The sequence below is a fragment of the Chryseobacterium metallicongregator genome, assembly GCF_031324065.1.
Taxonomy (GTDB): Bacteria; Bacteroidota; Bacteroidia; order Flavobacteriales; family Weeksellaceae; genus Chryseobacterium; species Chryseobacterium metallicongregator.
This window is the reverse complement of record NZ_JAVIXS010000015.1, coordinates 115,343-315,467: the sequence shown is the minus strand read 5'-3', so window position 1 is coordinate 315,467 and position 200,125 is coordinate 115,343. Positions and strand designations below refer to the sequence as shown.

The window sequence follows — 200,125 nt, the reverse complement described above, 5'->3', positions numbered from 1 at the left end:
CGTAACCCAATGAGAAGCGAAAGAATCGGAGCGTTGGCAAAATATGTAATGTCTTTGACAACAAGTTCTGCAATGGTAGCTTCTACACAATGGTTTGAAAGAACATTAGATGACTCTGCAAACAAGAGATTAACTGGGTTGCAACATCATAATTTTGAATTTGCAAATATGTATATCTAGATGATCCTGCTTCTCCATCATGACCTTGTGTTACAATGTTTTCTGTCATAGCATCTCCTATCTGCGAATCTCCCGTTGGATTTGATTCTGATACATTTGTACGGGCAATCTGGATAGACTTAGACTCATCTTCGTTTGTAATAGTATCATAAGCATTATTATCTTTTGTTCTCTCTATATTACCATTGTTAAATATTTTAATTTTATCCTCAGCCTGTCTACCATCGGGGTCAATAAATCTAATTGGATTATTCAAAGCATAATTGTATGGAGAAAATCTTCTCGAAGTTTCAGCTAAAGGGTCGATTACTCCCCATCTACCAATATCCGCCATGTACATCCTCGCTCCATAATCATACATCCCAGTCTCTTGCAGTTCCTTGCCGTTGTACTTGTATTGATAAGCATTCTGGGTAGTCGCAGTATAATTATGCAGTAATCCAAAAGGATAATAGTTATTCACTTCTACAATTTCTCCCGGTTTCCATTCTCCAAGGCAACCAAATTTAGGCGAACATGTTGATGTATTATATCTCCTTGGCTGGATAATACCATCTCCATTTGTATCGGTATAACTTAATCTTACATTTCCCAGATGATCTGTAAAATTGTAAACATACTTGTTGAGAAGCGCATCATAATATCCTTCAGAAGTAGGAATGATTCTCAATTTCAATTCTGGAATCTCATTAGGATCAGGAATGAAAGTGCCTTCTCCATCCCATGATTCTCTTAAAAATGTAGTTTTATACTGAAAGCCATCCAGATAATGGGTCTCCAGATCTCCAAAAAGCTTCTTTACTTTTACCCCGTCTGCTCTGTAAAGATAGCTTGTCAATTTTGAGTTTTGGGTAATCTTATCTGGTAAATTTAAATAATTATATTGGATGGATAAATGTAATTATTAACCAGTTATACATATAAAATAAAAGCCACTACAAGAGCGGTGGCTTTTATTCTTACCTCACACACAAAGGATTCGTGCGGTAGCAGGGCAGATTTTATTAATCATCTTCTAAGTTTTCATACTTATAATCTGTTAAAACCAGTATCCCAAAATATTTCCATTCAAATTCATCTTGATAATTGATTCTTAAAATCAATGTCTTCTTTGTTTTTTGAAGTATTTCAATAGAATTAATTATTTTATGATGAGAGGGGTATTTTCCATACGGTGAAGAAGCTATAAAACTTTTAGAGTTTTCTTTTACTAAATTAAATTCATCAAATATTCCTAATTTTATTTTTTCCTGAGATTTAAAGTTATCTGATTTCAAACAAATTATTTTTTGAAAACTTTTACTTACCCCATCATACTTATATAAACTCTCTTTATCAGAATCATACTTCAAATATTCTGACTTCATCGTTGAAGTCTCTTGTTTAAGATAATCAAACATTCCTAAATTGATCTTTTCATTGTTTAGGATTTCTGATTTGTATGTTATAATAATAGGTCTATAAAATTCTAATACCTGTCCTTGTACTAAATTAATGAAAGATAAAAGTAGTACAGATAAAAACGTTATTTTTTTAATTTCCTTTATCATTTTTTTCTTTTTTTGCGTCTTCTCTAACTTTAACAAGTTGATTAACAATTATATCAGAAGGAGAACCTGGCTCTCGCGGAGCGCTTAGTTTAAAGGATTTAGTTCCATATTTAACATGATCAGTATCTGCATCTGTTCCATCTTCTATATGTGCTTTACCTTCATGGTAGATAGCTTCTGCTAAATCATAATTACTATATCCAATAGTTTTTGAATTACCTTCACCATCTACATGTTTAACACTATATCTTAAGTCATTATTCTTTTCTTTAAAATAGTTTTCGTTTAAAGATATCAAATGGACATTTTTATCTCCAGACTGAGATATATCTAAGTTGTTAAATTCAGACATATTACTATATCCTTCAGGAATTGATACTTTCCCATCTTTTACAAGCCCCATAGATTTAACATCTCTTACAGTTTCTGCTATAGTAGAGGAACCAGAACCAAAGTTTTTAGAGTCTATATAAATATCATCAGTTTTACTTGTTCCATATTTGTCCCATAATCTTTTTCCTTCAGGGGTTTTATACAATACTTCTTTTGAAGCTTTAAATGAACCATTGGTTGTTAAGATAATAATATCTATTCCTTGTCTTCCGTCTGGATCTATAAACATAATCGGATTATCAAACGCATAAGTATAAGGACTCCATCTTCTCATCTTCTCCGCCAGCGGATCTACTACTCCCCATCTTCCAATATCTGGCATATAAAATCTTGCTCCATAATCATACATTCCAGTCTCTTGCAGTTCCTTGCCGTTGTACTTGTAGTTGGAATAACTTCCAAAGTTGGAATAGGAAGAACCACCAATATGGTTTAATCCAAATGGATAATAATTATTGGTATCTATAGATTCTAGCATTCCGGCATTATTTTTAGCAAAAGTAACTCTTGTATTTCCCAAGTGATCCTTGTAATTGTAAATATAACGGTTTCTCTAGAATAGAGAGTAAAAGCCACTGTTTTTGCAGTGGCTTTTTGTTTTATTTACGGACACAAACGAGACGATCGCGCCAGCGGGGAGCGTGAGGAAGTAAAACCATCTATTGAGATGGCCACGCAGCTAGCAGAAGCACTGGAAGTGTCTTTGGATTATCTCGTAGGTTCTACGGATATTCTATTGGATAAAAATATTGTTTCTAAAATATTAGATATACAAAAACTAAAAGAGAACGATAGACAACACGTCTTCGCTCTCCTTGATGCGTTTCTCAAACAAACTAAATTGCAAAGCATTTTATAAAACAGCAAACCCGCTCATTGAGCGGGTTTGCTGTTTATTTTTAATTTAGTTTTTTAATTGGATATTGCTACACTTATTTTTTTCATACCAATCTATCCATTCTTTTCTATCTTTTTCATATGCTCCGTAAGGGTATGTTCTACTATAATTCAATGCACTCTCATATGATACATGCGAATAGATTGAAATGAATTTAAGAGACTTATGAAAACTTTCATTTTGATTTTTGGTAATTAAGCTATCAACAATAGCTATATTTTTGTAAAACTCATATTTAAATTTTTTATTTTCTACACACTGTGAAGCCCCTTTCGATAAAATTTCTTTTTTTGTCATAGAACATGAGAAAAAGAACATTACAAGAATAATATTTAATATATTTTTCATAGTTTATGGTATAAGTTTTTTATTAACGTTAATTCCCCCTGTCGCTGTAGTTGTTAAAGTTTGCTCTGTTACAGCGTTTTTACTATCAATAAATCTATCCGCCCCGCCTGTTGTATTTTCCACTCTTGTATTACCATTTACTTTGTTTTCTGCTATTTTGGCTACATTATGGGATACTTCATAATCTACAGCTGTACTACCAGAGGTTTTCCCTATATCCCCCGACTTTAGACCTAACTTAGCTTTTTCATGTTGCTCAACAGTTGAATGAGTTAAAGCTCCAGCACTTGTTGCCCCACCACTTCCTGCTTTGTCAAATTCCGCAATGTCAGCAATGTCGATTTTGTTAGTAACCCAACTGTCAACAACAGTATTCACGTCATTTTCAACCACCTCTTGTTTAACTACTTCACTACTATTTACAACAGCTGAATACTCTTGATAAAATGCTTTTTGTTCAGAAGTCATTTCTATACCAAGACTCGCTATACCTGTTGAAACAAGACTAACTTTTCCTGAACCGTCTACATTCACACTATAAAAACCTCCAGTTCCTTTAGATACTTCATTTTTATATTTCTCGATTGCAGCTTTACTTCCTGTAATAATGATATCAGTAACTCCACGACCATCAGGATCGATAAATCTCAAAGGGTTATTAACTGCATAGTTATAGGGACTCCATCTTCTGTATAATTCTGCTTTCGGATCTACAACTCCCCATCTACCAATATCCGCCATGTACATCCTCGCTCCATAATCATACATCCCAGTCTCTTGCAGTTCCTTGCCGTTGTACTTGTAGCTATAGAAGCTTCCAAACGGAGAAAATGTATCCCCAATATGGTTTAATCCAAAAGGATAATAGTTGTTGGTATCTAAAATTTCAGGAACATCTATGTCACCTTTTGCAAAACTTACCCTGGTATTTCCTAAATGGTCTTTATACTGGTAAATATAGCGGTTTTGCGTGAAACTGTAAAACACTTCTGAAGTAGGAACAAAATCCAGATTCCATTGTGGTGTGATCACTTTTTCTGCATCAGAAATGCTTTTGTAGGCCTGTTCTTCATAAGCGCTGCTTGTTCGGCAGGTCACGCAGATACTTCCATCTTCAAGAGTATATTGAAACCCATCCAGATAATCTGTAGTTTGGATGGTAGTTCTTGCCCCCCTTCCTGTTGTTGTAACGGTGTAGATTTTTCTTAATTTTGTTCCATCTGCACGATATAAATAGTTAAGCGTATTATTAATAGGATTACCAAATGTATTCTGTACAATAGTAAAAGTATCAGACAGGTTAAGATAATTGTAACCAATAGACTGAATCCCCTTATCTTTCATGGCAGTCATATTTCCGTTAAGGTCATAACCAATGATATTATTTCCTCCTTCATATCCTGATGAATTGAGTGAATGTTCTATTACCTGATTCAGACGGTTTCCTGTATATTTATATTCAAGATCATCCACCTGCGTTGCGGTAGTTCCTGACACAGGATAAGCATTCCTCTTCAGGGTCATGATATTTCCATTGAAATCATAGGTCAGATTTTCATTGAAATTATTATTGTAAGGATTGGTTGCTCCGGGGATTTACTAGCTTGATAAAAAATAATTTAATGAAATAATAAAATTAATTATTACAGACACAATTATTACCCAAAAAAAGTAGAATATTTTCTTTTTTTTTCAAAGGAAATTCATCAAACTCAGTAAAATATTTTTTCCACTTGTCATCAAATATACAGATATAAACATTGGGAATAATTATAAATATGAGCGTAATTATTATCAATTTAGATTTTTGAAGCAATGTTTCGCTATAATATATGTACGATAAAAAAATTAATGCTTCAAAAAAGCAAATACTAATAACTGCTTTAAAATCCGATAGAATTTTAGGACTAGAAATATATTCCCAAATTTTATAAAATTTATAATATATATAATAATAGAATTTCATTTATTACTTATTTCGGTTCATGTGCTCCCGTTAAATTAACTCTATAAGGTCCAGCACTATTTACTCCTTTGTCTAATTCAGTTTGAGCTGAGCCAACATCATTAACATAACCATTAAATCCACCTGGATAAAATGCGTCTAGACCAAAATATACTAAAGAAGGCATAGTTCCAACTCCGGTTAAACCATATGCAGCCATACCTGTATTTAAAGACGCTTTACCTGGAGATACTGCATTCGGAGAGTTTGGATCTTTTTTTATGGATACGAGCGAGACGCTCGCGCCAGCGGGGCTTTTCTTAAGCAAACTAAATTGCAAAGCATTTTATAAAACAACAAAGCCAACTCAATTTGAGTTGGCTTTGTTGTTAGAAAACTATCCAATAGTTTCCTGAACATAATCATCAGATTTATAAAAATCTCTTAGCTTTTGACCACAAAATGGACAATGATTTATAACCATTTTTTTAATACTAAAATCAGTAATCAATCCACTATAACCATCAGTAACAAAGTAAGCCTTATCAAAAATATCTTCTATTTTTTTATTATATAATTCAGCTTCTTTTTCAAGAAATTTTTCACTATATTTTACTATTCTAAAGTTTAATCCCATTGTTTTTTCACCATTATAGCGAAATTCAAATTTTTCACAACAAAATTTTTTATTATTCATAATTTTAAGTTTTAAGGATTATGTGGTACTGCTTTTACCAGATCTTTTCCTTTAAATAAATATTCAGTAGATATTGTATTAGAGCCTGAGTGTATACCCGTTTTATATTCCAACTCACCAGTCTTTTCCAACATATACAACCCTGAATTACTCAAATCATACTGCATAACCTGTCCGCCATTTTTAATATAAGTCCCTGCTACTGCTGCATCATCGGTAAGAAATAAAGCACTGCTTCCAGCTTCAGAACCAGTTGTTCCTCTAAATAAAGTTTTTGAAGGATCAAATTCACTAGTAGAAGTTAACATTTTTCCATAGTTTACACCTTCAGAAGCTCCTACCACAGCTTTAGCTGCCGTTCCTCCTGCTTTTGATGCTATATTTCTCACAAGGCTTCCTGCTCCTTCCGTTGCTACAGCCATTCCTCCTTCTATCACTGCTGTTCCAAGTGCTTTTCCTGCAATATTACCTGCAACTGTTGCATCTCCTTTTTTTACACTTGCTCCAGCAATTGCTGGGAATGCGGCTACTGATGCCATCAGATTGGTTGACTTTGAAATACCTGATTTTAGAGCTCCACCTGGATTACTCGCTAAAGATTTAGCAGATTCTATAGGATGAGTTACCACTTGCTTAACACCTTGATAAGTTCCTGTTGCAACACTTCTTGCACCTTGATACATTCCAGAATAATAAGTTTTAGCAAGATTCCACAAATTACCACAACATCCCTGAGCTTCTCTTCCATCAGGATCAACAAACATTATAGGATTATCTAATGCATAGGTATAAGGTGAAAATCTTCTCGACTTTTCTGCTAGTTCATCTGCAACACCCCATCTTCCTAAATCAGGCATGTAAAATCTTGCTCCATAATCATACATACCCGTCTCCTGCAGCTCCTTACCGTTGTACTTATAATTCTTATAACTACCAGATCCAAAGAACGCATTTCCAGTCTTCAGATGATTCATCCCAAATGGGTAATAATCATTAGCATCTGTAATTTCAAGAGCGCCTGCGCTGTTTCTTGCATTTCCAAGGTGATCCCTATACTAGTAAATATAATAGTTTTCTAAGAGAATAAGAAAGCCTCTGTATTTGCAGTGGCTTTACTTTATTTATGAATATAAGCCAAAAATTAAGGTGGAAGTTATTTCACGAAGATCAAAGTCGGAAGACTTTGCGTAGTGGAGATTTATCCAAACATAAATTTAGCTTTAAAAAGTAATTACTTTTCTAGAAAATTTATATTTTTTAAATCCTTTCTCGTTTGCAATTATATCATACTCTTTTGTCTCTTTTGGTAATGCCTGGGAGATCTCATCTTTCAATTTACTAAAATATAAATATAAGTACTTTTTATTTATTGTGTTTGAGATTGGGATATTGTTTAATATAACCTTAGTGTTACCTTTGGGTAATATAAAAAGAGTAAATGATTCATTTGTATTTTGCATGGGAAAATCATTAATAGAATCATTAGTAGAGTCTTGACTATAACTAATACTATCTTTAAAGAAAAAGTTATAATCAATAATAGTTTCTTTTTCTTTATCAATCACTTTGGGGTAAGTTTCTTTTTCTTCAAGGTTATGATAATTATACAACATTACATATTTATCAACATTATTATTATCTACGGAAATCGAAATATTATATAATTCTTTTTTCTTTTCAATTGATAAAATTTTCACCGAAAGGTTACTATTTTCATCTTTTTCTTGAATTACTTTATTTTCTTTGCATGAAAATAAAATTACAAATAACATTATCATCATACTTTTACCTAGTTCGACCTTTAAAATTTTCATATGATGCTCTTAATTTAAATCCATGTTCTTTTCTTATATTATTTTCTGAATATCCATCTTTTCCTACAAATCCAGGAAATCCAGATGCTCTAAATTCAGATTTAGGGTATGTTTCTGTCAATCTTATTCCCTTCAAATCCGAATAACTATGTATAGCATCAGTTTTATTAAGCGTACCATTAAAATGATCTTTTGCATGTATTAATTCATGTCCTAATATAATAAAGTTTGGTGCTGTTTCGTACATAGTCTTTCCATCTTCTCCAGAAACTCTTACATCTTGTTTTCCTACAGGGTTAAATGTTATATCTGAATCTGTTCCGACACCATTTGATGCGGCTTCATTATTTTCAGCTTTAGCAAAGCTACTTTTACCAATTCTTACATTAACATTATGCTCATCAGTTATTAAATCTCTGATTAATTGAGTTCCATTTTCATATTTCCCATTTTTTTCAAACTTGTCAATTACAACATGTGTTTTTCCATTAACACCTTTAATAGTTGACAATTTATCTCTAGTTAATTTTTGGAGATTTGCCATTATAGCATCAATACCTTTTTGATCAGTCCCACTTGGAATAGTAATATCTTTTGCTTCTCTTCCATCAGGATCTATAAATCTAATCGGATTACTAAACGCATAATTATAAGGACTATGCCTCGTCATCTTTTCCGCAAGAGGATCCACAACACCCCATCTTCCTAGATCCGGCATATACATCCTCGCGCCATAATCATACATACCCGTCTCCTTCAGCTCCTTACCATTGTACTTGTAGTTGTAATAACTTCCAAATTTGGAGTAGGAAGAACCACCAATATGGTTTAATCCAAATGGATAATAATTATTGGTATCTATAGATTCAAGCATTCCGGCATTATTTTTAGCAAAAGTAACTCTTGTATTTCCCAAGTGATCCTTGTAATTATAAATATAACGGTTTTCTATGAAACTGTAAAATCCTTCCGAGACAGGTATAATTCCAGTTTTCATGAAGGTTGGAGGTGGACACGAGCGAGACGCTCGCGCCAGCGGGGGAAAAACAAAAAGAATCTATCTTTAATATTATCGATATGGCACTTTACAATCTTAAACTTAAGAAAACGCTTTCTAATGCTTTAGCATTATAAAACACAAACCCCACCGCAATGCGGTGGGGTTTATTTTATCTATTTTTCTTAGTTCATCCTTTTTAATAAAACCTTAATTCTATCATAAAGTTTCTCATTAGATTTCACTTGTTCCAATTGTTCTTGAAAAAAAATATAGGATTTCTGTTTTGAGTCAATTATATAGGTTCTCCTTTTTGAATTATCTAAATAAGTAATCTTATATGAACCATATTCAAAAATATTGTCAGATTTGTTAGTGTTTTCATTTTTCTTATTTAAAACACCATCCTTTAATAAAGAAAACGTACTTCTATCCACAACATAAATATCATTGTTTAAGTCTTGATGCTTTTTTGTGGTTATCCTAAAAATAGGTAAAGGCTTATCTGATATTCCTATTGGTTCATATATTAATTCTTGTGAGGCACACGATGTTAATGCGAATAAGAAAAATAAAAATACCATTATAGGCTTAAAATCTTTTTTTTTCATACGAATAAATTTAAACCAATCAAGGTGTTGTCGTTGGGGTTGGTAATAATTTTTTATTATAATCATCAATAGTTGTTTTTTGAAAAGAAGATTCGTTAGGACTAACTTTTAATTCCTGAACAGCAGCAGCTCCTCCCTGAATTTCAAAACCATAAGTAACAGTAACAACAGGTTGGTAACCTTTTCCCGTACCATCATTCACAACTACAGACAGTTCTCCTTCCCAGTTTGTTCCAGTTTTAGTAGCATCTCTAGTAGGTCTATCATAAAAATCTAAATCCTGACCATTTATATTTTGATAGCTCGGTAATTCAGCATTCGTCCAATAGAAAGGCAAGTTATCATCTGCGGGTTGAGGGTCATTATATGGGGACGTTGCACCTCCTAATGGGTCATTCGTTCTAATTGTTTGTACATATTGAGCATCAGCTGTCCCTGCTTTTCCATCACTATAAGAAGCTTGAATTTCAACTCCTGCACCATTTTGACTATGAGAAGCATAGCTTTGAATACTTAATCCTTTATACTCTTTTCCAACATAATCATATCCTTGAGGTGTGTTATTAGCCGAAGTTACATTCGCTCTCCACACTACTTCTCCTGTAGTTTTATTCTTTATCCAATCATCAGGTTTCCTTCCATCAGCATCTATATATCTAATTGGATTATTAAAAGCATAATTGTAAGGACTGTAACGGCGCATTTTTTCCGCGAGCGGATCTACCACACCCCATCTTCCAATATCGGACATGTACATTCTCGCTCCATAATCGTACATCCCCGTCTCTTGCAGCTCCTTACCATTGTACTTGTAGTTGTAATAACTTCCAAATTTGGAGTAGGAAGAACCACCAATATGGTTTAATCCAAATGGATAATAATTATTGGTATCTATAGATTCTAGCATTCCGGCATTATTTTTAGCAAAAGTAACTCTTGTATTTCCCAAGTGATCCTTGTAATTGTAAATATAACGGTTTTCGGTGAAACTGTAAAACCCTTCTGAAGTGGGGACAAAATCCAGATTCCATATAGGCTTAGGAAGTATTGGACCTGCTATTTTTGAATAGGCCTGAGGCTCATAGGCTGATTCTGTCATACAGGTCATGCATATTCCTCCTTCATCTATATAAGAATATTGGAAGCCATCCAGATAGTCCCTCATTCGGGTGATAGGAAGCCCCATATAACCCTGCTGTACAATAGTTTTACGAAGTTTTTCTCCATCAGCACGATATAAATGATTTATATTCGTGGTAATTATCTGTCCCGAATATCCTGTATTCTGTATTGCTATTGATTTTGGCAGGTTCAGATAATTGTAACCAATAGACTGAATCCCCTTATCCTTCATATCGGTCATATTCCCGTTAAGGTCATAACCAATGATATTATTTCCTCCTTCATATCCTGATGAATTGAGTGAATGTTCTATTACCTGATTCAGACGGTTTCCTGTATATTTATATTCAAGATCATCCACCTGTGTTGCGGTAGTTCCTGACACAGGATAAGCATTCCTCTTCAGGGTCATGATATTTCCATTGAAATCATAGGTCAGATTTTCATTGAAATTATTATTGTAAGGATTGGTTGCTCCGGGTTCTGTATAAATAGCATCATTTAATCTATTTAAGGGATCATAAGTATAAGAATATCTTTTCAAGGCTCCCTCCGAAGCATTTATCCAATCTACCTCTGCTATATTTCCATTGTACCTTCCGGATGATAAATTCGTGTAGACGGGATTAGTATATTTAATTTCATATCCAAAGAGTTTTCCATTCAAAGCAGCTGGATCGTTGATTTTAGCCAGCCAGCCTCTGATATTATATTTATAATCTATCGATTGTAATGGACTTACAGGATCTGTTCCCCCTACCTTCTTATTAGTCACCTGAGAAAGTTCATTATAAGTATTCTGGGTAAGAATTTCTACCGGATTACTGTCTACCTGATGTTTGTGTACCAATAACCTGTTCTGGCTGTCATAATCAAACGTTTCGGTAACCACTCTTTCAGTATCCGTGTTAAGTCTTTTATGTTTTGTTACCGTCTGTTTCGTAACTCCTGCAAAATCCAGTTTGGATTCTGTATGGGTATAGCCTCCCAAATGATTGATAGAATGACCTCCAATAGCTCTTCCTTTTGTATCGTAATAGGTATAATTCTTTGTCCAGTTATCATCCTCAATGTTTTTTACAAAACTCATTACAGGCAGCCCTTTCGTACTTCTTCCGTCAGCTGCAGGAATTTCAGTCAATACAGGTTCTCCCTGAATTGTTGAAGGGAATGCCGGATTAAAACTGTAGGCAGGATAAGAATCGTAATAATTAACAGTTAACACCTGGGCAACACTGGTGGGAGTTGAAACCTTAGTATAATTTACAGCTATACCGTTTAAGGTAAATCCAGGAGTGGCAGTTCTGGTTTCATATAAATTAGTATTGGCATTGACACTATTTTGCATTGATACCCTGCTGGCAGTATTATTAGTGATTCCGGTATAAACGGTTCTTCCAAACTGATCATATTTAGTAAAAAGCCATTGTCCTTTTCCTTTAAGATCAGTATCCTGAGTCAGAATAAGCTGATCAGCCTTATTATACACCATATATTCCCAGCCTTTGCCGGGAAGCTTTTTTTCCACCAGCCTTCCCCTGCCATCATAACGGTACTGATAGCATAAGGTATTGAGAAGATCATCCGTAATAGGCTTATGAACAGCCATAGGAGGAATGACAAAAGCCAGCTGGTCATATTCATTGTACACATAATAAGTATCAATATGTTCCGAAGAACTCTTTACTTTCTTTACCAATACAACCTGACCTTTACCATTTTTAAATTCTATGGTTTCATTATCATCCTCATCTTTGACAGAGTTTTTATAAAGCTGGTTAGGGGCGTACACTGTAGCAGGCGATAAGCTCAGTACACTTTTAGTAGCTCCATCTATCCAGCTTGTGATCGTGGTAAACTGATAGACTTCATTCAATCCGTTGGTGTCATAACCAAACTTCACAGATTTTCCGTTCCAATCATTACCTACCTGTTTCTGTTCCATAATCCTGTCCAGAGGTGAGTTTTCCAGCACTTTTTCAGAATAGATCTTTTCATTCCCGTAGGTGTTAGTAGAAACACCCAAAGGTCCTGAATAATAGTTCCCGTTACTTGTGGAAAGCTGGGGAACCGGAAGATAATCTTTCACCTGTCTTCCAAACTGGTCATATTCTATATGGGTAACAACATCTTTTCCCAATGGAGAAGCTTTTATATTGACAATTTGTTTGGATCTTCCCAATCCGTCAAAATACTGTATGGTTTCTGAGGATTTGGTAGCAGCTGTTCCATTATAATCTAAATATGTTTTAGTCTGAATATAATTTTCATTGCTTGAAATCGTGGAAAGCTGGGCGTATGTTAAGTTGGATAAGAGCAGGACTCCTATCGGTAGTATGAGTTTTTTCATCAGTTTAGTTTTTATAATTGTATTTCATCTCCTTCAACACTTTGCCATTCACATCGATCACTTTCTGAAGCCTGTTGGCGGAATCATACCCATAGCTTTCTCTGATTCCTGATGGTGGGGTGATGCTTCTTACCCCAACTAATGGATCATACGTAAAAGTGGTAATCTGATAAGCGGACAATGCTGTATTAGCTCTGAAGGTATTCAATGCTGACAAGAAAGTCGTTTCATCATTGCTGGAACCAGCTAAAGCATCTGTATTGGAAGCTGTAACAATGGAATCAATTAAAGACTGTTGAATATCTGTTAATTTGGCTCCTTCTATTTTGGCAATAGGCTGGGTTTGGTAGTAACCCCAAACGATTACGGTTGAAATACCGTCTTTTGTGGTGTATTGCTTAAGATTTCCTTTGGAATCATATTGATCATAAGTAACTTCGGTAGTAGGATTATTCTGAAGATCATACGACAATGCTGAGCTTGGAAGTAAGGTCAATGGATTATCATATTTGGTTTCCGTTCTTGACAGTACTTTACCCGCAGCATCATTGGCATTTTGTTTTTTTGTGACCTGTGTCTCTATTGGAGTATCAATGATATTAGCATTAATAAGTTTCTGAATGCCTTTTTCATGAGCATACTGATAATCTGTCACAACATTTTCCCCGGATGAAAATGTAGATAATGTACTTTTTAAATTGATAGGTTTATTAATATCCGTATCTGAATAAGTGTATACAGTCTGATTCTCAACCTTTTTCCCTCCCTCAAAATATTCTGTTACCGTTGATTTTTTACGTTCTATCTTTCCTCCGTAAATTTCTACAGCACTCATATTGACCTGATAAGAGGATAATGGAGGTACGTTAAAATTCTCTACATTGTAAGGTACAATATCCAGATCAAGCCCAAACGCAATCTCTTCATTGGTAACGGGATTATATCCTGATAGCTTATTTTTCAATGGATTGATGTCATATTTAAATGTTTCTTCTTTTAGAATATTAGCTCCTTTCTTATACGTCGTTTTTAACGGGAGTCCATATCTCCAATCATCATATGGTCCTGTCTTATCCGAATAAACAGAGCCTACCCCGGCATTTCCATCTGCAAATTCATAAATAGTTTCTCCCAGATCGTTATACTCTTTTACCGTAGAATAGGTGACTATATTGGACATGCTATAAGAATTATAAGCACTTCCTGTATTCTGAACCATATAATCTCTCTGGATATAGTCCGATGCTCCTGCATTTTCTACGCTTGGATGAGCTACTCTGTAAAAAGGTTTAACAAATTGAAACGGACGTTTAAGCTTTCCTGAACCTTTATAAACTCCTGTATTCGGATCAGCCCTTTCATAGCTGTAGTTATAGATATTGGATGTATTACCGGCATCTACATCTTCTACTTTTTTTATTCTGAGCCCACCAACATTTGAAATTAAATTGGTTGCAATTTGTTTGTTATATTTGATGTTAAATGAAAAATCACAGCCACAGTCTCCTATACGCTGCAAACGTAATTGAATGGGGCTTGTTGTAGCACCAAATTCTGCCGTAAAGCTTTTTCCGTTAGAAGTATATACCTGTCCTGACATATTTATGCTGCCCTGGCATCTGTTTTCATGGATCTGGGCAATGTCATCATTATTATTCATACAGCCATTTCCAAAAGTAATTTTAAATCTTGCATTAGGCTTATTCATAAAAACAGATTGCGGAACGGTAACCAATGTATCACGAATAGGCTTCACAAAAGTACCAGGGTCTTGATTATTGCCTATACTCATATAACTTTCATATGCGTCAATGGTAGAATATTGGGTTGTTTCAATGGTATTGCTTTCATAATAAAGATTTTTAGAAGCACCGGTAGGATATTTAATAGCTGTTAAAACTCCAAGTTGTGCAAAATTAGGATTCGTATTTCTATTTCTACCTCCGATTATTGTGCTTTGGCTCGCCCCGATATTACTCGAAAAAATCTGATCCGGGATACTGGTGTTTGACTTGCTGTAAAAGGTATTATTAAAATATCCCCAATAATCATCATTATTAGAATTTCTTGCAGGAAGAGGAGTATTTTCATTATAAGAAAATGCATAACTCTTATTTTGAAGATTATCTTTTAGGCCTATGAGTTTAAGCCTGTAATCTTCATAGGTTTTATCAACAGAGCTTGATTCAAAATAAGAATGATTCAGTAAAAAATCTTTTACTATTTTTCCTGATTTGTCCTTTACTACAATTCTTTTCAAAGCAATACCAGCAGATGATTTGATATCTTTTCTATACAGTTCCTCCCCTACAGTGGTTAAATTTTCATCTCCCGAATATTTAAATTCAATTTGTCCTTCAGGAAATGTAATTTTTGTAATTAATTTTTCAAAGTTCGTATTGATATCAATTCTCGGTGGTGGAGATGTTTGAATTAGAGGAAAAGGAGTATAGCCCACCGGAGCATTTTGAGAAGTCAGAATTCTACTTTCAAATTTACTCTCTTCGGAATAGTTTAGCTTTTTTTGATATTCAATTTGTATTCCCTGATTTCTCGAGGTACGCAAGCTATCCATTAAAAAAGAATTGACAGCCAACTGAGCAACCGTTTGAGATCGTTTAGTCATCACTGAGTTTTTCCCCGACAGCCAGAATTTGTTACCTTTTGAATCTGTTATGGTAAAACTACCATTATCAGGCAGTCTTTGAATTAAAATATCTTCATGAGGAACCGGAAAACCTTTGTTATTATTTATTATAAAACTGCCATTTACGGTAGGTAGGCTATACGAAAACAGATCGGGCTGCACATCATACATCCCATCATAAAGAAACCCTAAGACCTCTTTTTTTGCATTATCATTCCATGGATCAATGGATGAATATTGATAGGCTGTATTGTAATCTTTAAAATAAATCGGGAAAAAATCATCATCTTTTCCCATAATATTCTTTGAAATGGTATTGGGTATGGATAATGACCATCCTAATCCTACTGAGCTTGAAATCTCATTCTGTTTAATTCCTCCTGTATTATAAGAAAGCTTAATGGGAAAAACCATATCTCCTAATTGAATATCATAAATGGGAATTGATATATTAGCTTTCCCGTTAAACAGATCCATAGGAAGCTTTCCTACTTTATCAAAGCTGTAGGCATCAGGGGAGGTTGGAAAAGATAAGACCTCTTTATTCTGCTGCGCATTAATTCCGATTCCGGACTGTGAGTATCCAAATGAAAAAATAGACAACAACGCTATTACAAATATTTTTTTCATCAGTTTATTTCTTAATTAATTTGGCATTCGCCGTTTTGTTGGTATCAGTTTTTATCGTCACCAGGTAAGCTCCCTGTACCAAAGCCTGGGTATTGATCTTTGTGACTCTGTTTTTGGTTTTTATACTTTGAAGCTGCCTTCCGCTCATGTCATACAGCAGAATATCAGCATCTTTAAAGTCAAAGCCAATTTCTACATAAGCATAATCAGAAACAGGGTTGGGATAGATTTTGATATCGTATTTTTCAATCAGCTGATCTACCTGTTTATCGCCCAGTTTCACAATTTTCCAGTTCTCTTTTCCGAGTTCTTCTGCGCTGGTTCCTGCCAGAATAATCGAACCGTCTCTGTTGAGTTTTAAATCTGAAAGCCTTTCTTCTTTTTGTCTGGATTCTCCCTTCACGTGTTTTCTCCACTGCTCATTTCCATTCTGGTCCAGATAGAGCATCCAGAAGGTTTCATCATCGGTTTGTATTCTTCCTTCAGCCTGAGTATAACCTCCCAACAATATTCCTTTTGTAAAGTCTTGATTCTTGGTTCTTGTATCTTGGCTCTGAATCACACTCATTCCCATTAGAATATCTCTGTTTTTGAAATTGTAAGATTTTTGCCACTGCTCGTCTCCTCTTTCATTGAGAGCAATCAGCCAAAGGTCTGTTCCTTCTTCAATGCCTACGGTTTTGTTTCCTGATCTTTCTGATCTTGATTCTCCGCCAATGATGAAACCTGTTGAAGTTAAAGCCAAAGTTCTGACATGATCATCTCCTTTTCCTCCAAAATTCTTTTCCCATTCTACTTTTCCATTTTTGTCGAGCTTTACGATCCAGTAATCACCCTCACCGAAGTTTTCAGTTTGTTTCGAGTTTCGGGATACGAGGTGCGGGTTTTGAACGTTTGATGCAGAACCCGCACCTCGCATCCCGGAACCTTGTTCAGATCCCGAATCACGAACCTCGGAACTCCTGGAATAAATCCCAAGTAGTGCACCTCCATCTCTTGTTGGAATCATCTTTTCCACTTCATCCAAGCCTTTTCCGCCTAAAATTAATTGGGAGAGTTCTTTTCCGTCTTTGTCTAATCGGGTAATTGAAACATCTTTTGAACCGTATCCTTTGGGTGAGTTCTGTATATTTCCGGCCACAAAGAATCCTAAATCGGTAGTTTGAATAACAGATCTTGCTTCTTCATCGGAAGAACTTCCCAGAGTTTTCTGCCACAATTCATCACCAAATTCATTGATTCTGATCAGCCAGATATCTGAACCGCCTTTAGAATCGTCTTTTTTGTCTAATCCTTTTCCTGAATAAGATGTTCCGGCTAGTAAAAAACCTCCATCCTGTGTAGTAACAGTCGCAGACAGGTAATCATGGTTTTGTCCTGAGAAATATTTCTCCCAGACTTCCTGTCCCTGTTGATTGAGTTTTACCAAATGAAAATCATAACCGTTGTTTTGCTTACTGCCTGAAGCCTGTTGCTTATTGCTCTGAATAGAACTTCCTGTGATCAGATACTGCTGATCAATGGTTGTGGTGACCTGGCTCAGAAAATCCTGGGTAGAGGATTGGATGTCTTTTTGCCACATCACTTCCTGGGCAGATACACCCAGAACCGTGCATAAGGTAAATGCACTGAGATAAAATTTTCTCATTCCCGTGTTGTTTTTTGAGTTAGTAATTAGTTTATTAAAACGAAGCGAATTTAGTACTTTTTAAGACACGAAAATCATCATACTTCAACCTGCTATAAATCATACTATTAATAATCAAATTTACTTTATGTTGTATTACAATTTATCTTATTATAATGCAAAAATATCTATCCGCAGCGACAGAACCTGTCGTGTTAAAAATAAAATTCTAATCAGAGAATTCAGTATCAATTAAGAAATTATATCACCCAAAAGGCAATATTCCTATTAGCTTATCAACAATAAAACACTTTCTCTATATCATATTTAACTAATTCATTATCAACTATTGCCATAATTTATTTTTATCAATAAGTTTACTACATGATGAGAAAAAGCTACTACCAAAAATTGGCATTTATGGTCACATTGCTGACTGTTTTATTGGTCTATCAGAAATATACCAGCCGTGAAAAAGAACCGTTTCCTGAAGTTATGTTCGTCAAAGATGCTTTAATACCAGTAAACCTATCAGATTTTGATCCCAATGCGCTGAACAATGAACAGTGGCAGAAACTTGGATTTTCAGAGAAACAAACAGCGACCATTCTGAAGTATAAAGATATTGTAGGAGGAACATTTACTTCAAAAGAGCAACTGAAAAAATGTTATGCTATTTCTGAAGAGAAATTCAGTGAACTGGCCGCTTTTATTTTGCTTCCTGAAATATCAGAAAAAGGAAATTCCAAAAGATTCACTACATATGAAAAGAAAGGAATTATAATTTCTGGAAAATTCAATCCTGATCAGTTTTCTGCCAATGACTGGCTTAAAATGGGCTTTAGTGAAAGACAGGCAGAAGCCATTATAAAGTATAGAAATTATCTTGGGGGAAGTTTTATCAGTAAAGAAAAGTTTAAAGAATGTTTCATCATCTCTCCGGAAAATTACAGTAAACTTGCTCCTTATCTTTTGCTTCCGACAAAAACTCCGGAAAACTTCAGGAATTTCGGAAAGAATAATCCTGTAAAATCCAAGATTCAATATCATCCATTTGATCCTAATCAGCTTGGTCTAGATGAGTGGAAAGCACTGGGATTTTCAGAAAAGCAAGCAATCACTATCATCAATTACCGAGACAGGAATTTACGGGGAAACTTCAAAAGCTTAGAAGATCTGCAGAAATGTTTTGTGATCTCCGCCGAGAAATTTCAGGAGATGAAACCTTATATCAAACTTCAGGAAAAACAACAGGAAAAAACAGATTTTTCAAAAACAGATCTTAATACCATTACTTTCAAGCAGCTTATAGAATTTGGACTGGATGAAAGAAGTGCAGGCTCAATAATTGGCTTCAGAAAGAAACTGGGAGGTTTTATGAATAAGCAGCAAATTTTAACCACCTACAACATAGATCAGAATCTGGTTCAAAAACTGATTTCAATAGCCCCGTTGAATATATCAAATGTTCCCCGATATTCATTAGTAGAAGCCCCTGAAGAATGGCTTAAAAATCATCCTTATTTCAAGTATTCAGCAGACAAAATCATATTCTACCGGATCAGTAATCCTGATGATAAAAAAATATGGAAACTTTTAAAACTGAAACCTGAGTATGAAGAAAGAATGAAATTATATGTAAAATAACATGAACCCTACATTGGCTAAAACTCTTCCAAAATAATATTCTGGAAGAGTTATATATACTGTAAAATAATATTTTACATTTCAGTGATGCATATAGTTGCTTGGCCCATTAGTTCCTTCAATGGATTCCGGCAATATTCCGTATTTATTACGTAAATCTACTGTGCCTAATTTTTTCTCAGTATTAATATCAATTATACTAATCGTACCGGAATTTAAGTTGGGAAGATCCAATAAATTATTTTGTACCGCAACTACCTCTTTTCCGGATTTGGTTTTAAAGAAAGCCATATGATGTGCACCTTTATCCGCATCAAGAGTCTTCAAAAGCTTTAGCTGAGGGAGATTATTAATATCAAAGACAAGTACTTTTCCAGGTTCCGCAAAACTTACATACAATTTGTTGGAGTCATCAATATACATTTCGAGTGCCCAGCCTAAACCTTTTGCACTACCATCAAAAATCTTAGTAAAAGCATCATATTTTTTTGTTGTAACATTATAGGGAGCTATCCAGATATCTCCACCAAGCATTGTTGTAGCAAGTGCATATTGCGGGAACTTTCCGCGCAGTAACAATACTTCTACAGGAGCTGATAAATCAGTCGGAGAGTCTGCAACCTGATAGGTTTCCTTTATTTCGTAAGTATTGAGATCTAATAAAGTACAGGTATTACCCATTCCGGTAGTAAGATCAGGGTGAATAGTGGATGATACCATCATCAATCCTTTTTCCTCATTAATGGAAATGCCGTGTGGATACATGATAAACCTATTGGGATTAGTTTGAATGGGTGCTTTAATCGTTTTGATAAGCTGATTATTGGCCGCATTAAAAACACCTATACTACCATCTTTTGGTCCTCCTGCCCCACCCATAAAGGTCATAAAATATCTTCCGTCATTCGTGAAAAATAAATTTTCCCCTACCGTATTCTCACCCGTATCAACAGGAGTTGCGTTCAATAATATGGGTTGCCCGTTTTGGTCTTCCCCGGTTTTTACCTCATAGAGATAGCTGCCTCCCAAAGCAGTTGTAAACATTTTATTGGCATTCTGATTGTAATAAATATGATGTGGCAGTACACCAATGCCCAATTCAAGTTTGCTGCTGATATTTCCAAAATTGGGTGCTTCAGGATCGAGTTCAATAACGGCAATTCCGTCTGGTAATCCTTTTAAACTTCTGTAATCAATGTAAAACGAAGAATCATGCGAATGATCCGGATTATGATTATCATTTTGACAACTCACTACTATTACCAAAGTAATCAATACTAGAACTGAATTAAGTTTTAATTTCATGATTTTCAGGTTATTATTGTTGGCATTATAAATATAAAACATTTTCAAAGAAAAATAAAATATATTACACCAATACGTGAAAAATAATAAATAGCAATAGCAAATAATGCTTCCCATAGTTAATAGCGGAAAGCATGAAATTGAAACCGTTAAAGTATTTTAGATATTTTTAATCAATTGTTTTACTGGAATCTGCCAGCAAAGAATTGAGTGTATTAAGTTCTTCGTCTGTCATATCTCTCCATTTACCGACCGGCAAATCAAGTTTGATATTCATGATACGGATTCGTTTCAGTTTTTTCACTTCGTATCCAAGATATTCACACATTCTTCGGATCTGTCTGTTGAGTCCCTGAGTAAGAACAATTCTGAAATTCATTTCATCAATCTTCTCTACCTCACATTTTTTAGTCACGGTATCAAGTATTGGAACGCCGTTTCGCATTTTTTCCAAAAATCTTGGTGTGATAGGCTTGTCTACACGAACAAGATATTCTTTCTCGTGGTTATTTCGCGCTCTAAGAATTTTATTGACGATATCACCGTCACTCGTTAAGAAGATAAGTCCTTCGCTTGGTTTATCCAGTCTTCCGATAGGAAAAATTCTTTTGGGATGGTTGATATAATCTACAATATTATTTTTTTCACGTTTTGTATCTGTAGTACAAACAATTCCCACAGGTTTATTAAAAACGATATACACAGGTTTTTCCTGAGGCTCTCTGATTGGTTTTCCGTCTACTTCTACAAGATCTTCATCAGAAACTTTGGTTCCTAATTCAGGAATTTTTCCGTTTATCTTGATTCTTCCTTCTTCCAAAAGTTTATCTGCTGCTCTTCTTGAACAGTATCCTACTTCTGATAAATATTTATTGATACGCGTTTTTTCCATTAGTCTTTTCCGTAGCCGGTATAATTTTTATTGCTGAAAATAGTACTTTCATAATGTAAGTTTATGAAAAAACCATCAGCTTATATTCCCAGTATTTCCTAATACAAAGTTAGGAAGAAAATAATATTCCTATGGCAGTCAAACCATAAACAATACTTTCTGGTGATGCACTATTCTCAATATCCTGAGAATTTTTAATTTAATTTTTACAGACCTTCGAATCTGTACTCGTTATTCAGGAACTGATCTGTAGCATCTTCAATGGCATACTCACCAATCTTGGTACGTCTTAGCTGTGTCAGATAAGCTCCTACTCCCAATTCCTGGCCAATATCATGGGCAAGACTTCTGATGTAAGTTCCTTTTGAACATCCTACCATAAAACTTACCAAAGGAAAATCAATTTTTATATCCTTGATGTAATGAATCGTTGTTTTTCTTGCTTTCATTTCCACTTCTTCACCAGCTCTGGCAAGGTTGTAAGCTCTTTCACCATCAATTTTAATAGCCGAATAAACAGGTGGTTTTTGTTCAATTTCCCCAACAAATTTTTCCAATACTTCTATTACTTGTTCTTCAGTAATATGGGAAATCTCCTGTTGAAGAATTTCAGGCTTTTCAGTATCGTAAGATTCTGTCTGTACACCTATCTTAATCTCTGTCCAATATTCTTTGGGAGCATCCTGAATCTCCGGAATTTTCTTTGTAAATTTTCCACAGCAGACGATAAGAAGCCCAGTTGCTCTGGGATCTAAAGTTCCGGCGTGTCCGATTTTAAATTTTTTAGGAAGATCAAACTCCCTTTTAAGTTTATATTTCATTTTATTGACAGCCTGGAAGGAAGTCCAGTCCAAAGGCTTATCCAATAAAAAAATGTATCCTGATTTCAGTTCTTCAGCAGTCATGAATGGTATAAAAGATTTCTTATTTAAAGAAATAAAAATAAATCAACAAGGCAACTCCAACAAAAATACGGTACCAGCCCCAAGGTTTAAATCCATATTTATTAAGCACTCCAATGAACGCTTTGATCGCAATAAGTGCGACAATAAATGCTACAATATTTCCTACAACAAAGATCATAATGTGATCCTGAGAAGCCATAATCATTTCATATCCTTTCTGTGGATTGGCCGTTTCTTTTCCCCAGGTTTTTACGAAAACAGAATATACAGTTACCGCAAGCATAGTAGGAACTGCAAGGAAAAAAGAGAATTCTGCCGCGGCTTTTCTGGTAAGCCCTTGTGCCATTCCTCCAATGATAGAAGCAGCACTACGGCTTGTTCCCGGCATCATCGCAAGACACTGCCAGAAACCAATGGTAACAGCATTTCTTATAGTAATTCCTTTTTCATCATCAATTTTAGGGTTTTTAAACCATTTATCTGCAAACAGTAAAACAACACCCCCCAAAACCAATACGGAAGAAATAGCAATCTGATTTCCAAGAACGGCTTCAATTTTATCATCAAATAAATATCCTAACACCAATGCCGGAACTACTGCAAATGCAAGTTTGAAATAGAACTGAATATTATTTAAGTCAAAAAACTTTTTCCAATAGGCTACTACCACAGATAAAATAGCTCCAAACTGAATAGACACCTGAAACATTTTTAAAAATTCTGTTTCCTCCAATCCCATAAGATTTGCAGTAAATCCCATATGTGCAGTAGAAGAAATCGGAAGATATTCTGTTAACCCCTCTACAATGGCAATAATAATTGCTTTGATTAAATCCATATTCCTTTAAAAAATTAAAAGATTAAAAGATTTAAGAATTAAAAAATCAGCACATTGGCTTAAATCTTTCAATTCTTAAATTTTTTAATCCTTAAATAAAATTATTTTATTTATTTTCTTTTTAAGATCGCATACACTTCTATGACAAATCCTATAACAACAAACAGAGGTGCTATTCTGATTCTTCTGATAGAAAAGATATCGTCATTCCATGAGTTAGGATCAAATTTCCCATCTACAGTATTGGCATCGGGCCCCATCATCAGTAGAAATCCTACTACAATAAATGCTAATCCGATCAGCATCCATTTGAAATTCTGCTGTCCGAAATAGAAAGCGTTTTCCTGTGGTACTTCAGCTTCATGTCCAAAGTCTGAAGCGGAAAATTTATTTGTTTTTTTGCTCATTATTAAGAGTAATATAAATCGTCAACGTTTGATTTTAAGAATCTCCATGTAGCGAAAATTGTACTTAAGACAGAAATAAAAATTCCAACACCCAGTACCAGGATAACTAACCAGAAGTACTGATTGTTGTCCTGCACGAAAGCTGAACCAATCTGACTTGTGAAATAGTACCAAACTCCACCTAATGCAATAAGACCTATTACAGAGCCGATAGCTCCCAGAATAATAGCTTCTACAATGAAAGGTTTAAGGATAAATCTTCTTTTCGCTCCTACCAGCTGCATTGTTTTAATAATAAATCTCTTCGAGAATATCTTCAGACGGATAGAGTTGTTGATCAATACAACCGCCAATATCAGGAACAGTATTGAAAATCCTAAAATCCATTTCAGAATTCTGCTCAGGTTATTGTAGACATCTACCATTAAAGTACTGTCATTTTTAACATCGATAATTCCTGGAACAGATTTGATCTCTTTGATGGCTTCATCAATTTTTGCTGGATCCACGAATTCAGGTTTTAAAGCTACTTCAATAGAGGAAGGGAAAATATTTTCTTCGAACAGTGCATCACTGTCGATTCCCATAGTTTTTTTGGCTTCTTTAGCCGCCATATCCCTTGAAATATAAGTCGCTTTTTTTACAGGAGCTAATAACTGTACCTTTTTAAAAGTTTCTTCCTCAAGTTTTGCAATTTTTACAGAATCTTTAGCGTCATAGTTTTCATCAAAGTAGGCGTTCACCACCAACTGTTCTTTGATATAGTCAGAATACTTCTGGGCATTAATCAGAATAAGCCCCATTAATCCTAACAAAAATAACACTAAGGCAATACTTATCACTACTGTAATATTGCTGGACCGAAGCCTTTTCTTATTAAATTCATCTACAGATTTAGCCATTAATATTAAAATTTTTGGCTAAAATAGAAAAAATCTTCCGAAATTTGGGACGAAATAAAGAAAATCACTGTTAATAAAATCATAAAAAACTTTGAGTGTAAAAGCAAAAAAACATCTTGGACAGCACTTCCTGACAGATGAAAATATCGCAAGAAAAATCGTAGAAGGTCTTAGTTTTGAGAACTATAACAACATCATGGAAGTAGGTCCCGGAATGGGAGTTCTTACCAAATATCTTCTTGAAAAGGATCAGAACATTTATCTTGCCGAAATAGACACAGAATCTATTGAATACCTGAAAAACAATTATACAAAAGTAACGGAAGAGACTTTTGTAGGAGATTTCCTGAAGCAGGATTTCAGTTTTATCAAAGACGATCAGATTGCTATCATTGGAAATTTCCCTTATAACATTTCGTCACAGATTCTGTTTCAGATTGTAGATCATTACCAATTGATCCCGGAAATGGTGGGAATGTTCCAGAAAGAGGTTGCTGAAAGAACGGCTGCTGTTCCGAGAACTAAAGATTACGGTATTCTTTCTGTTCTGATACAGGCTTATTATGATGTATCTTATATGTTTACGGTACATGAGAACGTCTTCAATCCTCCACCAAAAGTAAAATCGGGAGTCATCAGACTTACAAGAAATCCTAAGGAAGGACTTGCAGGCAATGAGGTTCTGTTTAAGCAGATTGTAAAAACAGGCTTCAACCAAAGAAGAAAAAAGCTGTCTAATGCTCTGAAATCATTAAACATTCCTGAAGCCTTAAAAGGACATGAATTTTTAGATAAGAGAGCGGAAGAACTAAGTGTAGCAGATTTTATACACTTTGCGAATCTCTGGAAAGAAAATCAATAAGACAATTATTATAAAAGCTCCTCTATCAGGAGCTTTTTTGTTGAATAAAATACAATAATCTTATTCGTTAAAAGTAGAAAGCCTTTCAAATAAATTCGAAAGGCTTTCTTTTATAGTACATTATCAATTTTAGTTTCTGTTCTTCAGCATGATCCATCCTGACCAGTTCATCTGAGCTTTTGATTTTGGATACTCAAAGTTGAACTTATACCAGTATGTTGCTGTAGGAAGTCTCTTACCACCTACTGTTCCGTCCCATACAGGATTTTCTTTTGAGAATCTGAACATTTCCACTCCATATCTGTCATATATAGAACCTGTAAAGTTTTTAAAGTCTCCAAGAGCCTTAAGATCCAGTACATCGTTGATTCCATCTTCGTTCGGAGTAATGATATTGTTAATCTGCAATGTAAAGAATTCAAGAGATCCCACACAATGTGTTCCTACTCTTCTTACTAAAACAGTATAGTTTGTATTATCTAAAAGGTTAGTAAATACATTGGAATCCTGCCATGTAATACCGTTGTCAATAGAATATTCCAAAGTGCTTGGCGTATTGTTCATTGGTGGGTTTTCAGCTGTAATTGTCACTGACTTTTTGATACTTTCATAATTTAAAGCGGTAACGAAAGGAGTTGCTGCTCCCATTACTTTAGCTTCAAAAACTTTCTTACAAATACCGTTATCAATTTCCACTGAGTAAATACCCCATTGGTTTACATTAATTTTCTGCGTTGTAGCACCTGTGCTCCAAAGGTATTTGTAACCATCACCAGCTCCTGCGTCCAGCGTTACAATATCACCTACACACATTTCAACATCTTTTAATGTAGAAGTAATTTCTGGTGTTACTTCAATTCTAATTGTTGCTGGATTCAGAGATTTACATCCTTTTGCTCCCAGTGCATATACTGTAAATGTTGTGGTTTGATATAGAGTAACGGTCTGCATATTCCCTGTTCCCATGAAATTGCTCCAAAGATAAGTATCTCCTCCTTCGGCGGTAAGGGTTACAGATTCTCCCGGACAGATTTTTATTCTGGAAGCTTTCACTTTAGCGGTTGGGGTTGCTTCTTTCTGCAACGTCAATTCTACAATTTTGCTACAGAATCCTCCATTGGAAACCAGAACATACAAAATCTGGCCATCGTTACCATTATAGTTTAAAGGAGTCTGAATATAGTTGTTATTCTGTGCAACAGCATCCGCCTGATTTTCGTAGAATTTAAAGATAGCTCCGGGCGTTGGGCTGATGGTAGGCATAATTGTACTTAAATCAAAAGTAGTAATATCCGGTGTGGTACAAAGCAGCAATGTTGCGTCCTGAGCCAAAGGTGTTGTTCCTCCGTGAATCTGTATGGAAGCTTTACCCGGACAAGGATTACCAGGAACACTTACTTCGATAGTATAAGTACCAGGCTGTATTGCAGTAATTGTATTAGTCGTTGCATTAGGTATTGGTGTACCGTTATAGAACCACTGATACACAAGGTTAGGGTCGTTTACAGAAGCTGTAATTACCTGAGGTACATTATCACATACATTGATGTCTGAAGGTAATTTTGTTCCTGCAGGATCTAAAAGGTCTACTCCGATATTGAAAGATCCACCTTCAAGGAATACTGCAGAGTCATAACTGTGGTCACTATAATCGGCAATTACCATTTTGAAGTGGTATTGCTGTCCTGCTACTACTGTTGCCGTAGCAGTCAATGGAATCGTTCTCCCGTTAAAATTTGTTTCAACGTTCCCTGTGTTATATCCTGCAAAATATTGTTCGTTTACGGCACCACAACTACCTGCAATTGCAGGGTGGATATTGGTAATACTTACCGGTCCTGCTCCTCCCGGAAGAACAGCCATATTTACATAAGGTCCACCTGAAGTAGGTCTCAATAAGATGGCAAATGCATCTGCAAAGGTACAAGGGAATGAGCCTGTATATTCTTCTGAGGCGATCAGATAATTAAATTTAATCTGAGAGGTTGTTGGAACGAAATCAAACTCTAAAAGCACAGCATCATTCAATCTACTTTCCACTACTCCAATCACCTGTGCAAGGTCAGCATCTGATCCTCCACCGTTGACATCACTAAGCCCACCTTCAAAGGTATTACCAGCTCTTCTTGCATACCCTGTAGAAAGAATAAGCCCGTCTTTAAAAGGGAAATTGGTTGTAGCTTTATGAAAATATCCCCATGCTCTATCGGCATCACTTGGAGCGTGGTTAGGAGTAATCTTCACATTGGTTACATTGGGAGTAAGACAGGTATTGGTCCCGGATGAGATCAATACATCTTTAACCATTTTTTCAATAGTGTAAGCGGTTTCAGGATACTGCGGAGCGTTTACATCAATAAAAACACCAGCTCTTCTGGATAGATTTGAAGGAATTTCTTTTGCGTGTTTTCGCGGAGGCAGATCCTGTGAAAATAAAAAAGTCGAGATGACTAAAAAAAATAAACAAAGCGGTAGATATCTTCTCATAATATTTTTGTTTCAACAAATTTAATTTTTTTTTAAATATATCATATACATATTTATATTTTTTACCATAAAAAAACAAAATAAGAAGCTCTTATAGTAAATTTTCATTAATCAATCCCTATTCGGACAAATCATAAATGGTATGGTAGCATTGTATTACAAAAAATTTTAACATATTCCTCTCCTATTCCAAATAATTCACAAAACGCAACAATATTTATTCTTAAAAACAACAAAATCTTTCATTGCTGAAAGATTTTGTTGTTGATTTTTATCTTAATAAATATCTAGTTTCTGTTCTTTAAGAGAATCCAACCGGAGCGTTGTTCCATTTTTTTGCTTGCCGGATTTTCCCATTGTACCCTGTACCAATAAGTAGCAGTAGGAAGATTGATTCCTTTTAAAGATCCTGTCCATATAACATTACCTTTGCTTGCTTTGAATACTTCCGCTCCATATCGGTCGAAAATTGAAGCTGCGAAGTCTTTGTATCCGCTTATTCCAGTGAAGTCGATTGTATCATTTACTCCATCCATATTAGGAGTAATGGCATTGCTGATAATAAATGTAAAGTAATCCAGAGAAGTACCACATTTTGCACCTTTCACTCTTACCATTACAGAATACATTGTATTATTCAAAATACCTGTAAATACATTGGATGACTGCCATGTCAATCCTCCATCTATAGAATATTCTAAAGTTCCACCTGTAGGATTACTTGCCGTAAGTGTAAGAATATGGTTATCATAAACAATATTGGTAAACTGTGGCAGATCAGGATTAATAAGCTGTGCAGAGAATGTTTTGGAACAAACCCCATTGCTGATTATCACAGAATACGTTCCTGGAATATTAGTCGTTATCGTTTGAGTCGTTGCTCCTGTACTCCATACATAAGTATAGTTGGGTCCTGCCCCGGCATCCAGAGTTCCTTTATCTCCAGCGCAAACAAATACATCTTTTAATGTAGAAACGATCGCCGGAACTACTTCAATAGTAACTTTAGCCGGATTCACAGAGCTACATCCGTTTCCTCCTAATGCATATACTGAATATTCTGTTGTTACAGTAGGCGTAACTACCTGTGTGTTTCCGTTTCCTGTAAGTCCTACCCAGTTATAAGTGATTCCTCCTGTAGCAGTTAATGTTACAGATTCACCTTCGCAAATTTTTAATTTAGATGCGGTAAGACCTGCTATTGGTGGACCTACCTGAACTGTAACAGTTGCTGGCGTTGCAGAAATACACCCATTAGCTCCAACTGCAAATACCGTATATACAGTAGTTGTAGTAGGTGAAACCACTTGAGTATTTCCATTTCCTGTAAGACCATTGCCCCAGTTATAGGTTACCCCTCCGGAAGCAGTTAGTGTTACAGATTCTCCCACACAAATACGAGGTTGTGAAGAAACCAATGCAGCAACCGGTTGTACTTTATCTTCCTGAACTGTTACTGTAGCAGTAAACGTACAGCTCAAGTTTCCTGGTTGTGATATGTTAGTAACCGTTAAAGTATAAGTTCCCCCAGCGCTTACAACAGGTGTAAGGGTATTGCCTCCTGAAACAATAGTTCCTCCGGTTGTTGTCCATGCAATTGTAGATCCTGCAGGCACAACAGATGTCGAAGCATTGATAGTAATCTGAGGAGTTGTACAGGTAATTGTTTGTGGTGCAGCAATGGTAAGAGTAGTTTGGGCTGTGCTTAATAATTGCAGAGATACGACATAGCTACAACCTCCATTGCTTACTAACACATAAATAGTCTGGCTTCCTCCTGGAGGTGTATATGTTGTAGGTGTTGCAATAAAGTTTCCATTAGCAGCGTTAGCATCAGCCTGATTGATATAGTAGGTAAAAGTAACGCCTGTAGTAGTTGTAATCTGAGGCTGAGCTTCTGTAAGATTATATGTTAATCCTGGCTGATAACACTTATGAAGTGTTGCATTTTGTGCTGTAAAAGGTTCTGAAACTTCTATTGTTATCGTTGCAGGGTTTTGAGAGACACAACCATTTGCGCCTACTGCTGTTACGGTATAAGTAGTGGTAACAGTAGGCGAAACAACTTGTGTACTTCCATTTCCTGTAAGACCATTACCCCAGTTATAGGTAGCTCCGCCTGAAGCGGTAAGTGTTACAGAATCTCCTTTACAGATTTTTATTTTGCTTGCTGTAAGCCCGGTAACTGGTGGAGCACTGTTTCCTGTTACGGTTACAGTTCCTACAGCTGTACAACTGATATTTCCAGGCTGATAAACTTTTGTAATCGTTAAAGTATATGTTCCTGCTGCATTAATAACAGGGTTTAAAGTAGTTCCTCCTGAAACAATATTTCCTCCTGTAGTTGTCCAGTTGAAAGTAGCTCCTGCCGGATAAACAGAGGCTGACGCATCCAGTGTAGTCTGAGAGTTAGCACAGGTAAGTACAGCCGGAGGAGCAATAGTAGGCGTCATTTGTGGCGCTTTTACCAATTGGAGTTGTGCTACTTTTGCACAGAAACCGTTTGCTACTCTTACGTACACTGTTCCACCTGCACTCTGATGAGCTGTTGGATTAGGAATTGTGTTTGCATTTCCTGCATTAGCATCCGCCAATGTGGTATAATAGGTAAACACAGCTCCCGGTGTGGTACTTATTGAAGCTTGTGCTGATGTTAAATTAAAAGTTGCATTTCCCGCAGCATAACAGGCTGTCAATGTAGCATTCTGTACTGTAGGAGACATCCCACCTACCACAGTGATCGTGGCTTCTCCCGGACAGGTATTTCCCTGAATGAAAACCTTAACGGTATATACCCCTGGCTGTGTTGCAGTATAACTTGCATTTGTAGCACCTGGAATCGCATTAGTACCTAAATACCACTGGTAGGTAATATTGGGTCCCTGAACAGAAGCTGTAAAAGTCTGTGGCGTGTTATCACACATATTTACAGATCCAGGAAGCTGTACACCTGCCGGATCAAGAATTTTCACCCCGATATCGAATGATCCGGCTTCAAGAAATACAGCTGAATCAAAATTTGGATCCTGATAATCCGCCAGCACAATTTTAAAATGATAGGTTTGTCCTGGAATTACGGTTGCTTTAGCAGTAAGAGGAATGGTACGTCCATTAAAATTAGTTTCAATCTGAGCGGTATTGGTTCCTCCGTAATAAGCTTCATTTTTAGGCCCACAGTTTTGATATTGTGGGTGAATATTCGTTACACTTACAGGTCCGGCTCCTCCCGGAAGCACTGCAAGATTGGTATAAGTAGGATCAGTGGATTTTTTTAACAGCAAAGCGAAACCATCTGTAATAGTACATGGAAAGTTTTGCTGATATTCTTTAGAAGCAAATAAATACCTGAAAGTAATTTCAGTAGAAGCAGCTACAAAGTCAAACTCTATGGAGGTTGCATTGGTCAGGTTATTGTTAGCAATCCCTAAAGCGTTCGCAAGATCTACATCTCCTCCGGTTCCAAGATCATCACTTAAAGTTCCTTGAAAAGTATTCCCTGCTTTATTGGCATATCCGGTTGAAAGTATAATCCCTTTACTGAAAGGAAAGTTGGTATTTGATTTATTAAAATATCCCCAGCTTCGGTTCTGACTGGTAGCAGACACGTTTGGAGAAACTGTCACATTGCTTACCGTTGAGCTGGTACAAGTGCTACCTCCGGATATAAGTACATCATTTATAAGTTGGGTTATAGGATAGCCGGATTCCGGGTAACTAGGTGCGTTTACATCTATAAAAACACCTGCCCTCAAAGAAGCAGCTTTAGGTTTTGCAGCAATTTCTACCCTTCCTTTATTTTGAGCCCAAATAAAGTTCCCCATGAAAGCTAAAAATAACGCTAAAAATAAATTTCCTCTCCTCCTATTTAACATTTTATATTATTTTGAACAAAAATACTATTTTTTTTGATTGAAATTCAAGTTAACACAATTTACATTATTACTAACGCAAATTTATTTATATTAGAATATCAACTCTGTTTATTTTAAAATAATAAAAAAAGACTGACGAAATAGTCAGTCTTTCAGTTATAGTTTAAATTATTCTATATTTTTAAGTAATATCCATCCTGTTTTTACAGTAAGTTCTTTACTTGCAGGATCTTCGAAGGTTACCTGATACCAATAGGTAGAAGTAGGAAGCTTTTTGCCCTGGAAATATCCGTCCCAATATGGATTAATCTTCGCTGCTTTGAACACTTCTCTTCCATATCGGTCGAAAACCTGTCCGCTGAAATCTTTATAGTTAACCACACCGCTGAAATCAATGACATCATTAATATTATCACCGTTTGGAGTAATTACATTTTTCATCACGAATGTAAAGAATTCAAGAAAACCTACACAGCTGGTAAATTTAACCCTAACTCTGATCGAAATGACTTTATTTTTAGGCACATTATTAAACACATTTGAAGACTGCCATGTAACTCCGTTGTCTACTGAATATTCAAGGATACCGTTACTTGGATTGCTTGCTGTAACAATCATAACTCCATTCTCACTATAATCTACTTTTATTACTTCAGGGATTACGGCTTTAATAACCTGAGTTTTGAACTCTTTTGAACAAACTCCGTTACTGATCGTTACCGAATATTCTCCAGGAGTAGCTACTGTAATGCTCTGACTTGTTTCACCAGAACTCCATTGATAAGTATATCCGGGACCTGAACCTGCATCCAGAACAATTTTATCACCCTGACAGATGTGTCCTCCTTTCAAGTTTGAAACAATGGCCGGTACTACTTCAATGGTAATACGTGCCGGCTGAAGAGATTTACATCCCTGAGCTCCGATAGCATATACAGTATAGGTGGTAGTCTGAGTAGGGCTTACGGTTCTTATTCCTCCGGTGGTACTTGCAGAATCACTCCACTGGTATGTTACTCCACCTGTAGCTGTAAGCAATACAGATTCTCCGGCACAGATTTTCAATCTTGGTGCGGTAAGTAAAGCCGTTGGTGTCTCTTCTTTTCTTAAAGTTAATGTTGCAATCTTACTACAGAAAGCTCCATTTGAAACCAGTACATATAATATTTGTCCATCTGTTCCTGCGTAGCTGGTCAGATTGGTGATGTAGCTGTTATTTTGAGCTTGTGCATCAGCCTGATTTGCATAAAAACGGAATACGGCTCCCTGCGTTGTACTGATCAAAGGTTTTGCTGTTTCCAGATTAAAACTGGTAATTGCAGGTGTTGTACAGAGTTTAAGTTCAGCATTCTGTACGGTAGGGCTCGTTCCTCCGATAATGGTAATAGTAGCTTCACTTGGACACTGATTCCCCGGAACCATTACTTTTACCGTATAAACTCCCGGTTGGGTAGCTACATACACAGCACTGGTTGCCCCTGGAATAGCTACTCCATCTTTATACCACTGATAAGTCATCCCTGGAATTGCTGCTACCTGTGCTTTTAACTGTTTCGGAGTATTATCACACATGTTGATGGTGCCTGGTAAAACTACTCCAGCTTCATCTACAATTTTAATTCCAACGTCAAAAGATCCTCCTTCCAAGAAAACTGCAGAGTCATGGGAAGGGTCTTTTGCATCTGCCAATACCATTTTAAAATGATATGTCTGCCCTGGAATTACATCTGCAACAGCGGTTAAAGGTGTTGTTCTTCCAAAATAATTAATAACCAGATGCGGGTTCGCTAAAGCTCCAAAAAAAGTTGCATTGATAGGCCCACAGCTGAATCCATTTCCTGCAGGAACAATATTGGTTGCACTTACAGGTCCTGCACCTCCGGGCAATACAGCCAGGTTCGTATAGGTAGGATCTCCAACTTTCTTTAATAAAAGAGCAAAGGCATCGGAATAACCCAAGCAAGGATAATTGGAAGTATATTCATCAGAAACGAATATATAGTTAAATTTCACCTGGTTTGAATTCGGGACGAAATCAAATTCAAGAGCTACTGCATCCGTTAAGCTGACATTGGCTCCGGTAGCTGCTACAAGATCCGCATCACTTCCTGTTCCCACTGATTGTCCAACCGCAGATACATAATTATTACCTGCTTCGGAAGCATATCCTGTAGTCAGGACAATCCCGTCCGTAAAAGGAAAATTGGTTGTTCCTTTATGAAAATATCCCCAGAATCTGTTGCTGTTGCCTACTTCATGATTAGGAGATACTGTAACGTTGGTAACATTGGCTGTTGTACAGTTAGTCCCTCCATTAATCAAAATATTCTTTACCAACTGCTCTGGCGTATAGTTTGAAGGCGTATAAGGAGGTACATTCACATCAATGAATGCTCCGGCCCTGAGAGCTGCAGCAGAAGGTTTTATCTTTTCTGATTTTCTGACAGGCCTCGTTTGAGAAAATGCAGAAGCAGAAATCAATAAAAAAGAAAAAAGGAAAAAATAGTTTTTTAGTCTATAGATTAACATTTTGTTTTCATTTGTTCAAATGTAGCAAAAATAATCATACTAATTCACCCTCACCTATTAGTATTTTCTATTTCTACACCTACATTCATAATGAATTTTTCTTATCGTTACATTTTCCATAAATCATTAAACCCAAAAATTCAGACATAAAAAAACAGATCAATGTTATTGATCTGTTTATATTTTAATTGTCATTATTCCGGCAGTTTATCATCTTTTTTCAACTGGTCTATTTCATTCTGCAACTGGGAGATAATATCTTTTAACGCTTTAATTTCGTTCTTATTCGAGCTTACATTGCTCTTGAGTATTACGTTTTTCGCTCTTTCATTATGATCTTCTTCATCTTCGTCTTCATTGATTTCTTCAATATCCTCACTGATTTCCTCAATATCTTCCTGGATATCTTCTATATCCTCGTTGATTTCTTCAATGTCTTCGCTGATTTCTTCTATATCCTCGCTGATTTCCTCAATATCTTCCTGAATGTCTTCGATATCTTCCTGGATATCTTCAATTTTCTCGTGGCTTTTATTCACAGACATCTGAATGAAGATTGCCAGATAAATGGCTTCCAGAGAAAGTACAGTCGTCAGGATAAGAAGCATTTTATCAAAATCAACAATATTCAGCATCGGAAGCAAAAACGAAGTAAGAAACAAGAGGGTATGCACAACCAGAGACTGGATAGATCCTATCCATGAAGTAATACTGTCTGCAATTTTTTCAAGAACTTCTGTTTTCTCGTTATATTTTTTCATCCTTTATATTTTTACAACAGTTCCTTTGTTACTCCTAATCCAAACAATGCAAAGTCATATTTTGCAGGGTCTTTTTCATCAAATTTTCTAATGGCAATATCCAGCTCCTCTACTGTTTTCCAGTCATTTTGTGTTCTGGAAACCAACCCCAGTTTTCTGGAGATATTTCCGGTATGCACATCCAGAGGAATGGAAAGATGTTTCTGATCTATATTCTCCCAGATGCCAAAATCCACTCCTCTTTTATCTTTACGCACCATCCATCTCAAAAACATAATAATCCTTTTGGCAGAGGAATTTTTATATGGTGAACTGATGTGTTTATGGCTTCTGTGTTTTTCTGTTTCCAGGAAACCAGTTCTGAATCTTTCTATTGCGTGCAGAAAATTATTCTCTGTTTTATTGACTTCAAACAGACTTTCCAGGCTTTCATTTTCTTTATAAATTCTGTTGAACTGTCTGATGAAATAGGAAAAGTCCTGTCCGTTGAACGTTCTGTGAATGCTTTTATCCTGAATACTTTCCAGATCTTTTTCTGAGTAATTCATCACAAAATCATAGGGAGAATTCCCCATAATATCGAGCATTTTATCTGCAGAATTAATGATCGACTTTCTGTTTCCCCAGGAGATTGTGGCTGCCAGAAATCCAGCAATTTCAATATCCTGTTTTAAAGAAAAACGATGCGGAATCTGTATCGGATCATTTTCAATAAAATCAGGAGCGTTATACTGATCTGCTTTTTCGTTGAGAAAATCTCTGAGTTCTTCTAATTTCAACATATTCATTCTAAATCTTTACACTCTCCAATGCTTTTGGTAAAAATGTATTGGGAAATATTTCTCTTGCCTCATCAGTAAATACTGTCAGATCTCCATATCTGTTGGAAAAGTGACCTAAAATCAACTTTCCAACCTGAGCTTTCTGAGCAATGGTAGCTGCTTCCAAAGCTGTGGTATGACCTGTATAATCTGCCATTTCCTTCAGATCGTGTAAAAATGTAGATTCATGATACAAAACCGTTACATTTTTAATAATAGGAATCACACTTTCAAGATAGCGGGTATCACTGCAAAACGCATAGGATACTGATGGAGCCGGATCAACAGTCAGAATTTCATTTTTAAGGATATAACCATCGCTTAGTACAATATCTTTTCCTGCTTTGATATTGTGATAATCACAGGTTTCAATTTCGCTGTACTTGGCAATCTCTTTCATATTAAGATGTCTGTCTTTCGGTTTTTCTTTAAAAAGATACCCATTACAGTAAATCCTGTGATCCAATGGAATAGTGTATACTTCTATTCTGTTATCCTCATATATTTTTTCAGAATAATCTTTATCCAGTTCATGATAAATCACTTCAAAGCCACGATGGGTTTCTGTAATCTGAAAAATGGTTTCCATCATCTTCTTAATTCCTTTAGGACCATAAACATGCAAAGGCATATCTCTTCCTAAAAGGCGGAAAGAGGCTATAAGCCCCGGAAGTCCAAAACAATGATCTCCATGAAGATGGGAGATAAAAATATGATTGATTTTTGAAAATCTTGCTTTTGCCTTTCTCAGCTGTACCTGTGTACCTTCTCCACAATCAATCAGGAAGAGCCTTTCTTCCATTTCCAGCAGCTGTGCTGTAGGTGATGTATTGATGGTTGGAATCGCAGAGTTAAAGCCTAATATTGTTAAATAAGTACTCAAATCAATAATTTATGATAACAAATGTACAACAGAAAATATAAATGGAGATTTCTTCCTGATATTTAAACTTAATCAGTTACTTTTAAAAAATCCATAAATAGGTCTAATGCCTGTTTACGGTGGCTGATCTTGTTTTTGTCTTCAGGATCCATTTCTGCAAATGTTCTTTCGTATCCTTCAGGAACAAAAATCGGATCATATCCGAAGCCTTTGAAACCTTTATTTTCTGTCAGTAAATTTCCATGAACTCTTCCTTCAAAATATTGAGCACCATTTTCATCATAATAACACAGAACCGTCACAAAATAAGCTTTTCTGTTTTCAATTCCCTGCATTTCTTCCAATACCTTTTCTATATTTTTGGCGAAATCATGATCTCCGGCATAACGGGCAGAGAAAATTCCCGGTCTTCCGTCTAAAGATTCGACTACCAAACCGCTGTCATCTCCCAGACTTGGAACCCCTGTTCTTTCAAAGCAATATTTGGCCTTGATCAGGGCATTGGCATGAAAAGAATCTCCATCTTCTACAATTTCTTCGTGAATATTATAATCGGTAAGGCTTTTCACCACGCAATCACTTCCCAGTATCTGTTGGATTTCTTCTTTTTTATGTTCGTTGTGTGTCGCTACTAATAATTCCATTTCTATATTCATTTTCAATTTTACTTTTTTAACCGGGTTACTTACATTTCAGCATAATGTACTTTATACTTTTTCATAAAAAGATAGTAGAACAAAGAGAAAAGTATAATTCCAACAGCTAGTACAAGCCATTCTGAAACATGAAGAACCTTTGCAAAACTCTCATCTTTACCATAAAGAACCAATAACGACAGTGTTAAATTATTAAACGCATGCAGCAATATCGGCATCAGTAAAGACTTTGTTTTATGATAGACTAATCCCAGTACACAGCCCAGCATCACAGCACTGATAAACTGCCATGGATTTCCGTGAACCACTCCAAAAATAATGGAGGCATATAAAATTGCTTTCCATGGTTCTACTCCTTTATTGATCAATCCTTTCTGAATAATTCCTCTGAATATAATTTCCTCAAAAATCGGCGCCATGATTACCGTCATGATAATCATGACAACAGGATTATCTGTCAATTGGCTCATCAACTGAGTAAAATATTCATAAAAGTCACCGAAAAACGGCCCGGTAGTCGGAATCTGAGCAGCAATAAATTCAGAAATAAACATCATCCCTGCCATCATTGGAAAGATGAGAAGATAGGTAGAAAAATTAACCGATGATAAGTTGAAATTAAGCTTCTTTTGAGTGGTACGTCTTACAACGAAAAAATCGAAGAAAGCAATAGCTGTAAGGAATCCCACAGAATTCGCCACCATCAGAAACCAGTCTTTCAATTCAATATTTTCCCGGAAAACAACTTTCCAAAAAGTACTGAATAAAGAAACGGCCATTGTTCCCACGAATAATCCAACCACCAAAACAACACCGCCAAACCATGTGAACGTAAACTTCGGATATTTGCTATTTCCCATCCTTTCTCTGTAAAAGTTTATGAGAAACAAAGATAATTTTTTTGACTGCTACAGGCAACTAAAAAAGGAATTTCTTATTTTCGTTCCTTTATCCATGAACAGCACAAAATGAATACAGAATCTCCGTTTCAAAGAATTGAGTCTACCACCAACAAACTGATGACTATTGTTCTGAATGTACTTTTCTTTGTGATCTTTATTCCTTTCACTTTGCTTTTTGTTTTAGGTCCTATCTACGGAATATATAAAAGAGGATTTGAAGCCATGCTGTACCCCGCCCTGATCAGCTGGGGACTTTCATTACTGATTCTGATTCCTGTTATCCGCCATTATATGATCAAAAGGGAAAAACTAGCCCATACAATTGTGGTTGATGAAACCGGTCTCTTATTTTACAATTCAAGAAATGAAATTGCAGATCAGCTCCTCTACACGGATCTCCGACCTTCAACACAGGATTTTGATATTTACACATTCAATCCGGTGGGATCAGGAATCGCTCCTTTACTGGAGGTAACAATTCTATCAGATAAAAAAAGCGAGACTACAAGACGTATTGACATGAATCTTCCTTTGAAAGTGGTAAAAAACAAATCTATTTTGTATGCCCACTTTCTGCATGGCATTGTCACTTTCCGTCCTGATTTAACAATAGATCCTTTTGTTTTTCGTAACTACTCTATTGATACGGAAACCTGGAAAGTGAACAGTAAAGGAATTTCTTTAGGAGGCTGGCTTTTAATGCTGGCCGCACTTATTATTACAGCACTTATATGCGGGCTTGTTTTTTTGTTAACTGAAACCAAGAATTAATATGATCGAAAAATTCCAGACCATAGAATCTAAAATCAACACACCCATTACTTATTTTCTAATGGGAATTCTCTGGATCGCTGTCATTCTGATTATGGTGGTAATCGGGGTTGTTTTTAATCTTATTTATAATAATTTCTGGCAATATTTGGAACATGATCTTGGCATTTTTTTCACGCTTCTTATTGCCCAACCGCTTCTTATATTTTGTTGTATCGCTTTGATAATGGCTTTAACTTACAGAAAAAAACAAAAGGTACGAAAAGCGGTTGTGGATGAAAAAGGAGTAACATTTTACAACAGCCGGAATGCAATCATTGAAACACTGTTATATCATGAACTTCAGCCAGCTCAGAACTCATCCACTGATGTACATGTTTTCAACACCCAGACCGTAAAATATGGCAAAACGACATTGCAGGTCTACCTGAAAAATAAAGCAGGGGAAGTTGGACCGACACGTGTTGATTTCAATTTTGAACTGATAATTGTAAGCAACCAATATGATCTGTACCGCCATTTTCTAAAAGGGATTCAACACTTTCGTCCGGATCTGAGAATAAGTCAGCAGGCGATTGATCAATATAATCTTAGTTCAGAACCACAAAAAACAGAATTTGGGATATTTGAATACATCATGGCAGCCATTATTATCCTGATTGCTGCAGGATTGGTGTATGTTTTTATGTTGCTAATAAAAATAATAGTCTGATAAGCTGCATTGAAGAAAAGCCAGCTATTGACCGCTTCATAGCTATATTCATCATTCTGAAACCTGAATATCCTTCTATTATTTTATCTAATTAACATTGTCTTAATTAAAATTTGAAAACCTCGTAAAAAATCACGATTTTTGCAACTTCAAAATACGATATGTCAGACTTAATCAAAGAAATACAAAAAAGAAAGACCTTCGGGATCATTTCCCACCCGGATGCCGGAAAAACAACTCTTACAGAAAAGTTACTTCTTTTCGGTGGAGCAATTCAGGAAGCGGGTGCGGTAAAATCCAACAAAATAAAAAAAGGAGCTACCTCCGACTTTATGGAAATTGAAAGACAGAGAGGGATCTCTGTAGCAACTTCCGTATTGGCTTTTGAATATAGAGATCACAAAATCAACATTCTAGACACTCCAGGTCACAAAGACTTTGCTGAGGATACTTACAGAACATTAACTGCTGTAGACTCCGTAATCGTTGTAATTGACGTTGCAAAAGGGGTTGAGGAACAAACTGAAAAACTGGTACAGGTGTGTAGAATGAGAAACATTCCAATGCTGGTTTTCATCAATAAACTGGACCGTGAAGGTAAAGACGCCTTCGATCTTTTGGATGAAGTAGAACAAAAATTAGGATTAACGGTTTGCCCTCTTTCTTTACCGATTGGTATGGGGAGCGACTTCCAGGGAATTTACAACATCTGGGAAGACAATATTCAGTTATTTTTAGAAGAGAAAAAGCAGAAAGTTGGAGATTCTATTAAGTTTGATGACATCAATGATACTTCTATTGATGATGTTATTGGTGAAAAAGCAGCAAAAACTTTACGAGAAGAGCTTGATCTGATCCAGTCTGTTTATCCTGAATTTAACCGTGAAGATTATATGAAAGGTGATCTTCAGCCGGTATTCTTCGGATCAGCTTTAAATAACTTTGGAGTACGTGAATTATTGGACGCTTTTATTGATATTGCTCCAATGCCACAACCTAAGGAAAGTGATACCCGTCTGGTAAAACCTGAGGAAAGTACTTTTACAGGATTTGTTTTTAAAATCCACGCGAATATGGATCCTAAGCACAGAGACAGACTTGCCTTCGTAAAGATTGTTTCCGGAACCTTCAAAAGAAACGAGAATTACTTATTGGTAAGAGAAGGTAAAAAAATGAAGTTCTCTTCTCCTAACGCATTCTTTGCAGATAAGAAAGAAGTGGTGGAAGAAAGTTTCCCTGGTGATATCGTTGGTTTACATGATACAGGAAGTTTCAGAATCGGAGATACATTGACTGGCGGAGAAAAATTAAGCTTCAAAGGGATTCCAAGCTTCTCTCCTGAACATTTCCGTTATATCAATAACAACGATCCTTTAAAAGCTAAGCAATTGGCGAAAGGTATTGATCAACTGATGGATGAAGGAGTGGCACAGTTATTTACGCTTGAAATGAACGGAAGAAAGATCATTGGAACGGTTGGAGCCCTTCAGTATGAAGTTATCCAATATCGTCTAGAGCATGAATATGGTGCAAAATGTACTTATGAACCGCTATCTATGCACAAAGCATGTTGGGTAGAAGCTGATGAGAAGTCTGAAGAATTCAAAGAATTTGCAAGATTAAAGCAGAGATTCCTGGCGAGAGACAAATACAATCAATTGGTATTCCTTGCAGACTCTTCTTTCACCATTCACATGACTCAGGAGAAATTCCCGAATGTGAAATTACACTTCATCAGTGAGTTCAGAGAAAATTAAGAAGTAACCAGGCAAAATCGCAAAAGGCGAAATTGTTCAAAATATAGATCCGCAGAAGTTTTCTGCGGATTTTTTTATCATGTATTTTTCAAAACCACCCCGCCAAAAATTCTTTGAATTTTCGCCACCCCTCCAAAGGATGGGAATTTTCAGTTTTCCAAACTAATATTTGGCGAGACGACAAAATGTATGGATAAATTCAGCGTTCTGTTTGTCATTCCGTAGAATCCAAATCCACAAGTAATAAAATGCTGTTATTAAATGCTGCATTACGAAGTATAAATTCTTTTCTCACCCCATCAAAACTAAGAAAAACGCCTTGTAAATCTTTTGTAAAACAAATACAAAAGACTGAAAATACAATAGTTACAATTTTGCCAGCACAATACATTTCATTTACAATCTTTACAAGAACTTCCCTTCTAACTTTACTTCATCAAAAAAATTAATCTTATGAAAAAGTTCATCTTACTCGCTGCTGTAGCAAGCACTTTCATTATGTGTAAAAAAGCGGAAGCTACACAGGATAAAATACATGAAGCAATCCATTCAGCCGACAGTGCGGCCACAGTTGCTACAGAAACCGTTGAAAATGCCAGTAAAACAGTAGACCAGGTTATGGATTCTGCTAATATTAAAATAAAAGACTTTGAGAATACTAAAAATGACATCCAGCAAAAGATAGAGAACACTTCCAAAATGGTAGATTCTTTATCTGATAAAATGGCCAATACAAAACTGGAATCCAAAATAGAGAAAAAAGATTCTATAGCAAAGAAATCTGAAAAAATTGCAGCAAAAACTCCAGCACCAAAGGTTATTAAAGAAACCAAAATCATTTATAAAGAAAAGCCTAAGAATGACAGTTACGAACTGAATATGCCTAAAGATAAAATGATAAAATCAGGATATCTTGTCATAAGAGCAGAAAATGCTGAAACGGTGAAGGAAATCATCCGGGAAGAAGCGAACAGAAATAGCGGGTATATCAAAAGTGAAAATCTTTCTTATGTAGAATCTGCCAGCCCTCATGGAGAAGATCAAAAAATATACAGCCTTGATATCAAAGTTCCTATGCAACATTTTGATGGGCTAATGGAGGCTATCAATAGCAATATTGGAGATATTGATACAAAAGATATTCAGGTTTCAGGACGAAACTACGCTGACAATACCATCTGTACAATCAATGTAAATATCAGCGATAAAGCTAAAACAGAAACAGAGCCTAAAACTTTTGGCGGAAAATCACTGGCTGCCATTGAATCCGGCTGGGATGTTATTACTTCCATATTCCTGTTTATCCTTCCATTATGGCCTTTATTCCTGATTGCCGGTATTGGATATTATTTCTATAAAAAGAAGAACAGAAACATTCCTAATAACGACTCTCACTAGGTTTCAATCTTTCCTAAGGGTAGATTTTTAATATTTTTTTAATGAGGTTTAGAATTGAAGTTCGATTCTTATGTTTAATTTTATCAAACGTTAAAAGAAAGTGCTTGCTTATTAGAAAAATAACTCTTAACTTTAAGTATAAGCAAAATGTAAAGAATCTTCGTTGGGAAACAAGGTTCAAAAATAAATTTGGAAATTTTATTTCATATATTAATATTTTGTGATTTGGTGTAAAATAAGGCCCTCTATTGAGAGCCTTATTTGTTTTATTTCATATTCACTACTTTATCTACAATGAACTTTGTGTTTCCTCTCCAGGGAAGTGCGCCATTATACTCTTTGTAATGCAGGTCAAAAGTTTTACCGCTGTTGGTTTCCAGTTGTTTGAAAACTTCGGGATCATCTACAGAAAATTCAAACTCATAGCTTGTAATTGTTCCTGTTTTTCCTCTTCCAAAACCTTCCTGAATCAGCTTGCCTTCATAAGTTTTGAAAACATAACCTTTTTTCATAGCATAATTCAGGTATCCGGATTTTACTCCTTCTCCGAAAACGAAATAGTATTTATACCAGACAAATACGCCCAGTAACAGCAGTACAACCCCAAGGGTGATCCACAAAGATTTTTTCATAGGTAGTGTGTTTTATAAAATGTTATTTTGCGATGCTTCTGGAGATCACGATTTTCTGAATTTCAGAAGTTCCTTCATAGATCTGAGTGATTTTTGCATCTCTCATTAATCTTTCTACGTGGTATTCTTTCACATATCCGTATCCTCCGTGAATCTGTACTGCTTCAATAGTAGTATCCATTGCCACTTGAGAAGAGTATAATTTTGCCATAGCTCCGCTTTCAGAAATATCTTTTCCAGCATCTTTCTCACAAGCAGCTTTGAAACATAACATTCTTGCAGCAGTGATCTGAGTAGCCATATCAGCTAATTTGAATGCAATCGCCTGGTGGTTGATGATTTCAGTTTTGAAAGCTTTTCTTGTTTTAGCATATTTCAATGCCAGTTCGTAAGCACCTGAAGCAATCCCTAAAGCCTGAGAAGCAATACCAATTCTTCCTCCGTTCAATACTGCCATAGCAAAGTTGAACCCGAATCCGTCAGCACCAATTCTGTTTTCCTTCGGAACTTTTACGTTATTAAAGATCAAAGAGTGAGTATCACTTCCTCTGATTCCTAATTTGTCTTCTTTTAATCCAATTTCGAATCCTTCCCATCCTCTTTCAACGATGAAAGCATTGATTCCTTTGTGCTTTTTCTCAGGATCTGTCTGTGCAATTACGATATAGTAAGTAGCTGTTCCACCATTAGTGATCCAGTTTTTGATACCATTTAAAAGGTAGTAATCTCCTTTGTCTTCAGCAGTAGTTTTCTGAGAAGTTGCATCAGAACCTGCTTCCGGCTCAGATAATGCAAATGCTCCGATAACCTGACCGCTAGCCAGTGGAGTAAGATATTTTACTTTTTGCTCTTCAGAAGCGAATTTTTCAAGACCGGCACAAACCAATGAGTTGTTTACAGACATTACAACAGCTGCAGAAGCATCCACTTTTGCAATTTCCTCCATGGCAAGCACGTAAGAAACGCTGTCCATTCCTGCACCTCCGTATTTTGGATCTACCATCATTCCTAAAAGTCCCATTTCTCCCATTTTCTTCACCTGTTCTGCAGGGAATTTCTGGTCACGGTCTCTTTCAATCACTCCAGGTAAAAGTTCGTTCTGTGCAAAATCTCTTGCTGCCTGCTGAATCATCAGCTGTTCTTCCGATAAATTAAAGTCCATAAAAAAAATAATTAGATAGCCGTAAATTTACACTTTTTAAGCAAATCTGAAAAAATTAAATTGAAAGCAGGAAAAAGGCACAGAAAATGGAAGTTGAAGAGCGTTTAATGCCAGTGAATGCGTGTTTTGGGATTCGAAATGGTGAGAGATAAAAACAATACCGGATACCTTCAGAACCATAAACATTCACAAATGATCAGTTCAAAATATAAAATCCCCTTTTCAGGGCTTCCGGCCTCCTTTTTGATTCCATATATTATGGTAAGCATTTAACTAATTCCTAATTATTACATTCAAATGTTTTCAATTAAAAAAAATGCTTATATTTAAATTTCTTTATAAATTACGTAAAAAATCATGACGATCAAGAGATTATTCGATATTCCACACTATGCTTTAGAAAAATATCCTAAAACGGATATGTTTGTAACAAAATATCATGGTGAGTGGAAAAAAACTTCTACACAGGAGTTTATTAATGAGGGAAATAAGATATCCAGAGGATTATTGAAGCTTGGTATAAAACCAGGTGATAAGATCGCTTTGATTACCACAAATTCCCGCACAGAATGGGCTATTATGGACTTTGGACTTTCTCAGATCGGCGTTGTTTCAGTACCGGTTTATCCAAGTATTTCTCCTGAAGATTATGAATTCATCTTCAATAATGCTGAAATTCAGTATTGTTTTGTTTCTGATAAAGAGCTGTTGAATAAAGTAATGAAAGTAAAGCATAATATCCCAAGTTTACAGGGCATTTTTACTTTTGATAATATTAGTGGTGCTGCCAACTGGAGAGAAATTCTGGATCTGGGTAAAGATGAATCTACACAAATTGAAGTGGATGACCTTTCTAATGCGATCAATACAGAAGATCTTGCAACCATTATTTATACTTCCGGAACTACCGGAAGACCGAAAGGAGTAATGCTTACCCATAATAATATTGTTTCAAACGTATTGGGAGCCATTCCGAGAATTCCCAAGAAAAGAAGTCTGGATTATAAGGAAACAAGAGCATTAAGCTTCCTTCCTATCTGCCATATTTTTGAAAGAATGCTGTTCTATCTGTATCAGTACAACGGTTTTTCTCTTTATTTTGCGGAAAGCATTGAGAAAATGGGTGAAAACGTAAAAGAAGTGAAGCCTCATTATATGACGGTAGTACCAAGGCTGGTAGAAAAAGTATATGACAAAATTTACAATACAGGATCTTCTGCAGGAGGATTAAAATCAAAAATATTCTTCTGGGCGCTGAACTTAATCAGCAAGAAGAAAACCATTTCAAAGCCATCCGGACTTCAGGAAATCATTGCAGATAAATTGGTATTTTCCAAATGGAGAGAAGGTTTAGGAGGTGAAATTGTGACATTGGTTTCAGGATCTGCGGCATTGTCTACAAGGCTTAACTTAATGTTCCAGAATGCGGGAATTCCTATTTTGGAAGGCTATGGTTTAACAGAAACCTCTCCGGTAATTTCTGTCAACAGCTTTGATAAGATGAAAGTGGGAACCGTAGGGATTCCATTGGATAATTTAAAAGTTAAAATTCAGGAAGACGGTGAAATTACGGTAAAAGGACCCTCCGTATTCAAAGGATATTTCCAAAATGAAGAAATGACAAAAGAAGCCTTCACAGAAGATGGTTTCTTCAAAACAGGAGATATCGGACATGTGGATGGTGACGGATTTTTACAGATCACTGACCGTAAGAAAGAAATGTTCAAGACATCAGGTGGGAAATATATTGCCCCTCAGACGATTGAAAATTTAGCAAAAGCCTCTAAATTCATTGAGCAGATCATGGTTGTGGGTGATGGTGAAAAAATGCCGTGTGCTTTGGTACAGCCTGATTTTGAATTTGCCAAAAACTGGGCTTTAAGAAATAATCTGAACATTGGTGCTACACCGGAAGAGATTGCAAAAAGCCCTGAATTAAAGCAAAGAATTGAAAAAGAAATCGACGGCATCAATGAGCACCTTGGAAACTGGGAGAAAATCAAAAAAATTGAGCTTACTCCTGAAGTATGGAGCATTGAAAGCGGATTGCTTACTCCAACGTTGAAACTGAAAAGAAAAGCGGTAAAAGAAAAGTTTATTGCCCTTTATAATAAGATGTATGATCATCAATAAAATAAAAACCGCTTCGTTCTGAAGCGGTTTGTGTTTATATATAAACTATCCCCGGATAGTTTATAATTTTTTCAGGCTGAAATGACGAGATTCAGACACTCCCGAAGGTGCCTCTGACTGTACTGTTCCTATAGCAGAGTCAAAAGTACCCCTATACATCGTTAAATAAATAACATCACCAGCAGCTAAATTTACCAGACAATGGAATGAAATAGGGGTATTTCCTGCTCCAGCAATAAGCTGCCCTATATTTGCACGGGTACCGGCAACAACATTGGCTATAGCCGTTCCATTTTTTGTAATACTAAGATTAACTCCTATGTAGCTACTAGTCCCTACAGTACCTCCTGCTCCAAAATAAGACAGGGCATCAAGTTCATAGATACCTGTTTCATTAATGATAAAACGATTGTTCCCTGCATCCCATGAGGCTGTTGAACCTTGATTGATTTGCACTTCACCTGCAGTAAAAGGTAATACCTGTGGAATACCAGAATTAAAACTGGCTGTAGAAGGTAAATTATAAGTAGAGTTTGTTGACATACTAATAATAGTATTAATAGTATTATTGGGGTTTATAACTACTGCTTCCCAAGTGACCACACCGCCTGTATCACCATTATTGATTAACATGACAAACCAACCCTGTCCTAAACCAATGGATGACACAGGCAATCCCATCTGATTATCGATTAGCTCACTTCCATTAGCCGTTACAGATAAACTAGATGTACCCGTGTTTTTAATATAATACACGCGTCCTTTAATATGCCCCTGTACAGGATAAGCAACTGTAGCAGCCGGCAGTGTTACAGTACCCGCTGAGCTACCGTTATAAGCTACATAATAATCCGTTATACCCATGCTGTAATTCGTAGAAATCAAACGGTATTGCGCTGAAAGACTTCCGTTAATTTCTAATGTGCTTCCAGGAGTAGATGTATTAATACCGACATTCCCTAACTGCCCTAAAAGGCAATAACTCAAAAGAGATAAAAATCCCATCAATAATTTTTTCATTACATATAATTTTTTTGGGTTCTACATACATTAATATCAGAATATCCAAATGATATTATTTATAAAAAAATCATTTTTGATTATATGAATGAAACTATAATTAAAAGTATTTTACTTTTGTAATAATCTATAAAACTGAGTTGCTTATTTATCTCCTACTGAAATTTATTTATTAAAAAAACAAAAAACACTTCAGTAGTTTTCATTACAACAAATATACAAATAAATAAAATACATTATTAATAATTTAACATTTTAACATTTAATTAAAAATATTAACAACAAATAATGAAAATAAATACTATTTTATCTTTTAAATCAAATTTTCAAAACAATATACTATATAACGCAAAAAAGCTGTTTCATTTCTGAAACAGCTTTCGTATAACTCAAAACCAATAATTAGAATTTAATTACAGATTTCATTCTTTCGTTTTCTTCCATTACCAATTCATCATCAACAAGGATTTTTCCAGAGTGCTCATCAATGATGATTTTCTTTCTCTGAGCAATTTCCATTTGCTTTTGAGGAGGGATAGTGAAGAAAGATCCTTTTGGAGCTCCTCTTTCTAATCCTACTACCGCAAGACCGTTGATAGAGTTGGTTCTGATTCTGTTGTAAGAAGCTAATAATCTCTCATCAATTTTACCTGCAAATTCTTTAGACTGCTCTAAAAGATATTCTTCTTCTTTCTGCGTTTCAGAGATCAAACCATCCAATTCTTCTTTCTTGAATTTCAAGTGGCTTTTCAAATCATCGATCTTAGAGTTCAGTTCGCTTAAAGTTTCGTTTTTGTGAGCGATTTTAGCTCCGAATTCTTTAATTCTTTTTTCAGCAAGCTGAATTTCCAGATCCTGGAATTCCATTTCCTTCCCTAATGCTTCAAACTCTTTATTGTTTCTTACATTATCCTGCTGAGATTTGTATTTCTCAATTAAAGTTTTAGCATGGTTAATTACTTCATGCTTTGTTTTGATCTGATCGTCCTGATCTTTGATATCAGCATGAAATTTTTCAGCTCTTTTTTCAAGACCTTCAATCTCAATCTCAAGATCTTCAACTTCAATTGGCAATTCTCCTCTAGTATTTCGGATTTCATCCAATCTTGAATCAATGATCTGTAAATCGTATAAAGCTCTTAATTTTTCTTCAACTGAAATATCGTTGGTTTTTGCCATATTTAAATGAAATAATTTACTGGGTTTGTTTTTTCAATAGATTTTGAAATTGCAAATGTACTAAATTTTTGTGATAAAATTTCAAATAATTGTTGGGTAACAAATTGTTCTGATTCATAATGTCCTATATCACAGATCAGCATTTTAGACTCAGCGAGAAAATAGTCGTGATATTTAAGATCTCCGGTAAGGTAAGCATCACATTTCTTGGCAGCTGCAGATCGTATTCCACTTGCTCCTGAGCCTCCCAGAACCCCTACTCTTTTGATTTTTTTATTGTTAAAAGAGGAATGTTTTATCACTTCCAAACCAAATTTTTCTTTTACAAATCCAAGGAAATCTTTTTCATTCATTTCTTCTTCCAGATCACCGTACATTCCCAAGCCGGCATGATGATTTTTATTATCCAGATTATAAACCTGATAGGCTACTTCTTCATAAGGGTGCGCTGTCTTCATAGCGCCCACAATCTGCCCTTGTTTAAAACCTTCAAAAATCACAGAGATCATATCTTCATCCGCATTTTCGCGAATTCCCTGTTGTCCTGAAAACGGATTTGAACCTTCTACAGGCCTGAATGTTCCGTTACCATTCACTGTAAAACTGCATTCATCATAAAATCCGATATTTCCTGCTCCAGCTGAGAACATGGCTTCTTTCACTTTTTCTGAATAGTCTTTGGGAACAAAAACCGTCAACTGTTTTAAATTATTTTCTTTAGGCTGAAGAATTTTCATATTCTTTAATCCCAACTGACTGCATATCCCATGGTTCACTCCAAAGAAATCATTATCAAATGCGGTGTGGATGGCATAAATAGCTACTTTATTTTCAATAGCTTTTAAAACAGCTCTCTCTACGTAGTTCTTCCCTGTTAAAGATTTTAATCCGGAAAATATAATGGGATGAAAACAAACGATCAGATTGCAGTTTCTCTCAATAGCTTCATCAACCACATTTTCCAACGCATCATGGCAAACCAGAATTCCTGATACATCACGGTCATAAACCCCACACAGTAATCCTACATTATCAAAATCTTCAGCCTGTCTGATACTTATTTCCTCTTCAATCTTTGCAATTACAGTTTTTAGCTTCATTAATTTTATATTTTACAGTTACAGCGAAGATATTAATTTTACGGGAAAAATTTCCACACCCATAAAAAAACCGGCTTTCATAAACCGGTTTTATTTTGATATTAAAAAAGACTGTTAATCTTTGAAAAGAGATACTCTTGTAAAGGATTCTACCACTACATTACAGTTGATATCGGATTCCATAAAAAGTTGATATCCTCTTCCCGGATCAAGACTCGCTGGGTCTGCAATGGTATAGAAATAAAAGGTAAGAATATTCCCTGTTCCACTGGAACCACTCGGTACCAACTGGATAGAGTTAATTTCAAAACCAGAATCGGGATTTTTTAAGGTAGCCTTTATTGATCCTGAAGAGTTAGACCCCGGAGTGATGGTAGCAATTGCTCTCCAAACGTGAACCTGCCCGTTAATTTCATTTTCTCTCCATTTACCGGTGGCTGCAATATAGATATTACTGGTAACTCCCGGAAAGGGAACTGTGGTTTCCGGCCAGCTTGTAGTAGGGCTTGCGGCAAAGACTAACGGGGTAGCATACAGTATCTGTTGTCTTGGTCCGTAGCCGCTTCCTGCTGCACTTAAACTGAATGAGGGTTTTACATTTGCGTTTCCAGAATTGATTTTAACGACACCGTCGTTACCAGCCTGAGAAGATGTGGGAACAAAAAGCTGTCTCCAGAGGGTACCGTCCCAATACTGGAAATTATTCGTTGTCGTATTAAAAATAAGGGTTCCTGCAGTAAGGTTAGGGTTTACCACACCTGCAGGAGGTACTGTGGAAACGTCGTTATCTGCCAGGTTAGTATCCCGGTCAGTATCTGTAAGACGAGGAATAAGAATTCCTTTTTGGTTGGAAACTATATCCAGTACTGAAGCCCCATTCGGCGCTGAAGTATTAATCCCAACCTGAGCGTTAACAAAACTGCTTATTATAAACAGAATAAACAAGGTTAAAATTTTTCTCATGATATAAAGCTTTTGTAGAATAAAATTACAAACTTGGACAAAAAAAATGTTAAAAATTTAATTTTTATATGTCATATTTTATTCGTATTTTACTAAATACAACACATTGAAAATCATAATATTAACATACGATAATTCACTTTTTAATGATAGATTTTTCTTTAACATTTGCAAGATTCTTTTAACAATCATATATTTACCGTATACATTATAGAAATTATTAACTTCGCTGTGAAATAACCTTATATAAATGGAAAGAGAACATAATCTGATTCCTGAAGACAAACTTTGGAAAAGATTCCTTTACCGGATAATTTATCGCTCCGATACGAAGCTTGGAAAACTGTTCGACATCATATTATTGTCTTTAATTCTTGCCAGTACTGCTATCATTATGATGGAAAGTGTACCAAAGCTTGATAAAAAATTCCATTATACCTTTCTGATTCTCGAATGGATCATCTCTATTTTTTTTACAGCAGAATATTCTATGCGGATTGCGGTGGTAAAAAATAAACGGAATTATATATTCAGTTTTTTCGGAATTATAGATTTCCTGGCTCTTGTTCCTTTTTTTCTAAGCTTTATTTTCCCGGTTACTAAATATTTTCTCATTTTCAGAATGCTGAGAATGCTGAGAGTGTTCAGAATTTTCAACTTGCTGGATTTTATGAATGACGGGTATTTTATTGTAAGGGCATTAAAAAACAGTTCAAGGAAAATTTATATCTTTCTCCTCTTTCTGATTATTTTCTCAGTCATTGTAGGATCACTTATGTTTATGGTAGAAGGCGGAAGAGAAGGCTTTGAAACAATACCCCAATCCATCTACTGGGCAGTTGTTACAGTAACTACTGTAGGCTATGGTGATGTATCGCCTATCACGCCTTTAGGAAAGTTCTTTGCTGTTATTCTTATGCTGGCGGGTTATTCCATTATTGCAGTTCCTACCGGAATTGTAACAGCCGAAATGAGAAACAAAAGACAGAACCTGGAAATAGTATGTGACCGCTGTGGTAATGATGATATTGATGATGATGCAAGGTATTGTAAGAAATGTGGCAAGAAATTAGCTTAATATTTGGTATAAGTAAAATTTATTCACCAAATACCACAAAATCATGGAACCAAAAAAGAAAAACAGACCGAATAGCTTAGTGATTATTCTTTTTGCACTGATTGTGCTGATGATCATCATCTACTTTATATTAGCAATGTTCTTCCCTACCGTATTTGACCTTATGAATAAAGGAGAAATACAGCCTGTACCCAATAAATGATGAGTAATGAGCAATGGGTAATGTGCGATGTAAAATATCTGATAATCAATAACAACCACAGAATAAAATAAAAAAGATGAGTAAAATATTTTGCTCATCTTTTTTCATCAATATTTTTCAAATCAAATTCTATTCAATCTTCATAAAAAAAAAGGCGGATCATCAATGACCCGCCTTCCCTTTTTTTATTTAAATGATGAATTATTTTTTAATAGCTTTAATAGTCTGCTTGGATCCGTCTTTCATTTCAAGTGTTATTAAATAAACTCCTTGCATCAAATCTCTTAAATGGATTGTAGATTCAGGGTTGGTAATAGTTTTCACCAATCTTCCTGTAGCATCTGTTACCGTTACATTTTTAACATTTTTCACATCAGAGATATTCAATACATCCGTAAATGGATTAGGATAAAGCTGGATATTATTTTTCGCTTTAGCAACTTCAGCTGTTGCCAGGTTCGCATTATTAATACTGATATCGTCAATATACAGATTATACTGGTCTGGATCTGAATACGCATTAAATCCAAAGAAATACACTCCTGTTGTAGGCACAGTAAACGTTATAGATTCTGTATGAGCCATTTCATCATTAATTGAAGGATAATCTGCAATAGAACCTGTCATAGCTGCTGCAGCTGGTGAAGTTCCGTATGCTACCTTCAATTTTTCAACATAGGTTGATGAGTTATTACCATATTTATAACTGATGGTATACTGCACTCCTGCTGTCAAATTCAATCCTTGTGTAAAGAACCATGCATTACCAGAATTGGAAGAGTTATACTGGTATTTCAACACATTGGTAGTGAATCCCTGGCTATCGGAAGGAGGATCCATTGTTTCCCAATCGTTTCCTGTTCCCGCATTAACATTATTTGTGCAACCAGGTAGATCTGGAACAGTAACGTTTTCAAAATCTATTGTATAAGGAATATTCGTACTTGAACATAATGTTGTAAAGGTAGCAGAATCACTCCATATACTTTTACTTGTTGCGCTACATGCAGATCTTACCCATACGTAATAAGGAGTGGAAGCAGCTAAACCTGGAATATTATAAGTGGTTGCAGTAACTCCTGTAAAGTTAGGGGTACTTGTTGCTGTAGGTGCTGTATTGGTTGTACTGTAATAAATATCATAGCCGCTAGCCGGAACCGGAGTGGCTGCTGCCCAGGAAACTGTAGCTCCTGCAGCGGTAATATTAGAAACAGCTAATGCATTAGGTTCGCTACAAGCCGGTGCTACATCTATATTAATATCATCAACGTATAATTGATTCATATTAGCATCAGAATAGGCCTGGAATCCAAAATAATACACTCCCGTAGTTGTTGGTGTGAAGTTCGCAAAAGCACTTGTTGCGGTACTGATAACAATATCCGAGTGGTCTGCTAATGTATTGGTCATTCCTGCACTTGTAGCCGAAGTTCCATAGGCAACTTTCAGTTTTTCAGCATATACAGTTCCTTCCGCATTGGCATATTTATATTTAATTCTGTAGGTCACTCCTGCAGTAAGATTAATTCCATTGGTAAAAAACCAGGTATTCGCATTCTCTGCATAGTCGTAAGAATACTGAAGAACATTCCCTGTAAATCCCTGAGCATCAAGATCACCTGTTTCCCACATATTTCCTGCCCCATCATTTACTACCGAGGTACAAGTTGGCATATCTGGTGGAGTTATACTTTCAAAATCCAATGCATAAGGTACTCCCACAGCAACACACGAGGTCATAAATGTGGACATTTGAGACCATGCACTCTTATTAGAAGAACTACAGACAGAACGCACCCATACATGGTAAGTAGTAGCTGGTGCAAGTGTAGACAGATTGGCAGTTAATCCACTGCTTGCCCCTGAAACTACTGTTGCAGCAGTTGGATACGTACTGGAAGTTGAATAATAATACTCATAGCCGCTTCCTGGTGCAGAAGACGGAGCTGTCCATCCTACCTGAGCTGAATTTGCCGTAACAGCAGATACTGTTAAAGCAGTCGGAGCAAAACAAGTCGGAACCGCCCCAATTACTACTGTATAATCATGAGCTTCTCCATATCCATCTGTATTACAAGGAATAGGATCTCCGGAGAATCTATCCCCTACTCTCATTCTGTAAGTACCTGGAGTTACAGTTGAAGGAATTGTTATAAGTCCTGCTGTAATATTATCACCTCCTACAAGCGTACTGCTTGCAGAAGCTACAAGCTCCGGAGCTGCATCATCAAAAGTTCCATCGTTATTGAAATCTATCCAGATACGAACATTCTGATCACTGTAATCATGTTTAACGCTAAAATCATAACTTAAACCTGCACTGAGATTAATCGTCATAGAAGTATAATCTCCATATGCATCAGTAGAACAACCTGTATTCGGATGATCAAATCCCGCTCCCGGAATTGCAAAAGAATCTATCACATCCCCGCCACTACAGCCACTAGCGAACGCAGGCGTACAATAGGTTTGCGCAGAGGATAAAAAGCCAGTTATTAAGAAACCAACGAGTAAAAAGTTTTTCATATAAATCAGTATTAGTTAATCAAATCTAGTGAAAATCAACAATAAAAAAAATATTTTTTTCATCATATGACAACAAATACAAATTTTCTTTCAACAAAAGACAATTACCCTTATAAACAAAAGAGACCGCTCCAATTGAACAGTCTCTTTTTTCTATTTTTAAAAGAAATTATTTATTTCTTAATAGCCTTAACGGTTTGTTTAGATCCGTCTTTCATATTCAGCACTACTAAATACATTCCTTCTTTCAGATCTCTCAACTGAAGTTCAGAGGAAGGTTTTTCAATTGTTTTAACCAATCTTCCGGCAGAATCAAGAATGGAAACTGATTTTACTTTATCTGGTTTTGCAATATTCAGGGTATCTCTAAATGGATTCGGATAAACCTCTATACTTTCTCCGTTTTTAGAAACTTCAGAAACTCCCAAAGTCCCTTTGGAAATAGTAATTGTAAAAGGAAATTCTAAAAAATCCACAGTTGAACTTTCATTCCCAACATTCACATAATACACAGTTCCCGGAACAGTATCAATCGATATTGGTGTAGAATGCCAACCTCTGGTAATACAAGTTAAACTTCCACACCCTCCTTTATAAACTCCAACCTTAGGAAATTCACTTCCTATAGGTGATACTATAATTTTATGAGTAGAACCGTCCCCTGTAAACGTAAACCATGTACCATCATTCATTGCCGGGCTACAAGTTGTAACAAATCCATTATTATTAGTTGCAGCTAACGCATCTGTTTGTGTGTAACTATAAGGAAATACAGAAGCAACCAAAGCTCCGGAACAACTGTCATTAACTGGAACCGGTGGCAATGTTCCAATGCATATATTAAATCCGACAACTTCACTTGGGTATCTAGTATTAAATACTCTTATATAATAAGTTTGGCCTATTGTAAGCCCGGAAACCCCGCCCATACGATGGGAACATTTAATACTTGTAAGGTTACCACAATCACCACTAAAAAGCTGAAAGTAGATTTCATTACCGAACTGCACCCCAAGAGAAACCAAATCTTTCAATTGAATCAAATGACCTGTTGCGGTAGCCGTAAACTTAAACCAGACATCTCCCGGTTTTGCAACACCATTGCATGTAGGAGCTGATATATTCGATGCTGTAGCCCCCATTGTACTACCAGCTGTTGCAACGGAACAATTCACATCAGAATTTACAGGCAAAGTAATGGCATTTATACATTCATCATTGGGAGGAGGTGGTGTATTATCTGTCCCTATACATATATCAAAATCCATAGCACTGGATTGTTGCGTCGAACTACTATAAACCCTTATATAATAAGTATCTCCTACTGTAAGATTATCTACAGCCAAAGCATTCAGATAAGAACAAGAAAGACTAGCTAAACTATTACAATCCCCCTTATAAACCTGAAAACGTAAAGTAGGAGCAAAAAATACCGGGACTTTATAGATAATATTACTTAATCTAATAACATGTTTATTACCTGTTGCTGTAAATTTGAACCATACATCATAATTAGGACTATTATAGCAAGTAACAGGTGACAGACTGGAATCTGTCGCGGATATAATAGTTCCTTGAGTAATGCTTGCACAATTCAAATCAGGATTTACAGGTAAGTCTATAGCATTTCCACATTCATCATTGACTGGTGGTGGTGGAAACGTTACCACACATATATCAAAATTTTGAGCAGCACCATAATTAGCACGAGTAAACACTTTTACGTAATAAGTTTCACCCGGGGTAAGATTACTTACAATTGAATAATATTGAGGTTCATCGCTACATGCAATAGTTGTTAAGTTACCACAGCTTCCTTTAAAAACAGAAAAATATATAAACTTATTATTTATTTCTCCTACGGAGGTTATATTACTTAATTTAATCATATGTTTGGAAGCTATAGCAGTAAATTTATACCACACATCATTATGACTATAAGAATTAATACATGAATTTTGCCCCTGATTAGATACAGACGCCATTAAATTTGTACCAGGAGTAAAATTTGTACAATCCATAGTTGGACTAACAACTAAATCCACAGCATTTGTACATTCATCATTAGATGGAGGCAATGCTCCCGTCTTAAATTTGATATTAACACAACCGGAAGACTCACCAGCCAACCCAACAGCATTTACACTCAGATAATAAGTTGTATAAACCGATAGTGGAGATGATGGAGTAAAACTTGTTGTAGCTACCGATTGCTGATCAACCACATCCGTTCCTCCCAGAGTAGTCCCTATAGAAACCTTATACCCTGTAGCTCCTGGTGATGCAGCCCAGGTAATAACCGGAGAAGTGGGTAAAAGGATTGCATTATTAACAGGGTAAGAAACAGCAGGGCAAACAGGTAAAACACTTGGTACCAAACCCTGAAGACTTACTACAGATTTATAAGGCAAAGGCGTTCCATTTAAACTCGTTGAAGGATCACCTGAATAGACTGGAGAATTAGTAAAAATCCCTCCCCCTTCTGTAGTACTATAAACAAAAAACTGATTAGGAGGAATATCATTAAACATCTTTTGATGAACTCCAATTACTAAATTCTGGGCATTATCATACGGGAATGGAGTTGTAAAAATAATATCTATCACACCATTTGTATTAGCAACCGTACCTGAATAAACCTTTATCATCGGCCCTGTTGGAATCCAGTTATCATTAGCCGCAAAAGTAGTTTTCGTTGTATGCCCAAGATAAATATCCCATTGTGCGGCATACCCCATGTTAGCAGAAGGCGCTACATAAAATTTAAGTCCTGTAATATTACCTGCAGCATCAGCATTGATCTCTTGTTTTGTATAAATCTGCTGAGAATAAGATCTAAAAGCATTACCGACTGGCGCATTACCCACGTCTGTACTTCCTGCACCTAATTTAATTTGAGCACTTAGTACAATACTTACCATTAGTAAGCATAAAAATAAGATTTTCTTCATGTATAAGTTTTTGGTTATTAATACATCCACGAATTTACAATAATTTGAAACATCTTTTTTTAAGTTTTAAAAAAAAGAAATAATGATAGATCTGTAGGCATCTACACCACAAATAATAATAAAAAACGACAGCCAAATAGCTGCCGTTTCATAGGATATGATTAATAAATTTTATCTTTTAATTGCCTTAACCGTTTGTTTAGATCCGTCTTTCATATTCAATACTACTAAATACATTCCTTGTTTCAGGTCTCTCAATTGAAGTTCAGAAGAAGGATTATCAATGGTTTTCACCAATCTTCCGGAAACATCAACAATTGAAACAGATTTTACTTTAGAAGCATCTGAGATATTCAGAACATCCACAAATGGATTAGGATAAGCTTTAATCTCATTATTTTTCTTTTCAACCTCAGCTGTTGCAAGACCAGAACAGCCTTGAGTTACTGAAATACTGTAGTTACCAACTCTGGTTGCAGCATATCCTGTAAGCAAGATATAATACGTAGTACCAGCAACTCCTGTAAAGGTTAATGTAGGAGCATTATAAAGAGAAACTGTACATCCGGCATCAGCATACCCTACACCAGAACTATTACTAAAACAAGTAAGTGAACCACAAGTACCCGTGTATACTCTTAGATATGCATCATATTGTGTACCACAAGCATCAATAGTAATAGGCCCATTTTCAGTAGCTTTTACTGTATACCACACTCCTTTATAAGATGCAGTAGAACCTGTACTACCACATGATGAAGCAGGAAGAGTTTCATCACCAGCCAGTGCATTTACACCCTGAACTGTTCCGTTACAAGCTATCGCAGTAGCTGTATCACATGTATCATTAACTACAGGCGAAGGAGTAGTCACTGCAATCTGGAAATTAGATGTTGTAGTTGCCGTACTTGTAGAAGAGTACACTCTCACGTAATATGTCTGACCTACAGCAAGATTTTGTAACAATATGTTGGAATTTCCATAAGCACCATCAAAACAAGTCATAGCTGTTAAAGCCCCACATGTTCCAGAATATATCTGTGTACTTGTTGCATTATCAGTATATAAAACATGTACAAGATGCGTAGCAGCTGTTGCAGTAAACGAATACCAAACATCATCATTGATTCCAGATGCACTACATGTAGGAGCTGTAACTCCTGAACTCTGAGTAGCACTTACAGTAGAACCGTTCACAGCGTTTAGGAAAGCATCAGTACTGCTCACAGAAAGAACTGTAGCGTTTGCACAGTCATCATTTGCAGGAGGTGGCGGAGGCGTACCAATACAAATATTGAAGCTATTAGCATACAGCGTAGTACCATTCGTATTAGAATTATAAACTCTCACATAATAAGTCTGACCTGCAGTAAGACCAGTAAGTGGAGTATTTACAGAAGTACCACATTTAATACTTGTCAAAGTACCGCAAACACCACTGAACACCTGAGTGTATAAACTCGTTGATGTAGAAGTTCCAACCGCAGTAACATTTGAAAGCATTACTACATGATCAGTACCTGTAGCGGTAAATTTATACCAAACATCATCATCAGCCGTTCCTGTACATGGACTTACCGCCAACCCTGAGTTAGTTGCGCTTAAAGTTGTTCCCGATACAGGTGTAGCACATGTCAAAGTAGAGTTTACTGATAAGGAAACAGCAGCTGAACACTCATCATTAGCAGGAGCAGCAGGAAGTGTTCCCATACAGATATCAAAAGAATTTGCATAAAAACTCGCTCCCGAATTAGCATCATACGTATACACTCTTACATAATAAGTCTGACCCGCTGTAAGACCTGTTAAGTTTGTAAAGTTTGTATTTGAGCTGATACATGAAGTACTTACCAAAGCTCCACAAGCACCACTGAATACCTGAGCATACAAAGATGTCGTAGAAGCAGTTCCAACAGAAACTATATTCTTCAACTGAAAAGTATGACCTGTTCCTGTTGCAGTAAATTTATACCAAACATCATCATCAGCCGTTCCTGAACAAGATCCAAGAGCAACTCCTGAACTTGTTCCTCCTAATGTTGTTCCTGTTGTTATACTTGTACAGCTCATATCAGGATTGATTGTAATTGCCACAGCATTAGCACAGTCATCATTTGCTGGTGGCGGTGGCGGCGTACTTACACAAATATTAAAGCTCGCATTAGCTGTAACCGTAGTAGAGTAAGTATAAACTCTTACATAATAAGTCTGTCCCGGAGTAAGACCGGTAACAATATTTGTTTCAGCATCAGAACACAGTAGACTTGTCAAAGTACCACAGTTTCCTGACAATACCTGGAAATACATATCAGTAGTTCCTGTTGTAGTTCCGGTAGAAGTTATATTAGATATCGCTATTACATGACTTGCTGCCGTTGCAGTAAACTTATACCATACATCATCATTCGGGCCTCCGAAACAAGTACCTGCAGCCATAGATTCTGTAGCTCCCAAAGTATTACCAGGAGTTGTAGCAGTACAGGTTAAAGAAGGATTTACTGTTACATCCACTGCACCTGAACAATTATCATTTGCCGGAGGTACTACAGTAGTCGTGAAATTTCTTTCAGTACAACCTGTTGATACTACACCACCGTTATAAGCTGTAATAGTATAATAATACTGAGTTGTCGGATTCAGTTGCTGCGCAGAAGTAAGGGTATAAGCAGTAACATTTCCCATATCAAAATTACTCAAAACATTGGAAGCACCCGCAGATGTCCCAATACTTAATCTATATCCTAATGCTCCGCTTACAGCAGACCAAGAGAAAGTAGGTAATACAGGTATACCAACCTGAGCACTTGTAGGTGCGCTCACAGACGGGCATCCCAATGTAGCCATTGTGGTAAAAGATCTTTCTGTACATCCTGTAGAAGTACCTGCAGAATTTACAGCATATACTGTATAGTAATATTGAGTATTGAAACTCAAAGAACTGGTTAAAGTGTAAGAGTTTGTGATTCCTACATCCTGCATATTCATAACATTTGTTCCTCCAGGTGTTGTTCCTATACTAATCTTATATGATGAAGCATAGTTGGAAGCAGTCCAGGTAATCGTAGGCATTACAGAAACATTGGTTGCTGCAGTAGCAGGTGCAGAAACTGCAGGACAAGCTGGAGCTGTTGCCGGAGTAAGTCCCAACAGACCTGTAACTGATTTTGTTGTTGTTCTTGATCCTGTTGGAGGTGATGCCGGGTCTGGGTTTACAGTGTCACTTCTATTATACAGCGTTGAATTAGAAGGTCCGGTATAGGTGTAGAATTTGTTTGTGGTTGCTGTATAATCAGCAGTATTCTCATCTATAGCAAACACAAGGTTATCTGTATTGTTATAAGCAAAAGGAGTTGTAAAATTGACAATCACTTCTCCTCCTGAAGCACTTACAATACCCGCAAAAACCTGAGTCATACCAGACACAGGAATCCAATCCGATGTACTGGAAAAAGAAGTTTTGGTCGTATGAGCTACATACACTACCCAATCTACAGATTTTGAAATATCAGCATTGTTCGGAAGATAAAACTTCATCCCGGTAATAGCACCTGCAGCACTCGCATTAATTTCACTTTTAGTAAAAATCTGCTGGGTGTAGTTATATCCGTAGTTGACATCAACCGGGACGTATCCGCCCTGGGACGTCCCACTGCCGAGTGTTACCTGGGCATTCATAATAGAAGCTATTAAAAATAGACTTAATAGTAGTAATTTCTTCATAAATAGTAATAATATAAGTTAGGGCGGTAAATGTATAAATATTAATTTAAAATTTAAATTAAATATTTAAAATATCATAAAATATTAAACAAAAACACTTAAAAATACCATTAAAACACAATAAAACTAAACATTTATTTAAATTTAACTATTATTTCGCAATACATTGAAAAATAATAAATTACTGAAAATCAAATATTTAAATACTATACAACTAAAATAGACTTCAGAAAATTTTTCTATTTAACATAAAAAAATATTTAAAATTTTTCACTAATATTGACAATATGTAAACAAAAAAAAGAGTGACCTAAGCCACTCTTTTTTATTATAAGGTATTTTCTAGTTTAAATAAAACTCATATTTATTAAGAAGTTGAATTTCTTTAATCAAATCTCCGTTAAGATCCACCGAATGTTTCATAGACTGCACTTCAATATGAGAGTCATCTTCGATATTTTTAATAAAGAATTTCAATTTTTGATTTCCTTTGTTTCTATCGAGAACCGTTCTGAAAAAATCGAGATCTTCAGGTCTTACATCCATTACATCCATTACTAAAGATATACTCTTCGCAAAACGTTCAAATGCTTCCTGAAGCTCTATGACATCATTTACATTAACGAAGACTCTTCCATCTTTTACCTGAGCGAATTTTATTTTAAAAATAACAAACCTCTGAACTTCCAGTTTCTCCTTCAATCTCATATAATCTCTGTCCCCGAGTCTGAATGAGTACGAACCGGAATAATCTTCCAGCGTAACAAAAGCCACTTTCTCACCACTTCTAAAACCATCCTGAACCCTATATTCCGTAATAAGACCGGCTACTGTATATTCTTTCCCGCCGCCGCCATTTTCTCTCTCTTTCTGAAGCGTTTTCCAGTCTTTCTTTTTCTCTTCAAATAATTCCTCCTGTTTATTGGAAAAAGCCTGCTCTTTGTAAGCATCTACCTCATCCAGATTCAGGAACAAGAAATTTCCTTTGGGCTCTGCTTTTTTAGTTACCTCTTCCACTACTTCCTCTTCACCAGCCACTACATCATCTGAGACAATTTCTGTAAGATCTACAGCATCATCCTGAGCATCCTGTTCCAATACAGGCGCTTCATCCGTAACTACTTTATCTTCCTCATTTTTTTCAAGAACAGATTTTTTAGAAAGCTGCCCCTGCATAAACTGGAACTGGTATTTAAACTCATCCAGCGGATGCGCAGAAAGATAGAAACCAATGATCTCCTTTTCTTTATTAAGCTTATGCATATTTGGCCATTCCGGACAAGGTGCTAATTTAGGCTGCTCAATCTGAACTTCTTCTGCAAAATCAGCAAATAAAGAATGTTCCATCTCGTTTTTGCTTTCCTGGAAGCTCTGTCCGTATCTGATAAGTCTTTCAAGGTTGGTCTTTCCAGCCATATCAATATCAAAATACTGTCCTCTATGGAAAGAATCAAGCTCATCAAAAGCTCCGGCAAGCACTAAACTTTCCGCTACCCTCTTATTCATCTGGGAAGGCATTATTCTTTCAAAGAAATCATAAATATTTTTAAATCTTCCGTTTTCTCTTTCCCTTGTAATTCCTTCACTCGGTCCTTCACCAATTCCTTTGATTGCTCCCAATCCGAAACGTATTTGCCCTTTTTCGTTTACAGAGAACTTGTATTGAGATTCATTTACATCCGGTCCTAATACATCCACTCCCATACTCTTACAATCTTCCATGAACATGGTAATAGAATCCGTATTGTTAATGTTATTACTCATTACACTTGCCATATATTCCGCGGGATAATTTGCTTTTAAATAAGCCGTCTGGTAAGCAATAAAAGCATAACACGTTGAGTGAGACTTATTGAAGGCATATTCCGCAAAGGCTTTCCAGTCATTCCAGATTTTCTCTAACCTTTCCTCATTCAGATTGTTTTTTCTACCACCTTCAATGAATTTCGGGTACATTTTATTAAGAACATCAATCTGCTTTTTACCCATCGCTTTTCTCAAAGTATCAGCTTCACCTTTCGTAAAGTTGGCCAGTTTTTGAGACAAAAGCATTACCTGCTCCTGATAAACGGTAATCCCGTATGTTTCCTTTAAATACTCTTCTGTTTCCGGTAAATCATAAACAATTTCTTCAATTCCATGCTTTCTGTTGATGAAGTTTGGAATATATTTAATCGGACCTGGACGGTACAATGCGTTCATGGCAATAAGATCGGCAAAAACCGTTGGCTTAAGCTCTCTCATGTATTTTTGCATCCCAGGACTTTCATACTGGAAAATCCCGACCGTTCTTCCTTCTTTAAATAACTGATACGTTTTGGTATCATCAAGCGGAATAAGATCCGGATCAATATCTATATCATATCTAGCTTTCACCAGCTTCAATGCATCTTTAATAATAGTCAGAGTTCTCAACCCCAGGAAGTCCATCTTTAAAAGACCTGCACTTTCCGCAACGGAGTTATCAAACTGCGATACTAAGATATCAGCATCTTTCGCAGCAATGGTCACAGGAACCAGATTACTCACATCTTCCGGTGTAATGATTACCCCACAGGCATGAATTCCGGTATTTCTGATACACCCTTCCATCTTTTTGGCACTCGCCAAAACACCATGTCTCGCATCATCAGGACTCTCAAGAACATACCTCATCTCATCAACGAGCATCTGTTCTTCAGGCTTTAATTTATCATATTTTGCTAACGCTTTCGCAATGTTCATCCCCGGACTCGGAGGAATCAACTTAGCAATATTGTTCGTGTCAGGAATTGGGACATCCAAAACTCTTCCGGCATCTTTAATGGCAGATTTTCCACCCAACACTGAATACGTAATAATCTGTGCTACCTGAGTTTTCCCATATTTTTCAACTACCCATTTGATAATTTTATCTCGTCCTTCATCATCAAAGTCAATATCAATATCAGGCATGGAAACCCTTTCCGGGTTTAGGAATCTCTCAAAAAGGAGATCATATTTAATCGGATCTACATTGGTAATTCCAATACAGTAAGCTACAGCAGATCCTGCGGCAGATCCCCTTCCAGGGCCAACCCAAACACCCATATTACGAGCTTCGTTACAGAAATCCTGTACAATAAGGAAGTATCCCGGATAACCGGTATTGGCAATTACTTCAAGCTCGAAGTCAAGACGTTCTTTAATTTCAGCAGAAATTTCACTCATAAGCCCCGAATCGACATACCTTCTTTTCGCCCCTTCATAGGTAAGATAGGTAAGATAAGCCATCTCCCCTCTTTTTCCTCCGTCTACCTCATCTTCTGCATGGATAAATTCTTCAGGAATATCAAACTTCGGAAGGAGAACGTCCCTTTTTAAAGTATATGGTTTAAACTTTGCCGTAAACTCTTCATAAGCATCAAAAGCATCAGGATAAGCTAAAAAGGCTTCTTTTATTTCATCAGAATTTTTAATAAAATATTCACCTGTAGCCAACCCTCTTCTTTTACCGAATCCTTTACCAATAGGTGTTGTCAGCTTTTCACCATCTTTGATACAGCTTACAATATCCTGGATATTAGAATCATCCTTATTGGTATAAAAAGTTTCATTCTGAGCTAGAATTTTAACCTCGTATTTATCCGCCAGATATAACAAAACTTCATTCAAATGCTCTTCTTCAGGCAGTTTATGATTCTGAATCTGAACATAAAAATCATCTTCAAAGGTATCTTTCCACCACTTGAAAAGTTCTTCCCCTTTCTGCTCACCGGTATTTAAAATCGCATCAGGAATATCTCCCATAATTCCAGAAGTCAAAGCTATGACCCCTTCTTTATACTGGGCTATCAACTCTCTGCTCACCCTCGGAACTCCAAAATAGAATCCTTTCAGAAATCCAATACTGGAAAGCTTTGCCAGGTTTTTATATCCATTAAAATCTTTCGCCAAAAGCACCACCTGTGTCCTCCTGTCCGGATCATCTTTCGTAAACTGCTTTTGTTCATAACGTTCCGAAATATAAAATTCGCAGCCTACAACTGGTATAAGCGGTTCGGAAACAGGCTCAGTTTCATTAAACTCTGTTCCGTTTTCTTCTGCTTCCTGTTTTTTTGCAAGGTATTCTTTATGTTTCTTTGCCCTGTCTCCATTAGCCCCCTCTACTGCTGAAACAAATTTGAAAGCTCCCATCATGTTTCCCAGATCCACCATACCGACGGCCGGGAAGTTTTCATCAGAAGCTTTTTTAATCAAATCATTGATGCTTGAAGTAGCGGTAAGTGTAGAGAAAACACTGTGATTATCAAAATTGAAATATTTACCTAAATCAATTTCGTCAATACTTCCAAAATCCTGCTGCTTTTTCTTATTATGAAAATCAGCAACCTGCCTTCTGATAACTATATTGAAAGGCTTAATCGGATCCGGATAAAGACTTCTGAAATAAGCAAGCTGATCTTCTGAAATCTTTAATGTTTCAGCGGGTACTACTCCAATTCTTACCATTTCAAAGAAAGCTCTGGCAGTAGCATTTACGTCGGCAGCAGCATTATGGGCTTCATCAAATTTATTTCCATAAAGTTTTTCATAAAGCTCTTCAAGTTTCGGAGGTTTGAATCTTCCTCCACGTCCTCCGCCAAGCTGACAGAAATCGGTTCCCAAAATCATGGTATCTGCTTTGGGTTTTTCCTGAAGATTATCTTTCAGATTTTTTCTGTAAAATTCTGCTCCTACAATATTATAGTCGAATTCTACATTATGTCCGGACACTACCCTTACCCTTTCAAGGACTTTAGAAAACTCTTCAAGAATCTCCTGGAGATCCCGTCCTTCTTCATTGGCAATCTTGGTTGTAATTCCGTGAATACGCGCTGCGTTGAAGGGAATATCATACCCTTCAGGTTTTATTATATAATCCTGGTTTTCAATCAGGTTCCCATCATCGTCGTGCACCTGCCATGCAATCTGAACCATTCTTGGCCAGTTATCCGAGTCTGAAAGCGGAGCGTTGAAATTTTTTGGTAAACCGGTTGTTTCTGTGTCAAAAATTAAATACATATAATGTTCTAACTTTTTTATAAAAAGAGAATGTAAAGTTACTTCATTTTTTCCAATTATTAGTTTACGATAAAACACAAAAACGTACAATATTCAGAATAGTCAAACTGTTTTATTTTATAAAAAAGACAACCAACTCAAACAATGTTGAAATAAAATATTAAAAAGCTATTAAAAAAATTAGAATTATTTACCAAAAACTATTAATTACTAAATATTTACCATATATTTGACAGATTACAATTTTAATATTTCAACAACTAACATGAAGAAACATCTACTTCTCATCAGCACATTAGCAATAGCTTTAGTAAGTGCACAAAACAACGATGGTTTAAAGAGAGAATTTGAAAGGCAAAACAAAGAGAATAATGAAAAGTTTGACTCTTATGTTTCTAGAAGATTTGGTAGTGATAGAAATCCTGAAACTCAAAAAATAATTCAGGAAATGAGAGAAAATCTGGCAGGTTTTAGTGGAAATGTTCCCAACTTTTATCAGTCAGAAGATCAAACTCAAATTTTAAACAACAATGTGGATGCCTTAACCACCGCGGGAGGTGTCAATGGACTATCCGGATCATTTAAAGGCGAAGGCATTGTATATGCAATTTTTGACGGAGGCAGAATTTATGAAGCGCATACTGCTTTTAATAATGCAGCAGGCAGAATTTCCAATAAAGAAGCCGCAACTAATGCTTACAGTGCGCATTCCACGGGGGTAGCAAGTATTATCGGTGCGAAATCCTCGCCCTTGTCAGCTACCAGTAATGGAGTAACAATCACAGGAAATGCAATGGGAATCGCATTAAATTCTACAATGGATTCTTACAGATTTGCAACGACAACACTGCCGGGCAACTCAGCTACAAGTACTGTATTTGATAAAATTTTGCTGGCTCAACCTAAAATATCCAATCACTCTTATGGGATCAATGCTGCCTGGGATTATAAAACTACAGCTAACGGATATCCTGCCAACGGATGGTATTGGGGAGGAAATTATATTTCCGGAACTAATTATGATTTAATGGGAACCTATTATACCAATGACCGTGCATATGACGCTATCGTGTATAATAACCCAACGTATACTATCGTTAAATCTGCCGGAAATTATTTCGGATTCGGACCTGGATATTCAGGCAGTCCTACAACAGCTTATTATTATAACGGATCAGGATATTCTACGTATGCAACAGGTACAGAACCACCTGCTAACTGTGCGCAAGGATATGACTGTATAGGGTACAGTTCATTAGCTAAAAATATTATTGTAGTGGGTGCAACAGATCCTATTACAACAAATAGCAGTAGATATACTGCAGCTACAGATGTTTTAAAGTCTGATTATAGCAGCGCAGGCCCAAGAGATGATGGTGGTATTAAACCCGATATTTCTGCTCCGGGTACCGATGTCTGGATGGCATCTACAGCAGAAAACACAACAGGAAGTATAACATGGCAAATTAATAGCGGAACCTCAATGGCTGCTCCTCAGGTAGCTGGAATTATTGGGCTTTGGATGCAGATTTATAAATCTTTATTCAACAATGCTCAGCTTATTGCTTCTGCTTCAAAAACTTTAATGGTGCATTCAGCGCTTGAAGCGGGTCAGATAGGTCCAGATCCATGGTACGGTTGGGGATACATCAATGCAAAAAAAGGAGCTGAACTTCTTGTAGGAAAATCCAACAACACCATCATATTTAATGACGAAACATTAAACAATGGTGCCGTTAACACAAAAACAGTTAAAGCATCAGGAACTGAGCCTTTAAAAGTAACCATATCCTGGATTGATCCGGAATATACCAATATTACGAATCAATGGGATAATCTGTATAACAACAGAACCTCAAGATTAATTAACGATCTAGATGTAAAGATTATCAATACAACAAACAATACTACTTACCTTCCCTGGAAACTAGATGCAAACAATCCTATGACTCCTGCAACAAAAGGAGATAACACCGTGGACAATGTAGAACAGGTAGTTATTGACAATCCTACGCCTGGAGCAGTTTATAGAATTGAAATTTCTCATAAAGGAACATTAAAAAATAACGCTTCTCCGAGTGTTACTTCTCCTCAAAACTACTCTGTTATCGTAACAGGATTTACTGAAGTATTAGGAACTAAAGAAACAGGATTCGCAATGGATGCTGTAACCGTAGCTCCAAGTGTTGTAAAAGACTTTACCAATATATTAAAAGCGCCTAAAAAGTCTACTTTTAATGTTTATGATCTTTCAGGTAAAAAATTACAGACAGGTGTCATTAACAATGATAAAGAAGCAGTAGATTTATCCACTTACACAAAAGGAATTTACATCATTGAAGTAAAAACAGACAAAGATGTTATTTCTAAAAAAGTGATTAAGGAATAACCTATATCAACAAAGATTTTACACAAAATACTAACAGTTGTTAGTATTTTGTTTTTTTATGTATATTTGCTTCCTATGGAAAATGCACTTCACGAAAAAGTTTCTCAGGATATATTACTCAAAGCGTATAATCATATGATGCTGGCGAAAGCCATGGCAGACATCTATGAAGAAAACAGAAATGTATGTAAATACGTTCACAGTACTTCCAGAGGTCACGAAGCTATTCAGCTTGCAACAGCTTATCAGCTAAAGAAAGAAGACTGGGTTTCTCCTTATTACAGAGACGAAAGTATTCTTTTAGGGATCGGTTTTGAACCTTATCAATTAATGCTTCAATTACTAGCCAAAGCTGATGATCCTTTTTCGGGAGGAAGATCATATTACTCACACCCTTCAAGTAGGGATGAAAACAAGCCAAAAATTGTTCACCAGAGTTCTGCCACAGGAATGCAGACCATTCCTACGACAGGAGTAGCACAGGGTATCAAATACATTCAGGATTTCAACCTTCAGAATTTTGAAAACAATCCTGTTGTGGTTTGTAGTCTTGGAGATAATTCTGTGACAGAAGGTGAAGTAAGTGAAGCTTTACAATTTGCCGCTTTACACCAGCTTCCTATTATCTTTTTGGTTCAGGATAACGAATGGGGAATTTCCGTAACAAAAGACGAGGCAAGAACCTGTGACGCTTATGATTTTGTAGCTGGATTTACCGGATTAAGCAGAATGAGAGTAGATGGAACTGATTTCGTAGAAAGTTTTGAAGCTATGAAAAAAGCCGTAGACTTTGTAAGAACAGAAAGAAAACCGTTGGTTGTCTGTGCAAAGACTGTATTGATCGGACATCACACTTCAGGAGTAAGAAGAGAATTCTATAGAGACGAAGAAGACTTAACAAAACACAGAGCTAAAGATCCGGGGGAAATCCTTAGAAAACATTTACTGGAAACAGGTGTTGATGAGGATCTTTTAAAGCAAATAACTAAAAAGGCACGTCTTGAAGCTGAAGAAGCTTTCGAAAAAGCTAAAAATGCAGAAGATCCAAAGCCTGAAACTGTAATGCAGCACGTTTTTGCTCCTACTCCAATCACTGAGGAAACTGGAACACGTGAACCTGCCAACGGAGAAAAAATTGTAATGGTAGATGCTGCCATCCATGCAATACAGGAATTGATGTGGAAACATCCGGAAGCTCTTCTTTACGGACAGGATGTAGGGGAAAGAATTGGTGGAGTTTTTCGTGAAACGGTTACTTTAGGAAAAAAATTCGGAAGCAAAAGAGTTTTCAACACAGCAATTCAGGAGGCTTATATCATTGGATCTACAGCCGGAATGAGCGCTGTGGGATTGAAACCCATCGTTGAGGTTCAGTTTGCAGATTATATCTATCCGGGAATCAACCAGTTAATCACAGAGATTTCAAAATCCAGCTATTTAAGTGGCGGAAAATTCCCTGTTAGCAATATCATCCGTGTTCCTATCGGAGCCTATGGCGGCGGCGGTCCTTACCACAGTGGAAGTGTTGAAAGTATACTTGCCAATATCAAAGGAATCAAAATAGCTTACCCAAGTAATGCTGCAGACTTTAAAGGTTTATTAAAAGCAGCTTATTATGACCCGAATCCGGTAGTAATGCTGGAACACAAAGGATTATACTGGAGTAAAGTTCCGGGAACTGAAGATGCTAAAACGATAGAACCTGCTGAAGACTATGTTCTTCCATTCGGAAAAGGTAAAGTGATCATTGAAGCTGATAAAGATGAAACTGAAAAAGGCAGAACTTTATTAGTAGTTACTTACGGTATGGGAGTTTACTGGGCTAAAGAAGCAGCCAAGAATTTCAACGGAAGAGTTGAAGTAATTGATTTAAGAACATTAATTCCTCTGGATGAAGAACTTGTTTTTGAAAGAGTAAAAGCGCATGGAAAATGTATCGTTCTTACAGAAGAGCAACTCAACAACTCTTTTGCAGAAGCATTTGCGCATCGTATTTCTAAAAACTGCTTCAAGTATCTTGATGCACCTGTAGAAACGATGGGATCTCTGGATGTACCTGCTGTCCCGATCAATCTGGTGCTGGAAAAAGAGATGCTTCCAAATGCTGAAAAGCTTAGCAGTAAGATCGAAGAAATGCTGAAATATTAAATATATGAAACCTCTGAAAAATCAGAGGTTTTTTTTATTATTTTTAATAAACAGAACGGATGCCTTATTTTGGTATCTATTTTGTTTGTTTGCACACCAAAAATTCCACGCAACTTTATGATCACAACCAAATACGTCAATTATAAACAGGTCCTCAATCTAGCCGGTGTACATCTTATCCTTATCTCTATCTGGTGTACCTTGATTGCTGTTTTCTTTTATTTCTTTAACTGGCACTGGATGACAATTCCATGGGTTCCTGTAGCATTAATTGGTACAGCAGAAGCATTCCTTGTGGGTTTTAAAAACAACCAGGCCTATGACAGACTTTGGGAAGCCAGAAAAATATGGGGCGGAATTGTGAATTCCAGTCGTTCATTTGCGTCGATGGTGTATGCTTTCGATACCAAAAATGAAGAAATTGGAGTTTTTGATCTTGAAGACCGTAAGAGAAGAATCGTTTATCGTCATATTGCATGGCTATATACTTTCCGTGAACAACTTCTGGTGCCTACAGAATGGGAACATATCAGTACTGAAAATAATAAATTCGGAAATATCAACCTGAGAAGAAACAGATTAATCAAGGCAGGTTTTCCTGATTATGGAAGAGCCCCTATTTTCCTTCACAAATATCTTTCTGAAGAAGAATATGAGCTTAAAAACGATTATAAAAACTTTGCCACCTACCTGGTTGCCCAGCAGGCAAAAGACATCAATGAGCTGAAAAACATGAATGCCATTACAGAATTCAACCAGACCCAGCTTCAAAACAGCCTGAATGAATTCTATAATTTCCAGGGACAGGCAGAAAGAATCAAGAAATTCCCATCTCCAAGACAGTTTGCCAGCACAGCTTTTGTTTTTAATATTCTTTTCATCATGCTTCTCCCATTAGGATTAGTGAATGAGTTTGCAAAGCTTGGCGATTGGGGAATATGGACTTCTATTCCTTTCTGTATCATCATCGGGTGGATTTATATCATTATGGAACTGGTAGGAGATTATTCTGAAAATCCTTTTGCAGGATTAATGTTTGACGTTCCGATGCTTTCAATCTGCAGAACCATTGAAATAGACCTTCTTCAGATGAGCGGAGAAACAGAGCTTCCTGATCCTATTTCATCTAAAAATGGAGTTTTGGTTTAATTTCTTTAAGCATATTGAAAATTTAAACTTTATATCAAAATCATTGTAAAACTTTAAAATATTCTTTAAAACGTATTCAAAAATTTCATTGTTTTTCATAATTTAGAAGCATTGAAAGCACAAGCTATACTGATTCATCCGAATTGATTTAGCTTTTACTTTTTTCATCAACTAATAATTTTATCCTTCCTTTTGTAAACAATGAAATCCAAGCAACTTCTGCAGGCTATCACAATGTTATGTCTTGCCTTATTCTGCCCTAAAGTAAAATCACAGGCAGCTTTCAACAAAGAGTTACCCAAAGAGTTTACAGACGGATTTACCAAAGAAATTAATGATAGTATTCCTTCTCTGGGATCTTTCATTGTTTCACAAAATAATAAGGTAATTTATGAGCAGTATTTCCATGGTGCTAATAAAGAAACCATCTTCAGTATAAAATCTGTCACCAAAAGTATCGTTTCTGTTTTGGCAGGTATTGCACAGGATAAAAACATACTTCCCAACCTCAATACTCCGGTTTTAAAAATTCTTCCGGAATACAATGTTTCAAGGAGCAGCTTCAAAAACATATCCAATATTGAAGGAAAAGTAGCTCATGATTCCATCAGAAATACACTAACTTTAAAAAACCTACTGACTATGCAGGGAGGTTTTGACTGGGTTGAAAATTCAAAAATTTCGACAGCTATGTCTTTTTCCGGTGATCCTGTAAAATTTATACTGGATCTTCCTTTTGAAGAATATCCCGGAACTGTATTTAATTATAACAGCGGTGAAACCCATCTTTTTGGGGCTGCATTGGCAAAAATCGTAAAGACTAATCTGAAACAGTTCGCCACAGAAAATCTTTTCAGACCATTAAAGATGAATACTCCCAGATGGGATACAGACTCCATGAACAGGAATATCGCAGGTTCGGAAATGTTTATGAAACCTGAAGACATGCTGAAATTCGGCACTATGATCCTGAACAACGGAAAATTTAGCGGCAAACAGATCGTCTCTTCAAAATGGATTCAGGAATCTACTTCTGAACAGGTAAAACTGGATGCCTGGGATGTCATGCCGAATGCCAACGGTTACGGCTATTACTGGTGGCGAAGAAAAACCAACGGGCATCAGGTTTTTGTAGCCACCGGTTATGGCGGACAGCTTATCTGCGTTATTCCTGATTTAAAAATGGTGATTGTAACCACCTGTTTTTTGAGTGGTAAAAACAAAGGAAGAACAGAGATTAAAAGACTTCATTATTTCATTGATAAAATAACCAAAACAGACCAATAACTGACTAATAACTCATTGATAATCTATAATATGATGGCCGTCGTATTTTTCACTTCGGAGATCATAAAAGAACTGTGCGTACTTGCAATGTGTTGAAGCGTTGTTAGTTTTGTCAGCATAAAGCTGCGGTAATCTTCAATATCTTTCACTCCTATTTTAAGAATATAATCATAATCTCCGCTTACATGGAAGCATTCTGTTACTTCCTGAAGATCCATCACTTCCTTTTCAAACTGCAGTACAAATTCTTTTTTATGCTGGCTTAGTTTTACATGACACAACACGATAAAATTTTTCTTAACTTTACTTTTGTCCAGCAAGGCTACATATTTTGAGATAACCCCTGCATTTTCAAGCTTTTTTACACGCTCATAAATTGCTGTAACCGACAATCCAAGCTTACCGGACAGCTCTTTGGTGGTTTGCTTACAGTCTTCCTGTAAAAAAAGTAACAGTTTCTTATCTGTTTCGTCAAGTTCCATAGATATTTTTTTGGTAAAAATTTAATAATATCGAAGATACTAAATATTTTTTCTAAATAAATAATATTTTACAGTTTTATATTCTATAAATTCAAATTTATATTGTAATTATTAGGAAATTAATGCAAATTGGAACAATAAAATAAAACAATATTTATGGAAAACTTTAACGCAGCCAATGAGATCCAGGATCTTCAGTATTTTGGTGAATTCGGAGGAGTGAATCCTTCTATCTCTGATAGCTCTACCTATACATTCCTTTCCGCAAAGACCATGTTTGATACTTTCGAAGGAAATGCGGAAGGATGTTATCTGTATTCCAGACATTCATCACCCATGAATCTTTATCTGGCCCAGGCTCTTGCCAAGATGGAAAACACAGAATCTGCCAACGTTACGGCATCCGGAATGGGAGCTATTACTTCCGTTTTGATGCAGGTGTGCAAAAGTGGAGACCATATTATTTCAAGCCGAACCATCTACGGGGGAACTTATGCTTTTCTTAAAAATTTCTTCCCTCAGTTTAATGTAGCAACCACTTTTGTTGATATCAACAATTTTGAATCTATAGAAAAAGCAATCACTCCCAATACTAAAGTTATTTATTGTGAAAGTGTGAGCAATCCGTTACTTGAAGTAGCAGACCTTAGAAAACTTTCCGAAATCTGTAAAAAACACAACCTGAAACTGATTGTAGATAATACCTTCTCTCCTCTTTCTATCTCTCCGACATTATTCGGGGCTGATGTGGTGATTCACAGTTTGACAAAGTTTATCAACGGAAGCAGTGATACCGTAGGAGGAGTATATTGTGCAACTCAGGCATTTATTGATGACACCAAAAATGTAAACTCCGGGGCGTGTATGCTTCTTGGTCCAACGATGGACAGTTTAAGATCTTCAAGTATCTTAAAAAACCTGAGAACATTACATATCAGAATCAAACAGCATAGCCACAATGCCATGTATCTGGCAGAAAGATTCGAAAAAGACGGACTAAAGGTCTCTTATCCAGGTTTACCATCACACAAAAACCATGAATTAATGAAAAGTATGATTCATGAAGAATACGGATACGGAGGATTACTGACTCTGGATGCCGGAACAACAGAAAAAGCAAATGAACTGATGGAACTGATGCAGACAGAAAATCTGGGGTATCTTGCCGTGAGTTTAGGATTCTATAAAACCCTATTCTCATGCTCAGGAAAATCTACCTCATCTGAAATCCCTGAAGAAGAAAGAGCTTCCATAGGGATTTCTGACGGACTGATCAGATTCTCCATTGGCCTAGACCACGATATCAAAAGAACTTACCATAAAATGAAGGAATGTATGTTGAAAGTAGGAGTTCTTAACCACCATGAAAACATTTCTACCATCTAAATTTATTGTAAAAAGGCTGTTTCGTTTGAAACAGCCTTTTTTTATTTTCTTAATTGATAACTCCAGCCGCTTAGATTCCTGCGGAATGACAAAGATTGTGTATAATTACAAGCAAAAAAATCAATAGGAATGGACTTTAGCCCATTTATCAAAAAAGAATTCTTTCGATCGGCTTTAGCCAAAACTTAAATTACTTTTTATAATAATGATGCGGAAAAGCATCCTCAGCTTTCATTCTGAAAACATTCAGCAAAATCCAGGATTTCAGGAAACCATATCCATAAGAAAACATTTGAATATAGGTGGAAATAACTGCCATACCGGCAATACTTATGTTTTTAGTCAACAATAATGCATGGAATAATACTAAAAAGGTATACAATCCGTAGAAAGCAAGAATTATCCCTCTTCCCATAATAAAATATTCCAGAAAGCCCATCACATAGCCCAACATAAATAAAGTAGGAAATGCAAAGGAAATCTTTACATAGTTCGGATGCCTCTGATTAAGAATCGGTCTTGCACAGCCAAATTGGTAAACCTGTTTGGAGAATTTTCCAAAATCAACCCTACGTTTATGATATACAGCTATGTCATCAAAAAAAGCAGTGGTAAAACCATTTTCCCAAAGCGTCATGGAAAGATCCGGATCCTCACCTATTCTCATTTCTGAAAATCCTCCTACTTTTTCAAAAACAGCTTTTTTCACGCCCATATTAAAACTTCTGGGTTGAAATTTCGAAACAGCTTTCTTGCTCCCTCTGATTCCTCCGGTTGTAAAAACAGAAGTCATAGAATACGAAATAGCCTTCTGCATCAGATTAAATCCTTTATGGGCTTTATCTGCCCCTCCAAATGCATCACAAGGAATAGTAAGGATATCATTTTTAATATGTTCTATATAATCTTTTTCAACGATGACATCACTGTCTACAAATACCAGCCATTCGTTAGCCGCTCTTGCTGCGCCATAATTTCTTGTCAGTCCCGGTCCTGAGTTATCCTTTCTGAAATATTTAATATCCAGGATTCCATCAAAATTTTCAATGGTAGGTTTCAGGTCGATTAAAGAACCATCATCCACAATAATGATCTCAAACTCCTTATCTGTCTGCTGAGTAAGAGAGGTCAACAACTCAAAAAGTTCATCTTTTCGGTTGTAAATGGCAACGACAATAGAAATAGTAGGCTTCAAATTGAAAATTTTTCAAAATTACTTATTCGCAGAACAACCTACAAACAGTTTAACAGCTTATTCAGATAAATTAACGATAGAAAATTTTATCTGCCTTCATACATGGAGATTACAAATGAAATTCTGAGCCAAGTCATTTGACATTTTAAACAAAATAAACATGAAAAATCCCTCCTAATTTTGCTATAGAAATTTAAACCAATAAAAAATGGAAACAATAATCAGCACATTCCAGCAACCTATTCACTCAGGTTTTGATGCATCTTCAACAGCTCAGGAAGTTATTAAAGGAATCGATCTTACCGGAAAAACAGCCATCATTACTGGTGGTTATGCAGGCATTGGACTTGAAACCACCAAAGTTCTTGCTTCAGCCGGTGCGCATATTATTATTCCCGCAAGAGATATCGAAAAAGCGAGGAAAAATCTTACGGGAATTGAAAATTTTGAACTTGAAAAAATGGATCTGATGGATCCGGCATCCATAAATGCTTTTGCAGAAAAATTTGTAGCATCAGGCAGAAGCCTTGATCTTCTCATTAATAATGCAGGAATCATGTGGGTACCACTCCGCAGAGACAGCAGAGGTTTTGAATCTCAACTGGCCACTAATTATTTTGGGCAATTTCATCTTACCTCAAGATTATGGCCCGCTCTGAAAAAAGCCAATGGTGCAAGGGTTATCAATGTTTCTTCCTACGGACATCAGATGGCTTCGTTTCATTTTGAAGATCCTAATTTTGAAAAAAGAGATTACGATACCCTTTCCGGATACGGACAATCCAAAACAGCTTGTAATCTGTTTGCCGTAGAACTTGATGAAAGAGGAAAAGAATTCAATATCAGAGCGTATTCACTTCATCCGGGTTCTGTATACGGAACTGATCTGGGTAGAGAAGAACCTATTGAACTTTTTAAACAACTGGGAACACATGATGAAAACGGAAATATCAAACCTGAAGTGGAAGCACGATTAAAAACCGTTCCACAAGGAGCTGCAACAACAATCTGGTGCGCTGTAAGCCCTCAACTTAACGAAATAGGTGGCGTGTATTGTGAAAACTGTGATATTGCCGAAATAGACAAAGGACAAATTGAACATAGATTTGATGAACCGGCAACCATTCGAGGAGTACAATCCTACTCCGTCGACAAAAACAATGCTGAACGATTATGGAAATTAAGCGAAGAAATGCTGGGATTTGAATTTAACACCCAATAACTGTTTTTTAAATACATTTGTAATGAAAAACTTTTGACAATGGATTTCCAGATACAATACCTTACTCCGGATATCAAAATTTCCAGTTATGATGACAAGCTGTTCAAAACGGAAACGGTTTTTGAATACCATATGCTTGTATGGTTCATATCAGGAGAAACGAAAATTATTCAGGCAGACAAAACTTATTTGTTCAAAGCAGGAGATATTTTTCTGATCCCGAGGAATCATCTGGCCACGATTATCAATTACCCCAAAGACGGACTCCCACATAAAGCTGTGGTAATGCATCTTACCACAGAACGACTGAAAAATTTTTATAGTTCTGTTGACTATGAAAGAAAAAACGGACATCGGGAATCCAGCATTTATAGTTTTAGCAGACATCCACTTTTGAACAGTTGCCTTGCTTCTCTTGTTCCTTATTTTGAAATTGAAGGTTCACTTCCTGAAAATATTGCCCATTTAAAGATCACTGAAGCCATCAGTATTTTAAGGGAAATTGATCCTGATATCGATACTTTACTTGCAGATTTTGATGAACCCGGAAAAGTAGATCTTATTAACTTTATGGAGAAGAATTATATGTTCAATATGCCATTAGAACGCTTCGGGTATCTGACAGGGAGAAGTTTATCTACTTTTAATCGTGATTTCAGAAGGATTTTTCAAACCACACCGCAGCGTTGGCTTACTCAAAAACGTCTGGAACTAGCCTATTATCATTTATCGGAAAAGAATAAAAAGCCTTCTGATGTTTTTCTGGAAGTAGGGTTTGAAGATCTCTCCCATTTTTCACACGCCTTTAAAAAACAGTATGGCTTTGCGCCTTCACTGGCAAGATAAAACAAAATAGGTTGTACCACGTGAGTACAACCTATTTTTTTTATTTTAATAACTATTGGAATTATTTTTTCTCTGAACTATGTGGATCTTTTGAATCCTTCTTTTGATATATTACATTATGATTTAAAGCTTTTCTTTCAGGTTTTAAAGGTGATTTTGAACGTGACGATTTTGATTCAGAACCAAGCAGACCGAATAAATCAAAAACTACATCAAATATGTCAAAAAAATTCCACGACATCAGTTTATTATTTTAAATCCTACTTATTCTCCTCCAGTTTATGTACTTTCTTCGTTCCCTCATACATTTCGTAGGGTAAAAATTCTGTTTCCGGTTTTGTTCTGTTATATAAACCATCCTGACTTAAAGTACACATATAATATTACAGAAATAAAGAAAATTATTACTGAACAACTGAAAAAGAGCAATTCGAACAAGGTTTTAAAGTAATAAAGTTCCAAAACATAGAGAACAAAAAACACTAACAGCGAAATAGCAGTTCCTATTAAACAAGCTACCACTAAGGTTTGTGTATAGTGTTGTACCGGTAAAAAGGATCTTTAAAAACAATAAAAAGCCCAAATATCGCTAGCACCAAAGCTACAGCACTTACTTTCTCAGTAAAATATTTAGATCTTTTTGATTCCTTTTTTAGAGGTTTTTCATCATAATTAAGACTCTTTCTGTCAGAGGTTGAACTTGACGAGCCCAAGCCCGAGCTAAGCAATCCCAACGCGTCTGCAATTATTCCCAATAGATCTAATAACATCAGTTTATTATTTTAAATCCTATTTATTCTCCTCTAACTTATGTACCTTTTTTGTTCCTTCATACATTTCGTACTGTAAAAATCTCGTTTCCAGTTTTCCGTTGAAAAGTTTGATCTTTCTTGAAGGACGTAAACCGATTTTCTTCACCGCTTCAAGATCAGAAGAGATCAGCCAGGCCAGTGTATTCGGGTAATGCGTTTTAAAAGTATCTCCTATTTTCTTGTAGAAATCATCATCATTAATGGAAATTCTTTCATCATATGGAGGATTGAATACCATTAATAATGGGAAAAGTTCTTTTTTAGAATCAAAGAAGTTCTGCTTTTTAATCTCAATAACATCTTCCATTTCTGCTGCTTCTACATTCATTCTTGCAGCATTCAGCATTCTTGCATCAATGTCATACCCAACAATTTTTCCATCAAATTGTCTTACTCTGTTAATTCTGAATTCTTTGATTTTTGCAAATAAGTCTGCATCATAGTTATTCCAGTTCTGGAATCCGAATCTCTTTCTGAAAATCTGAGCCGGAAGATCCATCGCAATCATTGCTGCTTCAATCAATAATGTTCCGGAACCACACATTGGATCTAGGAAATTTCCTTTTCCGTCCCAGCCTGCCAACTGAAGCATTCCACTTGCCAGTACTTCATTGATAGGAGCTTCACCTTGCTCTCTTCTATACCCTCTTTTAAACAAAGGATCTCCTGAAGAATCCATTGAAATCATGACCAATTCTCTGTCTATGTGAAGGTGGAATTTGATATCCGGATTTCTTGTTTCTACATTCGGACGTCTTTTGAATTTTTCCTGGAAATAATCCACGATAGCATCCTTCATTTTTAAAGTTACAAACTGAGAATGTTTGAAGGTTTCAGAATTGACCGTAGCATCAATAGAGAAAGACTGATCAACATCCATAAAGTTTTCCCATTCAAATTTGAACAATCTGTCATAAAATTGGTGTTGATTAAAAGCTTTGAATTCATGGATTGGTACCAGAATTTTCAACGCTGTTCTCGCAGAGTAATTGATTTTATAAAGAAAACCAAGATCTCCTTCACAATTTACCGCTCTGTTTTTAATTTCAACATTTCTTCCCCCTAATTTTTTGATTTCTTCCGCCAGAATCTGCTCCAATCCGAAGAATGTTTTTATCTGTATTTTAATATTTTCTGTATCCATAAGTTTGAATTAAAAGATTTAAAGCTTTAAAAATTAAAAGATTAGCCATCCAACTTCTTGTCCAATTGAATTTTTCAATCTCTTAATGTTGTAAAATACTTTGCTTTTAACCGCACAAATTTAGTTATTTTTGCATTATGGAATGGTTTGAATCTTGGTTTGATACCCCTTATTATCATTTGCTTTATAGCAACAGAGACTATACTGAAGCTGAAAACTTCATTACAAAGCTCACTGCGGACCTTCAGCTTCCGCCTCAGTCGAAAATCATAGATCTTGCCTGTGGTAAAGGAAGACACTCTGTTTTCCTTAATAAATTAGGGTATGATGTTTTAGGACTTGACCTTTCAAGACAAAGTATTGAATCTGACAAACAGTACGAAAATCAAACTTTACTTTTTGAAGTTCATGATATGAGAAACCCTATTGATGCGGATCCAATGGATGCTGTATTCAATTTATTTACAAGTTTTGGATATTTTGACAATGAAAGCGATGATAAAAAAGTATTCCAATCGGTTTACAATGCTTTAAAACCAGGAGGATATTTTGTACTGGATTATCTGAATGAAGAATTTGTAAGAAATACCTTAGTTCCTGAAACCACAATAAACCGCGGCGATATTGAGTTCAAAATCTTAAAAAAGATTGAAGGCAGGCATATCATTAAAGATATTCGTTTTGAGGCTGACGGTAAGCCGTTTCATTTTTTTGAAAAAGTAAAACTTCATACCTTAGAAGCCATTCATGCCTATGCGTCTGAATGTGGATTTGAAAGAATAAAAATCTGGGGAGATTATCAGCTAAATGAATTTAGGAAAGAAAATTCCCCGCGATGCATCAATTTATTTAAGAAAAAATAATGACAACAGTACTTTTACTGATTTTAAGTGTCGTAACAGGAGTATTCCTGGGAAAACACTTTGGTAAAAAAGAAAAACTGGCTAAAAACTTACTGATATTAAGTGCCGGTTTTTTGATTACGATATGTCTCAACGAAGTTTTTCCGCAGGTTTACACTTCTGCGGGAAGCAATAATCTTGGGATATTTGTAATTGCAGGGGTTCTTCTCCAGATGATTCTGGAAGCACTTACCAAAGGTTTTGAACACGGACACTTCCATCATCATAGTGAACATAATATTCTTCCCGTTGCTTTAATGGTAGGACTATTCATTCATGCTTTTATTGAAGGGATTCCTTTGGCTAATGAGCAGCATGAAATGTCACCTTACCTTTGGGGAATTGTATTTCATAATCTCCCTATTTCATTTATTCTGGGAGCATTTTTATTTAACAGAAAGGGAGAATCTAAAAGTTCTTCATCTTACCCCTCTATTCTCATTGTAGCCTTATTTGCTTTGGCTTCTCCAATGGGAATGTTGTTAGGAAATTATTTCAATCCAAATCTTCAGCCCTATTTTCTGGCTATCGTAGGAGGAATTTTCCTTCATATTTCATCTGTAATCATTTTTGAAAGCAATAAAAATCACAATATCGATTGGGTAAAGATCGGACTGGTTGTCTTAGGAGTTTCACTTGCACTCATGATGCATGTTTTCCATCAACATCCTGCCGCTGCTCATTCTCATTAAAAATAAAAAAGTTCCGAAATCCGGAGCTTTTTTTATTGTACTTGTAGTGATGATCCATGTTTTTCACAATCATTCTCGTTAAGTTATACTCATTCTTCTTTAGATTCATAAGTTAAAATTTGTTTTTTTGAAAATATTTTATATAAAAGAATAAATAAAAATTAAATATTTACATTCAAAAATAAAACAAAACACATTGTTTAACATTTTTTAACACACACACAGCACCGATACATTGTTTTTTGTACATTAGCAACATTACCATCACCTAAATATGTATGAAAAAACAAAAAAGCTTAACGACATCAGTCTGTTTTTTTTTAATGACGGGTTTTATAGCAGCACAAACCACAAAGAAAACAGATTCTTTAGAAGAAAAAAAAATTGATGACATTGTAATTATCGGCTACAAGGCACAGAAAAGATCCAGCCTTACAGCTGCCGTTTCTGTTATTTCCGAAAAAAAACTTCAGGATTCCAATACCCCCAGCGTATCAGGTCTTCTGCAGGGAAAAGCCGCTGGCGTTCAAATCTTACCTGGCGGAGGTTCTGCAGGTTCTGTAGCCACTGTAAAAATCAGGGGTACTTCTACGATCAATGGCCCTAGTTCTGCCCTTTGGGTAGTGGATGGCGTAGTAATGCCCTATGCCCCCAATCTGGACCCCAATCAGATTGAAAGTATCAATATCTTAAAAGATGCCGCTTCTACAGCCTTGTATGGCTCTAAAGCTGCAAATGGTATTGTACAGGTGTTTACCAAATCAGGAAATTCAGGAAAAGGAACATTAAGTGCATCTCTTAATAATTCTTTTAATGTGTTTAACAACGGGCGTTTCAAGCTTATGAACGGAACGCAGCTGTATGATTATTTCACCTCATTAAAAGGAGCACCTGAAATCCCTAAAACCCTTAGAAACGATGGCTACAACTGGCTGAAAGGCGGTACACAAACAGGAGTTGTACAAAATTACACTATTGATTTCAGAGGTGGATCAGACCATTCCAAAACCTATATTTCAGGAAATTATTATAATGAAACCGGAACAATAAAAGGAGATGAATACAATAGACTCTCATTCAGAATCAATCATGAGCAGACCATAAAGCCTTGGTTGATACTGAAACCCAAAGTCAGCTTATCATATACCACAGGAAAAGATACTCAGGCTTCTCTTTATCAGATGTACCTTAATATGCCATGGGACAATCCCAGAGATGCCAATGGAAATCTGATCCGGGTGGATGAGGATTACGCAGATTGGTATGGAAGAGATAAAAGCAGTTACCTTTATGACCTTCAATGGAACTATGGCAAAAGTAATCAACTGGATCTCATAGGAAATCTGGATGCTGAAGTCAGGTTTACTGATTATCTAAAATTCATCAGTACCAACAATGTTACCTACAAAAACTATGATGACATGTACTATACCGATCCCAGATCGATCAGTGGAACAAGTAATAAAGGGGGGCTAACAGAAAACTATCAAAGAGATATCAGCAAATCTTTCAACCAGATGCTGAGATTTGACAAAGATTTTGGAAATCATAACATCAACGCATTAGCTGCGTATGAATACACCGACAGATTCTATAAGTCATCAAGAGCAGGTGTTTATGGCGTAGTACCTGGTACAGATGTTTTTAATACTGGAGCAACCACAGGACAAAAGCCAACAGGGCGAAAGCTTGACCGCGCTTATAATGCACTCCTGTTTAACACAGAGTATGTATATGATAAAAAATATTTTATCCAGGGGTCTTTAAGAAGCGAATCATCTTCTGCATTCGGTGCTAACAAAAGAAACGGTTTATTCTATGCATATAGTGTGGGATGGAATATTCATAAAGAAAATTTTTTCAAAGTAAAACCTGTTAATGAATGGAAATTACGAGCAAGCAGAGGGCTTGTAGGAAATACACCCAGTCCGGATTACGGATGGCAGGACCTATATAGACTTACAGAGAAGTATAACGGAGAGATAGGAGCCACATGGTACCAGCTCGGAAACCCTGGGCTAACCTGGGAATCAATCTATCAGAATAATATCGGTACGGATATCAGGGCATTTAACAACAGACTGACTTTAAATATTGATTATTTTAATAATAAAACAAAAGATTTACTGGTGCTTGTTCCCTTACCATCATTGACAGGGGTTGACAGACAGTATCTAAATATCGGCGATGTAAAAAACAAAGGCTGGGAGTTCAATGTCAATTATTCCATTATCCGCTCCAAAGATATCAACTGGGATCTGGGGTTCAATATCAGCACCTATAAAAACAGTGTACTTTCTACCCGAAACAACAGTACACAGGTATTAGAAAATTATCATGTAGCTATACAAGGATATGATGTTAACTCTTTCTATATGAGAAAGTGGTTAGGTGTAAATCCTGACAATGGTGAAGGACAATGGGAGGTAATTAATCCGGACGGAAGCAGAAGTGCAACCTCAAAATACAACCTAGCTACCGTACAAGTAGTAGGAGCTTCCACACCTGATTATTACGGCTCTGTAAGCACTAATCTGAATGTTAAAAATTTCTACCTTGCCGCAAATATTTATTTCTCTCAAGGTGGACAAGTGTATAACTCCTACAGAGAATTATTTGATTCAGACGGTGCCTATCCTTATTACAACCAGATGGTTTTAAAAGATGGATGGACAAGATGGGAAAAGCCGGGAGATATCGCAACCCATCCGGCTGCACTATACAACAATAATTCATTAACAAATAAGCCTTCGTCACGTTATCTTGAGGATGCCAGCTTTGTCAAGTTAAGATCCCTGAGAATAGGATATAATTTACCGGCATCTCTAACAGAAAAGATGAAAATAAAATCAGCGAATATTTATATCATGGGAGAAAATTTATTTACCATCACCAAATTCTCTGGAGTAGATCCGGAAGTTGGTAATGCAGACAGCCAAAGTGTCTATTCAGGCAATGCAGGAGCCATCTACCCTATTCCGAGAAGATTTTCCTTAGGCTTAAACTTTTCTTTTTAAAAAAAATAATTATGAAAAAAATACTTATTCCCATTCTTATAGTATCATTAACGGCATGTAATATAGACCGTTCACCATATGATTCAAAAGAGTCTGATGTTATCCTGTCGGATGCTACAGGACTGAAAACCATAACACTAGGAAATTATGCATTGCTTAAAGGCGATGCTGATGGCGGTGGCTTTTACAACAACCTATACAGGATCAGTGAATATGGTGGAGATAATATTGATATCAGCGGAACTACCACCGATTCATTCTTTTATTATTATAATTACAAAAGTATTAAAAACAATGCCCGCACCAATACGATCTGGAACTCCGGATACAAGGCTATTATTGGGTGTAACAGAGTAATATCAAAGGTTGCCGAAGGAAAAGACACAGAAACAGATCAGCTCATAGGCGAAAATTATTTCTTAAGAGCTTATGTATACTTTTCTATGGTGAATGTATTTGGAAGACCATATAATCAAGGGACCGGCAATTCCGGAGTTCCTTTAAAACTATCTGACGACGTCAACGATTTGCCTGCCAGAGCCACTGTGGGAGAAATATACAATCAAGTGGTAAGCGATCTTCTGAAAGCAGAAAAACTGATGACTCTGGATAAAAACAACATATATGCATCCAAAGAAGCAGCACAGGCTTTACTTTCCAGAGTCTATTTATACATGGAAAATAATGATAAATCGATAGAATATGCAGATAAAGTCATCAATTCCGGGAAATATACCCTTCTGTCTAAAACAGAATTACCTGCTTATGCTACCAAAACTCCTGAATCGAATACCGAAACCATTTTTGCATTTAAATATAATAAAGATGGAGACTATAGTGATGGCTGGTATACTATAGGCTCTATGTATGCCACTATACAGAATGTGGGCTGGGGTGAAATGTATGCATCTTCTTCTTATCTGGATCTTATCAATCAGAATCCTCAGGATGCAAGGCTGAAATTTATTTCTCCTAAATACAGCAGTCCGTTAGTTCCAGTAGCATATTGGGTACAAAAAGGAACCAACTCATCCGGTGCCACCACCTACAGTTATCAATTTCAAAAGACTTTCCAGCAGAATGGAAATACTTATTTTACCATGAATAATATCAATTATCAGGTACAATCTGAAGTAACACCCAACAAAACAAATTATTATTTTGTAAATGCAACCGGTGGAAAAACTTATGTTTACCTGGATAATGATATGGATAAAAGAAACGGATATCCTAAATTTTATGTTTTAAAATGTTCATTACAGGAAGGGATTCCGCAATTGTGGTCTCCGGTTGTTATAAGACTGGCAGAAATATACATGAACAGAGCCGAAGCCTCTGCAAAAAAAGGAAATACTGCTTCAGCACTCGCAGACGTAAACACCATCAGAACAAGAGCTGGAATACCTGTATATAATTCAGTTCCTGCAGGACAAACTGCTCTTGACCTTGTTTTACAGGAAAGAAGATTGGAAATGGCTTTTGAAGGACATAGAAAATACGATGTATTCAGAAACAAACGGGATCTCGACAGACAATATCCCGGCACCCATTTAAGTGGAAGTAATGTATTTTATACAGTACCTTACACCCATAACAGAGTGGTAGAATATATTCCAGAACAGCAAATCCAGATCCAGCCAAATCTGGTGCAGAATCCGGATTAAAAAATGAATATACATATACTTCTATTGTATATTAGTATGAGACAAAAATCAACAAAAAAAGAGGCTGCCCAAACTTTTCGGGCAGCCTCTTTGTATATTTTGATATTTTTAAAGCATCAGACTAGAATTTCCATCCTAAAGTAAGGAAGAAATTATTTCTGTTGTTTTTCACATTACTTACAGCATAATCCTGACTTTCAATAATTTTACTTGAAGAATAATATGATGAATCAAAATTATCTCCCATATATCCTCTCATAAAAGGATTTACATATTTGGAAGAGATATTTTGATAAGATGCATCGATATAGAATGATTTGAAATCATATCCAATACCGAAAGAAAGTGTATTTCTATCACTTAGCATAAGATTGTCGTAAGACTCATCTCCCACAGTACCTGCATCATTAAATCTACTGATTGTAAGTGCATCAAAAGGACTTGACTGGTAAGAATATCCTCCTCTCAATCTGAACTGCTGTACTCTGTACTCAGCCCCTACTCTTACTTCTGAAAGATTCTTGTAATTATCTTTAAAGAAATCATTCAACTCTCTTTCTGCTCCTCCATATACTTTATAATCAGGTTTTGTAAGTCCAAGCGTATAGTCTACATTCAAAGAGAAGTTTTTACTTGCTACAAACGCAGCACTCACCGTTGCTTTAAGAGGTGAAGTAAATTTTCTGTTTTCAGCTCCCATATCGTCTCCATAAACAGGATCATTATAGAAATAATAATTTCTGTCTATTGTCCAGAATGTAGGAGTTTCAAGAGATGCTCCTACCCTGAAGTTAGGGCTCAACTTTCCAATTACCCCTAATGACGCAGAAAAACCTGAAGATCTTTCTGAATACGGAGTATCCTGCTTACTGAATGCTTCTGTAGAACCATTGGCAATGTTTCGGTACAACAAAGTATCATACTGATCCAATGAAGCGTTGAAAAAGTTAAAACCTGCTCCTAAATATAAATTATGATTATAGTTGGCTCCAACTCCAAAACTCATCTTTGACAAGTTACCGTATCTTTCATACATATGCCCCGCCAATGCTGCATCCTTGGTAGGATCAGCTTTATCAAAAGCATAAACAACATTATTATTTCCTGGAGACTGAATTACATTGTCCAGAGTCTGATTAGAAAAATTAATACCAATATTGATAAACTTCCATCCGGTTTCTGTCATCAAAGGAAAAGCAATTACTCCTCCTGCATTCCCAAGGTCACCTTTGGTTTTACTATAATCGATTGTAGATCCTCCTAAAGAACTTTTGTTTTTATTTCCTAAAATAGATAAAGTTCCTGAAACCTCTCCTGAAATAGCGACTCCCAAACCTGCAGGGTTCGTAAGCAAAGAATTTGCATCACCACCCAGCGCACCATTAGCTCCAGCCATCGCATTAAACTTAGCTGATCCCACCATAGGAGTACTTGAATAAACCTCTACTGTATTTCTTATTACAGAAACATCCTGAGCCTGTGCATAAAATGCAGCAGAAATGCTCATTAATACTAAAGATTTTTTTAACATTATTTTTTAATAGTTTATTAATTTGAAAAATTATCTGAAGCCTCCTCTGCCTCCGCCGCCGGATCTCATTCCGCCACCGCCTCCTGAAGAACCGCCTCTGAAGCCGCCTCCACCGGAGTTGAAACCACCACTAGATCTGAAACCTCCTGAATCATTAGATCTGAAGCCTCCGTTATTGTTGTTATATCTTGGTTGTGGTTGCTGATAATTGTAATTAGGTCTAGTTTGTGGCGCAGAGTTACGGAATCCACCATTAGATTGTGTATTTCTGAAGCCTCCGGAATTACCGTTTCTAAAACCTCCAGAATTACCATCTCTGAAACCTCCATTACTATTTCTGAAACCTCCGTTTGAGTTAGTATCTCTGAAACCACCATTATTATTAGTGTTTCTGAAACCTGAATTATTTGTATTCGTTCTGTAAACTGCGTTGGCTACCCCTGTATTCTGGAATCCACCTCCACTAATACCACTTCTTCTGTAAACAGGCCTGTTGTAGTAGCCACCACCCCAGTAACCACCTCCGTAACCCCAGTAAGGATTTCCGTAGTATCCACCCCAGAATGGATCATAATATCCGCCATAGCCGTATCCCCAGTATGGACTTCCCCATCCGTAAGAGCCTCCCCAGCCCCACCCGAATGATCCGCCCCAACCCCAGGACATGCTTGCACCCCAGCCCCAGCCACGGTTCATACCCCAGCCCCAATACGGGCTGTAACCGCCATACCATCCCCAAGGAGATCCCCATCCCCATGAGTTGTCATAGTAGTTAGTCTGAGACCCTGAATAAAGTCCCCAGTCGGAGTCTGTAGCATTAGAGTTCCAATTTGTATTGGTGCCACTCCAGTCATTATATCTGTTTTGCTGTTCTCTGGAATTCGTCTGTGCATTCTGAATTACATTAGAATCCTGATAGTAGTCATAGTATTCTCCTACTCTGTTTCCGCTATCATTAATGATAACTCCTTCAGGTAGCGTATCCTTATTGGGGTCGTAATACACCCCATCTGTCTCGCTATACCCTCCCATCTGAGCACCACAAGACACAAGTAATAATCCGCCCGATATAGCCAATATCCCTTTGGATCTTAGCAGACCAAGCAAATTTTTATGTATATTTCTTTTCATGATAACGTAAAAATTTTTAATTTAAATTATATTTGCAATCTGTACCAAAAATGTACCAAAATACTGGTAAAAAAATCTATCAAAAATAGATTTTTATTTTTAGATAACAATAATGTACAAAAGTTAAAAAAATTTTAAAAAATAATGGCAAAATTAACCTCAAGAAGCGAAGATTACAGCAAATGGTATAATGAGCTGGTTGTAAAAGCTGATTTAGCTGAAAACTCAGGCGTGCGTGGATGTATGGTGATTAAACCGTATGGCTATGCGATCTGGGAAAAAATGCGTGATGAAATGGATAAAAAATTCAAAGAAACAGGTCACGTTAACGCATACTTCCCGCTTTTTGTGCCCAAGAGCTTGTTTGAGGCTGAGGAAAAAAATGCAGAAGGTTTTGCAAAAGAATGTGCTGTTGTTACCCACTACAGGTTAAAAACCGATCCGGACAACCCTTCCAAACTGATTGTGGATCCGGACGCAAAACTTGAAGAAGAACTTATTGTTCGTCCTACTTCAGAAGCAATTATCTGGAATACCTACAAAAACTGGATTCAGTCTTACAGAGACCTACCGATATTAATCAACCAATGGGCAAATGTTGTTCGTTGGGAAATGAGAACCCGTCTTTTCCTAAGAACAGCAGAATTCTTATGGCAGGAAGGTCACACCGCTCACGCTACAAAAGATGAAGCTATTGAAGAAGCAGAAAAAATGAATAAAGTATATGCAGATTTTGCAGAAAACTTTATGGCTATTCCTGTAATTCAAGGGTTAAAAACTCCATCTGAAAGATTTGCAGGGGCTGATGAGACTTATTGTATTGAAGCATTAATGCAGGACGGAAAAGCTTTACAGGCTGGAACATCTCACTTCTTAGGTCAGAATTTCGCAAAAGCATTTGATGTAAAATTCACCAACAAGGAAGGAAAGATAGAACATGCTTGGGCTACATCATGGGGAACTTCTACCCGTCTGATGGGTGCTTTAATTATGACGCACTCTGATGATTTCGGATTAGTATTGCCTCCTACCCTTGCGCCAATTCAGGTGGTAATTGTTCCTATCTTTAAAGGAGAAGAACAACTGGCACAAATCAGTGAAGTGGCTTTAGATATTCAGGCTAAATTGAGAGCAAAAGGTATTTCTGTGAAGTTTGACAATGATACTCAGAACAAACCAGGATGGAAATTTGCAGAATATGAGTTGAAAGGAGTTCCTGTAAGAATCGCAATGGGACCAAGAGACCTTGAAAATAAATCTGTAGAAATTGCAAGAAGAGACAATCTGACCAAAGAAGTTCGTTTTATTGATGGACTTGATTCTTATATTGAAGATCTATTGAAAACGATTCAGCAGGATATTTATAACAAAGCATTTGAATTCAGAAAAAATAATATCACGAAAGTGGATACTTATGAAGAATTCAAAAAAGTTCTTGAAGAGAAAGGTGGATTCATCTATGCTCACTGGGATGGGACAGCTGAAGAAGAGGAACAAATCAAGGATGAAACGAAGGCTACGATCCGATGTATTCCTCTGGATAATGATGTAGAAGAAGGAATTTCTTTGATTTCAGGAAAACCATCTAAGAGACGTGTATTATTTGCAAAAGCTTATTAAAAATTTTAACGATTTAGAAAAAAATCGTTAATTTTTAAAGAAATATTCAAAAAAAAATGACATTTGGACGGATTTTTGTTTAAATTTATCTCAACATTAATCAAAAAAATTTATTATTATGTCTTTAAATGTCATTGATTTAATTAAAGGACAATTAGGTCCCGCATTGGTTTCACAGGCTGCATCGCAGTTTGGAGAAAGTGAATCCGGTATTTCTAAAGCAATTGGCGGATTATTACCTGCTGTAGTAGGTGGATTAGCCAATAATGCAGATAAACCTGGCGTTGTGGATGCTATTACACAAGCCTCTTCAAGTGGAATTTTAGGAAATTTATTAGGTGGTTCGTCCAGTAATCCTATTATTTCAAACTTGTTGTCTTCAATTTTTGGAGATAAAGTAAGTGCATTAGTAAATTCTATTGCCAGTTTTTCAGGAGTAAGCAATACCTCTGCAAGTTCTTTGTTAAACCTGGTGACTGGGGCTACAGTAGGCACTGTAGGAAAATATGCAGCAGACAATAACTTGGGTGCTTCAGGTATTTCCAGCTTACTGAATGATCAGAAAGGCATTATTTCTTCTTTATTGCCTGCAGGTCTTTCTTTGGCTTCCTTTGGATTAGGTGCTGAAAATTGGTTTGGCCAGGCAAAAGAAACAGTTTCTTCAGTAACTTCTACTGCTAAAGATAACATCGCTGAAGGTGTGGCTACAGCAAGAGAAAATGTTTCAGAAGGAGCAAGAGAAGTAAGAGAAAGGTTTGAAAATAATAACAATAATAATCAAGGCGGAGGATCAATCTGGAAATGGTTGCTTCCGCTTTTATTATTGATCGCTGCTGCTTATTTCTTATGGAAGCAGTGTGAGAAAAAACAAACCACTACAACCACTACCACAACATCTGATTCTGCAGCAACCAGCTCAACTACAGATACGGCTGCTACAACAGGAACAGCAACATCTGCTCCTGCAACAGCTAAAACAGATGAAGACATTGATCTTAATGGAGTGATGTTAAAAGGTTACAAAGGAGGCATGGAAGATCAGATGATTACATTCCTGAAATCCGGAAACTACAAAAATGCAGCTGATGATGCAGCATTGAAAGATAAGTGGTACGATTTCGATCACGTAAATTTCAAAATGGGAAGTTCTACTGAACTTGAAGCAGGTTCACAAGGGCAATTAGATAACTTAGTGGCTATCCTTAAAGCTTTCCCTGATGCAAAAATCAAAATCGGAGGTTATACAGACAAAACCGGAAACGAAGCCAACAATGTAAAACTATCAAAAGCCAGAGCTGAATATATCAAGGCTGCTTTAGTAAAAGCAGGAGTTGGTGCTCAGGTCTTAGAAGCTGAAGGCTATGGAAGCAAATTTGCTAAAGTAGATGCAAAAGCTTCTGATGCTGAAAGAGCTGCCGACAGAAAAATGGCTGTAAGATTTGCAAAATAATCTTTAGAGTCAATAAAAATTAGGTCCCGAAAAGCAATTTCCGGGATTTTTTTAGGTCATGATTTTTCTGTTTACATTTATTTAATTAAATTTGTTAGTCAATTCTAACATTTATGAATTTCAATATAAAAAGCGCCTGGCGAAAAGATAAAACCAACCATTCTTTATCAGAGGTTTATTCATCAATCAAAGTCCCTAAAAATGCAACTTTTTGGAGAAAATATCTTGCATTTGCAGGACCAGGACTGATGATTGCAGTAGGCTATATGGATCCCGGAAACTGGGCTACAGATATTGCCGGGGGAGCTCAATTTGGGTATACACTCCTTTCGGTTATCCTTATTTCCAATATTTTTGCAATGGTTTTACAGCACTTGTCCGTAAAACTGGGAGTTGTTGCAGAAAGAGATCTTGCTCAGGCTTGTAGAGACCACTTCAGTCCTACCACTAATTTTATTCTCTGGGTATTCTGTGAAATAGCTATTGCCGCCTGTGATCTTGCTGAGGTTATTGGTTCAGCCATTGCACTGAACCTGCTATTCCATATCCCGCTAACCTGGGGAATTGTCATTACAACAGTGGATGTTTTAATCATTCTTTTACTTCAGTCTAAAGGTTTCCGATGGATTGAGAGTATTGTAGGAGGGCTTATCTTCATAATTCTGGCGTGTTTCGTGTATGAAATTATCATTTCGCAACCTGCTTTTAATGAGATTCTGGGAGGTTTGGTTCCACAAAAAGAAATCATTCAGAATCCGGCTATGCTCTATATTGCAATCGGAATTTTAGGAGCCACCGTAATGCCACACAATCTGTATCTGCACAGCAGTATTGTACAGACCAGAGATTACACCCGTGATACCGAAGGAAAAAAAGAAGCCATAAAGTTTGCTACTATAGACAGTACCGTTTCATTAATGCTGGCATTTTTCATCAATGCTGCAATCCTTATTCTGGCAGCTGCTACATTCCATACTACAGGTAACGAACATGTGGCGGATATTCATGATGCCTATAAAATGTTAACGCCTATTCTGGGAGCTTCTATGGCAAGCATTGCGTTTGCCATTGCTTTATTAGCATCCGGGCAAAACTCAACATTAACAGGAACTCTTGCCGGACAGATCGTAATGGAAGGTTTCCTGAACATCAGATTAAAACCGTGGCTGAGAAGATTGATCACCAGACTTATTGCTGTAATTCCGGCACTTATTGTTGCCATTCTTTACGGAGAACAGGGAACCACCGAATTATTGGTTTTAAGCCAGGTAATTCTATCCATGCAGTTGAGTTTCGCTGTTGTTCCATTGGTAATGTTTACCAATGATAAAGCCAAAATGGGTGAGTTTGCCAATAAGCCTTTCCTTAAAATCTGTGTATGGATTATTTCCATCATCATCATTGTTTTAAATCTGTACCTATTGTACCAGACGTTTACAGGAGAATAAAAAATACAACTATAGTTTTAAAATTGACTATTGGACATTCTTGAGTGAATGGTCAATAGTCAATTTTTGCTTCACAAAGTCAATTTTTAAACTTATGCTACTCAAAATTCACAAGCGAAGCGGATTGACATCTTTACTATTATTAAGGTGAGTAGGCAATGGCCAATTTTTGCTGCGCAAAGTCAATTTTTAAACTACACTTTATCCCGATAAATTCACAAGCGAAGGCATTGACGTATTCACGATTCACCGCTTCTCATTTTTCTGCCTTAATGTCCAGATTTTAGATTTGGCAGGCTCTTTGTCAAACAATCAGTAAATAAATATTGAATTATGGAAAACCAGGATATTAACGAAGAAAGCATCAATAATCAGGAAGAAAACAACGTTCAGAATGACGCAACGTCTCAGGACAATGTGACAGCTACTCCTTCTCCAGAGGAACTTTTGGCAGAAGAGAAAGATCGTTACATCAGATTGTATGCTGAATTCGAAAACTATAAAAAAAGAACGAGCAAAGAGAAGATCGAATTCTTCCAGTATGCTAACCAGGAAATGATGGTTTCAATGTTAGGAGTTTTAGATGATTTTGAAAGAGCTTTAAAAGAAATCGCTAAAAACGGAAATCCGGCTGACCTGCAAGGTGTGGAGCTTATCTATCAGAAATTCAAGAATAAACTTACCGAAAAAGGACTAAAAACAATGGAAGTAAAGGCTGGAGACAGCTTTGATGTTGATTTCCATGAAGCGATTACTCAGATCCCTGCTCCATCGGAAGATTTGAAAGGAAAAATCGTAGACGTTATTGAAACAGGATACACTTTAAATGATAAAGTAATCCGTTTTGCAAAAGTAGTAACAGGAAATTAAAATTCATAAATGATAAATGGTGAGTGATAATTGATGAATGTTTCACTTATTAGCTTTACAATATCTTTTATCATTTATCAACAATCAATTATAAAATTGTCATGTCAAAAAGAGATTATTACGAGGTTCTTGAGATCAGCAAATCTGCATCTGCCGACGAAATAAAAAAAGCATACCGTAAAATGGCCATCAAATTTCACCCGGATAAAAATCCAGGAGATAAAGAGGCTGAAGAAAAATTCAAAGAAGCTGCTGAAGCTTATGAAGTTCTGAGCGACGATCAGAAACGTGCCAGATACGATCAGTTCGGTCATGCCGGAGTAGGTGGAAATGGCGGTTTCGGAGGCGGTGGCTTCGGAGGCGGAATGAACATGGAAGATATTTTCAGTCAGTTTGGAGATATTTTCGGTGGTGGTTTCGGAGGATTCGGTGGTGGCGGTGGAGGCCGTCAGCAGGTGAAAGGTTCTAATTTAAGAATCAGAATCAAGCTGAACCTTGAGGAAATGGTAAATGGTACTCAGAAAACCATCAAAGTAAAGAAAATGAAGATGGCAGAAGGTGCCACTTCAAAAACATGTCCTACCTGTAATGGTTCCGGTGTTCAGTTAAAAGTAATGAATACCATGTTCGGTCAAATGCAGACTCAAACTACATGTAGTACTTGTCAGGGAATTGGAAAAGTTGCCGACAAAATTCCTGCAGGAGCCAATGCACAAGGTCTTATCAAAGATGAAGAGGAAATCACGATCAACATTCCGGCAGGAGCAAGAGACGGTATCCAGCTTAATGTAAGAGGAAAAGGAAATGACGCTCCATTTGGAGGTGTTCCTGGAGATTTATTGGTGATCATTGAAGAAGAAATAGATCAGGTAATCAAGAGAGAAGGCGATAATCTTCATCAGGAACTGTATGTTTCATTTGCTGAAGCTGCTTTAGGAACTAAGAAAGAAATTCCTACCGTAGGTGGAAAAGTAAAAATTACCGTTGATCCGGGAACTCAATCCGGAAAGATCTTAAGATTGGCAGGAAAAGGACTTCCAAGTATCGATAGTTATGGTAAAGGAGACATGTTTATCCACATCAATGTTTGGACTCCACAGAAGCTTACTAAAGACCAGAAAGAATTCTTTGAAAAGCAGATGTCCAGCGGAGAAATGGTTGCAGAACCATCCGGAAAGGAAAAAACTTTTTTTGATAAAGTAAAAGATTTATTCAATTAATATAGAAAAAGAGGCTTGTAAAAAGTCTCTTTTTTTTGTTTAAAGTTCAAAGTTTTATATTCAAGGTTTAAATCTAATCATAAAAAATCCTGCACTCTCTCGAGCACAGGATTTTTTGGTTATTTAATTCTAATTCTGTTTTATTTTTTTGTTGCTAAAGAATAGATTCCCTTTCCTAAAGTAAATACGGCAACTGCTAACAATCCGCCAACAACACCAAGGGTAAGCTCTTTCAAAACATCTGGCCAGGTTGGAAGTATACCATGGAAAAATTCAATTCTATGTAGAAAAATTCCACCGGCAACCATTATTAAAGCAATTGTTCCTACGACTCCTAATATTTTAATAACAATAGGTAAAGCCTTCACTAATAAATGCCCAAGCTTCCCGAAAAACCCTTTATCATTACTTTTCTTTATTAATTTAAACCCTGCATCATCCATTCTTACGATCAAAGCTACAATTCCATAAACTCCGACAGTAGCGATAAATGCAACCAGGCTCGTTACTAAAATCTGCGTAATGAAAGGATGACTTTCTTCCAATACAGTTCCTAAAGCAATAATAACGATCTCAATTGATAAAATAAAATCTGTTGTAATTGCCGATTTTACTTTCTCTTTTTCAATTTCTTCAGAACTTTTTTCGTCTTCTTCAATTTCCTCTATCACTTCATGACCCTTTTTGTCACGGTGAAAAAGAAATTCTATTACTTTTTCAACGCCTTCAAAAGCCAGGTAGAATCCTCCAAGAATCAATACATAATTAATAGCCGGAGCATACAACCAATTAAGTAAAAAAACGACAGGAAGAATAATCAGCTTATTGATAAATGATCCTTTGGTAATTGCCCATAAAACGGGAATTTCTCTTGAGGAAAGAAAGCCAGTGGCTTTTTCTGCATTTACAGCCAGGTCGTCTCCTAAAATTCCTGCTGTCTTTTGGGTAGCAACCTTACTCGTAACAGCTACATCATCCATCAATGCTGCAATATCATCCAAAATTGCAAAAAAGCCTGATGCCATATTTTAATAATTTTTTAATCTTTGTTAAGTTCAGCAAAAATAATTATTTAATTCCGTTTTTAGATTCATAATCTAACAATAATTTTCAAAATTATAAGAATCTTTCAACAATCCTTCACTTTCAATATTTTATATCTTTGTTTAAAATCTATTCGATGGATAAAAACTGGGAAAACCAATTACAACGTATATGGCTAAAACTTGGAACTATAAGCAGTGAAGAGTTTATTGGGCAAATTAAAGATCATGTAGAATTACTTACGGAAACCGATTCCCAGGCTATTGCTGATTTTGAAAAAGCCTGCGCTTTTGACTCCACCGGACATGAAAAGGAAGCAGAACCTTTGTACAGATCAGCATTAGAAAAAGGATTAACTGGCTTACGAAGAAGAAGAGCAAGAATTCAGCTGGCTAGTACATTAAGAAATAATGGAAAAATAGAAGAAAGTATCCATATTTTAAGGGAAGAAAAAGCCCATTATTCTGATGAACTGGATGATGCGGTAGATTCTTTTTTAGCCCTTTCCCTTTCTTCAGCAGGAGAATACAAAGAAGCACTGTCTTTAGCATTGAAAGCAATATCAAAACATTTGCCCAGATACAATAATTCTTTGAGCCGCTACGCTGAAAACCTGTAATTTTAACCGTTTTTAAAATCTGATACCTATGCAACGTCAATTTCATATTTTAGCTTTAGGATACGTGTTTTGTTTGTTCAGTACATTATCTACTCTGAAAGCTCAGACAGAAGATCATCTCACCACTATTAACCAGGGAAGCAAGAAAGAAGAAATAGACAGCATTATAAAAGCATTTGCTGCAATTAACAAATTTAATGGAACTGCTTTGATTCATTATCAGAATAAAAACATCTTTGAAAGATCATACGGCTGGCAAGATGCGGAAAAAAAGATTTCCAATCAGGACAAAAGTATATATCAGATTGCTTCTTTAACCAAATCTTTCACAGCCCTGGTCATTGTAAAGCTAAGCGAAGAAGGAAAGCTTTCTTTTAAAGATCCTGTCTCAAAGTTTATTCCTGATTATCCTAGAGGAAATGAAATTACTATCGAACATCTCCTTACTCATACTTCCGGAATTTATGAAGTATTGAGAAATAAAGAGTATTTCAATCTTCTTCACACCGGAAAGTCTATACCAAAAGATAAAGAACTTTCATATTTTAAAAATGAGCCATTGGATTTTGAGCCCGGCACTCAATTTTCTTATACCAATTCAGGCTATATTATATTGGGACTCATTATTGAAAAACTCACAGGACTTTCCTATGAAAATGCTGTAAGAAAAATCATCTTAAATCCTCTGAAGATGAATCATACCGGATTTAATTACATGGCTTTGAAAAGTCCACACAAAACAGTTCCTTATTCTTATATTTCAAAGACAAGACAGGAAAAAACTGAAGTATGGAATTCCACATTAACGGGCCCAGCAGGACAAATATATAGTACTGCCGAAGACCTGTACAATTACTATATCGGATTGAGAGATTATAAAATTGTATCCAAAGAAGCTTTTAAAAAAGCTATCACACCATATTTAAGCGGTTATGGCTACGGTTGGTTTATTGATGATCTTTACGGGAAAAAACTCATTAACCATGGCGGAAATATAGAAGGCTCTACAAGCTATTTTGCCATGCTTCCTGAAGATGACCTCTGCATTATCCTTTTGAACAACATTACAAGTAAAAAGCTGGAGAAAGCTGGAAATACTATTTTAGCAGCCCTGTTAGGACAGCCTTACACCCTTCCACAGCCGAAGAAAGAAGTAACGCTAGGCACCGATATTCTTAAAAAATACGTGGGTGATTATCAGCTTTCAGATGATAGTATTATCCATATTCTGTATGAAAACGGGAAGCTTTTTATGCAGAACAATAAAGATCCTAAGGTCAGAATTTTTGCTGAAAAAGAAGATGCATTTTTCCTGCAGGATGATGACACTGAGATTTCTTTTATTTTCAAAGAAGGTGAAAAAGATATTATTACCATCAAAAAAGGACTTTCATCAAAGACCGCAGAAAAGCTTTAATTAAGTATTGATTACGTCATAATCAATAGAATTTTTCGTAAATTTAAGTAATGAAAAAGCTCATTCTCAGGTATCATTTTTTCGTCATGGGATGCATTGGTTTTCTCCTGCAGTCCTGCAACACAAAATTCAGAGTTTGGGTGGGTACCGGAGGCCAGCAAAAGATTTACAATCTGAAATATGGTGAGCATAAAAGACAGAAAATGGATGTCTTTCTTCCCAAAGATTATGCTGTAGATTCTCCTGTAGTCCTTATCGTTCATGGTGGAGCCTGGACTTTGGGTAAAAAGGAACATATGATTCAGGTTCAGAAAATGCTCTTTGAAAACAAAATTCCAAGTATTAACATGAATTATAGATTGGTTTCTACAAAGGAAAAAATCACTTACAAACAGCAACTTGAGGATATTGCTCTGGCCATTGAAAAATTCAATTCTTTAGCAGAAAAAGCAGAGGTGCAACCTAACAATTATATTCTACTGGGAGAAAGTGCCGGTGGACATCTCGCCTTACTTTACGGATATCAACATCCTGAACAGATCAAAAAAATCATCTCTTTAAGCGGACCTACAGATTTTTACAGCTCTGAATATCTTAAATCTTTTTATTCCAAATACACCTCTCCTACTTTTCAAAAGGTAGTAGGGACTAAGTTTGACCGAAAAAAAATATCGGAAGCCTTTAAAGAAGCAAGTCCCATTGCCAATATTACAGATGTTCCGACCTTGTTATTTCAGGGAAATAATGATCTACTGGTGAATCAACATCAGGGAATCGCGATGGACTCTGCGCTTACCAAAATGAATGTTCCACACAAATTCATTTTCATGAAAGGAGCGGGACATGCACCAAGGTTTTTCAGTAAAAGAAAAAGAGACAGTATTATCTACCCAAATATTCTGGAATGGATTAAAAAATAGCTATTATTTAATGCAAAAAATAATTAAACTATTATTTTAAACAATTCGTTCATAAGAATCTTTTAAATATCCAGTATAAAAAAAACAATTTTTGCCTGGTAGATGTATTTAAAAACGCTATGGGTGCAAAAGAATTTTAATGCTTATATCTCTCGGTCGCAAAGACACTTCGTTCAGCTAGGCAGGTGACTTAGCTAAGTGAAACGCCTCTGCGAACTAAAAAATAACAGATCATAATAATAACCTTGCGAGCTTTGCGTGGTAAAAAAAATTTCTTATGCATAAAAAAGCCATCTCATTGCTGAGACGGCTCTGTATATTTTGATTGAATTATTATTCAAAGTCCTGATCTTCGTATTTTTTAGAAAGATCTTCTTTTTTTCCAAAAACAAATTTAAAGATCACCGGAAGTGTAGTGACTAACACGATGACAATAATGATGTATTCCAGCTTTTGTTTTAAGTTGATTCCGAACTGTTCCATAAAAAGTTTGTCCAGATAATGCCCTGCAAAGATCAGAATGAATGACCATAACACAGCACCAATAATATTATCTCTTAAAAACTCTTTTTTATCCATTTTTACAATACCTGCTACAATAGGGGTAAAAGTTCTTACAACCGGTAAGAATCTTGCCATAATAACAGCTAATGCACCGTGTTTTTCAAAGAAATCGTGTGCCTGATAAAGGTATTTTTTCTTGAAAAGCATTGAATCCGGTCTTTTGTATAAAGCTGGTCCTGCTTTTCTTCCGAAGTAGTATCCAACTTCATTTCCAATAATAGCTGCAAAAGCTACTCCTGAAGCTAACAATGTGGTATCTAAGAAATCGCTCCCTGTAGAGCCAAAAGTCTCTTTGATGATTTCAACAGCATAAATTCCCGAAACGAACAGTAGTGAATCTCCAGGTAGAAAAAATCCTACAAAAAGACCTGTTTCAGCAAAAACAATAAACAAAATCAGCCAAAACCCTCCCATTTTTATATAAAACTCCGGGTTTAATAAATCCTTCCAGCTATTGAAATCTTCCATAAATATCGATGAACAACAAAAGTAAGCCTAAAATGTCTGAAACAAAAATTAATTATAAGATTTTAACTAAAATTCAAACATGATTTTTATAAGTCCATATCATCATCGGAAACTGCCGTTCCATCGGCCATTAAGAATGCTTTCAGGAATGGAGTGATATTTCCGTTCATTACGGCATCTACATCTGAAGTTTCATGACCTGAACGTACATCTTTTACCAGTTTGTATGGATGCATAACGTAGTTTCTGATCTGGCTTCCCCACTCAATCTTCATTTTGTTGGCTTCAATCTCATTTCTGGCTTTCATACGCTCTTCCAATTCCATTTCGTAAAGTCTTGAACGAAGGAGCTGCATGGCCTTTTCTTTGTTCTGAAGCTGAGAACGGGATTCTGAGTTTTCAATAATAATTCCTGTAGGTGCGTGACGAAGACGTACAGCAGTTTCTACCTTGTTTACGTTCTGTCCTCCAGCTCCGGAAGCTCTCATGGTTTCAAAGCTGATATCTGCCGGATTGATATTAATTTCAATCGTATCATCCACCAAAGGATACACATATACGGAAACAAAACTTGTATGGCGTTTTGCATTACTGTCAAAAGGGGAAATTCTTACTAAACGGTGTACTCCGTTTTCACCTCTTAAATATCCAAAAGCGAATTCTCCTTCAATTTCAAGGGTAACAGTCTTCACACCTGCCACATCACCTTCCTGGAAGTTCAGTTCACGGATTTTATAGCCTTGCTTTTCTGCCCACATCGTATACATTCTCATTAGCATAGCTGCCCAGTCGCAACTTTCTGTTCCTCCTGCTCCTGCTGTAATCTGCAGCACTGCAGAAAGTTCATCCCCTTCGTTGGAAAGCATATTTTTGAATTCCAGATCTTCAATTTTTTCCACCAATTGCGGGAAGGTTTCATCCAGTTCTTTTTCAGAATCAGGATCTTCTTTAGCAAAATCAGCTAAAACCTGTAAGTCTTCAAACTGTGTCTGAATTTCATCATAGCCTTCTACCCATTTTTTCTTGGAACGAAGCTGTTTTAGAAATGCTTCAGCAGTTTTTGGATTATCCCAAAATTCGGGTGCCGCAGTTTTTTCGTCATCATTGGCAATTTCAATCTTCTTTTTTTCAATCTGGAGGTATCTGTGTAAGTCTTCAATTCTGGATTGAACTTCTTTTATCTGGTCGTTGTTAATCACGAATGTTTCTTTTTTGCAAAAATAAGGAATTCTTTTAGAGTGGAGAGGTGCGGGTTGTTAGTTTTCGGGGTTCGGGATTCGAGTTGTAGAGTTTGAGAGTTTTAGGGTTTGAGAATGGATCCGTTTCGGATTCGGTTGTGGGGTTTGAGGATTTTAGAGTTAGAGCGTGTTTGAGGAAAGATTTTCAAGATTCGGTTTATCGAGTTTCGGAGTTAAGAATGTGCCCTTAGCTTCCAACCTCCAGCTTCTAATTTCTTCTCATTAAAAAACTCATTAATCACAATTTTATACTACCAACCAATCTATCAAATCATTTCTGCTATCATTTCTCCAATCTTCGGAGCTAAGGCGACTCCCATTCCAGAAAGTCTTACCGCACAAAACTGTCTTTCAGAAACTTGTTTTACGATAGGCGACTTTTCTTCTCCCATAGCCATTATTCCTGACCAACGGAGGGCAATTTTAATATTTTGATGAGGCAGAATGACTTCTTTCAAAAAGTTTTCTAAATGATTCTGCAGAAATTCTGTTGTCTCAAAAGCCGTTGTTGCTTCTGTTTTAAAATCCTGCTTTCTTCCGCCACCCAACAATACTCGGTTTCCTAAATTTCTGAAATAATAATAGCCTTCGTCATAATGAAATGTCCCTTTAAGTTTCAATCCATCTATAGGTTCTGTCAGAAGAACCTGTCCACGGGCTGGAATAACATCTTCTTTTTTCAAAAACTTTGAAGTGAATGCATTGGTACAATAGATGAGCTGATCAGCTATTACAGACAGATCAGTTGAAAGCTGAACCTCAACTTTGCCTGTCTCTTCAATATTTTGAACTTCCGTTCCAAATAAAAACTCGATTTTCAGTTCGTGGCATTTCTCCAGCAGTTTCTGTACTAACTTTCCTGAGTGAAGACTTCCTTCGCAGGGATTTTCAATCAGGAATTCAGATTTTCCAAGTCCGAATTCCTTTATCTTATCCTGTTTCAAAGTGTAAGTATGATCCAATCCGGTTATTGCTTTCAGCTTTTCATTGACTGCATCAATGTGGGATAGAGGTTCTTCGTTATTTATAATTTCATACCCTCCGCTAAGTTCGAAATCAATTTCATCATTTTTAAAATAATGCTGAATTTTCTGAAGCCCGTCAAATCTCATTTTAACCAGTTTCAATGTTTTTTCCCAGCCCATTTTCCGTGAATCGGCAATAACCTCGGTAAGACTTCCAAAGCACGCAAACCCTGCATTTCTTGTGGAAGCACCCAAAGGAATGGCATTCCGTTCAATAATGAGAACAGATTTTTCAGGATATTTCTCTTTGATGGATAGGGCAGTCCACAGCCCGGAAAATCCGGCACCAATGATGATAATGTCTCTTTTTCTGTAGAAGGTATCCAGTTCCCAGACGCTGTTCATAAATAATGAGTAATAAGTAATGAGTGATGAGTGATGAGTAATTTTTATAAAGCCTTAAACTTTAAACCCTAAACTTTAAACCTTGAATTTTAAACAGTCTACCCTTTATCTACTTCCTCATTTTCATTATGCTGGAATCCTATGGCTCTTTGCGGTTCTTCAACAACTCTGTAGGTTTCCAGTTCATTTTTCAATGCCTCAATTCTGAATCGAAAGTCATCAAAATTATTGATAATGGCATCCGCAAGAAATCTCGCTACCTGATCAAGATATTCTTCAGTAAGCTTTGATCCTGCATCCCTCAGTGCACTTTCTAAAATTTTCTGATCAATTTTCAGTTTTTCGTTTCTGGTTCTCTGGTAAAGGTTTTTAATCCTTTTCTTGAGGCTTTGGGTAAAATCTATTAGCATCGTATTGCTGAAAGCTTTCATCTTTGAAGAGATTTCATGCCAGAAAGGAACTTTATCAGCTTTGTTATTTTTAAGTATTTTGTAGAGTAAAGAATCTTCTTCCAATCCTCTGGTCATGGCATAAAGAATAATTTCTGAACGTTCAGAAGCATTGGGGGGAAATATTGGAATCATCACATCGAATCTTCCCGGAGCAAGAATTTCTTCGTCAATTTCTGAAACGGAATTAGCCGAACCTACCATCAGAACACCTTCTTTTTCAAATTTTCCGATGTAGTGAAGAATCAATTCCTGAGCTTCAAGATTACAGGACGCAACATCTGTTTCTGCCCTTCTCTGCATCATAATTTCATCGAAATCATCCATGAAAAGCAACATTTTGTTTTCCTTCATCATGCTTAACAAGAAATCACTGAAATTAATTTCATTTCCGTCAATTAAGGAAGTTCCCAAATAGTGTTTTTTGACTTCTTTAAACTGATAGCCAATGATTTCAGCAATTTTATTAGCCCAGAATATCTTCCCGCTTCCCGGAGGTCCGTACAGAATAATTCCTGCAGGCTTGTTGATCCCCCAGTCTTTGATCTGCTGTGGATTCAGAAAGGGTTCCAAAACAGTGGAAGTATAGAAAAACAAGTCTCTGTATCCGATAAAATCTCTCTGTTTAAGGCTGGTCTTGTGTCCGAAATAATCATAGACAAACTGATAATTCCCTCCCAGTTTGTTATCAATTCCATAGCTTGATATGGAGGATTTGAAAAAACCATTATCGAAAATATTAAGATTATTGTCTTTAATCACCTTTTCAACCTTATCTTTTGGCTGCTTAATGACTTCGGCAATCTGCTCCAGTGTTTTATTTTTATCAAGATCTTTTTCATATAACCTTAAAAAATCTACATTTTCACGGGCAAATTTTTCAAAATCTTCTTTTACCTCAAAATTCGTACTAACACAGTCTACCAGTTCAAGATCAAAATCCTGAATAAACTGTTTGATGGCTTCTGCAGATACATTTAATTCTTCTGCCAGTTCAATTAGCTTCATACCTGTTGATTAATTCTATCAAATGTAATGATTTGTCCATAAATTAATATTGATTTATGATAATTCTGTAACATTCTCTAATTTATATAGACTACTACTATGTAAAACAAATTACATGGAAAAGATTTTATCAGTAAAAAATTTGACGAAAAAATTCAAAAGAGTGGTGGTCAACAATATTTCTTTTGATGTAGAAAGAGGAAATGTTTATGGTCTATTAGGTCCGAACGGAAGTGGAAAGTCTACAACTTTCGGAATGTTGCTTTCAACAATTAATCCTACCAGTGGAGATTGGTTTTGGTTTGGAAAGAAAGGAACTGATCCGGAAACATTAAAAAAGATAGGAGCGATTATCGAACAGCCTAACTTTTATCCTTATCTCAGTGCGGAAACCAACCTTAAGATTGTTGCAGAAATTAAAAAAGCACCTTATTCAAGAATTGACGAAGTTCTGAAGACCGTTAATCTGTATGAAAGGAGAAAAGATACTTTCAAAACATTTTCTCTGGGAATGAAACAGCGTCTTGCCATTGCTTCAGCGATGCTGAACAACCCTGAAGTAATGATTCTAGATGAACCTACCAACGGATTGGATCCTGAAGGAATCATTCAGATCAGAGAAATTATCAGCGATATTGCCAAGCAGGGAATCACCATTATCATTGCAAGCCACCTTCTGGATGAAATTGAAAAAATATGCAGTCATGTGATTGTATTAAAAGAAGGAAACTCCATTTACTGTGGAAGAGTGGATGAAATGACTTCCAACAATGGCTATTTTGAACTAAAAGCAGATAATAACACACTGCTTTTAAGTGCTCTTAACGAGCTTCAGTGGTTCTCTTCCATCAATCAGGAAGGTGATCTTATCAAAGCTCAGATCCGTGATGATGCTTCTGTTTCTGCTTCAGCCATGAACCAGAAACTGGCAGAGAAAGGAATCTATCTTTCCCATTTGACCAAGAAAAAGCTATCTCTTGAATCTCAATTCCTTGAACTTGTAAAAAACACTAATTAATCATGATCAAATTATTAAAACTGGAATACTACAAAAACCTGAACTACCAACCGTTTAAGGTTTTCACCATACTCTATTTCGCCATTCTTATTGCGCTGCTTTTCATTGGATTGGTTGACTTTGATATTTTCGGAGGAACGATTAATTTAAAAGAACAGGGTATTTATAATTTCCCGGAAATCTGGAATTTTACGACATGGATTGTTGCTTTGTTGAAAATTTTCCTGGGACTGATTATTGTTTTTTCCATTTCGCAGGAATTCAGCAACCGAATGTTCAAACAGAATACAATTGATGGATTAAGCAGAAAGGAATTCATCACTTCAAAATTGCTGACGATAAGTATTTTCACCATTGTTTCAACGGCAATTGTATTGGGAATTACTTTGTTTCTGGGATATCAATATTCGAATACAACGGAATCTACAAAAGTTTTTGCTGAGATTTTCTTCATTGGAAATTATCTGGTAAAATTATTTACGTTCTTCTGTTTCCTCATGTTCCTTTCCATTTTGTTGAGAAAATCTGTCTTTGTATTTCTTGCTCTCTTTATTTTCTGGATTGGTGAGGGAATTTTAAAGGCTCTTGAAGTCTATTCAAAAGTAAAAGGAATGCAGGGACCTCAAAGAAATGAGGTTCTTCAGAATGATTTTTTCATTTCGCATCTTTTACCGCTGGAAAGTATGTCCAACCTTATTCCCAATCCAATGATCAGACTGGATATGGCAAAAATGATGGGATTAAAATATGAATTCCACTACCCTACAGAAAGCCTTATCGCTTGCCTGGTGTGGTGTGTTATTTTTATATTCGTATCGTACTGGATTCTTAGAAAAAGGGATTGGTAGATGGTGATATTTAGAATGTAAAGATTTAAAAATTAAAATATTTAAAGATTCTTTTTAAGTGGTTCGGTTTCGGATCACTTTTTTTGGCTTAATATTTTCATTCTGCTTTTTCAAAAACTAACCATGAAAAAAATATTCTACGTACCCGGATTAATCAGTGCCGTGCTGATTCCTGTTTTATTCTGGTATTATGGAAATCAGAAGTTTGAAGACATTAATGTTTCGGTTATTGACATTGGACTTCCTGTCAAAGAGAGAGAGGGAGTTAAAAATACTTTTGAAAGTTTTGAGTCTTACAGAAACTGGGATTACAGGAAAATAAAAGTTGTTCCCAGAACAGCTGAACAAAATTCAAAATTATATGTTTCCGAACTGAGAAATCTCCAGAAAAGAAATGAGAAAAAATCCGGTATTGAATTTATTTTAGATCAAAATAATACCTATGGTGATTTTGTCTCAGTTTTGAATGATCTGGCAATCGCCAAACAAGATCAGTATGCCGTTGACCTTGAAAAAACAGGACATATTTTTGCGGTTTATAACTATATTACCCCCAATGTCCAAGCTCCCGAATATGAATGTTTATTTTGTAATGATGTTATCAGACCAGAATATAAACCCGATTTTTTTGAAAAAATACAATTGTTTCTCACAGGACTTCCAAAAGATACCTATTACTTTATTTTTGGATTTCTTATATTTCTGAATATCTCTATGCTCAGCATCAAAGAACAATTTCAAATACAACATTAGCTCAAAAAATAAAAGGCTGCCAATTGGCAGCCTTCCTTTCACATTACTTTTTATCTAACAACGGAAGATATTTTCCGTATCCTTTGCTTTCCATTTCTGCCTTGGGAATAAATTTCAGAGAAGCACTGTTGATACAGTAACGAAGTCCTCCTTTATCCTGCCGTCCGTCTGTGAAAACGTGTCCTAAATGAGCATCACCGGTTTTACTTCTTACTTCTACTCTATCCATACCAATGGAACGATCTAGTTTTTCATCAATCAAACCTTTGGTAATCGGTTTTGAGAAACTTGGCCATCCACAGCCGGATTCAAATTTATCGGTGGAGACAAACAAAGGTTCTCCTGTGGTAATATCGACATAAATTCCTTCGCGGGTTTCATTCCAGTATTCATTCTGAAAAGGTCTTTCTGTACCGTTTTCCTGAGTAACATTATATTGTTCCGCGGTCAGTTTTTCTTTTAAAACTTTTTTATCCTGTTTCTGATAAGTCGGTTTTGGAAGTGGATTGGCTTTTTTGGCCATTTCAAAAAGTCCTGGTTCAATATGGCAGTAACCGCCCGGATTTTTATCCAGATAATCCTGATGATAATCTTCTGCCTTGTAGAAATTTTTCAATGGAATAGTTTCTACTAATAAAGGCTTGCTATAGTTTTTTGCCAGTTTCTGAACTTCATCTTTTACCACAACTTCATCTGTTTTATTGGTAAAATAGATTCCTGTTCTGTACTGGTTTCCTCTGTCATTTCCCTGCTGATCTTTACTTGTAGGATCAATAGTTTTAAAATATAAATCAATCAACAGTTTCAGATCTACCTGTTCAGGATCATATTTTACTTTTACGGTTTCTGCAAAACCTGTTGTATGGCTTACCACCTCTTCATACGTAGGATTTTGGGTATCTCCGTTGGCATACCCCACTTCTGTTCCTACAACACCACGAATTTGTTGAAAAAAATGTTCTGTGCCCCAGAAACATCCACCTGCAAAATAAATCTCTCTAACGTTTTTGTTATCCATAATTTTCTCATTTTCTTTTTTTATTTCCACTACATTAGGCTTGTTTTTTTTGAAGAGCCCGGATCCCGCAGCAAAGACTGCTATACCCAGAATGATTCCGAGTACAATTAATATATTTTTCATTTTTACTTTTTTATTCATTACTTATTATTTTGAACGATCATGAATCCAAATCCTAAAAGCATAAGGTCTTTTAAAATAAAGAAATCCGTCACAGGCACTCCGTCCACTATTTTCCATACTCCCGGTGTTGTAAACAAATAGCTTAATGTTACCAGAAAAGTTATGATCATTCCTATCCCTGCATACTTTTTCAATACAGCAAATTTCGCACTAAATATCAGGAGTAAGGCAATGATAATTTCTATCACTCCGATAAGATTTGACACTGCCTGGACGCTTATAATTTTATATACGAAAAAAGTTAAGAAATGGTTTTCCACCAAGGGTTTTATTGCAGCTGCTTCTGTGGGAGTGAATTTGAAGATACCAATCCACAGTAAAATAAGGGCTGCTCCGAAAAGCGAGATATAATACCCGATTCGGGTTAATTGATTTTTAGATTCCTGTACTGTTCCGACCATATTTTTAAGATTTTAAATGAATACTTTATTGTTTTCAAAAATATAGTCGGAGCCATTTTAAAATCCTGACAGAAATTTTCCTAGAAATTTAATTTATCGATCATTTTATTTTTAAAGTCCTGAATTTCAGAATCATTAATTTCAGTTTTTTCTTCAGAGAATTTCTTTTTAAAAACTTTATCCAGAAGCGCCAGCTTTTCATTGTACATCCTGCACCATTTACAGATCATCAGGTGTATGCTGAGCATTCTGTTTTCTTTGGAAGAAATAGATCGGGCATTCCTCTTTTCCATCAGTAAAGTAGCTTCACTGCATGGTAAAAATAATTTATGTAGTATTCTTCTTATCATTTCTCTTATGATTTTGAAAACCAGTTAAATTCCAGACATTCTCTGAGCTGCATCCGGCTTCTTTGCAAAATCTTCCAAAGATTAGTCGTAGAAACTTCTAATTCCTGACTGACTTCCGGTGCTTTTTTTTCTTCGATATAATACATTTTAAGCAGAATCTTCCATCTGGAGGGCAATTCTTCAATACATTCTTCTAATGTTTTATTAAAATCTGTACTGTCTAAAAGTTCATCTCCTTCACCCGATATGTTCCAATCCGTCAAAACATCATTATTTTTCCACGACCCTGTTTCATCAAAAAAATGATCCAGTCTGATGCTGGGTTCCGATTTATATTTTTTCCTGTAAAAATCTGCAACTTTCCTGTTCAGAATACCCATCAGCCAGGTAAGTGCCTGGCTTTTTCCTTCAAAAGAATCATAGCCTGAATAAGCGGCCAGAAAAACTTCCTGAACTACATCCTGTGCATCTTCTTTATTGGAAAGTACATACAGTGCCCGCTTCAAAAGCGGTCCTGAATATTGTTCTATCCAGCTTTTCAGTTCTTCATCTCTTGTCATTGGAAGTGTTTTTTTGTCTTTTTTCAGATCGCAACGAAGGTAGGAAGTTAAATGGGAAATTACAAAATTAGATAGATTATTATTGATTATAGTCATTACAAATCTTTTAAGTTTTGAAAACTTAGAAGGTTTACCACACATCCATTAGCCAAACTCGTTATCATTCAAAACATAGCATAAAATTATTACAAATCGCTTAAAAATCTTAAATTTGCACCTTATCAAAAATTTGATATTTAAAAAAGCAAAAGCAATACTATGACATCACAAGAAATACGTCAAAAATTTTTAGACTATTTTAAAAGTAAAGGGCACCTTATCGTTCCTTCAGCTCCTATTGTGCTGAAAGACGACCCTACCCTTATGTTTTCCAACTCCGGAATGACGCAGTTCAAGGATTTTTTCCTTGGCTATAAAACCCCTACCGCCCCTAGAATTGCCGATACCCAAAAGTGTCTGAGAGTTTCCGGGAAGCACAATGACCTGGATGATGTAGGTAGAGATACTTACCACCATACTATGTTTGAAATGTTGGGAAACTGGTCTTTCGGGGATTACTTCAAAAAAGAGGCTATTGCTTTTGCCTGGGAATTACTGACTGAAGTATACGGAATTCCAAAAGAAAATTTATACGTAACGATTTTTGAAGGGGATGCTTCAGAAAATCTGGAAAGAGACCAGGATGCTTATGACTTCTGGAAATCTCACATTTCAGAGGACAGAATCATCAACGGAAATAAAAAAGATAACTTCTGGGAAATGGGTGAAAGCGGACCATGCGGACCGTGTTCAGAAATCCATGTTGACTTGAGAACACCGGAAGAGAAGGCTAAAATTTCAGGACTTGAGTTGGTAAATAACGACCATCCGCAAGTTGTGGAAGTATGGAATCTGGTTTTCATGGAATTCAACAGAAAGGCAGATAAATCTTTAGAGAAACTTCCTGCTCAGCACGTAGATACGGGAATGGGTTTTGAGCGTCTGTGTATGGCACTTCAAGGGAAGTCTTCCAACTATGATACCGATGTTTTCACTCCGCTTATTTCTAAAGTTGAAGAACTTTCAGGTAAAAAATATACGGGAATTTTAGAAGACGAAAAAGATATTGCCATCCGTGTTGTGGTAGACCACATCAGAGCAGTTTCTTTTGCTATTGCAGACGGACAATTGCCATCCAACGGTGGAGCAGGTTATGTAATCAGAAGAATTTTAAGAAGAGGAATTTCTTATTCTTACCGATTCCTGGATATGAAAGAGCCTTTCCTTTACAAATTGGTGGCTGTACTTCAGGAACAAATGGGAGCTTTCTTTCCTGAGCTTGAAAAACAAGGAAAACTTGTGGCTGAAGTGATCAAAAGTGAAGAAGATTCATTCTTAAAAACAATTGAGAACGGTTTGATCAGAGTAGAAAAACTGATCCAGCAGACTATTGCCAATAATCAGAAAGTATTACCAAGCGAGGAAGTTTTTGAACTGTATGACACTTACGGTTTCCCTGATGATTTAACAAGAATCATTGCTGAGGAAAAAGGATTAACGATTGATGAAGCTGGTTTCAAAGCTGAAATGGAGAAACAGAAGCTTCGTTCAAAAGCAGATTCTGCTCAGAAAGTATATGACTGGGTAAACCTTGAATCAAAGCCTGAAACATTTGTAGGATATGATCAAATTGAATCTGAAACTTATATTACAAGATACAGAAAGGTAGAAAATAAAGACGGGGAATTTTACCAGGTGGTACTAAGCAGTTCTCCTTTCTACCCTGAAGGAGGTGGACAGGTTGGTGATAAAGGGGTTCTTGAAAATGCGGTTGAGAGCTTCGAAGTACTGGAAACTAAGAAAGAAAACGGATTGATTATTTCATTAATCAACGGTCTTCCGAAAGATGCAGGTGCTGTTTTCTATGCTAAAGTAAACGCTTCTGAGAGAAAAAATTCTCAGGCTAACCACTCTGTGACTCACCTTCTGCATGAGGCTTTAAGATATGTTTTAGGAACTCACGTAGAGCAGAAAGGTTCTTATGTAGGTCCTGATTATCTGCGTTTCGACTTCTCTCACTTCAACAAAATGACGGAAGAAGAATTAGCATTAATTGAAGAAAAAGTAAACAAAAAGATCAAAGAAAGTATTGCTTTACAGGAATTCAGAAATATTCCTATTCAGGAAGCTCTGGAAAAAGGAGCAATGGCTTTGTTTGGTGAAAAATATGGTGACAGTGTGAGAATGATCCAGTTTGGAAGTTCAAAAGAACTTTGTGGAGGAACTCACGTAAAAAACACCAGCGAAATTGGTCATTTCAAGATCACTTCTGAAGGTTCCGCAGCTGCGGGAATCAGAAGAATTGAGGCTATTTCAGGAGATAAATCTGAGGAATATTTCAACAATCTTGAAAAACAGATCATTGAGCTTTCTCAAGTGTTAAAGTCTAAAGATGTGGTAAGATCTATCGAAAAACTAATCGAAGAAAATACTTCATTGAAAGCCGAAGTAGATGCTCTTAAGAAGGAAAAGGCAAAAGGAGAAATCGGAGAATGGAAGAATGCTTATGAGCAAAAAGGTAACAAACAGCTTTTAGTAAAGAAAACTTCTCTGGATGCAGGTTCTGTAAAAGACATCGTATTCCAGTTGAAGAGAGAAATACCAACTTCGATAACGATTATTCTTTCTGATGCAGACGGAAAACCAATGATTACGGTTGGAGTTTCTGATGATCTTGCTGCAGATTACCAGGCTGGAGCTATCGTAAAAGACCTTGCTAAAGAAATCCAAGGTGGCGGTGGTGGAAACCCAGGATTCGCTACTGCTGGTGGTAAAAACCTTGAAGGTTTAGAAAATGCTTACCAAAAAGCTTTGAATATTTAAGAATAGAATACCTATTATAAATTTTAGAACAGGCTGTTTCATTTTGAGACAGCCTGTTTTCGTTTTAACTATTATCTTTTATTTAACGCTAAGATCGCAAGAAATTCTCATGCTATCATCAATATTTCCGTTCGTAATGGCGTTACACTCAGCTATGAAATGATCGCGTTTTTTGCTAAATGGAATGCCTTTGTGAACGAGAAAAGCAGGAAATAAAAACTTTGTGTACACTGCGGTATAATATATTATTCTTATTACGTACATTTTCATCAAAATCTCTCTATTTATATCCGTTCTAATTATTGACCTTATCTTAACAAATGATCACATAATCTTAAACTATTTGTTTTATCTTCTTAAAACTCAGTTAACACCAGACCTTTAGTTTTGCCTTAATCGAAATTCAAAAAATGTAATTATGAAAATTAACCAAACTATTGGAGTTCTATTCCTTGCTGCTATTGTTTTTCAAAGCTGTAACGATGACAATAACGGGGATTCCAATACCCCTGTGAATGATAAAATCAAGATTGAAAATTTTTCTAAAGAACCTGCTTTCGTTTATGGGATGCAAGGTTTTGAAAATTTAAATATTACTACATTAATCTCCAGTTCTGATGTTCTTTCAGGCTCTCCTGATTTCGTTTTCGGAGGTCAGCCGGACGGAATGGGTCTTATGAAAGATCCAAACTCGGATGGTTATCTTATGATCACCAACCATGAGATCAAACAATCGGTGTCAAGAGTTTATTTAGATAAAACATTTAAGCCTGTAAAAGGAGAATATATCTTAAACGGAACCGGAGGAATGACAAGATTATGCTCTGCTACATTAGCAACTCCTGAAATTCATGGTTTCAGTGCATTTCTTACTGCTGGGGAATCAGGTGAAGAAAGTATGGTTCACGCTTTGAATCCTTTGGCACCGGCATCTCAGGCATCAGATAAAACAAGGGTAAAACCAGCTCTGGGAAAGGCTTCCATGGAAAATGCAGTTCCGCTTCCTAAAGATGTTTCTAACGGTAAATCTTATATCATCATTGGTGAAGATCAGTCTTATTCTTCTTCTCATCAGTCTGCAGGACAATTGATCATGTACGTAGCCGATACACAGGGAGATCTTGATAATGGTAAGTTGTATTCTTTAAAAAGAACCAACAGCAACTATACTGAAACGGATATGACGAAAGGCAGCAGCTACGATGTAGAATTTGTGGAAATTCCGAACGCTAAAAACCTTACCGGAGCTCAGATCAACCAAAAGAATATCGATAATAACGCCATCCGTTTTTCAAGAGTGGAAGATGTAGATTACAGAAAAGGGGCAGGAAAAGGAAGAGAAATTTACTTTACCGCTACTGGTGAATCTTCTGATGGTGTGAATCCAAAAGCAGGATTAACGATGTGGGGAAGAGTTTACAAGCTTGTTCTGAACTCCAATAATATGTTAACAGGAAAGCTGGAAGTGGTTGCAGAAGGAGACTCTAATCCAGGAAATAACCTTATCAATCCTGACAACTTATGTGTAACTGAAAACTTTGTATACATCCAGGAAGACGGAGATTCTTATTACAAAAATGCCAACCACGATTCTTATATCTGGCAGCTGAATATTGCTACAAAACAATACAAACCATGGCTGAACATGAAGCACAACAGAAATGATACGGCATGGCAGACAGCTTATAACCAATCCGGAGATCTTCAGAAATTCGGTTCATGGGAATTTGGGGCAATGGTTGATATTTCAGACATCATTGGAATTCCGAATACTTTCTCAGTGAATATCCATTCTCACACATGGCAGCTGGATAAATTCAAAAACCCTGACGGTTCCGGAATCAACACCAATAAAGAAGGTGGACAGATTGTAATCATCAGAAACGTAGAAAAATAGTTTTAATTCCTTCATATCAATCAAAGTATCAATAGAAAATCTCTGTTGATACTTTTTCATACCTATGAATAAGCTTTCAAAATACCCAATACTCCTTTTTCTGTACTGTGCAGCAGCGCTTTTTACCCTTTATTACTGTAAAAATGATAAGCAACAGCCAATATACGAAGATCTTGGTTCTGTCAAAAACATGATTATCAAAACCAATGCAGATTTCGAAAAGCAAATCAACGAACTAAAAACCCTGGTTTCTAAAAACGCTGATGAAAAACTTCTTCAGGAAAAATTCCAGGACATCCGAAAAACCTACAAAACAATGGAATGGGCTGTAGAATACTTCCTGCCTCATTCTGCAAGGTTTATCAATGGTCCTGCCCTTCCTGAAATAGAAATGGACGAGCATACAGAAATAGAGCCCGAAGGACTTCAGATGTTGGAAGAAATGTTCTATCCATATGATAAAGGAAATAAAGAGGAAGTGATCAGAATGCTTAATAAGCTCATCAATAAAAGCAATACGATAGCCACAAATTTTCAGGTGATTACCATCAGTAAAGATCAGGTTTTTGATGCGTTAAGACAGGAAGCTTTCAGAATTTCCAGCTTAGGAATTTCAGGTTTTGACACGCCTGTTTCGGGAACATTTTTACAGGAAATGCCTTCTTCTCTTGAGGGAATTAAAGAAACTTTGGAACAGATCTCCACTGATCGTTCGAAAAATAAAGCCTTAAAAAGTATCGTGACAGAGATCAGTTCAACCATTAACGTACTGAAGAAAAATACAGACAAAAACACATTTGATTACGTCAATTTTATTCCGGATCATCTGAATAAGATCACAGCTTTGATGCTTGATTTTAAAAATCAGGAGAAGATTCCGGATGTTGAAGTAACCAATGCTTTAAACAAAAATGCAGCTACTTTTTTCACTAAAAATGCTTTTAATCCTAATGCTTTCACTCCTGGAAAAGAATATGCCTACTCGGAAAAAAAGGCGGCTCTTGGACATCAACTTTTTAATGATAAAATCTTATCCAACAGCAACAACCGGAGCTGTGCCACATGTCATATTCCCGAGAAAGCATTTACAGACGGTCTTGCCAAAGCCATGTCCCTTGAAAATTCGGAACTGGCAAGAAATACGCCTTCGCTCAACTATGCAGGATATCAGCATGGCCAGTTTTGGGATATGAGAAAGGATGATCTGGAAGGACAAAGTTCAGATGTAATCTCTAATAAAGAAGAAATGCATGGTGATCTGAATGTCATTCTTGCCAAAATTAATAAGGATAAAAATTATCAGGCTGCATTCAAAAGGATTTATCATTCTCAAAAAACAGAGGTTTGGCAGCTGCAGAATGTACTGGCAAGCTATATTCGTTCATTGGCAAAATTCAATTCAGATTTTGATGAATACATGAGAGGAAATAAATCAGCGATGACAGAAAATCAAAAGCAAGGATTTAATCTTTTTGTTGGAAAAGCCCAGTGTGCGATCTGTCATTTTCTTCCTTTATTCAATGGTACCGTGCCTCCGAATTTCAAAAAAACTGAGCAGGAAATATTGGGTGTGGCAGTGAATGCAGAGAATAAAACATTTGATGCTGATCCGGGAAGAGGAAAATTTCATGAAACAGTACCTTCTTTGCAGCATTCTTTCAAAACACCAACTCTTCGAAACATTCAAAAAACAGCTCCTTATATGCACAACGGAGGGTACAAAACATTGAGAGAAGTGATGAATTTTTACAACAAAGGTGGCGGAAAAGCTTTTGGATTTAAAGTAGAAAACCAGACCCTTTCTGATGCTCCGTTGCAGCTTACTGATAAAGAAATAAATGACATCATTGAATTTATGAAATCTCTTGATGACAAATAAAATACGATTCTAGAACACAAAACAACGAAAAACAATTAAAACTCCTGAAACTTCACTGCTAAGGAGTTTTTTTATTGGGAAATTCAGGTAAAATTCAGAAAGACTATCTGGTCCAATTTTTCATTTTTCCCGATCTTTGAAAAGTCCATGAAAACATTAGATTAAATCAATGTTATACTCTGTTAAAAACTTTTCTACAAGAATAAATATGATTATTTTTGACGTAGTTTTTTTACATGAAAAGGGGTTTACTGTTAATATTTTTTCTGATCTGCTTTTTGGGGTATTCGCAAACAAAAATTAAGGTTGTGGATGACGCCAGTCAAAAGCCTGTCTTCAAAGCAAAAGTATCCTGTGACAATACCGTTATCGGATACACCAATGAACAAGGTATTCTGGAGTTTAAAACAGGATGTAAAAACATTGATATAGATGCTGATTCTTATCAGAAAGAAACCATTACCGTGGAAAGTAGTATGGAAATTTCCCTGCTTAAAAAAACTTCAAAGACTACCAATATTGAAGCCGTTGTTATTGAAGATAAAAGTGATCCCAGAGCTCTGGAAATTCTAAGAAAAGTCAATAAACTCTTTAACGAAAACTCACCCAAAAGCTTAGGATCTTATTCCTACAAATCATACGAAAAAATTTCTCTGGATATTGATGAAGACAGCCTTTCTCAGTTTAATCAGTATTTTAATGATCTCAATATTTTCAAGAAAAAAAGAGAAAAAGACTCTCTGAATAACATCACTGCAAGAAAGATATTTTCAAAAAGCAAACTCTTCCTTTGGGAAAGAGCTCAGGAGTTTTTATACTCCAAAAAGTATGGGGAAAAGATCAATATTCTGGACAACAGAATCTCTGGTCTGAAGCAGCCTATCTATGAAATGATCGCTCTTCAGCAAAGTAACAGGGATGTTGTTCCGGAACAGATAAAACCAGAAAACAGAGGACTGTACAGATTTTTCCTTTCAGATACTGTTACTCTGGATGGGAGAAAAAACTTTGTAATCCGTTTTCGTGAGGTGAATTACAAAAAACCAGACAGAAAACGAAAGTACAACGGTGCTATTTATGTAGATACCGAAACGTACGGGCTCAAAAAAATTGAAAATTTCAGTAAAAACAAAAACGACGGAATTATCACCAGTACCTGGGTATTTTATAATAACAAATGGTTCCTTGCCCACGAAAAAGCCAAGCTTAAAATGGGTAAAATGGCTATGGACGACAAAGTGCATGCTGATGATAAGAAAGACAAAAAAAGTTTTGGCACCTACGCTTTTCTTACCTCAAAATATTTTGATTTCGAGGCTCCTATTGAAGAGAACCCAAAAGACTTCAAAGGCTACACTTTCTCTGTAAAAAATATTGACGGACATTCTCTGGACCAATATAGAACCGATCCTCTTACCGAAAGGGAAAAAAATACCTATACAACGATCGACAGTTTAGGAAAAAAATATAAAATAGACAGCAAAGCCCAGATTTTATCGGGATTACTGAACGGACAGATCAGAGTAGGTTCTGTAGACTTTGCTGTAGATGAAATTGTAAACTATAACTCCTACGAAGGTTTCAGATTAGGTTTAAAAGCCAAGCTGAATGAAAATTTCAACCCTTATTTTTCACCAGACTACTATTTTGCATACGGTATGAAAGACAGAAAATGGAAGTATGGAATGGGTCTTGACATGAAAACCACTCTGGAGAAAAACTCATTTTTCAGATTTGAGGTGTATGATGATGTAACGGCTTCAGGAGAATTCAACCGAAAGCTGTGGAATTTTAAGATGAGAATGATGAACTTCGGGAATAATTTAAATAATGACCGATATTTTCACTTTAAAGGAATGTCATTATCTTATCTGAACGATGTCACCAACGGACTTACCGTGGCCCTTGCTGTAAGAAGAAATACAGAAGAGGCTGAATTCGATTATCAGTTCAGAGACAGAGGAACTTCGTACCGAAATTTCAATACCCTTTTTACCTTAAAATATTCCCCGAATTCTACCAATATTATGACTCCGCAGGGGAAATCTCTGATTGATCAGAAATATCCTGAGCTGTATTTTAATTATGAGCAGAGTTACAAAATACTGCAGGGAGATTTTAATTACTCCCGTTTTGACGCCTTATTTGTTCATAATTTTAAAACACCAATCGGGACTACAGGTTTCAGATTGTACGGAGGTCTTGTTCTGGGTGGAGCACCTATCTGGAAAAACTTTACGATGAACGGACTGGCTTCTCCGGGTAAAGATTTTAATTTTAACCTTACTTCTTACCTTGGGTTTGCAACCCTGGAGGGAGGAAAATATTATAACGACAGATTCGTCGCGTACTACTTTACGCACAAACTTCCCTGGTATTTCAAAAGTTTCGGACACAATGTTTCCAGTTTTGATTTTGTCTTAAGAGGAACTATCGGAGATATGAAACATCCGGAATACCACCAGTTTAAGTTCAGAAAATTAGATCATCTCTATCAGGAAGTTGGGCTGGAGTGGAACAATTTCCTTTCCAGTTATTTTAATCTGGGCTTATTCTACAGAGTGGGTTATTATGCAACTCCGCATTTCAAAGAAAACTTTGCCATCCAGTTTAAGCTGAAGTTTCTTGAGTTTTAATGCTCTTTACCATACAAAATCTTTATTTTTGAATCAGAATTCAGAAATATTCAACGACAATATATAAAAAGAACATGCAGAAAATCGAAATCAAAGCAGAACAGTTTTTTGAATTATTAAAATTAAAAGACACTCCGATGTGGGAGATTTTCTCACAGATGATTGATGGAAATGAAAAGGAAATCATCTTTTTGGACAATGAAGACAAAATCCTTTTTAATTATATTTTACCTTCTACACAGGAAAAACTGGAAGAAGACAGAAAGGAGTTTTCAAAACAATTTTCAGAGAAATTAGCTAACTTCAATTAAGAGTTCTTATGAATAAAAATTACGTTCTCTCTCTCCTTGGGCTTTTTTTATTTGCCTTTGGAAATGCTCAGAATTATAAAAAACCTTTGGTTTCTGCCATCAAAGAATCTGATCTTCGTACCGATATGTATCAGCTTGCTGCCGATCAGTTCTGGGGCCGTGAAGCCGGAACTCTGGATGAATTGAAAGTTTCTATGTGGTTGGCTGACAAGGCCAAAGAAGCAGGAATGAAACCCGCCGGAGATAACGGAACTTTTTTCCAGTTCTTCGATATGTACAGACATCAGGTGATTCCACAAAGTAATCTGAAAATTGGAAATACCAGTTTGAAATTATGGAAAGATTTCCTTGTCGCTGAACCTGTAAACGCTTCATTAGATGCTGAAATTGTATATGCCGGAAACGCAGAACCTGAAGATCTTGCAAAACTGGATATCAAAGGAAAAGTTCTTGCAGTAAATGCTTCTGACAAAAACATTTCAAAAGATATGACCCTTTTTGTAAGAAGATATCCCGGATTTGTAAGAAATAAATATTACGATAAAGCTTTTCAGCTGGGAGCAAAAGCAATTATTTTCATCACCGATGATACTTCCGAACAAAGCTGGGTAGAAGTATTGCCTCAAATGACAAGAGGAAGCTACGGCGTAGAAGGATTAAGAGAGAAAATCACAAATAATATCCCTGTTTTGTGGATCAAAAGAGAAAATTCAGGCTGGGTAAAAAACAATCCTAAAGCTTCTCTGAACCTGATTACTGAAACTTATAAATATCCTTCAGTAAATATTATCGGAAAAATAGAAGGAACAGATCCTGTTCTTAAAAATGAATATGTTTTGCTGAGCGGACATCAGGATCATGACGGGATCAGACATCCTGTAAAGAACGATACCATCTACAACGGTGCTGATGATAATGCAAGTACTTGCGTTGCTATGTTAGCAATGGCCAGAGCTTATAAAAAACAACCGGGAAAAAGAAGTATCCTGTTTGTTTTCCATGGCGCTGAAGAGAGAGGATTGCTGGGCTCAAGATGGCATGCAGCACACCCTGTAGTTCCAAAAGAGAAAATAGTAGCTGTTCTGAATGGTGATATGATTGGAAGAAATGACAATAATGAAGCTGCCTTATTAGGAGGAAATGCTCCTCACAAAAATTCTGAAGAGCTGGTAAAAATGGCTGAAGATGCCAATAATGAAAGTACAAAATTCAAATATCTGAAAGATTGGGATTCTCCAAGCCATGCTGAATATTTTTATTTCAGGAGTGATCACCTTCCGTATGCTAAAATAGGGATTCCTGCCATATTCTTCACCAGTGTATTGCACGATCAGTATCATACTCCACAGGATGAATCTGAAAATATCAATTATAAAAAGCTTTATAAAATGACTGAATGGATGTATAGAACATCCTGGAAAGTGGCTAATGAAGCCGAACGTCCGAAAGTAATTTCGAATTTTTCGCTTGAAAGATAATCTATAAAAAGAATCAAAAATTCAAGATTTAGAAACTTCAGCTAAAAATGAAATCTGTTTTCTAAAAACTCTAAACTCGTGCGGAAACAGTCTATGTTTAGAATTACAGGTTGCCCCATACTCAAACAATAGATTTTTTTAACGTTCACAGGATTCATTTTCTTAACGCTTCAGTTTCTTATGTCATTTGACAGTGCTAAAAACAAAAAAGCTTCACAGAGTGTGAAGCTTTTTTCATCATTGTGTTTTTAGAATCTGAAATACGAAATACTTTAATATTGAATATGATTTGGAACTATTAAAAAAATTTTAGATAAGCAAATTCATCAGAGAAGGATCATTGTTCAGATAGTTGACAAAGAAATCATACTGCTTCATCTTATCGATCAATGTCGTGAAATCTTTATTTTGTTTCAGAGCAATTCCTACGACTGCAATTCCTTTTTCTTTTGAGTTTTTCTGGGTATACTCGAAATAAGTAATATCGTCATCAGGACCGAGTACATTCATTACAAAAGCTTTCAATGCCCCGGGACGCTGTGGAAATCTGACCAGGAAATAGTGCTTTAATCCTGCATGTAATAATGCTTTCTCTTTGATCTCTTCCATACGGGTAATGTCATTATTGCTTCCGCTGATGATGCACACTACATTTTTACCTTTTATTTCCTCTCTGTATTTTTCCAATACAGCCACTGAAAGGGCTCCCGCCGGTTCCACCACAATAGCGTCTTTATTGTATAACGACAATATGGTTTCGCAGACCAGTCCTTCATCTACAGTAGCCATATCATACAGTATATTTTTACACCGTTCAAAAGTGAGATCTCCCACTTGTTGTACGGCTGCACCGTCTACAAAACGGCTTATCTTTTCGAGAAGAACAGGTTCCCCTTTTTCAAGGGCTTTTTTCATGCTTGCTGCTGCGGAGGGTTCTACACCAATAATTTTTGTTTGCGGAGACAGATGCTGAAATACAGTACAGACTCCTGCTGCCAGTCCACCACCACCTATCGGAACAAAAAGATAATCAACTAGACCTTCTGACTGTTCCAGAATCTCAAGTGCCGTTGTAGCCTGTCCTTCAATAATAGCCGGATCATCAAATGGATGAATAAATACACTGTTATGGTCTTTGCAAAACCTCATCGCAGCATCTTTAGCAGCATCGAAAGTATCTCCGAAGAGAATCACATCTATATATTCTCCACCGAACATTTTTACTTGTTCAAGTTTTTGTCCGGGGGTTGGCAAAGGCATAAAAATAGTCCCTTTCACTTTCATTTTCTGACATGCAAACGCTACTCCCTGCGCATGATTTCCGGCACTGGCACACACCACTCCTTTGGAGAGTTCTTCCTCCGACATTGTTGCCATCTTATTATACGCTCCTCTTATTTTATAGGATCTTACTCTCTGAAGGTCTTCTCTTTTAAAACTGATGTTCGCTTCATAAATGGCGGACAAATTATTATTGACCGCCAAAGGTGTTTTTACTACTACATTTTTTAATCGTTCCTCCGCTTTATAAACATTCTCTAAAACGGAGGAACTTACTTCCTCTTTCATCATCTGTTTAGTAATTAATTGTTTTCGGGTCTCAGGCTTCGTACCGTCTTACCAGCCTTCCACATTTCGCTTTCTCTCAGCTCTGTAAGTTCAGCTTCTAATTTTTCACGATAATCCGGTTTACTGTTGCTGTCGATAGAACGTTGTGCTTCGTTTCCTTTAGCTACGTTGTCATATAGTTCTTCAAACAAAGGCGAGGTAGCATCTCTGAAACGCTTCCACCAATCCAAAGCTCCTCTTTGAGCGGTTGTACTGCAATTGGCATACATCCAGTCCATTCCGTTTTCTGCTACCAACGGCATTAATGACTGGGTTAATTCTTCTACGGTTTCGTTAAATGCTTCGGAAGGGCTGTGTCCGTTTTTTCTCAATACATCATACTGGGCTGCAAATATTCCCTGAACAGCTCCCATCAATGTTCCACGCTCTCCGGCAAGATCGCTGTATACTTCTTTTTTAAAGTCAGTTTCGAACAGATATCCGCTTCCTATCGCAATTCCTAATGCGGTTACTCTTTCTCTGGCTTTTCCTGTAGCATCCTGATATACGGCAAAACTGCTGTTCAAACCTCTGTCCTGCAGAAACATTCTTCTCAATGAAGTTCCTGAACCTTTTGGTGCTACCAGAAATACATCTACATCGGCAGGAGGAACAATTCCTGTACGCTCACTGAAAGTAATTCCGAAACCATGAGAAAAATATAATGCTTTTCCTGGGGTAAGATGCTGTTTTACTTTCGGCCAATATTCTATCTGTGCGGCATCACTCAAAAGATAGCAGATGACAGTTCCTTTTTCCAGTGCTTCTTCGATTTCAAATAAAGTTTCCCCTGGTACAAATCCGTCTGCAACTGCTTTATCCCATGATTTGGAGTTTTTTCTCTGTCCTACAATTACATTAATTCCATTATCTTTCTGGTTTAAAGCCTGCCCCGGTCCCTGTACTCCATATCCAATTACCGCTACGACTTCATTCTTTAATACTTCCTGAGCTTTTTCCAACGGAAATTCTTCTCTTGTTACTACGTTCTCCTCTACTCCTCCAAAATTCAATTTTGCCATTTTTTTTGATTTTATTTATTATTGATTGTGATGTTTAATTTTTACATTTAGCTGGCATATTCTACTGCCTTCAGGTATGGATTTCTGTGGTAATGTACTTCCAGAACGTCAACCTGTTTTTCCATTTGTCTGCTGATCTTCTGAACAGAATCTTCTGTTTCCCGGATTACAATGACAAACTTTTTTACTTTTTCTATTTCTGAGGGTCCTACATTGAAGGTCACCATAGAAATTCTTCTTCTTGAAAAAATAGCATTGATGCGGCTGATCAATCCTAAATAATCTTCTGTATACGCTGTAATGGTATATTCTTTATGATCTGTTTTCATCTTTTATATTTTTAATCTTTATTATTTAATACAATCTCCGAAACACTTTTTCCCTGGGGAATCATCGGAAATACATTGTGTTCTTTTCCTGTCATCACTTCAAGGAGGAAAGATCCTTTATGATCAAGCATTTCACGAAGTGCCCACTTAAGTTCTTCTCTCTCGGATACTTTCTTCCCAGCTATATTATATCCCTTAGCTACCTGAACAAAATCAGGGCTCTGAATATCTACTGAGGAATATCTTTCTTCATGAAACAATTCCTGCCACTGCCTTACCATTCCCAGATAGCAATTATTCAGGATTAAAATCTTCACTTCCGGATGATACTGCATAATAGTTCCCAGTTCCTGAATATTCATCTGAGCTCCTCCATCGCCCATCACTGCTATCACAGGGCGGTTGGTTTCTGCATAAGACGCTCCTATTGCCGCGGGAAGACAGAATCCCATCGTACCCAATCCTCCACTTGTAACGTTGGTTCGGGAATGTTTAAATTGCGAATAGCGGCACGTCGCCATCTGATGCTGTCCTACATCGGTTACAATAATTGCCTCACCTGCTGTCATCTCATTCAAATGGCGGATAACTTCTCCCATCGTGATCTCACCTTCCTCAGGATACAGTTCTGTATGGATCAGATTGATGCTTTCAATTTCATGACATTTTTTAAATCGTTCATGCCAGTGGTGATATTCTCTCTCTATAATTTTTTCTGTAAGCAGAGGAAGCGTATGCTTACAGTTTCCAAGAACCGGAACGTCTACTTTTACATTTTTATTGATCTCTGCATTATCAATATCCAGATGAATAATTCTGGCCTGTTTTGCATACTGATCCAGTCTACCGGTCACTCGGTCATCGAACCTCATTCCGATCGCAATTAAGACATCGCATTCATTGGTTAATATATTCGGTCCATAGTTTCCGTGCATTCCTACCATTCCTACTGCTTGCGGGTGGTTAGTAGGAATAGCACTCATCCCTAAAACAGTCCATGCTACCGGAATTCCTGACTTTTCAGCAAACTGCAGAAACTCTTTTTCTGCTTTCCCCAGCATAATCCCCTGTCCTGCGATGATAAATGGTTTTACTGCATTATTGATCAGCTCTGCCGCTTTTTCGATGCTATCAAAACATGGATCAGGATCGGGTTTATAACTTCTCAATGAATGGCATGGAGAATATCCTTTATAATCAACAGGCTGCAGCTGGGCATTTTTAGTCACATCAATCAGTACGGGACCGGGACGACCAGATTTTGCAATGTAAAATGCTTTTGCCAATACTTCAGGAAGCTCATTGGCATCGGTTACCTGATAATTCCATTTGGTAACCGGGCTTGTGACATTCATTACATCTATTTCCTGAAAGGCATCGGTTCCGAGAAGGTGTTCAAAAACCTGTCCTGTAATACAGACCAAAGGTGTATTATCCAATAACGCATCCGCTAAACCTGTTACAAGATTGGTAGCTCCGGGGCCGCTTGTTGCCAATACAACCCCGACTTCTCCTGAGACTCTTGCCAGACCTTGTGCTGCATGTACTGCTGCCTGCTCATGACGTACAAGTATATGTTTCAGATTTTCTTTATAATCATAAAGGGCATCATAAATAGGAATAATAGCACCTCCCGGATATCCGAAAACGGTTTTCACCCCTTCCTGAAGAAATGCTTCAAGAATAATGCGACTTCCGCTCAATTGTATTTCTGTTGATAGATTAAGGTTTTCCATATTTTTATTGAGTGATTTCGTCTGTTACACAGCCTTCTGCGGCTGATGATACTGTTAATGCATATTTATAAAGCAATCCTTTCTGTACTTTAAGGGCTGGTTTTTGCCATCCTTTCTTTCTTCTTTCTATTTCTTCTTCTGAAACTTTGAGCTGTATGGTATTGTTGACAGCATCAATTTCAATCAGGTCATCATCGTTTACAAAAGCAATCAGACCTCCTTCATGAGCTTCAGGAGTGATATGTCCTACTACGAAACCATGGGTTCCTCCGCTGAATCTTCCGTCTGTAATCAAGGCTACACTGCTTCCTAGTCCTGCTCCTATCAGTGCGCTGGTGGGTTTCAGCATTTCCGGCATTCCTGGAGCTCCTTTCGGACCTTCATGACGGATAACGATAACATCACCATGTTGTACGGTTCCATCCTGAATTCCTCTGATCAGATTTTTTTCACCATCAAATACACGGGCTTTACCTACGAAACGTTCGCCTTCCTTTCCTGTAATTTTGGCTACACTTCCCTTTTCAGCGAGGTTTCCGTATAATATTCTCAGATGTCCTGTTTCTTTTACAGGTTCTGATAATGGTTTAATAATTTTTTGAGTATTGAAATCCAGATCCGGAACATTTTCTAAATTTTCAGCTAAAGTCTTTCCGGTTACTGTTAAACAATCACCGTGTAATAATCCTTGGTTTAAAAGATACTTCATGACTGATGGTATTCCTCCATGCTCATACAGATCCTGCATCAGGTATTTTCCACTTGGTTTTAAATCTGCCAACACCGGAGTTTTATCACTCATCTTCTGGAAATCATCCTGAGTAAGCGGCACTCCTACACTTTTTGCCATGGCTATAAAATGCAGAACGGCATTGGTACTTCCTCCAAGAATAACAATCATTCGCAGCGCATTTTCAAAAGCTTTTCGGGTCATGATATCCGAAGGTTTAATGTCTTTTTCCAGTAACACTTTCAGATATTTTCCTGCTTCAAGGCATTCTTCCTGTTTTTCTTTGCTTAAAGCAGGATTGGAAGAAGAATACGGAAGACTCATTCCTAATGCTTCTATGGCAGAAGCCATTGTATTGGCTGTATACATTCCGCCACATGCGCCTGCTCCGGGACAAGAATTTTTCACAACTCCATCAAAATCTTCTTCAGTGATTTCTCCGGCTATCTTTTTCCCCAATGCTTCAAAAGCAGAAACAATGTTAAGCTGTTCACCCTTATAGCAGCCGGGAGCAATAGTTCCTCCGTATACCATGATGGATGGTCTGTTCAGCCTTCCCATTGCGATGATGGTTCCCGGCATATTTTTGTCGCAGCCTGGTAATGCGATCAATCCGTCGTAGTATTGTGCTCCACAGATGGCTTCAATACTGTCTGCAATTACATCACGACTTACCAGAGAATAGCGCATTCCATCTGTTCCGTTGCTCATTCCGTCACTTACTCCGATGGTGTTAAAAATCAATCCGGCTAATCCATGATTCCATGTCCCTTTTTTTACCACCTGAGCCAGATCATTCAAATGCATATTACAAGTGTTACCGTCATAGCCCATGCTGGCAATTCCGACCTGAGCCTTATGCATATCTTCTTCTGTAAATCCTATCCCGTACAACATGGCTTTGGCTGCGGGTTGTTCGCTATTTTGCGTGAATGTTTTTGAATATTTATTTAACATACTTTTCCTACATTTTCTATTCTTTTCATCTTCTTCAAATAGAGTTCTTTACTAAATTTTGATCCAAAACTACATTTTGTAATATTCTTTTCATTTTTGTTTTTTCTAAAAATTACAATATTCAATTATTAAGAAAACAGAATCATTTAACTGATAATCAAATATTTAAATTCAAAATATTTACAATGACAGAACTCTTACTAATTTTAAATATGCCTGTTGTACTCTCCCACTTGCAGTGTTTTCCCAGTCTTTGGTAAAAGGAACATCATCAAGTGAATCCAGGGCAACAATTTCTGCTGCTGTACCACAGAAAAAACCTGCATCTGCACCCCGCATTTCCTCAGGTTTAAAAAAGGTTTCTTTTACAGGAATGTCAAGCTCGCCGCAGATCTCCATCACGGTTTGTCTTGTAATTCCCGGAAGGATACTTCCTTTGGCCGGGGTATATAAAACCCCGGCTTTTTCATAGAAAACATTAGCACCTGAACTCTCAGCAACATTTCCGTTTTCATCCAGAACCAACGCTTCATCATAACCTTTATCTTTGGCATCCTGACAGGCTAATATTGAGTTTACATAATGTCCTCCTACTTTGGCTTCCACCTTGAAAGCTTTAGGATTAGGACGTTGAAAAGGGGAAGTCATAATTTTCATTTTATCTGCCAGATAGCCGTTATTCCATTCCCAGGCAAGAAGTGACAGGTAAGATTTTTGTCCTTTTGAGAGAGACATATTGGGAGAACACGTAACCAATGGACGGATATAAGCATCTGTAAATCCATTACGATCCAGAAGTTCATAGGTAAGTTCTGTAAGCTGATTTACGGAATAATCGAAAGGAATATGCATGAGCTCTGCTGATCTTTTCAGTCTTTCATAGTGTTCTTTTGCTTTAAAAATCTGAGTTCCATGATCTGTGCTGTAGGATTTAATTCCTTCAAAAACAGAGTAACCATAGTGAAGAGATTGTCCATACAGATCGGTTCCGGCATCTTTAGCTTTCATAAATTTTCCGTCAAAATAGATGGTCGTGTCGTCGTTGTAATACATGTTATAGAGGTTTAAAAAATTAACAAATGAGAATAAAAAAAGCCCTCTCACAGTGTGAGAGGGCTCAATATATGTACAGTCATACACCTTCCTTCTCACAGACGCAAGGGAATAATAATGACGATAATAATTACTGATAATAACTGATACATATTCTTATACTATAAAAAATTAAAAACAAAAAAAACCGTTTCATAATCTGAAACGGTTTTATATATAATTTAAATTAAAATCTATTTAAAATGCCGTTTCCTTCCTGTTGTTAATGACAACAGCAATAATAGAAATGACAATAATATTTTTCTGATTCGTAAAATTCATACTGCAAATGTATAAACTTTTTAATTACTCACAAGTTTTTTTTGCACTTTTTATTTTTTTTGTAAAAATTGGTTCAATGTTTTCTTTGCTTCAGCCACATCATGAACTCTTAAAATCTTTGCACCCTGTTCCAAAACTTTCATGTGAAGTTTTTGTGTTTCTTCATTAATATCCAAAGGGGATTTCCCAAGAGGTTTATAGATAAATGATTTTCTGGAGATACCTATTAAAAGAGGAAATTTTCCAAATCCCAGATATTCAACTTCATGGATCATTTTCATCTGATCTTCTACTGTTTTTCCAAAACCAAAACCAGGATCAAGAATGATATCATTCACTCCTTTTTCTAAAAGTTCTATTGTTTTTTTAGCAAAATAATGATTCACTTCCAGTGTAATATCTTCGAACTTTATCTTATCATGCATGGTTTCGTAGGAAGGGTTTACATGCATCAGGATATAAGGAAGTTTCGTTGCAGCAGCGGTATCAAACATATTGGCATCATACTGGCCGCCAGAGATATCATTGATCAGATCAATTCCTTCATTGAATCCGAATCTTACTGTTTCTGCATAAAAAGTATCCAGAGAAATCAATGCTTCCGTAAATTCTTTTTTGATCAGAGAAATCAGATTTCCTATTCTGTTTATTTCCTCTTCGGTGCTTAAAAATTCAGCATTGGGACGTGTAGACTGAGGACCAATATCCAATATTTCAGCTCCGTCCTTCAAAAGTTTTTCTGCATGTTTCAATGCTGATTTTTCATTATTGAATTTTCCGCCGTCAGAGAAAGAATCCGGTGTCATATTGAGGATTCCCATGATTTTTGGGGTGTCCAGTTGTACTAAACGGCCGTTGCAGTTGATAGAGTAGGTTGGAGCGTCAGAGGATTGGAGAGTTGGAGGGTTTGAGAGCATGAGTTGGATGATGACGGATTAATGATAGTTGATAATTGATGAATGATTTCTGTAGTGCAAAATTAGTGATTTATGGGTTTTTAATGAGAAGAAATTATAAATTATGAGTTTAACTCCTACACTTTCACACTCTCCTACTCTACACCCCTAACCCTCTCTTACTCTCAAACCCAATAACTCGAATCCCGAAACTCTCAAACTCTCCCACTTTCAAACCTTCTCACACACAAACTCAGGTCGTCAAATTCAAAAATCTAAAACCGAATTCGTATATTTGGAAGATTAAGAAAATTTATGCTAAAAACATCAGTACAGTTCGAAAAAATTATCAGTCAATGCCGTGATCTTTTCGGTAAAAAATTACAGGATTATGGTGCAGCATGGAGGGTTTTAAGACCGAGTTCCATTACCGATCAGATTTATATCAAAGTCAACAGGATCCGTACGCTGCAGATGACTGATAAAAAAATGGTGGATGAAAGTGAGGAAGATGAATTTATCGCCATTGTGAACTATTCTATCATTGGGCTTATTCAGCTAGAGAAGGGTCTTTCCAATGATTTCAACGAAAACAAAGAAGAAATTTTAGGACTTTATGACAAATATGCCAATGAAGCAAAGGCTTTGATGGAGAGAAAAAACCATGATTATGGTGAGGCATGGAGAGATATGAGAATCTCTTCAATTACAGATCTTATTTATCAGAAAGTATTAAGAACTAAACAGATTGAGGACAATCAGGGAAAAACAATCGTTTCGGAAGGGCTTGATGCCAACTATTTCGATATGCTGAATTATGCAGTCTTCTGTCTGATCAAATTCTCAGAAAAAGAAAATCAATTCGAACCCAAAAATATTTAATATGCTCAAAGGTTTATTACGCTTTATTATTGCTGTTATTTTTATCCTTTCAGGCTTTGTAAAAGCCGTGGATCTGGTAGGTTTTTCTTTCAAAATGGAAGAATATTTTGCACCGCCGGTTTTCAACATGCCTTTTTTAGAAAAGTTTGCCCTATTATTCTCCATTATTGTAGTGGTACTGGAGCTTTTCTTAGGATTTATGCTGCTGCTCAAATTAAAGCTTAAATTTACCTTATCCATATTAATTGCTCTTTGTATTTTCTTTGGATTCCTTACATTTTATTCCGCGTATTTCAATGTTGTAACAGACTGTGGATGTTTTGGAGATGCTATCAAATTCACTCCTTGGCAGAGCTTCCTTAAGGATGTTATACTGCTTGTGGGATTGATTATCCTTTTTGTTCTGTACAGAAAAGATTTCCGTAAAAAAGATGAGTACGGAATTACTCAGAAAGAGTCGTCCAATACATTTAAATATATCCTTTTAACAGTCTTTTCTTTAGGGATGATTTATGTTATGGCTCAAGGAATTATGCACGAACCGATCATAGATTTCCGTGATTATAAAATAGGAACAGACATTAAAGCTGAAAAAGCAAAAATTGATAAAAATCCTTCTGAATATAAGACTTTCTACACGCTAAAAAATCAGAAAACAGGAACCGTTGTAAAAGTAAATCAGGATGATTATATCAAAAAAACAGAATACTGGGCAGAAGGCTCTCCATGGAAAATTGAAGACGGAAAGAATGAATCTGTCCTGATCAAAGAAGGCTATAAATCTGAAATTGTAAAGTTCAAGATTGAAGATCCTACAGGTATGGAAGTTACCCAGGAAATCATCAACGCTCCAAAAGCCGTTCTTGTTTTCTCATATCATCCAAAAGATGTTCCTGCAGACCTGCTTCAGAAAGTGGAAACGAAGATAAATGCACAGAAAGGTGCTCTTATCTACGGAATTTCTACAGAACCTAATACTTTTAAAACCATCAAAAATGTACTGATGGATGGAACTGCTATCAAAACAATAGCGAGAAGTAACCCATTTGTACTGATTCTTGAAAACGGAAAAATTATAGACAAACAGCCTGCAAAGGACTACGTTAATTAATTATAAATGATCTTTCTTTGACCAGAAATAATCGTGAATTAATTATCAATTATCAAATCTAAACACTAAACTTAAACATACAACAACTCATGCAAAAATCAAATAAATCAATCGCCGGTTATCATTTACTTATGATCCTTTCTTCTGTAGACGGAGAGTTTGCTCCTGAAGAAGGAATGCTGGTACAGCAATACATGGCGGAGGAATTTCCTTTCAGAATGAATCTTGACAACGAGCTTGAAACATTGGCTCTTTTGCAGCCTGAAGAATGGAAAGATCATTTTGAATTCCATGCAAGATGTTTCCACGAAGATTCTACAGAGGACGAGCGTGTGAAATTTGTTCAGTTTGCAAAATCACTGATCAAAGCTGACAATAAAGTAACGGAAGAGGAACATACGTTCTACGTACTGTTGAAAAACCTTTGGGGACTATAACCTAAGAACAGATCCAAGCCAAAAAAAATACCATGAAAAAAATTTATCTAGGACTATTAGTAATGAGTGCATCTACATTTCAATCTCAGACATTTCCCAATATGAAGACTCCTGTTGCAGAAAAGCAGGAACATATCAGAGAAATCCATGGTGATAAGGTTAATGATCCTTATTACTGGATGATTGATTATTTTAAAAAAGGAAAAGATTCCACCAAAGTTGTTGATTATTTAAAGGCTGAAAACGCCTATTGGGAAGGTATGATGAAGGACACAGAACCCTTCAGAGAAAAGCTTTTCCAGGAAATGAAAGCCAGAATCAAGGAAAAGGACGAATCTGTACCTGTTTTTAGGAACGGATATTACTATTACAGCCGTACAGAGGCCGGGAAACAGTATTTTAAATACTGCAGAAAGAAAGGCAGCCTTACTGCTCCGGAAGAAGTTCTTCTGGATGTAGATAAAATGGCAGAAGGTCATCCATACTATTCGGCTGCAGGTTTCAGCATCAGCCTGGACAATACCAAAATGATCTACGGAGTGGATGATGTTTCCAGAAGGCAGTACAAGCTATTCTTAAAAGATCTTTCTACAGGGAAAATCACGGATCTTGGTATTAAAAATACAACAGGTTCTGCAACATGGGCCAATGATAACAAAACTATTTTCTATACTTCAAAAAATCCTGAGACTCTTTTAACAGAAAAAATTTTCAGACACGCTCTGGGAACAGATTCCAGTAAAGATATTCTGGTATATGAAGAAAAAGATAAAACCAACTATATCAGTGTAGGAAGAACAAAAAACAATAAGTTTATCCTGATCGATTCCCGTGCTACGACCTCTTCTGAAACCAGATATCTGGATGCTAATGATCCTAACGGAAATTTCAAAATTTTTCAGCCTAGAATAAATAATGTACTTTATGATGTAACTTCACTTGAAGATAAATTTTTGGTAACAACCAATAAAGATGCTCTTAACTTTAAGATTGTAGAAACTCCTTTAGATAAAACGGGAGTTGAAAACTGGAAGGATTTTATTCCGCACAGAAAAGATGTTCTGATGGAGGATGTTACTGCATTTAAAAATTATCTGATATTCAGTGAAAGACAAAACGGACTTTCCCAACTGGTAATTTATGATAGAAAAACAGGAAAAAAGGAGTTTCTAAAATTTGATGAACCTACTTATACTGTTTATTCACTGGATAACCCCGAATATAATACGGATAATTTCCGTTTTGGGTATACTTCTATGATTACACCAAGTTCTCAGTATGAGCAGGATTTAAAAACCGGAAAACGAGTTCTTTTAAAACAACAGGAAGTTTTGGGAGGTTACAATAAAGACAATTATACAACGGAAAGACTTTTTGCCACAGCAAAAGACGGAACGAAAATTCCAATCTCCATTGTTTATAAAAAAGGGTTCAAAAAAGATGGAAACAACCCACTTCTACTCTACGCTTACGGTTCTTACGGAAGTTCTATGGATGCCAGTTTCAGCAGCACCAGACTGAGCCTTTTGAACAGAGGCTTTGCTTTTGCAATTGCCCATATCCGCGGAGGTCAGGAAATGGGAAGACAGTGGTATGAAGACGGAAAAATGATGAAAAAGAAAAACACATTTACCGACTTCATCGATTCCGGGGAATATCTGGTTAAAGAAAAATATACTTCACCTAAGCATCTTTACGCTCAGGGAGGAAGTGCGGGTGGTTTATTGATGGGTGCCATAGCTAATATGAGTCCTAATTTATGGAATGGAGTTATTTCACAGGTTCCATTTGTAGACGTAGTGAATACAATGTTAGACACTAGTATTCCACTCACTACCAATGAGTATGATGAATGGGGAAATCCCAATAATAAGGAAGCTTATTTTTATATGAAATCTTATTCTCCATATGAAAATATAGAGAAGAAAAACTATCCGAATCTTTTGGTAACAACAGGATTACACGACTCTCAGGTACAATATTTTGAGCCTGCGAAATGGGTTGCCAAGCTAAGAGATATGAAAACGGACAAAAATGTACTGTTATTAAAAACAGATATGGACTATGGGCATGGTGGTGCTTCCGGAAGGTTTGATTATCTGAAGGATGTAGCGTTGGTATATGCTTTCATGTTTAAACTGGAAGGAATTACTAAATAAGGAGTCTCGCAGATTATCCAAAAAGAAAAATTAAAAAATAAATAAATCTATATTTAAATCTTATGAGAAGAAAAATAGTTGCAGGAAACTGGAAAATGAACAAAAATGTAATTGATGCACAACAATTAATGATTCAGTTACTAAGCTATAAAAACAACAATGCTACGAACTGTGAGGTTTGGATTGCTCCACCTGCATTGTATTTGATGATGGCAAAAGATGTTTTTGAAAAGGATGAAATCGGAGTATTTTCTCAGGATATGAGCGAGTATGAAAGCGGTGCCTATACTGGTGAAATTTCTGCAGATATGCTGGAATCTATTGATGCAACCGGTTCACTAATCGGACATTCTGAAAGAAGACAATATCACGGAGAAACAGATTCTCACTGTAACAGAAAAATCAAATTAGCTCTTGATAAAGGTCTTATTCCTGTTTACTGTAACGGAGAAACTCTTGAACAGAGAAAAGCAGGACAGCACCTTGAAGTAGTGAAAAATCAGACTGAAGTAGCTCTTTTCACCCTTTCTGCTGAAGAGATCAAAAAAGTAGTGATTGCTTACGAACCGGTTTGGGCTATCGGAACAGGAGAAACCGCAAGTCCGGAGCAGGCTCAGGAAATCCACGCTCACATCAGAAATATTATCGCTTCAAAATACGGACAGGAAGTTGCTGACGAGGTTTCAATCCTTTACGGAGGTTCTGTAAAACCAGACAATGCTAAAGAAATTTTCTCTCAGCCGGATATCGACGGTGGTCTTATCGGAGGAGCAGCTTTGAAATTAGAGGATTTCTCTAAGATTATTGAAGCTTTTAATTAATATAAAGGATTTTTATATCATTCAATAAAAAGCGGCGGAATCTTCGATTTCGCCGCTTTTTTCGTTAAAAAAAATCTAATTATTGAATATCGACTACATACATTGTTCCTTTGTCTACTTTACCCGTTTTAGGTAAAATTTTAGCTTTTGGATTTCCGTTTCCATCATCCACTACTCCAAAGTCATCATCATTGAAAACAGCCAGTTTATTATTTCCCAAATAAACAATTCCCTCAAATTTATCATGTTCATAGCCCAGTTTTGCTACCAGATCTACGGCTAATGTTTTGGTAACAGCTTTTATTCCGGCATTGGTAATTTCATCCCATGAACATTGTTCTAAAGCTTTTCCGTTAATTTTCATCCCGTCCACCGCTGTAATATCTGCTCCGTTCACATCCGTTGCATTGCTCAGATTGATTCTGTATACTTTTTTGATTCCTCCCTGAGAACCAAAATTTCCGTCTCTTTCAATCACCAGAAATTCATTGTTGTTAATGGCTGTAATATCACATACCGAGTCAGAAGCTCCACCATCCTGCTTGTATAAAAACTGCTTGGTTTGCCCTGTAATAATATCAAAAGTGACAATTCTCGTTAAAGTAGTATTGGTAGCCAACGCTTTACTAGGAACAAACATCATGGATTGTATAGTACCTACCAATGTTCTTCCATCCGGAGTGATACAAAGTCCTTCCATTCCTCTGTTTGCTCTTCTTTTGGCTAAAACAGCAGGCAGTTTTCTTGGTCCTGTATTTATGCCAACAGGGCTTATTCTTTCCATCTCCATTCCATCAGCACTATAATGTACGATGTGTGGGCCATATTCATCAGAAACCCAGAATGTGCCGTCAGCAGCTGCAACAATACTTTCACTGTCAAGGCCATACTGATCAGTACCTAAGACATTCCCGGAAGCATCATAAGCAATTTCTCCTGTACTTCCCATTCCTACAGGATTTGGCAGTCCTGTAATAGGTTGTCCGGATGGATTTTTAAGTTTAATATATTTGATTACCTCTACATTTCCGTCAGCATTGATTTTAAAATGCATAATGGTTGGAGTAAAATTAGGAGCAAGAAACTTTTTCCCATTCTGGAAGTCAGTATTAGGACCTCTATCCGTAATGACATAGAATTCGCCTTTTCTGGTAGGATGAGCCGCAGCTCCGGAACCAAAGCCACCGTTAATAACATCCACACCGTTTATTGTAGCCAGTTTTGTAAATGGAAATTCCTGAGGGAGTTTGGAATAATTGATATCCTGATTAATCATTGTGGTATCGTCATCACTTTTACATGATGCCAATACAGCCAGTATACCCACAGACCATAGTAATTTTTTCATATGCTATTTTATGGCTGCGAAAATAGAACTTGATTGTAAACTGATCTTGAATAGAATGATAATTGTTTTTTAACAATGGAACAGGTAATATAATTAGAAGATAAACAGAAAAACAACAGATTTAAAAATAAAAAACCAACAATCCGATTAAATAACCAATCAATATGAAAATCAACTTTTTAAGAATATTTAAAAAATAATAATTCACAAAACGGACTCACCAATTTATATGATATATTTGCAGCGTTTTAGGGCTGAACAATGTTCATTAATAGGGAATCAGGTGAGAATACCATTCAAATCTTGAGCTGTACCCGCAACTGTAAACTATTCAAACTTACCGCAAAAAATACCACTGGACCTGAAAATCCGGGAAGGAAGCTGTAAGATGTGAGCCAGGAGACCTGCCGTAAAGCACCAGATTCAGAGAAAGAATTATTTCTCCTCTGAAGATAAGTTTCGGGAATAAAACTTTAAATTAATTATATCATGAGGAAAATCTATCTTTTTTTCTTACTGCTTTGCATGCAGCTATTGTCAGCCCAATTCACAGAAAACGACATTAAATTTTGGGTAGGAACAGGTTCTAAAAAAGCGTATTTCATTGCAGATTTTAATGATGACAGCACTCCCAATTCTTATGCATGGGGATATCGTTTTGACGGCGATGGCCTGATGATGGAAGATCTTATCAATGCAATTGTGGCAGCAGAATCCAAAATACAGGTTGACATTCCTACAGGATATCTTTCTATTCTGAATTATAATCATCACACATCCACTACTGATGACAGCTGGATAACATGGTCTGGATCCAGTTCATCAAACATGACATGGAACAATGGTGTAGGCTATACTCCTTTGGTGGACGGAAAATGGTATGGGGTTACATACGGCCTTGATCATTATGATATTCCTCCCTCTCCTCCCGTTCCAGCCTACAGTTCTGCTTGGCTTACTCCATCTCAGGTTACTAACTGGTTGGGAAACGGAACTAATAAAAGTCTTGTCGTTATTGATTTCGGAACTGATAATGCCAACGGAAATGCCAATTCTTTTGTTTTTGGAATTAAATATAACGGAAATATAACAGCTGAACAGGCGTTACAACTGATTCAGTCTCAAGCTTCTTATTTTAACTTCACATCAGCAAACAATCAGATTGCTAATTTAGCATTGAATTCATTTACTGGAAATACTTCGGGATCAGACAGCTGGAAATTGTATAAGGGAAAAGATTTGTCAAGCTGGCAAGCGAAAACCAATCTTTCTCAGATCCAACTAAACAATAATGACTGGCTTGGATTGAGCTTTGGACAAAGAAGGCCATTTACTCCAACTGAAGCACAGCTAACGTTAGGAGTGTCTTCAGTTACAAAGAAAAAATTCAGTGTTTATCCAAACCCGGCAAGTGATTTTATTCAGATTGAAACGACTGAGAAACTGAAAGAAGTGAATATTTATTCTGTGACAGGACAGAAGATAATGACTTCTCAGGTTACTAAGATTGATATTCATTCTTTAAACTCAGGAGTTTATTTTGTGGAGATTAAAACATCTGAAAATACGACGATCCATAAGATTGTTAAGAAATAGAAAAAGTGCCATGAGGCGCTTTTTTGTGAGGATGTGGGTAAAATATACTGTTGAAGACCACCCCGTCAAAAATTCAAAGAATTTTTAACACCCCTCCAGAGGAGGGGAATTCTTACGTCTTCAGTTGAAACTTTGATTGGGATTGTAATTTTTCTCTCACATCTATTCTTGGATTATTATGGGTGGATTTCTGAGGAATGACAAACTGCATGCATAAACCATCATTCCAATTGTCTCATTCCGTAGGAATCTAAGCATATGGTAAATAAATTAAAATGAGTGATTACAATATTATAATCCAACAAAAAAAACCGCACCTATCTGGTGCGGTTTCTGATGATGTTACCATCAATTATTTTTTCTCAGTAGATCTTTGTAAAACCTCATCTACCATTCCGTAACCTTTAGCTTCTTCAGAAGTCATCCAGTAATCTCTGTCAGAAGATTTTTCTACCCACTCATATGTTTGTCCTGAGTGATGACCGATGATTTCATAAAGCTCCTGCTTCAATTTCAACATCTCTCTCAAGTTGATCTCCATATCAGAAGCAACTCCCTGAGCACCTCCTGAAGGCTGGTGAATCATTACTCTTGAGTGCTTAAGCGCAGAACGTTTTCCTTTTTCTCCGGCAACCAATAATACCGCTCCCATTGAAGCAGCCATACCTGTACAGATTGTTGCTACGTCCGGCTTAATGATCTGCATGGTATCATAAATACCTAAACCTGCATATACACTTCCACCAGGAGAGTTGATATAGATCTGAATATCTTTTGAAGGATCAGCACTTTCTAGGAATAAAAGCTGTGCCGTAACAATATTTGCTACCTGATCATCAATACCTGTTCCAAGGAAGATAATTCTGTCCATCATCAGACGGGAGAATACGTCCATTTGAGCAACGTTTAATCTTCTTTCTTCCATGATGTACGGAGTAAGATTCGTAGGCCCATACATTCCCATATACTGATCGGTAACCAAACCGTTGTTTCCTAAATGTTTTACAGAGAAATCTCTGAATTCTTTTTTAATGTCCATATTTCTATTATGTATTATTTTTTAAATATTCTCGAAGTTTAAATTACAATATTTATTCCTAAAATTTTATAGGACTTTTTGTCACAGAATACCCAAAAATCTGACGTCAAATTATCTTTTTCTATCTACATAAATCCCTTTAATAGGTGAATACTCGATAATATTATTCAATCGGATAGAAGCCTGCTTTAACAATGTAATCTTTTTGATCAGCTCATAATATTTTACCTCATCCGTATTGCTGTAATGATCAAGCTCTTTAGCCGTTTCCTTAATCAGATAGTCAATATATCTGTATTTATGCAGCAAAACATCTCCCTTAATCTGATCTGCCACTTTATCACCATAATTGGGAGGATAAATATTTCTGGAAGCCCAGTTTTCAAGCTCATCCAACGGGATCAGAGCATCTACAACCTTAGTAGTAATTTCTTCGTCCATAAAAGATACAAAAAAGTTTCCACTTCTCAGCTCATCTTTCTGAATCCCTTCCCTTACCTGAGTGATAATGATTTCATTACCTTTGACTAAAAATGCATATTGTTCTTCTTCAAAATGATGAAGAATTTCCTCAATGACTGTAATCTGATATTCTTCCCCCTGTTCATTTCTACGTTTCAGAATAATATCTCCAAATGCCAGCATGTGTTCAACAAGTTTGTTCTCCATGAACAATACATCATAGAGAAAAGGATCTTCTTTTTCCTGATCCAAAGGTACAACCTCCATCTTGGGAGCAGCTGTTTTTTCCTTCTGCTGCTGCTGAACATGATGGGTCTGATTCTGTGTGATCTGTTTCTGAACATCCAGTTCATTGAATAGACTCTGCTCGGAAAGTCCGAACTTGTTGGAAACTTCTTTAAGATAAACCTCTCTTTTCAGGGCATTCTGTACAAAGGAAACCGATTTTACAATGTCCCTTATGGCTTCTGCCTTTTTGATAGGATCATTTCCGATATCTCTTAACAGAATTTCCGCCTTAAAGTCGATGAAATCCATCGCTTCATTTTCGATGTACTTTTCAACGTATTCCTGCGGATGTTTTCTGGCAAAGGAATCCGGGTCGTCTCCATCAGGAAAAAGTAAAACACGGATATTCATTCCTTCGGTCAGAAGCATATCAATACTTCGGAAACTGGCTTTAATCCCGGCATTATCACCATCAAAAAGAATGGTTACGTTTTCTGTAAGCCTTTTAATCAGCTTGATCTGCTCTGTTGTCAAAGACGTTCCGGAACTTGCTACTACATTTTCAATTCCGGACATATGAAGTGAAATCACATCCATATACCCTTCCACCAAAAGACAGCCATTCTTTCTGGAAATAGCCTGCTTACTCTGGTTTAATCCGTAAAGAACATTGGATTTATGATAGATCTCGGTTTCCGGGGAGTTGAGATATTTTGCAGTCTTTACATTATTCTTAAGAATCCTTGCTCCAAAACCTAATACCCTGCCAGAAAAACTGTGAATCGGGAAAATAACTCTTTCCCTGAAACGGTCTACTCCTGCAGGTGTATTTTCCGGGAAGATAGAAAGTCCGGATTTTTCCAGAATTTCCTTGGTATATCCTTTCTCCAGTGCATAAGCTGTAAAAGCATTCTTTTTCTCAGGAGAATATCCAAGCTGAAACTTCTTGATAATATCATCTTTCAACTCTCTTTCTTTGAAATAAGAAAGTCCAATGCTCCTCCCTTCATGCTCCTCCCAAAGAATCTCCTGGAAATAAGTGTTGGCAACCTCATGAATCTTATATAAAAGATCTTTTTCTGTCTGGGCATTTTTTGCTTCCTCAGAAATTTCACGCTGATCTTCTTCAATTTCAATTCCGTACTTTTTGGCAGCGTGGCGAAGTGCCTCAGGGTAAGTGAAATTTTCAATTTCCATAAGGAAAGAGATCGCTGTTCCCCCTTTTCCTGTTGAAAAGTCTTTCCAGATCTGTTTGCTTGGTGAAACAACAAAACTTGGAGACTTTTCTTCATGAAACGGACTGAGTCCTTTGTAGTTAGACCCTGCTCTTTTCAACTGCACGTATTCACCCACAATCTCTTCAACGCGGATTGTGGAGAATATCTTATCAATGGTCTGTTTGGAAATCATGCTGTAAAATTAAGTAATTTTATGGAGAAGTTGGAAGAGTTTCGGAGTTTGAGAGTCGGGAGGTTTGAGGGTTTGAGAATTTCGAGATAACGGGATTCGGGGTTCGAGTTGTTGGGTTTGAGAGTTAGAGGGTTTTAGGGTTAGAGAGTATTTGAGGTTTAAAAGGGCTCATTTAGAATCCAACTTCTGGCGTCTGGCTTCCAGCCTATAATTATTAATTTCTATCTTCTAATCTCTCATTAAAAACTCATAAATCATTATTTTTGCAAAACAAATTAGTATATGCAGTTCACTATCAATACAATCGAAGACTGGCAGGAAGTTGTTGACAGCATCATTCCTCAATTAAAACATAATATTCTTTTACTAAAAGGAAATCTGGGAGCAGGTAAAACCACATTTACTCAATTTCTGCTTAAAAACATGGGCAGCAAGGATGAAGTAAACTCCCCTACGTATTCTATTGTGAATGAATACAATACAGAAAAAGGAAAAGTTTATCATTTTGATCTCTACCGTCTGAAAAACATTGAAGAAGTGTATGATATCGGTATTGAAGAATATCTGGACAATTCTTTTTTATGCATCATCGAATGGCCGGAAGTGTATGAAGAGGATCTTTATGGCCTTAACTACCATACAATGAGCATAGTGAACACGGGTGAAAACAGAGAAATTTCATTCGATTAAATATTATGTATCTTTGCTCATTAATTGAGTGTAAAAAACAATCTGTAAGACATAATTTAATTTAAGGATGAGTACAAATATTTTTACTCCTTTCACAGAAGAAGAATTAATGCCGAAAGAGGAAAAATTGGATGTTATAAAAAAAGGAAAACAATTCAGTATTGGAATTCCTAAAGAAACCTGTCTCAACGAAAGGAGAACCTGCATTACTCCCGACGCCGTACAGGTGTTGGTAGAGCACGGCCATGAGATCATAATTGAAGCAGGGGCCGGAGAAGGTTCATTCTTTACAGATTTACAATATTCGGAATCTGGAGCGAAGATCACCAATGATCCTAAAGAAGCTTTCGGGCAGGATCTTATCCTGAAGGTGAATCCTCCTACAGAAGATGAAATTGAGTACATGAAACCGAATACATATCTGGTTTCTGCACTTCAGATTAATCTCAGAGATAAAGATTATTTCTTAAAGCTTGCAGAGAAAAAAATAAATGCCATCGCTTTTGAATTTATCGTTGATGAATACAAGCAATTGGCTTTGGTAAGATTAGTCGGTGAAATTGCAGGAACCGTTTCTATTTTATATGCCTCTGAATTATTAGCCTTATCAAATGGTTTAATGCTTGGAGGAATTACAGGAGTAAGACCTGCAGAAGTTGTGATCCTTGGCGCTGGAATTGTGGGAGAATTTGCTACAAAAGCAGCCATTGGTTTAGGAGCCAGTGTAAAGGTTTTCGATAACTCTTTATCAAAGCTGAGAAGACTTCATACGATTGTAGACAGCCGTGTACCGACTTCTATTATTGATCCTAAAGAACTGAGCAAAAGTTTAAGACGTGCTGATGTAGTAATCGGAGCTCTTCCAAGATTAAACATGACGCCTATCGTTACTGAAGATATGGTCATGAAAATGAAAAAAGGCAGTGTCATCATTGATATCACGATAGATAATGGTAAAGTGATTGAAACTTCCGAATTAACAACCATGGAAGATCCTTACATCATCAAACACGGTGTTATCCATTGCGGACTTCCAAACCTTACCTCAAGAATGCCGAGAACCACCACCAAGGCCATCTCGAATTTCTTCCTTTCCTATATTTTAAATTATGACGAAGAGGGCGGCTTTGAAAACATGCTGATCCGCAAAAACGAAATGAAGCAGAGCTTATATATGTACAAAGGAAGACATACCAAAAAGATCATCTGCGACCGTTTCGGACTTACGTACCACGATATCAATCTTTTAATTTTCTAATGAAAAAACTGAAATTTTATGCAATAGGCTTCGTTCCGGGGCTTTTGATCGTATTTTTTATTTTAAACAAAAAAGGGGCAAGTTGCAGCGGATATTTACCGAACAGCCGTGTGATTGCTGAAAGTCTTTCCAAAGAATTCAAATATTCTGAAGAGGCTAAAAATGCAATGACGACCTACAAGATTGATGAGAAATTTATAAAAGACAGCATCATTACCAACGGAAAAGTAGACTTTGACCGTAGCCATGCACAGAAAAAACCATGTCCGGATTATCTTATCACTTATCCTGAAAAAAATCCGTCTTACGAAATCACTTTTGAAAAGTGTGAAGAAGCCGTGACGGTAAACGGTCTTAAAAAACTTAAATAGTTTTCAATAACCACAAGCTATGGACGGCAATTACTACATGATTCATGATTATCTGATATTCATCGGAGTTTTTGCCATTTTCCTGTTTCTGACAGTCAGCATTTATCTTTTTAGCCAGAATCAAAAGCTGAAACAGAGAAATACTAAACTAACAGAAACCAATAAACTTATTGAGCAGCGTCTGAATGAAGTTCGTCTGGAACATATCGGCACAAAGCTGAATCCTCATTTGTTTAAAAACATTCTGAATTCAGTACAGTCTCATGCCTATCAGACCTATATGTCACTGGATAAGCTGGCGAATGTGCTGGATTATATTTTATACGAAAGCAACAATAAGTATGTAAGCCCGAAAGAAGAGCTTAGTTTTGCTTTAAGCCTTATTGAGATTAATAAAATCAAGATCAATCCACTTTTTGACTTCAGAATCAAATCAAAGATTAATAAATTGGATGCTTTGTATGAAGAGAAGGTATTTGCTCCGCTGATCTCTGTGGATCTTATTGAAAATGCCTTCAAACATACAGATTTCCTTGCTCAGGACTCTTTCATTTCTATTTATATGGAGCTTGAAGGTGGAATTTTCACTATGAAAGTCAGCAATAAAGCTTCTCTGAAAAATATTCTGGAAAAAGAGAAAAGCGGTTTTGGAAGCCAGTCTTTTGATCAAAGGCTTAAAATGATCTACAGCACCTATTATCAGCTGGAAAGAAGCTCAAAAAATGGAATCTTTACTGCAGAATTAAAAATCAATTTAGGAGAATTCTATGATAAAATGCGTTATTCTGGATGATGAATTGCTGGCCATCAGCTATTTAAAACTTCTATGCGAGCAGATTGAGAATGTAGAAGTGGTAAAAGCATTCAATGATCCTAAAATCTTTCTGAATGAAATAGACAGCCTCGACTGTAATCTGTGTATTCTGGATATTGAAATGCCCGGAATGACAGGTCTTCAGGTGGCTGAGATTATCTCAGGTTCTAAAAAAATCATTTTTACAACAGCTTATAAAGAATATGCAGCCGAAGCTTTCGATTTGAATGTAGTGGATTATGTGAGAAAACCCATCAAAAAAGAAAGATTGATTCAAGCCTTCGAAAAAGCTAAAGAACTGGTAGAAAACACCCCTAAAAAAACTTTTATCGAGTGGAATACGAATATTGGAAAAACGGTTATATTCACAGAACAGATTTCCTACATCAAAACCTCTGAAATTGATAGCAGAGACAAAGATATTATCCTCAGTGACGGAACTACTATTGTACTAAAAAATCTGAATTTTAAAAACCTTCTGGAAATGCTTCCTGCAAAAGATTTTGCTCAGGTCAACAAAAAAGAGATTATTGCACTGTCATCCATTAAGATATTTTCAACCAACGAAATTATCACTACAATTCCTACGGAAGATCACTCTTTTCTGAAACTTCAGATTGGAGATGCTTATAAAAATTCCCTGATGGAGCTCTTCGGAAAATAGATCTTTTTCAAATCTTTCCGGTTTCGTTACAGAATATAAGTCCTTCATTACAACTCCCCTTTTTCAGTATTGAATCCCGTTAATTTTGTATGGAATTAATTGATTTTATAATGAAAAACTTTTTCTATGCTGCAGGACTTCTCATATCCGGCTTGTGTTTTTCCCAGGAAACCTCTTCAAAATTGAAGGTCTCTTTTTTTGACGGAATAGCAGTAGGCGGATATGTAGATCATGGTGCTTACCTCAACTTTACAGGTCCTAATGTAAATATTACCCACAAAAATCTAAAATTCATTCTAGGAATGCTTCCTTCCCTGAGAATTAAAGAAGACCACTCTTCCGGAACCCAAAACAGCCCTATTATGCCTACGCTGGGAGCAGGTCTTACAGTAGTATATCAAAAGATAGCCTTCCAGATCCCTGCCTATTACAATACCAAGACAGCGGATCAGAATGGGAACTGGAAAATAGGAATCGGACTCGGCTATTCTTTCAGATAGATTTTATTACATTTTTTAGAACATTCATTACATTTTAAAAAAAAGAATATTTAACATAACTATATTCTTATCAAATTTGCATAAAATATTGGAATCATGAATTTGGGGAAATACAAAAATATTATTTTTTACATCAGTACCATCGCCTTCTTTTCTTGCCTGATGTACTGGTTTTTTATCCAGGGAAAAACACTGGAAATTGGGGAAAACATTACTCCGAGCAAAGCTACAGGGACTACAATGTGGGAAAATTTTGCGGACTCTTTTCTTACCAATCTTCATCATCCTCTAGCACTTCTTCTTGCCCAAATTGTAACCATTATACTCGTCGCTAAACTTTTCGGATGGATCTGTATAAAACTGAAACAACCTTCCGTAATTGGTGAAATGATTGCAGGTATTGTTTTAGGGCCGTCACTTTTCGGATTGTATTTCCCGGAACTTTCTGCTTTTATCTTTCCTAAAGAATCACTTCCCAATCTGCAGTTTTTGAGCCAGATCGGTCTGATTCTCTTCATGTATATTGTGGGAATGGAGCTTGACCTGAGCGTTTTGAGAAAAAAAGCACATGATGCCGTGGTGATCAGCCACGCGAGTATTATTTTTCCTTTTGCACTGGGAGTTGGGCTTTCTTATTTTATTTATAAAGAATTTGCACCGGAAGGAATTCAATTCAGTTCCTTTGCCTTATTTATAGCCATTGCGATGAGTATTACCGCATTTCCGGTTCTGGCAAGAATCGTTCAGGAGCGAAATCTTCATAAAACAAAAATAGGAACAGTTGTTATTACCTGTGCAGCCGCTGATGATATTACGGCATGGTGTATTTTAGCAGCAGTAATTGCGGTGGTGAAAGCAGGGTCTTTCTCAGGATCAGTATTCGTAATCCTAATGGCTATTCTGTATGTTTTCATTATGATCAAAGCGGTAAGACCATTCCTGAACAGAATTGCAGAGTCTCAGAAAGGTAAAGGTTTTATCAACAAATCGCTGGTGGCTATCTTTTTCCTGATTCTGATTATTTCTTCTTATGCCACTGAGGTTATTGGTATCCACGCTCTTTTTGGAGCATTCATGGCCGGAGCGATCATGCCGGAAAACATTAAATTCAGAAACCTGTTTATAGAAAAAGTAGAAGATGTTGCCCTGGTTTTATTATTACCTTTATTCTTTGTGTTTACAGGATTAAGAACCCAGATCGGGCTATTGAATGACCCTCATCTTTGGAAAATCGGAGGATTGATTATTTTAACAGCTGTTACAGGGAAATTCGTTGGAAGCGCCCTTACTGCAAGGTTTTTGAGAATAAGCTGGAAGGACAGCCTCACCATTGGTGCTTTAATGAACACCAGAGGGCTTACAGAACTTATCGTTCTTAATATTGGTTATGACTTAGGAGTACTGGGGCCTGAACTTTTTGCAATGCTCGTGATCATGGCTTTATTTACAACGTTTATGACAGGGCCGTGCTTGGATCTTATCAATTATCTTTTCAAAGGAAAGAAGTCAATGATAGAAGAAGATGAACATGAAGATAACGATACGAAATACAGAGTTCTTCTCTCTTTCGAAACAGCAAAAGCAGGAAGCAAACTATTGAAACTTGCAGACAATTTCACCCATAAAATGAATGGTAATAAAAGCGTAACAGCCATGAACATTGCCCCTGTGGATGAACTACATGCCTTTGATATTGAAAATTTTGAAAAAGAACAGTTTAAAAATGTTATTGAAACCTCCCATGAGCTTCAGCTTGAAGTGACTACTCTTTTCAAAGCTTCTACCGATGTTGAAAGTGACCTCACGAATATTACCAATAAAGGAAACTATGATCTTCTACTTATCATGCTTGGAAAATCTATGTATGAAGGAAGTTTGCTGGGAAGACTTCTTGGATTTACCACGAAAATTATTAATCCTGAAAAATTATTAAACACCGTAAAAGGAAAAGGTAATATTTTCAACAACTCTCCTTTTGATGATCTTACGCTTCAGGTTTTAGATAAAGCAACCATTCCTGTGGGAATCCTTGTTGATAAAGAATTTAAAACAGCAGACAAGATCTTTGTTCCGATTTTTAATCTAAGTGACTTTTACCTTCTTGAATATGCGAAAAGGCTGATCAACAATAATAATTCTCAGGTTATTATTTTAGATGCTGCAGGACAGATCAGAAATAATATTGAGGTGAAAGAACTCATCAGAAGTATTGAACAGGTAGCTCCTAATCATATTACGCTGTATAATGAGAAAAAGATTGAAAAAGAGTTTCTGAACTCTCAGGACCTGATGCTGATCAGTAGTAAAAGCTGGAAAAATCTGATCGATACCAAGAGTCTTTGGCTGTCTGATATCCCATCAACACTAATAATATCAAATCCATAACACAATAACACACACCGATATTTCTATTTCTATTGAAGCTGTAAATATTATTCGTTGTCTGTAAAGAAAAAACGGGTATATTTATAGCTTCAATTTTTTGGGACATGCTGATTAACAGTGAAAATGGAGTTATAGAGCTGGAAGCCTTTGCTACCACACTTTATAAAGGAATGAGTCTTGATCAGCTGAAACAGTCTGATTTTTATAAAGAAAAGTATCATACTCTCTGGGATGTAAAAACCGGATTTTATTGGTATTATTTTAAGAATATAGAAATATCGGGCTACCAGCTAGCTTTCAGTTTGTGCTTTTTTGGAGATCAATTGGATATCATCCATATGAACACCTCTGAAAAGGCTGATGCAAAAGACTGGAATGAATGGACAGAGGAAAAAGAAATGAATGTTTTCCGTCGGAATAATACTTTTCTGACCAAAGTCCTTGGAATATCACCCACCCAAAAAAAGAAAACACCTTACCCAAGCTGCACCTTCAACTTTCCCTGGGGAAATGTATGGTCGGTCTACGATCCGCGAAGTGCCAGCAGCTTTATGGGAATCAGTTTTAATGAAGAGGAAAAAACAAATAAAAAATAACTTATAACCAAAGAATAAGATAATACTATGTGCCGATACTCCATGATGGTTTACAAAGGTCATTATGCCTGTTTCAACTGCCAGAAAACATTCAAACGACGCCATCTGAAAGATGTGGACCGTGATGCTCAGGTTTCTGTAGAAGCCAAATGCCCGGAATGTGGAAGTCTGATGGCTAATATGGGACTGGACTTTAAATCGCCGGCAAAAAATGATGATAAACAATGGGCGCACATCAAAGATCTGTATACGGTTGGAATCACCTTCCATTCCTGTGGATGTTCCGGACCAGGGTATATTCCTCAGGACAGGAAAGCTATTATTAATTATCTTGAAAAAATCCGCTCAGAATATATGCATGCATTGGTATTCTGGAGATACCGCATAGAACCCGAAAATAAAAAAGAACGCGAACTGGATTATCAAAAAAACAGAGGTCATCTATGGACGGTCAATCATAATGCTTTTAAAGAAACGGTAACCAATCAGGAAGGAATTAATTATTGGCTTAAAAGGATTAATGAAGTGGAAGAAAGACTTAACATTATCAAGGCAGATCAACAGAAATAATCTGCATATTATTCGGCCAACTTCAAAAGCCTTTTAAAATCCTCTTTTATTTTTTTTTCCTGTTCAGCCGGATAATCCGCACTGATAGTAAATCCGCGCCCAGCAGTATTATTGATGAAAATAATATTCCCGTTTTCAAAATAATTCCGGGTTAAAGTAATTTCTGACTTTTTAAAATCAAAGGCTTCCGTATCCTTATTCTCTTTCATTGCTTTGGTATCATAAAAAAGCGGTCGGTTATACCTGTATTCTTTCTCGAAAACAAAAGATAGTTGTCCATTTAACAGATAATATTCGATCAGTACCTGCCCCATTTCTCCGTAATGTCTGGCAATCACTTTTTCCAGCTTTTTATGGGTGTAATAAAATACAGCTTCCCCACCTTCTGCTGATTCCCCTTCAATATCCTTCTTTTTGACAGAAGTCCATTTTGTCATGGAATTGATTCTTTTAAAATTAGCCTGAATAGGTTTCAACCGGTCTTTTAAATCTTCAGTTTTGGCAGTATCTTTTTCGTTGAATGTTTCTTTAATCTTTACCGTATCTTTTGCTTTAGTGGTGAAAAAAACAGAAGACTTCTCTCTAAATTCCTGAGCATTTCCCAAACTTAAACCAGTCAATACAATGAAAACTCCGTATAAAAATCTATTCTTCATATTTGCTTTTTTATAGCTTTAAAATTAATAATAACTTTTGTTTGTATTGTATATCATGAAACCACAAAAGTCACAAAAGTTTCTTATTTGCTTATTTTAAGTTACAACTCAAGCTTTGAAAACTATTATAAGCGCTTAGATTCCTATGGAATGACATAATTGAATGATGGTTTATCCCTACAGTTTATCATTCCGTAGGAATCCAGCCGCATTAAAACAACAAGAAAAGCCTCAACAAAAACTCCAATCCTGACTAAAACCACAACTGAAGACGTTATAATTCCCCTCCTCCGGAGGGGTGGCAAAAATTCAAAGAATTTTTGACGGGGTGGTTTTCTGTACAACATCAATCTCGTGTCGTAATTCTACGACAATTTCTAAAATTTAACCTCAAAAATGAATTTCCAATAGAGTTTTTTAATAGCTTTATCAGATAATTCACATTGGATGGAAATTGATTTCTTACAATATCAGGTACGAAATGGAGACACGCTGACCTCTATCGCTTCCCGGCTTGGCATGACCAGTGAGGAGCTAAAACTCTTTCACAATTCCCATTGTCAAAAGATGGATACAGTCTGGTTTGAAAGCCTCAATGAAGTGAAAAACATCTTTGTTCCTACAAATTTTAAAACCAAGGAACAAAAAGAGCAGGAAAGAAAAAATACTTTTCCTTCTCTGTGGTCTGATTCTTTTTTTGCTAAAAGATATACAGTAAACGAAACTTTTGAAAGTCCGTATGAATCTTCGGTCAACATCAGTTATACCATTGAGCTCAATCTTCGCAAAGATAAAAATACAGGTCGGTATATTCTGAGTTATCTTCAAAGCGATTTTAAATCTGACGGAAATACACCTGATGATAAGGTAAGCAGTATTTCCATTGTATGCATGCAAAGTATTATGCCTCTTGAATTTGTCATCAATGAACAGGGTAAGATCACCGGATTTGCAGACCATAAGAAAATGACAGACACTTTTTTCGAACAACGTAAAGAACTTGAGGAATTTTATGTAGGTGAAATTTTTCAAAACTATATGAATACGTTTGAAAGAAATATCAACGATGAAATGTTTTTATTAAAGCAGTTTCAGAGTACACTCCTGTTTCAGACCCTGTTTCCAAAGATAGAATGGTTTCAGAAGAAGGCAAGCTGGAAAGAATCTTTCTATTTAATACAAAACTCTTTTCCTGTACAATGTGAACTTAATATTGAACAGTCAAACGATGATGAAAACTCTGCTTTGACCATTTTAAACGGTAAAATCACAGAACGATGCACTTCACAGGAGATTATACGCGGCATTAAGTTTAAAGATTCTGTGGCTGAAGCGGCTTCAGGAACTACTATATTAGAATACACCACACACACCAAAAATAAGACCCTACTTCAGGCGAAAGCATCTGTTGTACTCAGTCATGAAGAAGGGTTGATACACCAACATCACATCAATATAACACAAGGATAATATGAAAAATTATGTCACACAGAAAGGCGATACATTCAGTTCTCTGACCCGGCAGTTTAAGCTGAAAAATGAGGACATTTTGAAAACCTATCATAATCTTCACTGCCCACCGGAAGACGTTATGCAGGAAGCTGTTCCAGGAAAAACGATTTTAATTCCGGAAGATCCTCAGCTTATGGCTGAAGAAATGGAACCTCAAAACACGTCTAACTCTTCACAGCAGGAATCTGCAGAGGAAATGTCCGCAAGTGAAGAAAACCCTACAGAAGAGAAGCCTGAAGACGGAGAACAGACATCTGAAAATACGGAACAGCAATCTGATAAAGAGGAAAAAAAAGATAAAAAAGAAGACAGTGGATCCAGTCCTCACGAAGGAAAATATTTCATCGTGCAGAAAGGGACAGTGCAATGCAATCAGGGATTTAAATTTCCAAAATTTAAAGTAACCAGCCATCAGAAACATTACTGGAATGATGAGGAAGGACAGGCAGACTATCTCGCTGTAACGGAAGATGATCTTCAGCTTGATCCTGCTGCACAACCATTCGGACAGTGTAAACTTAAGCCTACTTCCGGAGGATATCTTCCCTGTGCTTACGCTCCTGCCGGAAAATGGCAGAAAACGTATGAAAAAGTAAAAGTCATGGGAAAAAGCTGCCTTACGGAGATTTCAGAACTGATGTGCAGCACAGGAGGAAAAATAACGATTCTCAAGCACGGGCAGCAAAGTGAAACCAGCAAAAGCCAGGTGGGGAAAGCGAATACGCAGGAACAGCAAGTCTACAACCCTGTTGTAGATTTTGATGCATTCAAGGAGGATACAAAAGGTATAGACGAACTTTATTACAGCTAAGCCATGACAGGAAATATTATCGGGAATCAGAATCCTATGGTAGGAAAAACCTATCCCTACGAAATACAACCTTCCGGCCTCTCATTCGGGTTGAAAGGAGAATATGAATGGCATCTTTATAAAAAACAAAAAAACGGAGCCTGGAAAGATATCACCAACCAACCCAAAACCGGTGAAAAAGTAACCTACAACTTTGGAGAAATAGCACTGGGAATAGAATTTCAAATGAAAGTCTACGAGACTAAGAAAGGAATTTTACCTGGACTTTCCACAACTAAAGAATTGGTTGCCAGCATCATATTAATACCTACCAGTAATAAAGTTTCAAAAATAGATAAAGTAGTGCTCTTTAACAGAGAAGGAACGAATGTTAATAAAGCCAGTTATCGTGATACTCTGGTTGCTCAGGCTCACTGCATCGCCATGTTTAATAAAGAGATTGAATTCCATCTTTGGGAGGATGATGCGCCTGGAAAAGGTCATGACCCTGTTATCAATAAAAATAACCGCCATACCCGAAGTTATAAGGCCCGGGTTAATGAAAAAGGGATTGCAGAAGTACAAATACCTTTGATGTCTGATGAAAAAATCCTTCGTCAGATAGCCAATCAGTTTATGATGAGAGGTGATAAAAATGAAGGAGCCCATCACGAATACTATGTTACAGCAACTTACTCAGGGAAAATTCAGGGAGCCAGCCAGGTGAATGTAGATGTTGCCAATCCGGATTATAAAGGACAACCTCAAAATAATCCAAAGCCTAAACCTCAGCCTCAAAAAGACACTCCAAAATTCCCGTCCGGACAAGGAGGCGCACCCAAACAGTCCGATCCTAAGGGAAATATTATAGAAGCTGTTTTTATTGATGATACCGGAAAAGAGCTTTCCAAAGTCGCTGTAGGAGATAAAGTGAGGGTAAGAATTCACTCTAAAAATATGGTGGGGAAACACATCCAGTATGTAGTTTGGGAATATGACACTACTTCCAACGATGAAGTCTACAGAAGTGGAAATATTAAAATTCCTGCCGATGTATGTGACACTTCAGGATTTGTCATTAGCAAAGATATTTTTGGAAAAGGAATAGACTCTCGTATCGGCGATCCGGATGCAAATAAACAAAACTATTTTATAGAAATTATCTCTAAAGAACTATCCGCTGAATCTCAGAAATTTGGGGTAAATTCGGAGGGCTTGATGGAAGTGGAGAAGGTGAAGAGTGCGGCGGGGGTGCAGAAAACGGAAAAACCTGAAAAACAAGGAAGTTGTATTTGCCAGGAACAATATAAAGACTTAGTTTGGGGAGGAAAAGTGAGTTGTGAGTTTAGGAAGAAAGTGATACAAATCGCAAAAAACTTGGAATTGCCACAGAAAAATTATGAAGGGGCTAATTGGTTAATGACAATTATGGCTCTAGAATCGGCATATTCATTCAGCCCTAAATGTGGAACTTTTGGAAAAAATCCTGATGAAAATAGTAAATATAAATATATTGGGTTAATACAATTTGGAAAAGCGGCTGCAGAGGAAATAGGAACAACAAGAACCCATTTAATGTCATTAACTGCAGAGCAACAATTAGACTATGTTGAAAAACATTTTAAGAAGAAAATATATCAAAATTTATTAAAAAATAGAACTGCACTTTACTTAGCTGTAAATTACCCAAACTCTACATCTCATGCATCTGAAAGAAACTATGTTGTTTATGATAACACAAAAGATGCATATGATGACAACCCAATGTTTAAAAGAGAGACACACGAGTTTTGGATTGATAAAGCTGGTAAAAAACAATACTATAAGGGTAAGGAAGGGAAATCTTATGTTTGGGAATTCGAAGAGGCATTAAAAGAAGTAGAGGAATTAGGACAATCTAATAAAACAAAGACTTTCACATGCGACAATAATAGTACAAAAAATGATAATATTAGTGCAAAAGATATTGTCACTTATCATATATATCATGATAACAAAATTGAAAAACATATACCTAAAAAAATAAAAGAAGGTAATGAAACTAAATATAAATATGTCTATCACGATTCAAAAGGAAATGAGCATGAAATAACTACTGTAGATTGGCATACAACTAGAGAAAAAGGTGTTGGACAAGTTTATAAAACTAAACCAACTCATGCAAAAGTTCTTTCTGATCAAAATGTTTCTGAAGGAAATACATCTAGACGTGTAAAATATGAAAACGGAGATATTGCAGAATATGGAACTCATCCTAAAAAAGGAATTATTTGGTTATTATATAAAGCAGGAAAAAATAATGTTGAATTAATTAAAATGCCAGATAGTTTAAATTATAAAAAAGATGGAGTTTATATTGCTTATAGCTTTTCAAAAACTCAAAGAAGATATACTGGAGCTGATTCTTTTGCTGGATTTATTGGATATTTAGCTAAATCTGGATACAAACTAACCACAACGGGTAGTTGTTTTTCTGAAGGATCAAGCTTTCCCAGTCAAGAACATTGTAATGGAAGAAGTGTAGATACACTTTATTTAAGTATAGTTGAACAGGATCAAAAGGTAATCGACAGTGCAATATTTTTCCATTTTACAGAAGTTTTAAAGGGAGTAAATGCTTACTGCCAAAAACTAAAAAGAGCTGGTAATGGAGGTTCCCTTCACAATAGTCATTTACATTCTGGAAATTTTAATAGTAGTGTTATAAAAACAATTAAAGAAAAATGAAAAACCTAATTATTTTATTATCATTCTTAAGTATTTTTTCTTGCAAAAAAGCGCAAGAAAAAATTTCAAAACCATCTTTCTCCCAAGAAATTTCCATTGATAAAAATTGGAATGGTGATGCGTTAATTTCAGATTTGAATTTTGTAAAATCTATAAACCCTACTTGTAAATTAAAAACTACTTTTTTTAATAGATCGGAAAAACAAGTTGAAGAGGATGATTCTAAATGTGCCTTATCTAAAATTAAATTCGATTACGAAAAGTTAAACTCTTTAAATAAAAAAAGCAATATTGGAAAAATTGCTTCTAATATAGAATTATTTATTAAAAATACTGTCCCTAAAAGTGATAATGCAGATTTAAGTTACCAAACGACATTGTATATTGAAAAAAATAAAACAACAACTGACTCGATTGTTATTTACCAATCTTTTAATTTTTCAGAAGCATTAACTGTAAAAACAAAGTATTATTACCTTGATAAAAGTGAAATTCACTTATTAGATATAGTAGAAGATGAATCTGGAACAAATGTTGAAAAATGGGAACATTATAAAATAAATTCTTTAGGCAAAATATCGTTAGTACAACAAAAAACTTTCTCGAAAGATAATAATATTACGAAAACAGATATTAATTTCTGGAAAGGGGAATATCATTTTGAAGCATCAAATAGAGATGAAGCAAAAACAATTTTTAACATCACAATAAATTCTCTTGAAGATATTTCTGTAGATGTTACTGAAGAAGGAATCAAAAATACATATTCCCAATTAAAAGCTGAAGAAGTCAATAATCAAAAAATTAAAATAAAATATGATAATTCTTCTGAAGATATGGGAATTATTTATATTGAGAAATCTGATGACAGTTATTTTATTTCGGGGAATCCAATATATTTTATCAATCCTGGAAATAATGAAATGCCTTTACAAAAATTAAAAAATAAATAATTCTCTTTTTTTACCGTTTGAAAGTCAATATTAATAAACACCAAATGATAAAGCCTTTTTTAATTTCATTATCACTCATATTTTTTTCATGTTCATATAAACAAAAGGAAAAGATAACTGAAAAAGAAACTGAAATAATCGAAAGTTATTTCACCCATCATAAATTCAATAATACTGAGGAAAATTTTGATAAAATCAACAAAGGTCTACTTGGTATTAAACCTGATAAGCTTCAAAACGGATATAATAATCTCTTAATATTCAATGAAGCTACTAATTATCAGATATCAAAGGAAGGAAAATATATTAAAATAGGTAATGATATTTTACCTGATTTAGATAATGTCAAAGCAAGTATAAATAGTAATCAAAAACATCCTTATTTTGAGGAATTATTAACTCTGAACAAAATTATTTATCAGGATGATTTAACATCCATTTTGAACGTAGCATCTAAAAATCCTGATCTTGCAATTGATTTGGTAACTCTATTTAATTATGAAAAGAATGAAGCTCTTTTTAATTCTGCAATTAGAAATATTCAAAATTGGGATGATATTGAGCAAAGTTCGAGACTATCATTTATATTCTACAATAGTACAACGGATGTATTTAAGATTAGAGAAAAGCTATTGGAAAAACTAAAATCAAAAGATTCATTTTTATATGCACTGACAACTTATCTTGCCGATAATAAAGACAATATCACCAAAAAGAATGATATTCCAGATTCAACATTACAAAAAGCTATTGCTTATCTTTTACAACTTGGATTCGAAGGCAAAGAAAATATTGATATACAATCAGATAAAACATATTTATTATTAAACAACGTCTATGTTTCTCACCCGGAATTAAAAGACTCTTTTCAAAAAAATAAATATTATGGTTATCCTTCTCTTGAAAAGTACTCAAAAGATTATGGACTTATTCAAGAAGATAATCAAGAAAAAGTATATTCAAGAATAGTAGACCCCGATGGATTTACCAATCTAAGAAAAGATAAAAATACATCATCTCAAATTCTACAAAAAATAAACACAGGTGAACAAGTCGAGGTTTTAGACCAAAGTGGTGATTGGTGGCTGGTAGTTTCTAAAGAAGGTAAAAAGGGATATGTTCACAAAAGCAGAATAAAATCAGAATAAATATACTAGCAAATGATGAAGCCTCTTCCAATCCTAATGTAATTCTGTTTTTTTTAACTCCCAAAACATCAATTAACATCATCTATATATAATTTAGAAAAGAAATTTCGTTTCATTTGAAAAATATTTTTACCTTTGCCTTGTGAATTTTAACAACGGAACATATTATTATAGAATTTTTACCTCAGCTCTGGGATAGGGATTCTTATGAATATAATTTAAAACCTCGTCCTAGGGACGAGGTTTTTTTATTTTAAAAAATAGAGAAAGATGAAAATAAGTATTATTGGAGTAGGGTTAATTGGTGGTTCGATGGCCTTGAAATTAAAGGAGAAAAACATCGCCAGCTTCATCTATGGAATCGATAACAATACACAACATATCAGTGACGCATTAAACCTGAAAATAATTGATGCCGGAGTAGACCTGGAACATGGAATTAAAAATTCGGATCTGATTATTCTTGCCATTCCTGTAGATGCTGCCAGAAAATTACTGCCTACTGTTTTAGACCTTGTGTCTGATCAGCAGACCGTAATGGATGCAGGCTCTACCAAAGCAGGAATTGTAAATGCTGTGAAAGACCATCCGAAACGTTCCAGGTTTGTGGCATTTCACCCGATGTGGGGAACAGAAAACAATGGTCCAAAATCTGCCATTGCAGAAAGTTTCTCCGGAAAAGCAGGCGTGATATGCAACAAAGAAGAATCTGCGGACGATGCATTGAGTACTGTTGAAAAGGTAGTCAATGCCCTTGACATGCACATGATTTACATGGATGCAAAAGATCACGATGTTCACACGGCTTATATCTCTCATATCTCCCATATTACATCTTATGCCCTTGCCAATACCGTATTGGAAAAAGAACGTGAAGAGGAAACTATTTTCCAGCTTGCCAGTTCCGGTTTCTCAAGTACGGTACGTCTTGCCAAGTCGCATCCTGAAATGTGGGTTCCTATTTTTAAGCAAAACAAAGAAAATGTGTTGGATGTACTGAATGAACATATCTCTCAGCTTAGAAAATTCAAATCTGCCCTTGAAAAAGAGAACTATGAATACCTTGAAGAACTGATCACCAATGCCAACAGGATCAGAGGAATTTTAAGATAAAATCTCTTTATATGATACTAAAAGCCCAGTGGTTTTTACTTTTATTTTATTAAGAAACCCTTAGTCAGTAATGTCTAAGGGTTTTATATTTTTAAAACAGTGTTATTTCTATTAACATTCCGGAACGTTCACCGCAATGGCTAATCCACCTTCCGAAGTTTCTTTAAAACGGTCACTCATCGACTGAGCGGTTTCCCACATCGTCAGAATCACCTCATCCAATGTTACTTTTGCTTTGGTAGGATCACTTTCCAAGGCAATATTTGCGGCAGTAATGGCTTTCATAGCTCCCATGGTATTTCTTTCAATACATGGGATCTGTACCAGTCCTTTGATGGGATCACATGTTAATCCAAGGTGATGTTCCATAGCAATTTCTGCTGCCATCAATACCTGTCCGACACTTCCACCCAGAATCTCCGTAAGTCCGGCCGCTGCCATTGCAGAGGAAACTCCGATTTCCGCCTGACATCCTCCCATTGCAGCAGAAATGGTTGCATTTTTCTTGAATAATGTCCCGATTTCTCCAGCTACAAGCAAGAATCTCACGATATCATCTTCACTAATAAATGGTGTAAATGCTTGAGAATACATCAATACCGCCGGAATTACGCCACTCGCTCCATTGGTCGGTGCCGTAATAATTCTTCCGAAGCTTGCATTCTCTTCATTCACTGCCAGAGCAAAACAGGCAATCCATTTGTTAATATTCGTAAAGTTTTCTTCAGCATCTACCACTTGCTGGAACCATTCGTCTTTATTTTTATAAATTTTGTCTCCCAGCAGCTTTCTGTTGATTCCTGCAGCTCTTCGGGTAACATTCAGTCCGCCCGGAAGAATCCCTTCCTTGTTTACCCCTTTGTAAATGCATTCTTTAATCTGCTGCCAGATGTAAAGCGCTTCCTGTCTCGTTTCTTCCTGAGTCCTCCAGCTTTCTTCATTCATGAAAATCAAATCTGAAATCTTATCAAATCCCAGTTTCTCACAATATTTTGCAATATCCGAAGCCTTATGACAAGGATACAATGTACGAACACACTGCTTTTGAATTGAGTTTTTTTCCTGGCTGGCAATAAAACCACCTCCTACAGAATAAAAATCCTGTACAAGTTCAGTTCCGTCTTCAAAAACAGCTCTGAAAATCATTCCGTTGGGATGAAAATCAAGGCTCTTTTTCATATTCAGAATCAAATGATGTCCGTAAACAAACGGAATCACCTTCTCCCCTCCAAGATTAATGGTTTGAGTACTTTTGATGTATTCTATTTTCTCATCAATTTTTGAAGTATTGATCGTCTTAAAATCTTCCCCATTCAAACCAAGCATTCCTGCAATATCAGTTCCGTGCCCAATCCCCGTTTTTGCGAGTGAGCCAAAAAATTCAAGAAAAACCTCTTTAACTTCTTCGATTGATCTTTCTCTTTTTATAATCCTGATAAATGCTGCTGCTGCATTCCAAGGTCCCATCGTATGCGAACTGGATGGGCCTATTCCTACTTTAATAATCTCAAAAACCGATATTGATTCCATAAATGATTCGTCATTTTCCTCAAAAACAAAGATACATGATAAATCCTAATATATGCATAGCAAAATCTTAGATTTATTTGGCTTTGACAGTTTATAAAACAAGTATTTTTGTAGATTAGCTGGTTGTACGAATTTCCAATTATATTGTTCTTTTTAATCATTTTTTTAAATGGAAACATTAATTAAAAGCATTTTACAGCATGCCCAACTAAGTTCGGAAGAAATAACAGTCTTTAAAAGTTTCTGGACCGAAAAAAAATTGGAAAAAGGTGATTTCCTATTGAGAAACGGGGAAATCTGCCGCCATGACAGTTATATCATTTCAGGTGTTTTAAAAGCTTTCTGCATCAATGAAGACAACGGAAATGAGGAAATTCTCTTTTTAGCTATTGATCACTGGTGGGCCACAGATATTGCCAGTTTTTCAAAACAGAAACCCTCCATTTATAATATTCAGGCAGTGGAAAAAACAAAACTCCTACAGATTAGCCATCAATCCTTTCAAAAAATGCTGAAGGAAATTCCATCTTTAGAAAAATACTTCAGAATTATTCTGGAAGGCTATCTCGGAACCCTTGAGAAAAGAGTTGTATTTAACCATATGCACAAAGCTGAACAAAAATATTATGATTTTCTGGAAACTTACCCCAATATTTCTTCCAGAGTTCCTCAGTATCTGATCGCTTCCTACCTCGGTGTAACTCCTGAATTCATCAGCCGGATCAGGAAAAAAAATAAATCCTCTTGAACTAGATCAATTTTTCAGCAATAAATAATCAGGAATTTTGCTGGTATAAATTCTTAACAAATGAAAATACTGATTATTAATGCCAGTGTAAGAAATGAAAGATCTTACAGCCGAAAACTAACCCAGCTTTTCGTTGAAAACTGGAAAACAAAATATCCTCTTGACACGTTCACCTACAGAGAAGCGGGAACTGATACGATTCCCAATATTGATGAATCCTGGATTGCAGGCGCTTTCAAAAGATCTTCAGACAAAACTGAAGAAAACCAAAAGCCTTTACAGCTGAGTAATGAACTGGTCAAAGAGCTCAAAGAACATGATGTATATGTCATCGGAACTCCCATGTATAACTGGTCTATTCCGTCCGGATTAAAAGCTTATATTGATCAGATCATGCGAATCAATGAAACGTGGAAATTCCGATCCGGAGTTCCGGATGGTGATTATGTAGGACTTCTTGAAAACAAAAAGCTTTTTATTCTCTCAACCCGTGGCGATACCGGATACGGAGAAAATGAAAAGAACGGACACATCAATTTTCAAACGACTTATCTGAAGCATATTTTTGGGATCATGGGCGTGAAAAATATCATCATTCATTCCTTGGATAATGAGGAATTTGGTGGTGAAATCTTTGAAAATTCTAAAAATAAAATCTTCGAAGCCATTGAATCCATTCAATAAAGTACTTCTGATTTTAATTAATATCATTCAGGACATTAGGTAATACTTAATGTCCTTTTTGTTAACTAAAACTTTCCTCATGCTGAGACAGATCAAGCCCTTTGTTTTCAGACTCTTCAGAAACTCTTAAGGTAATTATTGAATCGGTAAGTTTATATAAAATGAATGATCCAAAAAATGTAAAAACAGAAACCAAAACCAATGCTGCCATATGATGAAGAAAAACATCCACTCCTCCATGAAGCAGACTGGCATTTTCCCCATGAGCAAAGACAGCCGTAAGAATCATTCCCATAATCCCTCCTACTCCATGACAGGCAAAAACATCCAGTGTATCATCTATTTTCTTTAATCCTTTCCAGTTGACCATCACATTTGAAACGATAGCAGTAATAAATCCGATAAAAAGACTTTCCTGAATGCTTACAAAACCACATCCGGGAGTAATGGCCACCAGTCCTACTACTGCTCCGATACAGGCTCCCAAAGCCGAAACACTTCTCCCATTGATTCGGTCAAAAAAGATCCAGGTCATCATTGCTGAAGCAGAGGCAATAGTAGTTGTTCCAAAGGCTGTAGCAGCAGAGGCAGAAGCACTCAAAGCAGATCCTGCATTGAACCCAAACCATCCGAACCACAGCATTCCTGTTCCCAAAAGTACATACGGAATATTAGAAGGTTCATGATGCGGATTTTTTCGGTTTCCTACTACCCAAGCTCCTGCAAGTGCGGCAAAACCGGCACTCATATGTACTACCGTTCCGCCTGCAAAGTCTTTTACTCCAAAATATTTGTTTAAAAGGCCTTCCGGATACCATACCATATGACAAAGCGGTGTATAAATAAAGATGCTGAAAAGAACGATGAATAGTAAATATGAAATAAAACGAACCCTTTCTGCAAAAGATCCGGTAATAATAGCCGGAGTAATAACAGCAAACTTCATCTGAAACAAAGCAAAAAGAATAAAAGGTATCGTAGGGGCCATCAACTTATGAGGCAGGTTTCCTACTCCGCTAAAGAAAGGATAGCTTAATGGATTTCCAATAATTCCATAATGTTTTCCTGCAATGGTAATTCCCAGAGACTCACCAAAGGATAAAGAAAAACCAACTACTACCCAGACCATAGAGATAACTCCTAAAGCAATAAAGCTCTGCAACATCGTAGAAATCACATTTTTCTTCCCCACCATTCCTCCATAAAAAAAGGAAAGTCCCGGTGTCATCAAAAGAACGAGTCCCGCTGCTGCGAGAATCCAGGCTACGTCAGCGCCCACAATTTTATCTTCACTTAAAAATGCTCCCGTATCAGTAATATCTGCAGCTGGATTCCAGAACAAACCTCCAATTGCAACCAGAGTGATAACAGAGAATGAAACAATCCATTTTAATCCTATTTTCATAAAATTTATATTTAACCCTATCAAATTTAAATATAAATTCCACAAAAATCACATTTTAAAACACAATACCCCTAAAAAAACACTATTTAATAAATAACATCATAAAATTTTAACAAAACACCTCTTTCAGTATTTTAGAAACTTCTTTGGATTTTGTAGCGGGAAAAAGATGGGTACCTCCCTTCACCACATAATCCGGATGGGAATAACGGATAGGGAAAACGATGTCTTTATCACCAAGAATCTGAATCACGTCAGGATTTTCATCAAACTTCCATTCAGAAACCTTTTCTACAGACCACTTCAGATAATAAGGGTCTCTTACTTTAAAATATTGAAGAAGTTTAGGATTTTTAGGATCAAAAAGTTTTCGGATAACAGCATATACATTGGCTGCTTTATCGTTGAACAATCCTACAGGAAGAATTCTTGGAATTTTGGTAACCTCACCGGTCTTTATAAATTTAGATTTTTCTTTATCTGATTTTATACTTCCAAGGATCACTACTTTTTCTGCAGGTTTCAATTGATTAATCTCCTGCACAATAATTCCTCCGAAAGAATAACCTAGCAGGCAGAATGGTTCTGAATCATCTACTTTCTCTGCCATTCTTTTGACATAAGCATCGAAAGGCTCATTTTTTTCAGGAATAAGCCAGTCTATAAAAATCAATTCACAGTGTTTGGGAAACTCTATTCTTTCAAGGACCTTAAAGTCTGCTCCCAGACCGCTTACGATATAAATTTTCATACTACTAATTTATAAAAATACCGGGAAACAGAGAATAGCTGCAAAAAAAATGAGACGTTCCCGGGAACATCTCATTTCTATATTGATCATATTGGATCTTATTTTTTCTTCTTCTGAATTCTATTTTCGTTATCCAGCATTTCAGTAGTCACTTTGAACTGAATATCCATTTCATTCTTAATGAAATAATCTTTCAATGAAGACTGATAGAATACTTTAAAGTCTCTTCTGTTCAGGGAGAACTTGGCAGACTCAATAGATGTGGTAAACTGAGTAACATATACATTCGCAGGGAAAGAGATTGTTTTTCTCACTCCTTTAAGGGTAAGGTCACCGTATACTGTTGAATTGTATTCACTGTTTGCTAAAGGAATAATTTTAGTCAAATGGAATTTTGCAATAGGGAATTTTTTCACTTCAAAGAAGTTCGAGCTCTTCAAATCGTTGGTAAGCTTGATCTGATCTTCATCAGAAACATCTCCCGCCATCATACTTCTCATATCTATTACAAACTCTCCATCAACAAGCACCGTATGGTCAAAGTTGAATTTTCCGCTTTTTAGCTTTACTGTTCCTGAGTGGGAAGTTTCTTCAGTTTTCACCACCTTATACCCCCACCATCTGATCTCTGATGAAGTCACTTTAGCAACCTTATCAAATTTCTTTTGGGCAGAAACAAATGATATACTTGCGCACACCATAGCAAACAATAGTAATCTTTTCATTCTTTTTTATTTACAATTCAACAAAAATAAAAAAAAGTGTAGAACTTCTACACTTTTAATAATCTTTTTTTGATTAATTTATTGAGCAGTTACCTTTACAAGCATATCAATATCATCTTTCACAAAAACATCCTGCATCGTAGACTTGTAAGCTACATCAAATTTTTGTCTGTCGAAAGAGAATTTGTTGGATACTAAACTTACCACTCCTTTGCTGTAAGAAATCTTAGCAGGGAAAGAGATTGGGCTTGTTTTTCCTTTTACAGTAAGGTTTCCTGTTACAAGAGAGCTATACACTTTATCGTTGTTTTTCTTTACTCCTGTAATTTTGAAACTTGCAGTTGGGAATTTTTCAACTTCAAAGAAGTCACCATTCTTAAGGTGTCCGTTTAATTTCTGCTGATACTCTCCTGTAAGGTCAGTAGAACTGATTGAAGTCATATCCAATACGAAGCTTCCGCCTACCAATTGGTTTCCTTTCATTACCATATCTCCAGACTTTACTTTTACAGTACCGTCGTGAGAACTAGCCTCAGATTTTGCTACTTTATATCCCCACCAGTGTACATCAGACGCTACTACTTTTTTTGATTGTCCGAAAGCTAAACCACCAGCCAAAACTGCTAATAAAAATATTTTTTTCATTGAATAGAGTTATTTACTTATTTAATGATGCAAATGTAAGTATCTTATTCAATAGATTTCATTGATGTATATCAATAAAATTTATTATTTTCATGAATAATATCATTCCATAAAAAAACTCCGGATTTCTCCGGAGTTTTATTTTATAGCTGATAGTAAGCGGTGTAAAGCGCTATACCATTTAATGCGGTGTGATTTTGCTTGACCAGATAAATAGGAGTATTTTTAAGCATTTCCTCCATTTTATCACTGATCTTGAATTTCTCGTAGAATTTCGCCTTATCGATATATTCTGCGATCATCTGTGGAATATCTCCGGCAATCAGTAATCCTCCGGTAGCTTTTAATTTTAAAGTTAAGTTATTCGCTTCTCTTGCCAGAAACTCAAGGAAAGTATCTAAAGCGATTCTGCAGATCAGTACATTTTCCTCTACAGCAGCTTTATATAATTCCTCCACGAAATTCCCCTGTGCAAGACGTTCTCCCAGCCATTCCGGTTCAGGATGTCTTTTCACATCTCTTAAGAATCTGTAGATATTGAATAAACCTGACTTTGAAAGTACATTTTCCCAACTTACAATACCATAGATATTATTTAGGAACTGATAAAATTCAACTTCTACGTTGGTTCTTGGTGAAAACTCAGAGTGCCCTCCTTCAGTTGCGAAAGGTCTCAGGTATTTTCCGTCAAAGAAATATCCCGCTTCTCCCAATCCGTTTCCGGGAGCAAGAACCGCTACGTTTCCTTTTTCAAGATGTCCGCTTGTATAAATGGCTTCAAGATGATCATCCTCAAGAAGAGCCATTCCATAAGCAGAAGCTTCCAGGTCATTCAGCATTTCTACTTTTTCAAACCCGAAATCACGTGCATATTCAGCAATATCTAAATGCCATCCCAATCTTGCAGGGCTGCTTTTCCCGTCCAATACAGGACCAGGCACTGCCATCCCCAGACGTTTTACATTTTCAAGCTGATTATCCTGAATAAACTTCTTTAAAATATCTGAAAAAGAAGCATACTCTTTGGTTGCAAATTTATTTTCTACTTTTATCTCAAGACCTCCGTTCCCGGAAACGAAATAGCCTAAGATTGTTATATCTTCACGGAGGCTTGCTCCAATGATAGAAACATTATCATTATTACTGTTCTCTACTCCTGGTAAATAAAGTGGAAATTTTGGATTCAGAATCATAACCTCAAATTTTACCAAATATAATAATTGTTTTTGTAAATCCTGCACGCAACAAAAAAACCTTTCCACTTTCGTGAAAAGGTTTTGGTTAATAATTGTTTATATATTAAATCTAACTACTTTCCTAATGGAATATTGTAACCGAATCCTACTCCGATATTCCCCACATTATAGTCCTGACCTGGCAAATCTCCTTTTGTACCTACAAAAACCTTTTGGTATTGTACGAAGAAATTCCAGTCTCTGTTGTGGTATCCGATCTCCGGTTTAAGGTAGAAACCTCCGCTTGCTCTTTCAACACTTGTATTTGAGGCCACTGTTTTATCGCCAACCAGGAATCCGTATCCTAAATCCGTTCCGAAATAGAAACCGGTTTGTTTTGGATAAATTCTGATTAAAGCTGCTACAGGAACTACTCCTACATCATTGTTTTTATATCCGTTGTTTTCTTTACCGAAATAGTGAGTATATCCTGATGCGATACCTAATCCGAATCCTGGTGTAATCAGATTCTGGTACGCTACATCCACTCCTACTGCAGCGGAAAGATTATCTGCGGGAACTGCTAAACCAACATTTGCACCTACCTTGATCATATTGTTCATTTGAGCACTTTGGGCGCTTGCGATACCTGCTGTTAAAATACCAGCCAGTACTATTGCTTGTTTAAACATTTTCATAACTCTAATTTTTAAATTTTACTAAACAAGAGGATGTAAAAATCATGCCAAGCAAAGGTTTTTCTTGTATTTTAACATTCAAAAAATACATAAAACAATGAATATCAATATATTAATTTTAACAAAATTTAAATAATTGTTTAACAAAATTTATCAAAAAATGACAGCTAAAAAGTGAATTAAAGGATGGAAGATAGGAAGCTGGATGCTGGAAGAAATATAACTCCATACAATCAACCCTATTTCTACGATCCAAAACTTCCAACTCCAAACTTCCGCTTCCAGCCCTCTCAACAATATTAACAATCCTTAACCCGTTATCATTTTAACCTTTTTCTTCAAAATACATCAAAAAATAAATTCTCCATGATGGCTGATTCATTATTAAAAAACAAGCATCTTCTTTGGCGAGCAGGTTTTGGCGTTGGCATTAATCAAATAGATGATTTGAAAAATAAAAACATTAAAACGTTGATGAATGAATTATTTAAAGAAGAAAGCTTCAGCGAAATCACTTACGACACTCCTGATCCGGTTTCAGCAGAAGATTATATGAGCAGTACAGCTCCTGCAGAAAAGAAGAAAGAAATGCAGCGGATCAACAGGGAACAAAATAACGAACTGAACCTGAATTTTCTGAACTCCATCGTTAACAGCAAGGAACAGATGAGAGAAAAGATGGCCTTTTTCTGGCATGGACATTTTGCATCAAGAGTACAAAATCCAAGGTTCAACAAACAGCTTTTGAATACAATCAGGAAAAATGCACTGGGAAATTTCAAAGATCTGCTTTTTGAAGTAAGTCAATCACCAGCCATGCTTAATTTCCTGAATAATCAGCAGAATAAAAAGGATCATCCTAATGAAAATTTTGCCCGTGAAGTGATGGAATTGTTTACGATGGGCAGAGGAAACTACACAGAAAAGGATGTAAGAGAAGGAGCCAGAGCTTTCACAGGATGGAGCTATGATAAAGAAGGGAATTTTAAAGAAAGAAAAAATCTTCATGACGAAGGCAGCAAAACGTTTTTAGGAAAAACCGGCAACTTTGACGGAAATGATATTCTCAATATTATTCTGGAACAAAAAGCTACGGCACAATTTATTACGACAAAGATTTACAAATTCTTTGTCAATGAAAAACCAGATCAGGAGATTGTTAATCAACTCAGCGCTAACTTCTACCATTCAGGATATGATATCAAAAAACTGATGACTGAGATATTTTCAAGTACATGGTTTTATGATCAGAAGAATATAGGCAAACGTATAAAATCGCCTGTAGAACTGATAGCAGGAATTATGAGAATTCTTCCTATGCACATCCAGAATCCTGAAAACCTCATCGTATACCAGAAATTATTGGGACAAATGCTGCTTTATCCACCCAATGTAGCAGGATGGCCTAGCGGAAAATCATGGATTGACAGCTCTACTTTAATGTTGAGACTTCAGGTTCCACAGATCTGGTCCGGACTTCGCCCTTTGGAATACAGCCCACGGCAGGATGATGATATTGATATGGGAATGAAATCCCGTGAAACAGCTTTAAACAAAAGCTTTAAAAATCCTAATATCACCATCGACTGGAACCGTATTGAAAAGCTTTTCGCTAATAAAAACTGTGAAGATTATCTTCTGCAGAATGCCCAAAGTCTTGATATGAACTCAGTAAAGAATTTTTCAGACAAGAGCATAAAAATGAATGTCATCAACCTGATGTCTACTCCGGAATACCAGTTGAGCTAGGTAGGAGATTTTTAGGTTGCAGGTTTCAGGTAATAGCTGTCATAGTATAGCTTAATTACCATTTATTTATCTTTTACTGTTATGAAAATAAATGCCAGTAAAAATACAGCCCAGTCCTACAACCTGCTACCTGCCACCTTAAACCCTAAAAACAAAATTATGTTAATCAAAAGAAGAGAATTCCTCAAAATAAGTTCACTGGCTACCGCTTCTATGCTGATGCCCAATTTCTTAAAAGCAATGACGCTGGATGAAGCTCTGAATCCCAATCAGAACATTCTGGTGGTTCTCCAGTTTACAGGAGGAAATGATGGCTTGAATACTATTATTCCGGCTAAAAATGACATTTATTTCAGGGAAAGAAAAACTCTGGCTATTCAGGATTCTATACCGCTTACAGATGAGGCAGGAATCAACCCTTCACTCTCTTATTTTAAAGAACTTTTTGATAACGGAGAACTGTCTGTGATGAATAACGTGGGCTATCCCAATCCGGACAAATCTCATTTTCGAAGCATGGATATCTGGCAATCGGCAAGCAGAAGTGACCAGTTTTTGGAAACTGGCTGGCTGGGACGTTTTCTGGATGAAGAATGCTATCGTTGTGACCATCCTACCCAGGCGCTGGAAGTAGATGACATGCTAAGTCTTGCCTTAAAAGGTGAAAATAATAAAGCTTTCGCCTTTAAAGATCCTAAAAGACTCTACCAGACCAGTCAGGAAAAATATTTTAAATCACTCTACGACCATCATCACGATGATGAAACTGTATCTTATCTTTATCAGACGTTAGGTTCTACCATCAATAATGCCGATTATATTTTTGAAAAAAGCAAAGCTAAAAAGACAGAACAGATCTATCCAAATTCTCAGTTAGGAAAGGATTTTAAAACTGTGGCTTCTTTGATAAAGTCAGATATCAATACTCAGGTGTATTATCTTTCTGTGGGAAGTTTTGATACTCATGTCAACCAGAATGACAGACAGAAAAAGCTATTCGATGATATTAATGAAGCAGTAAAATCATTTGTAGCCGATATGAAAAGTAATGGGCTATTTAAAAATATACTGCTGATGACCTTTTCGGAGTTTGGTCGTCGTGTGGCACAGAACGCCAGTAACGGAACAGATCACGGGACAGCCAACCAAATGTTTTTTATCAGCGGAAATCTTAAGAAAAAAGGACTGTTGAACGCCCTTCCCGATCTTCAGAATCTCAATGAAGGCGATCTTATCTACAAAGAAGATTTCAGGAAAGTATATGCCACAATTTTAAAAAACTGGCTTAAAGCAGACTCTTCCAAAGTATTGGGATGGAAAGATGGTATTTATGATTTTGTGTAGGAAACCGAAACCGCAAAAGTCACAAAAGTTTTTTTAGAAGCATTGATCTAAAAAAATGGATAATAAGTATGTTTAGATTCCTACGGAATGACACAATTGGAATGGTGATCTATCCACACAGTTTGTCAATCCGCAGGAATCCAGCCTTCTTTCCCCAAAAACCAATCCTGACCACACCTCAGCTGAAAAGTAAAAAATTCCCCTCCCTCGGAGGGGTGGCGAAAATTCAAACAATTTTTGACGGGGTGGTTTTCAGCATTCATCAAAAAGATCCATTAACAAAAAAGAGACCGTACATCCTCATGACAGTCTCTTTTCAATAATTTTAAATTTTAACTACTTATACGTTTAGGCAGTAATCTGCTTTTTTTCGTTCTCTTTCTCTTCTTGTTTTTTATCTATTTTCTCAGATATTTTTTTAACGATATACTCTATCGCCAGCGGTGCTATAATTGCAATTAATGCTTTAAATATTCTTGATTTCATAATTAATTTGGTATTGTTAAGTTAATAGTACAATTTCCAAGCCAAGATAAAAATATGAAAATAAATTATCTTCAATAAAGCCTTGTAAATTGGACATTTAAAATAAGTTAGTTTCCCTCAGGAACAATAAGGCTCTGATAATTTTTACTGCCAGCATTAAACTTTTCCTCCATTTTCAGCCGTAGCTTTTTGGGCTTATGTACAATCAAAGAGTCTCCGAACCCAAGCAAGAGCCTTTCCAGCTCAAAATTGATCTGCACACATATTTTAAACAGCGTTCCGCTACGGTCTTCCTTTACTATTTCCTGACTTTTATGCAGCGGCTTTGTTTTCACATAAGGAGCATTACCCGAATCCACCCAAAAGATCACATTCCTGGGATCCATTGACTCTGCAACAGTTACTCCTACAATATCTTTAAAATATTCATCTCCATCCAGATCCTTGTCAATATAGAGAAGACTGTCATCTGTTTCAATACTTTCCATTCTGTCCAGTGCCAGATTGTACATTTTCTGTTTGTAAAGACAGATCAGAAACCAACGGTTATTGAATTCCTTCAACAGCTGCGGATGTACCGTAAAAATATTGGATTCCCTTGCTGTAAAGCTTTTATAAAGAATCTTCAACACTTTTTTATTAGCAATACTTTCGTACAGAATATCAATATGTTCCAACCCTTTTAGCTGTTCATTTTTATCCAGATGGATAATGGATTTCTGGCTGGTTGCATGAATAGAGTCTTCCAGTTTCTGGATCACCCCATTCATCTCCTTGAACATGGAAAAGTCTTTAAACTGTTTTAAAATCTGAACCGCATTATTCATCGCTTTCAGATCACTTTCATTCACAGAAATATTATGAATACTGTATTCCGGATCACTGTAACGGTAGTATTTTCTTTCGTAGACTTCAATAGGAGCTTCATATCCGAACTTTTCACTCCGCATATTCTGAAGATCAAGCTGAACAGTTCTCTTACTCACATAAGATTCTTTTCCCTCAAATTCAAATAATGCTTCCGAACATTCATCTATGAGATCTTCCAGCGTATATTTCCTGTATTTGTTTTTAAGACATTTATCTAAAGTTTTATACCGGATCAGAGCATTTTTATTGGATGACATACCTTAGTGTTTAATGATTGGGTGTTTTTTAATAAGCAAAACTGCTTTTTATTTCTGCTCTTTTCTTGAAAACTATTTCTCTCTCAAAGCATTTTCATCAAAAGTAATTCCTTCCCAGCCGAATTTCATAAAGTTTCGGATATTCTGATGGTCACTTCCTTCAGGATTTTTCAAAACATCTTCTCTGTAGAACTCACCAAAAAGCCAAAGGGTTTGCTCTTTCGTCAGATCCTGAATACTTGCAAAACTGAACACTTTGCACGAACCATTATTCTGCCCGGCCTGATTGGTTGTATCTCCGTTTTGAAAGGCAGTAGGAGTAAATTCATAATGTTCATCAATATGAGCGATCACATCACTAAACTGAATCGTTTCCGGGAAATGTTTTAATTGTTCTAATAATACCATGAGCCTTGTTTTTTTAATTTTATATTATTTTTACGAGTCTGCCAATGTGCTTTTTCGTCTTTTTAATTAATTTTTGTAAAAATAATTAAAATTTCTTTATCTACGCAAAACTATTGCGCAATAATGATATTACTTTGCATCATCAAAATGAAACAAAATGGAATTTAATGGAAATCATTTAATCGAATTAGGATATAGACCGGCAAAATGGTTTAAAGATGCTATTAGCCATATCAACGAGAATAATCTGGGTGAACATCAGATCACAGAGTATCTGGTACAGTTCAAACAATCAGATCTTATTCCGCTTCATGAAACAGCTAAAGATTTTATGATCAACATACGTGCGGAACATGAAAGTGAGAATGATAATGTGGAAAAAGTAATCAAAACAATGAAAGTTCTGATGAAAACCCCTACACTGATTAGCGGAGCTTTAATGCCTGATGCCTGTCCTACAGGTCCTGAAGGTCAGATTCCCGTAGGCGGTGTGGTAGTAGCAAAAAATGCCATTCACCCGGGATTCCATAGTGCTGATATCTGTTGTTCTGTAATGTTGACGGATTTTGGAAAAACCAATCCTAAAGATGTTTTGGATGCAGCACATTCTATCACTCATTTCGGATACGGAGGAAGACCAAGAGGGGAACAGATACCGATGTCTCAGGAACTGATGGATGCTTTCAGAGAAAATGAATTCTTACAAGATGAAAAACTGATCAGCATCGCCCGTTCTCATATGGGAACTCAGGGAGACGGAAACCACTTCCTTTTTGTCGGAATTTCCAAAAATACTGGAAATACTATGATGGTAACACATCACGGATCAAGAGCTCCGGGTGCTGCTTTATATGATAAAGGAATGAAGGTTGCCAACCGTTTCAGACAGGAAATCTCTCCTGAAACATTAAGAGAAAATGCCTGGATTCCTTATGATACGGATGAAGGTAAATCTTATTGGGAAGCCCTGCAACTGATAAGACAATGGACAAAAGAAAACCATACTTCCCTTCATGATGCCGTGCTGAATAAGCTGGAAATGGAGAAAGAAAACAGATATTGGAACGAACATAATTTCGTTTTCAAAGATGGAGATCTGTTCTATCACGCAAAAGGAGCTACTCCACTGGATGATAAGTTTATGCCTGATATTACAGGACCAAGACTGATTCCGTTGAATATGGCAGAACCGGTATTGATTGTTCAGGGAAAAACAAATGAAAGAAATCTGGGTTTTGCACCTCATGGAGCAGGAAGAAATTTCAGCAGAAGCCAGCATAAAAAGTCTTTGGCTCATAAAACAACTGAGGAAATCTTCAATGAAGAAACAGAAGGATTAGATATCCGTTTTTACTCTAATGAAGTTGATATTTCTGAGCTTCCGAGCGCTTATAAAAGTGCTAAGAATGTGAGAGCACAGATTGAGGAATATGGACTTTGCGAAGTTCTGGATGAAGTGATGCCTTACGGATGTATTATGGCCGGAGATGTTGAGAAAAATGCTCCGTGGAAGAAAAAGAAGAAATTCAGAAAAGCATGATTTTAAAACAAAATCTATAACTAATAAATAACCTTACGGGTTTTAGAAACCCGTAAAGTTTGAATAAAAACAATAACCAAAATTTCACAGCACTAAAAAGTTATTTTTAAAAAAAAATTAAAGGCAAAGAAAGTTCCTATATTTCCAGATTTACTTTCCGCCTTTTTACAAATTATAAGGCAAAGGGAGTTCCTATATTTTTTGGATAAATCACTCCCCGCTTTTTATAAACTATAGGTAAAAGGAGTTCCTATACCCTTCACTTTTAATGAATCTACTCCTCACTTATTTTTTAAAATTAAAACAATGAAAACACTACAATTATTCAATGCTGTACTGGCCAGAAAATCTGATGGAAAACCATTTATTTCTAATGATGGATTCATCATTGAACCAGATGCTTTATGGGCAAAAAATGAAATCATCTCTTTTTATGCAAAGGAAAAACTGAATGGTAATGATTTGAATAAAACCTTTCATAAATCCTGGGAAAAAATAAAGAACACTTCCAGAATTGATTTATTTTTTGAACAGATCACCCATTATATTTCAACGTATGGAAGTGATTTCCAAAGTGAAATCTATATTCCCAATGAAATCTTGAATGTTCCTGACATGAAGCTGGTTTTTAAAGTTATCAAAGCCTACTCTGTGGAAGAAATGCAGGAAAAATGTCTTGCTCTTTTAAGATCAGGTATTGCTTTAAAAGAAGAAACCATTGATGATTTGCTTTCTGTTTTACATACAGAGCTGGAATATGATTTTACCGGAAAAGAAAACATCAGAAATAAAGAAGCGGTTATAAAAATAGCTGACCTTTATGATATTTATCCTGAAAATCCCGTTGAGTTTTTCCGTTATGTTATTTATAAAACAACGAATACAACGCTTTTAATCAAAAACGATGATTTGATTGATGTAATCAAGCAGAGTAATTTCAATCCGACATCCTTATTTGAAAGCTTTGGAATGGAGAAAATGGCGGAAATTTTCAATAGATTTAAGCCTTTATTCCTTGCTTATAAAAACAGAGCACCAAAAGCGATCAATAAAATATCAAAGTTATCTAAAGTATATCATAAGCCATTGATTTCAAACCCATTGAATGATGCCACAAATACTCTATTGGAAAACAGCGATTGGCACTGGCTGGAAAATGCAACACCGTTTGCGTTATTCAAAGCATTGTCAGCATGTTACTCAAGAATGTATGGTCAGGATACGTTTGTCTACAGAGTCCGAAACGGAAAATCATGGACTAAAAAAGGTAAGGAAACTTACGTGAATCAGTTCAATTATGATTTCATTCTGGATTTCTTGAAACTTAAATATGAAAACCTTTCCGGAAAGAAATTCTATTTCCCTGAAAATGTGGAATTCGCATTGCCAACTTCTGAAAAGATGTTTGTTGGAAACATTCCTACCGGAACACGTTTTTATGCGGATAGGCTGGCCGTAGGTATTTATTGGGAAGACCGATGGGGTGCTAATGACCTTGACCTTTCGGGATTGAATATCGCTGGAAAAATAGGCTGGAATGCCGCTTATAATCATGGTAACGGACAGTTGATGTATTCAGGAGATATGACTTCTGCTCCCAACGGTGCTGTGGAATATCTTTATGCCAATAAAGGTCTTTGTGAACCTACACTTGTCATGAACAACGTTTTCAGTGGAGATGCCAACTGTGGATATAAAATTGTGATCGGAAAAGGAGATGATATTTCCTACGATTATATGATGAATCCTAATCATCTCTTTGCTGAGGCCAGATGTAATTCTGTTCAGAAGCAAATGATTCTGGGAATGCTGGTGACAAAGAACGAAAAGCAATGTTTCGTACTGTTGAATTTCGGAGCAGGGCATTCACATGTTTCAGGAAATAGCCAGGTTTCCATGATGGCCACAACGGCATTGTACCAGCAATGGTATGAAGCGATGCCTTTCAACGAGCTTATCAAAGAACTTGGAGGTGAGATTACCACAGAAAAAGCAGAAGCTGATTTTGATTTCTCACTGGAAAGCCTGGAAAAAGATAGTTTTATCAGAATTTTTAAATAAATTCCATAACGTCATCTGATGGTATCGGGTGGCGTTTTTTTGTGGAATGTTATAGAAAAAATGTTGGATAACCATCCCGTTAAAAATTCTTTGAATTTTCGCCACCCTTCCGAAGGAGGGGAATTTTCACATCTTCGGTTGAGAGGTTGGTTAGGATTGTACTTTTGGTAAAAGAAGGCTGGATTCCTGCGGAATGACCCATTTGTAATGATGGTTTACCCACACAGTTTGTCATTCCGTAGGAATCTAAACAATTCATCTCAGTATAGAACTTTTCCAATGCTATACATTCATCTTTTTAACAGAAAATAGTCCTTCATTCTCATTAATAATCACTTTCTTTCCATAATCAATCTGGATGCTGAACATATTTTCCAGCGGAAACTGAAGAACAGCCTGAAGGATCAGACGAATCACTCCGGCATGGGCGATGATGAGTATTTTTTCCGCTTCTTTTTTCTGAATCAGTTCGTTCCAGAAAAGGAGAACACGAGCCTGCATTTCAAGCAGATTTTCTCCTCCTGAAGCATTGATATTAACAAAATCTTGATACCAGGGATTGATTTCTTCTTCTGGAATATCCGTCCATTTTTTCATTTCCCAGTTCCCGAAATTCATTTCACGCAGTCTTTCATCTATCTGATAATCCAACTTGAAAAAATCAGCCAAAAGACGGCAGCGTTGAGAAGGGCTTGAAATAATTACGTCGTAATCCTTGTCTATATCCAACGTTTTAAAATCTTCAGTGAAATCTTTACGTAAAGGCATTTCAGCAAAACCATAACAGAGGTTTTCCGGATTGTCTACAGCAGTATGACGGATCAGATGAATTTCCATACGATGATTGTTCCTAAATAAAATAAAACTTCACAAACCTGCTGTACAGAACCCAGACAATCTCCTGTGTAGCCTCCAATATGTTTTTTAAAATACCAGCCCATATAGATTTTCCCTAAATAGGCCAGACCAAAAGCAAAAATCAGCCGCCAGTCCGGAATCAGGACAAAAGCCATTAAAACACTGATGAATCCTATTAGCAAAGCCATTCCGTCCAATGGTTTATTGGCTAAAGGCTTTGATTTGCTGACATCAATATCAGTAACATACTGATGGGTATAAATCATTGTTCCTGAAATAAACCGGCTTGACGTATGAGCTAAAACAATGATCCCTAAAACTTTCAATGAATCCATAACTCCCAAAGCCTGGATGCTGTAGAATTTTAGAGCAAAAAGCAGGATAATACCAATGGTTCCGTAGGCTCCTACCCGACTGTCTTTCATAATAGTCAGAATTTTTTCTTTCCCATATCCGCCTCCGAAACTATCGCACATATCTGTAAAACCATCTTCATGAAAAGCTCCAGTCAGCAAAACACTGGCGATCATCATTAAAACAATCCCTATTTCCAGATTAAAAAGCATTGTGGAAAGATAAAGAATCACAGCATTAATCAGTCCTATTACCAGCCCAATCCACGCGAAATATTTTTGAGATTTGTTCATAATCTCACCGGAATAAGGAAGGGTAAACGGAAGCGGAATTCTTGTAAAAAACATCAATGCCGTTGCAAAGTAGATCAGTTCATTTTTGAGGACTTTCATCTGTTCGTTTTAATATAAAACTGGATTAATCAATTTCTGTAAAATTAGGAAAGCTTTTAACAATGATAAAGGGATCGATTGAAAAAATACAAAACATGAATCTTATCATTTTAAATTTATCCTTTTATCTCCGGAGTATTTTTAGTTTTGCACCATAATAACCATGAAAAAAGAACAAATGAAAAAAGCGTATTTCGTTGGATTATGTCTTATATCCATAGTAAGCTGCTCGGCTCCCGGTGATGAACTGGACAATGTAAATGAATCACCAACCTTAAATGCATCCGGCAATAACATGATGGCGAAAGGAGGCTTCAGAGATAATCCTGATACACCAACTCCTCCTCCTGCAGGAATCTGGACTAAATTCTTCTCTTTAACTAATCCTATTTACGGATTTTACAGTAACCATACCAAGAAACATTTGTACATTAACTATTCTCGGGTAGAAATGCTTCCAAAGTCATATTCAGGATTGAGTTATTATTATCTGGACAGATTAATAGGCTCTGCAGATGGGCCTGGCCCGGCCATTTCAGCCTGGTTCAATACCATTACGAATGATCAGGTATTAACAACCAATCCTAATGAAATCAATGGGCAAAGTAACTGGGAAAAAAGCAACCTTGGTACCAGCTATAATGGTGATGAACCAGGAAGTTTTCCGATTTACAGGTACTTCAATGGTGATAAAAAAACACACTTCTACACCAGAGACAAAAATGAATTGGGAGATGGAAAAGACGGCTATGTTTATGAAGGAATTGCTTTCTACCTTAAAGATTCACCACCAAAAGATTTTAGAATCCGTGACGGAGAATTATTCCAGGATAACAATACAGGAACTCTTTACATCGTATTTGAAAGTACCCTGAGACGTATTGAATCTTTTGCAGTGATCAATAATCTGTTTGCCGTTCAGGGCAAAGCCTATCTGCTCTCTAAAGTGAATATAGAAGAGTACACCGGAGAAAGAGGGGCTGATATCACTTCTTCTACGCAACTTGTACAAAATACCAATGATGGCAAAATGTATTTGGTTGACGATGGATTATACAGGTATATTCCTTCTATGCAGATATTTAATACCTATAAATTTAATCCGGATGCTATTCAACATAAGCCTGTACGTATGATGTTTAAAGGTAAAGATGTTGCTAAAACTTACTAGTATTTTTCATTTCTATACGATAAAAGGGGCTTCATCGCCCCTTTATTATTTTGTATAACTAAGATGACTTATTGGAAATATGAGCATCTTCAAAGCTGGACATTTCATTCAGGAAATTAACCGCACTCTGAATAATCGGATAAGCCAATGCACAGCCTGTTCCTTCTCCGAGGCGCAGATTCAGATTGAGAATGGCTTGCTCTCTCATTAACCCTAACAACTGAGGATGGGCATTTTCATTGCTTACATGACAGAAGATACAGTTGTTCAACACTTCAGGATTCTTTTTCCAGACCGTGGCTACAGCAACCGTTGCAATAAATCCGTCTACCATGATCAGCATATTGTGATGATAAGCTTCTTCTATGGCTCCAATCATTTGGGCAATCTCCAGTCCGCCAAATGTTTGAGCAATTTCATCCTCGTTCATTTCAGCCGGATATTTTTCAATAGCTTCTTTTAAAATACTGACCTTATTGTCTAACTGATGATCATTCAGTCCCGTTCCTCGTCCGATACAATTGATAATCGGAATGTCAAAGAGCTTGCTCATCATCAAAGAAGAAGCGGAAGTATTCCCGATTCCCATTTCACCGAAGCCAATAATATTGCAACCTTTTTTCGCAATATCATTCACCACAGCTTTTCCATTTTTAAGCGCCTGCTGATATTCTTCAGGAGTCATGGCAGGTTCTTCCAGAATATTACGGCTGGATTTTCTTACTTTTTTATCCACCAGATCCAATCCTTCCGGAAAGTCGAAATTGACTCCGGCATCCACAATTTTGATTTTAATATCATTCTGCCTGCAAAACACATTAATGGCTGCCCCTCCGCCAAGGAAATTCATCACCATCTGGTAGGTGACTTCCTGTGGATAGGCACTTACTCCCGCCGTGGCTATCCCATGATCGGCCGCAAAAACCACCATATGAGGATTCATTAAATGCGGTGAAGTGGTTTTCTGAACCATTCCGATTTTGTGGGCAATATGTTCAAGATGTCCTAATGCCCCTAACGGCTTTGTTTTAAAATCAATTTTATGCTGTAATTCTGATGATAACATGGATGTTTATAGTTATGTTAAATGGAAAAATGCAATATTAGTAAAATTCAATGAGTCTTTTTCTTTTGTCTTGACACAAAAGAAACAAAAGGTCAAGACCTTGAAAATTGAGCTAAAAATAAAATGTGTTCTCTAAAATTCTAAACTCGTGCGAATTCATTATTACTTTTTTGCATCAATATATTTGTCGCACTCAGACAGGAGAATTTTCTTAACGTTCACACAATTTATTTTTTTGATGCACAATTTTCAAAGGTCAAAAAAAATTTTGGCCACAGCATTCACTTACCCCCAAACTCACAAACCCGAAACGCGCACCTCGAAACTTAAAACAGCTACGCGAGTACATTGCGCACTTCATCTTTTACTTTGCACTATAAATACAAAACAATGACACCAAAAATACTTGAAAAAATAAAAGAAGTAGAAGCAGCACGTGGCGTAGAAGTCCTTCTTGCTGTAGAATCAGGGAGCAGAGCCTGGGGTTTTGCGTCTCCTGACAGTGATTATGATATACGTTTTATATACAGGCATGAAAAAGACTGGTATCTTTCCCCTTGGGACAAGGATGAAACGATAGAATTTATGACAAAAGATGATCTTGACGGCTCCGGATGGGATTTGCGAAAGACCTTTCATCTCTTACTGAAGTCGAATGCGGCATTGCTAAGTTGGTTTTATTCTCCTATCGTTTACAAAGCGGACGAAAAGTTTGTTGATCTTTTCAGATCTCTGGCAGATGCCTGTTTTTCTCCGGTAGCCGTTTCTTATCATTATTTAAGCATGAGCAAGAAATATCTGGAAGCGTGCAGAAGTGATGAAGTAAAATTAAAAAGCTACTTCTATTGCTTACGAACCACATTAACAGGAAAATGGATCATAGAAAAAGGAACAGTTCCGCCTGTATTATTCAGTGATCTGCTTGTTTTAACCAATGACGAAACCAGACGGAAAATAGAAGATCTTATCGCCTTAAAAGCAACCAAAGGAGAATCCTATTATCATCCGAACGATTGGGAACTGTTTGATTTTCTGGAGAAAACAATCGTAGAAAATGAAGAAAAATCGAAAAGTCTGTCAGGAGGAAAGGCTGATAAGGGTGAGATGGAGAGGGTTTTTAGGAAGATATTAGCACTATAAATCAAACCAATATGCAGCAATTATCTGAAAGAGCATTACATTTTATTGAAAAAGCCGGAAGAAACAAGGAATATGAAATTGATTTAGGGATTTTAGAAAATCATCTCAGATTTTATCATCTTCAAAATTCTTCTGAAATTATAAGCTTTCAGGAAAAATTTTCAGGATTAAATATTTATGATATTATACTTCATATTTTTACATCCAAACAAATAAAAGAAAATAAAGGAGTAAATACCTACCATTGGAAAGGGCAAACTTTGTTTTCGATTAATGATAGTTTGTACATTGCTGAAAATGGTGAAATTTTCATTAGAGACTGTGGCTGTGAATCATGGGATTTTTACTCTTATTTTGAAAGTTTTGAAACATTTATTGAACAACAGGCTTTTTTTGAAGAATACAGATACTATATGAAACTTCCAGGGCTTGGAAATAACTGGGTTGATCCTATTGATTTGCTTTCAGATTATTTCTCAGATTATGAATTTATTGCTGAATGTTCTGACAAGTACCATCGTATTTGGAAAAACGAAATAAATATAATCCACGCAAGATTATACCCTGAAGGATGGAGTCTTTTTATTGATGGTATATCTGAAGATGAACGGCATGCATTAATACAAAAATTAAAAACAGAAAAAAAAATTACATGAAAAATATAATCGCACTCTCTCCCATGTATACGGAGGACAGTAATAACCTGAAGAAAGCATCACTCAATACTTCCTATGAGCTAAACCGTTTCAATGCAAAATGGAATGTTCCTGAAGAATTTCGTAAGGACGTGATTGCGGTATATGGTGAGGATATCTATGCAGAAATTGTTGCGGAACAATGTAATCTAACATTAACAAAACCTAATGATAACTGGCTTTCAAAAATTTCAGAAGAATTTACAAAGCGTAAAATTGTTTACGGAAAGCTGAAAGATTTCGTACATGAAGAAAATATATTCATTAAATGTTCAGACTTTAAAAGCTTTAAAGCAGGGATTTTCAATAAAGTTACAGATATCAAAGGCTTTGAAACGCTGGATCTGGAAAACACGGTTTTCACTTCTGAAATTGTAGAGTGGGAACTTGAAGTGAGATGTTTTGTTTTAAATAATGAAATTAAAACCTATTCTTCTTATTGGCGAAATGATGCTTTCGATACCAGTATACTGTCGGAAAAAGAACAGAACGATATGCTTGCTTTCTTTGAATCATTTATCCAAAAATACTCCTCTACACTGCCTTCTGCAATTGTACTGGATTTTGGAATTATAAAAGGAAAAGGCTGGGCTTTAATTGAAGCAAATCCTGCCTGGTGTTCCGGATTGTATGCATGTGATGCTGAAAAAGCTTTGGAGGTAATTGTAAACAGCTGTATTAAAAATTAGAATCTCAAAAAAAATATAAATATTGATTTTATAAATGACCATCCAAGACCTAAAAAACAAAAACCTCCTCCTCTTCGAAGCCATTTCCGGAAGCCGTTCTTTTGGGTTGGCAACGGAGAATTCTGATACGGATATCCGTGGGGTATATTATCTGCCGAAGGAAGATTTCTTTGGGCTGAACTATATTCCGCAGATTTCCAATGAGACGAATGATATTACGTATTATGAAATCGGGAGATTTGTAGAATTATTGCAGAAAAACAATCCTAATATTCTGGAAATTCTGGCAAGTCCGGAAGATTGTATTCAATATAAACATCCGTTGATGGATCTATTGAAAACTGAAGATTTCCTGTCAAAACTATGTAAAGATACCTTTGCAGGCTATGCTGTTTCGCAGATTAAAAAAGCAAAAGGTCTCAATAAAAAGATTCTAAACCCTATTGATAAAGAGAGAAAATCAATCCTGGATTTCTGTTTTATTCTGGAAGGACAAGGTTCTGTACCTTTGAAAAAATGGCTGCATGAATTCCCCTCCTCTGGAGGGGTGCCCGAAGGACGGGGCGGTTTATCACAAGAGAAATGCGGACTAATAAACATTGACCATACAAAAGGAATGTATTCGTTATTTTATGATGAATCGGGAAAGTTGGGCTATAAAGGTGTTATTCATCATGAAGAAGCGAATCAGGTTTCCGTGTCCTCCATTCCTAAAAATGAAAAACCTGTTGCTTACCTGTTTTGCAACCTTGATGCGTACTCTGTGTACTGCAAAGATTATAGAGAATACTGGAAATGGGTAGCTGAGCGCAATGAAGACCGTTACAATGTCAATCAGACCCACGGACAGAATTATGACAGTAAGAACATGATGCACACCATCCGGTTGCTGCAGTCCTGTGAACAGATTTTTAAAACCAATTCATTGACTATCCGCGCAGAAAACCGTGACGAACTCTTAGACATCAAAGCAGGAAATCAATCTTATGAAAATGTAATGCAAAAGGCAGAAAACCTTATAGAATCTATAGAAAAACATTATTCTACATCAAATCTTCCTGAATATCCGGATTTAGACAAAACAACAAAAATCCTGATTGAAATAAGGAAAAAACTATACGGAGAGAATGATGAATTATAAATTATAAATTATAAATGATGAGTTATGAATGTGGGACTGTTAAATTCCAATGCTCCCACTCTCAAACTCTCTAACCCTCTCACTCTCCAACCCTCAAACTCTCCGACTCAAACCCTGCAATCCAAAACTCACTTCTTCGAAGCCTTTGCCATCGGGTTATAATCAAGACAGATTTTGATCCAGTATTCAAAATCTTCTGCTTTTTGAAAACCGATGGGTTCTACATAGCAATATCCATTTAACTGTTTTCCTTTCATGATCATCGGCAGAAAGCCTTTCTTTTCCGAAACTTCATCTTCCAGCTCAGGATCATAGCGGCACATCAGATTATCGTGACTGATGTTGATACACATCTTCCCGTTGACAAGAAAAGACAGTCCGCTGAACATTTTCTTTTCTTCAACCTCAATATTTTTTATTATTGAAAGCCTTTCACGTACCCGGTCGGCCAGTTCAGTACTGTAAGCCATGAGTTCAATTTTTTTGTTATTTAAAATTAATTAAAAACAATGATTATCACACTATTCCATTGAGATTCCTGAAACATATCAATCTGAAAAAAATAAAATTTTATTTAAATTAATTATTGTTTTACGATAATTAATTATACATTTGCAATATCAATTAAGTTTCATACCATGAACCAGACCAAAATTATTGCAAGAATTTTATTTTATATCTGTGCCTTGCTTTCGGCCGGATATTTAATCACTTTTATGTATTCCTTATTCTGTCTGATCACAGGATTTTCGGTTACGCCTTATAAAGAAGGAAAGTTCCTTCATGTCAATTATCCGTTTACAGAACAGCCGTTTCTGAATATCGAAAACAATTACCCTTATATGATCTTTTCTTTTATGTTGGTGCTTATCACTTATGGAACCTTTTTCTGGTTATCTGCCAAAGTTTTCAAAGTATTTTTCCAACAGAAGCTGTTTACTCAGGAAAATATCATTCAGCTTAAGAGATTTTACCTGTATAATATTTTCATTCCTCTTCCACTGGTTATTGTCGCGAGTTTCTTTGTGGAAGTAGAAAGTATGATATGGGGACTGGTGTTTATTCACTTTATGCTTGGAATTTTCTGTCTGTTTCTTGCGAATATCTTTAAGCAAGGACTACATTTGCAAAACGAACAAGACCTATTTATTTAAAATGCCAATTATAGTCAACTTAGATGTGATGCTTGCCAAACGAAAAATGCAGAGTAAAGAATTGGCAGAAAAACTGGGTATCACGCCCGTAAACCTCTCTATCTTAAAAACCGGAAAAGCCAAAGGTGTCCGATTCGATACCCTTGAAGCCATCTGTAAAATCCTGGAATGCCAGCCGGGAGATATTCTTGAATTTAAAGAGTAGACGGGATTCGGGGTGCGAGTTGCGGGTTTTGAGTTTGAAGGTGAGAGTGTTTGAGCATGGTATCTGAAACTTCCTCTAACCTCTAGCTTCTAGCCTCCTGCTTCTAGCTTCCAGCCACTAATTTCTAACTTCTAAAATCGCTGCCGAAAGGCCGCCTGTCCTTCTATTCCCCAAACACAACGTTATGAATACACTATCCATCACCAACCTCAGCCTTACCTATAAAAATGGTTTTCAGGCTATTAAAAACATTTCACTGGACATCAAAAACGGAATGTTCGGACTGTTGGGTCCCAACGGAGCCGGAAAATCTTCTTTGATGAAAACCATTGTCGGACTTCAGAAACCGACCTCCGGAACACTGTTGTTCAATGAAGTAGATATCGTCAAAAATCCGGATTATATCAAACAGAATCTCGGATTTCTCCCACAGGATTTCGGTGTATACCCGAAAGTTTCCGCGTATGATCTATTGGAACATATTGCCGTATTGAAAGGGATTACCAACAAAAGCGAACGTAAAAAACAAATTCTGGGTTTGCTTGAAAAAGTCAACCTTTCTGATTTTGCTAAAAAAGAAGTCCATACTTTTTCAGGGGGGATGAAACAGCGTTTCGGGGTTGCTCAGGCCTTATTAGGAGATCCGAAAATCATCATTGTAGATGAACCCACAGCAGGATTGGATCCGGAAGAACGCAACCGTTTTAATACGCTGCTCAATGATATCAGCCAGGATGTAATCGTTATTCTGTCTACCCATCTTGTTGAAGATGTCAGAAACCTTTGTTCGGAAATGGCAGTGATGAATCATGGGCAAATCCTCAGACAAGGAAATCCCGGAAAACTGATTGCAGAACTGGAAAACAGAATCTGGTCAAAACCCATTCACAAAGATGAACTGGAAACTTACCATTCCAGCTATGAAATCATCAGCAGACAGCTTTTGGAAAGAGAGCTTCACATCACGGTATTCTCTGAAGAATCTCCGAATGACTTCAGTTCCGTAACCCCTTTGCTGGAACACGTTTACTTCCACACACTCACCCAAAAACCTTAATCATGAATACGATATTTTTATTTGAAGCCGGACGCTCTTCCAAGCACTGGCTCACCTATCTTGTGGCCTTACTTTTAATAGGAATGGGCATCTTTTGTGGAAACCAGTTCAACCTTTCAGTAGGAGAAGGAATTTATTTAAACTCGCCCTACACCATTGGTTTTATGACCGGAATGCTGAGTCTTGCCGTAATTTTTTTCGCTACGGTTTATGCGTTGCAGCTGCTTTTTAAAGATCAGGATTCAAAATTTGACAGCATCCTTTTTTCTTTTCCTTTTTCAAAATTCTCTTATCTGAAAGGAAAATTCTACACCTATTTTCTACAGACATTTTTAAGCTTTTCTTTCTTAATGACAGGATTTATTATAGGTCAGATTATGCGTACGGGAAGTGAAATGCAGGAAGGTTTTAACATTCTTCATTATATGTATCCTTTATTCATCTTCGGGTTTATCAATAGCCTGATTGTCTGTAGTTTTCTGTTTCTCATTGCTGTTACGGTAAAGAGAAAATTACTGGTTGTAGTAGGTGGATTGCTTCTCTATGTTTTCTATATGATTATTCTGCTGTTTTCCAATTCACCCTTTATGGCGGGAAGTCTTCCCCAGTCACTGGAAATACAACAGTTTTCGGCTTTAATAGATCCTTTTGGATTATCCGCTTATTTTATGGAAGCTCGTGATCTTACGGTTGATCAGAAAAATATACAGATGGTTCCTTTTTCAGGATACCTTTTGTTTAACAGAATTTTATTCTTTTTTATATCTGTTGGAATTCTTCTGCTTTCACTCAAGCTATTTTCTTTCTCCAATACTTCAGGAAAGAAAGTAAAAATACTAGGAAATATTCTTACATTTTCTGAAAAAAATGAAGCAGAATATTCCACCGTTACGCACAAATTTAATGAATATAGTTCATTTCGATCTGTCCTTTCATTTGCCAAAACAGATCTTACCTATTTGTTTAAAAGCGTTGCGGTTCCGGCTGTTTCCATTCTGTTATTATTTTGCGTTGGGATGGAAATGTATGCCGAAATTGAAAAAGGAATCCGTCTTCCGCAGAAGTATGCAGGTTCAGGACTTATGGCGACAACCATTTCAGAGAATTTTCATCTGCTCGGACTTCTTATTTCGGCTTATTTCCTGAACGATGCCTACTGGAGAAGTTCTTCATCAGGGTTTTCTCTGATTGAAAACAGTACCTATTTATCAAAAAACCGGTTAACCGGACATTTTATTTCCATCAGCTTTCTGCTGTTCTTCTTTACCGGAATTTTAATTATTCAGGGAATTATTTTTCAGGCAGCCTATCAGTATTTTCATATTGACTGGAATGCTTATCTCGGTGTTTTTCTTTTCAATACCTTCCCTTTGATTCTGTTTTCCGGATTGATTCTTTTTATTAATGACAGAATTCCCCATAAATTCACAGCCCTTGGAGTTTCCATCCTTGCTGTCTTTATATTATCAGGTCCGGTTTCAGGGAAACTGATCTCCTATCCTCTCTTCAGGATTTTTTCTGATTTTAAAGGTACATACAGCGATTTTAACGGCTATGGAATCTATGAAAAGGCTTTTGCCCTAAGACTTTTATTCGGAACAGGGATTATCAGTATTTTATGGATACTCAACAGCATTATAAAAATTAAAAAAGTTCCTGTACTTGCATCTGGCTTCAGTATAATTCTGCTCATCTCAGGAATCTTTGCCGGAGTATTGTTTATGAAAGGTTATTTTCCAAAAAATGAAGATCGGGCTGTTCTAAGCTCTGCAGAATATGAAAAAAACTATCGGAAATATGAACATCTTCCACAGCCTGATATTTCTGATATTACCACAGAAATCAAACTCTTCCCTTCTGAAAATGCTTATCAGATCATAGGAAAATATATTCTTAAAAATCAAACCAATGAGCCTATTAGTAAGGTTCTGATCAATTTCAATGAGGATTTAAAACTGGAATCTGCTGTGTTAAAGTGTGGTACTGAAATCTCAAAAATTAATAAACATGTTACAGAAGTTTCATTACAACAACCTCTTTTACCAGGTAAAACAGCTTCTCTTGATTTTAAATTATCTTATCAATGGTTTGCTGTCAACGGTCACCAGTCCTTCAATGCCATTATTGAAGAGGGTTCTTTTATGAGAATCAGCAGGTATTATCCTACCATCGGTTATCAAAAAGATGATGAAATTCAGGATGAAAAAGAGCGAGGCCAATTCAAGCTTGGAAAACTCACTGAACTGAAGAAACCGGAAGCTCCTGAAATTTCAAAAAGGGATTTTATCAATTTGAATATGATTATTTCCACGGAAAAAAGCCAGACAGCCATTGGAACAGGAGATCTTATCAAAAAATGGTCCCAGCCCGGACGTAATTATTTCGAATATAAAGCAGATCAGATTCCTTTCAGGTTTGCCGTTTCATCAGCAGAATATAAGATCAAAAGTGAGAACTATAAAGGAATTGACATCAATATCTTTTATCATCAAAAGCACTTTGAAAATGTGAATCACCTTCTTGAAAATGCAAAGCTTACTTTAGATTACTGTCAGCAGAATTTTGGACAATATCCTTTTAAAAGCATCACTTTTGCAGAGATCTCTTCTTTTACCAAAGGTTTTGCAGCTACGGCCTATCCTTCTGCCGTCTTTATGCCGGAAAACATGATTTTTCACGCCAACATACAAGCCGATAAAAAACAGGATGTCATCAATGAACTGGCAGGTCATGAGCTTTCCCATCTCTGGTGGGGCAACAGTCAGATCAACCCGGATGACAGAGAAGGTTCTGTAATGCTTACCGAAACCCTGGCAATGTATACTGAAATGATGCTCTACAAAAAAATGCATGGCAGAGAAAAAATGATGGAAAGAATAAAAGTACATCAACAGATCTACGACAATGAAAAAGGACTGTCTGAAAATGTACCGATTTATAAAGCGACCGGAGATGTTCCGCATATTTCGTATTCCAAAGGAGCTGCAGCAATGGTAGAATTGAGTAATGTATTAGGTGAAGACAAACTAAATATAGCTTTGAAAAATTTCCTCAATAACAACCAATATCCCAAGAAACCTACTTCTCTGGATCTGATCAATGAGCTTTATAATGTTTCTCCGGATATTTCCACCAGAAAACAAATCGACAGATTATTTAAAACTATAGAAAATATAAATTTCACTTCAGGGTCTAAAAGTGCTTCTGTAAAGGCAAACCCCAAAGAAACAACCAACAGTTTTTAAATTTTTTGAAAATATTTTTTCAGGAATTGTAACAAAGTAAAATGATGATTTACTAATTAGTTGATATATCAATAATTGATACATCATTTTAAATCTGAAAATATGGAAAAATTAAATTCAATCATATTCTACAACATAGACAAAGCGATCAGAGCCTATAGAAACTATGCTCAGCGCCAGCTGAAAGTTCATGGTTACACGATCACTATTGATCAATGGCTTATCATCAAAGCGATTCTGGAAAACCCGGGAATTACCCAGAATGAAATTGGTGATCTTGTTTTTAAGGACAATGCTTCTGTCACGAGAATAATTGATTTAATGGTAAAATCCGAATACATTATCAGAAAAGTTCATCCTGAAGACCGAAGAAAAACCCAGCTGGAAGTGACAGATTCCGGGGTAAAAGTGATTAAAGAGGTTCAGAATATCGTAGAAAAGAACCGAAAAACAGCTTTAAAGGGCATCAGCAACAATGAACTGGAAGTGATGTATTCTGCTTTACTGAAAATTTCAGAAAACTGTCTCAACCCTAAAAAGTAAAACGTTATGACCAGAATATTCTCACTTATAATTGTCTGTATGCTGATGCTATTCAGCAGCAGGATTTCTGCCCAGCAGGCAATACAGAGTTTGACTTTGTCAGGAAATATCAAATCCGACAAAGCAGAGCAGATGGAGATCAATCTCTTTGACGCTGATCAGAAATTGATCAAAACAGAAATTGCTGATACCAATGGTAAGTTCAATTTTAATGATTTAAAAGAAGGAACTTATCAGGTAAAAATTAATAAAAACGGTACTGAGGTTTATCACTCAGAAAATATTTCATTAACCGAAAATAAGACCCTCAATCCCATTGACCTCAATGTAAAATCTATTGAAGGAGTTACCATTACGAAAACTAAACCTCTCATTGAAAGGCAGGATGGAAAAATGATCATGAACGTTGAAAACAGTATTGCCAGCACCGGAAATTCTGCTTTTGAAGTGTTGGAAAAGGCTCCGGGAGTGAACATTGATAACAATGACAATATCAGTCTTCGCGGAAAAGGAAATCTCTTAATTCAGATCGATGGCAAAAATACACCGATGACGGGAGCTGACCTTGCCAATTACCTGAAAGGAATCCCCTCTTCCACTATTGAAAAGATTGAATTCATCACCAATCCTTCTTCAAAATATGATGCTGCAGGATCTGCAATTATTAATATTAAACTTAAAAAAGAGCAGCGAAGAGGAACTAATGGAAGTATTTCCAGCTCTTTAGGATCAGGGAAATATGTGAAAAACAATAACAGTTTCAGTATTAATCACAGGAATAAAAACATCAATATTTTCGGAAATTACAGCTTTGCTTACAGGGAAGCTTATAATGGATTGGTGCTTGACAGAAATTTTTATGAAGCAAATACCTTTAAAAAAGCTTATGTACAGGACAATTATCTGAAATTCAAATTCAACAGCCATGTGGCCAAAGCAGGAATGGATTATTATCTGAATGACAAAAATGTACTTGGATTTTCCGTGGGACTGGTTTCCAACAAATTCAATGTGAACGGTGATAATTCCAATGTGACACTGGGCAGCAACTATCTTCCGGAAAGTACATTCACAACGGTCAACAGATCGAATGACCGCTGGACCAATGTTTCATTCAATCTTAATCATAAATATACGATTGATTCGTTGGGTTCTGATATTTCTACCGATTTTGACTACATTAACTACACTAATTCTTCTTTGCAGAGCTTTGATACCAGAACGCATGAAATTGCCAGTAACACAGATAATCTCGACATTATTAAAGGTGATATGGATGGAAAACTCAATATCTATTCTTTAAAGTCTGATCTTACAAAAAACTTCAGCAACGACTGGAAGCTGGAAAGCGGAGTAAAAACCAGTTTTGTAAAGACAGACAACGATCTGAAGTTCTTCAATGCGAGTTCTGGTGTTCCTATTCCGGATCTTGGAAAAACCAATCATTTTATTTATGAAGAAAACATCAATGCAGTGTACGGAAATGTATCAAAAAAATGGGAAAAATTTAAAGTAACAGGTGGTTTAAGGCTTGAAAACACGAATGTAAAAGGAACTCAGATTACCACTAACCAGATCAACAAGAGAAATTATACCCAATTGTTTCCAAGCGCTGTTTTGAGCTATGATCTGACAGAAAAAAGTAATCTTGAAATCAATTTCAGCAGAAGAATTACAAGACCTAGCTACAACCAGCTCAATCCTTTTAAATTCTATCTGGATCCTACCACTCTGAAAGCCGGAAATCCTGATCTGAACCCACAAATCACGATGAATTACGAATTAACGTATAGTCTGAGTAATAAATATTTCGCCACATTAAGCTACAGCAGGAATTCTGACAACATTACAGATATCTTAAAACCCATAACAGAAAACGGACAGATCGTAACTGTACAGACTATTGAAAACCTTAATTCTGCTTCTTATTTTGGATTAAACCTGATCGCTCCGGTGAAGGTGACCAAATGGTGGGATATGAACAACAGTGCCAATTTCTACTATGGTTCATACACCGGAAATGTCTCCGGAACGCAGATTAATAACCAGGGAAATTTTACGTTCAGTATCAACAGTATCAATTCCTTTAAACTGGGAAATGGTTTCACTGCTGAACTTACCGGAAATTACAAATCCAGAGAAGTCTATGCCTATCTGAATATGAGCCCCAACTGGTACCTGAATATCGGAGCACAGAAGAAGTTTAAAAACAACAGTGTATTGAAACTTTCCTTCACAGATGTTTTCTTTACCAGCAATATTAAAGGACAGACGGTTTATAATGATTATTTAGAAAACTTTGCAGTAAAAAGAGATACACGCGTAGCAACGCTCTCATATACCTATAATTTTGGTTCTTCCAAAAACGGACAGCCCAGAAAAACAGGCGGTGCTGAGGACCTGAAGCAGAGAGTGGGAAGTTAATTATAGTTTAGAAAGTTGGAAAGCTTGAATGACAGAGATTTTATCATAGTCGTTAAATTACTAGATCAAATTTTTAATAACATGCACTTCATATCAATAAATTGGAATATTAATTTATCATCCGTAACTTTATTAAAACTATAATTTAAATGAAAACAGTAAATGTTATAAGAATTTTTTTGGCATCACCAGGGGATGTATCAGCAGAAAGAGAAATGATTTTTGGTTTAAAAGACGATCTTGATGAACTCATTGGTAAAGACAAGGATTTGAAATTCGAGATTGTAAACTGGGAAAGAAATACTTATCCAGGTAAAGGTGAGGATGCTCAAGATGTAATAAATAAGCAAATTAACGATGAATATGACATCTTCTTAGGTATATTTTGGCAACGCTTCGGAACTCCAACTAATCGTTTCGAGTCTGGAACTTTAGAAGAATACGAAAGAGCTAAAATTAAATTCGATCGGGATTCTGAAAACACACACATTTTAATGTACTTTAAAAACCAAGAAGTTAATATGTATGATTTGGATTTAGAGCAATTTAAAAAAGTTAAAGAATTTAAATCAAAAATAGCAAATGAAGATGGAGTATATTATAGTATGTTTGAAAGGACCGAAGATTTAAAGAAAACGTTACAATTAAATCTTGCTAACTTAATTAGAGATAAATTTTCTAAAGAGAAAAAGTCATCAAATAATGAAAATCCTGACTTTGAAAAAAGCACTATACCTCAAGATTATGATAAATATGATTTATTAGCTCAAAAAATTGATGATGGAGAATATAATACAGAAAATCTCGATTTGTTAGAAGATATGGAAAAAGCATATAGCTCTCTACAAGACCTAACACTATCAACTAATAAAATAACAAATGTAATACGCTTTTTCACATCAAAGACTACTGAAAAAACAAATCAATTAGAAATAATAAATCAAATCAAAGATGAAAAATTCAGATTAATTAGAGCAAAGAAAATCACCAATAATTATGCTAAAGATTTAGATAATTATTCAGTTGATTTCGAAAATTTGTTACCTGAGTTTAAGACCTCTGTTAGCAATGTTATAGAGTCTTATTCTGAATTAATCCTAAAAACAATTAAATCTGATCATAAAGAAATTAAAAATGAAATAATAGAAATTGTTCCATCACTTATTGCAGGCATAGAGGGTGCACTAGATGGAGTTTCAAGTTTCTTGAATTCATTAATTGCGATTAGAATTCATCTTACTTCAACATTCAGTACTGCAAAAAGAAGAGCAGAACTTGCTACAAACAATGTTTTTAAAGAACTTATTAATGCTCGAAAGTTATTACAACAATTATTAAATGATAATTTAGGAGATTTGTCATAAATATTCCTTTTATTCTTTTCTAGCAATGACATACAAAGCAAAAATCCCTCAAATTGAGGGATTTTTTATGTTTAAGAATGAATCTTATTAAGCTTCGTTAGATGGAGTTTGGTTTTCCACTGGTTTTTCACTTTGTGGCTTTTCACCTTGTGGTTTCTGTCCTTCAGGTCTTCTTTGTCCCTCTGGTCTTCCTTGTCCTTCTGGTCTTCTCTGCCCTTCCGGTCTACCTTGTCCTTCCGGTCTTGGAGGTCTTGGCAAAAGAACTTTACGGGAAAGTTTCATTTTCTTACGGTCATCGTAACCCATGAACTTCACTTCTACCTCATCACCTTCTGCATAAGGAACTTTGTCTAAACGAGCCCACTCAATTTCAGAAATGTGAAGAAGTCCTTCTGTTCCTTTAGCAATCGCTACGAATGCACCAAAGTCCATTACTTTCACTACTTTACCTTTGTAAACTTCACCTATAACCGGTACGAAAGTAATTTCATTGATTCTTGCAATAGCAGCATTGATCTTCTCTCTGTCTGTACCAGAAATTTCGATACGTCCGATTTCTCCCATCTCTTCGATAGCAATAACCGTATCAGTATCTTTCTGTAACTGTTGGATAATTTTTCCACCAGGCCCGATTACAGCACCAATGAAGTCTTTTGGAATCTCCATTACTACCATTTTCGGAGCGTGAGGCTTCACATCTGCTCTTGGCTGAGAAATAGTTTCCGTGATTTTGTTCAGGATGTGTAATCTTCCGTCTTTAGCCTGCATCAAAGCCTTCTCCATGATATCCATAGAAAGTCCCTGGATTTTGATGTCCATCTGACAAGCTGTGATACCGTCTGCAGTACCTGTTACTTTGAAGTCCATATCTCCAAGGTGATCTTCATCTCCTAAGATATCAGAAAGTACAGTGAATTTACCTGATTTTGTATCAGTGATCAGACCCATTGCAATCCCTGAAACAGGTTTTGTGATCTGAACCCCTGCATCCATCAATGCTAATGTACCAGCACAAACTGTTGCCATTGAAGAAGAACCGTTAGATTCTAAGATATCGGAAACAATTCTGATTGTATATGGATTTTCTGCTGGAATTACTGCTGTTAAAGCTCTTTGAGCTAAGTTTCCGTGTCCTACTTCTCTTCTTGAAGTACCTCTTAAAGGTCTTGCTTCACCTGTAGAGAATGGAGGGAAGTTATAGTGTAAGAAGAATCTTTCGTCGTGTTGTGTGATTACGCTGTCGATCATGTTCGCATCTTTCACAGAACCTAAAGTTACCGCTGTCAGAGACTGAGTTTCTCCTCTTGTGAAAACTGCAGAACCGTGAGCTCCCGGAAGGTAATCAATTTCTGACCAGATTGGACGGATCGTTTGAGGATCACGACCATCAAGACGGATATTGTCTTCAAGAATCATCTGACGCATCGCTTCTTTCTCTACGTCATGGTAATATACTTTAACGAAAGGAGTTACTCTGGCCAATTCCTCTTCATTTTCAGCATATTGTGCTAAGAAATCTGCAAGAACTGCTTTGAATTTTTCTCCTCTTTCTTCTTTGTTAGATGGAGTTTTTGCTACTTCATATACTTTATCATAGCACTCTTTCCATACTTTTTCACGAATTTCTTCATCGTGATCTTCGTGGCTGTATTCTCTTTTAGGGAAAGATTTTCCTACTTTTTCAGCTAATCTCTCCTGAGCTTCGATCTGTTTTTTGATCTCAGCGTGAGCGAAGTTGATTGCTTCAAGCATTTCCTGCTCAGAGATCTCCTTCATTTCTCCTTCTACCATTACGATGGAGTCTTTAGTAGCTCCAACCATAATGTCGATATCTGATTTTAATAAATTCTCATAACTTGGGTTAACAGCCAATTGTCCGTCAATTCTTACTACTCTTGCTTCAGACATTGGTCCGTTGAAAGGAATATCTGTAATTGCAATAGCTGCAGAAGCTGCCAAACCTGCCAATGCTTCAGGCATTACTTCTTTATCGTAAGAAATTAATGAGATCATCACCTGTACTTCCGCGTGGAAATCTTCAGGGAAAAGAGGACGTAATACTCTGTCCACTAATCTCATTGTAAGCACTTCATCATCAGATGGTTTTGCTTCTCTACGGAAGAAATTTCCAGGAATTCTTCCACCTGCGTAGAATTTTTCTCTGTAATCTACCGTTAATGGTAAAAAGTCTACACCAGGATTGGCTTCTTTATTGGCTACAACAGTTGCTAAAAGCATTGTTCCGCCACATTTCACCACTACAGATCCGTCAGCCTGCTTAGCCAGCTTTCCCGTTTCGATAGTGATTTCCCTGCCGTCTGCAAGGATAATCGTTTCTGTAAACGCTTGAGGTATACTCATAAATTTGCTTCTTTATACTCCGTATTGAGTATGATTAATATTTAAACTCTTTAAATTTTCGTTTGCAAAGGTACTATATAATAATGATATATTAAATTTTTCGATTGCTTTAATAGGCATTTAAAATACAAAAAATTGGCTATCAATTGATGAAAGTTTGAAAATTTATACCAGTAATCTAAACTTATTCATCATTTCTGAAAACAAAAAAGCATTTTTTTGAGGATAATGTATTGAAAAATCCTGTCGTTTTTGTATTATTGTCTCAAAAAATGAAAATAAAACTTTAAACGGAAAAAAGTATCTGTTTCATTTTAAAAATTATTAAAATTATTGCAAACCAATAGGCTGATCCCTATATTTGCCCTACTTCACCAATTACAATGCTGTAGGCTAAAAAAAGTTAAGGAACTATCCTTATCCAGATAAATAAATGTTTATGATTAATAAAGAAGTACAATCTCAAAGCAGGAATTATACGGTTCCGTTGATTACCATCACCCTGCTGTTTTTTATGTGGGGATTCATCACCTGTATGAATGATATCCTGATCCCGTATCTGAAACAACTTTTCAATCTTACCTTTTTCGAATCCATGCTGGTACAGTTCTGTTTCTTCGGAGCTTACTTTATCGGATCACTGATTTATTTTATGATTTCCATTACGAAAGGAGATCCTATCAATAAATTAGGTTATAAGAAGGGAATTCTGTTCGGAATTTTTCTGGCAGCATTCGGCTGCGTTCTGTTTTATCCGGCAGCTACGTTTTCATATTATCCTCTGTTTCTGGGAGCTTTGTTTATTTTAGGACTCGGCTTTACAGTACTGCAGATTACAGCCAACGCTTATGTTTCCTTGCTGGGAAGTGAAGAATCTGCTTCCAGCCGACTGAACATGACTCAGGCATTCAATGCATTCGGAACCACCATTGCTCCGGTACTGGGAGGTCATCTTATTTTTGAATTTTTCTCTTCTCCGGACGGATCATTCAGTGCGGTGGCAACAAGAATTCCTTACCTTATTTTTGCAGGGATTCTTTTACTGGTTGCTTTATTGATTTCCAGAGTTAAACTTCCTTCATTCCAGATGGGTGAAGAAGAAATTGTGAAAGGTTGGGGAGCACTTGAATTCAGCCACCTGAAATTCGGAGTATTTGCCATGTTTTGCTATGTAGGAGGAGAAGTTGCCGTAGGAAGTTTTATCATCAGTTTCCTGGAGCAGCCACAGATTATGGGCTTTAATGAGATCATCAGTAAAAATTACCTTTCCTTATATTGGGGAGGAGCGATGATTGGCCGTTTTCTTGGAGCTATTTCTTTAAATCAATCAATAAGCCAAAGTAAAAAGGCAGTTTATATGCTGGGAGCAGCCGCTGCTGTTTTCCTTGTGATTTTCAGTATTGTTAATCTTACTTTCAGTCAGATCAGCTTTTTCATTGTGTTTATCATACTTAATTTTATTGCCTTTTTCGTGGGTAAAGCAGCTCCGGCAAGAACATTATCCATCTTCGCAGCAATTAATGTTATTCTATTAATTTCTGCAATGGTGAATCATGGTGAGCTGGCGATGTACAGTATTTTAGGAATCGGAATTTTCAACTCTATTATGTTCTCTAATATTTACACACTGGCTATTTCAGGACTGGGTAAATATACAAGCCAGGGATCTTCTTTAGTGGTAATGGCGATTCTGGGAGGAGCTATTGTTCCGATATTCCAGGGATATCTTGCAGATCAGTTCGGAGTACAGCATTCATTTATTATTCCTGTATTCTGCTATTTGGTTATTCTTATATTTGGAGCTTACTGTACCAAATATTTAGGTCATGTAGAAACTACAGAAACTAAATCAGGGCATTAAAATCAAATTCAATCAAAATGTATAAGGCGGAATATCTCAAAGGTATTCCGCTTTCTTTTTTCCAATCTAAAAATGTAACTTTTCGTCAGAAAAAGGAACTTATTTTACAGACTAACTCAATTATTATGAAAATACAGTTAAAGCTTGAATATACCGCATTTCTACTGTTAGGTATATATGCTTTTGCACAAACAGGATATTCCTGGTGGTGGTTTGTCGGATTATTTCTTGTTCCGGATATTTCTATGCTGGGATATATAGTTAATACAAAAGTTGGAGCTTTTTGTTATAATCTCTTCCACCATTTCGGAGTAGCTGTCATTGTTTATTTTGCAGGAACAGCCTTGTCTCTGCCCTATTTACAAATGATCGGAGCTATTTTGTTTTCTCACTCTGCGTTTGACAGAATTCTTGGGTACGGTTTGAAGTATCCGGATAGTTTTCAGAATACACATTTGGGGAAGATTGGGAAGAAGGCTGAATAGTGATGTTGTGAGCCACCCCGTCAAAAATTCTTTGAATTTTCGCCACCCCTCCGAGGGAGGGGAATTATAACGTCTTTAGTTGTGATGTTGGTCAGGATTGGAGTTTTTGTTGAGGCTTTTCTTGTTGGTTTAATACGGCTGGATTCCTACGGAATGACACAATTGGCGTATTGGTCTATCCATACAGTTTGCTATTCCGTAGGAATCTAAATACTCTTTTATCATCACATGAAATTCTAAGACTTTAAGAAATTTAAGTGTTCTTCTCAACCATTTCGTATTTTCTAAAAAAACTTTTGTGGCTTTTGTGATTAAAAATCCCCTGTTGTGTAAAAACAAAAAAGCAACCTCTTTCGAAGTTGCTTTTTATTTTGAAAATCTTTATAGATTATTTTCTTAAACCTAGTTCAGCAATAATTGCTCTATATCTTGCGATATCTTTGTTTTTAAGGTAATCTAATAAACTTTTTCTCTTACCTACCAATTTCACTAGAGATCTCTCTGTGTTGAAATCGTGACGATTAGCCTTTAGGTGTTGAGATAAGTGGTTGATTCTGAAAGTGAAAAGAGCGATTTGTCCTTCAGCACTTCCTGTGTCTTGTGCAGATTTTCCGTGTTTTGCGAAAATTTCCTGCTTTTTGTCTGTTGTTAAGTACATTCCAATATTGTTTAATGATTATTATGTAACGGGTGCAAAATTACGACTATTTTTTGATTCTGCAAACATTATTGATTTCATATATCAATTTTGATAGAAAAAAATGTTAAAAATTTCTTAATAATTTATATGCAATCCAACGAAAAGGCAGTAATTTTGCATTCGAATTACAAATGAAAAAAATTATATTCTTTACAGCGGTTACTACTTTTTTATTCATCGGACTTACTTCGGTAAAAGCCCAGAAAAGTGCTGATGATAAAATAAAAAAAGTTCTTTACTTCAATCCTGAGGTAGAGCCTGATATCGATGAAATAAAAGATCCTACCAACAACGCTTTTTTTGATGCCGTTACCGATAATTTCAGTAACAGAAAAAATAAAATGCTCAGGGCTGAAGTTCAGGTTCCCTTCGACAGTATAGATAAGCAAACTATCGCAGATTACTGTCTGAACAATGATGCAGATTTTGCCATTGTTTCCAAAGTGAGATATTTCAAAGTAGGATTTGGCAAGTATGTTTTCTCCAATCAGGTGGTTGTGAGTATGAAGCTCTTTGGTGCTGACGGAACTCTTGTCACCGAAACCGATCATGATACCTACCGCAAAAATATGCGTCTGCTGGGTTCTACAACCAACTCTGTTAAAATAGGAACCGAAGGAGCGATAAAAGGAATCATCAAAAAACTGAGAAAACTGAAACCGACAGAAGCAGAGCTTTAAGGTTTAAAGTTTTGGGTTTAAGGTTGGGATATACAGCCTTTTATCATCAATGGTCAATTTTGCTTCGCAAGTCAATGGTGAATTTTTCTTCATGCAGCTACCAAAATAAATTCATAATTCATAATTCATAATTCATAATTCATAATTCATAATTCATAATTCTTTTATAGACTTTAGCTTGTAGTATATCTTTATGTATACCAATGATTTGAAAGCTTTCATTAGTTTAGTTTTATCTTAAATCTAAATTATTATGAAAAAATCAAATCTTAAAAAACTGAGCAGAGAAAGCCAGAAAGAAATTCTGGGAAGTATCATCCGTCTTCAAAAATGTCAATATCATTTCGAATGTCCTGGCGGTTCATGCTGTCACAGAGTATGTGTTGCTTATGCATGTCCTGAATTATAAATATTTTCATGTTAAATAAAGCACTTGTTCACCCTTCCGAACAGATGCTTTATTATTCAAAATACACTATAAACAACTGATTAACAATTAAATATTTTCACCAAACAAGGATTTATTAAATATTTTTTACTATTTTAGACCAACATTAAAACCAAAATCTCATGAAAAATCTAAAGAAACTCAGCAGAGAAAAAGCAAAACAAATTAATGGAGGATCTATGGAAAGATGCAGCGAAACTAATCCGTGTCCCGTTGGATGGTGCTGTTTTGGAATCTGCTCCCCTTTCATCTGCCTTGAATAAAAGATAAAACTAAACCGTATAAATCAAAATTTATGAAAAATCTAAAAAAACTCAGCAGACAAGTACAAAAGGAAATTAAAGGCAGTGGACCTTTCAAAAGATGTACAGAACATTACGAATGTCCGGGCGGATCATGTTGTCACAACATTTGTGTTGTCAAT

The 200,125-nt window shown here is 36.3% G+C and carries 161 protein-coding genes, 1 pseudogene and 1 riboswitch (1 of these 163 only partly in view); of the genes and pseudogenes, 83 read left to right on the top strand and 79 right to left on the bottom strand.

All coding sequences use genetic code 11. The features are described 5' to 3' along the window. Nucleotides 1-400: 400 nt before the first annotated feature. From REB14_RS16720 to REB14_RS16710, 3 genes and pseudogenes are all read right to left on the bottom strand, one after another. A pseudogene (locus REB14_RS16720) lies at nucleotides 401-1,072 on the bottom strand (RHS repeat-associated core domain-containing protein); the annotation flags it as partial. Between the two features lie 112 nt (nucleotides 1,073-1,184). Then, complete coding sequence (locus REB14_RS16715; RefSeq protein ID WP_309522737.1) at nucleotides 1,185-1,730, bottom strand: hypothetical protein; 546 nt, start codon at nucleotides 1,728-1,730, stop codon at nucleotides 1,185-1,187. Then, nucleotides 1,714-2,643, bottom strand: coding sequence for an RHS repeat-associated core domain-containing protein (locus tag REB14_RS16710; protein ID WP_309522736.1), 930 nt, complete (start codon nucleotides 2,641-2,643; stop codon nucleotides 1,714-1,716). The genes REB14_RS16715 and REB14_RS16710 overlap by 17 nt, the downstream gene beginning before the upstream one ends. A gap of 147 nt (nucleotides 2,644-2,790) precedes the next feature. Here REB14_RS16710 and REB14_RS16705 point away from each other — a divergent pair, with 147 nt between their 5' ends. Further along, the gene (locus REB14_RS16705) at nucleotides 2,791-2,982 is read left to right on the top strand and encodes a hypothetical protein (protein ID WP_309522735.1); all 192 of its coding nucleotides are present in this window, start codon (nucleotides 2,791-2,793) and stop codon (nucleotides 2,980-2,982) included. Nucleotides 2,983-3,027: 45 nt separating this feature from the next. On the opposite strand, the gene REB14_RS16700 is transcribed toward REB14_RS16705, so the two are convergent. The 11 genes from REB14_RS16700 to REB14_RS16650 form a co-directional block, all read right to left on the bottom strand. Next, nucleotides 3,028-3,369 carry a hypothetical protein gene (locus REB14_RS16700; protein ID WP_309522734.1) on the bottom strand — a complete coding sequence of 114 codons (342 nt, stop codon included), beginning with the start codon at nucleotides 3,367-3,369 and terminating at the stop codon, nucleotides 3,028-3,030. 3 nt (nucleotides 3,370-3,372) lie between these two features. Next, on the bottom strand, nucleotides 3,373-4,893 hold the full coding sequence (locus REB14_RS16695) for an RHS repeat-associated core domain-containing protein (protein ID WP_309522733.1): 1,521 nt from the start codon (nucleotides 4,891-4,893) through the stop codon (nucleotides 3,373-3,375). A gap of 449 nt (nucleotides 4,894-5,342) precedes the next feature. After that, a complete protein-coding gene (locus REB14_RS16690) occupies nucleotides 5,343-5,654 on the bottom strand; it encodes a hypothetical protein (RefSeq protein ID WP_309522732.1) in 312 nt (103 codons plus the stop codon). A gap of 57 nt (nucleotides 5,655-5,711) precedes the next feature. Then, nucleotides 5,712-6,011: a hypothetical protein gene (locus tag REB14_RS16685; protein WP_123275965.1), complete on the bottom strand. Its 300-nt coding sequence runs from the start codon at nucleotides 6,009-6,011 to the stop codon at nucleotides 5,712-5,714. An 11-nt stretch (nucleotides 6,012-6,022) separates the two neighbouring features. Continuing rightward, on the bottom strand, nucleotides 6,023-7,018 hold the full coding sequence (locus REB14_RS16680) for an RHS repeat-associated core domain-containing protein (protein WP_309522743.1): 996 nt from the start codon (nucleotides 7,016-7,018) through the stop codon (nucleotides 6,023-6,025). 213 nt (nucleotides 7,019-7,231) lie between these two features. Next, complete coding sequence (locus REB14_RS16675; protein WP_309522731.1) at nucleotides 7,232-7,825, bottom strand: hypothetical protein; 594 nt, start codon at nucleotides 7,823-7,825, stop codon at nucleotides 7,232-7,234. Beyond that, nucleotides 7,797-8,822, bottom strand: coding sequence for a M91 family zinc metallopeptidase (locus tag REB14_RS16670; protein ID WP_309522730.1), 1,026 nt, complete (start codon nucleotides 8,820-8,822; stop codon nucleotides 7,797-7,799). The genes REB14_RS16675 and REB14_RS16670 overlap by 29 nt, the downstream gene beginning before the upstream one ends. Nucleotides 8,823-9,007: 185 nt before the next feature. Then, on the bottom strand, nucleotides 9,008-9,433 hold the full coding sequence (locus REB14_RS16665) for a hypothetical protein (RefSeq protein WP_309522729.1): 426 nt from the start codon (nucleotides 9,431-9,433) through the stop codon (nucleotides 9,008-9,010). A 19-nt stretch (nucleotides 9,434-9,452) separates the two neighbouring features. Beyond that, the gene (locus REB14_RS16660) at nucleotides 9,453-12,905 is read right to left on the bottom strand and encodes a DUF6443 domain-containing protein (protein WP_309522728.1); all 3,453 of its coding nucleotides are present in this window, start codon (nucleotides 12,903-12,905) and stop codon (nucleotides 9,453-9,455) included. A gap of 4 nt (nucleotides 12,906-12,909) precedes the next feature. After that, nucleotides 12,910-16,182, bottom strand: coding sequence for an RHS repeat domain-containing protein (locus REB14_RS16655; RefSeq protein ID WP_309522727.1), 3,273 nt, complete (start codon nucleotides 16,180-16,182; stop codon nucleotides 12,910-12,912). 4 nt (nucleotides 16,183-16,186) lie between these two features. Next, nucleotides 16,187-17,830 carry a T9SS type A sorting domain-containing protein gene (locus tag REB14_RS16650; protein WP_079241030.1) on the bottom strand — a complete coding sequence of 548 codons (1,644 nt, stop codon included), beginning with the start codon at nucleotides 17,828-17,830 and terminating at the stop codon, nucleotides 16,187-16,189. Nucleotides 17,831-18,229: 399 nt separating this feature from the next. On the opposite strand from REB14_RS16650, the gene REB14_RS16645 reads away from it, so the two are divergent. After that, a complete protein-coding gene (locus REB14_RS16645; RefSeq protein ID WP_238594383.1) occupies nucleotides 18,230-19,456 on the top strand; it encodes a ComEA family DNA-binding protein in 1,227 nt (408 codons plus the stop codon). 81 nt (nucleotides 19,457-19,537) lie between these two features. Here REB14_RS16645 and REB14_RS16640 read toward each other — a convergent pair whose 3' ends face one another. The 6 genes from REB14_RS16640 to REB14_RS16615 form a co-directional block, all read right to left on the bottom strand. Then, nucleotides 19,538-20,761, bottom strand: coding sequence for a YncE family protein (locus REB14_RS16640; RefSeq protein ID WP_145953220.1), 1,224 nt, complete (start codon nucleotides 20,759-20,761; stop codon nucleotides 19,538-19,540). Nucleotides 20,762-20,930: 169 nt separating this feature from the next. Further along, nucleotides 20,931-21,653: a 23S rRNA pseudouridine(2604) synthase RluF gene (gene rluF / locus REB14_RS16635; RefSeq protein ID WP_079241027.1), complete on the bottom strand. Its 723-nt coding sequence runs from the start codon at nucleotides 21,651-21,653 to the stop codon at nucleotides 20,931-20,933. Between the two features lie 206 nt (nucleotides 21,654-21,859). Beyond that, nucleotides 21,860-22,558 (bottom strand): tRNA pseudouridine(55) synthase TruB, encoded by a 699-nt coding sequence (gene truB, locus REB14_RS16630; RefSeq protein ID WP_079241026.1) that lies wholly within the window; start codon nucleotides 22,556-22,558, stop codon nucleotides 21,860-21,862. A 19-nt stretch (nucleotides 22,559-22,577) separates the two neighbouring features. Further along, on the bottom strand, nucleotides 22,578-23,396 hold the full coding sequence (locus tag REB14_RS16625; RefSeq protein WP_034695326.1) for an undecaprenyl-diphosphate phosphatase: 819 nt from the start codon (nucleotides 23,394-23,396) through the stop codon (nucleotides 22,578-22,580). A gap of 110 nt (nucleotides 23,397-23,506) precedes the next feature. Further along, the gene (locus REB14_RS16620) at nucleotides 23,507-23,803 is read right to left on the bottom strand and encodes a DUF3098 domain-containing protein (RefSeq protein WP_079241025.1); all 297 of its coding nucleotides are present in this window, start codon (nucleotides 23,801-23,803) and stop codon (nucleotides 23,507-23,509) included. A 2-nt stretch (nucleotides 23,804-23,805) separates the two neighbouring features. Next, nucleotides 23,806-24,705, bottom strand: coding sequence for a cell division protein FtsX (locus REB14_RS16615; protein WP_079241024.1), 900 nt, complete (start codon nucleotides 24,703-24,705; stop codon nucleotides 23,806-23,808). Between the two features lie 91 nt (nucleotides 24,706-24,796). Here REB14_RS16615 and rsmA point away from each other — a divergent pair, with 91 nt between their 5' ends. Then, complete coding sequence (gene rsmA, locus REB14_RS16610; RefSeq protein WP_079241023.1) at nucleotides 24,797-25,567, top strand: 16S rRNA (adenine(1518)-N(6)/adenine(1519)-N(6))-dimethyltransferase RsmA; 771 nt, start codon at nucleotides 24,797-24,799, stop codon at nucleotides 25,565-25,567. A 129-nt stretch (nucleotides 25,568-25,696) separates the two neighbouring features. On the opposite strand, the gene REB14_RS16605 is transcribed toward rsmA, so the two are convergent. From REB14_RS16605 to REB14_RS16570, 8 genes are all read right to left on the bottom strand, one after another. After that, complete coding sequence (locus REB14_RS16605) at nucleotides 25,697-28,054, bottom strand: choice-of-anchor L domain-containing protein (RefSeq protein ID WP_079241022.1); 2,358 nt, start codon at nucleotides 28,052-28,054, stop codon at nucleotides 25,697-25,699. Between the two features lie 287 nt (nucleotides 28,055-28,341). Beyond that, the gene (locus REB14_RS16600; RefSeq protein ID WP_309522726.1) at nucleotides 28,342-31,926 is read right to left on the bottom strand and encodes a choice-of-anchor L domain-containing protein; all 3,585 of its coding nucleotides are present in this window, start codon (nucleotides 31,924-31,926) and stop codon (nucleotides 28,342-28,344) included. Between the two features lie 168 nt (nucleotides 31,927-32,094). After that, complete coding sequence (locus REB14_RS16595; protein ID WP_309522725.1) at nucleotides 32,095-34,455, bottom strand: choice-of-anchor L domain-containing protein; 2,361 nt, start codon at nucleotides 34,453-34,455, stop codon at nucleotides 32,095-32,097. Between the two features lie 194 nt (nucleotides 34,456-34,649). Beyond that, nucleotides 34,650-35,216 carry a DUF1003 domain-containing protein gene (locus REB14_RS16590; protein WP_034695317.1) on the bottom strand — a complete coding sequence of 189 codons (567 nt, stop codon included), beginning with the start codon at nucleotides 35,214-35,216 and terminating at the stop codon, nucleotides 34,650-34,652. Between the two features lie 11 nt (nucleotides 35,217-35,227). Continuing rightward, on the bottom strand, nucleotides 35,228-35,998 hold the full coding sequence (locus REB14_RS16585; protein WP_423779659.1) for a TIGR02757 family protein: 771 nt from the start codon (nucleotides 35,996-35,998) through the stop codon (nucleotides 35,228-35,230). Between the two features lie 7 nt (nucleotides 35,999-36,005). Beyond that, nucleotides 36,006-36,920 carry a ribonuclease Z gene (locus REB14_RS16580; RefSeq protein WP_309522724.1) on the bottom strand — a complete coding sequence of 305 codons (915 nt, stop codon included), beginning with the start codon at nucleotides 36,918-36,920 and terminating at the stop codon, nucleotides 36,006-36,008. Between the two features lie 68 nt (nucleotides 36,921-36,988). Next, on the bottom strand, nucleotides 36,989-37,576 hold the full coding sequence (gene rdgB, locus REB14_RS16575) for an RdgB/HAM1 family non-canonical purine NTP pyrophosphatase (RefSeq protein WP_423779660.1): 588 nt from the start codon (nucleotides 37,574-37,576) through the stop codon (nucleotides 36,989-36,991). 29 nt (nucleotides 37,577-37,605) lie between these two features. Beyond that, nucleotides 37,606-38,436: a CPBP family intramembrane glutamic endopeptidase gene (locus REB14_RS16570; RefSeq protein WP_309522723.1), complete on the bottom strand. Its 831-nt coding sequence runs from the start codon at nucleotides 38,434-38,436 to the stop codon at nucleotides 37,606-37,608. 108 nt (nucleotides 38,437-38,544) lie between these two features. Here REB14_RS16570 and REB14_RS16565 point away from each other — a divergent pair, with 108 nt between their 5' ends. The 4 genes from REB14_RS16565 (at nucleotide 38,545) to REB14_RS16550 (ending at nucleotide 43,116) form a co-directional block, all read left to right on the top strand. Next, on the top strand, nucleotides 38,545-39,249 hold the full coding sequence (locus REB14_RS16565) for a hypothetical protein (protein WP_309522722.1): 705 nt from the start codon (nucleotides 38,545-38,547) through the stop codon (nucleotides 39,247-39,249). A 1-nt stretch (nucleotide 39,250) separates the two neighbouring features. After that, a complete protein-coding gene (locus REB14_RS16560) occupies nucleotides 39,251-39,961 on the top strand; it encodes a hypothetical protein (protein ID WP_309522721.1) in 711 nt (236 codons plus the stop codon). Nucleotides 39,962-40,122: 161 nt separating this feature from the next. After that, nucleotides 40,123-41,718, top strand: a complete 1,596-nt coding sequence (locus tag REB14_RS16555; protein WP_047432424.1) for a peptide chain release factor 3 — start codon at nucleotides 40,123-40,125, stop codon at nucleotides 41,716-41,718. 453 nt (nucleotides 41,719-42,171) lie between these two features. After that, a complete protein-coding gene (locus REB14_RS16550) occupies nucleotides 42,172-43,116 on the top strand; it encodes a DUF4349 domain-containing protein (protein ID WP_309522720.1) in 945 nt (314 codons plus the stop codon). 266 nt (nucleotides 43,117-43,382) lie between these two features. Here the strand turns inward: REB14_RS16550 and REB14_RS16545 are convergent, their stop codons facing one another. After that, nucleotides 43,383-43,748, bottom strand: a complete 366-nt coding sequence (locus tag REB14_RS16545; RefSeq protein WP_034695305.1) for a hypothetical protein — start codon at nucleotides 43,746-43,748, stop codon at nucleotides 43,383-43,385. Nucleotides 43,749-43,770: 22 nt separating this feature from the next. Further along, entirely contained in the window at nucleotides 43,771-44,910 is a 1,140-nt protein-coding gene (locus REB14_RS16540; protein WP_034695304.1) for an acyl-CoA dehydrogenase family protein, read from the bottom strand. 357 nt (nucleotides 44,911-45,267) lie between these two features. Between REB14_RS16540 and REB14_RS16535 the strand changes: the two genes are divergently transcribed. Further along, nucleotides 45,268-47,043 (top strand): AMP-dependent synthetase/ligase, encoded by a 1,776-nt coding sequence (locus REB14_RS16535; protein ID WP_309522719.1) that lies wholly within the window; start codon nucleotides 45,268-45,270, stop codon nucleotides 47,041-47,043. 60 nt (nucleotides 47,044-47,103) lie between these two features. On the opposite strand, the gene REB14_RS16530 is transcribed toward REB14_RS16535, so the two are convergent. The 4 genes from REB14_RS16530 to REB14_RS16515 all read right to left on the bottom strand — a co-directional run bounded on the left by REB14_RS16530 (nucleotide 47,104) and on the right by REB14_RS16515 (nucleotide 51,305). Beyond that, complete coding sequence (locus REB14_RS16530; protein WP_309522718.1) at nucleotides 47,104-48,063, bottom strand: hypothetical protein; 960 nt, start codon at nucleotides 48,061-48,063, stop codon at nucleotides 47,104-47,106. Nucleotides 48,064-48,465: 402 nt separating this feature from the next. Further along, on the bottom strand, nucleotides 48,466-49,242 hold the full coding sequence (locus tag REB14_RS16525) for a zinc ribbon domain-containing protein (RefSeq protein ID WP_034695298.1): 777 nt from the start codon (nucleotides 49,240-49,242) through the stop codon (nucleotides 48,466-48,468). A 2-nt stretch (nucleotides 49,243-49,244) separates the two neighbouring features. After that, complete coding sequence (locus tag REB14_RS16520; RefSeq protein ID WP_079241012.1) at nucleotides 49,245-50,342, bottom strand: Nif3-like dinuclear metal center hexameric protein; 1,098 nt, start codon at nucleotides 50,340-50,342, stop codon at nucleotides 49,245-49,247. Nucleotides 50,343-50,456: 114 nt separating this feature from the next. Beyond that, the gene (locus REB14_RS16515; RefSeq protein WP_309522717.1) at nucleotides 50,457-51,305 is read right to left on the bottom strand and encodes a hypothetical protein; all 849 of its coding nucleotides are present in this window, start codon (nucleotides 51,303-51,305) and stop codon (nucleotides 50,457-50,459) included. 250 nt (nucleotides 51,306-51,555) lie between these two features. On the opposite strand from REB14_RS16515, the gene REB14_RS16510 reads away from it, so the two are divergent. Both REB14_RS16510 and REB14_RS16505 read left to right on the top strand, forming a co-directional pair. Beyond that, a complete protein-coding gene (locus REB14_RS16510) occupies nucleotides 51,556-52,383 on the top strand; it encodes an ion transporter (RefSeq protein ID WP_079241010.1) in 828 nt (275 codons plus the stop codon). Nucleotides 52,384-52,426: 43 nt separating this feature from the next. Further along, the gene (locus REB14_RS16505; RefSeq protein WP_156106430.1) at nucleotides 52,427-52,585 is read left to right on the top strand and encodes a hypothetical protein; all 159 of its coding nucleotides are present in this window, start codon (nucleotides 52,427-52,429) and stop codon (nucleotides 52,583-52,585) included. A gap of 201 nt (nucleotides 52,586-52,786) precedes the next feature. Here the strand turns inward: REB14_RS16505 and REB14_RS16500 are convergent, their stop codons facing one another. The 4 genes from REB14_RS16500 to dnaE all read right to left on the bottom strand — a co-directional run bounded on the left by REB14_RS16500 (nucleotide 52,787) and on the right by dnaE (nucleotide 66,804). Next, complete coding sequence (locus tag REB14_RS16500) at nucleotides 52,787-55,111, bottom strand: GEVED domain-containing protein (protein WP_309522716.1); 2,325 nt, start codon at nucleotides 55,109-55,111, stop codon at nucleotides 52,787-52,789. A gap of 173 nt (nucleotides 55,112-55,284) precedes the next feature. Beyond that, nucleotides 55,285-58,062, bottom strand: a complete 2,778-nt coding sequence (locus REB14_RS16495) for a T9SS type A sorting domain-containing protein (RefSeq protein ID WP_309522715.1) — start codon at nucleotides 58,060-58,062, stop codon at nucleotides 55,285-55,287. 171 nt (nucleotides 58,063-58,233) lie between these two features. Beyond that, entirely contained in the window at nucleotides 58,234-61,782 is a 3,549-nt protein-coding gene (locus REB14_RS16490; RefSeq protein WP_309522714.1) for a T9SS type A sorting domain-containing protein, read from the bottom strand. Between the two features lie 342 nt (nucleotides 61,783-62,124). Further along, entirely contained in the window at nucleotides 62,125-66,804 is a 4,680-nt protein-coding gene (gene dnaE, locus REB14_RS16485) for a DNA polymerase III subunit alpha (RefSeq protein WP_079241006.1), read from the bottom strand. Nucleotides 66,805-67,069: 265 nt separating this feature from the next. On the opposite strand from dnaE, the gene REB14_RS16480 reads away from it, so the two are divergent. The 4 genes from REB14_RS16480 to REB14_RS16465 all read left to right on the top strand — a co-directional run bounded on the left by REB14_RS16480 (nucleotide 67,070) and on the right by REB14_RS16465 (nucleotide 73,777). Next, complete coding sequence (locus REB14_RS16480; protein ID WP_309522713.1) at nucleotides 67,070-69,193, top strand: S8 family peptidase; 2,124 nt, start codon at nucleotides 67,070-67,072, stop codon at nucleotides 69,191-69,193. Between the two features lie 75 nt (nucleotides 69,194-69,268). After that, nucleotides 69,269-71,341 (top strand): alpha-ketoacid dehydrogenase subunit alpha/beta, encoded by a 2,073-nt coding sequence (locus tag REB14_RS16475; RefSeq protein ID WP_079241005.1) that lies wholly within the window; start codon nucleotides 69,269-69,271, stop codon nucleotides 71,339-71,341. Between the two features lie 117 nt (nucleotides 71,342-71,458). Beyond that, nucleotides 71,459-72,490: a bestrophin family protein gene (locus REB14_RS16470; RefSeq protein WP_034695280.1), complete on the top strand. Its 1,032-nt coding sequence runs from the start codon at nucleotides 71,459-71,461 to the stop codon at nucleotides 72,488-72,490. Nucleotides 72,491-72,691: 201 nt separating this feature from the next. After that, nucleotides 72,692-73,777, top strand: a complete 1,086-nt coding sequence (locus REB14_RS16465; RefSeq protein ID WP_309522712.1) for a serine hydrolase domain-containing protein — start codon at nucleotides 72,692-72,694, stop codon at nucleotides 73,775-73,777. Between the two features lie 23 nt (nucleotides 73,778-73,800). Here REB14_RS16465 and REB14_RS16460 read toward each other — a convergent pair whose 3' ends face one another. Beyond that, nucleotides 73,801-74,259 (bottom strand): Lrp/AsnC family transcriptional regulator, encoded by a 459-nt coding sequence (locus REB14_RS16460; protein WP_034695278.1) that lies wholly within the window; start codon nucleotides 74,257-74,259, stop codon nucleotides 73,801-73,803. A gap of 156 nt (nucleotides 74,260-74,415) precedes the next feature. Between REB14_RS16460 and REB14_RS16455 the strand changes: the two genes are divergently transcribed. Then, nucleotides 74,416-75,645: an aminotransferase class I/II-fold pyridoxal phosphate-dependent enzyme gene (locus REB14_RS16455; RefSeq protein WP_079241003.1), complete on the top strand. Its 1,230-nt coding sequence runs from the start codon at nucleotides 74,416-74,418 to the stop codon at nucleotides 75,643-75,645. Nucleotides 75,646-75,835: 190 nt separating this feature from the next. Here REB14_RS16455 and REB14_RS16450 read toward each other — a convergent pair whose 3' ends face one another. After that, nucleotides 75,836-76,840 carry a glycosyltransferase family 2 protein gene (locus REB14_RS16450; protein ID WP_309522711.1) on the bottom strand — a complete coding sequence of 335 codons (1,005 nt, stop codon included), beginning with the start codon at nucleotides 76,838-76,840 and terminating at the stop codon, nucleotides 75,836-75,838. A gap of 208 nt (nucleotides 76,841-77,048) precedes the next feature. Between REB14_RS16450 and REB14_RS16445 the strand changes: the two genes are divergently transcribed. Further along, nucleotides 77,049-78,062 carry an SDR family NAD(P)-dependent oxidoreductase gene (locus tag REB14_RS16445; protein WP_079241001.1) on the top strand — a complete coding sequence of 338 codons (1,014 nt, stop codon included), beginning with the start codon at nucleotides 77,049-77,051 and terminating at the stop codon, nucleotides 78,060-78,062. Between the two features lie 39 nt (nucleotides 78,063-78,101). Further along, a complete protein-coding gene (locus tag REB14_RS16440; RefSeq protein ID WP_079241000.1) occupies nucleotides 78,102-78,908 on the top strand; it encodes a helix-turn-helix domain-containing protein in 807 nt (268 codons plus the stop codon). A 789-nt stretch (nucleotides 78,909-79,697) separates the two neighbouring features. Here the strand turns inward: REB14_RS16440 and REB14_RS16435 are convergent. Beyond that, nucleotides 79,698-80,864, bottom strand: a complete 1,167-nt coding sequence (locus REB14_RS16435) for a THUMP domain-containing class I SAM-dependent RNA methyltransferase (protein ID WP_034695266.1) — start codon at nucleotides 80,862-80,864, stop codon at nucleotides 79,698-79,700. Between the two features lie 137 nt (nucleotides 80,865-81,001). Here REB14_RS16435 and REB14_RS16430 point away from each other — a divergent pair, with 137 nt between their 5' ends. The 4 genes from REB14_RS16430 to REB14_RS16415 all read left to right on the top strand — a co-directional run bounded on the left by REB14_RS16430 (nucleotide 81,002) and on the right by REB14_RS16415 (nucleotide 87,139). After that, the gene (locus tag REB14_RS16430; protein ID WP_309522710.1) at nucleotides 81,002-81,727 is read left to right on the top strand and encodes a class I SAM-dependent DNA methyltransferase; all 726 of its coding nucleotides are present in this window, start codon (nucleotides 81,002-81,004) and stop codon (nucleotides 81,725-81,727) included. Continuing rightward, the gene (locus REB14_RS16425; RefSeq protein ID WP_079240996.1) at nucleotides 81,727-82,458 is read left to right on the top strand and encodes a ZIP family metal transporter; all 732 of its coding nucleotides are present in this window, start codon (nucleotides 81,727-81,729) and stop codon (nucleotides 82,456-82,458) included. The genes REB14_RS16430 and REB14_RS16425 overlap by 1 nt, the downstream gene beginning before the upstream one ends. A 278-nt stretch (nucleotides 82,459-82,736) precedes the next feature. Then, on the top strand, nucleotides 82,737-85,475 hold the full coding sequence (locus tag REB14_RS16420; RefSeq protein ID WP_309522709.1) for a SusC/RagA family TonB-linked outer membrane protein: 2,739 nt from the start codon (nucleotides 82,737-82,739) through the stop codon (nucleotides 85,473-85,475). A gap of 11 nt (nucleotides 85,476-85,486) precedes the next feature. Then, on the top strand, nucleotides 85,487-87,139 hold the full coding sequence (locus REB14_RS16415; protein WP_309522708.1) for a RagB/SusD family nutrient uptake outer membrane protein: 1,653 nt from the start codon (nucleotides 85,487-85,489) through the stop codon (nucleotides 87,137-87,139). Nucleotides 87,140-87,260: 121 nt separating this feature from the next. Here the strand turns inward: REB14_RS16415 and REB14_RS16410 are convergent, their stop codons facing one another. Both REB14_RS16410 and REB14_RS16405 read right to left on the bottom strand, forming a co-directional pair. After that, nucleotides 87,261-88,646 carry an OmpP1/FadL family transporter gene (locus tag REB14_RS16410; RefSeq protein WP_309522707.1) on the bottom strand — a complete coding sequence of 462 codons (1,386 nt, stop codon included), beginning with the start codon at nucleotides 88,644-88,646 and terminating at the stop codon, nucleotides 87,261-87,263. A gap of 54 nt (nucleotides 88,647-88,700) precedes the next feature. Next, nucleotides 88,701-89,801, bottom strand: a complete 1,101-nt coding sequence (locus tag REB14_RS16405; protein ID WP_099049836.1) for a prolyl-tRNA synthetase — start codon at nucleotides 89,799-89,801, stop codon at nucleotides 88,701-88,703. Between the two features lie 144 nt (nucleotides 89,802-89,945). Between REB14_RS16405 and proS the strand changes: the two genes are divergently transcribed. The 5 genes from proS to dnaJ all read left to right on the top strand — a co-directional run bounded on the left by proS (nucleotide 89,946) and on the right by dnaJ (nucleotide 96,409). Next, nucleotides 89,946-91,421 (top strand): proline--tRNA ligase, encoded by a 1,476-nt coding sequence (proS, locus tag REB14_RS16400; RefSeq protein WP_309522706.1) that lies wholly within the window; start codon nucleotides 89,946-89,948, stop codon nucleotides 91,419-91,421. 118 nt (nucleotides 91,422-91,539) lie between these two features. Further along, nucleotides 91,540-92,871: a DUF937 domain-containing protein gene (locus tag REB14_RS16395; protein ID WP_309522705.1), complete on the top strand. Its 1,332-nt coding sequence runs from the start codon at nucleotides 91,540-91,542 to the stop codon at nucleotides 92,869-92,871. 113 nt (nucleotides 92,872-92,984) lie between these two features. Further along, nucleotides 92,985-94,319 (top strand): Nramp family divalent metal transporter, encoded by a 1,335-nt coding sequence (locus REB14_RS16390; protein ID WP_079240989.1) that lies wholly within the window; start codon nucleotides 92,985-92,987, stop codon nucleotides 94,317-94,319. 330 nt (nucleotides 94,320-94,649) lie between these two features. Then, nucleotides 94,650-95,189 carry a nucleotide exchange factor GrpE gene (locus tag REB14_RS16385; protein WP_409993849.1) on the top strand — a complete coding sequence of 180 codons (540 nt, stop codon included), beginning with the start codon at nucleotides 94,650-94,652 and terminating at the stop codon, nucleotides 95,187-95,189. Between the two features lie 101 nt (nucleotides 95,190-95,290). After that, nucleotides 95,291-96,409, top strand: coding sequence for a molecular chaperone DnaJ (gene dnaJ, locus REB14_RS16380; protein ID WP_079240987.1), 1,119 nt, complete (start codon nucleotides 95,291-95,293; stop codon nucleotides 96,407-96,409). A gap of 140 nt (nucleotides 96,410-96,549) precedes the next feature. Here dnaJ and REB14_RS16375 read toward each other — a convergent pair whose 3' ends face one another. Continuing rightward, nucleotides 96,550-97,434: a DUF808 family protein gene (locus REB14_RS16375; RefSeq protein WP_309522704.1), complete on the bottom strand. Its 885-nt coding sequence runs from the start codon at nucleotides 97,432-97,434 to the stop codon at nucleotides 96,550-96,552. A 155-nt stretch (nucleotides 97,435-97,589) separates the two neighbouring features. Here REB14_RS16375 and REB14_RS16370 point away from each other — a divergent pair, with 155 nt between their 5' ends. The 3 genes from REB14_RS16370 to REB14_RS16360 are packed head-to-tail and all read left to right on the top strand — an operon-like array spanning nucleotide 97,590 to nucleotide 100,409. Continuing rightward, nucleotides 97,590-98,072, top strand: coding sequence for a tetratricopeptide repeat protein (locus REB14_RS16370; RefSeq protein WP_238594381.1), 483 nt, complete (start codon nucleotides 97,590-97,592; stop codon nucleotides 98,070-98,072). Nucleotides 98,073-98,100: 28 nt separating this feature from the next. Then, entirely contained in the window at nucleotides 98,101-99,489 is a 1,389-nt protein-coding gene (locus tag REB14_RS16365; protein WP_309522703.1) for a serine hydrolase, read from the top strand. Nucleotides 99,490-99,539: 50 nt separating this feature from the next. Next, the gene (locus tag REB14_RS16360; protein ID WP_309522702.1) at nucleotides 99,540-100,409 is read left to right on the top strand and encodes an alpha/beta hydrolase; all 870 of its coding nucleotides are present in this window, start codon (nucleotides 99,540-99,542) and stop codon (nucleotides 100,407-100,409) included. Between the two features lie 333 nt (nucleotides 100,410-100,742). Here REB14_RS16360 and REB14_RS16355 read toward each other — a convergent pair whose 3' ends face one another. The 4 genes from REB14_RS16355 to REB14_RS16340 form a co-directional block, all read right to left on the bottom strand. Beyond that, entirely contained in the window at nucleotides 100,743-101,441 is a 699-nt protein-coding gene (locus tag REB14_RS16355) for a DedA family protein (RefSeq protein WP_309522701.1), read from the bottom strand. 86 nt (nucleotides 101,442-101,527) lie between these two features. Further along, a complete protein-coding gene (prfB, locus tag REB14_RS16350; protein ID WP_079240982.1) occupies nucleotides 101,528-102,640 on the bottom strand; it encodes a peptide chain release factor 2 in 1,113 nt (370 codons plus the stop codon). 305 nt (nucleotides 102,641-102,945) lie between these two features. Beyond that, on the bottom strand, nucleotides 102,946-104,049 hold the full coding sequence (locus REB14_RS16345) for an NAD(P)/FAD-dependent oxidoreductase (protein WP_309522700.1): 1,104 nt from the start codon (nucleotides 104,047-104,049) through the stop codon (nucleotides 102,946-102,948). Between the two features lie 98 nt (nucleotides 104,050-104,147). Then, a complete protein-coding gene (locus tag REB14_RS16340) occupies nucleotides 104,148-105,506 on the bottom strand; it encodes an ATP-binding protein (RefSeq protein ID WP_309522699.1) in 1,359 nt (452 codons plus the stop codon). A 115-nt stretch (nucleotides 105,507-105,621) separates the two neighbouring features. On the opposite strand from REB14_RS16340, the gene REB14_RS16335 reads away from it, so the two are divergent. From REB14_RS16335 to REB14_RS16325, 3 genes are all read left to right on the top strand, one after another. Next, entirely contained in the window at nucleotides 105,622-106,524 is a 903-nt protein-coding gene (locus REB14_RS16335) for an ABC transporter ATP-binding protein (protein WP_309522698.1), read from the top strand. Between the two features lie 2 nt (nucleotides 106,525-106,526). Beyond that, nucleotides 106,527-107,372 (top strand): ABC transporter permease, encoded by an 846-nt coding sequence (locus REB14_RS16330; RefSeq protein ID WP_079240978.1) that lies wholly within the window; start codon nucleotides 106,527-106,529, stop codon nucleotides 107,370-107,372. A 123-nt stretch (nucleotides 107,373-107,495) separates the two neighbouring features. Next, nucleotides 107,496-108,125: a hypothetical protein gene (locus REB14_RS16325; RefSeq protein WP_309522697.1), complete on the top strand. Its 630-nt coding sequence runs from the start codon at nucleotides 107,496-107,498 to the stop codon at nucleotides 108,123-108,125. Between the two features lie 43 nt (nucleotides 108,126-108,168). On the opposite strand, the gene msrB is transcribed toward REB14_RS16325, so the two are convergent. The 4 genes from msrB to REB14_RS16305 all read right to left on the bottom strand — a co-directional run bounded on the left by msrB (nucleotide 108,169) and on the right by REB14_RS16305 (nucleotide 110,637). After that, nucleotides 108,169-109,266, bottom strand: coding sequence for a peptide-methionine (R)-S-oxide reductase MsrB (gene msrB / locus REB14_RS16320; RefSeq protein WP_309522696.1), 1,098 nt, complete (start codon nucleotides 109,264-109,266; stop codon nucleotides 108,169-108,171). Between the two features lie 17 nt (nucleotides 109,267-109,283). After that, nucleotides 109,284-109,727: a DUF417 family protein gene (locus REB14_RS16315; protein ID WP_309522695.1), complete on the bottom strand. Its 444-nt coding sequence runs from the start codon at nucleotides 109,725-109,727 to the stop codon at nucleotides 109,284-109,286. A gap of 80 nt (nucleotides 109,728-109,807) precedes the next feature. Further along, nucleotides 109,808-110,077 (bottom strand): hypothetical protein, encoded by a 270-nt coding sequence (locus REB14_RS16310; RefSeq protein WP_309522694.1) that lies wholly within the window; start codon nucleotides 110,075-110,077, stop codon nucleotides 109,808-109,810. A 5-nt stretch (nucleotides 110,078-110,082) separates the two neighbouring features. Further along, a complete protein-coding gene (locus REB14_RS16305) occupies nucleotides 110,083-110,637 on the bottom strand; it encodes a sigma-70 family RNA polymerase sigma factor (protein ID WP_309522740.1) in 555 nt (184 codons plus the stop codon). Between the two features lie 258 nt (nucleotides 110,638-110,895). Between REB14_RS16305 and alaS the strand changes: the two genes are divergently transcribed. From alaS to REB14_RS16275, 6 genes are all read left to right on the top strand, one after another. Further along, entirely contained in the window at nucleotides 110,896-113,499 is a 2,604-nt protein-coding gene (gene alaS, locus REB14_RS16300; protein WP_309522693.1) for an alanine--tRNA ligase, read from the top strand. A 418-nt stretch (nucleotides 113,500-113,917) separates the two neighbouring features. Beyond that, entirely contained in the window at nucleotides 113,918-115,396 is a 1,479-nt protein-coding gene (locus REB14_RS16295; RefSeq protein WP_309522692.1) for a PhoX family protein, read from the top strand. 64 nt (nucleotides 115,397-115,460) lie between these two features. Then, nucleotides 115,461-117,275: a cytochrome-c peroxidase gene (locus REB14_RS16290; protein WP_309522691.1), complete on the top strand. Its 1,815-nt coding sequence runs from the start codon at nucleotides 115,461-115,463 to the stop codon at nucleotides 117,273-117,275. Nucleotides 117,276-117,583: 308 nt separating this feature from the next. Next, on the top strand, nucleotides 117,584-119,911 hold the full coding sequence (locus REB14_RS16285; protein WP_309522690.1) for a hypothetical protein: 2,328 nt from the start codon (nucleotides 117,584-117,586) through the stop codon (nucleotides 119,909-119,911). 74 nt (nucleotides 119,912-119,985) lie between these two features. Beyond that, nucleotides 119,986-120,222 (top strand): hypothetical protein, encoded by a 237-nt coding sequence (locus REB14_RS16280; RefSeq protein WP_034697514.1) that lies wholly within the window; start codon nucleotides 119,986-119,988, stop codon nucleotides 120,220-120,222. 8 nt (nucleotides 120,223-120,230) lie between these two features. Then, the gene (locus tag REB14_RS16275; protein WP_079240970.1) at nucleotides 120,231-121,700 is read left to right on the top strand and encodes a M20/M25/M40 family metallo-hydrolase; all 1,470 of its coding nucleotides are present in this window, start codon (nucleotides 120,231-120,233) and stop codon (nucleotides 121,698-121,700) included. Nucleotides 121,701-122,009: 309 nt separating this feature from the next. Here the strand turns inward: REB14_RS16275 and ilvA are convergent, their stop codons facing one another. From ilvA to folP, 7 genes are all read right to left on the bottom strand, one after another. Continuing rightward, the gene (gene ilvA, locus REB14_RS16270; RefSeq protein ID WP_309522689.1) at nucleotides 122,010-123,272 is read right to left on the bottom strand and encodes a threonine ammonia-lyase; all 1,263 of its coding nucleotides are present in this window, start codon (nucleotides 123,270-123,272) and stop codon (nucleotides 122,010-122,012) included. Between the two features lie 11 nt (nucleotides 123,273-123,283). Continuing rightward, the gene (ilvC, locus tag REB14_RS16265) at nucleotides 123,284-124,330 is read right to left on the bottom strand and encodes a ketol-acid reductoisomerase (RefSeq protein ID WP_034692308.1); all 1,047 of its coding nucleotides are present in this window, start codon (nucleotides 124,328-124,330) and stop codon (nucleotides 123,284-123,286) included. A gap of 47 nt (nucleotides 124,331-124,377) precedes the next feature. Further along, complete coding sequence (locus REB14_RS16260; RefSeq protein WP_079240968.1) at nucleotides 124,378-124,659, bottom strand: ACT domain-containing protein; 282 nt, start codon at nucleotides 124,657-124,659, stop codon at nucleotides 124,378-124,380. A gap of 11 nt (nucleotides 124,660-124,670) precedes the next feature. Next, nucleotides 124,671-126,395, bottom strand: coding sequence for a biosynthetic-type acetolactate synthase large subunit (gene ilvB / locus REB14_RS16255; RefSeq protein ID WP_309522688.1), 1,725 nt, complete (start codon nucleotides 126,393-126,395; stop codon nucleotides 124,671-124,673). 4 nt (nucleotides 126,396-126,399) lie between these two features. After that, on the bottom strand, nucleotides 126,400-128,082 hold the full coding sequence (gene ilvD / locus REB14_RS16250; RefSeq protein WP_079240966.1) for a dihydroxy-acid dehydratase: 1,683 nt from the start codon (nucleotides 128,080-128,082) through the stop codon (nucleotides 126,400-126,402). Nucleotides 128,083-128,262: 180 nt separating this feature from the next. Continuing rightward, entirely contained in the window at nucleotides 128,263-129,135 is an 873-nt protein-coding gene (gene ilvE / locus REB14_RS16245; protein WP_079240965.1) for a branched-chain-amino-acid transaminase, read from the bottom strand. Nucleotides 129,136-129,506: 371 nt separating this feature from the next. Next, on the bottom strand, nucleotides 129,507-130,373 hold the full coding sequence (gene folP, locus REB14_RS16240) for a dihydropteroate synthase (RefSeq protein ID WP_482155930.1): 867 nt from the start codon (nucleotides 130,371-130,373) through the stop codon (nucleotides 129,507-129,509). A gap of 294 nt (nucleotides 130,374-130,667) precedes the next feature. Here folP and REB14_RS16235 point away from each other — a divergent pair, with 294 nt between their 5' ends. From REB14_RS16235 to tpiA, 5 genes are all read left to right on the top strand, one after another. Then, complete coding sequence (locus REB14_RS16235; protein WP_047432572.1) at nucleotides 130,668-131,234, top strand: DUF1599 domain-containing protein; 567 nt, start codon at nucleotides 130,668-130,670, stop codon at nucleotides 131,232-131,234. 1 nt (nucleotide 131,235) lies between these two features. Beyond that, a complete protein-coding gene (locus REB14_RS16230) occupies nucleotides 131,236-132,345 on the top strand; it encodes a BT_3928 family protein (protein WP_309522687.1) in 1,110 nt (369 codons plus the stop codon). Nucleotides 132,346-132,434: 89 nt separating this feature from the next. Further along, entirely contained in the window at nucleotides 132,435-132,782 is a 348-nt protein-coding gene (locus REB14_RS16225) for a tellurite resistance TerB family protein (protein ID WP_079240962.1), read from the top strand. A 32-nt stretch (nucleotides 132,783-132,814) separates the two neighbouring features. Beyond that, the gene (locus tag REB14_RS16220) at nucleotides 132,815-134,941 is read left to right on the top strand and encodes a S9 family peptidase (protein WP_079240961.1); all 2,127 of its coding nucleotides are present in this window, start codon (nucleotides 132,815-132,817) and stop codon (nucleotides 134,939-134,941) included. Between the two features lie 62 nt (nucleotides 134,942-135,003). Next, a complete protein-coding gene (gene tpiA / locus REB14_RS16215; protein ID WP_079240960.1) occupies nucleotides 135,004-135,762 on the top strand; it encodes a triose-phosphate isomerase in 759 nt (252 codons plus the stop codon). A gap of 79 nt (nucleotides 135,763-135,841) precedes the next feature. Here the strand turns inward: tpiA and REB14_RS16210 are convergent, their stop codons facing one another. Then, entirely contained in the window at nucleotides 135,842-137,110 is a 1,269-nt protein-coding gene (locus REB14_RS16210; protein ID WP_309522686.1) for an esterase-like activity of phytase family protein, read from the bottom strand. Nucleotides 137,111-137,344: 234 nt separating this feature from the next. Beyond that, nucleotides 137,345-137,536: riboswitch (cobalamin riboswitch) on the top strand. Between the two features lie 63 nt (nucleotides 137,537-137,599). Between REB14_RS16210 and REB14_RS16205 the strand changes: the two genes are divergently transcribed. Further along, nucleotides 137,600-138,706: a T9SS type A sorting domain-containing protein gene (locus tag REB14_RS16205; RefSeq protein WP_309522685.1), complete on the top strand. Its 1,107-nt coding sequence runs from the start codon at nucleotides 137,600-137,602 to the stop codon at nucleotides 138,704-138,706. 352 nt (nucleotides 138,707-139,058) lie between these two features. On the opposite strand, the gene clpP is transcribed toward REB14_RS16205, so the two are convergent. Both clpP and dnaG read right to left on the bottom strand, forming a co-directional pair. Then, nucleotides 139,059-139,745, bottom strand: coding sequence for an ATP-dependent Clp endopeptidase proteolytic subunit ClpP (gene clpP / locus REB14_RS16200; protein WP_027373257.1), 687 nt, complete (start codon nucleotides 139,743-139,745; stop codon nucleotides 139,059-139,061). Between the two features lie 111 nt (nucleotides 139,746-139,856). Continuing rightward, on the bottom strand, nucleotides 139,857-141,845 hold the full coding sequence (gene dnaG / locus REB14_RS16195) for a DNA primase (protein WP_309522684.1): 1,989 nt from the start codon (nucleotides 141,843-141,845) through the stop codon (nucleotides 139,857-139,859). Between the two features lie 282 nt (nucleotides 141,846-142,127). Between dnaG and tsaE the strand changes: the two genes are divergently transcribed. From tsaE to REB14_RS16150, 9 genes are all read left to right on the top strand, one after another. After that, on the top strand, nucleotides 142,128-142,535 hold the full coding sequence (tsaE, locus tag REB14_RS16190; protein WP_309522683.1) for a tRNA (adenosine(37)-N6)-threonylcarbamoyltransferase complex ATPase subunit type 1 TsaE: 408 nt from the start codon (nucleotides 142,128-142,130) through the stop codon (nucleotides 142,533-142,535). Nucleotides 142,536-142,602: 67 nt separating this feature from the next. Beyond that, complete coding sequence (locus REB14_RS16185; protein ID WP_079240955.1) at nucleotides 142,603-143,793, top strand: alanine dehydrogenase; 1,191 nt, start codon at nucleotides 142,603-142,605, stop codon at nucleotides 143,791-143,793. Next, a complete protein-coding gene (locus REB14_RS16180) occupies nucleotides 143,793-144,164 on the top strand; it encodes a DUF4258 domain-containing protein (RefSeq protein WP_079240954.1) in 372 nt (123 codons plus the stop codon). Before REB14_RS16185 ends, REB14_RS16180 begins: the two co-directional genes overlap by 1 nt. Before the next feature lie 19 nt (nucleotides 144,165-144,183). Beyond that, the gene (locus REB14_RS16175; protein ID WP_079240953.1) at nucleotides 144,184-144,957 is read left to right on the top strand and encodes a histidine kinase; all 774 of its coding nucleotides are present in this window, start codon (nucleotides 144,184-144,186) and stop codon (nucleotides 144,955-144,957) included. Then, nucleotides 144,932-145,642, top strand: coding sequence for a LytR/AlgR family response regulator transcription factor (locus REB14_RS16170; protein ID WP_079240952.1), 711 nt, complete (start codon nucleotides 144,932-144,934; stop codon nucleotides 145,640-145,642). Before REB14_RS16175 ends, REB14_RS16170 begins: the two co-directional genes overlap by 26 nt. Nucleotides 145,643-145,752: 110 nt before the next feature. Beyond that, complete coding sequence (locus tag REB14_RS16165) at nucleotides 145,753-146,142, top strand: hypothetical protein (protein WP_309522682.1); 390 nt, start codon at nucleotides 145,753-145,755, stop codon at nucleotides 146,140-146,142. Nucleotides 146,143-146,238: 96 nt separating this feature from the next. After that, entirely contained in the window at nucleotides 146,239-148,527 is a 2,289-nt protein-coding gene (locus tag REB14_RS16160; RefSeq protein WP_309522681.1) for a cation:proton antiporter, read from the top strand. Nucleotides 148,528-148,631: 104 nt separating this feature from the next. Further along, nucleotides 148,632-149,123 carry a hypothetical protein gene (locus tag REB14_RS16155; protein WP_079240951.1) on the top strand — a complete coding sequence of 164 codons (492 nt, stop codon included), beginning with the start codon at nucleotides 148,632-148,634 and terminating at the stop codon, nucleotides 149,121-149,123. A 42-nt stretch (nucleotides 149,124-149,165) separates the two neighbouring features. After that, complete coding sequence (locus REB14_RS16150; protein ID WP_309522680.1) at nucleotides 149,166-149,693, top strand: hypothetical protein; 528 nt, start codon at nucleotides 149,166-149,168, stop codon at nucleotides 149,691-149,693. 8 nt (nucleotides 149,694-149,701) lie between these two features. On the opposite strand, the gene REB14_RS16145 is transcribed toward REB14_RS16150, so the two are convergent. Then, on the bottom strand, nucleotides 149,702-150,349 hold the full coding sequence (locus tag REB14_RS16145) for a hypothetical protein (RefSeq protein ID WP_079240949.1): 648 nt from the start codon (nucleotides 150,347-150,349) through the stop codon (nucleotides 149,702-149,704). 447 nt (nucleotides 150,350-150,796) lie between these two features. Here REB14_RS16145 and REB14_RS16140 point away from each other — a divergent pair, with 447 nt between their 5' ends. The 6 genes from REB14_RS16140 (at nucleotide 150,797) to REB14_RS16115 (ending at nucleotide 158,592) form a co-directional block, all read left to right on the top strand. After that, nucleotides 150,797-151,819: a LysM peptidoglycan-binding domain-containing protein gene (locus REB14_RS16140; protein ID WP_079240948.1), complete on the top strand. Its 1,023-nt coding sequence runs from the start codon at nucleotides 150,797-150,799 to the stop codon at nucleotides 151,817-151,819. Between the two features lies 1 nt (nucleotide 151,820). Further along, the gene (locus tag REB14_RS16135) at nucleotides 151,821-152,672 is read left to right on the top strand and encodes a DUF4280 domain-containing protein (RefSeq protein WP_309522679.1); all 852 of its coding nucleotides are present in this window, start codon (nucleotides 151,821-151,823) and stop codon (nucleotides 152,670-152,672) included. 90 nt (nucleotides 152,673-152,762) lie between these two features. After that, entirely contained in the window at nucleotides 152,763-155,378 is a 2,616-nt protein-coding gene (locus REB14_RS16130; RefSeq protein ID WP_185117015.1) for a hypothetical protein, read from the top strand. Beyond that, the gene (locus REB14_RS16125; protein WP_079240946.1) at nucleotides 155,375-156,331 is read left to right on the top strand and encodes a hypothetical protein; all 957 of its coding nucleotides are present in this window, start codon (nucleotides 155,375-155,377) and stop codon (nucleotides 156,329-156,331) included. Before REB14_RS16130 ends, REB14_RS16125 begins: the two co-directional genes overlap by 4 nt. A 44-nt stretch (nucleotides 156,332-156,375) precedes the next feature. After that, nucleotides 156,376-157,479 (top strand): SH3 domain-containing protein, encoded by a 1,104-nt coding sequence (locus tag REB14_RS16120; RefSeq protein ID WP_079240945.1) that lies wholly within the window; start codon nucleotides 156,376-156,378, stop codon nucleotides 157,477-157,479. A gap of 270 nt (nucleotides 157,480-157,749) precedes the next feature. After that, nucleotides 157,750-158,592, top strand: coding sequence for a prephenate dehydrogenase (locus REB14_RS16115; protein ID WP_309522678.1), 843 nt, complete (start codon nucleotides 157,750-157,752; stop codon nucleotides 158,590-158,592). 111 nt (nucleotides 158,593-158,703) lie between these two features. Here the strand turns inward: REB14_RS16115 and REB14_RS16110 are convergent, their stop codons facing one another. After that, nucleotides 158,704-160,122: an L-serine ammonia-lyase gene (locus REB14_RS16110; RefSeq protein WP_079240943.1), complete on the bottom strand. Its 1,419-nt coding sequence runs from the start codon at nucleotides 160,120-160,122 to the stop codon at nucleotides 158,704-158,706. 169 nt (nucleotides 160,123-160,291) lie between these two features. Here REB14_RS16110 and REB14_RS16105 point away from each other — a divergent pair, with 169 nt between their 5' ends. Continuing rightward, complete coding sequence (locus REB14_RS16105) at nucleotides 160,292-160,870, top strand: Crp/Fnr family transcriptional regulator (protein WP_309522677.1); 579 nt, start codon at nucleotides 160,292-160,294, stop codon at nucleotides 160,868-160,870. A 60-nt stretch (nucleotides 160,871-160,930) separates the two neighbouring features. Beyond that, nucleotides 160,931-161,554, top strand: a complete 624-nt coding sequence (locus REB14_RS16100; protein ID WP_079240941.1) for an FMN-dependent NADH-azoreductase — start codon at nucleotides 160,931-160,933, stop codon at nucleotides 161,552-161,554. 61 nt (nucleotides 161,555-161,615) lie between these two features. On the opposite strand, the gene REB14_RS16095 is transcribed toward REB14_RS16100, so the two are convergent. From REB14_RS16095 to REB14_RS16070, 6 genes are all read right to left on the bottom strand, one after another. Next, on the bottom strand, nucleotides 161,616-162,959 hold the full coding sequence (locus tag REB14_RS16095; protein ID WP_309522676.1) for an ammonium transporter: 1,344 nt from the start codon (nucleotides 162,957-162,959) through the stop codon (nucleotides 161,616-161,618). 109 nt (nucleotides 162,960-163,068) lie between these two features. After that, complete coding sequence (locus REB14_RS16090) at nucleotides 163,069-163,710, bottom strand: alpha/beta hydrolase (RefSeq protein WP_309522675.1); 642 nt, start codon at nucleotides 163,708-163,710, stop codon at nucleotides 163,069-163,071. A gap of 98 nt (nucleotides 163,711-163,808) precedes the next feature. Then, entirely contained in the window at nucleotides 163,809-164,435 is a 627-nt protein-coding gene (locus REB14_RS16085; RefSeq protein WP_105683938.1) for a YceI family protein, read from the bottom strand. Between the two features lie 78 nt (nucleotides 164,436-164,513). Then, the gene (locus REB14_RS16080) at nucleotides 164,514-165,080 is read right to left on the bottom strand and encodes a YceI family protein (RefSeq protein WP_079240937.1); all 567 of its coding nucleotides are present in this window, start codon (nucleotides 165,078-165,080) and stop codon (nucleotides 164,514-164,516) included. Between the two features lie 143 nt (nucleotides 165,081-165,223). Then, complete coding sequence (locus REB14_RS16075; protein WP_309522674.1) at nucleotides 165,224-166,273, bottom strand: glucokinase; 1,050 nt, start codon at nucleotides 166,271-166,273, stop codon at nucleotides 165,224-165,226. A 116-nt stretch (nucleotides 166,274-166,389) separates the two neighbouring features. Continuing rightward, a complete protein-coding gene (locus REB14_RS16070; protein WP_079240936.1) occupies nucleotides 166,390-166,953 on the bottom strand; it encodes a hypothetical protein in 564 nt (187 codons plus the stop codon). A 366-nt stretch (nucleotides 166,954-167,319) separates the two neighbouring features. Between REB14_RS16070 and REB14_RS16065 the strand changes: the two genes are divergently transcribed. Both REB14_RS16065 and REB14_RS16060 read left to right on the top strand, forming a co-directional pair. Continuing rightward, the gene (locus REB14_RS16065; protein WP_309522673.1) at nucleotides 167,320-168,702 is read left to right on the top strand and encodes a DUF1800 domain-containing protein; all 1,383 of its coding nucleotides are present in this window, start codon (nucleotides 167,320-167,322) and stop codon (nucleotides 168,700-168,702) included. 159 nt (nucleotides 168,703-168,861) lie between these two features. After that, the gene (locus tag REB14_RS16060; protein WP_309522672.1) at nucleotides 168,862-170,046 is read left to right on the top strand and encodes a DUF1501 domain-containing protein; all 1,185 of its coding nucleotides are present in this window, start codon (nucleotides 168,862-168,864) and stop codon (nucleotides 170,044-170,046) included. A 348-nt stretch (nucleotides 170,047-170,394) separates the two neighbouring features. On the opposite strand, the gene REB14_RS16055 is transcribed toward REB14_RS16060, so the two are convergent. From REB14_RS16055 to REB14_RS16045, 3 genes are all read right to left on the bottom strand, one after another. After that, entirely contained in the window at nucleotides 170,395-170,532 is a 138-nt protein-coding gene (locus REB14_RS16055) for a hypothetical protein (RefSeq protein ID WP_167348772.1), read from the bottom strand. A gap of 107 nt (nucleotides 170,533-170,639) precedes the next feature. Next, nucleotides 170,640-171,659, bottom strand: a complete 1,020-nt coding sequence (locus REB14_RS16050; protein ID WP_079240934.1) for a helix-turn-helix transcriptional regulator — start codon at nucleotides 171,657-171,659, stop codon at nucleotides 170,640-170,642. A 72-nt stretch (nucleotides 171,660-171,731) separates the two neighbouring features. After that, nucleotides 171,732-172,067: a HopJ type III effector protein gene (locus REB14_RS16045; RefSeq protein ID WP_309522671.1), complete on the bottom strand. Its 336-nt coding sequence runs from the start codon at nucleotides 172,065-172,067 to the stop codon at nucleotides 171,732-171,734. A gap of 157 nt (nucleotides 172,068-172,224) precedes the next feature. On the opposite strand from REB14_RS16045, the gene REB14_RS16040 reads away from it, so the two are divergent. Together REB14_RS16040 and REB14_RS16035 are read left to right on the top strand one after the other, a co-directional pair. Continuing rightward, nucleotides 172,225-173,607: an RtcB family protein gene (locus REB14_RS16040; protein WP_079240932.1), complete on the top strand. Its 1,383-nt coding sequence runs from the start codon at nucleotides 172,225-172,227 to the stop codon at nucleotides 173,605-173,607. 306 nt (nucleotides 173,608-173,913) lie between these two features. Beyond that, nucleotides 173,914-175,668, top strand: a complete 1,755-nt coding sequence (locus tag REB14_RS16035; RefSeq protein WP_309522670.1) for a hypothetical protein — start codon at nucleotides 173,914-173,916, stop codon at nucleotides 175,666-175,668. A gap of 282 nt (nucleotides 175,669-175,950) precedes the next feature. Here REB14_RS16035 and cobC read toward each other — a convergent pair whose 3' ends face one another. Beyond that, nucleotides 175,951-176,505 carry an alpha-ribazole phosphatase family protein gene (gene cobC / locus REB14_RS16030; RefSeq protein ID WP_309522669.1) on the bottom strand — a complete coding sequence of 185 codons (555 nt, stop codon included), beginning with the start codon at nucleotides 176,503-176,505 and terminating at the stop codon, nucleotides 175,951-175,953. Further along, a complete protein-coding gene (locus REB14_RS16025) occupies nucleotides 176,490-177,272 on the bottom strand; it encodes an adenosylcobinamide-GDP ribazoletransferase (RefSeq protein ID WP_309522668.1) in 783 nt (260 codons plus the stop codon). The genes cobC and REB14_RS16025 overlap by 16 nt, the downstream gene beginning before the upstream one ends. 163 nt (nucleotides 177,273-177,435) lie before the next feature. Between REB14_RS16025 and REB14_RS16020 the strand changes: the two genes are divergently transcribed. Continuing rightward, the gene (locus REB14_RS16020) at nucleotides 177,436-178,443 is read left to right on the top strand and encodes a hypothetical protein (protein WP_309522667.1); all 1,008 of its coding nucleotides are present in this window, start codon (nucleotides 177,436-177,438) and stop codon (nucleotides 178,441-178,443) included. 58 nt (nucleotides 178,444-178,501) lie between these two features. Here REB14_RS16020 and cobT read toward each other — a convergent pair whose 3' ends face one another. Beyond that, nucleotides 178,502-179,509 (bottom strand): nicotinate-nucleotide--dimethylbenzimidazole phosphoribosyltransferase, encoded by a 1,008-nt coding sequence (gene cobT, locus REB14_RS16015; RefSeq protein WP_309522666.1) that lies wholly within the window; start codon nucleotides 179,507-179,509, stop codon nucleotides 178,502-178,504. A gap of 390 nt (nucleotides 179,510-179,899) precedes the next feature. On the opposite strand from cobT, the gene REB14_RS16010 reads away from it, so the two are divergent. The 4 genes from REB14_RS16010 to REB14_RS15995 are packed head-to-tail and all read left to right on the top strand — an operon-like array spanning nucleotide 179,900 to nucleotide 183,174. Further along, nucleotides 179,900-180,649, top strand: a complete 750-nt coding sequence (locus REB14_RS16010) for a nucleotidyltransferase domain-containing protein (RefSeq protein WP_309522665.1) — start codon at nucleotides 179,900-179,902, stop codon at nucleotides 180,647-180,649. 11 nt (nucleotides 180,650-180,660) lie between these two features. Further along, nucleotides 180,661-181,305, top strand: coding sequence for a hypothetical protein (locus REB14_RS16005; RefSeq protein WP_309522664.1), 645 nt, complete (start codon nucleotides 180,661-180,663; stop codon nucleotides 181,303-181,305). After that, nucleotides 181,302-182,033, top strand: coding sequence for an ATP-grasp domain-containing protein (locus REB14_RS16000; protein ID WP_309522663.1), 732 nt, complete (start codon nucleotides 181,302-181,304; stop codon nucleotides 182,031-182,033). Before REB14_RS16005 ends, REB14_RS16000 begins: the two co-directional genes overlap by 4 nt. Before the next feature lie 34 nt (nucleotides 182,034-182,067). After that, nucleotides 182,068-183,174: a nucleotidyltransferase domain-containing protein gene (locus REB14_RS15995; protein WP_309522662.1), complete on the top strand. Its 1,107-nt coding sequence runs from the start codon at nucleotides 182,068-182,070 to the stop codon at nucleotides 183,172-183,174. 128 nt (nucleotides 183,175-183,302) lie between these two features. Here REB14_RS15995 and REB14_RS15990 read toward each other — a convergent pair whose 3' ends face one another. Then, on the bottom strand, nucleotides 183,303-183,644 hold the full coding sequence (locus REB14_RS15990; RefSeq protein WP_309522661.1) for a TfoX/Sxy family protein: 342 nt from the start codon (nucleotides 183,642-183,644) through the stop codon (nucleotides 183,303-183,305). Between the two features lie 168 nt (nucleotides 183,645-183,812). Between REB14_RS15990 and REB14_RS15985 the strand changes: the two genes are divergently transcribed. The 7 genes from REB14_RS15985 to REB14_RS15955 all read left to right on the top strand — a co-directional run bounded on the left by REB14_RS15985 (nucleotide 183,813) and on the right by REB14_RS15955 (nucleotide 193,166). Beyond that, nucleotides 183,813-184,328 carry a DUF2975 domain-containing protein gene (locus REB14_RS15985; protein WP_309522660.1) on the top strand — a complete coding sequence of 172 codons (516 nt, stop codon included), beginning with the start codon at nucleotides 183,813-183,815 and terminating at the stop codon, nucleotides 184,326-184,328. 1 nt (nucleotide 184,329) lies between these two features. Continuing rightward, nucleotides 184,330-184,533, top strand: a complete 204-nt coding sequence (locus tag REB14_RS15980; protein ID WP_002980904.1) for a helix-turn-helix domain-containing protein — start codon at nucleotides 184,330-184,332, stop codon at nucleotides 184,531-184,533. A gap of 184 nt (nucleotides 184,534-184,717) precedes the next feature. Next, a complete protein-coding gene (locus tag REB14_RS15975; RefSeq protein ID WP_309522659.1) occupies nucleotides 184,718-185,590 on the top strand; it encodes an ABC transporter ATP-binding protein in 873 nt (290 codons plus the stop codon). A 2-nt stretch (nucleotides 185,591-185,592) separates the two neighbouring features. Then, nucleotides 185,593-188,835, top strand: coding sequence for an ABC transporter permease/M1 family aminopeptidase (locus REB14_RS15970; protein ID WP_309522658.1), 3,243 nt, complete (start codon nucleotides 185,593-185,595; stop codon nucleotides 188,833-188,835). 102 nt (nucleotides 188,836-188,937) lie between these two features. Then, nucleotides 188,938-189,378, top strand: coding sequence for a MarR family winged helix-turn-helix transcriptional regulator (locus REB14_RS15965; protein WP_079240918.1), 441 nt, complete (start codon nucleotides 188,938-188,940; stop codon nucleotides 189,376-189,378). Between the two features lie 6 nt (nucleotides 189,379-189,384). Then, nucleotides 189,385-191,802, top strand: a complete 2,418-nt coding sequence (locus REB14_RS15960) for a TonB-dependent receptor domain-containing protein (RefSeq protein ID WP_309522657.1) — start codon at nucleotides 189,385-189,387, stop codon at nucleotides 191,800-191,802. Between the two features lie 149 nt (nucleotides 191,803-191,951). Then, on the top strand, nucleotides 191,952-193,166 hold the full coding sequence (locus tag REB14_RS15955) for a hypothetical protein (protein ID WP_309522656.1): 1,215 nt from the start codon (nucleotides 191,952-191,954) through the stop codon (nucleotides 193,164-193,166). A gap of 87 nt (nucleotides 193,167-193,253) precedes the next feature. Here the strand turns inward: REB14_RS15955 and REB14_RS15950 are convergent, their stop codons facing one another. Next, on the bottom strand, nucleotides 193,254-195,527 hold the full coding sequence (locus REB14_RS15950) for a polyribonucleotide nucleotidyltransferase (RefSeq protein WP_034692249.1): 2,274 nt from the start codon (nucleotides 195,525-195,527) through the stop codon (nucleotides 193,254-193,256). Between the two features lie 439 nt (nucleotides 195,528-195,966). On the opposite strand from REB14_RS15950, the gene REB14_RS15945 reads away from it, so the two are divergent. Both REB14_RS15945 and REB14_RS15940 read left to right on the top strand, forming a co-directional pair. Continuing rightward, on the top strand, nucleotides 195,967-197,388 hold the full coding sequence (locus REB14_RS15945; RefSeq protein ID WP_079240916.1) for a sugar MFS transporter: 1,422 nt from the start codon (nucleotides 195,967-195,969) through the stop codon (nucleotides 197,386-197,388). A 125-nt stretch (nucleotides 197,389-197,513) separates the two neighbouring features. Then, entirely contained in the window at nucleotides 197,514-197,873 is a 360-nt protein-coding gene (locus REB14_RS15940; protein ID WP_309522655.1) for a DUF4260 domain-containing protein, read from the top strand. 388 nt (nucleotides 197,874-198,261) lie between these two features. Here the strand turns inward: REB14_RS15940 and rpsO are convergent, their stop codons facing one another. Further along, nucleotides 198,262-198,531, bottom strand: coding sequence for a 30S ribosomal protein S15 (gene rpsO, locus REB14_RS15935; RefSeq protein WP_034692246.1), 270 nt, complete (start codon nucleotides 198,529-198,531; stop codon nucleotides 198,262-198,264). Between the two features lie 173 nt (nucleotides 198,532-198,704). Between rpsO and REB14_RS15930 the strand changes: the two genes are divergently transcribed. From REB14_RS15930 to REB14_RS15915, 4 genes are all read left to right on the top strand, one after another. Next, entirely contained in the window at nucleotides 198,705-199,253 is a 549-nt protein-coding gene (locus tag REB14_RS15930) for a pyruvate decarboxylase (RefSeq protein WP_309522654.1), read from the top strand. Between the two features lie 253 nt (nucleotides 199,254-199,506). Next, entirely contained in the window at nucleotides 199,507-199,662 is a 156-nt protein-coding gene (locus REB14_RS15925) for a bacteriocin-like protein (protein ID WP_158521349.1), read from the top strand. Between the two features lie 161 nt (nucleotides 199,663-199,823). Further along, nucleotides 199,824-199,964, top strand: coding sequence for a bacteriocin-like protein (locus tag REB14_RS15920; protein ID WP_158521348.1), 141 nt, complete (start codon nucleotides 199,824-199,826; stop codon nucleotides 199,962-199,964). Nucleotides 199,965-199,996: 32 nt separating this feature from the next. Beyond that, nucleotides 199,997-200,125, top strand: the 5' portion of a protein-coding gene (locus tag REB14_RS15915; RefSeq protein ID WP_156106370.1) for a bacteriocin-like protein. It continues 18 nt past the right edge of the window; only the first 129 of its 147 coding nucleotides appear in the window; it begins with the start codon at nucleotides 199,997-199,999; its stop codon lies beyond the right edge, outside the window.

Coding starts and splice junctions, on each gene's coding strand:
- REB14_RS16715 (WP_309522737.1), bottom strand. CDS start 1,730: ATGATAAAGGAAATTAAAAAAATAACGTTTTTATCTGTACTACTTTTA.
- REB14_RS16705 (WP_309522735.1), top strand. CDS start 2,791: ATGGCCACGCAGCTAGCAGAAGCACTGGAAGTGTCTTTGGATTATCTC.
- REB14_RS16700 (WP_309522734.1), bottom strand. CDS start 3,369: ATGAAAAATATATTAAATATTATTCTTGTAATGTTCTTTTTCTCATGT.
- REB14_RS16695 (WP_309522733.1), bottom strand. CDS start 4,893: ATGACCCTGAAGAGGAATGCTTATCCTGTGTCAGGAACTACCGCAACG.
- REB14_RS16685 (WP_123275965.1), bottom strand. CDS start 6,011: ATGAATAATAAAAAATTTTGTTGTGAAAAATTTGAATTTCGCTATAAT.
- REB14_RS16675 (WP_309522731.1), bottom strand. CDS start 7,825: ATGAAAATTTTAAAGGTCGAACTAGGTAAAAGTATGATGATAATGTTA.
- REB14_RS16670 (WP_309522730.1), bottom strand. CDS start 8,822: ATGAAAACTGGAATTATACCTGTCTCGGAAGGATTTTACAGTTTCATA.
- REB14_RS16665 (WP_309522729.1), bottom strand. CDS start 9,433: ATGAAAAAAAAAGATTTTAAGCCTATAATGGTATTTTTATTTTTCTTA.
- REB14_RS16660 (WP_309522728.1), bottom strand. CDS start 12,905: ATGAAAAAACTCATACTACCGATAGGAGTCCTGCTCTTATCCAACTTA.
- REB14_RS16655 (WP_309522727.1), bottom strand. CDS start 16,182: ATGAAAAAAATATTTGTAATAGCGTTGTTGTCTATTTTTTCATTTGGA.
- REB14_RS16650 (WP_079241030.1), bottom strand. CDS start 17,830: ATGAGAAAATTTTATCTCAGTGCATTTACCTTATGCACGGTTCTGGGT.
- REB14_RS16645 (WP_238594383.1), top strand. CDS start 18,230: ATGGTCACATTGCTGACTGTTTTATTGGTCTATCAGAAATATACCAGC.
- REB14_RS16640 (WP_145953220.1), bottom strand. CDS start 20,761: ATGAAATTAAAACTTAATTCAGTTCTAGTATTGATTACTTTGGTAATA.
- rluF (WP_079241027.1), bottom strand. CDS start 21,653: ATGGAAAAAACGCGTATCAATAAATATTTATCAGAAGTAGGATACTGT.
- truB (WP_079241026.1), bottom strand. CDS start 22,558: ATGACTGCTGAAGAACTGAAATCAGGATACATTTTTTTATTGGATAAG.
- REB14_RS16625 (WP_034695326.1), bottom strand. CDS start 23,396: ATGGATTTAATCAAAGCAATTATTATTGCCATTGTAGAGGGGTTAACA.
- REB14_RS16620 (WP_079241025.1), bottom strand. CDS start 23,803: ATGAGCAAAAAAACAAATAAATTTTCCGCTTCAGACTTTGGACATGAA.
- REB14_RS16615 (WP_079241024.1), bottom strand. CDS start 24,705: ATGGCTAAATCTGTAGATGAATTTAATAAGAAAAGGCTTCGGTCCAGC.
- REB14_RS16605 (WP_079241022.1), bottom strand. CDS start 28,054: ATGAGAAGATATCTACCGCTTTGTTTATTTTTTTTAGTCATCTCGACT.
- REB14_RS16600 (WP_309522726.1), bottom strand. CDS start 31,926: ATGTTAAATAGGAGGAGAGGAAATTTATTTTTAGCGTTATTTTTAGCT.
- REB14_RS16595 (WP_309522725.1), bottom strand. CDS start 34,455: ATGTTAATCTATAGACTAAAAAACTATTTTTTCCTTTTTTCTTTTTTA.
- REB14_RS16590 (WP_034695317.1), bottom strand. CDS start 35,216: ATGAAAAAATATAACGAGAAAACAGAAGTTCTTGAAAAAATTGCAGAC.
- REB14_RS16585 (WP_423779659.1), bottom strand. CDS start 35,998: ATGTTGAAATTAGAAGAACTCAGAGATTTTCTCAACGAAAAAGCAGAT.
- rdgB (WP_423779660.1), bottom strand. CDS start 37,576: ATGAATATAGAAATGGAATTATTAGTAGCGACACACAACGAACATAAA.
- REB14_RS16570 (WP_309522723.1), bottom strand. CDS start 38,436: ATGGGAAATAGCAAATATCCGAAGTTTACGTTCACATGGTTTGGCGGT.
- REB14_RS16565 (WP_309522722.1), top strand. CDS start 38,545: ATGAATACAGAATCTCCGTTTCAAAGAATTGAGTCTACCACCAACAAA.
- REB14_RS16560 (WP_309522721.1), top strand. CDS start 39,251: ATGATCGAAAAATTCCAGACCATAGAATCTAAAATCAACACACCCATT.
- REB14_RS16555 (WP_047432424.1), top strand. CDS start 40,123: ATGTCAGACTTAATCAAAGAAATACAAAAAAGAAAGACCTTCGGGATC.
- REB14_RS16550 (WP_309522720.1), top strand. CDS start 42,172: ATGAAAAAGTTCATCTTACTCGCTGCTGTAGCAAGCACTTTCATTATG.
- REB14_RS16545 (WP_034695305.1), bottom strand. CDS start 43,748: ATGAAAAAATCTTTGTGGATCACCCTTGGGGTTGTACTGCTGTTACTG.
- REB14_RS16540 (WP_034695304.1), bottom strand. CDS start 44,910: ATGGACTTTAATTTATCGGAAGAACAGCTGATGATTCAGCAGGCAGCA.
- REB14_RS16535 (WP_309522719.1), top strand. CDS start 45,268: ATGACGATCAAGAGATTATTCGATATTCCACACTATGCTTTAGAAAAA.
- REB14_RS16530 (WP_309522718.1), bottom strand. CDS start 48,063: ATGAAAAAATTATTGATGGGATTTTTATCTCTTTTGAGTTATTGCCTT.
- REB14_RS16525 (WP_034695298.1), bottom strand. CDS start 49,242: ATGGCAAAAACCAACGATATTTCAGTTGAAGAAAAATTAAGAGCTTTA.
- REB14_RS16520 (WP_079241012.1), bottom strand. CDS start 50,342: ATGAAGCTAAAAACTGTAATTGCAAAGATTGAAGAGGAAATAAGTATC.
- REB14_RS16515 (WP_309522717.1), bottom strand. CDS start 51,305: ATGAGAAAAATTTTAACCTTGTTTATTCTGTTTATAATAAGCAGTTTT.
- REB14_RS16510 (WP_079241010.1), top strand. CDS start 51,556: ATGGAAAGAGAACATAATCTGATTCCTGAAGACAAACTTTGGAAAAGA.
- REB14_RS16505 (WP_156106430.1), top strand. CDS start 52,427: ATGGAACCAAAAAAGAAAAACAGACCGAATAGCTTAGTGATTATTCTT.
- REB14_RS16500 (WP_309522716.1), bottom strand. CDS start 55,111: ATGAAAAACTTTTTACTCGTTGGTTTCTTAATAACTGGCTTTTTATCC.
- REB14_RS16495 (WP_309522715.1), bottom strand. CDS start 58,062: ATGAAGAAAATCTTATTTTTATGCTTACTAATGGTAAGTATTGTACTA.
- REB14_RS16490 (WP_309522714.1), bottom strand. CDS start 61,782: ATGAAGAAATTACTACTATTAAGTCTATTTTTAATAGCTTCTATTATG.
- dnaE (WP_079241006.1), bottom strand. CDS start 66,804: ATGTATTTAATTTTTGACACAGAAACAACCGGTTTACCAAAAAATTTC.
- REB14_RS16480 (WP_309522713.1), top strand. CDS start 67,070: ATGAAGAAACATCTACTTCTCATCAGCACATTAGCAATAGCTTTAGTA.
- REB14_RS16475 (WP_079241005.1), top strand. CDS start 69,269: ATGGAAAATGCACTTCACGAAAAAGTTTCTCAGGATATATTACTCAAA.
- REB14_RS16470 (WP_034695280.1), top strand. CDS start 71,459: ATGATCACAACCAAATACGTCAATTATAAACAGGTCCTCAATCTAGCC.
- REB14_RS16465 (WP_309522712.1), top strand. CDS start 72,692: ATGAAATCCAAGCAACTTCTGCAGGCTATCACAATGTTATGTCTTGCC.
- REB14_RS16460 (WP_034695278.1), bottom strand. CDS start 74,259: ATGGAACTTGACGAAACAGATAAGAAACTGTTACTTTTTTTACAGGAA.
- REB14_RS16455 (WP_079241003.1), top strand. CDS start 74,416: ATGGAAAACTTTAACGCAGCCAATGAGATCCAGGATCTTCAGTATTTT.
- REB14_RS16445 (WP_079241001.1), top strand. CDS start 77,049: ATGGAAACAATAATCAGCACATTCCAGCAACCTATTCACTCAGGTTTT.
- REB14_RS16440 (WP_079241000.1), top strand. CDS start 78,102: ATGGATTTCCAGATACAATACCTTACTCCGGATATCAAAATTTCCAGT.
- REB14_RS16435 (WP_034695266.1), bottom strand. CDS start 80,864: ATGGATACAGAAAATATTAAAATACAGATAAAAACATTCTTCGGATTG.
- REB14_RS16430 (WP_309522710.1), top strand. CDS start 81,002: ATGGAATGGTTTGAATCTTGGTTTGATACCCCTTATTATCATTTGCTT.
- REB14_RS16425 (WP_079240996.1), top strand. CDS start 81,727: ATGACAACAGTACTTTTACTGATTTTAAGTGTCGTAACAGGAGTATTC.
- REB14_RS16420 (WP_309522709.1), top strand. CDS start 82,737: ATGAAAAAACAAAAAAGCTTAACGACATCAGTCTGTTTTTTTTTAATG.
- REB14_RS16415 (WP_309522708.1), top strand. CDS start 85,487: ATGAAAAAAATACTTATTCCCATTCTTATAGTATCATTAACGGCATGT.
- REB14_RS16410 (WP_309522707.1), bottom strand. CDS start 88,646: ATGAGCATTTCTGCTGCATTTTATGCACAGGCTCAGGATGTTTCTGTA.
- REB14_RS16405 (WP_099049836.1), bottom strand. CDS start 89,801: ATGAAAAGAAATATACATAAAAATTTGCTTGGTCTGCTAAGATCCAAA.
- proS (WP_309522706.1), top strand. CDS start 89,946: ATGGCAAAATTAACCTCAAGAAGCGAAGATTACAGCAAATGGTATAAT.
- REB14_RS16395 (WP_309522705.1), top strand. CDS start 91,540: ATGTCTTTAAATGTCATTGATTTAATTAAAGGACAATTAGGTCCCGCA.
- REB14_RS16390 (WP_079240989.1), top strand. CDS start 92,985: ATGAATTTCAATATAAAAAGCGCCTGGCGAAAAGATAAAACCAACCAT.
- dnaJ (WP_079240987.1), top strand. CDS start 95,291: ATGTCAAAAAGAGATTATTACGAGGTTCTTGAGATCAGCAAATCTGCA.
- REB14_RS16375 (WP_309522704.1), bottom strand. CDS start 97,434: ATGGCATCAGGCTTTTTTGCAATTTTGGATGATATTGCAGCATTGATG.
- REB14_RS16370 (WP_238594381.1), top strand. CDS start 97,590: ATGGATAAAAACTGGGAAAACCAATTACAACGTATATGGCTAAAACTT.
- REB14_RS16365 (WP_309522703.1), top strand. CDS start 98,101: ATGCAACGTCAATTTCATATTTTAGCTTTAGGATACGTGTTTTGTTTG.
- REB14_RS16360 (WP_309522702.1), top strand. CDS start 99,540: ATGAAAAAGCTCATTCTCAGGTATCATTTTTTCGTCATGGGATGCATT.
- REB14_RS16355 (WP_309522701.1), bottom strand. CDS start 101,441: ATGGAAGATTTCAATAGCTGGAAGGATTTATTAAACCCGGAGTTTTAT.
- REB14_RS16345 (WP_309522700.1), bottom strand. CDS start 104,049: ATGAACAGCGTCTGGGAACTGGATACCTTCTACAGAAAAAGAGACATT.
- REB14_RS16340 (WP_309522699.1), bottom strand. CDS start 105,506: ATGAAGCTAATTGAACTGGCAGAAGAATTAAATGTATCTGCAGAAGCC.
- REB14_RS16335 (WP_309522698.1), top strand. CDS start 105,622: ATGGAAAAGATTTTATCAGTAAAAAATTTGACGAAAAAATTCAAAAGA.
- REB14_RS16330 (WP_079240978.1), top strand. CDS start 106,527: ATGATCAAATTATTAAAACTGGAATACTACAAAAACCTGAACTACCAA.
- REB14_RS16325 (WP_309522697.1), top strand. CDS start 107,496: ATGAAAAAAATATTCTACGTACCCGGATTAATCAGTGCCGTGCTGATT.
- msrB (WP_309522696.1), bottom strand. CDS start 109,266: ATGAAAAATATATTAATTGTACTCGGAATCATTCTGGGTATAGCAGTC.
- REB14_RS16315 (WP_309522695.1), bottom strand. CDS start 109,727: ATGGTCGGAACAGTACAGGAATCTAAAAATCAATTAACCCGAATCGGG.
- REB14_RS16310 (WP_309522694.1), bottom strand. CDS start 110,077: ATGATAAGAAGAATACTACATAAATTATTTTTACCATGCAGTGAAGCT.
- REB14_RS16305 (WP_309522740.1), bottom strand. CDS start 110,637: ATGACAAGAGATGAAGAACTGAAAAGCTGGATAGAACAATATTCAGGA.
- alaS (WP_309522693.1), top strand. CDS start 110,896: ATGACATCACAAGAAATACGTCAAAAATTTTTAGACTATTTTAAAAGT.
- REB14_RS16295 (WP_309522692.1), top strand. CDS start 113,918: ATGAAAATTAACCAAACTATTGGAGTTCTATTCCTTGCTGCTATTGTT.
- REB14_RS16290 (WP_309522691.1), top strand. CDS start 115,461: ATGAATAAGCTTTCAAAATACCCAATACTCCTTTTTCTGTACTGTGCA.
- REB14_RS16280 (WP_034697514.1), top strand. CDS start 119,986: ATGCAGAAAATCGAAATCAAAGCAGAACAGTTTTTTGAATTATTAAAA.
- REB14_RS16275 (WP_079240970.1), top strand. CDS start 120,231: ATGAATAAAAATTACGTTCTCTCTCTCCTTGGGCTTTTTTTATTTGCC.
- ilvA (WP_309522689.1), bottom strand. CDS start 123,272: ATGATGAAAGAGGAAGTAAGTTCCTCCGTTTTAGAGAATGTTTATAAA.
- ilvC (WP_034692308.1), bottom strand. CDS start 124,330: ATGGCAAAATTGAATTTTGGAGGAGTAGAGGAGAACGTAGTAACAAGA.
- REB14_RS16260 (WP_079240968.1), bottom strand. CDS start 124,659: ATGAAAACAGATCATAAAGAATATACCATTACAGCGTATACAGAAGAT.
- ilvB (WP_309522688.1), bottom strand. CDS start 126,395: ATGGAAAACCTTAATCTATCAACAGAAATACAATTGAGCGGAAGTCGC.
- ilvD (WP_079240966.1), bottom strand. CDS start 128,082: ATGTTAAATAAATATTCAAAAACATTCACGCAAAATAGCGAACAACCC.
- ilvE (WP_079240965.1), bottom strand. CDS start 129,135: ATGTATTACAACGACGACACGACCATCTATTTTGACGGAAAATTTATG.
- folP (WP_482155930.1), bottom strand. CDS start 130,373: ATGCTCTCAAACCCTCCAACTCTCCAATCCTCTGACGCTCCAACCTAC.
- REB14_RS16235 (WP_047432572.1), top strand. CDS start 130,668: ATGCTAAAAACATCAGTACAGTTCGAAAAAATTATCAGTCAATGCCGT.
- REB14_RS16230 (WP_309522687.1), top strand. CDS start 131,236: ATGCTCAAAGGTTTATTACGCTTTATTATTGCTGTTATTTTTATCCTT.
- REB14_RS16225 (WP_079240962.1), top strand. CDS start 132,435: ATGCAAAAATCAAATAAATCAATCGCCGGTTATCATTTACTTATGATC.
- REB14_RS16220 (WP_079240961.1), top strand. CDS start 132,815: ATGAAAAAAATTTATCTAGGACTATTAGTAATGAGTGCATCTACATTT.
- tpiA (WP_079240960.1), top strand. CDS start 135,004: ATGAGAAGAAAAATAGTTGCAGGAAACTGGAAAATGAACAAAAATGTA.
- REB14_RS16210 (WP_309522686.1), bottom strand. CDS start 137,110: ATGAAAAAATTACTATGGTCTGTGGGTATACTGGCTGTATTGGCATCA.
- REB14_RS16205 (WP_309522685.1), top strand. CDS start 137,600: ATGAGGAAAATCTATCTTTTTTTCTTACTGCTTTGCATGCAGCTATTG.
- clpP (WP_027373257.1), bottom strand. CDS start 139,745: ATGGACATTAAAAAAGAATTCAGAGATTTCTCTGTAAAACATTTAGGA.
- dnaG (WP_309522684.1), bottom strand. CDS start 141,845: ATGATTTCCAAACAGACCATTGATAAGATATTCTCCACAATCCGCGTT.
- tsaE (WP_309522683.1), top strand. CDS start 142,128: ATGCAGTTCACTATCAATACAATCGAAGACTGGCAGGAAGTTGTTGAC.
- REB14_RS16185 (WP_079240955.1), top strand. CDS start 142,603: ATGAGTACAAATATTTTTACTCCTTTCACAGAAGAAGAATTAATGCCG.
- REB14_RS16180 (WP_079240954.1), top strand. CDS start 143,793: ATGAAAAAACTGAAATTTTATGCAATAGGCTTCGTTCCGGGGCTTTTG.
- REB14_RS16175 (WP_079240953.1), top strand. CDS start 144,184: ATGGACGGCAATTACTACATGATTCATGATTATCTGATATTCATCGGA.
- REB14_RS16170 (WP_079240952.1), top strand. CDS start 144,932: ATGATAAAATGCGTTATTCTGGATGATGAATTGCTGGCCATCAGCTAT.
- REB14_RS16165 (WP_309522682.1), top strand. CDS start 145,753: ATGAAAAACTTTTTCTATGCTGCAGGACTTCTCATATCCGGCTTGTGT.
- REB14_RS16160 (WP_309522681.1), top strand. CDS start 146,239: ATGAATTTGGGGAAATACAAAAATATTATTTTTTACATCAGTACCATC.
- REB14_RS16155 (WP_079240951.1), top strand. CDS start 148,632: ATGCTGATTAACAGTGAAAATGGAGTTATAGAGCTGGAAGCCTTTGCT.
- REB14_RS16150 (WP_309522680.1), top strand. CDS start 149,166: ATGATGGTTTACAAAGGTCATTATGCCTGTTTCAACTGCCAGAAAACA.
- REB14_RS16145 (WP_079240949.1), bottom strand. CDS start 150,349: ATGAAGAATAGATTTTTATACGGAGTTTTCATTGTATTGACTGGTTTA.
- REB14_RS16140 (WP_079240948.1), top strand. CDS start 150,797: ATGGAAATTGATTTCTTACAATATCAGGTACGAAATGGAGACACGCTG.
- REB14_RS16135 (WP_309522679.1), top strand. CDS start 151,821: ATGAAAAATTATGTCACACAGAAAGGCGATACATTCAGTTCTCTGACC.
- REB14_RS16125 (WP_079240946.1), top strand. CDS start 155,375: ATGAAAAACCTAATTATTTTATTATCATTCTTAAGTATTTTTTCTTGC.
- REB14_RS16120 (WP_079240945.1), top strand. CDS start 156,376: ATGATAAAGCCTTTTTTAATTTCATTATCACTCATATTTTTTTCATGT.
- REB14_RS16115 (WP_309522678.1), top strand. CDS start 157,750: ATGAAAATAAGTATTATTGGAGTAGGGTTAATTGGTGGTTCGATGGCC.
- REB14_RS16110 (WP_079240943.1), bottom strand. CDS start 160,122: ATGGAATCAATATCGGTTTTTGAGATTATTAAAGTAGGAATAGGCCCA.
- REB14_RS16105 (WP_309522677.1), top strand. CDS start 160,292: ATGGAAACATTAATTAAAAGCATTTTACAGCATGCCCAACTAAGTTCG.
- REB14_RS16100 (WP_079240941.1), top strand. CDS start 160,931: ATGAAAATACTGATTATTAATGCCAGTGTAAGAAATGAAAGATCTTAC.
- REB14_RS16095 (WP_309522676.1), bottom strand. CDS start 162,959: ATGAAAATAGGATTAAAATGGATTGTTTCATTCTCTGTTATCACTCTG.
- REB14_RS16090 (WP_309522675.1), bottom strand. CDS start 163,710: ATGAAAATTTATATCGTAAGCGGTCTGGGAGCAGACTTTAAGGTCCTT.
- REB14_RS16085 (WP_105683938.1), bottom strand. CDS start 164,435: ATGAAAAGATTACTATTGTTTGCTATGGTGTGCGCAAGTATATCATTT.
- REB14_RS16080 (WP_079240937.1), bottom strand. CDS start 165,080: ATGAAAAAAATATTTTTATTAGCAGTTTTGGCTGGTGGTTTAGCTTTC.
- REB14_RS16075 (WP_309522674.1), bottom strand. CDS start 166,273: ATGATTCTGAATCCAAAATTTCCACTTTATTTACCAGGAGTAGAGAAC.
- REB14_RS16070 (WP_079240936.1), bottom strand. CDS start 166,953: ATGAAAATGTTTAAACAAGCAATAGTACTGGCTGGTATTTTAACAGCA.
- REB14_RS16065 (WP_309522673.1), top strand. CDS start 167,320: ATGATGGCTGATTCATTATTAAAAAACAAGCATCTTCTTTGGCGAGCA.
- REB14_RS16060 (WP_309522672.1), top strand. CDS start 168,862: ATGTTAATCAAAAGAAGAGAATTCCTCAAAATAAGTTCACTGGCTACC.
- REB14_RS16055 (WP_167348772.1), bottom strand. CDS start 170,532: ATGAAATCAAGAATATTTAAAGCATTAATTGCAATTATAGCACCGCTG.
- REB14_RS16050 (WP_079240934.1), bottom strand. CDS start 171,659: ATGTCATCCAATAAAAATGCTCTGATCCGGTATAAAACTTTAGATAAA.
- REB14_RS16045 (WP_309522671.1), bottom strand. CDS start 172,067: ATGGTATTATTAGAACAATTAAAACATTTCCCGGAAACGATTCAGTTT.
- REB14_RS16040 (WP_079240932.1), top strand. CDS start 172,225: ATGGAATTTAATGGAAATCATTTAATCGAATTAGGATATAGACCGGCA.
- REB14_RS16035 (WP_309522670.1), top strand. CDS start 173,914: ATGAAAACACTACAATTATTCAATGCTGTACTGGCCAGAAAATCTGAT.
- cobC (WP_309522669.1), bottom strand. CDS start 176,505: ATGGAAATTCATCTGATCCGTCATACTGCTGTAGACAATCCGGAAAAC.
- REB14_RS16025 (WP_309522668.1), bottom strand. CDS start 177,272: ATGAAAGTCCTCAAAAATGAACTGATCTACTTTGCAACGGCATTGATG.
- REB14_RS16020 (WP_309522667.1), top strand. CDS start 177,436: ATGAAAAAAGAACAAATGAAAAAAGCGTATTTCGTTGGATTATGTCTT.
- cobT (WP_309522666.1), bottom strand. CDS start 179,509: ATGTTATCATCAGAATTACAGCATAAAATTGATTTTAAAACAAAGCCG.
- REB14_RS16010 (WP_309522665.1), top strand. CDS start 179,900: ATGACACCAAAAATACTTGAAAAAATAAAAGAAGTAGAAGCAGCACGT.
- REB14_RS16005 (WP_309522664.1), top strand. CDS start 180,661: ATGCAGCAATTATCTGAAAGAGCATTACATTTTATTGAAAAAGCCGGA.
- REB14_RS16000 (WP_309522663.1), top strand. CDS start 181,302: ATGAAAAATATAATCGCACTCTCTCCCATGTATACGGAGGACAGTAAT.
- REB14_RS15995 (WP_309522662.1), top strand. CDS start 182,068: ATGACCATCCAAGACCTAAAAAACAAAAACCTCCTCCTCTTCGAAGCC.
- REB14_RS15990 (WP_309522661.1), bottom strand. CDS start 183,644: ATGGCTTACAGTACTGAACTGGCCGACCGGGTACGTGAAAGGCTTTCA.
- REB14_RS15985 (WP_309522660.1), top strand. CDS start 183,813: ATGAACCAGACCAAAATTATTGCAAGAATTTTATTTTATATCTGTGCC.
- REB14_RS15980 (WP_002980904.1), top strand. CDS start 184,330: ATGCCAATTATAGTCAACTTAGATGTGATGCTTGCCAAACGAAAAATG.
- REB14_RS15975 (WP_309522659.1), top strand. CDS start 184,718: ATGAATACACTATCCATCACCAACCTCAGCCTTACCTATAAAAATGGT.
- REB14_RS15970 (WP_309522658.1), top strand. CDS start 185,593: ATGAATACGATATTTTTATTTGAAGCCGGACGCTCTTCCAAGCACTGG.
- REB14_RS15965 (WP_079240918.1), top strand. CDS start 188,938: ATGGAAAAATTAAATTCAATCATATTCTACAACATAGACAAAGCGATC.
- REB14_RS15960 (WP_309522657.1), top strand. CDS start 189,385: ATGACCAGAATATTCTCACTTATAATTGTCTGTATGCTGATGCTATTC.
- REB14_RS15955 (WP_309522656.1), top strand. CDS start 191,952: ATGAAAACAGTAAATGTTATAAGAATTTTTTTGGCATCACCAGGGGAT.
- REB14_RS15950 (WP_034692249.1), bottom strand. CDS start 195,527: ATGAGTATACCTCAAGCGTTTACAGAAACGATTATCCTTGCAGACGGC.
- REB14_RS15945 (WP_079240916.1), top strand. CDS start 195,967: ATGATTAATAAAGAAGTACAATCTCAAAGCAGGAATTATACGGTTCCG.
- REB14_RS15940 (WP_309522655.1), top strand. CDS start 197,514: ATGAAAATACAGTTAAAGCTTGAATATACCGCATTTCTACTGTTAGGT.
- rpsO (WP_034692246.1), bottom strand. CDS start 198,531: ATGTACTTAACAACAGACAAAAAGCAGGAAATTTTCGCAAAACACGGA.
- REB14_RS15930 (WP_309522654.1), top strand. CDS start 198,705: ATGAAAAAAATTATATTCTTTACAGCGGTTACTACTTTTTTATTCATC.
- REB14_RS15925 (WP_158521349.1), top strand. CDS start 199,507: ATGAAAAAATCAAATCTTAAAAAACTGAGCAGAGAAAGCCAGAAAGAA.
- REB14_RS15920 (WP_158521348.1), top strand. CDS start 199,824: ATGAAAAATCTAAAGAAACTCAGCAGAGAAAAAGCAAAACAAATTAAT.